This window comes from Marivirga tractuosa DSM 4126 (genome assembly GCF_000183425.1).
Lineage (GTDB): Bacteria > Bacteroidota > Bacteroidia > Cytophagales > Cyclobacteriaceae > Marivirga > Marivirga tractuosa.
On sequence record NC_014759.1, the window covers coordinates 3,341,447 to 3,572,132 of the forward strand.

Here is a 230,686-nt window from a genome sequence, read left to right on the forward strand (position 1 = left end):
GTTCGTGCTATAGCAAACCCCAATTTATTTCTGCTCTGCCCAAGCAGTATTCATTTGGTCAATTATCCCTAAAATCTCTTCTTTACCGGTTTGTTTTTCAGCAGAGCTGACAAAATAAGGAGGGAATTCCTCCCATGTATTCAACATTTTCTTTTTAAATACCGCTATATTTTGCTGCGTTTTGTTATTGGATTGCTTATCAGCTTTGGTAAAGATAAGGGAAAGAGGTAATCCGTTTTTACCAATAAAGTCTAAGAATTCAACATCTGCTTTTTGTGGAGGTAGGCGAGAATCGATTAAAACAAAGATGCAGACCAGATTTTCTCTGTTTTTTAAATAATCACTAATCATCTTACCCCAACCTTCATTAGTTTTTTTGCTCACTTTGGCATAACCATAGCCCGGTAAATCCACCAAATACCATTTCTCATCCATTAAAAAATGATTGATCAACTGTGTTTTCCCAGGTTTGGAAGAGGTTTTAGCTAGATTTTTCCGATCAGTTAGCATATTAATCAAAGATGATTTCCCCACGTTCGATCTGCCAATGAATGCATATTCTGGCAAGTCAGTTTCAGGACTTTTCCGATAATCTGTATTGCTTATAACAAATTCTGCATTTTTGATTCTCTTCATTTTGCAAATATAAGGTGTTTAAATGGCAGTAAAAGTTAAGTGATAAAAAGAATTAATTGATTTCCCGGAAAAATCAATTATGTGTAAGCTTTTTAAATAAAATTAAAATTTGTCTTATATTAGATTATTGTAATAAATATGGTCAAATCAGCCTAAAAATGAATGGAGCTTTATAGATTTATTGCTTTAAAGCAGATATTTTTAAATAAAAACAGGAAGTTTAGCTAACTTTTTTTGATATAACATAAAAAGTAGTTTAATTTAAGTGATTATTTTAGTGAAGCGACCTAACTCGCTATAATTTACCGAATTAAAGAATACGATGATATATAAATTTAGATTCTTTGCTGTCTTTTTACTATCAGTTTTATTTGTCTCGCAAGTAAAGGCGCAGGAACCTGATCCAGAAACTGCACAGATGCTATTGGAAAATGCAGACATCATTATGCAGGAGACTGTTGTGTTAACAATAGCTAGAGACCAATATGTGGATGCTGCCAATATGGATCCTAATAATATTAGGGCTAATTATATGGCGGGTTCAACCTACCTACAGACAACCGATAAAGGAAAAGCTACTAAATATTTATTGCGGGCCTATCAGATAGATTCTGATTATAAGTTTGATTTGCTTTACAGTATTGGACAGGGCTATCAGTATGGATATGAATTCGATAACGCATTAGAGTATTATAAAAAGTACAAACAAAAGCTAGAAAGTAATTCGGGATACAAAGGTTCTGATAAAACATCTATGTCTGAAGTGGATAAACGGATAGAAGAATGTAATAATGGTAAAAAATTAATGGAGGATCCTGTTAATTATTCCATCACTAATGTAGGTACTGCAATTAACTCTGAGTTGTGGGATTACGCCCCAGTGGTAAATGCTGATGAAACGGTAATGATTTTTACCTCTAGAAGAGGGCCAGATCAAGGGAACTTAAATGAAAACGTATTTGATGATAATTTTTACTACGAAGATATTTTCATTTCTAGAAAATCAGGTGGGGAATGGCAGGCAGCAGAAAATATAGGGCCAGTAGTTAATACGAAATATCATGATTCAAATTTAGGGTTCTCACCTGATGGTAAAACGCTTTATATTTATAGTGATGAAGGAAATGGAGATATATATTATACTAATAACTTATCTGAAGATACTTGGTCGGAACCAGTTGGTTTAAGTGATAATATTAATTCCAGTGGATATAATGAGAAATCTGTTTCACAGTCAGCAGATGGGAACACCTTGTTTTTTGCCAGCAATCGCCCTGGTGGTAATGGAGGATTTGATATTTATTATTCTACTAAAGATAGAAAAGGCGAGTGGGGACCTTCCAAGAACCTAGGTAGAGTCATTAATACTGAAGGTGATGAAGACGGTCCGTTTATTCAGTACGATGGGAAAACACTTTATTTTAGTTCTACTGCACATAATGGAATGGGTGGTTTTGATATTTTCAAATCTGAGTATGACAGTGCAAGTAACGAATGGAGTATTCCTGAAAATATGGGATATCCACTAAATACCCCTGACGATGATATTTATTTTGTAATGACCAAAGATGGTAAAACGGGCTACTATGCAACCGTCCGCGAAGAGGGTATGGGGTATAATGATATATATAAAGTGAAGATAGGAGGTAGTGAAGATAATATGGATAAAAAAGTAGCTAGTAAAAAGGCCAATGTGGATGAGGGTGAAGATGAGTCTGAAAAAGAAAAAGAAGTAGATAGTGTAGAGGTAGCAGAATCTCAAGATGATGATATCGATACTGGGGCACCAGTAAAATTGCTGGTTAGAGTGGTGGATGCTAGCAATAATCAATCTATTGAATCAGCTGTTAAGCTTAAAGGACAAGTAGATAATATTAATGTGCCATCTGAAAGTAAAAAAGATGGTATCTATACTTTCGTTATAATACGAGATGAGGCAACAGATTTCATGTTGTCTGCTGAAAAATCAGGCTATATTTTCGCAAACAAGAAAATTACAATTCCTGCTTCTAAGGGAGAGGAACAAACTATCCAAGTTTAAGCAAGCCGGAAGTTGGTACTTCAAAAACTTTAAGAAATATATTCTTTGAATTTGGCAAAGCAACATTTACTTCTGAATCATATGAAGAATTGAACAAAATGGTAAGTTTTATGGAAGCTAACCCGCAAGTGAATGTAGAAATTGCTGGGCATACCGATAATATTGGTTCAGATGCTGTTAATAAAAAGTTATCTCAGCAAAGAGCAAATAAGGTGGTAGAATACCTTACAGGAAAGGGTATTGACAGACGAAGACTGAATGCAGTGGGTTATGGGGAAGAAAGGCCAATCGTAAGTAATGATGATGAGGTGATGGGAAGAGAAATTAATAGAAGGGTGGAATTTATTGTAAAAGAATAATTGCTTTATTGACAAAATATTACGCATGTAATTTTTAATTCATAAAATCTTTATTTAGGTTTGAAATTAAACTTAAACTAGAAAGATTTATGAAAAATTTAAAATTCCCTGTATTACTTTTTGTAGCAATAACTACTTTTTTTATCGCTTGCGAAGAAAAAACAGATATTGACTTAGAGTATGAAAACTTAACAACTATTGAAAAATTACGTTTAGAAGCTAAAGAATTCAATGTGACTTTAGAAGAGGATGATTCATTTATTCAGCTGAAAGGAGATGTAGAAGCGATTCAAGGAATGAAATCGGTTTTTCTCGAAAAGTATAATTTTAAATTAGTGGAAAATGTAGAGGTTTCGAAATCAAGTTTTACATCAGAAAATCCAGATTCACGAGTAGCAAGTGAACCTTGTGACGTATGGGTGTATGAAAGTAATGGAAGCGAAATCCGTTTTTATTCATGTTGTAGGGGAGATAAGTGTGTTTACCTTACAGTTATAGTGTAAACTTTAGATAAATATTCTAAACAGTGAAAAGGTTGCAGTATTGTAGCCTTTTTTTTGTTTTGTTTTTTTTTAATAAGCTGAATGATTCTTTTATCACCTTTATTTTTGTAGATGTTTTTTAATAAAATTTCATAAGATTTAAGGTTTCAACAGAAATATTAATTCTTTATATCTAAATTGAATGACTATTGTATTTCATGAAAAAGTATGCAATCATAGTGGCAGGCGGCACTGGCAAAAGGATGGGAGAAGCGCTTCCTAAGCAATTTCTTAAGCTGGGTGGCACTCCTATATTGATTCATACCTTACAAACTTTTCAAGCTGCTGATCCAGAAATAGAATTAATTATTACACTTCCACAAGAGGAGATCCAATTCTGGGATGAATTAAACATTTGGCACCAAAATTATCTTGAACACAAAGTTGTAGCTGGTGGAGAAACACGCTTTCATTCTGTTAAAAATGCACTAGAACATGTTGAGGAGGGGTTGGTAGCAGTGCATGATGGCGTTCGTCCATTTGTTTCAAGCGAAACCATAAATCAATCTTTTGAGCAGGCTAAAGAGAATAAAGCTGTTGTAACAGCAGTCCTGATGAAAGATTCTGTTAGGCAAATAGATGAAAGTGGAAATAGTAAAAATATAGATAGGAGTTCTTTGAGGCTGATTCAAACCCCTCAGACTTTTGATGTAGAATTGCTAAAATCTGCTTATAATACTCCTTTTAAACCTTCATTTACTGATGACGCATCGGTTGTAGAAGCGCATGGGCATAGCATCACCTTAATTGAGGGGGACTATCAAAATATAAAAATAACAACCCCTGAAGATTTAATTATAGCAGAAGCTCTATTAAAAGCAAAGTAAGCTTGCGAGCTTACTTTGCTAATATTCATCTTCGTTAAAGAAGAAGTCTTCTTTTGAAGGATAATCTGGCCATATCTCCTCTATGTTCTCATAGGGCTGTCCGTCATCCTCTAATTCTTGTAAGTTTTCTACTACCTCTAATGGAGCTCCAGAACGAATTCCAAAATCAATTAATTCGTCTTTTGTGGCTGGCCACGGAGCATCTTCTAAATATGAAGCTAATTCTAATGTCCAATACATATTCTACCGTATTTTTTTGATGCGCAAAAGTATGATAAAAAATTATAAATCAAAGCTTTAATTGCATATGACTTTACATGCATACTAAAATAATATGCGCAAAGTTCAAATTATTTTAAATTTTTATTCAAATCACGCAGTTCATCCATGATTTGTTGCTTTACGGCAAGCTTTCTTTTTTGTTTTTCATGTTTGAAACCTACCATTTTATCTAGCTTTTGAGTTCCTAAGTTAAACTTTTCTAAATTTTCTTCAAATACATTGAGCTCTCGTTGATCCCTTGAAATCAAATCTCTCAAAATATTCATTTTAAACTTAACAGCTTCTTTTTCGCCTAAATCTTTTTTAGCCTTTCTTTCAAATAAATTCTCTAAAAAGCCCTTCTCAAAAATATAATCATTCAGCGTGAAATATTCCTCATTCAATGACTTATTAAATGTTTTGCCAGTGTTCTTCCACTTTTGTTGAATGTCTTTTGCCTTTTCGATTGCCTCGTCTGGACTCAAGTTTTGAGCTGCCTTTAATTCTTCAATTAAGGTCAGCTTTTCCTTGTCATGGCTTTCTTTAGAGTGAGACTTGACGTTTTTAGAATTCCCTGTTTTTCTCCCTACCTGAGTATATTTCTTAAACTCTTTTAAAAGTAGAGCATATTTCTCTTTAGGGATATTTTCCAATGATTTCCATTCTTCAACTAATTCATTGCTTTTTTTAGCTAACTCCTCAGTTTCAATTTTATCGTTGTGTAGCTTTTTAGCTTTATCAATTAGGGCTTCATATTGATTTTCTCTGGCAGCCATCATTTCTTTCTTGGCTTCATGAAAAGCTTTTTTCTTTTCATAAAACTCATCATAGATAGCCTGAAAAGTGTTTTCTACCTCCTCTTTTTTGTCCTCTTCCACAGCGCCCACTCTGATCCATCTTTGGCGAAGCTCTTTGAGTTTTTCAGTTGCTTCTCGCCAATCCGGATTTGCAGCATAACTTTTGGCCTCTTCAATTAAAGTGGTTTTCACCTCTAAGTTTCTCTTCCTATTTTGGCTTATATAATCTTCCAGCATTTTTTCCAACATTTCCAATCGCTCTTTAAGCGCAACAAAATCGCCAATGCCATCAAATGTGGAAAGTGATTCTTTTAAGTTTAATACTTTCATTAAAAAAGAACCTTTGTTGTCTTCAGTCTCAATTTGTAGCTGAACTTTATCAACTTTTTCTTTTAGAGATTCGAATCGGTCTTGAAAAAACTGCAATGCAGTTGCCTCATCTTCCTTTACTTCTCCTATTTCTCTCTGCGGAAAACCATCTTGTTCCCTTAAAATTACTTTTCCGCCTTCAATGAAAGCCAATTCTTGCTGTAAATCAGTCAAAATATTATAATTTGGTTTTTGTAAAATTTGGTGCAAAATTAAATTTAATTTGCAATATAGCCATACGGCAGTTGTGTTATTAATGATGATATCACGTAATTTGATATTCTATTCAATATAAAGAGAAAAAAGTAAGTAAAAAACAGATATGAGTGACGAAAAAATAATTTTTTCAATGGCGGGGGTTTCAAAAATTTACCCTCCCAAGAAAACCGTTTTAAAAGATATTTATTTATCCTTTTATTATGGCGCTAAGATTGGAGTTCTAGGTCTAAATGGTTCGGGTAAATCTTCCTTATTGAAGATTATAGCAGGAATTGACAAGGATTATCAAGGTGAGGTTGTAGCCTCAAAGGAATATTCGGTTGGAATGCTAGAGCAAGAACCAGAGTTGGATCCTGACAAAACAGTGAAGCAGGTAGTAGAGGAAGGTGTTGCAGAGACAGTTAATCTATTGAAGGAATTTGAAGAGATTAATGAAAAATTTGCTGATCCTGAGGTTTTGGACAATCCAGATAAAATGAATGACTTGATTGAGCAACAAGCTAAAGTTCAGGAGAAATTGGATCATGCCAATGCCTGGGAGCTTGACAGCAGACTAGAGCAAGCCATGGATGCCTTGCGCACGCCACCCGCAGATGCGCCAGTGAAGAATCTGTCTGGAGGGGAAAAGCGAAGAGTGGCTTTATGTAGGTTGCTGTTGCAAGAGCCGGATGTATTGCTTCTGGATGAGCCTACCAACCACCTAGATGCAGAGTCTGTTCATTGGTTGGAGCATCACTTACAGCAATATAAAGGGACGGTTATCGCTGTGACCCACGATCGTTATTTCTTGGATAATGTGGCAGGTTGGATTTTAGAATTGGATAGAGGAGAAGGAATTCCATGGAAAGGAAATTACTCTAGCTGGTTGGATCAAAAGCAAAAGCGATTGGCTCAGGAAGAAAAATCTGAATCCAAAAGACAGAAAACTTTGCAAAGAGAGTTGGAATGGGTAAGAATGGCGCCAAAAGCCCGTCAAGCTAAATCGAAAGCTCGTTTAAGTTCTTACGAAAAAATGCTCGATGAAGAGGGTAAGGAAAAGGAACAAAAATTGGAATTATTTATTCCGCCAGGGCCACGATTGGGTACAAAAGTGATAGAGGCAAATGGAGTAGCAAAAGCCTATGGTGACAAACTGTTGTACGAAGATTTGAATTTTTCTTTGCCTCAAGGTGGGATTGTCGGTATTATTGGACCAAATGGTGCTGGTAAGACCACTTTATTTAAATTAATTACGGGACAGGAAGAACCTGATGCTGGTAATTTCGAAGTAGGCGAAACAGTTAAGATTTCTTATGTGGATCAAGCACATGATAATTTAGATCCAAATAAATCCGTTTGGGAAAATATTTCAGAAGGCAATGAATGGATTCAATTAGGGAAAAATAAAATCAATTCCAGAGCTTATGTAAGCAAGTTTAATTTTGCTGGAGGTGATCAAGAGAAGAAAGTAGGCGTTTTATCTGGTGGTGAAAGAAATAGAGTTCATTTGGCCATGTCTATCAAGCAGGAAGCCAATTTACTTTTACTCGATGAGCCGACCAATGATCTAGACGTAAATACTCTTCGGGCTTTGGAGGAAGGCTTGGAGAATTTTGCAGGCTGTGCGGTAATTATCAGTCACGATAGGTGGTTCTTGGATAGAATTTGTACGCACATCTTAGCTTTCGAAGGTGATTCTCAAGTCTATTGGTTTGAGGGTAACTTCTCTGATTATGAGGAAAACCGTAAGAAACGATTAGGTGATGATGCTATTCCTAAAAGGATAAAGTATAAGAAGCTTACTAGATAATTTTATAAAGTCAAAATTTCAAAAATCCGCATGAAGAAAATATATTCCTCATGCGGTTTTTTTTAAAGTAGTAAACCACATGGAATAAAGGCAGCGCTATTTAGTGATGGACAATGAATCACCCCACACCCAGCGTGCGATTCCAACTCCTTTTCACATAAGGTCACTCCTACGGAGCTTAGGCCTATCCCATTTGATTGTAGTTACCATAAGCAAGCCCCGAATGGGGCTAAAAGAAAAGGCTATTTATGCTTTAATGTGCTATCAGACTATACAATGTAAGTAATCTTCAAATGCAATGTACAATCTTTCATAGTGATCCATCCAACACCCATCACCCTACACCCATCAATCTTTAACCTCACTCATCCCCATTGCTTTAAGCATAAACCTAGGCAAGGGCTTCTTCGGATCTCTTTTCTGAAGATTGAGATACCATCCTATTTTTTTCATTATCGGCACTTTATGGGTTTCAACAAACTCAATTAATGTGCCGTCTGGGTCTTCAATATAGGTGAAATGACCTGCTGCTTCACCCATGTCAAAGCTATTTGCAGAATCAACTGTAAAATTAAATCCTTTAGCTTCACACTCTTCCTTTAGGGCTTGCATTCCATTGATATCATAGCAAAGATGGATATAACCTAAATCTCCCCAAAACCTGTTTTCATATATCTTCTTAGGTTTGCGGTTTGAAGCTACCACCAATTCAATTTCAGATGCCCCTAAAAGTGGGCTAAAAGCACCTTCCATAGGTTTGCTATGCCTCAGTAGAATCCTTTTTAGTTTTTTATCACCACCTAGAACAGCTTTTAAATCATCAAACACACCTTCTTCTTCATAAATTACTGTATCGTAGCCTAGAATATCAGAATAAAGCGTGCGGGCTTTTTCAATATCGGTGACTCCTATAATGGCACCATTTGGTCCTCCTGGTAAATCAGTTTTTCTTTGTTGAAACCACGAATTAGAAGTTACGATTTGGAAAATATTATCCCAAGGATCTTTCACAAAGAAAGTTGGTTTTCCATAAGGGTCATTTTGTAAGTCACCCAAGACATTAAGCCCCCTTCTATTAAAAAGTTCATAAGTGGCTTCCACATTCTTACTTTTCATCTTGGCAATATTGATACCTAAATCACCTAATTGAGGCTCAAATTTTGGCCCTTCTGGTTTACGAGAAGTATACTGCCATATTTCAAAACCTCCGCCACCTTGCATATTGATGGCTAAAATGGCATGCCGACTTCTCGGTTCGCCACCAGTGTAAGGTAGCATCAAAGCCGCTTCTGCCGCTTCTTCGAAAACGGGCACGCTCATCCCGAAATTTTTTCTATACCATTTAAAGGCTGCTTGAACATCTGATACTCCAATGCCAATTTGCTGTATTCCACTTATTATTTTCCCGCTCATAATATTTCAGTTCTATTGCGCTAAAATAAGGCAATTGAGTGAAAAGGCGAGTAATAGATGCTGAAAATTATATTTTTAATGCTGGAGCTGCACTTTGATTAGTCTATTCATTAACTATCACGGCTTAATTCCGGATATTTTCTTTCTAATTGAGTTCTTAAGTTGATTAAAGCTTCAAGTACGAATGCTGTGGTTACTGCATCTGATTTCCAATGCAAAACATGCCTTACAACAGTTCCGCCAGAGAAAAACACTCCTCCCTTCCAGTATATTTGATTGTAATCTGCTATACTTTTCGAAAAAATAAAATCCAGTCCTGCTAAGATTGCTTCCTGTGATTCTTGAGTTTGTATGCCATTGATATTTAATAAACTATTGACGGCAAAAATAGTGGATTGTAGGCTATCGCTATCATTAATTAAATCCCTTGAAATCCAATGACCATTTTCCTCATAGTTATCCAAAACATAAGTTTGAATTAATTCACAGCTTTCTTCTAAATCATAAACGCCATTTTTATAAGCTTTTGAAACATAATAAGGAATGTGATAGCGGTTTGAGTAATATGTGGCTGAATAATTGTAATTCTTATTCTTCAGTTCATCTTTGATAAAGGAGATCGCATCTTTGGTTGCGATACTTTTTTGATTGCCATATATGCTTAATACCCTTAGTACATTAGCATTTATGACAGGATCAATATCATTACTTCCATATGGGATATAGGGTTCATAGGGTTTTGGATACATTTTGCTGATGGGGAGGTAAAATGTAGCTAAATGAAAGAACTCCTGGACGGGATTCCATCCTTTAGAAAATTCATGTTCTTCACCTAGCCAAGTTAGAAAAGCACCACTTTCTGGTCCTTGTCTTTGCCAGAGGTTATACCACATTCTATTGTTGCGGTTTGTATCAGTATACAGATCGAAAATTTCATGGATATTGGCCAAACTGTCAGGAATTGGGGTGTCATTGATTTTGTTTCTCAGGTAAATAGCCAATAAACCTGCGGCAGTATCATCGGCATCATCAGCCACATTTGCGGCTTTTTGAATGAACCTAAGGGGTAGGGGGTAATTATTGGGTCTTCTAGTAAATTCTTCTGCTTCCTTTTCAAACCATTTATGCGGTTTTGTTGGAGGTAATAAGTTCCAAAAATTAAAGGTACCGTCTGACTCGTAGCTCATAATTCTATCAAATGCGAGGTCCAGCATAGGAGGGATGTTTTGATATTCAGGATATTGGAGATAGATGTTGGCTAAAATATTATGAACAGTAGCCACTGAAAAACAATTGGAGTCATATTCACTATTTTCACCACCCATTAAAGGGAACCAAAAATTCATGCTCATTTGAGAGCCCCATTCCCCTTTAAAACGAAAGATGGAATCATTTTCCTTTTGCTGTGATTTTTCTAAATAGTTTAAAGCCTTTTCAATATGAATTAAGGTTTTGGAATGGAGCTTTTGTGCGGATTCTTGATTATCGATTTGCGATAAAGAATTATGCGAACACAAAATAATAAAGATCAAAAAGTATCTAAATTGCATAATTACAGTAAACGGTTATTCTTATAAAGGTTCTACTGTATTGATATGATACTACAGGTCAAAGAAGTAGTTGAAAACAGCTGAAAATAAAAATGCCGACATCTCTGCCGGCATTATAATTTCCTCTTTGCAAAAATCTTAATCCAGTTTCACGGCTTTCACCTGATTTTCTTGAACCAATTCGTTAAATGTAGTTACTTTTTCATCCAAAATTTCATTTAAAGCATCTAAGTGCTTATCAATTCTGGCTGTAACTTCTTTACTGAATTCTATAGCTGATTCAGTTGGTCTAAAATCACCCATACCTACTAGACTATTCAAATGGCCTAATTTATTGTTTAGTCTGATGGGGTAATTCAATGGATCTTGTCGGCTTCTATTTTTAGTTTGATACAAAGCCTCTTCAATTTCCTTCATTTCATCAAGAATACTTTTCCCCATATTCTTTATAGTATCAGCTTCAGCTTTTTGAATTACGTCCTCAATCTGAACTCTTGCCTTTCGGATATCTTTTATAGCTAAATTGGTTTCTGAAAGTTTTGAAATCACTCTATTTTGAAAATCAAACTGTGCTTTTAGATCTTCCTGAGTTGAACTAGATCGCGGATCCTTAATGATTTCAAATTCCTGTTTTTGGGAATTTCCATTTACAGAAAGCTCTACATCATATTCTCCAGGAAGTGCCGTTGGACCACTTGTTGAAGACCACCACAAAATCATACCCTCAAAGCCCTCTGCATCAGGGTATCGCATATTCCAAATGAATTGATTGCTACCTGGTTCAACAGTTAACTTTTCTTCTTTCGCTTCTTTGTCAGGATGGGTGCTGTATGTCGCAATCACTTTTCCCGATTTTTCTTTATACTGGATTTTTACCGTATCTGCCGAGGCCGTATCTTTCAAATGGAAATAAGTGATGACGCCAGATGGCATATTTTCTCCTGCTGTTTTAGATTCATAACTTCTTCCGCCAATTCGATAGGTTTTCTTGGGTTGAAATAAGTAGAAATCCTTTTGTGCTATTTCATCACTCAATTGATGTAAAACAGTTAAATCATCGATCAGCCAGAAGCCTCTCCCTTGGGTTGCAGCGATCAAATGATTGTCTTTTATAGTCAAATCCGTAATAGGAACGATCGGAAGATTCAACTGGAAATCGTTCCAGCTAGCTCCGTCATCAAATGAAACATACATTTTTGTTTCTGTCCCAGCGTAAAGCAATCCCTTTCTTTCAGGATCAGCACGAACAACTCTTGTGAAATGATCATTTTGAATGCCATTCACAATTTTTGTCCAGCTTTTGCCGTAGTCTTTAGTTTTATATAGATACGGTTGATAATCTCCATTTTTATACGAAGTAGCTGCTATGTATGCCCCTCCTTTAGTGAATGGATCAGCTTCAATACTATTGATCATGATCCATTCAGGCATGTTTTTAGGTGTAACATTCTCCCAGTTTTCACCGCCATCTTTACTTACGTGCACCAAGCCATCATCAGAACCGGTCCACAATAATCCTTCTTCATAAGGAGATTCTATGGCAGCGAATATGGTACAGTAATATTCCACACTGGTATTGTCTTTCGTAATCGGGCCACCGGAAGGGCCTAATTTACTTGGGTCATTCCGAGTTAAGTCCGGACTGATGGTTTCCCATTTATGGCCTTCATTCGTAGTGACATGCAAATGATTGGATGCCGTATATAATTTGTTAGGATCATGTGGAGAAGTGAAAATTGGGAAATTCCACTGAAAACGGTATTTCATTTCTTCTGCTCCATGTCCCATTGGATTGTCTGGCCAAACGTTGATGGCTCTAATTTCTTCAGAATTATGATTATAGCGCGTTAAAAAGCCATCATAGCTACCGCCATAGACCACGTCATTATTCTCTTCATCAATGGCCAAGTGTGCACTTTCGCCACCAGCTGTCGACTCCCAATCTTGTTCTCCAATTACATAACCTGTAGTTCTATGGGCAATTCTTACGGTGGAGTTATCTTGCTGAGCACCATAGATTCTAAACGGAAAGTGATTGTCAGTAGTAACTCTATAAAACTGTGCAGTGTTTTGGTTCATATAAGTGCTCCAGTTTTCGCCTCCATCAAAACTCACCTGAGCGCCTCCATCATCTGCCATAATCATTCTTTGGCTATCATTGGGGTCAATCCACATATCATGGTGATCTCCATGTGGGGCATTGCTTGCGGTAAAAGTCTTTCCGCCATCTTTTGATTTATGATAACTTACATTCACAACATATACCATATCCTCATCTTGAGTATCGGCATATATTCTGGTATAATACCATGCCCTTTGCCTTAAAGCTCTATCGTCATTGGTTTTCTGCCAAGTTTTTCCGGCATCGTCTGAGCGAAAAACGCCACCATTTTCGTTTTCAATTATAGCCCAAACTCTATTGGAATTTTGAGGAGAGACTGTAATGCCTGAAATTCCCCAAATGCCTTTTGGCAAGCCTTTATTTTCAGAAAGTTTTTCCCAACTTTCTCCGCTATCTGTAGATTTCCATATATCAGAACCCGGACCACCGCTAGAAAAATTAGAAGGGCTTCTTCTTACATTCCAGGTAGAAGCATACATGATTCTTGGATTATTGGGGTCTAGAATTAAATCTACTGCTCCTGCTCTATTATTTGCAAATAATTTCCTTTGCCAGGTTTTTCCTCCGTCAATGGATTTGTACACTCCTCTTTCTTCAGAATCTTTAAATGTATCACCCATAACCGCTACATATAAAATATCAGGGTTTTGTGGATGGATTCTTATCCTACTGATGTGACGGCTGTTGTCTAATCCGATGTGCTCCCAATTTTTACCAGCATCAACAGATTTATACATTCCGTAGCCATAGGACATATTTCCACGTAAAGTTTTTTCACCGCCTCCGACATAAATAACATTAGGATCGCTTTCAGCTACCGCTACAGCCCCAATGGAGCCTCCAAAATGGCCGTCTGAAATACTTTCCCAGGTGTTTCCTCCATCTTTAGTGCGCCAAACACCACCGCCAGTAGAACCCATGTAAAATAAGTTGGGCTGATTCGCAACTCCGGTTACTGCAGCAGATCTTCCGCCTCTGAATGGGCCTATGCCCCTCCATTCTAGTGCATCATATATTTTTTCATCGTAAGATTTAGTGTTGTCAGCTTTTCTTCTTTGTGCATCCATGTTAAATGGTATAGAAAGCAGAAATACCAACAGTGAGTAGTAGATTTTTTTCATGAGTATGTTATTTGATTTAAGAATGGAATATAGGATTGGAATTACTAAAATCCGATCAATATTTTATGAATGGTAAAGAATGATCCTCTTGCATTAAGATGGAGTAAATAGAGGATACGGGAAGAAATTGCTGTATTTTATAGGTATTGTTTTACCAATGAGTTAGCGTGAAGTCTTTTCAGAAACACAAAGCCTTTGTATGTAGAAAAGTAGTATTCACTAATTTTAATATAAATAATTCAATAATAAATAGGTGTAATTCTAATGTAGATTAAGACGATATGAGTATTGGGAAAAATTGAATAATTTTGATATTGGATTGATAGTAGGGCGTAAGTTATTGATAATGAACTTTGTAATGATCGTAAGTAATTGAGGTACAATAGTATGTAGTGTAGTAATGTAATATTAATGTACCTATTTATAGGTATTCCTAACTATTTTCGATGAAAAAAATTGTGTTACTTGATTTATTTATTAATTTAGTGCAATCTCATGAATTAATAATAATAAATTATAACTTTTAATTAAACTAAAACAATGACTATGAGAAAACAATTAATGCTTTTAACTGCATTGTTATTGATTTCTTGTCCTATTTTCGCTCAGGATGAAAGTACTGAGGAAGGTAGTTCGGGAGGCATGGCAGGTGCAGGGGATTTCCTCTTTGAGGTGACGGGTACACCCTTTAATACAGGGGGTAGTTTATTGAACTTTTCTGAGTTTAGAGCTCGCTATTTTATAACAGAAGAAATGGCAGTTCGCTTAGGGATGGAAATGGATTTAAATAATAATCAGCAAACGCCTGATTTAGTAATTAATGATAGTTACTACGGTTTAATGCCAGGCTTTGAATATCATTTTGTAAATGAAGGTTCATTTAGATCTTATGCAGCTGCCGATTTAATGTTCGGTCAACGAATAGCAAGTAGAAAATCAAGTACTGGGCCTACTGTATTAGGTGCTGCTTCACTACCTAATAATCCAAGCTCTTTCGTTTCTAATAGAGGTTACACTCAATTTGGCGGTAGAGTTTCCATAGGTGCAGAATATTACTTTGGAAAGCGTTTTTATATTGGTGGCGAAATAGGCTTTCAATATATAAATCGTAACAACAAAGAAGTATTTGTGGATGGTGAAAGTTTCCAAGATGCTACCAAATCAAGCTTTGGATATTTGAATACCACGAATGCATTCAAAATTGGATTTAGATTTTTAAATTTTTAAACTAAAAAATAGATACAATGACAAACATAATACTACAAAAAACACGCTACCTCAAAGCACTGATGCTTACGATACTCGTAGGCTTTTTTGCGTTTGACGGGAGCGCGCAAAGTTTTACAAGTTCAAATGTACCTGCAGGACCATATTATGCAGGAGCAGCTGTAACTGTAAGTTATGAAGCTACCGGTTTCCCGGGTAGTACTCGATTTATCCTTTGGGATGATGTAGACAATAATGATGATATTGATGTTGATGAGACTATTTTTGGAATGTCAACAGTTCAAGATGCTTCTGAAGACATAGATTTTAATTGGCCAGGTGACGATGTGCAGTTGAAGTTAGGAGGATTCTCTGGTAATGTCGTAGAGGGTGAAATTGTGAGTTTTACAGATGCAGATATTAGTACTGTAGGTACCACAAGTGGAGGCACATTTAAATTCTTTAATCAATCTAGTGCTAGATCATTAACAACAAATGAAATTGATTTGGACACTTCTGATCCTGTAACATTATCATTTAATTTAGGGGATTTTGGTTTTGATGCAACTAATCCAATTGAGGTTGTTTTTTCAACAAATAACTTCTCTAGTGAAACTGCCTTAACAGAAGATAATTCGGGATTGACTGAATTTGAAAATGGAGGAAATTTAGAATTTACTCTTCCAAGTGGAGCAAAAACTGCTACTACTAGATTTAGGATTCAGCAAACTGGAACCGTTAACTATGGTACATCTCAGGTTTGGTCAGTAGATATTAATACACTGGAAGTTGAAATAGGAGAAACATATGAATTAATAACCCCTCCAGGTTTAGAGGTTGATCAGTTTATTAATATAATTACTCCTTCATTAACAATAAATGATATATTAAATGATGATTTGGTATCATTTGGAAATGCCTATGCTGGCGAAGAATTAACTGTTGAAGCTGAATTATTAAATGTAGATTTAACTGCGTTAAGTTTCGCTGCTACAGTTACTAACACTGATAATGGCGAAACATACCTTTTAGATACTGCTCCTAGTGATATTACGATAGATAATACAGCAGGAGTCAAAACAATCAGCTTAGTAGGAACTGTACCAGCCGACATAACCTATTATAACGCTGGAAATGGATGGGTTGTTGATCTGTATGCATACAGTGGAAGTGAATTATTGTTGGGAACTTCTGAATTTTACGATTTTACTGCAGGTTTGCCAACAGACTTTGAACAAGTTGGTGGTACACAAAATGGTGTTGATGGTTTGGTGTTTGATGAGGCAGGAGAAAGAAGTTTAACTACTGTTCCCTACAATTTATCTAGTACAGATGGAGTTTTAACTTTTAATGCAGCCAGAAAAGATGATGTATTAAGTCCTCCTGGAACAAACTTAATTGTGGAGTATTCAACAGATGGAGAAAATTATACAGAATTGGTTAGCTTAAGTTTGAATTCATTAACTGCTACTGGATTAACTGAGGTGGTATTTGATACATGGCCAGCTGGAGTGGTTTCTTCTACAACGCAATTCAGATTTAGACAGGAATCAAATAATGGTTCAAATCTAGATGCATTCATTATTGAAGATTTGTTAATTGAAAATGAGACTAATGTTGTTGCTGGTAATGTTGTAGATAGAACTTTTGCAGATGCGAATTATACAATACTAAGTCCTAATATTACATTGGATAACTTTGTTGTGGGTGGTGATGGTTTAGCTTTCCCTATGGAACAACTTGATTTAACTTACACAATCAATGAAGGAGCATTTCCTGCCAATACAGAAGCAACAGCATATGTTCAAAGAGTAGGCGATCCTGATTTTGACGTTAAGATTGGTACTACTTCTGATGTTGCAGGAGAAACAATCACTATTACTGTACCTCCATTTGAAGCAGGAAACTATACTGTCTATTTCAGTACGTTAAATGGTCAAAATTATTTTAGTACTACGTTATCAATCTTTGATTTAGGACTAGATATCACAAGTGTAGAATATAATGATCCAGTTGTAGTAGCTGAGGATGAATTTACTTATCCAGGGTCAGCTATTACTGTTAATTATTCATTGCAAGGAACTCCTGGATCTGGAGCTGAATTAATGGTGAGTGTTTATGATAACAATCCAGATGTTGATGATTGGGTAATGATTGGTTCAACCACAACACTTGATGGAGCGGTAACAGCTACTTTACCTACTGGAATAGATTACGATGCTAATCCTGATGTTAGGCTAAGTATTGGTACTAGTGGAACTTATGATAATTTCTTTTTCGAAACTATTGTATCGGAAGAATTTGAAGGGGACCCTTTGCCAGCTTCAATTTTTGAATCTTCAACTGGTACATCCAATAACTTCCCAAGCAAGCCAGACAGCTTTACTGGCTCGGGAGTGAGATCTGCTACTACTGTTCCATTTGATTTTTCATATGGTGGTGAGGTAGATATTGAGATTGATGAAGATAATGGGAATCATTTAGGAACATATGATGTCAAACTACAAGGTTCAATTGATGGAACTAATTGGGAAGATTTAGATGAAGAAGGAGTTGGTGCAGGTAGTATTGTAACATTGTTTGCAGATGTACCTAATTCTTTATGGTCTGCTAACACTCAATTTAGAATTATTTATAATGAGGATGAGGCATTTGGAGTAAATGAAAATGTTATTCAAATCAATGAAGTTATTATTGAAACACCTGAGTTCATGGAAGCTTCCTTTGATGACGAGCCATTTAATTTAATCATTCCTTCTTTATCAGTTAGTGATTATGACAAAACTGCTTTTGCAATGGGTGAAGAAGTGAGCATTAATTATAATGCTGTTGGTTTCCCTGCAAGTACAGAGTATGCTGCTGTGGTAGAACAAGGTGGAGAATTTTATGTTGCAGGAACTTCTGCTGATGAAGATGCTGGAACTATCACTGCAATTATGCCTGTTGCTTTTGAAAATCCAATGAACAATTATGATTTAAGAATTGTGCCATTTGAACCAGCATCAGCAGGTGGAGATTATAAGCAAGGAGAAACAATCCTAATTAATAGTGAGGAAGATTTCATGATTATTAATGGTCAAGATCCAACTTGGGCTAATAATTATACTGTTTTTAATTTTGATCAAGCTGGGGATAGAGAGCTACTTACTACGGATTTCGATTTATCAAATACTACGTCCGCCACTTTGAATTTTAATTTCAATACTTTCTTTGGATATGGTAGCTATGCTGTAAATGCAAATAAAAATACTGTTCCAAGATTAGAGATTTCTACTGATGGTGGAGCTACTTTCCAAGTAGTACCTGTTTACGAATTAGAAGATGGCGAAGAGCAAATTTATGATGACGGCTTATTCTACCTTCAGCAAGGTTATGGAGTAGAGTTACCTGCTGCAGCATTGACAGAAGCTACTCATTTCAGATTTTCACAACCATTAAATTTAGGTTCAGGTGCAAATTCATGGAGTGTTGATAATATTTCATTAACATTAAATGACGATAACAGATTGCCTGATTTCCAGTTTAATGATAATATCAACGGTAATAATCCAACAACAATTACAATCACTGCTCCAAGTTTGGATGGCTACGATTGGATGCAAGCTGTTTTGGATGATGCCGTATTTAATGGTGAAACATTCGATTATTCATGGGATATAGCAGAAGGATTTAATGCTTCTGATGTAGATGCATTCCCTGCTGGAACTAGTTTCACCTTCTACTTAGAAGAAAGTGGCGATTACGTAATGAATCCAGATACTGGAATGCCTTATGTTTTAGGTAGCACAACTTCTATAGGAACATTCGAAGCTGAAGTACCATTCTTTGTAGTGAATGGAAACTATAACGTAAGATTGGCTGCATCAATTGAAATCGAAGGTGAAAATGGCCCAGAAGATTATTTCTTCTATGGTGATGAAGAAACTGGTGAAGATGTTGGTGATTTAGATGTATTCTTAAGAGCTGCAAAATTAGTTTATCAAGGAGATGAAAATGCAAATATATATGCCGGACAGGATGTAGAATTTGCCATCCAATTAGAGAATGATGAAACCAATAATGCGCCAACTGCAGGTTTATTTGCTAATTTATTATTAGTTACTAATGAAGGTGATTATTTATTAGCAGCCCAAGAAGGTCTAGGCAATATTACGGTTGCTATGCCTACTTGGTTCAACGGAACTGCTGATTTCAAACTTCAATTGACTGAGAATGAAGCATTAGGTGATGTAGGAACTATCATCAATGATTCTGAATTGGAAAATCTAGAAGAAAATGTAAGTAATTTCTCATCTGAATTATTTAGTGATTACATAGAAGCAGAAATGAGTGGTAACGTACAAGTAGTACAAACCAGAAAGTTTTCTAAAGAAGAATTTAATAATATTTATAACGTAAGTTATACTTTAGGATTGTCTGATGTTACTGGTACAACTACCACGACATTAGAATATTCTACTGATGATGGTGAAAATTGGAACTTTATAAGAAGTGATAATCATCCTAATGGAAGTTATTTTAAGAATGATGGGTTAAATACAACCATTGAAAATAACATGGAAGCAGAAGGATTTATGTTACGTTGGGTTCAAACTGCTCCAAATGGGATTTTTACTATTCAAAATCTTAATATTAATGTCGATGGCCAATCTTTTGATGAATTTAACATGGAAGATTATCCTGCCAATTTCACTATTGGTAATGCCACTAAATCAGATATTGATTTTGATGGTACTTCTGGTAGAAGAATGGTGACCACCAGAACTTTCACTGTTGAGGAGCTAGAGAATACTAGGGCTTTTGGTTTTGATCTTACTTTCAATCAATTGCCTGGAGATTTAACAGCTGATCAATATGTAGTATTTGAGTATTCTACAGATGGTGGTTCAACTTATACTGAATTGCAACAATATCCTGAAATGGATGCCGAGACTACATTAAATGGAGAACGTTTCCTATATGCGGTTTCTACAGACATGAAAGAAAATGGTGTTAAATTCAGATGGAGACAGGAAGAAAATAAGGGTAATGTGAGTTTAGACAACCTTAGCTTCTTGTTTGGTGAAACCATTCCATTTGATTACATAGATGCTTCTGAATTTATCAATCAACAAGCATTCTTGATTACTTCTATACCTTCTGAAGCTTGTATCTCAGATGAGATCACGATTTCTTATGAAGTAAGAGGTAGATTAGGAGATAATGATTTCCTTAAAATTACTTATTCAGATGCCTTTGGTTCATCAAACGAACTTTCGCCTGAGTTTATAGCAGATGGAACAACTGGAGATATCAGCTTTGAGCTTCCTTCAAATGCCGTAACAGCTGGAGTAAATAATCAATTCTTCAAGTTTGAAATAGAAGGTAATGTTGAGTCACAAACAGCTGGTTCTTTTAATCAAATAAATGGAACCGAAACAGAAGAATCTACTGAGATCGTTGCGCCTTTAAATACAGAAGCTTCATTTACAGTAAATGATCCTCTGGCTTGTGAAAGCGAAGACGTAATGGTAGAGCTGAATAATGCAGACTTACAGGATTATTTCTTGTACGAGATTGTAGATGCTGCAGACGGGACTGTTTTAGGTAGCTTAACTAGAGATCCTGAAATGCCAGAAAACCAAATTAATATTGGACAAATCACGGCAACTACGGATTTAGAGTTAAGAGTTACAGCTCAATCATCTGCTGGAACTGTATGTAATACATTAACCACTTCTGAAGAAACGGTAGAAATACTTCAGAATTTCGAATTGTATTCTTATGCTACCCCAGATCAAAACTGGAAACTTGTGAATGCGGGTGCAAGCTTGAATTCTTGTAATGCAGCAGGAGAAGTTCAGTTAAGTGTAAGAAGACTATTGGAAAATGGAAATACAACCGCTGGCGGGACTACTTTGGTCGAATGGTTTAGAGATGACTTGAATAATCAAGTGGCAATCAATACAACCTCAATAAATGATACTGACATGGAATTGTCAGGTGAGTATTTCGCTAGAGTAACCACTGCAAGTTGTGTTTATACTACTGAAAGGATTCAAATCAATTTGGAACCAACTCCTGATCAGCCAACTGTAACAGTTGTAAGTGGAGATTTAGCTGCTTGTAATTCGGCAGATCCGGTTGTTTTAGAAGCTCCAGAAGGATTTGAATACTACCTATGGAGTAATGGTAAAACTTCAAGATCGATTACTGTGGAAGACCAAGGGTCATATAGTGTTCAAGTTTCTAACTTACCGTTTGGCGTGGGATGCACAAGTCCTTCATCAGCTTCAGTTGATGTTGATCGTTACGAGGTTCCAGAATTCTCAGTAAGAAATGAGGATACTAATGAAATAATTGGTGCTGGAGAGGAGATTTTGGTTTGTGAAGATTTTGATATAGAATTATTAGAAGATGGAAATCAAAATAATTCTGGTGTGGTACAGATCCTTAGGGATGGTGCAGATTATGCTGTAGTAGAAGCAGGAACTTCTGAATTCACTATTGATGAGTCAGGTACTTACTCTTTGGTTTGGAATTTTGATGCTATCAATGTTACAGAATGTTCTGCAACTTCGAATGAATTTGTGGTTACAATCGTTGAAGCTCCAACTGCTTCACCAGCACTGACAGCGACTGGAGATCTTACTTTCTGTGAAGGTGAAGGAACAGTTACTTTAACTGCTGCTGAAGGCTTTGAGTATTACAGATGGAGAAGAAATGGTGGAACCATTACAAATTCTAATCAAGGTTTAGCTAATAACAACATTTTAGAGGTAAGTACCACCGGTACATACACTGTGGAAGTTGGAAATGCAGCGGGTTGCTGGTCACCAGAATCTAATGCTGTTGCTGTGAATGTTATATTAGAACCTACAGTGCCAGGTACAAATGGAGGTAATGGATTTGCTTCATTCAATCAAGCAAATGTATCTTGTGGAGAAGGAGTTGTAGAGTTTGATGTCGAAAATGAGGATAATTTTGCTATGACTTATCAGCTCTATAACGGCAATACTGGTCAACCTTCTGGAAACCCAGTAACAATTGCTCCAAATACCTTAGGAACAATTATTTCTGATGTTGTAACTGAGGATGGAACTCCATTCTATGTAGAGGCAATGTATGCTGACGGAACTGGTTGCTCTAATGTTGACCCATCTGTTGTAGTAAATGCACAGATTAGAAATATTACCTTGGAAGTTCAGGGAGCACAATTAATAGCCAGTTACTCTGGTAGCGGAGTAAATGATATTAGATGGTTTAGAGATGGAGTTTTACTAACCAATGCCAATAGTTCTACTATAACTATAGCTGATGCAGCTGAATATGAAATAGAAGTAGAATATAATGATGGCTGTGTTATCTCTGCTAGCTCTGCTGATATAGCTGGTAAAGTATTAGCTAACAGAGAAGGAATGGATATGCAAGTTACTTCTTATCCGAACCCTACTCTGTCTGATGTTACTTTAAATGTGAATAGCCAGTATATGGGTAAACATGAAGTAATTATTACTTCTATGACTGGTCAAATTATGTTGCAATCAAGCTTTGAGAAATCAAGCTTTGAGACAGAACATGCAATGGACGTTGCGAACCTTGAGGAAGGTATCTATAATGTTCAGATCCGTCATGACGGTTTAACTCAAAATGTAAGAATCATTAAAAAATAAGAATCATGAAAAGATTATTAAATTATATGATGTTCATAGGGATAGCCACTTTGGCTATCTCCTGTGCTGAGCCACAAGAACCCTCTGCTGGTGAAAGAGTAATTGGGAACTGGTCGGTTGTAGAGTATTACGTTCAAGGTCAGGTTGATGATGGCGATCTGATTGATAGATTAATTATCGAACGTGACGGTAATTTTATTCTAGAAGATGGAAATGGTGTTTTGACTGTTGGTACTTGGTCAGCTGATGATACAGCTTTGACGCTTAGTCCAGCTGAAGGTGAAGCAATAGTTTTAAATATTGTTACACTTACCTATTCGAAAGGTCATTTTATCCAGAATCTGAGCAGCCCTATTTTAGGAGATGTTGAGATTCGATATCTTTTGGATAATGAAGGTGAAGGAGATTACTCCGGATCCGGAACTTGATATACATAATACTTTTATTTCAAACCCTGACAGGCTTTGCTTGTCAGGGTTTTTTATGAATTTTGAGTAACAAATTTTGATTCTTCATTTTAAATTAATAAGCTTGCTTCATCAAAGTTAAAATGAAGTCGATAAATCAAACATATCAATTCCAAGCAAATGCAATTGCCCAATTGCATAATGGGATGATTACGGCTTCTTTTGCAATTACTACATCTACTATTACAACCCCATTGCGGGGTTAATATTTTCATATCGCCATAAGGCATGTTTTGCCATAAATTCTAACCAATTGATGCAGTAGGTCAGACGATAGTCAGACCAGATTAAAGTGCTTCTATGCTTCGTTCTGAGAGTTAAAACTTTCTGAACGATAAATGGAACTGCCATTTAAAAGCTAGCTCGAGCTTCCCAGCTCGTGCTAGCGTTCCTGCAAACGTCATAAAAAACAAACTAATGAAAGTATTAAAATTTGGAGGTACTTCCCTTGGAAGCCCCGATAACATAAAAAAAGTAAAAGCAATAGTGACTGAAAAATCTCAAAATAGTCAAGTGGTCATAGTCGCTTCGGCTTTTGGAGGAGTTACTAACCATTTGTTGGAGATTAGTAGATTGGCTGAAAAAGGAGAAGATAATTATAGATCTAAACTTGATGAGCTGATTAACCGACATCTCCAAGCAGTTCAAGACTTACTAGGTGCTAAAGCCCAAAGTGGAATTATGGCTAAGGTGAGATTAGTACTTAATGAAGTAGAAGATATCCTTAAAGGGGTGTTTTTAATTCAAGAAGTATCCAATAAAACATTGGATAAAGTTTTAGGAGCTGGAGAAGTTTTATCAGCTCTCATTGTCAATGAATTCTTTCAGCAAGCAGGGTTAAAGAGTAGGTTGATTAACCCTCAAGATTTCATCATCACAGATAGTGAATTTGGAAAGGCTAATGTGGATATGGCTTTAACCGAAGAGAAAATCAATAGTTATTTCCAAAAATTGGATGGAGATGTGTTAGTTTGCCCTGGCTTCGTAAGTAGGGATTCATATGGCAACAGTACTACTTTGGGAAGAGGAGGATCTGATTATACAGCTGCTCTGATAGCTGCGGCTTTAGATGCACCAGCCTTGGAAATCTGGACAGATGTGAGTGGAATGATGACTGCCAGCCCAAAATACGTGAAACAGGCTTTTGCTATTCCTGAAATTAACTATGAGGATGCCATGGAATTGACTCATTTTGGTGCGAAAGTTTTATATCCGCCTTCAGTTCATCCTGTTTATAAAAAGGGAATTCCTATTTATATCAAAAATACTTTTGAACCCAATGCCCAAGGGACCAGAATTCATGAGTATGCTGAGCCCGATTCTCATTCGATAAAAGGGATATCCTGTATTGAAAATATTGCGCTTTTCAATCTTTCCGGGAGTAGTATGGTGGGAATACCCTATTTCTCACATCGTTTATTTGAAGCACTAGCTCAAGCGAAAGTAAGTGTGATTCTCATTACTCAGGCTTCTTCAGAGCATAGTATTTGTGTAGCCATAGATTTAGAGGATATGCATAAAGCAAAAGCAGCTATAGAAAATGCTTTTGCTTTGGAATTTAGAGAGAAAATGCTTGATCCGCTTTATGTTGAAATCGATTTAGCAATTGTGGCGTTGGTAAGTTCTCAAATGAAGAACCAAATAGGATTGAGCGGTAAAATGTTTAGTGTACTAGGTCAAAATGGTATAAATATTAAAGCCATAGCTCAAGGTTCATCAGAGAAAAATATTTCCGCTGTAATTGATAAAAAACAAATCAAAAAAGCGCTTAATACTTTGCATGAAAGCTTCTTTTTATCCGATCTGAAAAGAGTGAATTTATTTATTGTTGGAACTGGAAATGTAGGGGAAACGCTGATAGATCAATTGCATCAGCAATCAGAGTATTTAAAGGAGCATAATCAAATTGATTTGAGAATTAGTGGAATTGCCAATTCTCGTAAAATGCTTTTTGATTTGAATGGAATTCCTTTCGAAAATGCTGTAGAAATTTTAATGGAGAAGGGAAAAGAAATGAATCTGGATGGATTTTTAGATGAAATGAAAGCTTTAAACTTAAGAAACAGTATTTTCATTGATAATACAGCACACGAAGTGGTGGCTGATACTTATTCCGATATTTTATCTAATAGCATTTCTGTAGTTACTCCTAATAAGATTGCTTGTACTGGTAAATATGAAGAATATAAAAACCTAAAGAATTTGGCCTTAAAATTCAGAAGTCATTTTCGCTTTGAAACCAATGTTGGTGCAGGATTGCCAGTGATCAATACTTTAGATGATTTGATTAAAAGTGGAGATGAAATTTTAGGAATCCAGGCTGTATTATCGGGTAGCTTAAATTTTATCTTCAATAATTATACGGGAGAAGGAGATTCCTTTGCAGATGTTGTGAAGCAGGCGCAGGAGGAAGGCTTTACTGAGCCCGATCCAAGGATTGATTTAAGCGGAGTAGATGTAAAAAGAAAAATTTTAATACTGCTTAGAGAAAGTGGATTTGAAATGGAACTGAATGATATTGAAACGATTCCATTTATTCCGGAAACTTGTATGCAAGCTGAAAATGTAGAGAATTTTTTTGAAGCTATAGAACAGGAGGAATCACATTTTAGGCAGTTACTAGAAGAAGCGAATGCCGAGGGTAAAAAGTTGAAATATGTAGCCACTTTCCAAGATGGAAAAGCGAATACGGGCTTGGAGAAAATTGCAACAGATAGTCCTTTGTATAATTTAGAAGGGAAAGATAATATCGTACTATTCAATACTAAGAGGTATCCTGAGCAACCGTTGGTGATTAAGGGAGCAGGAGCAGGTGCAGAAGTAACGGCCTCTGGCATCTTTGGCGATATAATTAGGATTGCAAATGCTCTTTAAAATAAATTAAAAGAAGTGAGAAATGAATAAGATAAAAGTATTCGCTCCCGCAACTATTGCCAATGTAGGCCCTGGATATGATATTCTTGGACTGGCTTTAGAAGGTGTAGGCGAGCATTTAGAAATGGAGTTATTGGATTCCGATGAAATTATAATTCATCCCATTCCAGATTACCCTGATTTGCCTTTAACCCCAAATGAAAATATTGCAGGAATAGTAGCCAAAGCTATGCTAAATCATTTGGGCAGAAAGCAGGGTTTAAGCATTAAAATTCAGAAAGCAGTAAAGCCTGGAAGTGGATTAGGCTCAAGTGGTTGTACGGCAGCAGCTACGGCTTTTGCGCTCAATGAATTATTGGATACAGCTTTTACGCCACTTGAATTGGTAGAATTTGCTATGTTAGGAGAAAAAGCCACTTCAGGAAAAGCACATGCAGATAATGTGGCGGCTTCTTTAATGGGCGGTTTTTGTATCATTAAAAGTTATCACCCATTGGAGATTTTAAATATTCCTTTTCCCAAAGATTTACAAATAGTAGTGGCACACCCACAAATTGAAGTAAAAACAGCTGATTCAAAGAAAATATTGAAGAAAGAGATGATTTTGCCTGATGTGATAACCCAAATGGGAAATATTGCAGCTTTGATTAGCGGACTTACCACCTCTAATTTTGATTGGATTAGATCTGGTATGAATGATTTGATAGCAGAACCCATTCGGTCTTATCTTATTCCAGGATTCAGACAGGCTAAATCATTAGCTATGGAAAATGGGGCTTTGGGCTGTAGTATTTCGGGTTCTGGACCATCCATTTTTGCTTTTTGTGAAGATGCAAATCAAGCAATAGAGATCGGTGATAAATGGAGTCAATATTATACTGGTTTAGAAGTTGATTCCGTAATTTATTCATCCAAAATTAATCCTAAAGGAACGCATAAAATTGAATCATCATGAACTACTACAGCGCTAAAAATAAAAGGTTAAGAAAGCCTTTTCGGGAAGCAGTTATAGAAGGATTGCCTTCTGATAACGGCTTATTTATGCCAGAGAGGATTACTCAATTGCCTAATGGATATTTTGGAAATATAGTGGATAAGACTATTCAAGAGGTTGCTTTTGATGTTTTAAAACCATTTGTGGAAGATGATCTGAATGAGCAGCAATTACAGTCTATCATTCAAAAAACCTTTTCATTTGATTTTCCACTCAGAAAAATCAAGGGCAATCATTATGCATTAGAATTATTCCATGGACCAAGTTACGCGTTTAAAGATATAGGAGCTACATTTTTGGCTTTGTGCCTAGAAGAGTTTTACAAAGATCAGCAAGAAAAATGTACGATCTTGGTAGCCACCTCTGGAGATACTGGTGGTGCAGTGGCTGCAGCTTTTTCAAAGGTGAAAAATATTGAGGTTGTGATTCTCTATCCTTCAGGAAAGGTAAGTGAATTGCAGGAAAGGCAGCTGACAACTTTTGATGAAAATGTAAAGGCATTAGAAATTGAAGGTGATTTCGATGATTGTCAGCAATTAGTGAAACAAGCATTTCTGGATGCTGATTTGAGAAAACGGCTGAATATAAGCTCTGCCAATTCGATTAATGTTGCCCGTTTTTTACCTCAAATGGTCTATTATTTTGCTCCTTTTATTGAATTTGGCAAAGAACCTCTAACGATAGCTGTTCCAAGTGGAAATTATGGCAACCTGACTGCTGGATTGATTGCACAAAAAATGGGCTTACCAGTAGAACAATTTATTGCTGGGGCAAATAGGAATGATGTCGTTCCTAGATATTTGAATAGTGGCAAATATGAACCACAAGAAACTATTCAAACGATCTCAAATGCGATGGATGTAGGTAATCCAAGCAACTTCCAGCGAATGATGGATTTGTTTTCGGAGAAAGAAATCAAGGAAATAGTAAAAGGGTTTGCCTTTTCAGATGAGGATACTTTAGAGTTGATGAAAAAAGTATATATAGAAAGTGACTATTTATTAGATCCTCATGGAGCAGTTGGCTATTTAGCCTTAGTAGAACAGATGAAAACTTCAAAGGGTAAAGGAATTGTACTTGAGACAGCTCATCCATGTAAATTTATGGATGTGATCAAGAAAGTAGCGGATGAAAATATTTTGCCCGATTCAGCCCAAGCTCTAATGCAGAAGGAAAAGAAGAGTGTGAAGATGGAAGTGGATTATGAAGTATTTAAGGATTATTTACTGCAGTAAATAATTGTTTAAATGGTTGGTGCGCCACCAACCATGGATTCTACCCCGGTCGGTGGTACACCGACCGGAATCCACGGTAAATATTTTGAATAATCCTGGCAGGTTTTGATTAAAACTAAAATATAGAAAAATAGGTCTGATTAGGGTTACTTTATTTCATTTCCAATTAAAATCAATTCTTCTTGTGGTGCAGTTAAATATTCTGCACCATTTTCAGTCACCACCACCATTTCCTCTACAGAAATAGTTTTTTCTCCCCCTTTAATTTTCCAGGCATAAAATCCATCATAAGCGAAGACCATTCCTTCCCGAAGTGGTTTTAAAGCCGCTTTAGAAGGGGTGATTCCTTCTTGTCCACCGCCTAAGGACGGACCAACATCATGAGCAACATAGCCAACAGGATGCCCAGTGCTCCATGGGACTGGTAGTGAACCATTTTCTTTCATCCATTCTCTTTGAGCTTTGTCTAGTTCATAACCAGAAATGCCAGGCTTCATGTTTTCAAATACCAATCGATGACCTCTTTTTGCTACATCCCAATAGCGTTGGATATCTTCAGGAGCTTTTTCTTCACCCTCTTTCAATACATAAGCAAAACGCTGTATGTCGGTTACCCAAATACCATAAACTTTTATTCCAAAATCTGTTTGGATGACGTCTCCTGGCATGATTACTTTTTCGGTGGCATGAGAATGTCCTCGATCTGGGCCAGAGTTTACATTAGGGTTTTGTTCAGGATTCCAGCCGTCTTCATAGCCGTATGCTTTTATCTTTTCATTTAAAAATTCTGCAACCTCAGCATCATTAGTTTTGCCAGGGATAATGGTCTCATAAGCCTCCAATTCCCATTTTCCAGTAATTTCAGCTGCCTTTCTCATGATTTCAATTTCTTCTGGAAGTTTGATGGAAAGCCATTCGTAAACTAACTCTTCAGCTGAAACCAATTTCTCTTCCCATTCAGTACCAAAGCTTTCAGCTAATTTTTGATATTGACTATGGCTCAAACCATCGGCAGTTGAATTGGAAGAGCTCATATTGACGGCAATTTTACCAGAATTTAGCTCCTTAACGAAATCAGTTGCCAATTTAAAAACATCCTGTCCTCTGGAAATGCTTACAATGCTGTCGTGCAATCCTAATTCTTTTAATGCAGTTACTTCGCCAAAAGAACAAAAAACTATCGACTGAACTTTGTCATCTGATTTGTAAAAGACATAAAAGGAAGTGCCGCCAGCATTTTCACCTCCTATGTGTAAAGCCATCGGATCATTATTATTTTCCCGACAAATCACCATCCAAGCATCTATTTCAGCTCTATCCATAGCTTCAGGTAATAATTGATTAATTCGCTTTTTGCGGATTTCAGGCCAAGGGTTTTTGCCAGTGAAAGGGTTGTCTATTTTTTCTACCTGCTTCTCTTCATCTATCTGATTTTGGCAAGAGAATGCAAAGAAGAAGGAAATCAGAATTACTAGGGCGTTTTTCATTTGAAGTATGATTAGACATTAGCAAGCAATTTACATTTTTATTTGAATTGCATAAAAAAGCCCTCATCATTTCTGATAAGGGCTTCATACTAGAATTATTAAAGTCTAATTACTTCGCATAAGAAACAGATCGCATTTCACGGATAACCGTTACTTTTATCTGTCCCGGGTACTGCATGTCTTTCTCTATTTTTTGAGATATATCAAATGACAATTGTCCTGCCTTTTGATCAGATACATTTTCAGCATCGACCATCACGCGTAGTTCACGTCCAGCTTGGATAGCATAGCATTTATTTACACCATCAAAGTTCAAGGCAAGCTCTTCAAGCTCTTTTAGTCTTTTGATATAACTATCCATGATTTCTCTCCTTGCACCAGGTCTTGCGCCTGATATAGCATCACAGGCCTGCACAATAGGGGAGATTAAGGTAGTCATTTCAATTTCATCATGGTGAGCTCCAATTGCATTCAAAACTTCAGGATGCTCTTTGAATTTCTTGGCGAACTCCATTCCGATAATAGCATGTGGTTGTTCTGGCTCTTCAGGCCAAACCTTTCCAATATCATGCAATAGCCCAGCTCTTTTAGCCAATTTAGGATTCAAACCTAATTCTGATGCCATAGTAGCACACATATTGGCAACTTCTCTTGAGTGTTGCAATAAGTTCTGTCCATACGAAGAACGGAACCTCAATCGACCTACCATTTTGATTAATTCAGGATGAAGACCATGAATCCCTAGATCGATAACCGTTCTTTCACCGATTTCAACTATTTCCTCATCAATATTTTTGGTGGTTTTATTTACGATTTCTTCTATTCGTGCAGGGTGGATTCTGCCATCCTGTACCAATCGGTGTAATGAAAGTCTTGCAATTTCTCTTCTTACTGGATCGAAACCTGAAATGATGATAGCTTCGGGCGTATCGTCTACTATGATTTCAACCCCAGTTGCTGCTTCTAAAGCGCGGATATTTCTACCTTCTCTACCGATGATTTTACCTTTGATATCATCACTTTCGATATTGAAAATGGATACGCAATTTTCTACCGCATGCTCAGTGGCGGTTCTTTGAATAGTAGAGATTACAATTTTCTTAGCCTCTTTCGTAGCTGAAAGTTTGGCTTCTTCCATGATGTCTTTAATCAATGAAGATGCTTTGGTTTCAGCCTCGTCTTTTAAGGTTTCAATTAACTGCTCACGAGCCTCATCCGCAGTTAAATTAGCGGCTTTCTCCAAAATATTAACTTGTTGTTCCTTTATCTTCTCAAGTTCTTCTTTTCGCTTAGCAATTACTTCTAATTGAGCATTTAGGTTCTCTTGTAATTTCTGTGTATCGTTTTCTTTTCTTTTGAATTGCTCAAGCTCTTTGGACAAGTTTTGCTCTCTTTGTTTCAGCTTATTTTCATTAGCTGCCATTTGGCTTTTTCGTTGGCCAATCTCATCCTCGAAGTCTGATTTCTTTTTGAGAAAATGCTCCTTTGCTTCAAGCATTTTATCTTTTTTGGTGTTCTCGGCATTTACTTCAGCTTCACGTACTATCAAAGCGGCTTTGTCTTGCGCTTCTCTCTCTAGCTTGCTAAGTAGGCTTTTTTGAGCAATTTTGCTTAATACAAAACCCAAAAGTAGTCCTACTACTCCAGAAATAATTATGTATATAGTTCCCATTTTTATTTATTATTTAATGGGAAGCGGTGATGTGGATCTAGAACCAAAATTTAATTACTGAAATCTTTGAAGTTTGATCTGATTATCAGATGATTACAAACGTCTCTCAAGTAATTGCCTAATAGGCTCTATTTATTCTGATTGGAAGGGCTTAGATTGTTTGATTGATTAAATGTTCAATAGATTTTATTTTATTCAAAACCGATTCGTCATTGCTTTGTAAATTTTCTTCAACGCCAAATCTGTCAACAATAGCATCAAAAGCTACCATTGAAAGTAAGTCCTGTTTGTCATCAATCCCGAATTTTTCTCTGTAAGATTTCAATCGTTCATTGATTAATTTTCCGGCTCTTCTCACTCTTTCTTCTTCCTCCGCTTTCACTGTCATGGGATATTCCCTGTCAGCAATTTTAATCTTGATTGAAAGTTCTCTCATAAACCGGTTTATCTATTATCTTGTTAAATGCAAAATGCACTTATCAATCTCTTTAATGTAATCGTCAATTTTACCCTTCATTTCAGAAGCCTCTTCTTCACTCTTCCCAATACTTCCTACAATTTTACTAATTTTATCTTGATTTTGAAAGTCGTTAATTTTCTCGTCTTTAGATTTTAAAACAGCTTTTAATTCTTCATTTTCCGCTTTTAAGCTTCTCAATTCATTCTTTGCATTTTGATATTCATTCAAAAGCAATTGAACTTTGCGCTCTAGGGCATTTAATTCGTTATGTGTAGCTGCCTGATTCATTTTATTTTCTGATTACTGCCCCAATTTCATTCTCGAAAGCTTTCATCAGTTTGTCCATTGTTTTATCTATAATCTTATCTGTCAATGTCTTCGTTTTGTCTTGCAAGGTGAAGGATAAAGCATAAGCTTTTTTTCCTTTCTCGATTTTGTCCCCTTGATAAACATCAAAAACATCTATATTACTGATTAAGTATTGCGCTTGTTTCAAGCTTATCTTCTTAATTTCATCATATGAAACATTGTCATCTATTACTAGTGATAAATCCCGCTTCACTTCCGGGAATTTACTTACTGGCTCAAATTGGATATTGACATTGACCATTTTCAATAGTGCCTCCCAATTGACATTAGCATAGAAAACATCTTGCTTCAACCCGCTCAATTTCAGGGCTTTTTTACTTAATTTACCCAGTTCAGCCACTACATTTTGCTTGATTTTTAACTTCAAGCCATAGTCGAAGCAATCGTTATGAAATTCTTCATTTTCAATACTTTCCGCATTAAATTTATCGAAAATTTTTAGAACTGCCGAATAGAGGTCATGAAATTTTACAGATTCATTTTTTCGAATCCAATTTTCGGCTTCGTTTTTCCCTGTCAGGTAAATGCCAAGGCGCATTTCCTCCTTATATTTGGAATTAATTTTTTTATAAACTTTTCCGAATTCATAAAATTTCAAGTCGGTTTGTCTTCGATTGATGTTGTAAGCTAAAACGTCTAAGGCCGTGAACATCAAATCTTGACGCATTACGCCTAAATCCTCACTCAATTTGTTAAGGATTTCAACATTTTCTTTAGAATTGAAACCATCCAATTGTTCACTGAAACCAGGTTTTGTTAGGGAATTGGTCATGATTTCCTGGAAACCATTGGCAGTTAAGAGTAAACCAGCCTCTTTTCTCATTTTAACCGGGTCAACCTCAGGGAAACTTGCCATATAACTGCTAGATAGCGTTTCTGGCAAGGCAATATTGTTAAATCCGTATATTCGGATTATTTCTTCAATTACATCTGCTTCACGGGTGACATCCACTCGATAAGGCGGAACTATCGCTTTGAAGCCAGTCTCGATTTTGTCAGTAGTTTCAATATCCAATCTATTGAGAATGGTATGAATTTCATCCTGCTCCAATTTTTTGCCAATCAATCGGTCGATGTTTTTATATTTCATCATTACTTCTCGATTTGGAATGGCTACTGGATACTCATCCTGAATTTCACTACTGATTTGTCCACCCGCTACTTCCTGAATCAATAAGGCAGCTCTTTTGAGGGCGTAAACCGTAATATTAGGGTCAGTCCCTCTTTCATAGCGAAATGAAGCATCCGTTTTTAGTTGATGGTGCTGCGATGTTTTTCTAACACTGTCTGCAGAGAAATATGCAGATTCTAAAAATACTTTTGTGGTGTCATCCTTAACTCCTGAATCAATTCCACCAAAAACTCCTGCTATGCAAAGTGGATTTGAATCTCCATCACAGATCATTAAATCTTTAGCCGACAGTTTTCTTTCTTTTTCATCTAAAGTGATGAATTTACTTCCTTCAGCTAAATTTTTAACTTTGATGGTATTGCCTGAAATTTTGTCAGCATTGAAAGCATGAAGCGGTTGGCCTAATTCGTGCATTACGTAATTCGTTACATCTACCACATTGTTGATAGGCTGTAAACCAATGCTTTTCAAGGTATTTTGTAACCAATCAGGGCTGGGTGCCACTTTGATTCCTGAGATGCTCAAGCCGCTATAGCGAGGGCAAGCCTCTTTGTTTTCCACTTCTACTGTGATAGGTAGATCTTGATTATCTACTTTGAAATCTAGGATTGAAGGAAATTTTACTGCTTCACCCGTTACAGCTTTGATATCTCTAGCTGCTCCGATATGCCCCATGGCATCAGCACGATTCGGTGTGAGGCCAATTTCGTAAACAATGTCCGATTCAATATTGAAATACTCTGCAGCAGGAGTTCCATTAGGTTTATCTGTATCCAAAACCATAATACCATCATGACTTGCACCCATGCCAATTTCGTCCTCAGCGCAAATCATTCCCATGCTAACTTCTCCGCGAATTTTGGATTTTTTGATTTTGAAAGGCTCATCAGGATTTGGGTAAAGCGTGGAATTCACCGTTGCCACTACTACTTTTTGTCCTGCAGCTACATTTGGTGCTCCACAAACAATTTGGACAGGCTCATGCTCACCAATATCAACTGTGGTGATTTTTAATTTATCTGCATTCGGGTGTTTTTCACAGGTTTTGACTTCACCTATCACCAATCCTTTCAATCCGCCAGGAACGGTTTCAATTTCCTCCATTCCCTCTACTTCTAGTCCGGTATTGGTCAAGGTTTCTGAAAGTTCTTCAGGAGATTGTGTAATATTTATATAGTTCTTTAACCAGTTTAAAGCTATCTTCATTTCTGTATTTTTATACTTCTCTATTAATAAATATGGATTTTTAGTAGTCCATTTTATTTTCTAAAAACAAAATTAAAGAAATGATTGATAAGGAGAATGATTAATTACGCTTATTCGTAATTTTTCCTGTTTTATTTGTGGTTGTTGCCCCGAATCTTAAAAGGCATTACTATATAAAGTAAAATATTATTGAATTATGTCAAGCAGAATGGTGACACCCCCCTTCGCCCCGCCAGCTGGCGGGGGAGCCGCACAGAATTTACATTGATTTTTTAATTTGATTTAGCATCATTTGCACAAAAGATTTACTTGATAATTGACAAAAAAGTGATAAAACTTATTATTTCCTACAGAATTAAATCTGTGAGATTATCCCCTTGAGGGGACTTTAGGGGTGTTGGCTGGAAATATGAAATGTTGTCATACAGCAGGAGAGTAGATGAAAAAAGACTATTTACCCTTATTCATAATTCTTCTCTCCAGCATTAATCGGAATGGTGATGTTATTCTCTGGTGGAGGCACAGGGCAGCTATAGCCTTCAGTATAAGCACAATATGGATTATAAGATTTGTTAAAGTCTAATACGACTTGTTGTTGTCCTTTTTTAAAGTCCACTTCCAAGTATCTTCCTGCACCATAAGTGGTTATTGCAGAGGTTTCATCATAAAAAGAAAGGAAAAAGTGTCCATCAGCTGCAGATTGTAATAAAGTTAAGTCTTGATGAGAGCCGACAATATCAAAATGTAAAATAGCTACTGCTTGATAGGTTTTTACTTTATCATCACTTGTTCTCAAGTTATAAACTTTACCATCTTCAAGAGCTTCAACGGAGGCTTTTACCTTGAAACTTTCATCTATATCGAAATAATTCAATCCTTTGAAAGCCACATTTTGCTCAATGAAAGGAGATTTTTCGTCATTTAGCATAAAGCTGTCCTTTTGATGCCGAAAAGCTTTCATGTCTTCAATGTAATTGCTTTCCACTTCTGGGCTATCTCCAGTATTGAATAAACTGAAAACAGCAATCAAAATGACTGCTGCTATTACGATATAAGTTAAAACTTTAGTAGGCTTCATGCTAGAAAATTACTTTCCAAATATCATTGAAAATGGCAAATGCCATCAAGCCAAGTAATAAAACCATTCCGACTTTTTGAGCATTCTCTAGAAATTTATCAGAAGGTTTCCTGCCAGAAATAATCTCATAACTTAAGAATACTACGTGACCTCCATCTAATGCAGGAATCGGTAAGAAATTCATAAAGGCTAATACCATGGAAAGCAATCCGGTAATTCCCCAGAATTTCTGCCAAACCCATTCTCCGCCAAAAATCTGAGCTATTCCAATTGGTCCAGATAAAGATTCTGAAGCCGAAACTTCGCCTCTGAAGATTTTACCAAAACCTTTAATGTTTAACCATATTACATTGAAAGCTTTTGCAGTACCGGTTGGAATCGATTCTGCAAAAGTAAACTCTTCATGTTCCAATTCAATATCAGGCTTGGACATAAAGCCTAAACGACCATCATCACCGACTTTTGCTTGCAATTGTTCAATTTTTTCATTTCTCTTTACAGTCAATCGGATTTCTTCACCCTTATGGTTTTCTAGTTTTTCTTGAAAGAATTGGAAGTATTTTACCTCTTCACCGTTTACTGCTATGATTTTGTCACCTGGCATCAACCCAGCCATATCTGCATTGCTTTGTGGCTGTACATTATCAACTTCAAATTCGTATAAAGGTCGAATGAATGGTATTCGCTGATTATCTTCAGAAATTCTTTCTATCATGTCATTCGGAATGGGAACAACAATTTCTTTTCCATCTCTTAAAACAGTATAATAGCTATCAGATTCTAACAACACATCAGAGCTAGTGAGATCACTTACTTTTTCATAATCTTTTCCATTTACATTGATGATGATGTCACCATTCTTTAGTCCAATTTCTTTGGCTGGCTCATAAGCGTAAATACCATTTTCTGTAATGTTATCTTTGGATTCGTATGTTTCACCATAACCGTATTGAAGAAATATGAAAATGATAATACCTGTAATGACGTTTACGATAATACCGCCCATCATTACTATCAATCTTTGCCATGCTGGTTTTGCTCTAAATTCATAAGGCTCAGGTTCTTTGTCCATGTTTTTGGTGTCGAGAGATTCATCAATCATTCCTGAAATTTTCACAAAACCACCTAAAGGAATTGCACTAAGTGCGTATTCGGTTTCACCGTACTTAAAACTGAAAATTTTTGGAGGGAATCCAATTGAAAATTGTTCCACTCTCATACCAAAAGCTTTGGCTGCCAATAGGTGGCCAAACTCATGCAATCCTACCAAAATAGATAAGCCCAAAATTAATTGGGCGATCATAATAACTGTTTCCATTAATTTATAAACTCTAAAGCTTTAATTCTAGTTTCTTTATCTGTTGAAATATAATCTTCCAAACTTGGGGTTTTGACAAAATCTACTTTATCCAGGCAACTTTCTATCACTTCAGACATGCCTAAAAAGGAAATCTTATCTTCAAGAAAGGCCGAAACTACTACTTCATTCGCTGCATTCAAAATACAAGCTGCATTTCCTTCACGCCCAAGGGCATGGAAAGCTAAAGCTAAGTTACGGAAGGTATCACTATCGGGTTGTTCGAATGTGAGTTGCGGATAATCCATGAAATTGAACCTTGGAAAATCAGCTTTCAAACGGTCAGGGTAGCTTAAAGCAAACATAATTGGTACTCGCATATCTGGAAGCCCCATTTGTGCTTTTATAGAGCTGTCTTCAAATTGCACCATGCTGTGAATAATAGATTGGGGGTGTACCACTACATCCACTTGATCTTCTCGAAGATTGAATAACCATTTGGCTTCAATTACTTCCAAACCTTTATTCATCAAACTGGCAGAATCGATGGTGATTTTAGCACCCATATCCCAATTCGGGTGTTTTAAGGCTTGCTCTTTCTTTACTGACTCTAAAAATTTCTTGCTTCTTCCTCTGAATGGGCCACCTGAAGCAGTCAAAATTACTTTTTCAATCGGATTATGGAATTCCCCAACTAAGCATTGGAAAATAGCGGAATGTTCAGAATCTACAGGATAAATATTTACACCTTTTTGTTTAGCTAATGAAGTGACTAGTTCTCCTGCAACTACCAAGGTTTCTTTATTTGCCAAAGCAATATGTTTTCCTGCTTCGATGGCTTTGATGGTAGGTAGTAAGCCTGCGTAACCAACCAGAGCAGTCAGTACAACATCAATGGTGTCCATTTGGACCACACTAGCTAAAGATTTTTCACCTGAATATACCTTTATTCCTAAAGGATCAAGCACATTGAAGACCTTATCATAAAAAGCATCGTTTCCAATTACCACTGCATTAGGTCTGAATTGGATGGATTGCTGAATAAGTAAATCTACATTGTTCTGTGCTGTCAGTACTTCAACTTGAAAATGATCAGGATGTGATTTGATAACCTCTAGGGCTTGGGTTCCAATGGAGCCCGTAGAGCCTAAGATGGCTATCGATTTTTTATTAGACATAAGTCAATTAATATAATTAAATTTTAATGTGTGTATTTCTCCATAGCCTCCGCTATTTTTCTGTCGTTTGAAAGACGCGGGACTTTGTTTTGACCTCCCAGCTTTCCTTCTGAACGCATATAATTAATAAAAGAGGCTTTTTTGAGTGTTCTTATTTTTAAAGTTCTTAAGATGCTGCCTGTAATCAGGTCGTCATAGTAACTGTTTCGTTTTCTTAAATTAATATCCAATTCATTAGAAAATGCTTCCAAATCAATCGGAGGATTATCAAATTCCACAAACCATTCATGGTGAGGTAATCCGTCTTTAGGAGTTACTTGTGGAGCAACTGTGAATTCTGTGATTTTTACGTTTTCGAATTTTTCACAAGTTGCTTTCATGGCATTTTCCACTTCTTCTCCTATAACATGTTCCCCAAAAGCGGAAATAAAATGTTTGATCCTTCCAGAGACCACTACTCTATAAGGATTCATGGAAACAAATTTCACCGTATCTCCAATCGAATAGCCCCACAATCCTGCATTGCTGTTGATGATTAAAGCATAATTCTTGTCCATTTCCACCTGATCAATCATCAATCTGGTCGGATTTTCATCAAAATATTCCTCAGCAGGTATAAACTCGAAAAATATACCACTGTTTAATAAAAGCAACAATCCATCTTCTTTTTGTGAATCTTGATAGGCAATAAAGCCCTCTGAAGCTGGATAGGTTTCTATTGAATCTACCTTTTTGCCAATGCTTTCGTATAGTTTATTTTTATAAGGCTCAAAATTAACCCCACCATAAACAAACATCTCGAAATTCGGGAAGATATCTTTAATAGGCTTGTTGACTCTTGCTTGAATTCTGTCAAAATACATTTGCACCCATGGTGGAATTCCTGAAATCAGGCTCATATCCTGATCTATTGTTTCATCAATAATGCGCTCCAGTTTTTCTTCCCATTCCTCTATGCAATTGGTTTCAAAGGAAGGAAGCTGATTAGTTCGCAAATAATTAGGTACGTGATGATTGACAATGCCTGATAATCTACCTGTATTTATTCCAGCTTTCTGCTCTAAAGTCGGTGCCCCAGATAAGAAGATTAATTTTCCATCTAGAAATTGAGACTTACCGGTTTCGTGCACATAGCTTAATAAGGCATTTTTTGCACTATTAATATGATTGGGAATAGAATCTTTGGTGATGGGAATATATTTTGTGCCTGATGTGGTACCACTTGTTTTAGCAAAATAGGCTGGTTTTCCCGGCCAAAGTACATCACTTTCTCCCTGCAAAATTTTATCTACATAAGGCTTTAGCGCTTCATAATCCCGAATTGGGACTTGCTTTTTAAAATCTTCATAGGTTTGAATGTTCTCAAATCCATGATCTTTTCCGAAAGCCGTATTTTTGGCTTTATGGATGATATTTTTAAATATTTTGACTTGGGACAGAGCTGGTTGAGCTGCCCATTTTTTTTGTTGGTTGACTATAATTGCCGCCAATGGTTTACTTAGTACTGCACGTATTCCCATAAACCCAAAATTAAGAAAATTATTAGGAACCCTTTTTGATTCTAATGGCTTTTATATAATAATAGTAATTATTAATGATTATCTATTACGAATACTACGATAAACTCAGACTTCATGAGCTTGTCGGAATCAGATAAAAAGAATGTGTTGGATTTGATAGAGAAGCTTAAATTGGAACAAGGAGGTAAAGAAAAAAAAGGAAAGAGCTTTCGGATTATTAAAAGGGAAAATCCATATGAAGGATAATTTTGATGACCCAATTGAAGCATTATATGAAGAATTAGTTGTCATAGAATAAAATGTACAGCCTTTCCAGAGTTCCAGAGGAACGACCATACGGTAACCTCAAAAAATAATAGAATAAGTAAGTTCCGTAGGAACGACCTTAATTAAAATCATGATGGAAATACATAGCCATCTGAACTAATTCACCTCTCATCTAATTCTCAATAAATTAGAATCACCTTATTATTATATCTCAGCCTTATTACGTACTTTTGCACTTCGATTATGAAAATGAAGAACATTAGAAATTTTTGCATTATTGCGCACATTGACCATGGTAAAAGTACCTTGGCAGATAGGCTGTTGGATTCAACCCAGACAGTGAATGAGCGCGAGAAAATGGAGCAGTTGTTGGATAATATGGATTTGGAGCGTGAGCGAGGCATCACCATCAAATCACATGCAATCCAAATGGATTATAAATTGAATGGGGAGGAATATACGTACAATTTAATTGACACGCCAGGTCACGTGGATTTCTCATATGAAGTGTCCCGATCCATTGCCGCTTGTGAAGGTGCACTTTTAATAGTGGATGCTGCACAAGGAATTCAAGCGCAAACCATTTCAAACCTTTACTTAGCTATCGAGCACGATTTGGAAATTATTCCCGTGCTCAATAAAATAGACTTGCCAGGGGCCATGGTAGAGGAAGTGTCTGACCAGATTATTGAATTAATTGGCTGTAAAAAGGAGGATATTTTACATGCGAGTGCAAAGGAAGGAATTGGTATAACGGAAATTCTAGAGGCCATTGCGCACAGAATTCCAGCTCCAACAGGTGACCCTAATGCACCATTACAAGCCATGGTTTTTGATTCTGTATTTAATCCTTATAGAGGAATTGAAGTTTATTTTAGAGTTTTTAATGGTGAAATATCCAAAGGAGACAAGATTAAATTCATCAATACTGGCAAGACTTACGAAGCAGATGAAATCGGAATTCTAAAATTAACTCAACAGCCAAAGAATACTATTAGCACTGGAAATGTTGGTTATTTGATTAGTGGTATTAAGGTAGCCAAAGAAGTTAAAGTAGGTGATACTGTTACCCACGTTGAGAATCCAGGAAAAGCAGTTCAAGGATTTGAAAATGTAAAACCCATGGTTTATGCTGGGATTTACCCTGTGGAGACTTCAGATTTTGAAGAACTGAGAGCTTCCATGGAAAAGCTGCAATTGAATGATGCTTCCTTGGTATGGGAACCAGAAACCTCCGCTGCTCTTGGCTTTGGTTTTAGATGTGGCTTCTTAGGAATGTTGCACATGGAGATTGTGCAGGAACGTTTGGAGCGTGAATTTGATATGACGGTGATTACCACAGTTCCTTCCGTACAGTTTCATGCCTTTAAGAAAGATGGGGAAATGGTAAAAGTTAGTGCTCCATCGGAATTGCCAGATTTAGGAAGTATTGACTATTTGGAAGAGCCTTATATTAGAGCACAAATTATAACAAAAGAAGATTTTGTAGGCCCTGTGATTTCTCTTTGTATGGATAAAAGGGGGGAGATCAAAAATCAGGTATATTTAACACAATCTAGAGTTGAATTAACCTTTCATTTGCCATTGGCTGAAATTGTATTTGATTTCTTTGATAAGTTAAAAACAATTTCAAAAGGCTATGCTTCATTAGATTATGAGTTGGTAGGCTATCATAGCAGTAATTTGGTGAAATTGGATATCCTTCTAAACGGAGATAAAGTGGATGCGCTTTCAGCAATTGTTCATAGGGATAAGGCTTATGAGTGGGGAAAGAAATTGTGTGAAAAGTTGAAAGAATTGATACCTAGACAACAATTTGAAATAGCAGTTCAGGCCGCAATTGGTACTAAGGTAATTGCTAGGGAATCAGTAAAAGCACTTCGTAAGAATGTACTGGCTAAATGTTACGGAGGTGATATTTCCCGTAAGAGAAAGCTACTGGAGAAACAGAAAAAAGGTAAGAAAAGAATGCGTCAGGTGGGAAATGTAGAAATTCCGCAAGAAGCATTTATGGCAGTACTTAAATTGGACTGATCCACATATACTAGTTAAACATCATATAAGCATAACATCATGCCTATTTTATTAGATGGGAAGAAAATTTCTTCTCAAATAAAAGAAGAATTAAAAGCAAAAGTTGACGAATTGAAGAAAGAAGGTGGTAAAGTACCTCATCTTTCTGCCATTTTGGTGGGTACCGATGGGGCAAGCCAAACCTATGTGGAAGCTAAAGTGAGAGATTGCCAGGAAATTGGTTTTGAATCGTCAAAGTTACTTTTTGATGATTCAATTACAGAAGCAGAACTTTTGCAAGAAGTAGATAAATTGAATAATGATGAAAGAGTAGATGGTTTCATTGTTCAGTTACCTTTGCCTAAACACATTGATGTAAACAAGGTGTTGAATGCCATCAAGCCTGAAAAAGATGTGGATGGCTTTCATCCTGTGAACTATGGTAGAATGGCTTCAAATTTACCGGCTTATGTACCGGCTACTCCATTTGGTGTGATGGAATTAATCAAGCGCTATGATATTCAAACAAAAGGAAAGCATTGTGTAGTGGTTGGGAGAAGTCATATTGTGGGTTCTCCTGTCTCAATTCTAATGGGAAGTGCTAATTATCCTGGAGATGCAACTGTAACTTTAACGCATAGATATACTGTCGATTTAGCAAAATATACCAAACAAGCAGATATTTTAATAGTAGCTGTTGGGAAACCTGGTTTGATTACTGCTGATATGGTGAAGAACGATGTGGTAGTGATTGATGTTGGAACAACTCGAGTCCCTGACGAAAGTAAAAAGTCAGGTTTTGCCTTGAAGGGAGATGTTTTATTTGATGAAGTTTCCAAAAAAGCGACTCACATAACACCTGTTCCGGGTGGTGTAGGCCCCATGACAAGAGCTGGCTTATTAATGAATACATGGCTAGCCTCTCAAAAAGAAATTTATGGACAAGAACTCGTTTGATCCCAATATAGAACTTCCCTTGATGGAGTCTTTTTATACCATTCAAGGAGAAGGATTTCACAGTGGAAAAGCAGCATATTTCATTCGTTTAGGCGGTTGTGATGTGGGTTGTGTATGGTGTGATGTGAAAGATTCTTGGGATGCTGATAAATGGCCCCTCAAAAAAATAGACGATATCGTAGACGATGCCTATCAATACGAATCTCGCTTGGCAGTAATTACTGGCGGTGAACCTTTTATGTATGATATGCATGGGTTGACTAAGAGATTGCTGCAGAAAGGATTTCATGTAAATGTTGAGACTTCTGGTGCTCATCCATTCACTGGTATGGTAGATTGGGTCTGCTTATCTCCCAAGAAATTTAAAGCTCCATTGGAACATTGGTATGACAGAGCAGATGAATTAAAAATCATCATTTTCAATAAGTCAGATTTTAAGTGGGCAGAAGAACATGCTGAGAAAGTAGGGTCTGATTGTAAATTAATGCTACAACCAGAATGGAGCAAAAGAGAAGAAATGATGCCTTTAATAGTTGAATATGTTAAAGAAAATCCGAATTGGGGTATATCCTTACAAACTCATAAGTACTTGCAGATCCCATAGCCGAAAAATTTCTAATATATATATATCAACTTTTTTCGCCCGCATTTGTGTCAGCTCAGTCAGGCATAAACACGATTGAAGTATATATCCCCAAGCTAGCGCGAGCTTCTTAGCTCGTGCTTTAGAACCAAGCGATAGCCTACGAGCTGAAGCTCTCACCAGCATTAGACATTTCATATATGACTTATTTCCAAAGTTAGGTTTCCTTTAATTAGCAATCTATTTATAGTGTGCAGTATCTTTTAATAAATCAAACTTTCTAAAAATTTGGTTTATAGCTTAAATCTAAAATTCCTTTTGAAATTCTCTCTTATCAGCTAAATTGGAATATGAATTTCAAAATCATACCACTTCTAATAATTACGGTTTTTTATACACTGACTCTTTCAAGTCAGGACTACAAATGGAGAACAGAGCGTTTAGTCGAAAAGTCTAAAGAAGCACTTTACAAAAGGGATTGGGAAGCTGCAGTTCAATATATGGAAGATGCCATAGAGATTGAACCTGAAAATCACCATCTTTATTTAGAGAAAGCATCTTTGTTTTACGGAATCAATGATTTAAACAAAGTGGTGTCTTCGCTTGAAAAGGCTTTTTCTTTGGAAGAAAATTGGCCATCAAAGTATACAGATTACTATTTCATTTTAGGGAAGGAGTCTTTTGATAGAGGAAAGTATCAGCTTGCGAAAAAGCCAATTGAAATTTACAAGCAAAAAGGTTACAAGGAGGAGTACTTGAAGATGGCACATATCATTTCCGAATCGATAGATTTTGCTTTACAAGAGATAGATAAACATGATGGTTCTGATAAGAATGTCGAATCTATTGAGTCGGATAAGATTTTCAGAAGCATCTATTTTCCTTTCTTTACATTGTACCCCTCAGAGTTTTTATATTTCACAGGCCAAAGAACAGGAAGTCTGGCAGAGGGCATCTATCGAGCAAAACTATCGGGTAGTCAATTTCAAAATGTTGAGAAAGTTCCAGTTATCAATACTAAAGATAATGAAGGGGCTGCTGCTATTTCTGCAGATGGAAGAGTAATGGTTTTTACTGGCTGTAATAAAAGAGATGGTTTAGGAAGTTGCGATTTATATATATCTTATTTTGAAGGAGATGAATGGCAAGAACCAGAGAATTTAGGTGGAAATATAAATTCCAGTGCATGGGAGTCCCAACCTTTCCTTTCTTCTGATGGAAGATTTTTGATTTTTAGCTCCAATAGGACGGGTGGATTTGGTAAAAGAGATCTTTACTATTCTAAAAAAGTAAATGGTAAATGGACTGAAGCAATTAACCTTGGTAAAAAGATCAACACCTTTGCAGATGAAATATCTCCATTTCTAACATTGTCGAATGATGAAATGTATTTCAGTTCAAACGGAGGGGTTGGCATGGGAGGATTTGATATTTATAAAATTAAATGGCCTCTAGATGAAGGAGAGGTGAGTAATTTAGGATTGCCAGTCAATAGTTTTAACAATGAACTTTCTTATCATCAAAAATTTAGCGGAGAAAAGTATTGGTCAAGAGAAATGCAATCTGAGGCTCAATACCCGCCTTCAAAAATATTCTTCCAAAAGAGTAAGGTAGAAAATGAAGTCAATCTGGTTTTTGGAGGGGTGATAAATTCAAAAGATAGTTCCAAGTTGAGAGCCAAAATACAAATATATGATTTGAAATTGGACAGCTTGATTCAAGAGACTTACAGTAATAGAACGAGCGGTGAATACAAAGTGATTATTCCAAGGCCATCTGAATATGCATTTTACGTGGATGCTCCTAATTATTTATTTAATTCAAGAAGGTTAGAGATTAGCGAAAGTAAAACTGAATTGAATTTTGCTTTAAAGCCAATAGAAAAAGGAGCTATAGTAGAATTAAACAATATTTATTTTGAATTTGACAGTTATGAACTATCCGAGAAATCAAGCAATGAAATTAATAAAGTAGCCGATCTTCTCAGCCAAAACCCTAATTTGAAAATTGAAATTGGGGGATATACCGATGAAATTGGGTCTGCCTCTTACAATAAGGAATTATCAAGGAAAAGAGCGAAAGCCGTTTATGAAAAGTTAATTATAAAAGACGGAGTGCTAGAAGAGAATATCAAAGCTGTTGGTTATGGAGCAAAAAAGTTGCCATCAGGAGAGTATAGGAAAACGGTGATTTTCAAAGTCTTGTAGTTCAAAAAAATATTGGATAAGTTATATTTTAGTAGCTTAATACATCCGTATTGTTAATTTTTTATACTGCATATGTTGGCTTTGTATCAATTTTAAACTATATAAATGCACCGTATATCGTTTTTATTTGGCAAATATTTTTCAAGAAAAATTTATATTTTGTTAGGTATTTTAATTTAATGTTATGTACATTTAACCTTTAATTATTGTTAACCTAAACTAAAATAAGTATGAAGAAGATTCTACTAACATGTTTCATGTTGGTGTTCGTGCTATATGCATGGGCACAGGATCGCACCGTAAGTGGTAAAGTAACTGATTCTGAATCAGGCGAAGGCTTGCCAGGTGTGAACGTATTATTAAAAGGTACCGGTACTGGGGTCAATACTGACCTTGACGGAAATTATAAAATTTCTGTGCCATCTGATGGCGGTACATTGGTGTTTACTTTTATTGGAATGGCAAAACAAGAGATACCAGTTGGTTCAAGATCAGTTATTGATGTTGCTATGGTCTCTGATGTTGCTCAATTGAGTGAAGTTGTTGTTACAGGTTCAGCTCCAGGTATAACCACAAAAACATTGGGTTATTCTATAGGTCAAGTTGATGGTGACTTAATCCAGAATGCTCCAGGTATCGACCCTGCTCAAGCATTGCAAGGAAAAGTTGCAGGTGTTAGAATTACACAAGCAGGATCTCCAGGTTCAAATGCAGGTATTAGACTTAGAGGTACTACTTCATTATTTGAAGGACAGCAACCTCTTATCATTGTTGATGGAATGATTATCGATGGTGGTCTTAGTACTATTAACTCTGAAGATATTGCTTCTGTTCAAGTGTTGAAATCAGCTTCTGCTGCTGCACTTTACGGATCTAGAGCGGCTAATGGTGCTATTGTTATTAAGACCAATAGAGGTTCTAGTATGAAAAAAGGTGATTCAAAAATTGTTATTAGAAATGAAGTTGGGCAAAACTTTTTGCCTGGTAGAATTCCTTTAGCAGAAACTCACCACTACGAAATTGATCCTGAAACAGGAGCTCCTCCAGTTGGTGGTCAAGTGCCAAGAGCAGATGGATTGTCTGTAACACCTTATCCAGATCCAGTTGATTATCAGGATATCTTGTTTGAAGATAATTTGTTCTATACAAATTTCATGTCAATGACAGGAAATGCTGAGAGTATGAACTATATGGTTTCAGGGCAGCATACAAGGCAGCCAGGTATTATTAGAGATACTCAAGGACAGCAAAGATTTAACTTTAAAGCAAATTTAGACTTTGATATTTCTGATAAAGTTAAGGTGACTACTAGTAATTTCTATAGTAGAAGTACGATTGACGTTGCTCCAGTAACTCCTTTCTTTGATATTCTTACTTTAAGACCGGATAGAGATTTGTTTGAAGAAGTTCCAAATCCAAATAATCCTGCTGAAACAGTAATAAATGCAAAGCCGGATAGTTCTCAGCAAATGGTGAACCCTGTTTATTCTCTTCAGAATAGATACAGTACTCGCGAAAGAGATAGATATATTGGAAGTATTGGGATTGACTACAAGCCTTTTGAGTGGATGACTTTAGAGGGTTTCTTTGGTTTAGATAAAGACAATATTATTGATGAAACTGTAGTGCCTTTCGGTTATTTAGCTGATGATGTTGCTTTTGCTCGTATTGGTGCAGGTGGTATGACTTTTGACAGTTATGAGACTTTGCAGACCAACGTAAGAGGTAACATTCTTATGGCAAAAGAATTTGGTGATTTGTCATTGAATGGTCGACTTGGATACTGGTGGGATGTCAACCGTTATAATAGCCATGGTGTTACTGGTGATGGATTTACATTTGGTGGTACTCCAACTTTGTCTAATATATCAGATCCTGCTCCTCGAGTTCGTCAAACTGTTACTGAGGTTCAAAGTGAGAGTGGATTTGCCCAAGTAGGTACATTATGGCAAGATAAAATCTCTTTAGATTTATTAGGTAGAGTAGATGCTGTATCTTTATTTGGAGCAGATGCTAGAACTTATTTTAACTACAGAGTTGCAGCTTCTTATAGACTTACTGAAGACGTTACAATCCCTGGTATTCAGGAGTTAAAAATTAGAGGTTCTCAAGCAACTTCTGGTGTTCAGCCTAGATTTAGCGCACAGTATGAAACTTATAATGTTTCAGGAGGTACTCCACAAAAGAATACTGTTGGTAATAGTTTGTTGCAACCGGCAACTTCTATTGAAACAGAATTTGGTGTAAACGTGTATTTCCTTGATAGATTCGATTTGGATGTAACTTATGTAAACTCTACAATTGAAGATCAGATCATTCCAGTTCCATTAATTGCTGCAGCTGGTTATAATTTCCAGTGGCAAAATGCTGGTACTTTAACTTACCAAGGTGTTGAATTATCATTAAATGCAAACATCGTAAAGAATGAAAATTTCACATGGAATGCAGGATTGGTGTTTGATAAGTTCATTCAAGAAATTACTGACTTACCGATTCCTGAATTTAGAAGAGGTACAGGTATTCAGCAATCTGATGTTTTCTTGATTAAAGAAGGTGAACCAGTAGGAGCAATTTATGCTACTAAGTGGATGAGATCTTTGGACGAAGTTTTAGATGGCAATCCAGAAGCTGACTTGTCTGACTACGTAATTAATGATGAAGGTTACGTTGTTAGAGCTAGTCAAATTGGTACTATCAATGAAGTTCCTTTACCATATGTTGATGAAGAAGGTAATACCAACCACAAGGTAGGTGATACTAATCCTGACTTTAACTTAGGTTTCAATAATACATTCGTATTATTCAAGAATTTCAGAATATATATGCTTTGGGATTGGAAACAAGGAGGCGATATTTATAGCCAAACAAACCAATTCTTAACTAGAGATAATAGAGCTGGTTATATCGACCAAAGAGGTGCAGAAAATCCTAAGCCAATTGGTTATTACCAAGCATTCTATAATACTAATAATCCTAGTTCTTATTTTGTTTATGATGGTAGTTTCTTGAAATTAAGAGAGTTATCTGTCAACTATAACGTTCCTGTTAAAAACTTAGGATGGGATTTCATTAACGGAATCCAAGTAGGTATTGTAGGACGAAATCTATTTACTGTTTCTGATTATCCAGGTTACGATCCGGAAGTAGGTCAGGGTCCAGATAATGTTGATAGAACTACTTATGCTGTTGATGGATTTAGATATCCTAACTTTAGAACGATTTCAGGTTCATTACAATTAACATTTTAATAACTAAAGTTAAAATATATGAAACTATATAAAATATTAACTATACTCTTTATCAGTGTTTTTGCTTATAGCTGTGCTGATTTAGAGATTGAAAACCCAAATGAGCCGAATAGCTCAGATGTGTTAGCTAGCCCAACTGACCTAGCTGGGTTACCGGCAGGAGGTTTTGCCGATTGGCATTTAGGTAAGTCTCAGGTTAACCCTGGACCTGCTTTAGCTTGTAATGCAGATGTTTTAACTGCATCTTGGGGTAATTTTGGTATCAGGAACTTTTCTTGGCAGCCACCTTTACCAATCGATAACGGTTTGACATCTAATGATGCACCTACTATTGAGGAAGCTTGGAGTAGATTTAATTCTGCTATTTCAGTAGGTACAGATGTGGAAAATGCATTGTTGAATGCAGAAGGAGCAATCATCGTAGAAGGTGTAGATGTAACTGAAAGATTACGTTCAGTAGCTTATTGGTTGCAGGGTGCAGGTGCTGCACACATAAGTATGCTTTATGATCAAGGATTTATAGTAAATGCTGAGACTGACTTGGCAACTTTAAATGCTGAGGCTTTAGTGGATTATAAAGCGCTTGCTGATTATGCAGCCACTCGTTTAGAAGAAGCGGCAGCAGTTGCTGATGCAAATGAATTTACTGTTCCTTCTACTTACATAAATGGAGTTACTTTATCTAGTGCTGATTTTGCTAAGTTAGCAAGAACAATAGCTGCGCAAGCTTTGGTTTTAAATGCTAGAACTCCTGAAGAAGTTGCTCAAACGGATTGGGCTAGAGTTAGACAGTTGACTTCCCAAGGTATAGATTACGATTTAGCTCCAATTGGAGATGGTAACTTATGGTTTGACGACAACAAATTAATTGGTGGAGGGTCTTTGGCCAATGGTGTTGTTGCAAATACATGGTGTAGAGTAGATATGAAATTATTAAATCTTATCGACCCAAGCTATCCAACAGAATATCCATCAGATGCATCTAACCCTGGACAAATTTCTTCTAATGATGCAAGGGTAAGTAGCGATTTCCTTTATAGAGCTGAAGTTTTTCAGCCAATTGATAGGGGAGTTTATCGTTTCTCAAACTATGTTCATAACAGGTATGCTCCTGATTTTTCAGCTTGGACTGGCAGAGAAATGCCTGCTCTTTTGCAAGCTGAAAATGACTTAATGCATGCAGAAGCTTTGATTAGAACCGGTGGAGATAAGAACTTGGCCGCTACTTTGATCAACAGAACTAGAGTAGGCAGAGGTGACCTTACTCCACTAACAGGTGGTGAAAGTGATGCTGTCTTATTGAATGCTGTTAAGTATGAGAAGATGATCGAATTGCTTAATACTTGGGGTGGTCGTGAATTAGCAGAAGCTAGAAGATGGGCAGGTTGGATGCGTGAAGGTGCATTCAGACAATTACCAATTCCAGCTTCAGAGTTAGTATTATTGGATATTCCGATTTATACATTTGGTGGATAATAAATATTAATTTACTATGATGAAAAATATAAAAAATATAATAGCCATATTATTTGTGGCCGTGATGGGTTCTAGCTGTGTTGATGAAGATACAGTTAATCAGGAAAGACCAGGCCCAGTAGTTGAGCCAAGCCTAAATGTTGTGGTTCTAAACCAACAAGGTGAGCCTGTGTCAGGAGCAACAGTTGATTTCTTTGCAAGTGCAGCTGATTATGCGCTTGAGCAAAATGTTGTTAGTTCTGGAGAAACAAATGCAGAGGGTGTAGTAACTTTATCGCCAGGTGATGTAGGATCTGAAAGAGGTGATTACTTCTTCAGTGCTTCGTCTGGTTCTTTAAGGAACTGGTCTTCTACTGTAAGTTCAGGTTACATATACTGGTCAGCTGGTGAAACTGTTATTGAAACAACTTTAGCGCCTGTTTTACCGGAGTTTTTGGCTGTGTTAGGTAATTATACAGTTACTTCATATACTTACCCTGGTTTTGGTGATGTATACGATCAACTAGTGACTGCACCTTGTGAACTTGATGATATTTTTACTTTCCGTAAAGATGGATTGTTGATAAGAGCAGAAAGTAGTGATGTTTGCGCTGAACCTAGCGAGTTCCAAGCTCCAGTGTCTGTTGAGGGCGCAACATGGAGTACTTGGTCTTTGAATGAAGATGGTTCTGCAATGACCATACGTGATTTAGATCCTAGTTTTGACTATGCATCTAATCCAGAAGCAGGATTAGAGGTTACGGCTAACACTGTTACTATAGATTATGGTAGTGGATATGTAGCTACTTTAACTAGAATATAATTGAAGTATTGATTTTTATGAAAAAATGGAGGCATTGCCTCCATTTTTTTTATGTAATAGATTGTAATTTGCCTTTCTTTTTGATCTCAGCATAGAATGTAGTTCTTAGTGATTTCTTTCTCTTTTAGTAGCGTATCTTCTGTATAATTTTATTTATAATTTTATTATTTTTTTTAGCTTTTCTTTCTAAACATAATGCTATACTTTTGTAGTTAAGATTTTGAAGATCAGATTGGTGAAGCCTAGGACTGCTTGCTATGGTTGGTACAAAGCTTCTAATTTTAAAAGCCTTTATTATTTTTTATGATTAGTAATAATTTCAAATTTATTTTTTTTCTGTTTTTAGCAGTTGTTGTAGTTGGTGCGTGTCAAAGCAACAAAAAATCAGATGTTTATTCTGATTGGAATCACATAGACGACTCAAATGAATTTTTGTCTAATGTTATTATTGAAGATATTTTCACTCCTCCGGTTGCAAGCAGAATAATAGTTTATTCAAATCTTGCTGCCTATGAAAGTCTAGCAGCTTTGAATGATACTATTTCGAGCTTTCATGGCAAGTTGAATGATTTTCAGATCAAGAATGGCGATGAAGAATTTTCTAATGTAAATCCTTCTATAGCTAGTTTTATTGCTTTCCATACTGTAGCCAAAGAATTGGTTTTTAGTAAGGATTTAGTCTCAAAGCATCTTGATAGTTTAAAAGAAAATTTTAGTGCAAATTTTGATCAAGAAGTTATTGAAGTTAGCTATGCTTTTGGTGAAAGTATTGCAAATCAAATCGTAGATTATTCAAAATCGGATGGTTACCATGAAAGGACTGGTTTAACAAGATATTCTTACGATAATGACCCAGGGAAGTGGAAAGCTACACCTCCTGATTATATGGAGGGTATTGAGCCCAACTGGCATACTTTAAGGCCTTTAATTCTTGATTCAGCAAGTCAATTTAGACCTGAACCTCCAACCAAGTTTGATTCAACTGAAAACAGTCAGTTTTATAAAGAAGCATTGCATGTTTATGAGACCCAAAATAACTTGAATGATGAGCAAGTGGAAATAGCTAAGTTTTGGGACTGCAATCCTAATATTAGTTACAGAAAGGGGCATATGATGTTCTATAATCAGAAAATTTCACCTGGAGGACATTGGATAAGTATTTCTAACATTGCAACACAAAAAAAGGGATTAGATATTTATGAAAGCAGCAGGGTTTTAACCTTGGTATCGATTTCTTTATACGATGCTTTCTTAAGTTGTTGGGAAACGAAATACGAAACATCTTTAATACGTCCAATTACTTACATCAACAGATATATTGATCCAAATTGGAATTCTTTATTACAAACACCTGCATTTCCCGAATACACAAGTGGGCATAGTGTGATTTCTACTGCTGCAGCTACAGTTTTGACAAATTTGTTGGGAGATGATATATATTTTGAAGATACAACTGAAACTGCTTTTGGGTTGCCAGTTAGAACATTCGAATCATTTTTAGATGCCTCTAATGAAGCAGCTATTAGTAGACTTTATGGTGGTATACACTATATGCCTGCTATTACTAATGGAGTAAAGCAAGGAGATAAAGTAGCTAATTTGGTGATCAGCCGTTTAATTAAAAAATAGAAGAAGAATGAATCATTTTATTAAATTTATTTTTATTGTTTTATCCGCATTTTTTTGGTCTTGCTCAAAGGATTCATTATTTGAAAATTTACCTGCTAAAACTACCGGTATTGAATTTAATAATCGTTTGATCGAAAATGACACTTTGAATATCATAGATTATGAATATGTTTACAATGGTGGGGGAGTAGCTGTTGGAGATATAAATAATGATGGTCTTGAAGATGTTTTTTTTACTGGAAATCAAGTTGCATCCAAGTTATATCTCAATAATGGCGACTTTAAATTTACAGATATTACGATGGACGCAGGTATCAAAAGTGGTGGTTGGGCGTCAGGAGCTTCTTTTGCCGATATAAATAATGACGGATTTGTTGATTTATATGTTTCCTATACTGGTTCGAAAAATGCTGAGAATCGAAGAAATAAGCTCTACATTAACAATGGAGATAACACCTTTTCTGAAAAAAGTAAAGAGTATGGTTTAGATTTGACTGACTGGACTACGCATTCTGCCTTTTTTGACCTTAATAATGATGGGCTCCTTGATGTATATTTATTAAATCATGCCAATGATTTTAATAATGAGAATGTCATGAAGAAATTAAAGGAGGACGGATCAGGAACTAGCAACGATAGATTGTTTCTCAATACTGGAAAGAAATTTGTGGAGATCACTAAGTCTGCCAATATATTAAAAGAGGGCTATGGTTTAGGGGTAGCTATAATCGATTTGAATGAAGATGGTTTTGATGATATTTATGTCTCAAATGATTACTATTATGATGACTATTTGTACATCAATAATGGTGATAGCACATTTGAAGAGTCCGCAGCAAAGTATTTCAAGCACTTTAGCAATTTCGCAATGGGTAATGATGCGGCTGATTTTAATAATGATGGGCTGCCAGATTTGTTAGTATTAGATATGTTGCCTCCTGATAATTTTAGAAGGAAAAAATTAGTAGGGCCAGTCGGCTTAGATCTTTTCAATGCAACGCTACAATTAGGTTTTGAAAAGCAATTTATGCGGAATACACTCCAATTGAATAATGGCAACGGATACTTCAGTGAGATAGGGCAATTAGCTGGCATTCACTCTACTGATTGGAGCTGGTCAGGTTTGTTTGCGGATTTTGATAACGATGGTAGGAAAGACATGTATGTCACCAATGGTTTTAAAAGGGATATGACCGATAGAGATTTCATTCTATACAAAGCCATTCAAGAAAGAAAATATGGAGATGAATCAAAAAGCAATATTTTAAATGTTTTGCATGAAATGGAAAGTGCCAAGATTTCAAACTTCATGTTTAAAAATGAGGGGAACCTTGACTTTAGTAATAATACCAAAGAATGGGGCTTGGATATACCATCGCTTTCCAATGGTGCTGCTTATGTTGATTTAAATAATGATGGATTTCTAGATATTGTTGTAAATAACATTGATGATGAAGCATTTATATTTAGAAATAATGGGGCAGAGTTAACGAAGCATAATTATTTAAAAATAAAGTTGGAAGGGAATCAGGCTGATTTGTCTGGAGCAGAGGTTATGCTTTATCATGAGGATTCAGTTCAAATGCAAACCTTTTATCAACAGAGAGGATTTCAGTCTTCAGTTTCTCCAATTTTAAATTTTGGTTTAGGAGAGATAGGTTCGGTAGATTCTATTATAGTTAGATGGAAAAATGAAAAGCAAACAATTATCAGGAATGTGAACCCTAATACTCTGGTAAAAGTCGCCTATTCAGATTCTCAAAAGAAGAAAAGTACAGGTACTGAAGAAAGTGCCTCTAAGCCTCTATTTGCAAGAGATCATTCAACAGGAATTAAGTATTTGGCTAAAGATTATGACTTACCTGATTTTAAGCGAGAACCACTAATGCCCCACAGATATTCTAAAAATGGGCCAGGGATAGCCGTTGGTGATGTTAATAATGATGGGTTTGAAGATTTGTATGTTGCAGGGTCATCAGGAGAAAATGGTTATTTATTTACTGATAATGGCAATGGGGAATTTACAGGAGAAGTAATAGATACTACATCATATTTTATGGAAGAAATGTCTCCATTATTATTTGATGCTAATAATGACGGCTTCTTGGATCTTTATATCTCAAGTGGTGGTAATGATGTACCAAAGCCAAGTCAATATTACTATGATCAATTCTTTTTAAATGATGGTTCTGGCAAGTTTATTAAAAGGAATGATCTGATTCCTCAGAATCCAATAAGTAGTTCTAAAGTAGCGGCTGCTGATATTGACAATGATGGAGATCTTGATTTGCTTGTGACAGGTCGCGTTTTTCCAGGAAAGTTTCCTTTACCTACCAATAGTTATATATATCGTAATGACGAAGGTAAATTTAAAGATGTAACAACGACTGTTTTACCTGAATTGAAACAGTATGGTATGATAACAGATGCATTATTCACTGATTTTAATAATGATGGCTTGATGGATATCATCATGGTGGGAGAATGGACTGATATTGCTTTTTTTAAGAACAATGGTGATGCTTTTTCCAAGTTGAAAATAGATAATTTGCAAAATAGAAAAGGTTGGTGGAATGGTATTGCAGCAGGGGATTTTGATAACGATGGTGATGTGGACTATGTTATTGGTAATCTAGGCTTGAATAATCCTCATAACGCTTCTGCTGAAACGCCTTTAAGTGTTTATGCAAAAGATTTTGACAAAAATGATAAAATAGATCCTATACTTACCTATTATAATGATGGTGTAGAACATACTGTTGCAAGTCGTGATATGTTAATTGACCAGATGTCATTTTTGAGAAGTCGATTTCCGCGATACAAAAAATTTGCAGAATCTTCATTTAAGGAAGTCTTAACAGAAGAAGAGCGGAAAGGAGCTTATAAACTTACAGCAAATGATTTTGCTAGTGTGCATTTAGTCAATAAGGGCAATGGTGAGTTTGTGGTAAATGAATTGCCCGTGCAGGCACAATTTGCCCCTATTTTTGGAATGGAAGTTCTAGATGTTGATGATGATGGTCTATTGGATATAGTCGGACAGGGTAATTCTCATTCAACGGAAGTTACTGTTGGTCCGTATGACGCACATAACGGTTTTGTCTTAATTAATGAAGGTGAAAATCAATTTAAATATATGGATAGCTCCTCTTCAGGCTTTTATGTACCGGGAGATGCAAAAGCAATTGCTTCCATTCCTCGTAAAGAAAGATTGTTTTTGGTGAGCACTCAAAATTCTGATAGCCTATTAGTACATTCTAAAAGTATAGAGGGTTCAGTTCGAATTCCTAAAGATACAAGGCAGTTGGAGATTCATCTTCAAGATGGAACGCTTAGAAAGCAGGAGGTTTATCATGGTAGTAGTTATTTATCATCTTCTAGTAATTCAATAATTTTAAATAAGCATATTGAAAAAATAGTAGCAAGAAACTATAAAGATGAAAATTCGACCGTTTATCAAAGAAATGAATGAATAGTAATCACTGAACCTTTTTTTTGCTTAATTGCATCCTGAATAATTTAAGTAACTAACTATCAACCTCTTTTCCTGGATGAAAAAATTTCTTACTACGTTAGGTATAAGTATTTTTATACTTTTTAATAGTTTTTCGCAAGTAGACAGTACTTTTACTAAGCAATATGTTGATGAGCCTTTATCAGACATTATTGTAGATGTAGAAAATCATTTCAATGTTGATGTTGTAAATAGTGATATTCCAATAAATCAGCTTTTAATAAGCACCAACTTTGAAGAAGCTACCTTCGGTCAAGTTTTAAGATATATACTTGACGGTACTGGTTACTTTTTCATGGAACTAAATAATCAATTTTTCATATTTGAATCTAGCTTCTATAGTAAAGAGATTTTAGATTTAGTACACGCCAACTATACTAATGCTGAATTTGATATCCTTGGAAAGCAGTCTGGTAAATTTAACTCTGTTGAAGTGGGTAGGAAAGAAGTTGTCATATCAGGACAAGTAATGCAATCCTCAAATGATCAGCCAATTCAAGGTGTAACGATTAAAAATACATCTTATAACGAAGGTACCCTTTCTGATGTATTAGGAAATTTTAAAATTAAAGGATTTCTGGGTGAAAATAATTTAGTGATAAATAGTTATGGCTTCGCATCCGAAAACCTGAGTTTAAATTTGAATAATGATACGACACTTACAATTGATCTTAATTCCGATGTAATCACTTTTGATGAGGTAGTGGTAACAGGTAATAATGCTCAAGAAAAGGTTGACAGGCCGCAAGGTGGTCTAGAAAAGATTTCTATCCGACAAATCAAAGAACTTCCAACATTTTTAGGCGAAGTGGATGTTGTTAAAAGTATAATTTCATTGCCAGGTGTAAACACAGTTGGGGAAGGTTCAAGCGGGTTTAATGTTAGAGGTGGTAACGTTGATGAGAATCTGATTCTTTTTGATGGTATTCCGATATTTAATTCCTCTCACTTATTTGGGTTCTTTTCAATATTTAATTCTGAATCAATTGAGTCATTTGACTTACATAAAGGAGGGTTTTCAGCTAGATATGGAGGGAGGTCTTCTTCAGTTTTAGATGTAGAGGGACGAAAAGGATCCTTTACTGATAGATCATTAAGTGGTTCTCTAGGTTTGATATCTACCAAAGTCTCATTGGATGGTCCTGTGATCAAGGACAAACTAGCGGCTAGAATAAATTTTAGAAGAGCTTATACTTCTTTGATTAAAACATTTGTAAATAACCCTGAAATAGAAAACAAGGAAGCCGGCTTTTATGACTTAAATGTTAAATTAGATGCTAAATTTGAGAACTCATCTTTATCATTCAGCGGATTGTTAAGTGGAGATACCTATCAGTTTTTGGAAGATACGACTTCCAGAGTGCAAAATACTGGTGCATCACTTATTTACAGAAACTATGCTTTAAGTAATCTCTCTTTTCTTGTAAAGTCTTCATACTCTAAGTACAGTAACGGGATCAGCAATCCTGACACTAGAATAGGGTTTGATTATGAATCAAATATTGAACATACTGATCTTGCTGCTGAAGTAATTTATGATATTTCAAGTTCTAGTTATGTTGAAGTTGGAATTCAGTCTATTTTGTACCGTCTAAATCTAGGAGAATTAGTTCCGAATACTGAAGGGGCATTTAATAGCTCTGATGCAGGGAAAGAAAGGGCTCTTCATAATAGCGCTTTCATTGACTATGGTGGGAAGTTATTTGATAAACTGAATTATAGTCTCGGCCTTAGGTATAATTATTTTTTGAATATCGGGCCTACCACAATATATGAATATCAGGAAAATCAACTGCCCTATAAAAACGTTAGTGATTCAACTTCCATATCGGGTAATTCAGTTTATAATACTTACTCTGGTTTAGAACCACGGGTAAGTCTAAGCTATTCTATTAATAAGAAGAGCAGTGTCAAATTTGGCTATAATTTAACGAACCAATATATAAACCTGATCTCCAATTCCGTAGCTATTTCTCCAGTTTCGTATTGGAAGCTAAGCGATTCATACATTAAGCCAAGAATTACTAATCAAGTCAGTTTAGGGTATTTCCTTAATATGGATATCTTCAATTTTCAAGTGGAGCCCTTTTATAAGTGGCAAACCAACTTACTGGAATACCGTGCCGGAAGTCAGGTTTTCATCAATGAATCTTTGGAGAGGGATCTCTTACTTGCAGATGGATATTCATATGGTTCAGAGTTTAAGTTAGAAAAATCGGGGAGATTAAATGGTTGGTTGAGTTATACTTACAGTAGAACTTTGAGGAGAATAATCAGCAATGTAAATGAATCCGTAGCTGGAGAGATTTTTCCAGCAAATTTCGATTCTCCACATAATTTTAATGCGGTAGTAAATTATAAAGTCTCTAAAAGGATTAGTATATCTTCAAATTTCCAATACAGATCTGGCCGTCCGTTTACTATTCCAGAGTCTATTTTTGAATATCAAGGAACTGTTTATGCGAATTTCTCTAAAAGAAATGATGGTAGAATACCAGATTATCATAGACTAGATTTATCTATGACTTTAAAATCTAATCTTAAGAAGACTAGTAAGTTTAAAGGGGAATGGAATTTTAGTCTTTATAATGTATATGCAAGGCGTAATCCTTTCACAATATTTTACGGAACAGTTGGTGACGGTAGATTGCCACAGGCTTACAAATTATCTGTACTTGGAAGTATGTTCCCTTCAGTAGGTTATAATTTTACACTTAAATAAGAATAATTGATGAATGTTAGTTTAACTAGACGTTATAATCTATTTAATAAATTTAAGAATATATTATTCGTCATTTTGCTCTCAGCAGGTATTAACGCTTGTATAGATCCTATATTTTTTGAGACTAACGATGTTGATCCGTTATTAATAGTGGATGGACAGTTAATTACTGGTGTCAATAATGGCGAGGTAAGATTATTTTCGTCTACCAAGTATGTAGCAAATCCTAATGACTTTAAAGCACCAGTTATGATTTCTGATGCGCAAGTATACATTAATGATGCACTTAATGATAGAAGAACTCAACTTGAATTCAATACTGACCATTATGAACTGAATGATGAATCCTTTGAGGTAACTGTTGGTGGGGAATACTTTGTAGAAATAATTTGGAATGATGAGACTTACCTTTCTCAGACAGAAACAATTGTAAGAGCTCCTAAAATTGATTCAATTTATTATAATTATAAATCTGTTGATAAAACCATAGATGTTTTTGTTGACGCTAAAGCTGATGCTGAGAGCTTGGTGCAATGGAAATGGAGTGGAGCCTATCAAGTAATCTCTTTTTTGCCAAGCGATCCTGATACTTTCACTTGTTGTACAAGATGCTATGTTGATGTGAGTGGAAAGGAACTAAATATTGTAGAGAAAGAAATTAGTTTAGAACAAAGTGTGAAGGAAGTGTTGGTTACAACCATAGAGGTTGATATGCCGACAGAATTCTTGATAAATCTTCAACAATTAAGTTTAACAGAGGAGGCACATGACTATTTGAATTTATTAAAGATTCAAAAAAATAGTGGAAATAGCTTATTCGATCCGCCCCCATTTGAAATAAATGGTAATCTGAGAAATGTAGATGATCCAAATGAAAAAGTACTAGGTTACTTTTTTGCATCAGATCAAGACACGAAATCCATAAAGATAAATAGAAGAGATTTTTTCATCGCTACTCCTAACTACAGAAATTTTATAGGGGACTGTCGAGATATAATTCGTGCAGATACTATTACACCTCCAAATTGGAACTAAGATAAGATTATGAATATAAAAATATCGAAGATATTGATCTTCTTGTTTTGCACTGTTTTAAGTGTGACCACCTATTGTGAAGAATTAAAATTTGCTATTACCAACCAGCAAAATATGCTAATTGCTGGCGGGGAAATGGATTTTGAAGTTGTGAGCACTGATGCTAATACTATTCCTAGTATTTATGTAGAAATAGTAGATGCTGCAGATAATAGATTACAAGCTGAGGCATTTTTAGTAGAAGAAACCCCATATCAAAATACAATCACACTATCTTCTAATTTGAAAAGTGGCAAATACTTATTGAATGTATTTAACCTAGAAGATAATAGCATTATCTCTAGTGAAGCGATAACTATAATTAATTTACGTGAATTCAGTTTAAAAAACGTTCAAGGGTCGAAAGAATTAGACCTTACTGAGCACTCTGGATCTATACATTCAAATTTTAGTTTCAAGCAGAATTTAAAAGGGATTGTTAGGAGCGCTGGAGAGCCACAAAAAAGCATTTCAGTGTTCATGCAGTGTAATGGTGATGATAATCTTTTTCGAATTAGTAAAACTGACGAGAACGGATTGTTTGAGTTTAAGCCTACAATATTTGGTACGAACGAAGTTTACTTTGATCAGCTTGATGGGAAGCTGGAAAATATCTCCATAGAAATAATTAATAATGATTATGAAAAGTTATTGAGTGTCAAAGATATTGAACCTTCACCCTTTCATTCAAAGAAGCTTACTGAAATAGACTCTGTGACCATTAAAAATCTAGTAAAGAATTATGCTGATAATTTGACTGGGGGTCAGGATCGCAAAAACTTGGGTAAAGATTTTATAATTGATGAATCCATCGTTGCAGCTGATTACTTTACTTTAGCCAGTACTGAAGAGTTTATTTCTGAATTAGTACCCTACAAGAAAATTAAGAATAAAAAGAATGATACCCGGCTATACCTCCTAAATAAATTTACAAGTAGCTATTTCAAGAATGAACCCTTATTTATAATTGATGGGTTTATTGTTCCAGATTTCGAAACAATTCTCGATATTAAAATCGAAAATCTTGAGAGCATAGATGTTAGTTATTCTTCTCAGGACAACCTCCAATTTTTTGGAGAACTTGCGTTTTACGGAGTCATACAACTAAATACCAAAGAAGGTACTTTTAGGCCAGAAAGTGGGAAATTGATTAAAGTAAAAGGTTTTAATCAATAAATAAGCCCCATTTAAGAGTATTCTAGTATTAATTTTATCTTTCATTTGTTTGGCGTCAACGTATTTTATGATAGATATGGTCTGTCTAGAATGTGTGCTCTAGACAGTGTTCATTTCCTGCTTTATGTAGCAAATACTTCGAAATAGATGTACTTTGAAGAGTTTTTCTCGAACTGAAAATTTTGATTTGGTACTTACCTTAACCGTTTTTTTTTAAGAATAAAAGCCTGAATAACATACAACATCTCCATAGTCATTAATTTTCAGCTAATGTTGTATGCGCCAGAGGGAAAACACATTACCCTCTACCGACTTTTAACTACTAGTGTGGTTTAGTTAGTTGTATTCTGCCACTCATCAGAATAAATGCATAAGTATCAATCCTAACGTGGCTTTAATTTTCACTACAAATATCTACGTACCATCGTAGTTTTCTTTCAGAAATCACTATGTTCTATCAAGTAAAATAGTGTATATATACCGTTGTATTTTATACACTGTCTGTTAGTGTAATTGAAATAGTGATATATTTTCTTTAAAAAGATAATTTAACTCGATTATTATGTTCGAAAGTAATTTGTTTTATGAAATAAATATTAGAATAATCATATTATGGTAATTTCATTAAAAGTACGTAAGTAGATAAGACAAATGGATAAAAGATATGTGTAGTGATTTGAAGGTAGGGTTTAGTAGTAGTCCTTAATTAGTTAATGACTTGTCAGATATCTCCATTTATGGAAAAAATTATATTGTGCTTGTCAGAGTAAGCAGAAGTTATGTACATTTAGTTTTTAATTATTTTTAACTTAAACAATTAGAGTATGAAGAAGATTCTACTAACATGTTTCATGTTGGTGTTTGTGCTGTATGCATGGGCACAGGATCGCACGGTAACTGGAAAAGTCGTTGATGCAGGGACTGGCGAAAGTTTACCAGGTGTGAACGTTATATTAAAAGGTACTGGCACAGGAGTTAATACCGATATTGACGGTAATTATAAAATTTCCGTGCCTTCAGATGGGGGTACTTTGGTATTCACTTTTATAGGAATGAACAGACAAGAGGTTAAAATAGGATCTCGCTCTGTAATTGACGTTTCTATGGAAGCAAATATTGAAGAGTTAAGTGAAGTTGTTGTAACTGGTTATACAAGCGAAACCAGAGATAAACTTTCTGGTTCAATTGGCTCGGTGCAAGCCGAACAATTAGAGCAAGTTCCAATGCCTTCGTTCGATCAGATTTTGCAAGGTAGAACTCCTGGCTTGTATGTTACTTCTGGATCAGGTCAGCCTGGTGCTGGAGCAACGGTAAGGATTAGAGGAAGTGGTTCCATTAATGCAAGTAATGATCCGTTATACGTAATGGATGGTGTGCCAATTAATGCTTCTGAATTCGCTACTATCAATCCAAATGATTTTGAGAGTGTAAGTGTTTTGAAAGATGCATCGGCTACTGCTCTTTATGGTTCAAGAGGTGCGAATGGTGTTATCGTAATTACTACAAAGAGAGGTAAAGCCGGTGAGACCAAAATTAATTATCGTTTTCAAACGGGATGGTCAGAGCAAGCTAGGGTGAATTTCGAAATGATGGATGCAGAAGAGAAAGTGGCATTCGAGCAATTGGTAGGCTCAGGTCTTGCTGGTAGTTTAGATCCAAACGATCCTGATGATGCTGAGGAGTTAGAAAGGTTGAGAAATACCAATACAGATTGGCAAGATATCTTTACTAGAACAGGAAGAACTAACACCCATGAGATTAATGCTAGTGGAGGTAATGAGAACACCAACTATTATGTGTCCTTTAACTATTTCAATCAAGAAGGTCAAGCTTGAAGGTCAGGCCTAGAACGATATACTACTAGATTGAATCTTACTACAAATGTAAATGACAAGCTTATTGTTGGTTCAAACACTTCGATAGGTTTCTCACAGTCTAGCTTAATTGAATCAGAGAATTCAGTCTCTTTAGCAAACCCTTTTGCAGCTGTTTATTTGGCAAATCCTTATGAAGAATTACGTGATTCTGAAACTGGTGAATTATTGACAGGTTCAGGAAGAACAGGAGCTAATGCATATGACAGAATAGTAAATTCTACTAATGATAGAAATGAACTTAAAGGTGTGTTTGGAGCATTCGCTGAATATAATATTATAGACGGATTAACTGCAAAAGCACAAATTGGTGTTGATTACAGACAAAGAGACTTCGAAAGGTGGATAGATCCTACCTCATTTACGGGTGGAAATGTAGCGCCAGGAAATGCTGGTTTATTGTCAAATGCTTTCAATAGAAGATTGCAATGGATTAATACCAATACATTATCTTATACTAAAAGATTTAATAGTGTGCATGATGTAGATGTAGTACTTGGTTCTGAAGCGCTTCAGCGCACATTTAATAGTTTTAGTTCAACTGGTTATGGTTTAAATAGTAAACTACCATTGTCTAACCAAGCTATAACAACTGGCCCTAACCTAATACCTGCTCTAGGAGGTAGTTGGTCAAGGAATTCTTTGTTTTCTCTATTCTCAATATTTAGCTACACCTATGATGGAAAGTATAACTTCCGAGGTACATTAAGAAGAGATGCATCTTCGAGATTTGGAGTTGAAAATCAAAGTGCTATTCTTTGGTCAGTTGCAGGTTCATGGAACTTACACCGAGAGTCGTTTTTAGAAAACACTGGTGTTGACCAATTAAAATTAAGAGTGAGTTATGGTAAAACTGGAAACCAAGATTTCACACCTGAGAACTCTGGTGATTTCAGATCTCTAACAACTTATGCTGCTACCGACTATGCTGGTCAGGCTGGTTTATTCCCAGCAACTGTTGGAGACCCTGGCTATAAATGGGAGATTTCTAACCAATTAAACATTGGAGTTGATTTTGCCTTATTTAATAGTAGATTAAGAGGTACAGTTGATGTTTATAATAATATTACTTCCGACTTATTTATTACACAACAATTATCAAGAACTTCAGGCTTTGCTAGTAGACAGGTTAATGCTGGAACGATGCGTAACAGAGGTGTTGAGTTTAAGCTAGACTATGATTTAGTAAGAACGGAAGATTGGTTGGTAGCAGTTGGTGGAAATATTACTTATAACCAAAACGAGATAACAGATTTAGGTCAAGTTGATGAATTTGAGCAAGGTACAAGTATTATCAGGGTTGGATTACCTCTAGGTTCTCATTATATAGTTGAATGGGCTGGTGTTAATCCTGCCAATGGTGAACCATTGTATAAGGATGCCGAAGGCAATATCACAAACCAATTTTCTGCTGACAATAGTGTAGCAAAGTTCGGGACCTTTGAACCACCAGTTTACGGAGGTTTCAATTCTGAAGTTAGATACAAAGGTTTTAGCTTCAGTACTTTCTGGACCTTCAATTATGGATATACCATATTCAACAACCAAAGGTTTTTCCAAGAGAATCATAACTTCACGCAATATAACTTGTCAAGTATAATGAATGAAATGTGGAAAGAGCCCGGTGATATAACAGATATCCAGTCCTTCAGATATGCTAGACAGTTCAGCTCTAAGGATTTGGAAGACGGATCGTTCCTCAGATTACGAAATGTTGTGATCAGTTATAACTTTCCTCAGCAATTATTGGATAACGTAAATACTATCAAATCTGCTAGAATATTTGCTCAAGGACAAAACCTTTTGACATTTACTAAATTCACTGGTTTCGATCCTGAAAACTACAATAACATTGCTCAGTATGAGTATCCAGCTTCAAGGATTTATACTGTGGGAGTTGATGTAACATTTTAATAAAAGACAATAATATGAAAAGAATTATTTATATATTTTTAGGGATTTTGATTTTCTCTTCTTGTGATGAATTTCTTGATGTAACACCAAGGGATATAATTGTAGAGGAAACAGCTTACCAATCACTTGCTGATATTGAATCAGGAGCTTTTGGGGTGTACGCAGCTATATCAGGCACCAATCTAGTTGATATTTCAAGTAGAATGGGTGATAACCTTCAGTTAGGAGGAGAGAATAGAGGTCAAGGTAGACAAACACATGATTATCAAGTAGTATCAACTACTGGTGAAGCACTAGGTGTTTGGAGTAATCTTTACGATGTTGTTTCCAGACTTAATAGGGTTCTGTCTAACATGGATAGGCTTATTACTGAAGGAGTAGTAACGGAAGAAGAAGTAAGTGCTATTAGAGGTGAAATGTTAGCTATTAGAGCTATGCAGCACTTCGATTTATGGAGAGTTTATTCAGGTAAGTATGACCCAGCTGCTGCTGCAGTTCCGTGGTTAGGATTAGAGGACTTGGATGACAATGGAAGGCCTGATGGATTAGATCCTGATGTTAAACCAGAAAGACAAACAACTGAGTTTATTTTTGGTAAAGTAAAAGAAGATTTACAAGCAGCTAAAACTCTTCTAGCTGGCCAAAATGACAATGTCTTCAGAATTACAGAAAATGCTGTTGTTGCTTTGCAAGCTAGAGTTGCGCTTTATGAAGAAGATTTCGGAGCTGCCGAAACTTTTGCTAGCGAAGTTTTAGCTAATGTATCTTTAGCAGGTATTGCTGAGTTCTCTTCCGTTTGGACTGACCAGAGCAATGCAGGTTTAATTTTTGCATTACAACGTATTCCTGGAGATGGAAGAATTGGAACTTTATTTACTGATTTAAATGGAGATCGATTTTTTCAACCAGCTCAAGGCTATATTGATCTTTTTGATCAAGTAAATGATGTTCGATTCAACAGATTTGTGTCAGGTTCATATGCTAATGACAATGTTGAAGTTGCTAAATATCCTGGTATTCCAGATAATGCGGCATTGAATAATGTAAAAGTGTTTAGAGCTGCAGAAATGCAATTGATTTTAGCGGAGGCTCTAGCAAAAACTAATCAACTTCCATTAGCTGCGGATGCTTTAAATGAATTAAGAAGCGAAAGAATTCAAGGCTATACTGATGCAACTTTTAGCAGTGTTGATGAAATTATGGACGAAATTCTTATTGAAAGAAGAAGAGAATTGGGTTTTGAAGGACACAGGTGGTTTGACTTGAAGAGAAATGGATTGGATCTAGTGAGAGACTCAAGAGATTGTACTTCTGGTGCAATTCCATGTACTGTTGAGTCAGATGACTTCAGATGGTTATTTCCTATTCCTCAAGCAGAAATATTTGCTAATGAGAATATAGTTCAGAATCCAGGATACACTAATAATGAATAATTGAATTATGAAAAAATTATATATAAATTTATTTGTACTGATTACTTCAGTAGTTATATTTTCTTGTGATCGAGAAAGGCATTTTTACGATGGACCATCATTGGTTCAATTTGCAAATAGCTCCTCAGATTACTTTGTTCAATCAACAAACAACGAATTTGAGGTACTAGTAGGATTAACTGCGGCTGCATCTGAAAGTAAAACTTTCGATATAGTAGTGGTAGATTCTCTTTCAACAGCAGAAGAAGGTGTTCACTTTACTTTAGAGAGTCAGCAGATTACTTTTGGAGCGGGCGAGACTTTAGCGTCTCTATCTGTTACTGGTAATTTTGATGCGTTGGCTGATGGTTCACGTACAGTGGTTTTTGCATTGCAAGACAATCCTGACGCTGCATCCTTCCGTCAGACATTTGAATTGAATCTTATTCAATTCTGTGAATACGACCAAGATTTCTTAGTAGGTGAGTATACTGTTAATAGTGAATTTTGGGGTTTCTCTTATCCGGTTAATGTAGTAGCTGGTGCAGATGAGTTCACTTATGTAATCGAAGGATTATATGACATAGGTGTGCCAAACGCTCAGGATATTACCTTTGTGATTAATCAAGTTGGTGAAATTGAGTATACTGCTACTGTTGAAACGCAAGTTGCATTTGATGCAAATACTCCAGTTTTTGCAGCTGATTACGGGCCACTTAGTGTAACTGGGACTGGTGCTGTTAATACATGTGGTGAATTTGCATTAAACTTGACATTCACAGTAGGAGCGGGAAGTTTCGGCTCTTACAGTGAAGTTTTAATTAAAAATTAATTTTTATTTAGTTTAACAATGATTAAATAGCTGCTGTAATGGCAGCTATTTTTCTTTATTATGAGAATTCTACTAATAATATTTCTTAATCTTATTCCATATTTAGGAACTGGTCAAAGTAATGGCATTTACCTCGAGTCACAGTTTTTTGTGCAGGATGAAAGTTTTCGCAAAATCGATGGTGTTTCTTATGATGATATAATTGGTAGCCCTTATTTGAGTGATAGTTTTACATCTGCTTCTATATATTTAAATGGACAGCAGAAGCCAGTCGAGGCAGAGTTACGATTTAATGTGGTCAAGAATAATTTCGAATTCAAGAAAAATGATGTTGTTTTAACGCTGGATAGCTCCAGTGAAATTGATTCAATTATTTATGACAAGAAGAAGTTTATTGTGATAGATGATGAAGTAGATAGATTTTATGAGTATTTACATGGTACTGAAATCTTATTGTTAAGAAATTATAAAGCCTATTTTTCGAGAGCTGAAAAAAGTAATAATCCATATGAGTCGGAGAAACCAAATGAGTTTGTGAAACAACCTGACGAATTTGTACTGGTTGATGTAAAAGAAGATATCAAATTAACCATTAAGAACAGGAGATCGCTGTACTCACTTTTCGGAAAGAAAGCGATTAAGTCACTTGATAAGGAATACGATTTTGAATATGATAAGGTGGATGATTTGATTATATTGTTAAAGAAACTTGGATACTGAGTGTGTAAGTTGCTTTTCTGCAAAGTGTAAGACATCTATATTGTTCAGTTAGATACTGGATAAATGCCCTGTCGATTTTAAAAATCGTGAAGGGTAGTTTATCTTTTGTTTTACTATTGGTTATAGTCTTCCATTTCAAGATTTATCCATTATCTTAGAGTTGTGAACCGACTTAGACCAATTTTATATTTACTAGGAGGCGCTGCATTACTTTATTTAGTTAGCCTACTCTTTTCTGATATATTAGTATATATCATCATTTCGCTTATTATTTCGACTATTCTTCGCCCTCTAGTAGGTTATTTAAACAGCCTCTATTTCTACGGCTATAAATTGCCCAAGATCTTTACCATATTCATATCATTTTCTGTTTTTATTGGTTTTATCGTCCTATTTGTTGGATTGTTTATCCCCTTAGTTTCTGAGCAAATCCAAATCTTGAGCAAACTTAATTATGACAATCTATATAATCGGATTACAACTCCTATTCAGTCAATAGAAGTGTTCTTAATTGACTCCATACCCAATATTGGCGAAGAGGGTTTTATTATTGACCGGCTAAAGGAAAGCATTTTAAATTTTGCTCAAACGGTTGACTTCAGCTATGTTCTAAATAATTTTATTTCCATAACAGGAAGTATTTTTGTTGCTGTTTTAGCTGTATTGTTCATTACTTTTTTCCTGCTTTATGAAAAAGGATTGGCAAGAAGAAAGTTTATTCAATTAATTCCCAACAAGTATTTTGAGGTTTCAATAGGTGCGATTTATAAAATTGAAAAGTTGCTATCAAATTATTTGCTAGGATTATTATTTCAGATGATCTCAATATTTACAATTGCCTCCGTTGGCTTAAGTATTTTAGGAATTAAATATGCCGTTACCATAGCTGTCTTTGCGGCTGTCGCAAATCTTATTCCGTATGCCGGGCCAATTTTAGGGGCTACTTTTGGTATCATTGTAGGGGTAACCACAGGGGGGATATTTGAATTTAATAATGAACTATTGTTTTTAGTAATAAAGATTGTTTCTGTTTTTGCTGTAGTTCAGGTCACAGACAATATAGTTCTACAACCACTTATTTTCTCAAAAAGTGTAAAAGCACATCCATTAGAGATTTTTGTTATTATCTTTGCAGGCGCATCCTTGGCTGGTGTGGTAGGAATGGTTGCCGCCATCCCAGTATATACAGTTATTAGAGTGATTTTTATTGAGCTCTACCAAGGATATAAACAATATAAGATTTTTCAGAATTAAATAATTTATTTTCATGGGGTTACAGTGTGGTATTGTTGGTCTGCCAAATGTTGGAAAGTCAACTTTGTTTAATGCACTTTCAAATGCGAAAGCTGAAGCAGCAAATTTTCCTTTTTGTACAATTGATCCAAATGTTGGTGTCATCAGTGTTCCTGATGAAAGGCTAGATATTTTAGAGGAGTTGGTTAATCCTAACAAGCTAGTGCCTACAATCATCGAATTTGTGGATATAGCTGGTTTGGTGGAAGGTGCAAGTAAAGGAGAAGGCTTAGGAAATAAGTTTTTGGGTAATATCCGCGAAGTAGATGCTATAGTTCATGTGGTCAGATGTTTTGAAGATGATAATATCACACATGTTTCTGGACGGGTAAATCCTGTAGCCGATAAGGATATCATTGATACTGAACTGCAGTTAAAAGATTTGGATTCAGTAGAGAAAAAAATTCAGAAAACTGAAAAAATTGCTAGAACAGGAGATGCCAATGCTAAAAAAGAAATGGCAATCCTAAATCAGTACAAAACGGTTTTAGAGGATGGGAAAAATGCGCGTACCCTGAAATTATCAAAAGAAGAGAAGGAACCAGTTCGCGATTTAATGCTCTTGACTGATAAGCCCGTTATATATGTTACGAATGTGGAAGAATCTGCAGCTGTATCTGGAAATGAATGGGTGGAGAAATTTAAAGAATACGTGAAAGAGGAAGAAGCTGAAGTGATAGTCGTGAGTGCTGCTATTGAATCTCAAATTGCAGAATTTGATGAAGCTGAAGAAAAGGCTATGTTCTTGGAAGAGTATGGATTGACTGAATCCGGCTTAAATAAGTTAATTCGAGCTTCTTATTCTATCCTAGACCTTATCACCTACTTTACCGCAGGTAAGCAAGAAGTAAGAGCTTGGACTATTAAGAAAGGCTGGAAAGCACCTCAGGCCGCTGGTGTTATTCATACTGATTTCGAAAAAGGCTTCATAAAAGCGGAGGTTATTAAATTGGAAGATTACCAAAAGTATAAAACTGAGCAAGCTTGTAAAGAAGCAGGAAAAATGTCGATCGAAGGTAAAGAGTATGTAGTAAAGGATGGTGATATTATGCATTTTAGATTTAATGTGTAAATTTTCTTAGAAATTTTAAAACAATTTAATAGTACGATTAGTCTTTGAAAAAAAGAGAATCGTGAGAGTTAGACTGATTTTTAAAAATAAAGAAAAAGGAGCAACGGTTCCATTTCACCACCAATACTATTTGTTTAGATTTTTTAAAGGACTGATCAAAAAGTGTGGCAAAGAAGAATTTAATGATTTTAAACATTATAATTTTTCAGGATTAAAGGGGCAGACTACAGTTAGTAAATCTGGGCTGCATTTTTACAGCTCTAAAATAACAGTTGTTTTCTCATGTTCTAATAAAGACTTTGTTGATTCTATAATTGAAGTCTTGTTTAGTCTTCCGGAGATTAAATTAAATGGATTGACCATAATCCCTCATTCCGTTGAGCTGGAAAATGATATTGAATTTGCTGAAGAGGTAAAATATATCTGCTTATCACCAGTAGTTTTATTAACACCAGAGTTTTCAAGTGATAGTGGGAAAAAATTTATACACCCTAGTTCGATCGAATTTGCCGATTTTCTTAAAACAGCTCTTTTAGAAAAAAATGGATTGAATGACCTTGGTGGATTCGAATTTTACCCTGACAGCAATTATCTAAAGAAGTTAGAAGAGCGGGGTAAGAAATATTCTAGAGTATACCCCATATTTGATCAGGATGTGCCATATGAAGTGAGAGGTTATACCTTTCCCTTTACTCTAAAGGCTGCGCCAGAGCTTCATCAATATTTATTTGAAAACGGTGTCGGCTTATTTAATGATAAAGGCTTTGGTATGTTAGACCTGGCCGAAGTCACACCTGGAAGTCAGACAGTTCCTTATTTTACTGGGCAGCTCGAGAATTAAACTGCGTATATCCTATTAATCTGTCATATCTAAGTTGAGGACTTGTATAATATACTAAAATATCATAAGTGTTTTCGGTATTAATATGGCTTCCATCGATAGGATTTAGTTCTTCGCCAGCTACATAATAGGTATATTCATAATACCCTTGCTTCATCAAAAAACTGTTTTGATAATTACCAGTATTAGTGTTGTATTTCATTCTGTTGGAGTTACTCAATTTCCAGTTGTTGAATTCTCCAACTAGGTAAATATCACCTAGTTCCTTTGGTGCATTCAATTCAAAGTTTGTTAGAAAATAATCGGAGACTAAAGGGGTGTTGGGTCTTTCACGATTCCCAATAGCAAAAGCACCGTTTTGATCTTCCCATTCTCTATACGCTTCTGAAGCCCGAATACCATCGGGTCGTGCTGTAACTGTTATTGGATTAGTATCTTTATTAATATTCGCTACATTATTTCCTTTAAAATTGACTGTTGTTAAATCAATAAACCGAAATTCATTATTTCCCGGAAAGCTCAACTGACCATTATAAAATTTATAAACCAATCTCTTATTGCCATCTAAAACCCGTATTGGATCTGGGGCTGCTTTGGCAAATAGCCAGTTGTTATTTTGTCTGATTACAGGGTGAATATCCGTTCCAGTATTAATTACATTAATTCTGTTAAGCAATAATTCAAATTCTATTTCTTGGTGAGTTCTCCTTTGGATTACCACATTTGATGGAACCAGTTTGTAATCTATCGAGGTCTTATCTTCATAGACCATAAATCTTTCACTCAGAATAATGTCGTCTTCATTATTGTTTTTAAACACCACTAAGAGGTAATTCCCAGACAAACTAACCCTTGGGAGCTCAAATTCATAATGGATGTAACCCATTTTAGTGTCAAACGAAAATTCAAATTCTCTGATTGGAAATTGATTGTATTCTTCAAGATAGTCCATCGATTGAATATTGCTTTCATTTTTCCAATCCTTATCACAATGAATGATTTTAACCTGATATTGTTGCTGTTCATCATTTATGTCATCGAAAGTGAGCAGTAACTTTTCATTTTTACCTAATTCAATCACCGGATTGTCAGTAGAAACCATTTGATTTCCCTTGAAACGTACAAGTTGAACGGTTTTAATATTTTCCCTATAGCTTTTATTTACAAATTCTAAATCAGGATAATAGGTATTACTTCCGCTTGATTGTGTGTTTTGGACTGGTACACAAGCACTTATTAGCGATGTGATCGATAAAAATATGATGAATAAATAAAAATAATGTTTCATTCCAACCTTTAATTTGTAATTTGGGTCTAATATAAACAGATTCCTTAAGGTTTTTGTCATGCCTAGAACCAAAGAACTCATAAAAGGTTGCCAGAATGGTGACAGAAAGAGTCAATATCAACTCTATCAACAATTTTCCTCCGGGATGATGGCGGTAGCTATGCGCTATTCTAAATCAACTCAAGAGGCGGAAGATATTTTACAAGAAGGATTTATTAAGATATTTCAAAATATTGAGAAATTCAGAGGTGAATCAAGTATTGGATATTGGATTAAACGGATCATTATTAATACAGCTTTAAATCATCAAAGAAGTAAATTGTATCTCTACCCAATGGTAGACGTAGATGATCTAAAAGAAGGAATGGGATCCTTATCAGTTGATAATTTGGCGGTTGAAGATTTAATGGATCTAGTGCAGCAATTGCCAACTGGATGTCAAGTGATTTTCAATTTGTATGCCGTTGAAGGATATCAACACAAAGAAATAGCAGAAATGCTGGATATTAATATTGGGACTTCGAAATCTCAATATGCAAGAGCACGTAAAATATTAATGGAACAATTAGAAAAGCAAAGTAAGTGGGGGAATGAAAGATTTCAATAAAGATAATTTCAACGATTCTGTTCGTAATAAATTTGCCAATGCTGAGGTACAGCCTGGTAATAATGTATGGGAAGGAATCGAAGCCGAGCTTTTAAAGCAGGACAATAAAAAAATGCAGAAAAAGGCTGCCTTTTACAGAAATGTAGCAGCTGCAGTGATATTGATTGCATTGGTTTCGATCTACTTTAATTTACAGGATTTTGCCTTTGAAACTAATCAAAATGGCGCATTTACGCCAATTGAATTGGAAAATCAACAAACGCAAAATTTTGTTAGCAATAACAATGATGTGTTAACAATGCCTCAAATCGCTAATCAAGCAGGTGACAAAGCTATGTTAAAAGAGAAAGGAAATCATATTGCTGGAATTGCCTCTTTTGGAAAATTTAACAAAGCTAATAAGCTTGGATTGCCCGTCAATGATGATCAAAGTAATGGAGTTGGTACTTCTTTAGATGACGAAAGAATTGCACAATTAATATCAAAAATTGAAAACAAAACTCCTGCAGATATTCAATTACCTCAATTGGAAATGGAAGTGAAACAGGTTTCTTACTTTGCAGTGAGCGATTTAGAAAAGCCAAGAGAAAGATCTGAGCTTGCATGGAATACTAATGTGAATATTGGTTCTGGAAGTTTTAACCCTAATGCGGACATCACTTCCTCACCAGTAAACCCTTCAGTGTCTTCGCTTAATAATCCTGGTACCGCTGGCAGAACTACTGGAGAAAGTTCTGACGCTGCGTTTAGCCAAGAAAGAGAAGCCGTTGAAGACCTAAGTTCTGCTCCTATGAGAAGTAATGTTTCTTTTACAGTTGGTTTACATGCTGGACTGCTAATCAATGATAAATTAAGTTTAAAGTCAGGCTTACAATTCGGCAATTACAGATCCTCTTCAATTAGTAGTGCTGTTGTTCGGGATAAAAACAGCGATCTTTTTTATCCTTTTCATGGAGCTAGTAGTTCTACTGCAATTTCTGATGGAAGAGTAATTAATTTAACCTCGGAATATGATATTTATAATGATTTTCAGATTTTATCAATTCCTTTGATGGCATCTTATAAGATCCTAGACAGAAAATTGGATATAGCATTAGTGGCAGGTGCTACTGCTGATTTCATTTTGAAGAATACTATCAGAGGTGGAAGCGATCAAATCAATGAGTTAACTTTTGATCAAAATGACAGACAGTCTTATAAAAATATTTTTGCAAGTGGAATTGCAGGCATAGAGATTAGTTATCCGTTTGCCGATAAATATGCGTTGAGTATTATGCCAACTTATAAAAGGGCAATATCAAATGTAACTACTGACAGAGCAACGTTTAATAGTATGCCTTCCTTTATGGGACTTAATATGAGCTTGGGTTACTTGTTTTAAACTGATTGAAAAGTTAATCATCACTTTCTCCTTTGTTAGCAAGGTGGGTTTGAATTTCTTCAAAAGCCATATCCATTTCATTGAAATCGTAAGGAGATTTAATAAAACGAGCAAATTTAGCGGAATCAATAATAGGTGTTTTGATTATCTGTGGGTGGTCTTTCATAAGTTGTAAAAGGTCATGATCGTCAAAATCTTTACCTTTCAACACATCTTTGTAATAGTCATTGTTTTCATCGATTAGCTCCTTAACAGATACTTCAAGTTTAGTGGCAAGTTCAGCCCATTGTCGCTCAGTTAAGAATTCTTTATTTAAATCAATAGCATTGATATAATGCTGGTCTAAAGATTTTGCATAACCGAATGCCTCTCGTTCTTTTATTTGAGTGCTATTATAAATAAACTTGATTTCCATATCTGATTTTTTATTCGATTCCATACTAATAAAACTGTCTAGAAAGTTTGATGTTTCAAAAAATAAAAAACATTTGAAAAAGTATATAAAAAAAGCCCTGTTATCTTAATTAACAGAGCTTTTCCATAATTTCATTTATTGATCTTTTACTCTACCAACCAAATGGAAGCGTTGATGTCATTAGAGCCACCTAGTCTATCAACTGCCTCATTATAGTTTTCAGAATTTAAGCTTTGCTCCTGTCCTGGATATCTAAATCTCACCGGTAAATTGTCATTGTTTAGATTGTCACATGGAGCATCTAAAAATGGAATACCATTAAAGCTATTTCCACTTTCAACATACCATCTTCGGACTTCGAAAAATGGTTCCATACCAGTAAAATATAGAGATAACCATTTTTGTTCCCATATATCAGTAGCAGTAGAATAAGCTACACCTGAATTAGTGTAATAATCATTAAAATCATTATACCCAAAAGGAGTGTAGTTTACTTGATAGTACGCCATTGATGCTTCGATACCAGCTCGATAGTGAGTTTCTATATCATCATTTATCCAACCTTTTGCAGCCGCTTCTGCCAATAAGAATTCTACCTCTGAATAGGTCATGATAATACCATTGGCATTGCCGATTCCTAGATCACTGGCTAGCGTTTGTGCTCCATCATTATAATAGGCTGCCCCAAGTCTTGAACCAGATTTTCCGCATGAACCTGCACCACTGACAGCGCCTGAAAACTCAGGATTATTGTAGTCATCGTTATCAGGTCTCGCATATCTGGATAATCTCGGATCTCCGTAAGTTTCCATCACCGTTAGAGATGTTTCACTTATGGCAACGGCATCAAAATCACCAGTTTTTAGTGGAATTAGAGGGAATTCATTTGGAAATGTATTAAGGTAATCTAATACCGCATTGTCATCATTTGATGTAAATATATTACCAGATGATACTATGTTACTAAACTGGCTTTCTGCATTGCTGATTTTATCACCTGCAGTCATTAATAATCTTAATCTTAACGAATTAGCTAGTTTTTGCCACTTAGTCGCATCTCCGCTGTAGAGTATGTCGCCTTCAATACTTCCACTCCCGTTTGCTAATAAATCACTTGCTCTATCCAATTCCGCAAGAATATCATTATAAATGGATTCTTGAGTATCATAAGCAGGTGTTAAATTATTATCATCACCTGTTATCGCCTCGGAATAAGGAATATCACCATATGCATTGGTAAGATTAGCAAATATCCAAGATTTAAGAACAATGGCAGCTGCTTCTTGCTGCTCATTACCAGCTTCAATTGCCTCCGTTTCTACACCTTTTACATCAGTTAAACTGCCATACAGACCTTCCCAAAATGTAGGAAAAGCATTCCAATTATAGGTGTCCGCTTCTGTCCTCAGGGTCTTAGAAGTCAATTGAGCAATATTATTTCCTAATAAAAAGGATTCATTCACCATTGTATTCACACTTTGACGAATAGCTGATGGCATCAGCACACTAGGTGAGACATCAGTTGGCTCATTAGGGTTTTCATTAAATTCTTCAAATTCTTCGCATGAAGTAAAAACAAAAACCCCGATAAATAGTAAAATTATTTTTTCGAGTATTTTCATATCTATAATATTTTTAAAATTTTTCATAGTCAATGATTTAGAAGCTTAGATTTATATTCACACCATAGCTTCTGGTTGAAGGTAACTGAGTACTTTCAAATCCATTTACAAAGATTCCATTCCTGATTGAATAGGTTTCAGGATCAATAGTAGGTACTTTTGAAAATAGTAGTAAATTCCTACCAATTAGCGATACTCTAGCACTGCTTAAACCTAGATTCTTTATTAAATCTGTTGGTAAATCATAACCAATTTTTAATTCTCTAAGCTTGAAATATGTAGCGTCATGAGTAGCGGCTTCGATATTATCTCTGTTGAATCCATTACCATAGAAGTTATAGAAATAGCCTGTATAATTTGCTCCGCCTATTGGTACAACAACATCATTTTCAACCAAATTACCATCCCCGTCACGTTTCCAACCTGGTCCAACTACTCCACCTTCTTGCTCTAGCGTGTAAACCGGATCTCCGTTTCCATCATAAGAAACTGAATAAATGGTTCTTCCCTCTAAAGAGGAGAGCGCTAAATTAGGGTCGTTATTATTCTTGATAGCACCACTCGTATTATATAGGGCATGAGATCTATTGTATATTCTACCCCCTATTTGGCCATCAAATAGGAAACTGAAATTCAATCTTTTGTATTGAAAGGAGTTATTTATACCCAATCGTAAGTCTGGTTGAAAACTCCCAGCTGAAACCTTCTCTTCTGTATTTAGAGGAAGGCCATTTTCATGAATTACTCTGCCATCTGGCCCTCTCTGAAACCCTAAACCGTACAATTGTCCGAGGAGTTTACCTTCTTCTGCAACATATTCTAAATCAGCACCACCTTCATCACCTGGGAAAACGTCAGCTACGATAGAATATCTTCCACTTTGAATTACATCTGGTAAGGATTCTACAATAGCTCTATTGCGACCGGCATTTACTGTAACATCCCAACTGAAATCATTATTTTCAACAACTCTTGCAGCCAACATTAATTCTAGTCCTGAGTTTCTAATCTCACCGCCATTTGTTAAGTTAAAGTCATATCCACTAGTTCTTGCAATAGGAAGACGAATCACCTGATCGAAACTTAACATGTTATAGTAGGTGAAATCTACTCTATATCTGCCTTTTGCAAGTCTTACATCAAATCCGACTTCTGTTGCTCGGGTTCTCTCATTCTTAAGATTAGGATCTGCAATTGTTCGGCTAGTAGTAAAAGCTGCTTGACCACCGAAGGCTGCTTGAGGAGTAAATGTATTACCAAAGGCGTACGGAGGAGCACCATTTCCCACTTCAGCATAAGACCCTTTCAATTTTACGAAAGAAAATGGCTGTGGCATATCAATTAAGTCCGATAATATAGCACTTGCTGCTACTGATGGGTATCCAAAGCTATAATTAGAATTTTCAATACCCTGGATCGGGCTTACTAAGGTACTATTCCAGTCATTTCTATAAGATGCATCTAAAAACAAGCTGTTTAAATAGCTCAAAGTAAACGTTCCGAATAAGCTGTTGATTCCTGTTCTTGTTTTCTGAGATTCAACTAATACTCCTGATCTTGCATTTGTTAAAGAATAAACGCTTGGGCCTGTGCCAAAAACCTCTAATTGAGGATTGTTAGCTATTAAGTTATCTGCCTCTTGGCGCATTATATTACCACCTATTTTAACATCAATGTCAAAATCAGAGTAATTTTCAACGTCTGTGTGATAACCTACTAAGAACTCAGCATTGGTTTCATAAAATGAAATTTCATCTTCTCGGTAGCTACCTAATAAAACTCCTTTTGTAGAAGGAGCCCTTCTGTATTGTCTGCCTTCATTTAAGACATCAGCTCCATATCTAAATCTTGCGCTAAAGTTCTTATTGAATTCATATTCTATTTTAGTGTTAGCAATAAACCTACTGCTTTGGAAAGAGTTAGTATTCTCATTGGCAATCAACCAAGGGTTATTTACCCATAAATCTTCCACATATCTCTGTTGAACACCTTCTTGCCCTGGTTCCCAATAATCTCTTAAGTCATCAATTTCCACTTGTCTTGGATACCACAACCAGCCATACATAACAGATGATGATTCGTCATAACCAGCATTTGGTATGTTTCCCGAACTAGAATTTACATACATGGTATTAACTCTAGCTTTCAATTTGTCATCCAAAAATCTTCTACCAACACTCATTTGTACAGTATTCCTCTGCAAATTAGTATTTGGAACTATGCCTTCATTGTTTAAATTGGTATAGGAAATTCTCGCATCTCCATCTTCTGTGCTATTATTCAGCGCAATGTTATTGATCGAAGTAAAGCCTGTTCTGAAGAAATTTCTTACGTTGTCTGGAGCTGGAGTAAAAGGGACTGCCTCTCCGTTAGAATTAAACTGCTTGATTTCTTGCCCATTCATTCTTGGACCCCAGTTTTCCCCATAAGCCTCATAGTATTCATTATCGCCTATGTAATTTGAGCCATCCAGGTAGCTATATTTACCGCCACCGCCAAATCCAAATTCATTTTGGAAATCAGGAAGCTTTAATACGCTTTCGAACATATTACTGGAATTTACTTCCAGTCCCCATTCGCCATCTGCGTCTGCACCTGTTTTGGTTTCAATTAAGATAACACCATCTGCTGCACGTGAACCATATAAAGCGGATGCTGCAGGACCTTTGAGAACATTAATTGATTGAATATCATCTGAATTAACAATCTGTGATGCATTACCAAAGTCAATTGTAGTAGAACCATTCAAACCATCATCAAAACTATAAAGGTCATTAGTGATTGGCATACCATTCACAACATATAATGGTTGGTTATTACCTAGAAGGGATGCAGTACCTCTAATGTTAACGTTGGCTGATGCAGTAGGGCCATTACCACTTCCTGTTATGTACACGCCAGAAAGCTTTCCAGCTAACGCATTCATCGGGTTGTTGGATTTTACATCAGATACCTGTCTGCTATCTACTTGCTGAACAGAATATCCTAATGCCTTTTCTTCTCTTTCAACACCTAAAGCAGTTACTACAACTTCACCTAGCTGTTTCACATCTTCTTTAAGAGTTACATCAACAACTGATTTCGAACCAACTTTAACTTGTTTCTTTTTGTATCCAATGGCACTGAATACCAATGTTGCATCTTGTGATTGAACTTCGATTTTATATTTGCCTTCAAAATCAGTTACTGCACCATTTTGTGTGCCTTTAATTAGGACTGTTGCTCCTGGGATTCCTGATCCCGAAGCCTCCGTTACACTACCACTTACTACACGTTCTTGTGCATGCAAGTTTTCATAAGATAAGATTGAGAGGGTAAAACAGATGAGCAATACCCGTAAGTAGATTTTTCTCATAGTTAATTAGCTTTTAGATTAAAAAAATAATTTTCTTGCTTATTGACCAATCGAAATGCAAAGCTATTTAAAAAAATAGAGCATTAAAAAGAGCCTCGGATTATAAGTGATTTAGAGCTCACTTGACTATTCTTGTATTTTGAATTAATCCGAAAATTACCTGATAAGGTACTTAATATAGCACTCTAACTAATTAAAAGCAAAGATGTTCCAACATATTATGGTTTTATGTGGAATCTTAAGGATTATTTATAGAGACGGTCTTGTTAAAAAACTGGAATTCTAAATTTAATGAAAAGATTGAATTCGGGATTTAATTTGATGTTGGTCTGGCCGTATCCGGGGATGTTTTTGACTTGAAAAAGATCGAAATCATCATAGTCCTGAATAGATTTTAAACGAAATTTAAATCCTATGGAAAGGAAATCAGGTATGTCTTTTTTTCTGATCTGACGTATTTTCTTTTCAGATGTTAAAACAAATTCAAACCAGCTAGCACTGAGGTTTTCTCGAATAAGTTCCCCTGTCTCATTTTCAAATATAGGGTTTCCGATCTCATAGTTTATAGACTCGTTAAAGGATGATTGTGCATATCTTAATCCCAGTAAAAGGAAATTGTTGGGGATAACAGTCATATGATAATCAAACCCTATTCGGTAATAATTTCCTTCTGATTTATACTCTGAGTTTTTATAGGCTTCTTTAGGGGTCAATTCAGCTATGCCATATTCTCCAATTAAAGATACCTTATCTAAGATTCTAAAGTTTATAGCTCCTTCCCATTTTTCGCTTTCATCAATTAGTAAAGTGTGCAGTTTTAGATAATCAAAAGCAAAGCCAACACTTAGTTTTTGAGCCTTTTCAATATTTTCAGATTCACTTGTTTCCACAGCAGTTGAATCTTGCGCTTTGGCTTGATTCATCACGAATGGAAAAATTAAAATCAGGTATAATAATTTATATTTCAACATAAATTTCAAGCTCATTACTGATACATTCTGATATTGGTGCGCAACCATATGGGCCTCTTAATGAATCAAATTGATGTTCAATCACTTCCAGTTGTTTAACAGATTTTGTGATTTTATTATTGATGACAGTATCGTTCAATTCATAGCTTATTTTAAGCTGATGGGTAGTATCAGCAAATTCTATTTGGAAAACATAATCAGATTCAGTCTGCTTTGTATTGATAGGTATTCTAAATTTTTTCAAACTATCTCCACCATTTCTATTCTCAAAAAGATTAGATTCTCCATTTATTGAGGCTATACTAATCGTTTTTTCTTTTGTTGTTGTAATTAATGCATTAATTAAGGCTAAAGAGTCAGCTTTTATTGCTCTAAGATTATTTAAAGAATCGACTACTGGTGCATTCCCCGGGTCATCAAGTTCATCGTCAACATCCTTTATCTCATCTGATAATCTTTCTTTATATTCACCTAAAGTATCTAATGATGTTTGGTTTAGAATAATTAAATTAAAATAAGGGTAAGCATTTTCGGGTCCGCAATCACCACAGGGCTCACATGCCCAAAATAAACCCAATCCTAAAATAATAGCCGTAAAAGATTTGATGGCAGTTTTAATCATGGCTGCAAAATTAAGCTTTCTTATGGATTTTTTTCTCATTAATAAGTTTGTTCTAAATATTTTAGGAGAACATGCTTCAATACTAATCTTGTGTGAATGCAAAACTTATAATATTTGCACCCATTTTCAAAGCTTTCAGTCTTACAGATTCCGGATCTTTATGGATACTTTGATCCTCCCAGCCATTCCCCAAATCGCTTTCATAAGAATAAAAACATACTACTCGTCCTTCATAAATTATGCCAAATCCTTGCGCTGGTTTTCCGTCATGTTCATGAATTTTTGGTAGGCCAGCTTCAAACTTAAATTTTTGATGATAAATAGGATGGTCAAAAGGTATTTCCACAAAATCTGATTCAGGAAATACTTTTTTCATTTCTAACCTAATAAATTGATCCAGTCCATAATTATCATCAATATGGAGAAATCCACCCGAAATCAGATAATTTCTTAGATTTTGAGCCTCATCATCGGAAAACACTACATTTCCATGACCTGTCATGTAAACATATGGGTATTGGTAGATCTCTTTGCTGCCTACTTCTACTACATAATCCTTATTATCTAATGGAACATTTAATTCCTGTTCGCAAAAATCAATTAAATTAGGTAGAGCAGTTTTATTGGCATACCAGTCTCCACCTCCATTGTATTTCAATTTGGCTATTTTAACCTCCTGTGAATAGCCTGAATAAAAACTTAAGAGTAGAAGGGCTAATATGATGGAAATGTAGTTTTTCATTTTTTTAACTGATTGTACTTCTGTTTAATTGAACTAAGAGACAGCATTTAATTCTTGGAAATCCTTGATTTTCATCAATAATCCATCGGGCAATTCTTCTTTTTTCAAGGATGTAAATAAACCGATTACATCCATTCCAGCTCTTTTAGCAGATTCAATGCCAGCAAGCGCATCTTCCAATACAACGCATTTTTCAGGAGAAATATTCAGTTCCTCAGCCGCTTTTAAATAAATCTGTGGATCTGGTTTTCCTTTGACAACCATTGTGCTGTCTATCACTGCATCGAAATATTCTCTAATATTTAGTCCGTCTAGTGTGAAATCTGCATTGGCAGTAATGGCTGAAGTAGCAACAGCCATTTTTAATCCTGCTTTTTTAGCTAAAGGTAAGAACTCCATCAAACCAGAAGTTGGGGCTAAATTAGCCCTATATAAATCTCTATAGATTTTCTCTTTTTCCTCTGCCAATCGCATCACTTCTGTATGATCAGCCTCAGGTTTTAATTCTAATATTACTTCTTGAATGGTTCTTCCATTATAATGATTTTGGAATTCTTCATCTGTAACTTCTTTTCCAAATTGCTTCAAAAACTGCTTTAAAGCTTCAATATGATAGGAGATATTATCAATTATAACACCATCCATATCAAATATGATGGCTTTTTTGTTAGAAAAAATACTGTGCATGTGTTCATTTTTAAAGAATACGAAATAAGGCAAAATACTCTTAAATACCGTATTGAGCTGTGATTTTCTTGTGATTAAATCAATATTAACTTAGCTTAAGTTAATTAGTTACTTAATCCAAATAGTAAGTGAAATAGTGCTTATCTAAACATTTTGCTTTTCAATGCATTATTATAGGTAGCGTATTTTTTCAATTCTAATAATCTAGATATGAAGATTAGATTTTTTATTATGCTGCTCTTTTCAATGTCAATTTTCTTTGACCTCAATTCTCAGGCTCTAATTGATGATAAAGATACCACATTTATTATCATCGGAGGGGCAGTCCGATTCAATACTATGTACACCATTTATGAAGGAGAAACTTTTCCTTTACCAACTGAAAACAGGAATGGTTTCTTTTGGGATACTTGGAGATTTGAAGCAAAAGGCCAGACGAAAAACATAGGGGTTGATTTTGAATATCGCTTTTATCCAGGTTTTAATACGCATTTTGTAAAAAAGGCATATTTGTTTCATGATTTTTCCGATAAGCTTCATTTGCAATTAGGGGTAACGCAAGTTCCGTTTGGGGCATTAGAGTTTTCGGGTAACTCATGGTGGTTTCATATGCCCTACTATTTTGGTTTGGAAGATGACTATGACTCAGGGATTAAATTAAAATGGCAAAATGAAAATTGGACTTATCATTTTGCTTATTTCTTGATGGCAGAACCTCGGGGCGTGAGTGAACCAGGTTATGGCAGTTTTCCTTCAGCGCGTTATTCTTATGATGTAATCCCGGAAGATGGTTATAATGGTAATAAAGAAAGAAATCAGCTAAATGCTCGAGCCGAATATGAAAAAGGTAAGTTCCTGATGGGCTTTTCAGCTCAGTTTGGTGAAATATATAATTCTAATACTGGCGATAGTTTCAGTCACTGGGCAACAGCCTTTCATTCTCAATATGCTTTGAAAGAAGAAGCAAAAATCAAATTCCAGTTTACTCACTACGACTATCCTAATAGCTTAGATGATGATGGAAACCCTGTAAATCATGTCAATATGGGAGCGTACGGATTTAATACTTATCAAGTGGCTTCCCAAGCTAGCACTTTTTCACTAGGCTTATCTTATGAATATAAAGTGGATTGGGGACCAATATCAAGTTTGACTTTTTATGATGATTATTCTTATATGCATAAATATGGTAGCATTGAAATTTTGGGGAGAGAGTATGAATTTGTAGATTCCCACCAGAATATCCTGGGATTTATGGTGACAGCAGGGAATACTTATACATTTTTTGATATTGCTTCGGGGATTAATCAGCCTTGGTTGAGCGATTCTTTTGGTGGAAATGCATTGAGTTCTGGAAGAGGAGAAAATGTAGGGGAAACAGTAGGCGTTACCGAAGAGGGAGCATTAAATCCTCCGCTTCCTGATCCCAGTATCAATACTCGTTTCAATATTAATATTGGTTATTATTTCTAAATAGAAGAAAATACTATGAAGAATAAATTAAGTAAGTACTTTGATGTTCATAAGCCAGTCTTTTGGCCCGCCACAATCTTGATTGTGGTTTTTATCACAGTCACTTTAATAGTGGGTGAGCCGATGGAAAAAATCTTTGCAGATATCCAAGAAGGGCTATCAAATTATGTAGGATGGTTTTTTGTCCTGGTGACAAATTTGTTTTTGATTTTCTGTATTGTTATCGGTTTTAGCAAGTTGGGTAAAATAAAATTAGGAGGAAAAGATGCTAAGCCTGAATTTAGCAGAGGCTCTTGGTTTGCTATGCTTTTTAGTGCAGGTATGGGTATTGGTATAATTTTCTGGGGTGTAGCAGAACCCATGAATCACTTTCTAAGCCCTCCTCAGGATGTAGAGAGTCCACGTGAAGCAGCTTCTCTAGCTATGCAATTTAGTTTCCTTCATTGGGGGTTGCATGCTTGGGGAATATATGCTTTAGTAGGATTGTCTTTGGCATTTTTTGCATTTTCTAGGAAACTACCACTGACAATTCGTTCTGTTTTTTATCCTATTTTAGGAGATAAAATATATGGCTGGATAGGTGATGTGATCGATGTTATTGCAGTGCTGGCTACTTTGTTTGGCTTGGCAACTTCTCTTGGATTGGGTGTGAAACAGGTCAACTCAGGTTTGACCTATCTTTTTGATATTCCGGATACAGTTACTACGCAAGTACTTTTAATTGCTGGGATTACACTTGTGGCTACAATTTCTGTTTTTTCAGGCATTGATAAAGGAGTTAAAAATTTAAGTGAATTAAATATTAGGATTGGAGCTATATTCCTGATTTTCATAATCGCTGTTGGTCCAACTTTATTTATTTTTGATTCCTACATTCAAAATTTAGGGAATTATATTCAGAATTTCTTCAGCATGAGCTTTTGGACGGAATCCTATGCGAATGAAGGTGAAGGTGGTTGGCAAAACGGATGGACAGTTTTTTATTGGGCTTGGTGGATTAGCTGGTCACCGTTTGTAGGTATGTTTATTGCTCGAGTGTCAAAAGGAAGAACAGTAAAAGAATTTATTACTGGCGTTTTACTTGTCCCGACATTACTGACATTTTTATGGATGACCGCTTTTGGTGGCACAGGTATTTGGGTTCAATTAAATGAAATTGCAGATATTGGACCAGAGATTGTAGCCAATGCTTCTACTAGTTTGTTTGTGTTATTGGAACAATTTCCTTTAACTGGGATCGCTTCTGGGATAGGCGTTATCTTGGTAATTAACTTCTTTGTAACTTCGTCAGACAGCGGTTCTTTGGTAATTGATAGTATTACCGCTGGAGGAAAATTAGACGCACCGGTTGGGCAAAGAATCTTCTGGGCTGTTTCGGAAGGTGCAGTCGCTGCTGTACTTTTAGTAGGCGGAGGATTAACGGCCTTACAGACTGCAGCCATTACTACAGGTTTGCCATTTGCGTTTGTCTTGATTTTGATGATGTTTAGTTTGTATAAAGGCTTGATGAAAGAGCACGCTCGTAATTTGGCTAAGGATAAAGAAACTGATTTTGAGTCTTATCAAGAGAAATTAAAATCCGTTTTAGGAAAAAGGAGTGAAAAAGGCACTAAAAAGAAAGAGGGATGAAGAATGTAATTGTATTTATGGACATGTCCGAAATGGACGATACTGTATTAAAACAAGTTAAACAACTTGAGAAAGTATGGGGATTTGACAATATATGTCTGGCTCATTACATAGAACTTCAGGAACTAACCGATGATTTTTCTTCTCAATTTCCTGATTTAGATAAGCCATTAGAAGAAATCCTTGAAGATGAAATCACGGAAAAGGCTGCCCAAGTCGGATGGACGCCAGATAACTATACTGTAAAGATTCATAGTAAAGGAGGTAAAGATGATTTGACTCATTGGATAAATACTAGTGAATACAATCTATGCGTCTTTGGGAAAAAGGTGATCAATCCAGGTTCGGGTATTTTTGCTTCTAAAATTGCCCGGTTGATAGATAAATCCATTTTGTTTACTACCGAAACTTCACGTCCAAATTTCGATAATGTGATGCTGTGTGTCGATTTCTCATCTTATTCAAAGAAGGCAGTTAATTTCTTAAACCAGTACATTCCAGATTCGGTATCAAATTTTAGCTTGTTCCATGTTTATAAAGTACCCGCTATTTATTTTCCATTCGTTAAGCAGAAATCTGAAAAGCTAGTGGAGGAAGAGAGGAAGAAAGCTGTAAAGGCACTGGATCATTTTCGTGAAAAGTACACTAAGCAACCAAAGTCCAATGCATGGGTTGAATATGCTAATGACCAGCCCTCAGACAAGGTGATCTATAATTATGCCCGAACGCATTATGTTGATTTAATAGTAGTGGGGATCAAAGGAAAATCGGATGACGATGACTTATTAATTGGTTCAGTTGCAGAAAAATTGATTCAGCCTGATAGATCAGTGCCGGTCTTGTTAGTGCAATAAATATTAAGCCACTTGATATCGCTTCCCGGGCAATGATTTTATAATACCTTGCATTTCAAGATTCAGTAAAATACTGGCTAGCTGATTAAGATTTATTTGGCTTTTTATGCTCAAAATATCAATTGATAATTCCTTATTGTTTTGAAGCAAGGTATTCATCACGCTTTGCTCTTCTTCATTTAGTGAGGATAAATCAAGAACTTTTTGCTTGATGGCTGCCTGATTTTCCAATTCCCAATTCATAATATACAAAACATCATCAGCGGTTTCCACCAAATGTGCTTTATGTTGCTTGATGAGTTTGTTACAACCTTCTGAATAATTATCACCTATCCTGCCCGGAAAAGCACCAACTTCTCTGTCATAAGAATTTGCCAATTCTGCGGTGATCAAAGCACCACCTTTCTTGGCAGCTTCCACTACAATTACCAAATCTGCCATGCCGGCTATAATTCTATTTCTGGCAGGGAAATTAAAAGCATCAGGTTTTGCCCCAAAAGATTGTTCAGATATAATACCTCCAGATTTCTGCATTTCCATTGCAGTCGATTGATGTGCAGAGGGGTAAATGACATCTATTCCAGAACCCATTACTGCATAAGTAGTGAGTTGATGCTTTAATGCAGCTCTATGGGCATGAATGTCTATTCCATAAGCTAGACCGCTTAAAATGATAGGTTTTAAAGGACTCAGCTTTTCAATCATTTCCTCAGTTAGTTTTTTGCCGTAGGGAGTTGCATTTCTAGTGCCGACTACTGCAACGGTGGGCTGTTTTCTGTTGATAGGAAATTGCCCTTTAGTATAAATTAGAATTGGGGCATCTGGTATTTGCTTTAAGCGAAATGGATAATCTTTGTCTAAATAGCTGATGATTTTTACGCCTTGTTTTTCTGCTTTAGCAAATTCTTGCTCGGCACAATCAGTGATTTCTCGGCTTGTGATATTATCGATGGTTTTTTGACCAATACCAGGGATTTTCAAAAGTTTGGATTGAGGTAGGTCTAAAACTGCCTGAGCAGAACCGCAATGGCTTATAAGACTTTTAATAGTAATATTACCTATTTTGGGGATTAAATGCAGGCTTAAAAGTGCCTTTTCCTCTGCATTCATATGGGGTAGTTTTGGTTGTTCTAAATGTTATATATTCTCTTTTATCTCGGTTAAAAAATTTCTGATGTTTCTTAGAGAATCGAGCATTTCCATTTTGTCTCGAACTTCATTTGAATCATTTTTAAGCATATCTTTAGCACCCTGCAATGTGAAGCCTTTCTCTTTCACCAAATGATAAATCAATTTTACATTTTCAATATCTTCTTTGGTAAATTGTCTATTGCCCTTTCTGTTCTTCTTAGGTTTGATAATATCAAACTCTCCCTCCCAGAATCGAATCAAAGAGGTGGCAACGTCAAATTGTTCGGCTACTTCACCTATGGTGTAGTATTTTTTCTCTATGGTTTTTTCCTTGTATGGCACAGTCTATTATATGAATTCGATAATTAAATTACTGAAAAATTTTCACTCATTATTGTAAAAACTACTAGCATTATTATCAATGCCTTAAAAGCCAATTTAAAATTGGTCTTGAATATAGCGAATATTCCCTTCTGGGTCAATTAAAATCTTGGATTCTGGAAAATCAGCTTCTGTTAATTCTTTTATTTTTTGTGCTGCAGCATGATTTACATCAATTTCAGGCACTCCTGCACCTTTTTGAACTGCAGAAATAATTCTTCCCTTTACGAAACTTCCATCTTCTGTTATCCAAACTTTTGCAATAGGAGCCAAGCCGTTTGCACCTCTTAAATTAAATCTACCGTAAGTGGCGAAGTTTCCTAAACTGTAAGCAATAAACCTATTTTTATAAACTTCTATTGCTCTGGCTACATGCGGTCCATGTCCGAAAATAATATCGGCTCCAGCATCTATCATTTCATGAGAAAACTCATAGACATTTCCTCTATTCTCCCCATAGAAATATTCTCTTTCACGCGTTACATGTTGGTACTTCTTGCCTTCAGCTCCTCCGTGGAAAGACACGATGATAATATCAGATAAACTATCTAAATGTTGAATGATTCCTTTTGCCGCATCTAAATCATTGATGCTTTGGGTTCCGTTATTGGGGGAGAAAGCCACAAATCCGTATTTGATTCTTTCATGCTCAAAAATCGTGAAAGGCTGTGTTAATTGACCGGCATGATGGATGCCTAAACTATCTAATACTCGCATGGTGTTTTTCCTGCCTGTTTCCCCAAAATCCCCAGCATGGTTATTGGCTAAGCTCATTAAATCAATGCCGGCATCTACATAATGACTAGCTAAATGTTCTGGGCTTCGGAAAATGTAACAAACGGACGGGTCAGAACAACTTTTGGCTTCTCCACCTTCATTTAGGATCACACCTTCTTGATTACCGAAAGTTAAATCCGCATCTCTTAAAATATGAGCAACTGATGATAACATGTACTTTCCTGAATCTGGCGGCAAATAGCCTTCATTGGGGAAATTGGTACCAATCATAATGTCGCCAACTCCAATCACACTAATGGTGTCAGGTGTTTTAGGATGGATTTTAATGGTGACTTCTTCCTGAGTTGGGATAGTATCTTTAATAACAATCTGAACCGTATCAATTTTCTGTTGAGTACTGTCAACTTCGGCTTGTTTTTTAGTCGAATCGTCCTTTTGTGCTGTTTTTTGCAAAGATTTACAGCCTGACAGGATCAAAAGAACAATAAAAAATGTGAAAATTGATTTAGTCATTATTTATGAGGCTAAAAAAAGCAGTCTCTCGACTGCTCTTTAATATTTTAGATATTTTATTTATGATTACCCTAGGGATTGGTTTTCTCTAGATGACAATTCTAATAGTTTTTCATATTCCTCATCAGATACATCTTGATAGAAATAATGAACAGGGTTGATAGGTTTGCCATCTTTATGAATTTCATAATGAAGATGTGGAGCGGTAGAAGTTCCTGTAGTTCCTACGAAACCAATACAATCTCCTCTTTTTACTTTATCTCCTCTTTTCACATTAAAAGAAGACATATGAGCGTATTTCGTAATGAATCCGTAACCGTGATCTATTATCACTAACTTACCGAAGCCTCCAAAAGTACTGCTAACTCTAATTACTTCACCATCTCCAGTAGAATAAATTGGAGTTCCACGAGGAGCAGAAAAATCGCAACCTTCATGCATCCGAACTACTTTCAAAATAGGATGCATTCTCATACCATATCCTGAAGCTAATCTTTTTAACTCCTTATTAGGGATAGGTTGGATAGCAGGGATAGAAGCCATCATTTCTTCTTTATTTTCCGCCAATTCCAAAATCTCATCGTAAGATTTTGTCTGGATATACATTTGCTTTTTCACCTTATCGAGTTCTTGCATCATATCAAGAATAAGATTTTCTCTTTCTAGCTCGCTTTCAATGATATTTTTGTATCGCTCAGCACCACCAACTCCTGCAGCTCTAATGCTCGAAGGAATGGGTTCAGCGCCCATAATGTTTCTATAAACTTCATCATCTCTCTCTTGTAAGGAGGATAAAACCTTTTGAACATTATTCACTTCTTTTTCCATCATTTCATAATAGAATTGAAGTTCTTTATTTTCTTTTTTAAGTTGAGCCTCTTTTGGAGAATCAAAATATGCGTTATAAACAATGATAATGCCGACAGCCAGAATCAATGATACAGACAAAAAGCCCAATAAATTTAAAAATATGTCCCACTTTGATACCTTTACTCGCTCATATCTGCAAGTTTCGGTGTCGTAATAGTATTTAATTCTTGCCATTCCGTTTTAGACTCGTTAAAAACTTCTAATTTTGTACTCGGATTCTTTAATCCGCAAAATTGCACAAAGGTTCATCAAAAATCAAATTTTTTGATAAATCTCATTGATAAAGGCAAATATAAACAAATATTTTTAAAGTAAAACATTAAATACAAATACTTTACTCCATGACTTCCAGCGAGATACGTAAAAAGTTCTTGAACTTCTTTCAAGAAAAAGAGCACAAAATAGTGCCCTCAGCCCCTATGGTAATCAAAGATGACCCTACTTTGATGTTTACCAATGCCGGTATGAATCAGTTTAAAGACTATTTTTTAGGCAATAAAGTTGCAGAAGCCACAAGAGTAACTGATACTCAAAAATGTTTAAGAGTTTCAGGGAAGCATAATGATTTAGAGGAGGTTGGCCACGATACCTACCACCACACTATGTTCGAAATGCTGGGAAACTGGTCCTTTGGAGATTATTTTAAGAAAGAAGCTATCGAATGGTCTTGGGAATTATTGACTGATATTTTCAAATTGCCAAAAGAAAGATTGTATGTAACCGTTTTTGAAGGTGATAAAGCAGATGGTATTCCTTTTGATCAGGAAGCTTATGATTTTTGGAAGGGACACATTGACGAGAGCCGAATTCTCAAAGGCGATAAAAATGACAATTTCTGGGAAATGGGGGATACGGGACCTTGCGGGCCGGCCTCTGAAATTCATGTTGACTTAAGAGATGAAGCAGATATAGCCAAAATCCCGGGAAAGGATTTGGTTAATAATGACCATCCTTTAGTGGTAGAAATCTGGAATTTGGTTTTTATCCAATTCAACCGAAAAGCAGATGGAAGTTTACATGCATTGCCTGCTCAACATATTGATACAGGTATGGGCTTCGAACGTATTTGCATGGCTATCCAGAATAAGAAATCTAATTATGATACAGATGTTTTCACTCCTTTATTGGATGAATTAGCTAAGATTTCTGGTAAAAAATATGGTGAGTTAAGCAAAATTGACATAGCATTCCGCGTAATCGTGGATCACATCCGAGCAATTTCGCTTTCTATTTCTGATGGACAATTGCCATCCAATAATAAAGCAGGCTACGTTATCAGAAGGATTTTAAGAAGAGCAGTCCGTTATGGCTATACCTTCCTTGATTTGAAAGAGCCATTCCTTTTTAAATTAGTTCCGATTTTAGCTAAGCAGTTTGAAGAAGTTTTCCCAGAGTTGAAAGCTCAACAAGAATTAGTGGAAAAAGTAATCAAGGAAGAGGAAACTGCTTTCTTGAGAACTTTGGAAAATGGTTTGAAAAGATTGGAAAGTATAAAAGCTGAGTTGTCTAGCAGTGGAAATGCGACTATTTCGGGTGCAGTGGCTTTTGAACTGTATGATACTTATGGCTTTCCATTGGATTTAACTGCTTTGATTGCGAAAGAGAATGGATTAACTGTTGATGAAAAAGGCTTTGAGCAAGCAATGAATGAGCAAAAAAATCGCTCAAAATCAGCAGCTAAAATGGAAACAGGCGACTGGCAAATTGTGAACGAAGGCAGAGATGTAGAATTTGTTGGTTATGATGAAGTAAAAGCTGACGCTAAAATATTACGATACCGCTCCGTGAAGAACAAAAATAAAGAGCAAATTCAATTAGTATTGGATAAAACGCCTTTTTACGCTGAGAGCGGTGGACAAATAGGGGATACCGGTATTTTGAAAGTTAGCAACGAAACCATTAAGGTTCTAGACACCAAAAAAGAAAATGATTTGATTGTGCATTTCGTGGATAAAATCCCTGCTCAATTGGATGCTAAAGTCCATGCACAAATAGATAATGATCGCAGAAGAAAAATTGTATATAATCACTCAGCCACTCACCTTGTGCATGCAGCCTTAAGAGAAGTTTTGGGTGACCATGTGCAACAAAAAGGTTCTTTAGTTTCGGATAAATTGTTGCGATTTGACTTTTCTCATTTCTCTAAAATGACGGATGAAGAAATCTTGAAAGTAGAAAGAAGGGTGAATGAGAAGATCAGAGAGAACATTCCGCAGCAAGAAGAACGCAATATTCCCATTGAAGAAGCCAAAGCAAAAGGAGCAATGGCGCTTTTTGGAGAGAAATATGGAGATACTGTAAGGATGATAACATTCGATCCGAATTATTCTGTTGAGCTTTGTGGAGGAGTACATGTGCCAGCTACTGGAAATATTGGTCAGTTTAAAATTACTACTGAAACCTCTGTAGCTGCTGGGATTAGAAGAATTGAGGCTGTGACAGGAGAGAAAGCAGAAGAATATCATTTAGATCAAGAAGCAATTCTAAAGCAAGTAAATGCTTTATTGAAAAGTCCGAAAGATTTAGCTCAGGCTGTAGAACAGTTGATGAAAGAGAAAAATGAGCTGCAAAAATCTTTAGAAAAAGAGCAATCAAAACAAGCGGGGGCTTTAAAGGATGAATTGATCAAGAATGCTGAAAAGCAAAATGATATTTCAGTAATTATCAGCGAAATTGCTTTGCCCAATGCGGATGCTTTGAAGAAGTTATCATTTGAATTAAAAAATGAAGTTGATTCATTATTTGCCGTGTTAGCTTGTGATGTGGATGGAAAACCGCAGATTTCAGTCGTAATTTCTGAGAATTTGGTTGAAAGCAAAGATTTGAATGCTGGAAAAATTATCAGAGATTTAGCAAAGAATATCCAAGGCGGTGGTGGAGGTCAAGCCTTTTTTGCCACAGCAGGTGGTAAAAAATTGGAAGGATTGCCTCAGGTAGTTTTACAAGCCAAAACTATGGCTAAAGAATTATAAGATTATGTCTTTAGACAAATCCATAAGAGATCAATATAGAGTTGTAATAGGACTTGAAGTGCATGCGCAGTTGTTGACAGAGAGTAAATTATTCTGTTCTGATTCAACTTCCTTTGGAGCAAGTCCTAATACGCATATTAGTCCTATTTCATTGGGGCATCCAGGCACTTTGCCAAAGCTCAATAAAAAAGCTGTGGATTATGCCATTAAAATGGGCTTGGCTTGTGAATGTAAAATCACCGAAGAAAATATTTTTGCCAGGAAGAACTATTTTTATCCCGATTTGCCCAAGGGCTATCAAGTTACACAAGACAAAGCCCCGATTTGCGTGGGAGGTAAAGTGTGGATTAAAGCAAAAGGCGAAACTGAGGAAAAGGCAATTGCCTTGAATCGAATCCATATGGAGGAAGATGCGGGAAAATCCATTCATACCGAAGATGCAAGCGATACCTTAGTGGATTATAATAGAGCCGGAGTACCCTTAATTGAAATAGTGACTGAGCCAGATTTACGAAGTGCGGATGAAGCTTATGCATTTCTAACGGAAGTGAGAAGGCTGGTGCGATATCTTGAAATCTGTGATGGCAATATGGAAGAAGGTTCTTTGCGATGTGATGCCAATGTCTCGGTAATGCTCAAGGATGCCAAAGAATACGGTAGCAAGGTGGAAGTGAAAAATATGAACTCCATCAGAAATGTGCATCGAGCGATTGAACATGAAGCTGAGAGACTAATTTTACTATTAGAACAAGGCAAGAAAATTATTTCAGAAACCCGTGATTTTGATGCAGCTACTGGAACAACTTCCAGCCTAAGGAATAAGGAAGAGTTGAATGATTATCGCTATTTTCCTGAACCAGATTTATCTCCCTTAATTGTAGATGAAGCTTGGATCAAAGAAATCAAAGCTCGAATGCCAGCACTACCTCGGGAGCTGCAGCAGAAATTCATTGAGAAATATGGAATCCCAGAATATGATGCTCAGGTATTAACTGATAATAAAGGAATTGCCTTATATTTCGATGCGCTTTGTCAAGAGACTTCAAATTATAAATCAGCTTCCAATTGGATAATGGGAACGGTAAAATCTTATTTGAATGAACATAATATAGGAATTGATCAATTTTCAATTTCGCCTAAAAAATTAGGAGGTCTGATTCAATTAGTAGATGCTGGAAAAGTAAGCAATACCGTTGCCAATCAGCAGATATTTATTGAAATGCTGAAAAGCAAAGAGGCTGATGCAGAAACAATTGCGGTGGAAGCGAACCTATTACAAGAAAGTTCGTCTGACAGTATTCAGCCAATTATTGATGAGGTTATCAAAGATATGGCAGATAAGGTGAAAGAATATAAATCTGGTAGAAAAGGATTAATAGGATTATTCGTTGGGGAAGTGATGAAACGAAGCAAAGGAAAAGCTGACCCCAAAAAAACAAATGAATTATTACAACAAACTTTAAAATAGAATATGAGGATTATTTTGAGAAATAGCGCTTTTGCAATTATAGCTGCTTTAGTTATAGTAGCATGTGATAATAATAAGGAAGAAAATGGCGGTGCCACAATTACTGGGACAGTTGAAAACCCGCAAGATCAAGGTGCGATTACTTTGGCTAAAATTAGCGGAGGTAAGAGAGAAGTTGTGGATACTTTATATTTAGATGCGAATAATACGTTTGAATCAACAGTTGAAACCACTGGTCCTGAGTTTTATCAAATCAATTTTTATAATAGTCAAGTTGCTACTTTGATTGTAGATGATGAAGATTTAGAAATAGTAGCAGATGGAGGAGACAGAAATGGGAAGTTAGAGATAACAGGTTCCCAGGATATGGAATATATGAGTCAACTGCAAGACATCATGAAAAAGCAGAATGATGAAGTGCAAGAAATCAATAAAGAATTCATGGCTGCTCGTCAGGCTCAGGATGAAGAAAAAATGAAAAATATCCAAGATGATTTTCTTTTGATGCAGGAGAAGAAGAAAGAAGATATTAAGAAAAAAGTGGAGGGAATGCTGCCTTCTTTAGCCGCTATTCAGGCAATGAATTTTTTCAATCCTAATGAGGATTTTAAATTTATGAAATCTGTGGCAGATAGAGTTGCAGAAGCACATCCTAATTCTGATATGGCCTCTTTCTATAAAAAGCAGATGGATGAAATGGCAAAAATATCAGTTGGCGCTCAAGCTCCGAATTTCAGTATGCCAACCCCAGAAGGTGATACGGTAAGCTTGAAAGATTTCAGAGGAGATTATGTTTTAATAGATTTTTGGGCAGCATGGTGTAAGCCTTGCCGTCAGGAAAACCCAAATATTGTAGCGGCTTACAATAAATATAAAGATGCTGGATTTCAGATATTAGGGGTTTCGCTTGATAAAAAGCGTGAAGATTGGTTGAGAGCCATTGAACAGGATAATCTAGAATGGACGCAGGTTTCTGAACTGAAATATTGGCAAACCCCTATTGTTCAGGAATACAAAATAAATGGTATTCCATTTTCTTTATTATTAGATCCGGAAGGCAAGATTGTGGCCAAAAATCTAAGAGGAGAAAACCTACATGAAAAATTAGCGGAGATTTACGGAAGTTAATTTTTAAAGGTGATATATTTAGAAAGCCCTGATTCAGTAATGAGTTAGGGCTTTTTTGTTCATTCATCGTCCCCATGCTTGGTGGCACACCAAGTATTCGTGAATTTGATGTTATATGATTTGTTTAAATAGAAAGGCATTCATTGAAGAAGAAATTTTGCATAGCTGCTTGCATAATTCTGTGCGTCATACCTGCGGAGGCAGGGGTCTTGGTTTAATGAAACAAAGTTTCAATAACTTTTCATTTGGCAATTCTTTACTCAGACGTACATTCTACATTTTTAACCGAAGGTTAAAATAAAGAGATCCCCACCTTCGTGAGGATGACGCACAGAATTAAGTGCGCAATATGATCAATTGTTGATCACTTATAATAGCGGTAATCCCCCTCACCTCAATCTCTTATTAAAAGTAATCGTAAACTTCGTTCCTTTATTCACTTCACTTTCAACTTTAATGTCTCCACCCAAACTGGTAACATGAGTATGAACCAAATATAGTCCAATCCCTTTGCTGTCTTCATTATGATGGAAAGTTTGATGTAAACCGAAAATCCTGTCTTTTACTTTTTCTATGTCAAATCCAATACCATTGTCTTCATAGGATAATTCGATTTTAGTTGATAAATCTTGAGTTTTGATCCTCATTTCAGGAGTTTTTTCAGGCGCAGTATATTTGATGCTATTAGTGATGAGATTTAGAAATATGCTTTCTAAATAATCCCTATTAAATTGAACTGAAGGGCAATCTTTAAAATCAGTTATGAAATTGGCACCAGATTTACTCACTAGATTGTTGATGGAATCTAGCACTAATTCGAGACTTTCTTGAAATGAAATTTCCTCTACTTGTATCTCACGGCTGTTTGTTTCAATAAGTGAATTAATGTAAAAATTCATTTTCTCTTTCAATTGATCAACCCCATTCTTTATTAGGTTAATCAGTTTTTTGTTTTTATCATCTGGAATTTTGTCTAGATCAATCATCGCTATGATTGAATTCAGATTATTGACAGGAGATCTTAAATCATGGGAAGTTTTATAATTAATTTGCTCAAAATTTTTATTGCTTTTGGAGAGTTCTGCCAACTGCATATTTCTTTCCGCTTCTAGTCTTTTTTTATGGGAGATGTCTTTTGCAATGGCAAATATTACTTTGTCTTCCTCTGAAGGAATCGAAGTCCAGGCTAACCAGACAATTTTGCCTTTTTTGGTAATATATCGGTTTTCAAAATAATGGAGATCGTTGGCTTTGGTCAGATTTTTTCTTGCTGAGGCAGTAGTATTTTGGTCATCAGGATGAACGAAATCATTGATGGGTTTTGAATACAATTCTTCAAAGGAATAACCTAGCGTCTTAGAAACGGCAGAATTTACTTTTTTGAAATAGCCATCATAACTAGCAATGCAAACTAAATCAGTGGTGAGTTCAAAAAATCTTTCAAAATTAAAAGTAGTAGTACTCATTAAAAATATTCCATTGAAAATATGATTCTTTAAAGATACTGTTTTTTAAATTAGGGTAGAGAATTATTTTAACTGAATAGAAGAAATTGTGTAAATTGACCTTAAAAGCCGATTGTCGGGTTAATGTCGGCTTTAATCCATTTTAATTCGTTTTATTTTAAGGTTTAAAAAAGCTACTTGCCATGGTCAACAAAACAGTATATAATATGAAACAACCTGAATTAGGCCATAAAATCCAAAATTGGAGAAAGGCACAAGGACTTACGCAAGAAGAGCTTGTAGAAAAATGTAACTTAAATGTTCGTACCCTTCAAAGAATTGAAGCGGGCGAGGTGCTACCAAGAAGCTATACAGTGAAATCAATCTTGGAAGTGCTAAAGGTGGATTTTTCTGAACTTAATTTAAAAGAAGAGCAGAAAAATCAATTATCAGTTTTACTGGAAAGTAAAAGGTCATTCTTGAAGTGGGGCGCAATTGTAGGGATTATTTATCTATGTCTATCATTTGTCGAAGGCTTTATGGAGATTGGATTCTACGATGAAAGTAGTAGCGATATTTCGGGTTTAAATTATAGCTTGGTGAAAATTGGAGTGATGCTTTCATTCGCTGTCTTTTACTATTCCTTCTTTTTAATTGGGAAAGCATTAAATGATGATTTTTTAAAGATTAGTGCTTTATTTATGATAGCACTTATATTGATCAGTAATATTAATGATATAGCCGTGTTTTATTCAGGCTATTTATCAGTAGAAACACTCTTGATCATGAGAAGTGTGGTTTTCGGAATTGGCTATTTATTATTAGGGACCGCTTTTGCCTTAAGGCAAAAATCTTTAGGCACACTTTCATTGGTGACTGGAATTTTTGGTATTGTCACAGGCTTAGGTTTTTTAAGTGTCTTAATGGCGATTCCTGCGCTCTTTACTTTAACTGTATTTGAAATTTTAATGCTTGTGATGATATTTAAGGTGATGAATTCAAATGAATTTTCTGATGAAAGTCAGAAGGATCAGTTTTCTGCGGTACTTTCTTAATTTTTTTGATTAGTATTTAGGGAACTCTTGATAAATACCGTATAGCTTGAAAGCCAAATAATCTTTGCTCGGAGGGAGCGGGAGGGAGGACAAAACAGCGGGCCAGCGTTGGGGAGTGCGTAGTCCGCCAGCTGGCGGATTGTCTTGAATTTTTGTTTCTTTTTGTTCAATCAAAAAGAAAGGTAGAAAAGTACAAAGTGTAATTTGGGAAATAGTATTGTCAAATATCTCTAAAACTTCAAATTTCAATCAAAAGATTTAATTTTGAGGTTTTATAAATGACTTAGATTCAAAATAAAAAGTCTTTAAGTACATTTAAAGCTATATTGATATCGTTTTTTATTTAGCGAAAGGGCCCTATTTATAGTAACAAAAAAAAAGGGATTCTGATGTAAAACCAGAATCCCTTTTGAATTTATTTTAAGATCAAATTTTAATCCTTCTGAACACCCGGCACATTCTCAGGTCTTTTAGTCTGCCATTCAAATTCCTCGGCTTTCTTCTCTCTAGGTGCTACTTCATCCAAAGTATTGGAATCATAAACTCTACCATTTTTGATTACATGCGTCAAAGTGTTGGTATTTCTGATTTCTTCTAATGGATTTTTATCCATAATCAATAAATCAGCTAATTTACCTTCTTCAATACTTCCTAAGTCACCTTCTAGTCCTAGTGCTTCTGCTCCTAAGATAGTAGCAGTTCGCAAGGCATCCAGATTAGTCATGCCACCGCTGGCAACTGACCATAACTCCCAGTGATATCCTAAGCCCTGAAGCTGTCCGTGGCTACCTACTCCGCCTATACCATCTGCTTCTACTAAATCTTTCATGAATTTAGCATGCTTTGGGAATACATGTTCCTCTTCCATAAACCAAGCACCTCTTCTTCTCGACTTTTGAGCCAATTCTTCATAAGGCGTGAAGTATTGTAATTTCTCATCATGGTAAGGATCTTCAGTAGCATAATAAAACTCTTCCGCCCATGGTCCACCATAAGATACCAATAGAGTAGGAGTTACCGCCATTTTAGATTCTGCAATCGTTTGAACGGCATCTTTGTAGATCCCTACAATGGGTAAACTATGCTCATGTCCCGGGTAGCCATCTAGAAGTTGCGTCATATTCAGTTTGTAATCTAAACCACCTTCAGTAGTTGGCATTAATTCCAGTTCTTTGGCGGCCATAATGATCCATTGTCTCTGCTGACGATTTCCCACTAAATACATTTTAATGCTCTTAGTGTCATAGTATTCATTGTATTGTTTCAATACTTCTTTGGCGTGCTCCAAAGATTTGATTTTATACATCCAATAGCCAACACCAGGACCAGTACTGTACACTCTAGGTCCATGGATCATCCCTGAATTCACCATGTCTGAATAAGTCAAAACATCAGTGGTAGCAGTCTGCGGGTCACGAGTAGTGGTTACACCATAAGCTAAATTAGCAGAGTAAATCCAAACCTGATTTTTATGTAATCCCCAGTTTGGCCACATATGCGCATGTGTATCTACAAATCCTGGTGTAATAGTTTTGCCAGCAGCATCAATGGTTTTAGCTCCATTTGGAATGTTTAAACTACCACTTTCACCAACTGCCGTAATTCGGTTGTTTTCAATTAAGATATCTCCATTTTCAATCACACCCTGATCAGTCATGGTGATGATTCTCGCACCTTTTAAAAGGATGGTGCCTTCTGGAATATCTTTTTCATAGCTTACTTTTATTTTGAGTTCTTTAGCAGTGAAGCCTTCCTCTTTCTCTTCTTTGTCTTTTTTCTCATCTGCTTTTTCTTCCTTGTCCTCTTCTTCTTGGTCTTCCTCAGAATCTTTATCTTCGTCCTTTTCTTCTTCTTTCTTTTCAGCGGCTTCTTTTTTAGCGGTAGCAACACTATCCGCGTAAGCTTTACCAGCAGCTAAGTCATAAATAAAGTGACTTGCTCCTAAAGACCAGTGTATTTTTTTACTGTCACCACTCCATGCTGGAAATTCTCCGCCCATAACGGTTAATTTCATGGCAGGGAAAGCGGCATTATCTGCTTTCGCTAATGAGATTTTAGGAGTTTGACCATATTTCGGGATAGTCACCGAATACACATCATTATTGATTTTTGCTAAAGCCGTTTCTCCATTGGGTGAAATTCTAATTTCCGATGGTTTCGAAGCTTTATTATTTTCTCTCCATGCTTTCTCATCACCCGGTAAAATATTATGAGAACCATCATGCGCATGAATCATGTCAATAGATGAACCATAAGTAGTAATACCGGTCAATTGCAAATGCTCTTTTTCATCTGTTCCATCCCATCTTATTGAGATTAACCCTTTTGACCCATGATTGAGATAGATTCTATCCGATACTTTGGAGAAATGCGGAGTGCTTCTTCCTTTTGCTTTATCAATTAAAGTTACTTTTCCACCATCAGCAGAAATCCAGGCTAAATCTTCCATCATTAATGAACCGAATGGGTCAATAGCATCTTTATAAACTTGATTCGCTCCTCTATTAAATACGATTCGGTTTTTAGTATAAGACCATTCCGGATCAAGGTATAGCGCTGGGTTTTGTGTCAGCTTCACAGCTTTTCCTCTGCCATTAGAATTGATTTTATATAAATGACCGCCTTCTTTTTCTTCCCAAGTACTGAAAACGATCTGGCTTCCATCTGGAGACCAAGCCGGCATCGCCTCAGTAAATTTATGCTTTGTTAATCTTTTTGGATCACCATTAGGCAAATCCATCACATACAATCTGTTTAAAGCAGTAAAAGCCAATTTACTTCCGTCTGGAGACGGTACTCCATCTCGGATTTGCGTTACAAATGCTTCTTTTTCATCTGAAATAGGATATTCGAATTTCAATCTTGGGCCTAATTCCAATTTCAAATCTACTTCGAATGGAATTTCTGAAGCCGTTTTAGCATTGATGTCGATTTTATGGATTTTACCCCCATAAGTAGCGATTAAAAATTTACTGTCTGGTGTGAAAGACATAGCAGGATAAACGCCTAAAGGAGCGATTGATTCTTGCTCATCTCTCTGTACCGGATAGGCCAACCATTCTTCATCACCTGTTTTTAAGTTTCTTCTTACTAAGCCTGTTTCGGTTTCAAAACGAGTACCATACACTAACCATTTTCCATCAGGAGAAATAGTAGGGGTGAAGGCTGAGCCATAGCGTGAGGTGATAGTAGCCATATCGCCATCTTCCATATCGTAAGTACCGATTTGATATTGCGGGAATTGCGCATTGTAGTTCCAAGCCGAATTTCTTTTCGAGAAGTAAAGCAATTTCCCATCAGGGCTAACCGTAGGATCTGTGGTTTTTAGGTTATCGGGTTTATCGATTAATTGAGCACCAGAACCGCCTTCCTTGTGGTAAATATGTAGTTTGATGTTTCTTCTGCCTTTAGCGCCTATTATATATTCTCCATCTGGGGTCCAGTCGGCTGAGAAATAGTTTTGATTATCATCTTTGGTGATTTGCTTCATCTCTTCTGTAGCCAAATCCATTGTCCAGATGTTGTCTGAACCGCTTTTATCAGAGATAAAAACTATCGATTTACCATCTGGGCTGTAACGAGGATGCACGTCATAAGGCATTCCTTCTGTGATTTTCGTGGCTTTTCCACCCGTAAAAGGAATGGAATAGATATCTCCCATCATATCGAATAGGATGGTAGAACCATCAGGGCTCACATCAACAGAAAGCCAAGTGCCTTCTTTTGTGTTAAACTCAATGGTTCTTTCCGGCTCCAGCGGGAGTTCTTTGGTTGCTTTTTTAGTGCTATCTGCCTTTTCGTCTTCCTGGGCAAAAGCACCAAAATTGATTGCTATCAATGCAATCAATAATGATAGTATTGTATATTTCTTCATAGATTAAATGATTTTTTGTACTAGAAATGTAGTGAAATTTGCCAATTATGCGCTTAGTTATTTTAGGAATGGTTATTTGATATTCTGAAATAAATACAAAAATGATGGTCAGCAGACAATTCAGTGCAAATAATGATAGTACCTTCGCCTGTATAATTAAAGAAATGATATGAGATATTTAGTAGTCCTTGTTGCCTTGGTTTTGGCTTCATGTTCAAGTAAAAAGGAGAATAAACAAGAGGAATCACCTCAGCGCTCAGCTGTAGAAGAACGGATTAATCCAATAATAAAGTCAATTCAGGAGGTTCATAATGTCGATGCGTTTATGGAGGAAAAGATTATTTCTTTTGACATCAAATTGATTTTTGGAGGTAATGAGCGATTGGATGCTAGGATTTATTCTACCACTAATTCTTCTAAAGTACTGGTGGAGAATTCAGAGAATACTCGCTTATTATTTAATGGAAATGAAATCTGGATTCATCCTAAAGATAGTTTGTATGATGGAGCAAGATTCGATGCCTTGACTTGGTCTTACTTTTTCATGGCGCCTTTTAAATTGAACGACCCAGGAACGCATCATACAGAACCTAAAAAATTACCTTATCAAGAAAATGATAGTTTAATGACCACTAAATTGACCTTTGGAGAAAATATTGGAGATGCGCCTGATGATTGGTATGTGGTCTATCAGAATAAAGAAAGTCAAGTGTTGGAGGCCATGGCCTATATCGTAACTTTTGGTGGACGTGATCAAGCCAAAGCAGCCCAAAACCCACATGCGATCAGCTATTCAGAGTATACGAAAGTAGAGGGCATTCCCTTTGCGAAGCAATGGAAGTTTTGGAATTGGAGTGAAGAAGAGGGTTTACAAGATCAATTAGGAGAAGCCACTATTTCTAATATTCAATTCTCAGATGATGCTTCGATTTTTGATAAAAAAGAGGGGGCGGTGAAGGTGAATGAATGATTTTTTTAAAAGTTAGAATTAGCTTACTAGGCTAAAAACTAATAGATTTTATTCTTCATTACAAAACTGGGATTGGAGGGGTAAGGATTGTTTTAGAAGTATACCTCTTCGGGTATAATCTGATTGGAATTATCTCATATTATACCTGATAGGGTATAATTATCTATACTTTTACGGTGGTATATCGAGCTCACTATTACAAATATCTCAAAGTGAAATAGGCTTTGGTTAGGGAGGATGGAGATGCAGCGTGCCAGTTATAAAGTGGTAAGCCTATTTTTCTTCCACTATTTTTTCATAGTCCACGCTGGCTTTTGCTATGCCTTCTGGATTTGGATCTAAGTAGAGTTCGTAGCCTTTTAAGAGCTTTACTTTTTTTACTTCATCTTTCAGGATCGTGATTTTTTTGATGACTTTCCCTTCCTGCTGGACTCTGATAGAGAATTCCCTTTTCCCAATATTTTTGACGATGGCATAGCAATCTTGTCCGAAATAAGGATTTATGGTGGCATCTTGACCAGTTCCTTTTCCTGTCATAATCATACTCTGGGAGGGTTCCAAAACGAATTTGGTTTGAGCGCTGCTTTGAAAATGCAGAAGTAAGAATAGCGAAGTGGCAAGCATTATGATTTTCATGGGAGTATGATTTATGGTGAAAGATTTACTCAATATATCTTACTATTTGCTGTAAAAGAACTCATGGGTTCAGTTTTTTAAGGATGAAATTAATGATCTAAGTTGATTTAGTTTGGTAAATCCTTATTTCTTAAATTTTACTAAGCGCTTCAAATAAGCATCATTTAGACTATACCTACTTTTCTTGCCTTATCAATTCTTTCATGTGTTCAATTGAATAGCTTAGCACATCAACATCTTCGTCCACAAAAACATCAGGAGCAATTCCATAAGGATCGATGGGGTTTTCTTGCACATCATTTGCCCGGAAGGAAGAAGGATACGTTAAGTTAAAGCAGCCAATATTTTTGGTTAATCCATTAAAACCATCAATTATGCCCGCTGTATTCTGACCATATACCACGACCTTATCGCTTTGATTAGCCCTGAACACAAATGTTTCGCCAGAGCTAACGGTATTTTCATCAGTTAGTAAAATCACCTTTTTGGAGGGCGAATAGATTGTATCGGGTTCATAAGTAGAATCATATTCTGGATTTTGAAAAAAGGCTGTTCCTTCTAAAGACATCACGTAGTCATACATTTCGCGCTCTTCTTCATCAAACTCCTCTAATGGCTTTCCTGCCAAACCACTACTCTCAAGAAATTGAGCTATATTTCCTTTGCTCATCCAAAGCCCTGAATTGGGAATTTTGATGGGTCCATTCAAAATATAAGGCAGCACAGGGTAATAAGTGGCATCGTTTCCACCATTGTTATCTCTGACATCTACTATTATGAAATCAGCTGCAATTAGCTTGTCATGATTAGCCTTGACAATACTATCAACATAAGCCGGTTCTACAGTGAAGAAATCAGGAAATCTTAAATACGGGATTCCTTCTACCTCAGAAAAATGAAACTGATTAAATTTTAAATCTACTTCGGAAATAGTATTCGCCATATCCGTTGCTGGCCAAACTTTTGTCCAATCTCCAATATTATTTCGGAAGCTAAGCTGTTGGGTGTTTTGCTGCTCAGCTGTAGTAGTTCTTGGAGAATGGTTTCCCATGTAAAACTTCGCATTATAACGGTTACCAAAAATTGTCGTAAGCTCAAACTTTACATCATCTTTACTCCAATTTTCATTTGTACTTTCTAATAAAACCCCCACGAAATCGGCTTCCTTTTCTCGGCCTTCCGGATTGGGAATGATGGCCACTGTATAGGCTTTAGAGGTCCAAATACCTAAAAGAGGGTTCTCATGATAGGCTAATTTTTTATAATCGGATTTGAAACGCTTTTCTGATATCTTGATCTTCTCACTATTGAGCTCGGTCTCTGCTGAGATTCTGATATAGGTATGTCCATCTCGAAAGAAGTCAAGCCATTGCTCAAGCACTTGCTTGCAGTCGGTTACAGACTCTTGCTGCATTGCTTTTTGTCTCATAAGTGCTGTATGCGCATTGTATAGTTTCCTATTCTCATCCGTAACTTTGAATTGAAAAAGAGAATAATCTTGTTCGTAGGTTTGAACTGTTTGATCAAAGGCCTCACTACAATTACAATTTTGACTTTTTACTGTGTTGATCATCAAGCTAAGGCATAACAAGATGAAGAGGGTTTTTAAGATTGATTGCATTTAGGTTCTTTTAAGGGTTAATTTTTAAGGTTCTATAAAATTTGAGTTGAGTACTGTCACGGCAGACTTAAAATGTTAAAGAGTTGAATCATAAGGTCTATGACTAATTATTAAAAGTTAATTGTACTAATAAAATAATATAAAATGCATTAGAAATCGGTCACATTTGAACTGATGCACTAAATATAAATAAAAATATCAATTGGCCCTTTATTATTAAAGAAAATTATGGGTATAGCTAGGCTGGTGCAGGAGTTTGCCTTCATCTAAGTGATGTAATAAATTCTGACATGATTTTTACCTACGATCTATTATTCTTATTGAAATACATTTTTACTGAACGAATGAAAGTATTCTTCCGCTAAATTTTTCTCTTTAGAAAATTCCTTAATGAATAGTTTTAAATCATGGTCTGATTTATACAAAACCTTATTCTTTACATCCTCAAATTCTTCAGCTGTATATCTCCTTGGATTCGGATGACCAGTTCCAAAAGTAGACTGAGCTTCATTGAAAAGTATGTAATAAAATGCTTTAAATTTATAGTTGCTTGATTTTAATACTTCAAAATCTTGTTCTGAAATATCGAACTCAAATTCCATATCTGCATGACCTGATGAAACGGGAAAGGAATAGGTAAGACCAGATTTACTTTTGTAAATAACGGGACTATAGCCTTCATTCAGACTATAAATCTTATCCTCTGTTTTCATAGCGGATTTGTTATGGTTGCCAACGATATGGCTAAAAACTGGCGGGCATTAAAAACTGCTTTCCTTGCTGTCTAGCCTTAAGTTTATTAAATGTATGAATATTTTTATTAAGCAGATCCAGCCCGCTTGTTTTTAGCTGATGTTAGCCACTTTATTTTTCTGTTTTCTATGAAAAGAAGCACTAAAGCTAAAATTCCAGTTGCTAATTCTAAGAAAAATATCAAATCCAAATATGGCATTGTCATTTGACTGAGAATATTGTCTGGGATAATAATTATGGGTTTGGAATTAATTAGAGTCCAATATTCATAGCTATGTCTAATTAATACAAAAATTGGGAATATGAGAAGTATCCAAAAGCCTATAGATTTGAATTTATTGAATAACTTTAAACCTATTAACATGATAATCAACACATGGAATGATAGAGCTATAATTAAAACTGAAAGCAAAAAATGGGAATTGTCAAGGAGGTCATAAAATCTATTTAAGGCAAAAAGACTTGCTAGGACTCCAAACAAGATGGTGAATATTTTATGCATATCTAAATCGTATTATTAATTGAAATTCTGATTAACATTTTACCAAGTTAGTGAAAATTACATTGTGCCTGTCTTTCCCAGTTCTTACAAACTATCCTAACTGGTGAACTATCATTCATTCAAAGTTGATGATAGCAATTAGTTTTATAGATTAAGCTTTTCAGCAACTCCAAATACAAGTTCATTAGCTGTTTTAATTAATCCTTTAATAGCCTTTTCATCTGTGACAATAATTTCGCCTTCTTTAGTTTTGCCATTTCTATGAACTAAATCGTGTCTTTTTAAAACGTTTTCGTAAGCGTCTTTAATTTTAGGAAAATCAATTTCAAATGTGTCCTGATACATTTCTTTAACTGTTGGTAAATTATGATAGATTGTATCAAGCATTACTTTTTTTGCAGTTTCTTTTAACTTATCAGATTGTTCGAAGATTTCTCTAAGTTCGAATTTTCTTTTTCGGAATTTTGGATGAGTTTTTATGAAATTTCTAAAATATTTATCGTTGTCAAATGTCAGATTGATAAAAACATCCGCTAGAAATGTTTCCATTGTTCCGATTATTCCGATGAACATTTGTCTATTTAGAACTTCCTTAAGCACCTCATCTGGTATTTTTAAATGAGTGAGCACTTCTAAGTTTGCAATTTCAAATTTGTATTTTTGAATAAACTCTTTATTTTCAGTTATTGCATCAAATTGCTCGTCATAATCATATTCTTCATCTAATTCCCACGGTTCTAAATAAACTCTACAGCCATCGTCTAATCTGTCAATTTTTTCAAGAATTTCTTTTGGTGAATCTTCTGAAAATTCAATTCTGTAATTATAAATTAAACCGTCCTTACTTTGGTCGGTTTCTATTTCATATTCCAACTCCATTAAATCATCATAAGAAATTTCAAGAATTTTAGCGATTCTTCTATCGTCTTCTTGTTCTTGCGTTTCCATCCATAATTCTTTTACTCTCCCTATTATTGGTCGGTTTTTTCAGATTGTGGCTATAGCTATTGTTGATATATTTTATTATGTCAATTATTGATAGCCCAATATATTCAGTGTATCAGCATTGTTAATACACCCTAAATCCCCTAAAAAACCGTTTTGAACATTTGTCAGGTGGGCTTTGTAGGAGTTAGTTGAATACTCTAATTACGAGATTTATTTATACTTTTCCTTGGGTAAGCGCTATTATTTCTATGAACGGCTGAAATATAGCTATGAATACTTGTTTGTAAGCGCTCAACAGATGCTTCATGATTGATTGGTTTTCTCGCTTGTCTTTGAGATTCCCAATTTGCGCGGAGGAGGCGTTTTGCTGGATTAGAGTTCGCTATTTCAGGATCAGACAAATAATTTAAAGGAAAAGCTAAATGATATGACGCAAGTTGGTTTTGAAGGAGGTATCTATTTTGTGTTAGCCCTTCTTTGTATTCGTCTGTCAACTATTTTTACTATGCGATCTAGCTTTTTCTTGGAGACTGCTATTTCAATGGTTTTTGTACTTTTATCCTTAAATTTCATCATTAAGGTGTTAGAATATCCGCCATTATTACCTGCTCCATTGAACACGTCAACAATTTCCCAACCGTCAGAATGAAAACCTCTACATCCTATAGCTTTAATTTCGTAGATTTCATACTTGTTAGATTTCGATAATTGCTTCAGAATGGATCTTTTTGAGTGAATTAGATATTTACGGGTGACTATTAAGTCTGCTTTAGGCTTTAAAAGAAAGTAAACTATTATTGCCAGAGATAATAAATAGTTGACAAAGATCAAGTCATCACCTAAGTCTAACTGTAATATAAGAAATACAGCCGCCAACATTATAAAGGTTCTTCTTATCCAAGTCCAGGGTCTTTGGAAGTAATTTGTCCGATATATGATATGGTTTCGAATTGGCATTAATGAAGCTCACTAACAGAATATGTTCAATTGTTGAACACTGACACCCAATGTATCATGGATATAGTTGCCAAAGTTCAACTGATATTTATTTTCCTTTTCACCAAAGTCGTCAAAGATATGGACTTTCAAGGTTTTGCTAGAAGGTAATGCTATACATTTTCAGAAAACTCAAATGTCTTCATAATATTCTCTTGTAGTTTGAATATGTCGTTTTGTTCATTGTGAATATAGATGAGTCAAGTTTCATCCGTCAGCTAGATATTTACAAATATAGAATTGACCCAATAACGTCTATTCAAGAATTTAATTACAAGTATAGGCTACCCTATTGCTATAATTTTCTGCCTCTTGTTCAAAAAAGTTGCAGTTATGTGTTGACCCTGCAGCTTTATAGGCCAGAAAGAATATTGGCCCATTTAAATCGAAGTATATGAATTTCGAGAGGTTTTTGTAAAGAGTGTATTTAGATTTTAAATTTTGATCAAAAGAGTGTAAAAAGGCATTAGGTCCTACCATTCTGTCATATTGAAGTATGTGAGCTACTTCGTGAGCGTAGATACTGTAATATCTATCATCAGAGAAGCCACTGCTCATACCGATTGAGCTTACTTGGCCAGTGGCACTTCCGCTGCCGATTGCAGAAGAAAAATATTGAGAAGTCTCAAAATATAGGATTCCCGTCTGCAAGGATTTTTTTATATCGAGCTTTGCATTCCTACCAGCCACCAAAATACCATAGATGGATGATGTGAATAGCCTTCCCCTAAATTTCTTTTGGTAAGGATAATATTCCAAGCGCGTAATATAGAGGTTGAGGTGTAAGCGTTCGAACATTCTTTGACCTTCCGCAGCATTTTGAATAATCGAGCTTCCCAGGGAGTTCACTATTCTTGCGGGCCAGGCATAAGAAATATTGCGTTGTTTTTGTACTTGATGCGTTAATGAGAATCCAATATGACTAACAGCACCTCCTATGGCACCCTGATAAAACCCTTTGCTAAATGCTTGAAAACCTGATTTGTTTCCATTGTTATTGATTAAGCCACCTAGCCCGCCAACCAGCCCATTAAATCCAATATTCAAAGCAGTGAACTGGGCCCTTTGATTTCTGAATTCGTTAGCTTGACCTTGAGCTGTAGTCGATAATATCAGTAAAAATATAATAAGACCAATATTTTTCATATTTCTGTAGGGTTATAACGGTTTGTATATTCATAGCGGGACCGTCTAGGGAGCTTTATCTGATTGAAATTCTTTGGTCTCCTTTTCACTTCTTCGCCTTTTTAATAAGTTTTATAGCCCAGTCATAATGGCTTGAAGTAGCCGAGATGAGGTATGCACCTAGTGATGTAGTTCCAGTCCATTTGTATCTTTTCTTTTCAAATAGTTCTTCATCACTATGTATCTCAATCAAACTCCTCACTTTTTCGTAGCTTGATATGAAATTCTTCTTGGCATCTTCAAGAGGGGTGTTCTTATATTGTTCCCAAATCCAGCTGTTTAATGCAGGAGTTGTCTTCCAAGTATATCCTTTGGCTGGCATATCTGGTTTTTCTCCTTTCATTCCTAGCCCGTACCAATCAATCATCATTAAATGCCAATGGTGAAGATGCATGAGTACATCTCCAATATTTCGATTCATTGTTCCTTTCGGAAAAGGAGATTTTTGTTCTTCTTCGGATAAACCTTCAATGAAGTCCATCAGAAGTTCAACGTTCTTTTTGCTCAAATTCAGCAAATCAGCTTTATTCTTTGGTCGTGCCATATTTTTTAGAAATGTCTGTTAAATGTTTATGAATGTGGTGGGATACTACTTCTAAATGCTCGCTCCTCGAATAATCCCGTGAACCCTTCTTGTAGGGGATCAGGTCTATTGTGTCATCAAATATGAATTCTTCAATGGTAGCTTGGGCCTCTTTCAATCGTTTGATTAGACTTGCTATGGATTCGTTTTTTGTTGTTTCGACACTTTGTATGTTAACTTCTGAAAGTTTCCCTTTTAAGGGTTTTGGTTTTATACCCTTGCCTAAATCTGAAATATTTCTTGCAAAACTCTCATGCCAAAAGGTTATATGTCCAAGAATGTCCTTTGCATTCCAGAATTCATAAACCATTTTGTGATAGTCTAGGCCATTCTCAAAAAAGTCAAAAAGCTGATCAAGTTCATTTCTTAGAACTTCAAGATTTTTTTTGATATGTTGCTCTTGGTCTGTCATTTATGCTTAATGAGGCTTGAGGCCACTGGATAAATTCATAGCTCATTAAAAGTATTGAAATTTCAGTTAACTACCGAGGCAATGCTACGAATTTAATAGTTTTTTCCGCAGAACTATAGCTAGAATAGTCTGCTTACAGCCATGATTACACAGAATGTTGTATTCCAGTATTTAATTCAAATCCCTATATTCACTTGGGCTCATTCCTGTTTTTGACTTGCATAGATTGCTAAAATGCTGTATTCTGAAATTAGAAAATAGGAAACAGCAAAGGATTGAATATTGGCCCCGAATAAAGCCGTTTACCTATGTGAACTGTGAAATATTAAACTAAGTATTTTATGCACTGATCAGTAAGGATCACCATTATTTTAAATGACCTACGAAAATTAGATGCTTCAACTTCTTTAAGGATGCTTAGGCGCTCGTAGCTGATTTTTCGATCTTACTTTTTATTGCTACATCAACTCAAAGTTGAGTTAGGTGATTTATCCATTTTGACTTTGGCCTAAGATCTCTATTTCGGTTCTTCTGTTGATCTCTCTTCCACCTATTTCATCGTCATTTGATACTAGGGGTTTTTCTTCTCCAAAACCTTTGGCCTCTAAGCGTTCGCTATTAATACCATTTGCAATTAGGTAATCTACTACAGATTGAGCTCTTTTTTTGGAAAGCAACTTATTGTAAACGGAATTCCCCACATTATCAGTATGCCCATTGATCTGCACTCTAAGGTCTGGTGAATTCGTTAAAAGGTCTTTAATCACTTTCAGTTCACCTAAGGACTCCGTTCTTAAATCAGAGCTACCAGTATCGAAGAAAATATTCTTAAGTACCATTTTAGTACCTACTTCAGCCTCATCCAGCAAAATTGAAACATCTATTTCTTGATACTCGGAAAAATCGGGCAGCCTAAAATTAATAGAATTAAATAGATAGCCTTTTTTACTCGTTGATACTCCATAATCACCTCCTTCAGTAACCACCAATTCGAATTCACCTGTTTGTGGATCAGAAAATGCTTCAGCCGTCAACGTACTATTCTTGTTATCAACCATCTTAATTACAGCACCTACTGGTAAGCCCGACTTGGCATCGAGCACTTTACCTTTAAATACAGTAATCACAGCTTTAGTTTCAGGCTCCTCCATCTCTTCATCAACTTCTTCCTCATTTTCAGAAATTAACTCAGTATTTTCTACTAAGACAGGTTCAGGCTCGGATTGGACGATTTCTTCAACTTCAACTTCTACTTTTTCTTCCATGTTTACATGATAGATATCTACCATCCCCAAACCACCTGGTTTTCTAGAAGCATAATATGCATGCTTAAGATCGGCAGAGATCACAAAATAATTATCATCATAAACTGTATTGATCGGGTACCCTAAATTAACGGGTTCCATAAACTCCTGACCTTCTATTTTACTATAATAGATGTCATATCCTCCCATTCCTTGATGGCCAGAAGAACTAAAATATAAGGTATGTCCATCTGGGTGTATCATCGGTGCATCCTCAGAGGCATCGGTGTTAATGGTAGGCCCAAGATTGCGGGCACTACCCCATTCGCCATCCTCCCCTTTAATACTCTTGTAAATATCCAAGCCACCGTAACCACCCGGACGGTCGCTTGAGAAATATAAGGTTTGACCGTCAGCGGTTATTGAGACTGATGTTTCCCAAAAAGTGGAATTGATCTTACTGCTCAGCGCTTGAGGATAAGTCCATGTTGAATCTTCGAAATTTGAAAAATAAATATCTCCGTTTCCCTTCTCGGAATATACAAAAAGCGTTTTCCCATTAGGAGAGACAGAAGCTACAGCATCATGATAGTTACCGTTTAAGTTCCTATCAAGTTTTTGAGGCTTATTCCATTGCCCTTCTTGTAAGGTAGTGCTGTAAATATCTTCATAAAAGCTACCGTCATCTAACTTAAGACCTCCAGTAGAACCTGCTCTGTTTGATGTGAAATAAAGTGTTTTACCGTCAGCCATTAAGGCAGGTGTGAAGTCGTGCTGTGGTGAATTGACCGTTTGGCCCAGGTTTTCAACAACCACTGGCCTAGGATTACTGTATAGAGAATCAGCAGTTAGGCATTCTGCAATTTGTATGTCGGCTGAATAACGGTTTCTGTTTTTTTTCTCACCGAAAAGATCATAAAATCTGATAGCCTCGTCAAAATTATAATCATATTGATGAGCCAGACCTAAATAATATTCTATGTTATTTCCAACATCAGGATTGAGTTGCCAAACTAAAGTGAGCTCTTTGAGTGCCTCTTCGTTGCGAAAATCGAATAAGTAGGCTAGCCCTAAGCCGTAAGTAGCATCTGCATTACCAGGCTTATATTTCAAGGCCTTTTTATAATATGTTATCGCTTTATTATAGTTATTACCGTTTAGGTATTGATCTGCCTTTTTAATACTTTTTCTAAAATTTTGCGCATGAAGAGCTGAACTACAAATGATAATTAACAAAAATACTTTTAACCGTAACATAATTTGGCCTCATTAATCTTTTGATATAATTGATATTATGAGCATTATATGTCGAATTTAGTGAAAATTACGATCTTAAAGGTAAAATAATGCGCTTAAAAATTAATAGACTTCTTAGAGAATATCGAATTGACTTTTGATGAGCATGCTTTTTTAAATTATCTTGTGTTCCTATTCTACTCTAAATTAGCCCATACATAAATGGCCTTTAAGCTTAACTTTTTGGCCTATTAAACAAACTTGAGGCCAGCCTGCTTAAGGGCAAAAAAGAGGGTTGTAACAGTGGATGCTTTTCACCACCTCTTAATTTTCAATAATAATTCAGTGGATGTTATAGATCCATTTTGGATGTATATTTGGCTTTTTGATTTTGAAAATTCTATCCGTTGTAGTGATACTTTTGTATTCCGGAATGATCTACAACCTTTAGATTGTGATCCTATCATTATTCCAAGATTTCCATTTGTTATAAAATCCTTAATTTAATAAAGAAAAAGAAGCAGCTTGAGTACCATGCGCTAAGCAGGTATTAAGACCTATAAGGCGATTCGGCAAACTGATGCACTTCATTTATTGCAAAAGCTTAGAATAAACAGGCGCGCTATACTGGACCCGCTCCACCTTTGGTTGCTAGCTATGAAAAAACAAGTACAAATTACGGGCTATCTAGCACTCAATTTCCTACAAGGTGGTGAGCAAATGGGTTTTTATGTGTTATGCTTATTCTTTTTTAGCTAACAGATCTCTAACATCATTGTATGACGATGAATTGAAGTCAAAACTTCTGCACATATTAGTATTGATGACAGTATGCGTTTGTATTATTCGTTTTAAAAATGGGAATAGTTTGTTGTTATTATGTGTTTTAATTGTGTCTTTAACTATATGGCCGATGTCTGTAAATATTGGAGAATTTACCTCCTCAGTTTTTTCAGGAATAAGTCCAATTATTTCATTGATTTTATTTCCAAAAATTAGTTGTTGGCTTCCAAATCTGTATTCTGCAGAGCAACTACTTTCCGTTTGGTAGATGAAGATTTCTTCCCCTATTGAAATGTCTCCTTTAATTACAGAATCCACTTTAATATAAACGGTAGAAGATTTGCCAAATCTTATATTTCGTGCTTCCGTTTTCTTATCCCAATGTTTTGATTTAATGACTGTACCTAAAAAAATCATCTCAGATTTCACTTTTAGGCTTTTTAATATATCAGGATTTATATCAAAGCAGGTGCAAGCATAACTCGAGTGCATTAATAAAAGAGATGACACAAGTACAAATAAGAGTTTTTTCATATCATAATTATCATGGATATCGCCTGTATAAAACCCGTTTTGCTATACTAGGCTATGAAATACTGAAAGTAGTAATTTATGCTTGCCACACAAACTGATGCACTTCATTAATTGCAAAAGCTTAGAATAATTAAGCACCATACTTGACCAAAGCAACATCTTTGGTTGCTAGCTATGGAAAGCAAGCATAAATTACAGGCTATTTAGCATTCACTCCACTACGGGGTGGTAAGCAAATGGGTTTTATATCTTGTTATTGGGCTTTTTTTCTATGGTAACAAGGCCGTAGATAACTTTAATAGTAATTACCGTACCTACAGTGATTGAAAGTATTTTCGCTATTCCATAAAAGATGGTAAGTCTAAGTCCTGCTGTAGGATTTGCTGAGCTAAGGTTGTCTAAGTATTTTATGAGTTCCTGAGAGGTATGAAGATAAATGAATAAACAGATTAGCGATACACCAATAATTAAGAAAACAGTTAATGCAATCTTTGTCATCCAGTCCTTGGGTCGACTATCCTTTGGCTTTATATTAGAGTTCAAATTTTCATGAGGTTAACTTTCTAACTTGATAAGTTTGCTGGAGTCTTGAATGCCCTATAACGGTGAGAATATGGGGCGTTTGGCATTTCAAAGCTCCAGTGTTTCAAACTGCTATATGATTCATTAAATGTTCTCATTTCAATTTTATCACTATCCGCCAAATGACCTATATTTATTGTGTGTGCCCAGTATGGGCATCTGGTATCGAAGATACCATATTATTCCAGAGGGTGCAAGTCCCTTGCAGGCAAGTTGGTGAAGCCTGTTAGTAAGCCGCAAGCTGGTTTTCCGTGAGGAATGCAGTGAAGAAAGCGGGACTACAAAATCCGGTACTGACAAACAGGAACGGCATACAGAGGCCAGATAGAGAGGGTAAGCAAGCACATCTTTGCAAAGCCCGTAACCAGCAATCTCTATTAGGTAGATGTCGCAGGGATCGGAGGAAGGAATATGTCCTTACCTGGGGAGGTCTTGGAATAGTTTCGGTTTCTATGAGCCAAGAAGTCAGCAGAAGTCATAGTAGTCATGGGTAACGAGCCGTAAGAGCTACGGAGGTCTCACAAAATGATGAAGGACGGAACGTCAGGTGATTTGAAAATTCTATAGGGAGGCTTTGCTAGCCCTATCCTAAAAGTAGAATCGAGGTATAGTTGGTGTAAAGAGCGACTATACTATGCTTGACGAACCGCTGTATACGAGACCCGTACGTACAGTGGTGTGAGGGGTGCACCGTAGGTCTATGACCTACGGCCATCCACTCGATTATGCACCTTTTAATATTCGGATTTCGTCAGCTAAAACAGGATCATTCCTTTGAATTATTCCCCATAACATCTCTGGTTCCACCGAATCGTAAGCGTGTGAAATAATGTTTCTCAATCCAATGATGTTTTTAGAGGCTGTAATTTGAACGTCTGGGTTAATATCAATGATTTTCCTAATGGCTTCGCCAATGATTTCTAAATCCCTCTCTATAGCCCGTTGCAAAATAATGTCATTAGAAAAATTGTTGAAGTCATTTTGAGTTTTCTGTTTAATAGATTCGATCTCCTCGATAACACTCTCAATGTCTAAAATGTATTTGAGTAGTTTAGGCTGCATACAAATCCACTTTTGACTGGTATACCTCTTCTTTGAGAATTGGGTTCTTCAGTGATTTGGTAGATACGAGATCGACTTTTCTATCTAAAATTTCTTGAAGGTGATGTAATAAAGAGAAATAATTATCGGCATAGTCCAAAACGTCAATTTCATCAGAAAATTCAACGAGAAGATCGATGTCGCTGTCTTCATTCATAGCACCTTTTGCAGCTGATCCAAACAAAGCAATAGCAATCACATGATGTTTTTTACATGCGTCTACAATCTCATCAAGTTTATTTTGAACCAATTCAACCATAATTCAAAGATACATGAAATTTCGAATAATCCTTAATCAATGCGGTGTGGTGCATAACGCCTACATAAAACCTGTTTGCCAATGTAAGCTATGAAAAGCTAAACTAAGCAATTTATGCTGTTTCCACCAAAGCTCACTGTTGATTACTGGCGAGTACCTATCAAAACAGAATTGTTGCCACAAAGTGAGAGCATAAATTGCTGGCTAATTACTGCTGAGTTTGCTACAGGGTGCTGAGCAAATTGGTTTTATGTGATGTTACCTGTAGTTTATTCTAGTTTTCATTTAAATGCTCGACAAATAGATCATCAGCTCTTCCATAGCTTATCCAAGGATCAATAAGGATTCCGGTTAGGATATCATTCTCTATTCTTAAGAGCATTGTAGTTGTTGGATATTGGTAATTTCCAAGTTCGGGCAAATAGGAATTATACCAGATTTGAGAAGGTATCGAAGCGTGGTCTAATATTATGGTAAGATCAGGGGATTTATTAGCGTTAGCAATTTTAAATTTCTCGAGAATAGTTTTCTTGGTTGTTCCTATTTTAATGCCATACATGAAGTTCATTATCGTATCTGTTACGACTCCAGACCATGTAAATTCACCGGTGTCTTTATCTTTAACAAAGACTAAGTTGTCTTTTTTACTTTTTAAATAGGCGAAATATGGTAAATCATCATCAATTTCTACATCATATATTTTTGAATAATGGTATTGAATTAACGAATCGTTTATTTGTGGAAAATAATCATTAGCCTCACTGACTAGCATATCATTGCTTAGAAATATAAAAATCGAATCACCAACTTCAATTGCAGTTGTGATTTCAGAGTTCTTTAAGAAGCTGATTGTCATACTATCTGAAATCTGAGTTTGCGGCAGAATTCTATTTCCAATATAGATTGTCTCATCACTAGATGTCCTATAAATAATTGTGTCAGGAGCAGGTTCTAGATTTTCTATAATTTCGGAAGTTTCCGATTTACTTTCTTGATTAGATTGACATGCTATAAAGCAAATAAGTAAGTTTAACAGTAGAAAAGGTTGTTTCATATGCAATTTGCTAATTCTGACTAACGTTTTGTAACGTGTTATACATCAATAATTTATATTCTATTTGTATTCAGTAGTCCTTCCACTTTCTAGGCTCAACCTTTAGCTTACAAAGTCAATGGCTTAGCTATATGTGGAATTACAGGTAACAATTGAATATATTAATCATGGGGTGATTATATTTAAATATAGTTATCCCTTGGTGACTATATATCTATTATATCCCTATCTCTACCCAAACTATCTCAAATTGAAATAGGCTTTGGCTGTAAAGAAATAGATACGCTAAATGTATTTAAAATTCTTAAGTAATGAAAGTGCTCCAATAATTGTAAAAGCATTCCAACCTTGCAGAAAATGGCTGGAAGGGTCTTTAATTCTTTCGGATTTATTTTTGTCTAATTCGCTTTATTCCGGTTTTGAATATTCAATCAATTCCTCTACATAGTGAAAATCACCTTGATCTTGAGTCAATTTTATAAAAGTTTTTACAGCAGGAGCATACAACCACACTTCTTTTTCATCGGCACTATATCCTCGAGAATTGGTAGTCTTCCCTGCGTATTGAATTGTGTAGGCCATAAAAGTTCCAGCTTCTACTGTTTCTTCCTGATAGGATAGTACTTCGGCATCCTGACTCTGCTTTCCAGTTGTCCCATCTTGACTGGTCCAACTGTTTTCATATTTCCATTTTTTGCCCACTTCCAGCGGCCAGTCGTACTTTGGTGTTTCGCTTGCTTCCGGTTTCACAATATCAGAAACAGGAATGGTGTCCTTGCCGATTGTCATTCCTAAAACTCCATCAGTACTGACTATTGTTCTTGTATCTGTTCCATCCGAGCGAACTTCTCCTGCTGTGGTTACACCCTTATATTTCCAGACCCATTTTTCACCCACTTGATAATCGGCTAAAGTAGGTTGTTCAGTGATACCTGATTCCTTTGGACTGCTACAGGCAACAAACATAAGTAGGACGAAAAAACTAACAATTTGACTTTTCATGATATTCTCTATTTAGACTGTACCTACTTCTCTTTAATGCCTTTTTTCAGCTTGTTCAGGCTCCTAATCTACTTTTACGCATGTCTATCAGGCTAATTTTAATCTTTTAAAATTTTTACGATCCGACTATACATCACTTCAGATAAATTCCAATTGTAACCGTCAAAGTTGACGGTATTGGTGAATTGAATCACGACTGCATCCATTTCAGGGTGATATTTTGCAATGGTTTGATAGCCTGGGATTAAACCCGTATGTTCGAATTCATAGATGGAAGCATAAATTTTTTGCTCTTCCTCGTCTGTAAATATTGTACCCTCATTTAAAGCTCTAATGAATGTACTGAGATCTGCAGCAGTTGCTAGCATAGAACCCACATTATCAGTTTTTAAATCTTGCTCATAGCCAACATAATATCCACTCATGACATCGGCTAAATTCACATCATGAATAGAGGCAAAAGTATTGTGGAGGTCCAATGGCTGTAGTATTTCTTCTTGAATATACTGGAAGTGGTCATAGCCCAAGACTTCATCCATTATTTTACCTAATAGGAGATAGTTGGTATTGGAATATTGGTAATCTTCGCCAGGCTTGAAGTTTGCAGGTAAATTAAGTATTAAAGCCAACTTTTCCTCATCTGACTCTTTTGGCGCAACCCAATATAGATGGGTATTCGTAAAATTAGGGATACCAGAACGGTGTTGCACCATCATTTTCACGCTGATTTCGTCAGCATATTCAATTTTTCCCTTGAGCTCAGGCAAATAGAACCCTAAACTTTGATCTAGAGAAAGCTTTCCACTTCTTGCCATCTTGGCAATTGCGAGTGCGGTATATAATTTATCGACACTAGCTATTTTAAAAAGTGAATTTGGATCTGCAGGTGTTTTAGTAGCTCTACTTTTATAGCCAGAAGTGAATGATCTAGACGGTTCTCCTTTTTTATCTACATAAACTATAATGCCATCAAAACCATAATCGGCTGCTTTATCGACTTGTTCCTGTATGGAATTCGGCAAAGGGCTAAGCCATGCAAAAACTACTGGCCACGGCACAAAGTACAAAGAGATTGCGGTGCCGACAAACAACAGTATCCTGACAATAAGCTTCGCTTTTTTCTTGTCCATTTGATCTTAAAAAGTGATAATACGCAGTAAATATCACGAATTTGAAGCTTATTTTCACTTAAAGCATAGAGATTTTGTTTACAAAAATTTGAAATCTGCTAATTTTTCAGATACTTCCCATAGTTTTTTCGCCTGAGCTTCGTCATTCGCTAAGCTAGTGCTTTTTGCTTTTCCTGGCTTGCCTTTCATTTCGCTAAAGCCCGTAGGCCCGAAATAGTCGCCTCCTTTTGCTTCTCCTATGGCGGCCACAATAGTGGGTTTAGCACCTTCTTTTGGAGCATGAGTTAGAAAAGGCCCCACTGTATATCTTAAAATGTTGAATAGTAATTTAGGCATGTGCCTGCCTAATTCTGTATCCGAAACGCCCGGGTGCGCAGCCGTGGAGATGGTGTTTTGGTAACCTGCTTTTTCCAATTTCCTTTGCAATTCAAAGGCAAACATCAAGCAAGCTAGCTTTGATTGTCCGTAGGCATCAGAGGCAGAATACTTTTGTTCACTTTGCAAATCATCAAAATTGATTTTGCCGTTTTTATGGGCGATGGAGCTTAAGGAAACAATTCTTGAATCGGGTGTTTTAAGAATTGTATCTAGCAACAAGCCCGTAAGTAGGAAATGCCCTAAGTAGTTAGCCGCAAACTGTAATTCGAAACCATCATCCGTTTTGGTGTAGGGTGGCATCATCACACCCGCATTGTTAATCAAAATATCTAATCGATCATATTTAGAAAGGAAGGATTTAGCAAAATTACGGACTGAGTCCAATCTGCTCAAATCAATTTCCATTACTTCTAGGTCAGCTGTGGAGATTTCCTGCTCTATTTTTTGCTTGGCGGCAGTAGCTTTTTTCATATTACGACAAGCCATAATCACTTTTGCGCCCTTCTCCGCTAAGAATAGCGCAGTTTCATATCCTAAGCCCGTATTCGCTCCGGTTACAATTATGGTTCGTCCTTCTTGCGAAGGGAGGTTTTTGAGATTCTCCATGTTTTTCATTTAAAGTGATTATTGAATTATTAACTCAGTCTCTAATTCTCATCTAATGGGTACGGATTGAATGTTAGTAAGTTAAGTTGTTCAACTACAGTATCCTATTTAAATGAAAATGCCTTGGATTTAAGCTTTGTCTAAATCTACATCTAAACGATTGGTGACGAACTCTTTTTCTTTAGCAGCTAAAGAGGCAGATTCCTTTTTGAGTTCATGGTGAATAAAAGCTTTGTTTTTATAGGCTCCGGTCTCGAATTTGTATTCTTCATGAAATAGCAAATGATCATATGGGCCTTTTTTAGAGATGAGTTTTACGAAAATTGGACTGGTTTCAATGACGATAAAAAGCAATACGATAAAGGCATTGGCCCACCATATAGCACTGCTTTTGGTGGCTAATCGATCTAAAGCTTCCAATCTGGCCGCTGGGCCGCCTATGTCTTTAATGTCAATAGCTAAAAGAGCTGCTGCTTGTAAAGAATCTAATTGCTTGATTTGAGAAATTTTATTCGCAATGATTGGATTGTTTTGCTGAATTAGCTGCTGAAGTTCTCCTTCTACTTGATCAGCATTGGCTTTCTTGATTTGATAGATGGGACCAGGGTTTCTTTTCATGGTTCCGCCTGTTCCATCGGCTTCTTGGCGTGCAATATCTCTCAATTCATTTCGCTCTTGTTCTTTCACCCTAATTTCAGTTTTTAAGTCAGACAATTCTTGATTCACTGTGCTTTTTTGCTGTGCATAGTCTTCAATAATTTTCTCTTTTTGTGCTGCTTTCATTTCATCTTGCATCACCAGAAGTTCGCTATTGATTTCCTTTTCAAATATTTTCAGCTCTAAAGGTTTCGCAATCACAATGGAGATTAAGATTGCTAAAATCAAGCGAGGAATTGCCATTACGAATTCCTCTTTCTTGCTAGTCTTACGCATGCTGGTGACGATAAAGCGATCCAGGTTAAAAATCATCAATCCCCAGACGAAACCCAGAATACTGGCGATTAGGTAACTATCGAAAACAGTGAAAAAAGCGTAGGCAGCAGAAAGAGCAGCAAATAATCCGGTAAAGAGAATCGTGGCTCCAATGCCTACATATTTGCTGGAATCCGTGGGGCATTGATTTAATAATTCAGTATTGGCACCAGAACAATACCAAAAGAAACTTTGAAGTTTTTCCATGAGCAGTAAACGATGGTTTATATGAAGTATTAGATAGCCTCAAGAGTAGTGCCATCCACTTTGAATGCATTTAGGAAGGTTTTCTTGAAATTGATCGTTCAATTTTGAACAGGAGGATTGTCCGAAATTTGATAGATGAATCAAAGCATTTAATACAAGTAGAGCGCCTTGAGAGCTCCTAAAATTTAAAGTTTTTTAGCTGATAGAATGTTTTCTATTGTTATTAGCATTCACTACTAATCATAGACTTCTTCCATATGACTTTTGGAACCGGTCATTTGCCATTGACCTAATGAAATCGGAATATTTCCGATGCTATTTAGTGTATCAAAAAAGTCTTTTAGTTGAAATGGTTCTTCATCGGATTCCTTTAATCTGGCATATTCAGCTATCGCATTTTCTAGTAAATATTTTCCCGTGATATAGCTAGTGCCATAACCTGGCTGGCGCAAATACAAGTGCTGTTCAAAAATGAGTAGTTCTTCTTCAGTATTCATCCATCCACGCGGAGTGTACTTCGTATGAATGCCTCCAGCTTCTTCCATGGTCATTTCATTAGCATGCGCATATAAGGATCCTAATCCTCGTGCAGCTCTTTGAGCGATCATGATATAGACAATTTCTCGGACTCTTGGTGAGTCGTCATAAAGACCAGCTTGCATAAAGATTTCTTCCACTGCTGTAGCAGTTCCCTCATTTCTGGAATCAAAAATATTATACAACAAGGGACCTTTTCTTATTTCACTTTGATGCGGTTCAGTATCCATTCTGGCTAATTCAAACCAGTGATAAAAATGAGAGTATAAGGGTCGTGGATCGTAATGCTCCCCGATTGTAAAGAAATTACGTTCATCCTTGGGTTTGTACTCGCCCAAATGCTCTCGAAGTGCTGGTTCAAAATAAGGTTTCACGGTCACTATTTCTTGCTCGTCCAGGAATTGGATCAAACTTTTTGCGGCCTCATCAGCCATTTTATCATAAGCTTCTGGAGAATCAGCATCCTTCAATTCGGGCAGATTCCTGTTTCTATGTTCTTCTAATTTTAGCGAAGACCAGGCACGGGCTAGCTCACGTTTAAGGAGCATTACTTCATCCTCCCAACTCAAAGGAACCAGATGTACGTTTTGTAAGTACCAGCTATAATTTTCTTTCCCGATTCCTGATGGGCCTGCTTTAGATTGCCCTTCTTTTTCTAACCAGCTAGCCAATTCATCAGTGGAAGTAATGGCTTGATCGATAATGGAGACTAATTCTTTATCCTCTTTAATCAGCGAATCATTTTTTAATTCGGTAAGTACGGTACTTTGTTCTTTGATATCTCTTATGCCAGCAATCCACAATTCTCGTGCATTTCCAGTCAAGTTTTGCTGCGCTTGTGCATTCAGTGGAGGGATGACTTTTAAATCCTCCATTAAGCGGACTCTTTCAGCAGTGGAAAGTGGAAAAGTATATGTCCATAATTCTGTTGTTGCATGATGAGTAGGACCTTCATGTGCAGGCACATCACTTCGATGACTCCAAACTGTTTTGTAATAAGCAGGATCACGAGTCCAGGGCTTTAACACTCTATGGTTAAAATCATATCCATTCATTTCAGCCCACACAATCATCCAATCTACCTGATTTTCAGTTGACCAGCCGCTTGTATCAATGGATTGTAGTTTTGATTGTAATTCTTTAAAATCTGGCCAACGCTTTTCAAAGCTAGCTTTGGTATAATCAGGAGCACCGTCAAATAGGGGAGGTTCTTCAAATGTTCGCCATTCTTTGAATAGAGTAACTAAATCTTCATAATTATTGGAGGAGTAGTTTACTTCGTTGGAGCTGCTTTCCGTAGTCTTTACTCTATCATTATTTTGGCAGCCAACAATAATAATACTTAGGAATAGGAGGAGTGAATATGTAGTTTTCAAGTGATTAGCGTTATGGATTGTTAATTCAGTTATGGTCTAAGGCATTAATATCTACAATGCTTTTCAACAATATTAAAGTAGTGATTAGCACTGAAAAAGCCTAATCTCCATCATCTTTAAGCTCTTTGACACTGACTAAGCTCAAAAAAGAAAGGATCAATAACTTAATCACCAGCCCAAGTGGAATGCATCATTTTTAATTTCCACCCATCTTTTGTCGAAACGGCCAATGCGCTTTCTAGCCATTTAGCTTCACTTACTAAGGTGTCAGCTTGCGTAAATTCAGCGAAGTTATAATAGGCAATTTGAATTGACTCACCGTATTTGTCTATCGCAATATATTCCATTCGGTTCGTTCGCTTGGGTCTGTTAGCTCGTGCTAACTTCTTCCGTATATATTCTTTTATTCTATCATTGTCCCAGATTTCGCCTTGTTCTAAAATAATGAAGTCATCTGTATGGTACTTGCTAATCTTAGTAGAATCTAATCCTGCCCACAAATCATCGAATGATCCTTGAATGAGGTCTTTCGCAATCTGAATTTCTTGTTCAGTAATGGGTTGGTATTCCTTTGTTTGCGTTTGACATGAACATAATAAGGTAAAGGATAAAGCTATAACTAGATATTTCATAAGATTAGTTAATCAGTTTAATTGTGATGGTTGCATGATTAAATATGCAGCTTTTTTTTTTAAAAGGAAGCTCGCTTGAAATTACATAAGTGTTTTTGGAATAATGTGTTTTCAACGTCCCATGAAATAGTCTGCTTAGGATTAATATGGTATGAGATTTTGAAGTTTTTTATTAATTGAGCATCAAAAACCGCCTTCTTTGTATTGGATTCAACAGTTCATTCTGGCTTTAGCTGTTTTTTAGTGTTATCTGCCTCTTCGTCCTATTGGGTAAAATCACTATAATTGATCGCCAGCAGTGCAATCAATTATGATGGTCTACTAATTTCTTTACAGGTTTTAGAGTGCTATAGAGAAGAGAGGTAGGGGATTTTGAGCCTTATTTGGTTAATTATTTTTTTGGGTTATTTTAAAGGAGTAAAAGGAAGCCGTTTTTCCTTGCTTTAAGAAAGTATTAGGTGCTGCTATTGACTAGTTTTAAGCTGATAATAATTCCATTACTTTTCTCTTTTAATACAATTGAACGTTGACTTGTCCCGATTAGTAAATTAAGCTGATTAAAAAGTTTATGGGCCGCTTCTTTAGTTAAGTCTGTTGACGTAAACTCTAAATCAATAAATTCATTTTTCTCGTTCACATGTAGCTGAATTCCGGCAGTAGAGTTTACTTCTTTAAGCTCTGCTGATACTATCAATAAACAATTTGAAATTAGAGCAATCGCTAGATCAGCTTTCGCTTGAATGATGACTTCATCGTCTATATCTGGCATAGGGAAGCCACCTACAGCTTTTGTTGCATTTCGAGTTAAGTCCTGAGCTGAAATTAAAATTTTTGTGATTTCTGATTCTGAAAAATTGGAAAGTAGATTTTTTAATGCGTCTAAACTGTCAATACTATTCAGTACGTTCATTTCAATGTTAAGAATTCTATCTTCTATTAACTCATTAGCCTCAATAGCGGCTTCTAGTGACATTTTGATCGTTTCTGAATTTTGGCTCTTAATCGATATGAATTGATTAGCGATGTTTAGAAAAGACCGTATTGTAGCTACGTTAGAATGACCAGAATCAATCAGTTTTTGAATTGGTCTTATCGAATCCGATATTTCGCTAAAAGCAGGATTTAATGTTCGGTAAGTAAGATCGAGCTTGGTTTGTTTCCTACTTTTAGTGAGCGTCTCCAGTCGTTGATTAACTTTTTCAGATAATTTGTAAAGCATCTGACGTTCCTTCTGAGTGAAGTTCCTAGTCTTGGTATCCAGCACGCAGAGCGAACCAATAACTACATTATCTATTTTTATAGGAACTCCTAGGTACGATTGGATATTAAACTCTTTAACAACATGTTGAGGTATTCTTTGGTCTTCAGTAGCATTATTCACCTCGAATATTTCTTCATCACGGACTACAAATTGACAAAAAGATGCGTCTCTATGTGTTCCTCTTGAAGTTTCTAGAATTTCTGGTAAGCCAGTCTGAGCTTTGAAGAATTGAATTTGTTCTAGGATTAGGCTCACTAACCCCATAGGCGTGTTTAATTCTTTCGCTGCTTCTTTTACTATTTCTTGCAGCTCGGCATCGTCAGTTTCATCTAGTAGATCTTTCGTAAATAATTTGTAACGATCGTATTCATCGCCTAAAATATCTATTCTGTCCATTTACCAATTTTAAGTAAATTTAGTCTAGATATTCTATATTTTAAAATATTCTCTTCATAAAAAAGGGGTGTTCTAATAGATGTGACAGTTCAAGCATAGTTCGGGGCTGTTTAGTTATAGAATTTTATTGAGATGCCATAAAAAAAGCTTGTCGATTATTTTCAACAAGCTTCCTTTTTTTCAATTATGATTTATCTATTCATCATCATCTGATTTTAATAGCGCATATGCAATAACTCCTCCAACCAAGGCAACTCCACCTACAAAAAGACCCACATTGAGGTTTCTTTGAATTTTTTCGGCTCTTGACAAGTAGCTGGATCCAATACCATTTTTAGCAATAAAGCTTTCTAAATCGTGCACTTTATTTTCTAATTCTTTCAGTGTTTTATCTTTTATCGTTGACATTTCGATATGTTTTAAATGATTTAAATAAAAACTACTCTATTATTATACAGGATTGAAGCCTATATTGTTACACCTAAACTTTTTAGATACTTATTATCTGATTGGAATTAATTTTTTCTTTCTACCAGACCAGCTCCGTATTCCTTCTTTACGATTTCTTTGGTGGCGCCCTTCACCAACATATTTCCACTGCCATAAATTTTGGCGTCTAGTTTATCTGACACATTGATTTTCATGGATCCCAAGCCATACAAATTTGCATTTGCATTTTGTACCTCAAAATCATAAGCATCGATTGTTCCTGCTCCGCTACTTTCAATATCCATCTTGTTAGCATATCCTTTGATGGTTAAATTTCCTGGCCCTGATAATTTGGCATCTACGGTTTCACTTTTTATATCTACTTCCATACTACCTGTCCCGGCCACCAAGAGTGAAAGTTTATCAGATGCGATGGAATTTTCAGTGATAAGCTTGCCATTTCCGTTTACTGATAAACTTTGTACATCTTTAATGGAAACATAAACTTTCAGAGTGGGCAACAATTTAATATTGTCAATTTTCTGCCATATGCTTTTACTTGATTTGGAGTCGTCTCTTTTAATGTTGATATGCAAAACTCCTTCTTTCACAGTAATCTCAGTTAAATCATAAATCTCTTTCTCTGCTTCAACCCTTACTTCCTCTTTATTGGATTGTTTTACATACACAGTATAGGCTGAATTGACACTAATACTGTGGAAATCCACTATATTCATCACATCATAACTGTTAACTTGAGCGGTTAGAGAGGATGAGATTGTCAAAAATAGTATTCCTATAATAAAAATTGATTTCTTCATTTTTAAATTGTTTGGTGATGAAATACAAACGATGAGTGTGTCAAAATGTTGACTAATGTAATTAATTAGGATAAATTACATAATTATATCGACTAACTAGTTAAAAACCCATATAAAAAAAAGACTTGCTGTTTAACAAGTCTTTTAAGAATCTAAAAGGAATCAGCTTCACTATCTAATCACTCTATCAGGAAATACCACAACCGATTCGTTTCCATTTTTATCTACCGCAGATACACCGAAATAATAATTATCAATTACAATGCCTTCTAAAGTATGCTCGTTTACTTTTCCTACATATCGGAAATTATCCCAAGTAGGGGAAGTAGTTAATCTCCAATAGATTTTATAGCCTACTATATTATCATTATCCACTTCATCCCATGCTAAAATGGCTGATGGCGCTACTACTCCGCCTATTCCTACATTTTGAGGAGCAGGTGGTGCCCACGCTAATCCTGCCAAAGAGATGGCGTTTACAGCCGTTAGTTTTTTGGCATAATCAAAATTTACGCCTTCCACTACATCTCCGTATTCAATTCCATCCTCCACTCTAATATCCTGATGCTGACGGTTATAATTTTCATGAGCTTCCATGATTCTGATGCCGGCAAAGCCTAAATCATTGAAAGGCCTGTGGTGTCCGCCTCTTCCAAATCGATCCAAACGGTAAATCATCATTGGATTCATTTCAGGCATGTAAGTTTGCGTTTGCTTATGCACATAGCGAGCCAATTGCCGCGAAATTCCGTCCACTTCACCGCCATAGTATCTGCGCATAGTGCGTTCTCTTTCAGTTTCAGTTGGAGGAACGGGTTCAGAGAATATTCTGAAAGTGCGATTGTCAATTACGCCATCTACACCTTCAATATTCCCGATCATATCATTATTTAAAATACCAATGATATTCCATTCGTTTTCTTTGGCATATTCAGCTAAACCGGCTCCTCCAAAGAGGCCTTGTTCTTCACCTGAAAGGCCTACATAAACAATGCTGTTTTTGAATTTATATTTGGACAGCACTCTTGCTGCTTCAATAGTGCCTGCCATTCCTGAAGCATTATCGTTTGCTCCTGGCGCATCAGTTTCATAATCCATCGTATTACTGGCTCGAGAATCTATATCACCAGACATTAATACATGATTGTTAGGGTAATCAGTCCCTTTTTGAATAGCGACTACATTTACTACCCAAGCATCTTTGGGCACTCTGCTGTTGCCTTCTTTGGTCACAAAATCTTTTTGGTAGAACACCTCTAGACAACCGCCACATTCTTCTGAAATTTTATCAAATTCAGCTTTTATCCATCTTCTGGCAGCCCCAATTCCTCTCGTGTTGGATACCGTATCCGAAAATGTATTTCTAGTACCAAATCCTGCTAAGGTTCTGATATCATTTTCAATTCTATCTGCAGAAACTGCTTCCACGATATCATAATGCCGAGTATCCACTTCCTGTGGTGCTTGCGAAAAGGCTGTCAATGCAATGCCGACAAAAGTCAGTGTTAGTATATGTTTTTTCATAGTACAATTTATTTTTTCTTGAATATATCAATATCAAAATCAAAAAGTAAGAGAATTGTTGGAGAATGAGTCTGATCTTTGATGAGTGGGTGAAGAGTTGGAAGATAGAAGTAGGAAGTGAAATCTAGTTTGAAGATGGGAGTACGAAGTTGGAAGTTTCACTTCGAGCTTCCGACTTCAAACTTCTGACTTAAACAAAAAAAACCTCAGAGCATCAAAGAAATTGCGTGAACCCCGATTATTACAGGATTTGGGCTGCTTGCCCGATCAGCCTTCCACTGTTATCCTGAATCCCTAAAAGGGAAACGAGGTCCGCTAGCTAGCGGATGAGGCCTGGCTTTACAGGTTTGCTTCACCCGGTATTGTCATACTTGTTAGGTTCACCAAAATTTGTTTAACACCCTGAGGATGCTGCAAAATTACAGCTTTCAAAGTTCAAACAAGAAGACATTATGGAAAGTTTTCCACAGAAGAAATATATTCTTACAAATTGAAGTAATAAACACTTTCGAATTGGATAATATGGTCTCGATTCGAACTGATTAAGTCGCTATAACGGCTTTGGACTGAAAATTGTAACTTTTGCCCACCCTTTATTAATCTTCCAATTCCTAAAGAAAATCTATTTTCCAGTTCATCTCCAAGGCCATTAAAAGCATAAACCAGTTCATTGCCTCCGATTAAATAAAATTCTTTTGGATCCAAACTTTCCCCTTGCAAGGGAAAATCATTGCTGATGGCATATCTCAATCTGGTTAAATAAACGCTAGATCGGATTCTTTGCTCTATTCTAAATTTATTTCCTAATCGGTAGCCACCAAAATTGGTGATAAAGGCAAATTGTTGCGTGATTCTATGCTCCCAACCACTTTCAGGTTCAAAAGGATCAACCGTCCTATACATATAGCCTAAACTTAATTTTTTACCTCCAAATAGGGTATATGTGCCAAATGATTTTATTTCCCAACGATCCGTTTTAAGATTGCTTTCCCCTTCACCATAATTTGTAAAACGTTGTCTGCCTGATATGGACATATTATAACTCCAGCGTGAATCTATTTTTTTGGTAACTGAAATTCCGGGTTCCCAACGGAGGGAGGGTTTGTGCTGGGTATTTCCCAAGAAGGGAATTGATATGAAAACAATAAAAAGAAATTTAGTAAAGTACGTTGTCATCAGCTCTTTTTACGATTTTCTTGATTTGCTCAATTTCACCTTTAGCATCAAAAAGATACTCAAAAAAGCCTCTTTCATTTTCTTCATCTACCACTTCAGCTTCAATTTCGTATTTGATGATCAGGTCTTCCAAATCCATTTCCATGAATTCCTCTACATACTCTTCATCATCATCAATTTCCAGTTCTCCATCTTCATATTCCTGTTCTCTGTTGTATTGAATCTGGATTCTGTTGAGCTTATACTTTTTATAATTGGTTTGAAAATATTGTTTTATTTGATCTTGAATGTCTTCAGGTAGCTCATTGAGTTCTTTAAGGATTTCGATATCCAGCAGGCTGCCGTCCTTTAAAAATTTGATACTGATTTTTTCATCTTTATAGATGGTCTTTACTTCAAAAAAGTAAGTTTCCTTCTCATAATCTTTGAAAAATCGAGTTCTTTTCCCCTTTTTAAGAATGGGTTCAATTAATTCCAATGCAGGTTCTGGAAATTCGTCTTGTTTTATTTTCTCCTCTCTTTCATATTTTTCACCAATTTCTTGGGCATAGGATATGCCAGTGAAAGCAAAAAGAGTAAAACAAATTAGTGATTTTTTTAAAAGAGAATTCATGAATTATTCACTTAAAAGACTGTCCATTTTAGCATTGAAATCTTCTACGAACTCTTCATAGTATTTTCCTGTTCCAGGACCGTTGAAACCTGTATGAATATTCACCAATTCACCATTTTTATCAATGATAATCATAGTTGGAAATGAAATTACACGGTTCAACATCGGCAGCGTTTTAGAGGCTTCTTCCTTATCATTAGTTCCCGCGATCAAGAAATCATATTTCACATCATATTTTTTGATCATTTTTTCAACCCTGCTTTTAGCATATTCAAAATCATCCTTGGCCTCATAAGCTAAACCAATAATTTCAACCCCTCTGTCTTTATTTTCATCATACCATTTCGTAAGAAATTTGGTCTCGTCCATACAATTCGGGCACCAAGTTCCAAAAATTTGTACGATTACTACTTTGTCCTGATACTTTTCATCTTGAAGACTCACTTTCTCTCCTTCCAAATTCGGGAAGCTGAAATAGATATTATCATATCCTTTTTTCAAATAAGTTAATGAATCGGGATGAGGGAGTTCTGCATCTTCATTTCGAAAGGCTGTCCAGCTTTCATACCAATCTTTTCCTGAATAAAAATGACCTTTTAAGGTATTATCAGGTTGCAATTCAGCTTCAAATAGAAAGGCATGGTTCCCATCAAAAGTGCTTAATTTCATTTGATTTCCTTCAGCAATGCCCACTAAGTAGCGGTAATCACCCAAAGGTGTTAAAAATGTCCCCTTGATATTGCTTCCGTTTTGCTCAAAAATTCCAACCGCTTCTGTGGTATCTTGTTCCTTAGGTTCTATAAAAGTAACTTCCCATTTTCCTGAGAAATCCGCAGGCTCTTCATTTAAATCACTCTTAAATCGAGTATCTCCTTTGTGAAAAGTTATAGGAAGCACATAATCTGCTTCGTAGTGTTTAGTATAGGTTCCCGCCAAAACATTATTGCCAATTTTTACATCTATCGAAATGTCGAATATATGTAAAGGAATATGGAGGGAATCATTTCTTTTTTCAATTTCATTTAATTCGATCTCTTCTTCACCATTAATAATGCTTGCTAGAATTTCTCCGTCTTGCTTTTCCTGAATTTTCATTTCGAAAGGCATGATTTTTCCCTGCATACTAATTTCACCAATCCACTTTCCAGATAATTCAATTTTTTTCTTTTCGGGAGAGCATGCAAAAAGTACAAGTAAAAGGCTAAATAGATATAATTTCTTCATAATAACTTATATAGTTTATAAGATTAATAACATTTGAGCAGACAGAAAATGTTTTCAGTTAGTTGATGGAAATTCTCCTGTTATGGCATTATAGATTGATTTTAACTTATAATGGAGTTTTGTGTTTCGTGAATTTCGAATCTAAAGTAAAATACTTTTGAGAAATATAGAGGGAAAATGGAATATTTCTTTGTTAGTGATATTAGGATATGGTTTTAAGAGCAACTTTAAATTCAGCTCCTTTTCCTTTTTCACTTTCTACCCATATTCTGCCGCCCATTTTATCAGCCATGGTTTTCACAATATAAAGCCCTAAACCTGTAGATTCGTCTGTCCCTATTGGTTTGGCCGAAAGTTGCTGATACTTTTTAAATAAGCGGCTTTTATCATCATCCGTTAGACCAGGACCTTGGTCTTTTACGGAGAATATAATTTCATCCCCTTCTTGATAGATAGTGTAATTTATTTGTGTTTCATTAGGGGAAAACTTAATGGCATTAGACACCAAATTGTCAACAATTCTTCTTAGATAAGTTCTGTCAACTTCAAGTTTCAGATTTTTATCTAAAACCTGTGTGATAAAAATAATATTCTTCTTGGCTGAGAGCAGTTCATATGGCATCAAACTCGAATCCACAAACTCTTGCACATCAATCACTTCAGGATTGAATTTTTTATCATCCAACACCATATTGCCCGTATCCAAAAATCCTTTCACTATTTGTAAACCATCCGCAACAACTTGCTTAATTAAGTTGATTCTTTCCACTTGCTGGGGACTCAAATTTTCCTGATTATCAGTTAATAAGAGTTGAACGATAGTGTAAACTTTAGCAAAAGGAGTTCTCAAATCATGGGTTACCTTTCCTAAAATATCATTATCATCATATTGCTGAATAATTCGTGACTCCTCAGCTTCCAAATCTGTAATACTTTTATTGCTGGATTTGCTCTGAAATTCAGTTAGGTTGGCATTTATTTCATTATAAGCAACATTAAGTTTCCTGAAAAGTGAATTTAGCCTTTCGTTAGCAAAATACAATTCACTTACATTATCAAACACCCATAATTCTCCTTCTTTACCTCCGATATAGGCATTTTTTCGGATTACTTTCAAGACGGAATTTTCAAATTTCCATATCCAGTCTTCTCCAAAACTTGAAGGCAATGCATTTAGGCTTATCATATTGCTGCCCACCAATTCTACTTCTTCTTTATTGGTGACTTTAACCTTTAGCTCTGATAGTTTTTTACTGAAGAGTTCGGAAGGGATTGATTTTTCGTTTTTCCCTAAACCAAAGATTTCAAGAGCCTCATTATTTAGCCAAGTATCACCATTTTTATTTTCAGTAAAAACTATGGCTTGAGGCAGACGATCTAATATCGTCTCTAAGCGCTGAGATTTTGATTTTTCTTTTCGTTCGTTATTAATCAGTAGGATCAGCTCTTTTAACCTTTCTGAAATAACATGGAAGAATTTTTTGTCTTGAGATGTTAAGTCAAACTTGTGTTGTGATGAAAAACCAATATAAATTTTCTGCTGATTAAGGTCAATAGGGAATATTAAATGGTGCTTAAAAAGCAAGAATGGCTTATTTATTTCAACAGTAAAGAAAGGATGCTGGCTTTTTTCCTTTAATTCATGGTTAAAAGGAATGCTTTCTTTTATTAAAGGGTTTTCCAAATCCCACTTAAGACAATGGTCTTTTTTACTTTCTTCTACCACCCAGTGTTCATCAGCTTCAAATTCACGAGTGATGAAATTTAGCATATTATTTAATGCTTTTGCAGGAACACCATTGGCTTCAACCAGTGAGCTTTCTTTCATTATTTTAAAAAGAAGTTCACCAGGAAGTTCAGAGGCAATTTCAGCGGTATGTTCTAATTTGTAAGCCATAAAATACACTAAGGAATTTAAATTATTTTATTTCATCCCTAAAAACAACTTAAATATACGCTAAAAATCACATCTTATCGAAAAAAGTAAGAATGAATATTTTTTTTAAACTGCTGAAATTCTTACAAAACTTGGTCAGGTTGACGTCAATATTGGCTAAACCTCATGATAGAAGTGGCTAATAGTAGAGTAGTGAAATATCGAAATTGCAGTATTATGGATAATCGCCAGCTAATATGTCGGTTAAGAAAACTTGTTCTTTTTTAGATTTTTTTCTGCCTAAAAAAAGATCTCGTTTTTCGTCATAAAAAATTTGGTCAAATTGCTTGTCGATTAAGCTTGTACCTTTCCTTGACAGAATTCTTGAAGTGCCGTATTTTTCAACCTTTAGAAAATCCTCGCTTACAGATATCTGATTGTAGGTTGGATAAGAAATCACTTCTCCTTCAATGTTTGCTATTCCCCATTTTGAGGCCTTACGCAACAAATAGAAGCCTTCTTCTTTAACAATTTCATCATATTCGGCTTCAATAATGAAATTCCCATTTATATCTATCAATCCATATTTGTTGTTGAATTGTACGAATGCGGTATTGTTTTCAAAATCAGATACCTCTGTATAGTAAGGCTGAACCACCAAATCTTCATTGCGGTTAATAAACCCCCATGAATTTCGGATTCTTACTGCAGACCTTTCATTATGAAATGGGCGCACGGTGTCATAGCGGTTGGCGACCCTTAAGATACCATCGGTGTTAATAAATCCCCACCCTCCCTGTTTTTGAATAGCTAAATACTCATCATCTGAAAATATGATGGTGTCATATTCATTAATTCTGAAAAGTTGTTTACCTGATTTATTGAGCAAAATATGCTCTTTTTCATTTCTAAATATTATCCCTGATTTTCCATGGCCATTATACTGGCCTTTTCTAAAATCTGTAAGTGCGTTTCCTTTAAAATCTATTAATCTAGATTTATAATTTACATCCTGCTCTACTCCAAAATTGCCATAAAAGTCATAATATAACCGAGCTTCAGATTTGCTTTTTCCGTCAGATATAAATTCACGAAGATATCTATCTACCAATTTATAATTAGTATTATTAATGGGTTTGATTTCTTTGTATTGAGGCGGGATAACCCAGTTGTTATCACGGTCAATTACTCCATAAAGCCCTTTGAAATTTACTATAAATTGATCTCCATTAGGCTTTATAGTTTCATATAGAGGTGGAATGATTTCAGTTAGTTTCTCATCAAAAATACCCCAATAGGATTTGATTTGTAATAGTATTGCATTATCGGTAAATTCATAAGATGCGGCTCTTAAGGATTCCCCCTTGCTACTGATGATGACATATTCATGACCTTGATATGTTTTCTTTTTCGCTGCAAAAAAATTCTCATTCCATTTGACGCTCCCGCTAAATTTCTCACTTATTATTTTATTGCTGTCTTGAACAATATATGTTTGAATTGAATTATTGAGGATAAAGTTATCTCCAAATACACCAACAATATCGGCATGAAATACTTGTTTGTTTTCTTGGATATCAGCATTGTAAATTTGTGCAAAAGAAGAGGTGTTCTTTACAATTAATTTATCGTTTAAATAGAAGATAGAATCAGCTTTGTGTTTTCCTATTTCTCTCCCTGTTTTATTCAGAACGGTCCATTCATCCAATGGGGTCACATAAATTTGTTTCCCATCATTCCACTCAATCTTTTTGTAGTCAATAGGTAGTAAAATTTTACCATCCTGCCTGATGAGGCCTTGTTTACCATTTTTGAAAATTATAGCCACTCCTTCCCTAAAAAGTGAGACACTATCCATATCCTCTAGAAGTATCTCGGGTTTAGGATCTACTTTTATAAGCTTTTTGCTTCCGTTTTTTTTGGTTAAAGTAAAATTATCATGCCCTAAATATGCAATATGAAAATACTCAAATGGGATAATTGCTTTACCAGCAGCGTTCATAATGCCAAAGAATATATCTTTTTCTTTTTTTGTAGCAGTGATTAGGTTTTCTCCGGCAGGATATATATTTCTGTAGCTTGATTTTATTTTGCGCTTTCCATTGGATTTGATTATACCATAAAACAGTACTTTGGAGTACTTACTTTTTTCAGAAATAATAAATAAATCATCTCCAAAGGGTACTAAGCTATTGTATTTGGGTTTTGAGATTTCTTCAAAGCCACTGGACATTAAGCCCCATAAACCATTTAGTTGATAGCCTATAAGTTCACTGTTGTGGACAGGTTTTCCATCAGACCAGCCGAAAGCTTGATATTTAGCATCCAGAATGATATTCCCACTTTCATTCCTTATTCCTTTCTTCCCCTTTTTGGAAAATATTTCTAAGCTACTGTCATTTGGGAATTCAGCATAAGCCTGAGCCATACTGGCGTAGGCAAATAAAGACCATGGAATTAGGAAAATATAAAGTATTTTTGTCATAATTGTTAACCTCAAAAATATAAAAGTAAAAGCAGTCTGCATATATTATGAAGGAAAAGAATGATTTTTTCGATCAGGTATACCAAGTTGTTCGATTAATACCTAAAGGAAGGGTGACATCTTATGGTGCAATTGCTAAATACTTAGGGGCTGCAAAAAGTTCCAGAGTGGTGGGCTATGCAATGAACGCTTCCCATGAAATGGAAGATGTTCCAGCCCATAGGGTTGTAAACAGAAACGGATTATTAACTGGAAAAATGCACTTTAAAACTCCAGATACAATGGAAACCTCACTTGAGGCGGAGGGGATTAAAGTAAAGAATGATCAAATTCAGAATTTTAAAGAAGTTTTTTGGGATCCTATGGAAGAATTGGAGATTTAATTAATCAAGTTAAAATTGACTTTTAATAAAGGGTATTTATGATTCCTAATACTACTTAAATATATTTTCAAGATATTTATTTCTGATATCTCTGTAGATATAGAAATCAGAATCTATGCTTGCAATTTGATGAATCCCTTTTACCTGTGAAGCAACAATCAGGCTTGCATCTGCCAAATCCATAGGCACATCATCATATTTTTTAGTTAATTCAGAGAGTCGATCAATATGGTCATGCTCCATTTCATAAATCTTCAAACCACCTCTTTTTATCCATTCTAAAAAATTAGCCTGAGCTTTTGTGCCGAAACTCAACATATGAGAAGTCTCGGTAATTACTGGCCAAGTAGTAATAAGTCCTCTCTCGAGTGATTTAAGAAATGAAATTGCTTTTAAATGGTATTTATCGCTTCTGTCAAAAAGCGCAATTAAAGGGCCTGCATCAATGAGAATGTTTTTCATTTAGCATCTTTCTTAAGCGTTGCTTATAGGTGGTTGAGCGATCAGTTTCATTGCTTGAGGCTGCACCAAATAAATCTTGACCAGTTTCATAGGCGGAAACCTCTGACTTTTTAGTTAGATATTGAGCAAGTGCTTCTTTAACAACCTGAGATTTTGAAAGCCCATTTTGCTCACAGTATTCTGCAAGTTTCTTTTCTTCAGCTGATGTTAGTCGTGTGGTAAGCATCTCTAATTTATCTAGTATTACAAATGTAATACATATTTTTTAATCTGCAAGTTCCAATTTACTTTTTTTAATCAAAAATAATCCAAAGAAAGTAAGTAATCCGTTGACTACCAGTATTTCAAAACCAAATTTATAGCCACTGAACCATATTTCTGAATTGTCATTTATGATATATGAAAGAATAGGTGAAACAACTGCAACGACAGGGACCCATTGATCTTTTAACTGATATTTGGTAATTAAACCAAAGGTGAATAATCCTAAAATAGGTCCGTAAGTATAACCTGCCGCTTTAAAAACAGCAGTAATTACGCTTTGATCATTAATGGCTTTGAATGCTATGATGACCAAAAATAGAATGACTGAAAAGGCCAAGTGTACTCGGATTCGAATTTTCTTTGAAATGGGCTTATCGTCTTGTCCTAAACCGAGGAAATCAACACAAAAAGAAGTAGTTAAAGCTGTAAGGGCTGAATCAGCACTTGAATAAGCTGCAGCAATTATGCCCAAAAGGAAAACTACTCCTGCAATTAAAGGGAAATGCTCTAATGCAAGCAGTGGATATAAATCATCAGTTCTCGTTGGAATAGCAATATTCATTTCACCAGCATAAATATAAAGCAGGGCTCCCATGCTCAGGAACATGAAGTTCACAATCACTAAAACAATACAAAACCAAAACATATTTTTCTGTGCATCTTTCAAAGATCGACAAGTCAGGTTTTTTTGCATCATATCCTGATCTAAGCCTGTCATCACTATGGCAATGAAAGCACCGCTTATAAATTGCTTAAAGAAATTTTGACCGCTTTGCCAATCCCATACAAAAATTTCAGAATAGCCAGAAGCCGAAACTTTTTCTGTTAACTGAAACCATGACATATCCAAAGCATCTTTCATTAAATAGATGCTGATGGCAACTGCCGAAATCATGAAAAGAGTTTGTAGAGTGTCCGTCCAGACAATGGTTTTGATCCCACCACGGAAAGTATAGAGCCAGATTAATGCAATGGTGATCGCAACGGTAACCGAAAAAGGCCAACCATAAGCATCGAAAATAGCTAATTGCAGAACTCCAGCTACTAAAAATAATCTAAAAGAAGATCCTACTATTCGGGATAGTAAAAAGAAAAATGCCCCACTTTTATAGGAGTATTTTCCAAATCTTTGTTCCAGATAAGTATAAATACTGATTAGATTAAGTCGATAATAAAGAGGAAGTAAGACCGTGGCAATCACGAGATATCCCACCAAATAACCCATTACCACTTGAAAATAAGCAAATGCAGTATTGCCTACTTCGCCTGGCACACTTATGAAGGTCACCCCAGAAAGAGAAGCTCCGATCATCCCAAATGCCACCAAATACCAAGGCGATTGTCTGTTGGCGGTGAAAAATGTAAGATTGTCATTTTTACGCGAAGTAAGATAGGAAATCCCCATTAAAACCAAGAAGTAAACGGAAATGACTGTAATAACCAGTATTGGACTCATATAGAAAAGTTATGGTAAATGAATTCGAAAATACAATTACAAAAATTAATTTTTATCAATTAATCCTATTTCTCAATTAATTTTAAAATCGGCTTTTCTTAAATAAAACCGAATTTGGTTAAATTTTCGTAAATTTGCATGTGAATTATGCTTAATTGTAACATTAGGCTATTTTTAAAGTTATTGAGTCGTGATGAGTGATTTTAAGATATATTATCAGTTTGAAGAAGACAAAAGAGAAGAGGTTTTGGAAACGACCTCTGATGAGGATATCAATGATTTAATTGTATATAATGATGATGTGAATACATTTGACCACGTCATCAATACATTGATAAAAGTTTGTAAGCATTCTCCAGAGCAAGCCGAACAATGTACATTATTAGTACATTACAAAGGGAAATGCGCTGTAAAGAAAGGTTCTTTTGTTGACTTGATTCCTTACAGACAAGCTATAGTAGATGCAGGAATAAATGCCGAGATAGAATAATATGGAGTTTTCCTCTAAATTAATTGAATCTGCAGTAAATGAATTTTCGAAGCTGCCTGGCATTGGAAAAAAGACTGCATTAAGATTAGTCCTACACTTATTAAAACAAGACGAAAATTTTACTACTGATATTGCGCAATCTCTTGTAGATATGCGTCAGAATATCAAATACTGTAAAAAATGCCACAATATTTCTGATGAAGTGGTTTGTAATATCTGCAAAAGTCATAAAAGGGATAATTCTATTATCTGCTTGGTGGAAGATACTCGTGATGTACTAGCAATAGAAAATACTTCTCAATACAATGGCTTGTACCATGTTTTAGGCGGAATTATTTCTCCTATTGAAGGAATTGGACCAGAAGACCTGACTATAGATAGTTTGATGGAAAGAGTTTCGAACTCAGATTCAGAAGTAAAAGAAATCATTTTCGGACTGTCTCCCACTATGGAAGGCGATACCACTGCTTTCTATATCAGCAAGAAAGTAAAGCAGTTTGGTATTAAAACCAGCACTATTGCCAGAGGAATTCCAATTGGTGGTGAGCTGGAATATGCAGATGAAATTACTTTGGGTAGAAGTATTGTGAGTCGAACGGCTTACGAATAGCCCTAATCCTTAATCCTTTTTCTTGATAGAGAGGGATCGATTATTAGAGTTATTAACTTTAATTAGTTGTCAATCAAGTATTTACAAATAAAGTATCAGTTTTGGCACAATACTTGGTTAATCCTTCATAACACCAAACAATTAAAGTTATGAAGAAGCACATATTACTTCCGTTTGTTTTAGGATTAGGATTATTGTTTTTCTCTAATTCTGCAAAATCTCAAAATTTTCAAATTGTGGCTTCTTTTGGTACAGCACATAACTGGGCAGTTCCAAATGCAGTACTTTATGAAATTGATTACTACTATCCGTATCATCAGATTGTTCATATCAATCGTGAGCAAAGAGGTAGAAATCTATTTTATAATGTTTTGCTAGAGAGAAGAGGTCAGTTTGTGGAATTGTTCTTTGGTAGACACGCAATTATTTTGGATGTCAACTACTACAATAGATATCCATTAGCACAGCATATATGTAGCGGTCATTGTGGTTATCATGGTAACTTTTATAGAGCTCACCAAGTAGTTTGTAATCATAGAGGCCATAGACATGGTCGTCATAATGGGCATAACCACATTGCTTACAGAAGTGGTAGAAATTATAATTCTTATGCAGTTAATAATGGTGCTGTCAATAGAAATGTAAGACCGAGTTATGCGTCAAATAATGTAAGAATAGATTCAAGAAGAAGTTCTTCTAGCCGAAGTTCAGTCGCTAGAAATGATGCTAGGGGTAACTCTAAGAGCAGAGGCAATAACGCTGGATACATAAGAAGCAATTCAAATTCAAGAACCAATAATTCTGAAGGAAGAAGCAATAGCTCAAATTCAAGAGTTACTGAATCCGTTAGAAAACCAAGTTCCGCTGTGAGAGGAAATGGGAAAAATAGAAGTAGTGATAGTAAAAACTCTAGATCTGCAAGTTCTTCTTCCAGAAGTAGAAATTAGTGTAAAGTTTTAATTTAAGTTTGAAGGCCTCAGAAATGAGGTCTTTTTTTTGTGAATAGGTTAAATAATAAAATGACTTTAATTATAACCGTTTATCAATTACATTTTAAATAGTATAAAAAACGATGTAAATTGAAAAATGAATTTAATAATCACTCCAACTATTTATACAGTATGAAAAAACTCTTTACTCTCATTCTCATATTTTTCCTTACAAGTGCTTTGTTTGCTCAAAATCTTCAAAGTCCTGAGCAAAAGTTAGGATATTCATTGGGCGATAAATTTACTTTTCATCATCAAGTTGTAGATTATTTCAAATATCTAGCTGAAAATTCTGATCAAATTATCTTAAAGAAATATGGTGAAACTTATGAAGGAAGACCACTTTATTATGCAGTGATTTCTTCAAAAGAAAATATAGCAAATCTTGACGAAATACAGCGTCAAAACCTTGCGCAAACAGGGCTGAAAGGCAGTTTTGAAGCTGTTGCAGATAAGGCTTTGGTATGGCTGAGCTACAATATTCATGGTAATGAAGCCTCATCAACCGAAGCATCCATGAAAACAGCTTTTGAATTATTGAATGGAGGAATGGAAAGTGAGGAATGGCTAAAAAATACTGTAGTCATAATGGATCCTTGTGTAAACCCAGATGGAAGAGATCGTTATGCTAATTTTTACAGAAGATATGGCGCAATGGATTTTAATCCTAATTTAGAAGCTGTAGAACATGATGAGCCATGGCCAGGTGGTCGACCAAACCACTATTTATTTGATTTGAATAGGGATTGGGCATGGCAAACACAAACTGAATCAAAAGCTAGAATGAAAGCATATCATGAATGGATGCCTCATATTCATGTCGATTTTCATGAACAATCCATCAATAGTCCTTATTATTTTGCTCCTGCAGCTGAGCCACTTCATGAGGTGATTACGGATTGGCAAAAGGATTTTCAAATCCAAATCGGTAAAAATCATGCAAAATATTTTGACCAAAATAATTGGCTATACTTTACCCGCGAAAGGTTTGATTTGTTCTATCCAAGTTATGGAGATACTTATCCAACTTTCAATGGTGCAATAGGAATGACTTATGAACAGGCTGGTAATGGCAGAGCAGGTTTAGGAGCTTTAACTTATTTAGGAGATACGCTTACTTTAAAAGATAGGCTAGAACATCATTTTACTACAGGTATGAGTACGGTTGAGATAGCTTCTCAAAATGCTGAAAAGCTGAATACAGAATTCAGGAAATACTTCTCTAAAAATATTAACAATCCTGAAGATCAATTTAAAACCTATATCATAAAATGGACTGAGGCTAAAAAAGGGGAAATCAAAATCTTATTAGGCTTTTTGGAAGATCAAAAAATAGAAGTAGGACAAGTAGGGAAAGATCAGAAGCTCAGCGGATATAGCTTTTTTGAAAGAAAGGAAAGTGGTTTCATTTCAAATAAAAAGGATTTAGTAATTAGTGCCTATCAACCAAAATCTACCTTAATCCAAGCACTGTTCGATCCTAAGCCACAATATAGTGATTCCCTTACTTATGATATAACCGCTTGGGCGATTCCTTATGCTTATGGATTGGAAACCTATGGTTTGAAAAGTAAAATTGGTTCTCAGCCTATTGTAAATACAAAATTTGTTCAAGAAAATTTACCTCCTGCTTATGCATATGCTGTCAGATGGGAGTCTTTCAATTCTGCTCAGTTTTTGGCAGAAGCACTCAAAAAAGATGTAAATGTTAGAATTGCTTATAAAAACTTGAATTTTAGTAGTAATCAATTTGCAAAAGGAAGTTTAATTATTACTCAAACTAATAATGAACATATCAAGAATCTTAATGAAGAATTGTTGAAGCTTGCAAATCAATTTGAGATTGAAGTTTTTCCTATATCGACAGGTTTCTCGGATAAAATATATGATATAGGTTCATCGGAAATCCAATTTTTACAAGCACCAAAAATAGCAGTCTTAATGGATGAAGGTGTTTCTTCTCTTGCATATGGTGAAATATGGCATTTTTTCGAGCAGTCATTAGATTACCCAATTACTAGCATAAGGTTGAACAGACTTGATAGAATCAATCTTTCATATTATGATCAGATTATTTTGCCGTCAGGCAGTTATTCCAATTTATCAGAAGAAGGAAGAACTCGACTAGAAAGTTTTTCTAAGTCAGGAGGAAAGCTTATCGTGATGGGCTCTGCCATATCGCTTTTTTCTGATAAAGATAATGAAAATTTAAAGTCAAAAGAGGATGAAACTACAGAGGAAGCTCTGGCTTTATACGAAAATGCAGAAAGAAAGCGGTTGTCAAGCAGTATTTTCGGAGCTATTTATGATATCCAGCTGGATAGTAGTCATCCGCTCGCTTTTGGTTTAGGAGATCAATATTTTAGTCTGAAAACTTCTGGTAAAGCCTATGACTATCTGCCAAATGGCTGGAATGTTGGGGTAATTAAATCGAAAAACAGTCATGTCGCAGGCTTTGCAGGATTCAAAGCAAAAGAAAAGCAGCTTAATAGCATGGTGTTTGGTGTTGAGTCCTCTGGACGTGGTGAAATTGTTTATTTACAAGACGATCCTCTTTTTAGAGCTTTTTGGCACCAAGGAAAAATGTTATTTGCCAATGCTTTATTTATGGTAGGAAATGATTAATTCCTTTATGTAAAGTAAAAAGGCTGTTTTTGATTTTAATTATTCAAAAACAGCCTTTTCTTATGATCTGGAAATTTTCTAAAATTCGTATTCAGGAAGTTTCTCCAAAATATCTTCTACCATATCTTCCAAAGTATATGCCGGCTTCCAATTCCAGTCTTTTTGTGCTTGGCTATCATCTATGCTATTGGGCCAAGTGTCGGCAATCTTTTGTCGGTAATCTACATTGTAAGTAATCTTAAAGTCAGGATGTTGTTTTTTGATTACTTCATAAATGTCCTTTGGAGTGAAACTAAGTGCTCCTAAATTGTAACTAGATCGAACACTTATTTTATCTGCAGGTGCCTGCATTAGATCAATAGTTGCTTTAATAGCATCTGGCATATACATCATTGGGAGGTAAGAATCTTCCCTCAAATAGCATTCGAAATCTTCACCATTTAATGCCTTATGGAAAATGTCAACTGCATAGTCAGTAGTTCCTCCGCCGGGCAATGATTTATAGCCAATCAACCCTGGATATCTTAAACTTCTAACATCTACACCATATTTTTCATGGTAATAGGCGCACCATCTTTCCCCTGCTAATTTACTGATGCCATAAACTGTATTAGGATCCATTACGCAATCCTGTGGTGTATTGTCCACTGGAGAGTTTGGACCAAATACTGCAATTGAACTTGGCCAATATATTTTCGAGAGTTTTTTCTGTCTGGCGACTTCTAAGACGTTAAGCAGACTTTGCATATTAAGATCCCATGCAAAAATCGGGTTTTGCTCCCCCTTGGCAGATAATATCGCTGCTAGCATGTAGATCTCAGTGATATTATATTGATCAACTATTTTAGCCAGTTTTTCAGCATTCATGACGTCCAATTGTTCAAAAGGCTCATTCGGAAGAGGTGCTTTTCTTGGAGCTTGAATATCAGATGCAATTACATTAGCGCTTCCATAAATCGCTCTCAATTCAGTTGTAAGCTCTGTTCCTAGCTGACCATTTGCTCCTATTACTAATATCGTATTCGTTTCCATCGGTAAAATTTTGCACGAATTTCGTTATTTTATTTTGCTAAAAAAATAAATGGAATGAATTGACAATATTTTGTGTTAAAAGGCTGTAATAAGCGGAGCCTTATTTAGAAAAATAATAAATAAGCAGAACTACTTACATCTATTTTATTTCCTGTTACTTAAAAGTTATTTTTGCGTATTCGTTTTAGAATTATGAAAGAAAATTTCAAAGCAATAAGTTTATCATTCAAAAATGCCCCTATCGAAATTAGGGAGCAAGTCTCTCTTAATGACGAGGCTATTGGTAGATTATTGAACTATTTCAAAGAGTTTACCACTGTTTCCGATGTGTTGGTGCTATCCACTTGCAATAGAACAGAGATTTACTATTTCAATGAAGAAGAACTTTCTGAAGATATCATTAAATTAATAGGGATTGAAAAAGGAATCAGTGATTTTGGTTCATTTAAACCCTATTTTGAAATCATTAATGAACATTTACCAGCAGTTGAAAGGTTATTTAGAGTAGCAATGGGCTTAGAAGCTCAAGTTGTTGGTGATATTCAAATTTCAAATCAAGTAAAAAGAGCCTATCAACTTTCAGCTGATTTACAATTGGCAGGTCCTTTCTTGCATCGACTGATGCATACTATATTCTTTACCAATAAAAGAGTAGTGCAAGAAACTCCATTTAGAGATGGTGCTGCTTCAGTTTCTTATGCAGCAACTGAATTAGTGAAAACGCTAACTTCGGATATTAAGAATCCTAGGGTTTTGGTAGTAGGAGTAGGTGAAATAGGTGAAGACGTTTGTAGAAACCTTGTGGGAGATAGTAGGCTTTCAGTTAAAATCACCAATAGAACAGAAGAAAAAGCTAAGGCTTTAGCAGCAGAATGTAATTTTGGGGTCCATCCTTTTACTGAATTGTGGGAAGGTGTAAATGAGGCCGATGTAATTGTTTCTTCCGTGGGAGCATCAGAACCAATATTTACTAAAGAGAAGGTAGATGCTTTAGATATTTTAAGCTTCAAATATTTCATTGATTTATCCGTTCCTCGTTCAGTAAGTAATGAAGTAGAGGAAAATCCAGCTGCTTTGGTTTACAATGTTGACAGTGTGAGAAGTAAAGCGGATGAGGCTTTAGAAAAAAGAATTACGGCCATACCTCAAGTTGAGGATATTATTGAAGAGTCGATGGAGGAATTCAATGATTGGTCAAAAGAAATGGCTGTTTCTCCTACTATTAATAATCTCAAAAATGCACTTGAGCAGATAAGGCAAGAAGAACTTGCTCGTTATCTGAAAGAAATTGAAAGTGAGGACCGTAAAATTGTAGATAAGGTGACCAAGAGCATGATGCAAAAAATCTTGAAATTGCCTGTACTTCAATTAAAAGCTGCTTGCAAAAGGGGCGAAGAAGAAACCTTAATAGGGGTTTTAAATGATTTATTTAATCTTGAAAAAGATACTGAAAAAAAGTAAATCAATAATGCTTGTAGGATAAATGCTTATCCTCTATTTTTGCCAATAAATTATAAAGAAAAAGATATGTTTTACGATATACCGGTAACAGAAGGAGCCAATACATTTTTTTGGATTTTAGTCACTTTAGTGGGCTTAGTAAATGCTATTGCATTTATTGACAAAAGAAATACTGACAAAGAGGAGTCAGAATCTTAATTTTGATCAGTATTAAATTGACATAGTATGAAAAGAATATCCATAATTTTCATACTTTTTTTATGTCTTGTTTCTAGTAAAGAAATAAGGAGCCAATCTTATTTAGGGGTAAAAGGTGGTGCCAATATTCCTTTTGTGAATTATGCTGATTTCACAAATACACCTATTTCAGCCCGATTCTCAACTGCTTATTTTGTTAGTTCAACTTTTGGGATTTCTTATCGCCATATGCAAAGTGACAAAATTGGTGTTCAGGTTGATATAAATTATTCTACAAAAGGCTGGGGGCAAAACACTCTAGATTCTACCAATACCGTCTTTACGAATACTTCTATTACACAAATTGCATATTTAGAAATGCCTTTTTATTTGCACTGGCAAATTTTTGGGACGGATAAATTTAAATTTTTTGTAGATGCTGGAATGTATGTTGCATGGGCATTAAATGCTTCCACTACAACTGAGAATGATCAGGGGCTTGATCAAATTCAGATTTATTATTCTGTGGAGAATGATAATCGGGGAGATTTCGGTCTAGCAGGTGGAGTTGGATTGTCTTATGACTTCTCAGTTTTCGTTCTTCAAATAGATGGAACATTTAAATCAGGATTCGCCAATATTCTACCTGTAAATCATTTCGTACGGGAAAACCCTACCGTCTCTACTAATCAGGTAACCGCCATTCAATTAAGTTTACTTTTCCCACTTTTCAAAGGGTCGAAATAGACTAGGGATTAAAAATAATCTTTCGTATTTTACCCTTTTTATCTATGCAAAGGAACTGTTTTGGTAGTGTATTATGTATTTATGATACCAAATAAGCAGCGCTAATACCTTGGGCCAAACTTTTAACACCTTTATATAAATATGAAAAGCTACCTATTTTTATCCTTGTACATATTTTTTTCAACTTTTCTTTATGCGCAACAAAAACCTATTGAGATTCATTATAAGAAATCTGAGGAGGGCTTTGTGTTTTATGCTAATAATACTGAGCCAATTCCCTATACTGTTAAAATAAATTTTCAAAAGTTGGAGAATTTATACTCCCGATCAGGTGAGAAAAATTTCACAAGAACTATTCCTGCCAATACCTCCAATCTGGAAATTCTTGAACTAAAAAAAATGAAAGTAGATAAAGGGACTTCATTTGATTTTAATTTCCTCTATAATATCGGAGATCAATCGCTGGAAGTTGATACTGAATTTCCATATTTATTGCCTTTCAAACATGGGAAAAGAGTTAGAGTGGGGCAAGGTAATAATGGTGCTGGAACCCATAGAGGAATTAATGCGATTGACTTTAATTTAGAAATAGGAGATAGTATATATGCCGCCAGAAGTGGAATAGTGGTTGAGGTTAAGGAAGATTCTAATGTTGGTGGTAACGATCCAAAATTTGAGCCCTACGGTAATTTCATAAAAGTTTATCATGATGATGGTACAATTGGAAGTTATGTTCATTTAGTGCAAAAGGGGAGTTTTGTTAAAAAGGGAGATCAAATTCAAAAAGGGCAATTGATTGGGATTAGCGGAAATACTGGATGGAGTTCTGGCCCTCATTTACATTTTATGGTTGCTCAAAATAAAGATTTTCGAAATATTACCTTACCTATTAAATTTTTGAACTATAAAAAGCAATTGTTTATCCCGTTGGAGTCGAATAGCTATTATGCATACCATCCTGATAAGCCAGATTTTGAGGTTCAGGACAGTTTTCAAGAATCTAAGTTCGAAGCTGAATTAAAACCATCAGACTTGGACAATACAATAGAATTTGAAACAGAAGAATATGGCGACTACGTTTTGATCTATGTTAATAATGGGATGAATACAGAAATGAATGGGATTTTGAAAATACAATTGAAAAACCTGAAAAGCACTAAAAAATTGCCTTATAGATTCACTGTTCCAGCTCAAACGAGGATGTATTTATTGGCATTGAGCCCTGATGACAGCGGATCATCATTTGGATATCAACTTTCAGGAGAATTTAATTAGATTATTAGATTTTAGATCAACCCAATAGTGCTGATAACGTATGTAGCAACATGGAAAAAGCAAAATTATTATATTTTTACGATCCTTTGTGTGGATGGTGTTTTGGATTTAGTCCGGTAATTAAGAAACTGGAAAAAGATTTTCAGGAACAAATAGATTTTGAAGCCATTAGTGGTGGAATGGTGCTTGGTGATAGAATAAAACCTCTGAGTGAGATGAAGCATTACTTACAAGAAGCAATGCCTCGCTTGGAGGAAATGACTGGAGTTCAATTTGGTAAACCCTACCTAGAGATTTTGGAAGAGGGAAGCTTATTGCTTAATTCTGAATTGCCTTGCATTGCTATGACGGTCTACAAATCTATGACCAACAAATCAAGCATTGATTTTGCCTCTGCTCTACAGTCAGCTTTATATGAAAACGGAGTAAACCTCAATGAGATTGATAATTACCAGGAATTAGTAGAAAGCTTTGACTTGCCTTGGGAAGTATTTAGAAGTAAAATGGAAGACTCAGCTTACAAAGAAAAAACTTATCAAGAATTTCAAATTGGTCAGCAAATGGGAATTGGTGGCTTTCCATCAGTTGTTCTAAGTATTGGCAAACAAGGCTATCTAATTGCAAGAGGCTATAGGCCAGAGTCAGAAATGAAAACTGTAATTGAAGAAATACTCAGTAAAGAAACAGCTGATTCAAAATAATCTACTCAATCACAAGTCAAATGGGATGAGTTCATTAAAAGTGAATCCATCCCTTTTTTATTATTATTTACCACTTCTTCAAATTCAATCCATAAAACCGCTTCATCAATTATTCTAATTGATTACCTTTGCCCAAAATTTGAATTAAGATTTTATCATGCATAGGACACATCATTGCGGAGAGTTAAGAATAGAAAACAAAGGAGAGAAAGTAATTTTAAGCGGTTGGGTACAAAGAGTACGTAATAAAGGCGGCTTGCTTTGGATTGATTTGCGCGATCGTTACGGAATCACACAACTTTTATGTGAAGAAGGAAAAACGAATGAAGACATTCTGAAAGTCGCACGAAAAGTAGGTAGGGAATTTGTTTTGCAAGCTAAAGGCGAAGTTTTGGAGCGCTTCTCTAAAAATGATAAAATGGCTACTGGGGATGTTGAAATATTCCTGGAAGAATTGAATATCCTTAATGCTGCTAAAACACCGCCTTTCACTATTGAAGATGACACAGATGGTGGAGAGGAATTAAGAATGCAGTACCGCTATTTGGATTTAAGAAGACCTGCAGTAAGGGAGAAACTAAAACTCCGTCATCAATTAATGCAAGCCACTCGTAGATTTATGGATGGAGAAGGATTTTTGGAAGTGGAAACCCCTGTTTTGATAAAATCTACTCCTGAGGGAGCTCGAGACTTTGTGGTTCCTTCTCGTGTTCATGAAGGTGAATTTTATGCATTGCCACAATCTCCACAGACATTTAAGCAATTATTGATGGTTTCTGGTTTTGATAAATATTTTCAGATTGTAAAATGTTTTAGAGATGAAGATTTACGTGCCGACCGCCAGCCTGAGTTTACGCAAATTGACTGCGAAATGTCTTTTGTTGAGCAAGAAGATATTTTAAACACTTTTGAAGAAATGGTAAAATACCTTTTCAAAGAAGTGAAAGGTGTTGAAATTGAAGATTTCGAAAGAATGACCTATGATCAGGCTATGAAACTCTATGGCTCTGATAAGCCTGACATTAGATTTGGAATGCCTTTCGTTGAATTGAATGACCAAACTCAAGGTAAAGGATTTAATGTGTTTGATCAAGCGGAATTAGTTGTTGGAATCAATGTTCCAAGTGCTTCAGAGTATACCCGTAAGCAATTAGATGCTTTAACTGAATATGTAAAGCGTCCGCAAATTGGAGCCAAAGGCTTGGTTTATGTAAAATGTAATCAAGATGGAAGCTTTAAATCTTCTGTTGATAAATTCTATAGTCAAGACGATTTAAAAGCTTGGGCAGAAGCTGCTGAAGCAAAAGCTGGTGATTTATTATTAGTGTTAAGTGGTGAAATCGATCACACTAGAAGGGCTATGAATGAATTACGCCTGAAAATGGGATCAGAGTTAGGCTTAAGAGATAAAAATGTGTTTAAGCCGCTATGGGTATTGGATTTTCCACTTTTAGAATGGGATGAAGAAACGAAGAGATTCCATGCCATGCACCATCCGTTTACAAGTCCTAAGCTTGAGGATATGGAATTCATTGAATCTGATCCAGGAAGAATCAGGGCTAATGCTTATGATATGGTGATTAATGGAGTAGAAATTGGTGGAGGAAGCATCAGGATACATGATAAATCATTACAGCAGAAAATGTTTAAAGCTTTAGGCTTTACTGAGGAAGAAGCTCAAAAACAATTCGGATTCTTAATGGAAGCTTTTGAATATGGAGCGCCACCACACGGTGGAATAGCATTTGGCTTTGATAGATTATGTGCCATGTTTGGAGGCTCTGATTCCATAAGAGACTATATTGCATTCCCTAAAAACAATGCTGGTAGGGATGTAATGATAGATTCACCTGCAACAATATCTCCTGAACAATTGAAAGAATTACACTTAAGTATAAAATAATATTTATATATTGTTCATCAGTTTAATTTTTACTGAATAGAAATCTGGCAGATTATAGTCAGTAATCTATTGATTTTTAGGTTTTTGAATTGTATTTAAATTGATTGAACATACCTACATTGAGTTTTTGGGATTGGAATTAGCCGATCCCTTAACTTTCATCAGTGATATTTTGATGGCAGCTTTTTGTGCTTATTATGGCTATAAACTTTTCCAGGAATTTAAATCAAAGTACGCTAAATTAGTCGCCTTCTTTTTCTTGGTCCTTGGGTTTTCAGCCTTCCTTGGCGGAACAGCTCATTTACTGGATCTTTATTTAGGGAAGAATCCGCACTTGATTGCTTGGTCTATGCAAGGCATTTCAATATTATTCTTTCAGATGGCAAGCTTAAGACTAATCAGCTCGTCCAAGCTCAAAACGATTTTACAAGGATTAGTATTTGCTTTTTTTGGAATATTTATCTCTCAAATCTTTACAGTCCAGCACTTTGATGTGGTGAAAGTAAACTCCATAGTAGGACTCATAGGATTTGTGTCCATCATTCACGTTTACAAATATTTTGAAGAAGGAGATATTGCCTATTTGAAAATTCCCCTAACCATTATTTTGTTTTCTGGTCCAGCCATGATTCATAGTTTTGATATTTATTTGAATAAGTGGATTGATCAAAACGTAATCAGTCATTTGCTTTTATTGCCTTGTTACTATTTGTTATATAGTGTACTTAAACAAGTTGCAATTCTTAAAAAGAAAACTCAGCCAATACCGCAATCAGTGCCCCTAAAAGAGAAATAAATAATTTTTTGAAATTAAAGCTGTGGTCAGGGCTACTTTCAAAGAAGATAGTAGTGGAAATATGTAGGAAATTTCCAGATACAATCGCAAAAAGTATAAGAAAAACTCTATCTGAGAAGATTTCAGCATCATGTAAAATATGACTGAGTCCTAACCCTGCTGGGCTTGCCAAACTAAAAATAATAAGGATTAATACAGTTTTCCATTTTGTTTTTAAATGGCATATCAATACAGACATCAAAGCAAATGCAGCAGGCATTTTATGCATTAAAATTCCAAAAAATACAGAATTAGTACTATCGTGTGAGTGGATGGTGTCAGGATGTGCCAAAAGTGTCCCTTCTAGGAAAGCATGTATAGATAGTGCGATGAGTAAACCGAGCCATTTGTTTTGTCCATGATGATGGTGGCCTTGAATATTATGTAAATGACCGTGTTCCACGCCTTCAGAAAAGTATTCTAAAATGACCTGAATGAAAAAACCAGCTAGTACATATAAACTAATATGAGCAACACTTTCACCTTGAGAAAATATTTCGGGCAGGATGTGTATTACTGTAACTGAAAAAAGATAAGCCCCTGCAAAAACTAATGCTAATTTGAAAAATGAATTATTCACTTTCGGAATTAAAAACACTAAATAGCCAGCACCAAAAGTGAGTAAAAACAATATAATCGAGTTGCTCATCATAATTTCTTTACAATAAATATCATACGTTCTGAGCTCTCTGGTTTGTATTCATTTAACTCATAATCGCCAAAGGTTTGTAAAAGCATAAAATTAGCATTGCGGAAGTACTCCAGAAAAGACAACCTTCTAATGGCTTTTACTCTTTCTTCAAATTCGTAATCTATTCCGCCATCATTAAATTTAATGCTTTTGATAATGCTTTCACCATCGAAATTTCTTGTTAAGTGAAACTCAATGCCGTCAATAGTTTTGATTTCTTCTTTCACCAAGTTGTGAATAACTCGATAAGGATTTAGAAAATCTAAAGTAAATACCCCTCCTGATTTAAGTGAATCAGCAATCGAGCTTATGCATTTTTGATTTTCTTCCTCAGATTTGAAAAAACCAAAACTTGTAAATAGGTTAAAAGCATAATCGAAATAATTGTTCCTCAAACTATAACGCATATCATGAATATGGAAGTGGAGATTCTCATTTTCATGTATTTTAGCTAGTGAAATATTCCTTTCGGAAAGATCCATCCCCTCTACTTCATAGCCTTGATTATTCAGGAAAATAGAATGCCTTCCGCTACCACAGGCCACATCTAGTAGCTTTGCTTTTTTAGGTATTTTTAAATGATTCAGTAGATTGCTTAGGAAGAATTTAGCTTCCTTCTCGTCTCTATTTTTATATAAGACATGATAATAAGGTGAGCCAAACCACTTATTTATTTCTTCTTTTTTCTTTTCACTCATGACTAAAGAATGATGTTTCCTCCTAAGTTTTCAGTACTGAATTGCAGTAAATCACCCTTTTCATCTTCATAAATAAAAAATGCTTTTAAGTGAGTTTGTTTTGCTAATATTTCTTTTGCTTTTTCCAACCCTGTTACCATAAAGGCTGTGGACCACGCATCTGCTTCCATGCATGTAGGAGCTACCACTGTGGAGCTAATAATATCTCTTTGAATCGGATAACCCGTTTTAGGATTGATGCTATGCCCGTATTTTCGTCCTTCATGCACAAAAAACTTCCTGTAATTTCCTGATGTGGAAATCGCTTCATTATCTAATTTAATAATGGCCACTCTTTTGGCTTTTTGTCCACTTTCCGTTTTAGGATCATCAATGCCTATTGCCCATAAATCTTCATTCTCATTTTTTCCTTTGACTCTTAATTCTCCGCCTAATTCTACCATCATATTCTCAATTCCTTGAACTTTCAAGAAGTCAAAAACTACATCAATGGAATAACCTTGAGCTATAGCGTTAAAGTCTAAAGATACTTTTTCCTTTTCTTTTATCACCCTCTGCTTATTGAAATTAATATGCTCAAAACCTACATAGCTTTTAATTTCCTCAATTCGGCTGCTGTCAGGGAAATCCACTTTTTCGGGCCCAAATCCCCATGCTTCTATCAATGGATAAACCGTAGGGTCAAAAGCACCTGCTGAAGCGTTATATATCGCTTGTGATTTTTCAAGAACAGGATAGAAGAAAGGAGATTCAAATTGTAAGCTATCAGATTCATTAAAACGTACAATCTCCGATTTTTTAACGTAGGTAGATAAGCTAAGGTCGAATTGATGCAGGATAGAATCTACTTCTTCTTTGAAATTTCTATTCTCTTTATCTGAGTACGTAATATTATAGGTAGTTCCCTGTGCTTCACCCGAGATAAAGATATATGGTAGTTTTTCGTTTTCAGGCTTTTGGCCATCTCGATAAAACCAAACGATAGCTACTACGGCAACTAAGATCAAAGAATAAATTGAATTTTTCTTCCTATTGTTCATGTTAAAGTAATTTGAAGCGAAATTACATTAAATGCAATTGAATTGCGAATAGGAGAGGAGATTTTTAAAAATGGTGAGCATAAAAAAAGCCACTTTTTGGGTGGCTTCAAATATTAAATAGTTTGGAAATGTTTGTTTAACACATCACGGTACTTAGAACTGAAATTTCTATAGCACCATTCCTTTAACATATTCAGCTCATGTTCAACTAACAGAGCAATAGCTTTTGTCAACTCCTTTTCAAATAAACGTCTATCGAAACTTACTTTTGAAAGAATTGATTTTGCATAATCTAACATAGCTATTCTGGTTTGAGTTGTAGTTATTACTTTAAAGAACTTGGTTTTGATGGTATCTTGAAAGTAGTAAAAATTTATTAAAATCGAAAATTAAACACTAATTTTAACGTTCGGTTTCTAAAAGTATTTGAATCAAAATACGATAAAAATGAAGTTTAGGTTAGAATTTTTTTCAATTATATTTTCAGTAATGTTTTGTGGTAGTTTTGGGCTTGCTGCTCAAGATATTTCTATTGAGTTAGGACCTGATAGGATTGCTGTAAATGAAGCTTTTACCATTACAATAAAAGTTCAGGGTGAAACTTTGAAATCATACGATAAGTTTCCTGATATTCCTGGTTTAGTAAAAAGAGGAACTTCCAGCAGTTCTTCAACTAACATTTTTAATGGTCAGGTCAGCAGAAGCCAAAGTATTACGCAAACTTATGTTCCGGAAAGGGAAGGAACCATCAATATTCCAGCATTTAGTATAAATGTGAATGGAAAAGTGATCAGTTCGCCTGGAAAGAAAGTTGTAGTTGGTCCTGCAAAACAACAAAATCAAAATAGACGGTACGATCCGTTTGGGAGTGACCCCTTCGAGGATTTCTTTGGAAGAAGGGATGAGCCAGAAGAATTTGTCAATTTAAAGGAGGATGCCTTCTTTGCGCTTACCACTGATAAAGATGAAATATATGTGGGAGAGGGTGTGAATACTACTTTAGCATTTTATGTGTCTAATGAAAACAGAGCACCCTTGCAGTTTCATGACCTAACTAATCAGCTATCTGATATTTTACGTGAAATCAGACCTAATAATGTATGGGAAGAAAATTTTAATATCGAAAATATTACTGCTGAACCTGTTAATATTGGAGGGAAGAGATACAGCGTATATAAAATCTTTCAAGCAACATTTTTCCCTTTGGGTGAGCAAGATATAGAATTTCCGAAAGTAGGCTTGGAAATGATTAAATATCAAGTAGCCAAAAGCCGAAGCTTCTTTGGTCAGAATAGAAAAGAAACCTTCAAAACCTTCTATTCTAAGCCGAAATCGATAAAAGTAAAACCATTACCGGATCATCCATTAAAAGACCAGGTGTCTGTAGGGAATTATCAGCTTTCCGAAAATCTTAATTCCACTGATTTAAACACTGGTGAAAGCTTTCAATATGAATTTTCTGTTAAAGGGGTTGGAAATATTTCAGGGATTACAGAGCCGGATGTGAAAAATGAAAAAGAATTTGAAATTTATTCTCCTAATGTAAGTGAGAATATTACTCGAAGTGGAGTTTCAGTTAGAGGATCCAAGGCTTTTCGATATTATATGATTCCTAAAGAGCCTGGAGAATATGATTTGTCTGATTATTTTCAGTTCATATTTTTCAATACCTCAACAAGCAAATACGACACTTTAAAATCTGATTATAAAATAAAGGTAAGTGGTGAGAGCATGGCAAATGTCAATATCGAGCAAGCTTCTTCTGATGGATTATTCTATGACAGAATTGATGGAGTATCAAATCAATTGCAATCTCACCAGACCACTGAAATCTGGAAATGGGTATTTAACATATTTCTTGTAGTGGCTTTTTCACTTTCGTTGTTCATCTTACTGAAAAAGTCCTAAATTGCGCATCAATTTTTGTATAAATGAGCAATAGTTTCGGAAAAATCTTTAAAATCACCACTTATGGGGAGTCTCACGGGGTGGGAATAGGTGTTATCATTGACGGCTGTCCTGCTGGAGTGAAGGTTGATGAAGCATTTTTGCAATCTGAAATGCAGCGCAGAAAACCAGGTCAATCGAAAATTACTACCCAAAGAAAAGAAGAAGATGTGGTTGAGATTTTGTCAGGTATTTTTGATGGCGTAACTACTGGAACCCCAATTGCTTTAGGAATCAGAAATACTAATCAAAAAAGTAAAGATTACTCTCACATTAAGGATAGCTATAGACCTTCTCATGCAGACTACACCTATCAAGAAAAATATGGTGTTCGCGATTATAGAGGAGGTGGTAGAAGTTCTGCTAGGGAGACTGCAGCGAGAGTAGCAGCAGGAGCCATTGCTAAAATGTATTTAGAACAAGCTGGAATCAATATTCAAGCATATGTTTCTCAAGTTGGAAGTTTAAAGCTTGAAAAGCAATATCAAGAAATGGATTTGAACAAAGCTGAAGAAAATATAGTGCGCTGTCCTGATCCAACGATGGCTGACAAAATGATTCAGCATATTGATGACACTAGAAAAAGTAGAGATACTATTGGCGGAATTGTCAGTTGTGTAATTACAGGAACTCCGGTAGGATTAGGAGAACCAGTTTTTGATAAATTACATGCTATTTTAGGGCAAGCAATGCTAAGCATTAATGCAGTAAAGGGCTTCGAATATGGAAGTGGTTTTGAAGGGGTTAAAATGTACGGTTCTGAGCATAATGATCGCTTCGAAACTGAAAATGGCAAAGTGAAAACAACAACCAATCATTCAGGTGGAATTCAAGGTGGTATTTCAAATGGGCAAGATATTTATTTTAATGTGGCTTTTAAACCTATTGCCACAATCATGAATGATCAGGAGAGTATTGATAAAGATGGAAACAAAGTAACAGTAAAAGGCAAGGGAAGGCATGATCCGTGCGTAGTGCCAAGGGCAGTACCCATTGTGGAGGCGATGGCTGCGTTAACAATTGCTGATTTTATGTTAAGGGCTAAAACAAATAAAATTTGATGAGAAAATTACCATTACATATTAGGATTATAATTGGTTTGGTTTTAGGAATTGTGTGGGCTTTTATATCTAGCTATTTAGGCTGGAATCAGTTTACAATTGACTGGATCGATCCATTTGGAACTATATTTATTAGAGTATTAAAAGCAATAGCTGTCCCATTGGTTTTGTTATCTATTATTAGTGGTGTATCTAGCTTAACAGATATTAATAAACTTGGTAAACTCGGTTTAAAGACGCTTGTATTCTATTTAATGTCTACTGTGCTGGCGGTTGGCATTGGTTTGACTTTAGTGAATTTAGTAAAGCCAGGAAAGTTCGTTAATGAAGAACAAAGAGTTAAAAATAGAATTAAATATGAATTATGGGTGAGTGAAAATCCTGATGTTCCCAGACCAAAAGATGGGCGTTCTTTCCTGAAGGAACAAGAGTATCAGGATTTAGTGAATTCAACAATGAGTGAGGATGCAATGGATTCATTAAGAGGTGTAGCTGCTTCATCAAATGACAGAGTAGACCAATTATCTCAATCTGCAGAAGAAACAACTAGTCAAGGGCCTTTGAAGTTTTTCGTTGATATGGTGCCCGAAAATGTATTTGGGGCTTTTAGCAGTAATGCCAATATGCTACAGGTTATTTTCTTTGCTTTATTCTTTGGAATCTGTTTGGCTATGTTGCCTAATGATAAAGTAGGAGGTGTGATTAGTTTTGTAAATGGTGCTAATGAAGTGATCCTGAAAATGGTGGATATCATTATGAAAGCGGCTCCGTTTTTTGTTTTCGCACTTTTGGCAGGGGTAATAGCCAAAATGGCGGATACACCAGCACAAGTCCTGCAAATTTTCAAAGGACTCGGAAGTTATTCTATCACCTTATTAGTAGGATTACTATTTATGATATTCGTGTTATATCCGTTGATCGTATCCATGTTTATCAAAAAGTTATCTTACAGGGAATTCTTAAAAAGAATAAGCCCTGCTCAATTTTTGGCTTTTTCAACTTCTAGTAGTGCCGCTACATTACCAGTAACCATGGAATGTGTAGAAGAAAATATGGGAGCATCTAAAAAGATAAGCAGTTTTGTGCTTCCAATAGGTGCAACAGTCAATATGGATGGAACCAGTATGTATCAAGCTATTGCAGTGGTTTTCTTAGCTCAATTGCATATGGTTGATTTAACTTTAGGTCAGCAGTTGACTATTGTTTTAACCGCCACATTAGCTTCTATTGGTTCTGCAGCTGTACCAAGTGCTGGTTTAGTCATGATGATTATCGTTTTAAATTCTGTAGGATTGAATCCTGCTTGGGTAGCCATTATTTTTCCAGTTGATAGAATTTTAGATATGTTTAGGACAGTGGTGAACGTTACAGGCGATGCTACTGTTTCTACATTAATTGCTAAGTCTGAAGGTGAACTTAATGTTCCTGATGACGTTCCTGCAAATAAATAATTTGAAAAATTTAACTTAAAAAGATGAGTACGCAGACACAACAACCTGTTACCATTTACATGGAAGCCAATCCAAATCCGAATTCTTTGAAATTCGCCACTAACCAAATGTTGGTGCCTGAAGGGGATTCATTCGATTTTCCATCTATAGAAGATACAGCTCAAGCCCCATTAGCAGAAATCCTTTTCAAAAAGGAATATGTAGACAGGGTGTTTTATATGAGCAATTTCATTACGGTTACAAAGAAGCCAGAGTACGAATGGGTAGAAATTCAAAATGATGTAAAGGATACCATTAAAGAGTTTTTGGAGTCTGGCAAGCGAGTAATCGAATTGCAAGCAAAAGACTTATTTGAAGAAACCAATACCAGCGAAAATGCTGAACTGGAAGAGCAAATCAAGAATATTTTAGATGAATACATTAAGCCTGCAGTAGAGCAGGATGGTGGGGCGATTTCTTTCCATTCTTATGAAAAGGATACTCAAAGAGTAAATCTTTTATTGCAAGGAGCTTGCAGCGGATGCCCTTCTTCTACTATTACATTAAAGGCAGGGATTGAAAATCTTTTAAAAAGAATGTTGCCTAATGATGTGAAAGAAGTACAGGCAGAAGGCGTCTAAAATTTTTATTGAAATATAAAGCAGTCAGTTGAATATACTTTAACTGACTGCTTTTTTTTAAGCTTCCAAGCCAAAAGCTGGCAAGCTATCCTTAATCTTTCTTCAATGGAGATGGGAATACATTATTTACTAACTTCAAACTAAAATGGTTGGTGTGCCACCAACCATGGTGCTGCCCCGGTCGGTGGCACACCGACCAGAATCTGTGATAATAAAGTATTTAAATCTACCAGTTAAAAATATAAAATATCATAAAATGAAGAATATCAGACCTTTTCATGTGGCATTTCCTGTGACGGATTTAAATGCAACTCGCCAGTTTTTTGAAGAAGTATTGAATTGTAAAATCGGTCGTACATCTGAAAGATGGATAGATTTTGATTTGTATGGACACCAAATCACCGCCCATTTAACAGATGATGCTATTCAAGAGCCAGCAGCTAATCCTGTGGATGGAAAGTCTGTTCCTATTAAGCATTTCGGAGTGATATTAGAATGGCAACAGTGGCATGATTTGGCAGATAGATTGAAAGAGGCTAAAACAGATTTTGTTATCGAACCCTATATTCGATTCAAAGGAGAACCTGGCGAGCAAGCTACCATGTTCTTTTTGGATCCTAGTGGTAATGCATTGGAGTTCAAATCATTTAAGAGGGACGAAGATATCTTTGCCTCATAATTATTTTATTTAGAAGAATTGGTCAAACCGATTGCTTTCGCTTTTGGTTATGGATAATATAACTTTCTGGCAATGGAGCTAAAAGACCTATATCGATTGGTAAGACGTGGGGAGGGAGATACACTTGAGTTCAAAAGAAAAGCTGCTCATCCTGAAAAAATAGTAAAAGAGTTTGTGGCTTTTGCTAATACCAAGGGTGGTGACATTCTAATAGGTGTGGATGATAATGGTAATATTCCTGGTGTGAAATATGCAGAGGAGGAAATCTATGTTTTGAATAAAGCATTAACAAAGCTTTGCAAGCCTAGGCTCAAATATGAGTATAATATTATTCCTTTAGATGAAGATGAAAGCAGGGCTGTAGTTCACTATGAGGTGGCTGAAAGTAAGAAGAAACCCCACTATGCATTACCTGATGAAAATACAGATTGGGGAAAAGCATATGTTCGCTTAGCAGACAAAAGTATTCAGGCCAGTAAAGAAGTTCGGAACGTCATTAAGTTTTCACGAAGGAAAACAGGTAGAATACTTGAGATTCAGGAAAAAGAAAAAGCCTTGTTGGAGTATCTGGGTGAACACGAATCTATAACGCTGGCAAAGTTCCAGGAAATATCAAAACTGAATCGGTATAAAGCATCTAAAATTCTAGTGAACCTGGTGGTGTCTAATATTTTGAGAATCAATCCTTCTGACAAGGAAGACACTTTTAGCATGGCGCCTATTATTAATTTATAATTTTACAGCTAAGCCTACTCTTATTGCAAATCCACTGCTAACTGCAAAGTAGTCAGCCATAGTTTCCAATCGCCAGTTATTATTCAGACCTATTGCATAACCCATACCTAATGCCAAATCTGAATTATTTTTTAATATACCTCTCATTCTTAGAAAAACAGGATTGATAGGATAGAATCTGAAACCTGCTGATCCGCCTAAATCTTTTTCTATAAATTCTAATCCTCCAGTTAAAGCAAATCGGTTAGCCATGAAATATTGAGCCTCTGCTCCAAATCTATACTTAGGGATATTTTCGAAGAAAGGTGTACTCAATACATCAATACCAGCAGCCAAACGCCATTGAGCTTTTGATTCTGAAATAGCAAATAATGAAACTAAACTTAAAAGTAGGATTAATTTTTTCATAGCTGTAGTGTTAATACCAGTTACAAAATTAACTTAAACATTTAATATTATGTTATTAGAAAATTATGTTTTGTCTATTGAAACTGGAAATAAATAGAGACACTATTGGTAACCAATTCATTAATAGGGCTGCTGTAACTATTTTGCCTATCAAATAAAGCATTAGTCACACCTCTTGAAAAGCGGATTTCGGGAGAGAATTTAAATAATTCGTAATAGATATCGATTCCAAAACCTACCTCCAAAGCTAGATTGAAGGTGTTGATTAATAAAACATCTTCGTTAATTTCAGATGGTCTTTTACCGCTCACTTCAAATGATGGCTTTACCCCTCCGACCATATAGGCTCTGAAATTTTTTCTTCTTTGTGACTTGTACTTTAATAGAAGAGGTAATTCTGCATAAAATGCTTCTTTCTTTCCTTGGTAGGTGATTTCTTCAGCTTGATCGTATGTATTATAGTTCAGTGTATATTGGTAAAGACCTACACCTGGCATTGTTCTAAAGTCTAAATATTGTGCAATTCTTAAGTTGAAAATAAAACCTACTGTAAAGCCTGGTGTGCTTTGTGGAATTATAGAATGAAGGGAGTCAAATTCATTGGTAAGGAAAGCTTCGTTATACCTAACTTTCATATTAGCTGTATGTCCCCCCAAATAAAATCCATAATGAATCAACTGTTCATCGTAGTTGGGAAGGTTCTCTTTCTCGTAATATTGAGCTGAAGCTTGAAAACTAAATAGTAGTCCTAGAACGAATAAGATTACTTTATCCCCGTGTAAATTGAGCTTATTCCTAAAGTTAGCGGTTTGCATACAGTGTCTTTGAAGCCTAATTTATCCAAAATCGAAGTGAAATCTTTTCCATCTGGAAATGACTTAACCGATTCAGGTAGATAAGTATAGGCTGCATTATCTTTTGAAATTGTTTTGCCTAAAGTAGGTAAGATATTTTTAAAATAGAAATTATAGAGCTGTTTAAACGGAAAGCTTTTAGGTTTGGAAAATTCCAATACCACCACTTTTCCGCCTGGTCTTAATACCCTAAACATCTCTGCCAGTCCTTTTTCTAGATTCTCGAAGTTTCTTACCCCAAAAGCAACGATGATTGCATCAAACTTATTATCTTCAAAAGGAAGGTTTTCTGAATCACCTGAAGTTAATGTGATTTTGTCATCCAGTTTTCTTTTCTTCAGTTTCTCTCTTCCGACACTTAACATGCCCTCGGAGATATCAACCCCTGTCACATGATCAGGATTTAATTTCAAAGATTCGATAGCAAAATCACCAGTACCAGTTGCAATGTCCAAAATTTGCTTAGGCTGGATTTCTTTCAACAATTTGATTGCTTTCTTTCTCCAACGAATGTCTATTCCTAAACTTAGAAAGTGATTAAGGAAATCATATTTGTGACTGATGTTGTCGAACATATCCGCCACTTGTTGTTTTTTGCTAGATTCCTTGTCTTTGTAGGGTAATACTGTCATCTGAAATTGGATTTGCTATTTATGTAGGTCTAACAGCGTGTATTGAAGAAATGTTTGTTTCGAAGAAAAATAAAACTGCCATGCATCAAAAATAGCACACAGCAGTTTTATTTCATTTGTTTTAATTATATAATCAACATAGCATCCCCATAAGAAAGGAATCTATATTTATGCTTTATCGCTTCCTGATACGCGTTCATTACATTGTCATATCCTCCAAATGCAGCTGCCATCATCAATAATGTAGATTCAGGCATGTGGAAGTTAGTTAATAATGCATTACAAATTTTAAATTCGTAAGGAGGGAAGATGAAACGGTCTGTCCAACCTTCATTCTCTTTCAAACGATTATTTGCAGTTACAGAAGATTCCATGGAACGCATAGCGGTTGTACCAACGGCACAAACTCTTTTCTTGCTATTTAAAGATTCATTCACCAATTCAGCAGTTTTCACCGGAACTTTAAAGTTTTCCGAATCCATTTTGTGCTTGGTTAAGTCTTCAACATCCACAGGACGGAAAGTACCTAAACCGATATGTAAAGTAATCGGGCTGGTTTTGATGCCTTTTAGCTCCATTCTTTTCAATACCTGTCGAGTAAAATGCATTCCTGCAGTTGGTGCTGCTACAGCTCCCACTTCTTCAGCATAAATTGTTTGGAACCTTTCTCTGTCGGCTTCCTCTACAGGTCTTTTAATGTACTTAGGAAGAGGAGTCTCACCCAAAGAGTCTACTAGTTTGTAGAAATCCTGGTCATCACCATCATATAAAAATTTGATGGTTCTACCTCTTGAAGTAGTGTTGTCAATAACTTCTGCTACTAATTCACCATCTCCAAAGTAGAGTTTGTTTCCAACACGTATTTTTCGGGCCGGATCAACCAATACATCCCACAAGTGCATTTCTTTATTAAGTTCCCTTAAAAGGAATACCTCAATTTGAGCCCCCGTTTTTTCCTTGTTTCCATAAAGACGCGCAGGAAATACCTTGGTGTTGTTGGTCACCAAAATGTCACCTTCATCAAAGTAATCTACAATGTCTTTAAAAGTTTTGTGTTCAATTTCTCCGGTATCTTTGTGCAAAACCATTAGTTTTGCTAAGTCTCTGTCTTCTGCCGGATGTTGTGCCACTAATTTAAGTGGTAATTCGAATTTGAATTCTGATAATTTCATACTTAATATTACGGTATTAAGTGGTTAGATTTAAAAATTTAAGAGGGCAAAGTTAATAATAGTTTTTGTAAACTTGTAGCTTTATATTTTTATATTTACATATGATTTACATTCATCTGCTTCTGGAGAGTTTTCGCTTTGCTTTAAGTGCCTTGCGAGCCAATTTATTGAGAACCATTCTTTCGCTACTTGGCGTTACTGTCGGTATTTTTTCAATCATTACGGTATTTACTTTGGTAGATTCATTGGAAAAAAACATTAAAGACAGTCTTAACTTTCTGGGTGACGATGTGGTGCGAATTGAAAAATTCCCCTGGATATTTGGTGAAAGTTATCCTTGGTGGAAATACGTGAATCGTCCGAAAGCACAATATAGTGAGTATCAGTTTCTTAAAAACAATTCGAAGGAAGCTAGTGCAATCACCATTTTTGCGGAAAGATTTGGTGTAACGGTAAAGCATGAAAGCAATAGTTTGAGCGGAGCAATTGTATCGGGGATAGCCTATCAGCATAAGGACGTATTTGAGATTCCTGTTGAAAAGGGACGCTATTTTGGATTGCAAGAAATCGAGAAAGGAGCAAATGTAACCATAATTGGTGCTGAAGTAGCTAAAACTTTATTTCCATCAAGTGATCCATTAGGACAAGAAATTAAATTGAGAGGCTTGAAATATAGGGTTATTGGTACGATGGAAAAGCAGGGAGCTAGTATAACGAATGCGCCTAGTGCTGATGATTTTTGTTATGTTCCCTATAATACCTTTTTTAAAATGTATTCAGGACAGGGCAACTTTGGAGTTGAATCTATAATTGCATTGAAAGGATATCCTGAAGATGAGGGCTTGAAAAATTTAGAGGGTGAAGTAACAGGCCTACTAAGACAGAAAAGAGGATTGCGTCCTAGAGAGGATACAAACTTTGCAATTAATAGACCTGAAGCTTTTTCAAATTTCCTTGATTCAATTTTTGGAGTAATTACAATAGCAGGTTGGGTAATTGGTAGCTTTTCTATCTTAGTAGGTGGTTTCGGCATTGCTAATATTATGTTTGTATCTGTTAAAGAGAGAACCAATATTATTGGAATTCAAAAGTCACTAGGGGCGAAAAATTTCTTTATCCTGTTTCAATTTCTTTTTGAAGCAGTTTTCCTTTCGGTTTTAGGAGGATTGTTTGGGCTGTTCCTCGTTTATTTGTTAAGCTTTCTCTCTCTAGGAAGTTTAGAATTGACCCTTTCCTTGGGCAATGTAATACTGGGAGTTGGCGTTTCGGTTATAATAGGAACGCTCTCAGGAATTGTTCCTGCTGGAATGGCCTCGAAATTAGATCCTGTAATTGCTATCCGTGCATAATTTTTTAATTCATATAAAAAGTAACTAAATGATTAAATCTATTGGTTTAATATTTTTACTGTTTTTCCTAGTACAGGAACCAGTTTTAAAAAAGCAAAAACTAACTGATTATCTCAGTATGGATGTTTCTACTGAACTCAGAACGATGACTCAGCAAGAACTTTCCGCTAAGTTTTTAGGGGCAAGAATTCCTGATGTAGCCATGACTGACGAACAATCAGCTGTCGAATTCACTATCACAGCCTCGCCTACTTTTTGGCAAGATGGTGATGTGGCACTTCTTAAGGAATTTTATGATGCCAGCATACCGCCTTTATTTCAAGAAATTGATTTTTCGCAAAAGGAATTGGTGGAATTAAATGAAAAGGAATTTGCTGCTTATCAGTTTGAAGGTAAACCGGATGTTGAAGGCAACCGCTCTGCTGAGAAACGCTATACTTACTTGCTTTACACCATTCATAGAAACGGCTTAGTCACTATTAGTTTTTCTTGCCCGCCATACTTGAAATCTAAGTGGAAGCCGATCGCTCAAAAAATGTTTGAAACCACTAAATTTCGGTAAACATAAAATGGAACTCACCGTTAATTCTGACGAGCACTTTATGAGGGAGGCTCTTCGTCAGGCTGAAATAGCCTATGAAGAAGGAGAAATCCCTGTTGGTGCTGTCGTGGTTTGTCAGAAAAAAATCATTGCAAAAGCTTACAATCAGACGGAAAGATTGAATGATGTAACGGCACATGCAGAAATGCTAGCAATTACATCAGCTGCCAATCATTTAGGTGGTAAATATCTGACAGATTGTACGCTTTATGTCAGTTTAGAACCGTGCGGAATGTGCGCTGGTGCACTGAATTGGTCACAAATTAGCGAAATTGTTTATGCTTTAGCAGATGAAAAAAGAGGATTTACTAAAATTAATCCCAATATGATTCATCCGAAAACAAAAGTAAAAAGCGGCCTAATGGCTGCTGAAAGCAAAAAGCTGATCGATGATTTTTTTGCAAAGATGAGAAATAAGAAGAATTGAATTTTTAATAAATGTTTAACCTATAATTTATAAATATTATGGCTTTTGAATTACCAGCATTACCATATGCAAAAGATGCTTTAGAACCACATATAGATGCAAAAACTATGGAAATCCACCATGGGAAGCATCACAATGGATATGTTACTAAATTAAATGGAGCTGTTGAAGGAACAGATATGGAAGGCAAGTCTTTAGAAGAATTGCTTAAAAATAATAGTGACAACAAGGCTGTTAGAAATAACGGTGGTGGTCATTACAACCACTCATTATTCTGGACTGTCATGAGCCCAGACGGAGGCGGAGAGCCTTCAGGAGCTTTAGCTGACGCAATCAATGCAGCTTATGGGTCTTTTGATAAATTCAAAGAAGAATTTTCAAATGCCGCTGCAACTCGTTTCGGGTCAGGTTGGGCTTGGTTATGTGTTCACTCTGGTGGAAAAGTAGAAGTTTGTTCTTCCCCAAATCAGGATAATCCAATTATGCCGAATGTAGGCTGTGGTGGAACTCCAATTTTAGGTCTTGATGTGTGGGAGCATGCATACTACCTAAATTACCAGAACAGAAGACCTGACTATATCTCAGCATTTTTTAATGTAATTAACTGGGACGAAGTATCGAAAAGATATGAAGCAGGAAAATAAATCTGAAATTTAAAGAAATTCAAAAAAGGCACTTTGCAGTAATGCAGAGTGCCTTTTTTTGTTTTAAAAAAACCTTCTTCCCAATCCCTGTCTGCCAAATAAAGCAAAATCAAGAGATACCATTAAGGAATGAGTGCCAAAGCCGATTAGGGCAGTGTTGTTAAGAGGTAACTCGAAAGCATAGCCTAGTTTGAGTGTCTCACCTACTTTCATTTGTGTATTTAAGCCCACAGTTCCGAAATTTCTTAAAGAAGCACCCAGCCATATAATCTCATTTAGTAAAACTGAAGCATTTAGGTCAAGCGCATAGTTGTCTTGATCAATGTACATGAGCATCATAGAAGGCTTAAACTTGATGGAAAAAAGCTGATCAAATACATAACCTGCACTCAGGTAATAATGCCTTCTATAGCGGGTACTTTCTGTGCCTCCGTCATTGACGGTAATATCAAATATTCGGGGGACAGATAATCCAATGTAGTAATCCTTGCTCATATACCAGAAGCCTACTCCAAAGTTCTCCTTGGTTACATTTTGTTGTGGGTTTAAAAGTGCCACATCATCTACATATTGTAGGGTCAGTCGGTCGTAATTATAATTGTAATTAACGATTCCGGCTTGCAAGCCCATGGAGAATACATGCCCAAGCGGAGTGGTGATTTTATAGGAATAGGCAAGATTGAATTCTGTATTATTGTTGATGCCATAGGTATCATAAATAATGGTGCCTCCAATACCAACTTTATTCTTAAAAGCAGAGGATGTCACATTCAAGGTATTGGTAGTAGGTGCCCCATCAATTCCCAGCCACTGTGTTCTACTAATAGCGGTGGCGTTAAATATATCATTCACGCCAGTATAGGCAGGATTAATCATCGCCTGATTAAAAAAGTACTGGTTATATAAAGGATCAAGTTGCGCACTTAAGCCTAAAGGAAAGCAAGCAAAAAGAACTACAATTATTCTATAAATCTTTTTCATCTGAATTATCTTTTAATAAGTAAAAAGCCACTGATCCTTTGGCTGCCATCACCTTTGTCGATTACATAATAGTAATTGCCGGTAATCAGCTCCTGGCCGCTGCTGGCAATACCTTCAAAAACATGGGTTGTATTATCGTAATTACTGATTTCAAATACTTTATTTCCAAGTCTGTTGAAAATGCTTACAGTATTATTTGGGAATAGACTTATGTTTTCAATGAAAAGCAGATCATGTCTTCCATCCCCGTTTGGCGTAATTAAATTATAGGTGATTAGCTGCGGTTCTTCCTCACTTATCACCTCTGCAATCACATTAAAGGAAAAGTCATTAATACTGCTGGTGACAGTTATGGTAGTGCTATTGAAGCCTACTTTTTTTGAATTAAGTGTAAGAGAAAACTGCTCCCATCCTCCTGCCGGTATGGATCCAGGTATGTTGGAAATAGTGAAAAGTGGGTTGTCAGTAGTGATATCTTCAATAATAAGCTCTTCTGTATCACTCAGGTTCTCTATCCCAAAAAGCCTTTCAATGTTTAGATTAAAACTTGTTTGTCCTAAATCTACATCCTCCTCAGAGATTACTATTCGATTTGTGGAATTATCAGGGTTAGTGATAATGATTACAGCCCGGCCCCCCGATACAACGGCTCTTACATTGAATGAGAAAACCTCTTGGTTAGGGTCATTTGAGCGAATAGAAATTGTAGATTCGAATGCGCCTACCTGATCAGTGGATAAGCGTAAGTCGAATGAGTTGGACTGACCTGCTGAGATGCTTAACGGTAAATTAATGCCTGAACTTGTGAATTTAGGACTGCTACTGCTTATTTCACTTATTAGGAGACTGGCAGTTCCTACGTTTAGAATCTCAAAAGACAAGCTTACATCACTATTTTCATTCACTGTACCAAACTGGACTACTCCATTAATTAGTTCTGACCGCTGCCTCACCTCTATTTCAGGAGTTGGGAGTGGTACTATGGTTCCTGTTAAATTCAAGTTAAAAGAATTTTCATCACTATCATTGCTGCTGATAGAGAGCACATCATTCCAGCTTTGCACCACTGCACTGGAAAAGGTAAGGGTAAAATCTGCTGATGCCCCCGCTGCAATCGTGACCGGTAAGGTTATTCCAGTTATAGAAAAAGCAGTTCCATTGTTTAACTGAATGTCAGTGACTACTAAGTCCGCTGAACCAGCATTGGTAATGGTTAGCAACTGATCAGAAGCGTCATTTTGCACTAGATCAGCAAAGCTGATATTGTCATTGGAGGCTAAACTTACAGAAGCATTGTTGACCTCAATTTCTGGAGTCGGTGTTGGAATGATCGTCCCTGCTACATTCAGATTAAAAGGATTTTCATCGCTGTCATTGCTGCTGATAGAGAGCACATCATTCCAGCTTTGCACCACTGCATTAGAAAATGTGAGGGTAAAATCTACGGAAGCTTCTGCTGCGATAGTGGCGGGCAATGTTATTCCAGTGATAGAAAAAGCAGTTCCATTGGTCAACTGAATGTCAGAGACTACTAAGTCAGCTGTTCCAGAATTAGAAATTGTGAGCACTTGATCAGAAGCGTCATTTTGGATCAGGTTAGCAAAGCTGATATTATCATTTGAAGTTAAACTTTCCGAAGCATTGCTCACCTCAATTTCTGGAACTGGTGTTGGAATGATCGTCCCTTCTACATTCAGATTAAAAGGATTTTCATCGCTGTCATTGCTGCTGATAGAGAGGATATCAGACCAGTTTTGCACTACTGCACTGGAAAATGTAAGGGTAAAACCTGCTGAAGCTCCCGCTACAATTGTGGCAGGTAATGTTATTCCAGTGATAGAAAAAGCAGTTCCATTGGTTAATTGAATGTCAGAGACTACTAAGTCAGCTGTTCCAGCATTGGTAATGGTAAGCACTTGATCAGAAGCATCATTTTGCACTAGGTCAGCAAAGCTAATATTATCATTAGAAGTTAAACTTACAGAAGCATTGCTCACCTCAATTTCTGGAACTGGTGTTGGAATGATCGTCCCTTCTATATTCAGATTAAAAGGGTTTTCATTGCTGTCATTGCTGCTGATGGAGAGCACATCAGACCAGCTTTGCACCACTGCACTGGAAAATGTAAGGGTAAAATCTGCTGAAGCCCCGGCTGCGATAGTGGCGGGTAATGTTATTCCAGTTATAGAAAAAGCAGTTCCATTGTTTAACTGAATGTCAGAGACTACTAAGTCAGCTGTTCCAGCATTGGTAATGGTAAGCACTTGATCAGAAGGATCATTTTGCACTAAGTCAGCAAAGCTGATATTATCATTAGAAGTTAAACTTACAGAAGCATTACTCACCTCAATTTCTGGAACTGGTGTTGGAAGGACGATCCCTTCTACATTCAGATTAAAAGGATTTTCATCGCTGTCATTGCTGCTGATGGAGAGCACATCATTCCAGCTTTGCACTACTGCACTGGAAAATGTGAGGGTAAAATCAGCGGAAGTTTGTGCTGCGATCGTGGTTGGCAACGCTATTCCAGATACTGTAAAAGCAGTTCCATCAGATAGCTGAATATCAGAAATCACTAAGTCATCAGGTCCTGGATTATCAATAGTTAAGATTTTAGAGGTACTAGCACCTTCTACAATATCATCAAAATTAAGGGTGGCATTCGTAGCCAAATTAGTAGCGCCCTCAAAAATGTCTATTTCAGGTGTAGCAATATAATTGAAGCCTGTAATAGAAACGGTTCCGCCAGGAGTCGTTACTGTGATACCTGCTGTCGATCCTCCAGCTGGAACTATGGCAGCTATTTCACTGTCAGAATTAAGGTTGAAGGAAGTTACATTTATTCCGGCAATCAATATAACACTTACGTTACTAAAGTCTGTTCCTTCGATAATTACTGTTTCACCTGCCGTTGCTGAAGCAGGAGTGAAGGAATTAATCACAGGAGCGGGAATAAAGATAAAGTCGGACAAATTCGAAGTACCCCCAGGTGTAGTGACTGAAACGATGCCCGATGATCCTGATCCGACTTCTGCTCTGATCTCAGAATCGGATTCTATAGTGAATGTAGCCGGAGTCCCTCCAAAGGTAACTGATGTAGCTCCTGTGAAGTTATTGCCGCTAAGCGTAACAATTTCACCTTCAGCAGCAGAAGGAGGGGAGAATGAAGTAAAAGAGGGCGGCATAAAAGTGGTCACAGAAGCAGGGTTTCCACTTGCAGTAGGGTCTGTATTGTAGGCTTCAAGTCCCGCAGGGCCATTGTATTCAAATACTTGAAAATAGTAGGTTTCTCCTTGATTTAAGTTTGTAACGGTTACACTATTGCCATTTCCGTTGTACACTACATAGTTAGCAGTACCAATTTCGGTACCTGCAGTGCCAAAAGAGGCATTTGCTGTATAAGTAATTAAGTCGACTGGGTTAGCATCTACTATGGAGCCCGCTTTCGCAATCACTATTCTATTGCTGCCATCTCCATTTGTCCAACTCATCTCTGTTTGGTTTAATCCAGTATTGGAAAAGCTAATGATCGTGGCTGGTGAAGGTGTATCGCAAGCGGCATTACCATCAGTAATGGTCCAATTATTAGGTGTATTGGTCAAAATCTGTCTTTCACTACTGGCAGTGCAATAATTAAGGTTTAGTGCTCCCAAGCTTAGGCTTGGTTGCAGGCTTGGCAAACTTGACCAACCTATCAAAGTAGCATCGTAGTTAGCAGTGGATAATCCAGAATTGTCAAGCATATTACCCATATCAGCGACATTTCCTACATCCCAATTCCCCAGGTTCTGATCAAAAGCGGTAGCATCTCGGAACATTGACCACATATCCGTTACGTTGCTTACATCCCAGCCACTGATGTCCTGATTAAAAATATCATTGTAACTGAACATACTCCACATCTGCGTGACATTGCTCACATCCCAACTATCCAAGGGCTGGTTAAAGGCCACAACATTTGCATTTTCAAACATTAAACTCATATCCGTCACCGAGCTTACGTCCCACAAGTCTAAGGGCTGATTGAAAACTTCCGCGCCACCAAACATTTCCTGCATAGTGGTCACACTGCTGACATTCCAATTGTTTAATGGCTGGTCAAATGCTTTGGTGTAAGAAAACATCCCATTCATGAATTGCACATTACTCACATCCCATTGATCTAGGGGCTGATTGAAATCATCTAGTTCAAAAAACATAAGTTCCATGTTGACAACATTGCTTACATCCCAACTATTTAGGGGTTGATTATAAGCATAAGCACCGCCAAACATATATGCCATATTAGTTACACTACTCACATCCCAATTGCTGATATCCTGATTAAAAAACCAGGCAAAATTGAAAAGGTAACTCATATCAGTTATTGTACTAACATCCCATGTACTCAAATCAGTATTGGTAAAAGCAGTAGCTTCTCTTACTCCAACAAACATGCTCGCCAAACTAGTCACGTTCGAAAGATCAGGAGTGTCAGCGGCATTTATCACCATATTGCGGCAACTGTGAAAAGCTCCTTCCATACTTGTCCAAGGGTTATTCCCCCATTGTTCAATACTTCTAATTTTTTGTTGGTTTTGAAAAGTGCTACCTCCGAAATTAATCCTGGGAAAAACGCCTGAAATTCTCACCTCATAAACATCTGTATTAGCAAGTCCGAATATAGTAGTATTACCTGTTCGGCCAGAAAAGGAACCCTCACCCGTGCCTGGATTCGTCAGATTGGACCAGGCAACGTCATAGTTATACCCACCACCTGATGTGGGTATGATGATACTTCCATTATCAGTAACCCAAGTGGTAACAAAAGGACTAAACATAAACCCGTCTAGACTAGCGGTGCCATCAGCTGTAGTGACTGCTACAGCTCCTGAAGTTGATCCCGCTGCCACCACAGCTGTTATTTCAGTATCAGAGACAAAAACATAAGACTCGGCAGGAGTACCCCCGAAACTAACATCTGTCACTCCGGTAAAATCTTCTCCTGTGATAGTGATGGTTTCACCCGCATTAGCATAGTTGGGAGAAATTGAAGTGATGACTGGTCGTACCCAAATAGCAACTGTGAAACCGGCAAATGATAGGTCACCTCCTGCTAAATCAGCAATGCCATCATTATTGAAATCAGCTGATATTACGCCATAGGGTCGACTTGGACTAACATTCAGTGGAAAAGTACTGAATGAACTCACAGCGCCAATTCCGTCTCCTTGCAATACAGGAAAATTTGACTGGTTTCCACCCCCAACAACTATATCAGTAGTGCCATTTCCATCAAAGTTTCCGCGATTTAAGCCGAAAGGAGTAGAACCCATAGCTACTGGGCTCCCTGATGCTGTGAAATTGCCAGCTCCATCTCCTGAATATATTTCAACAGTTGGGGAAGTAATATTCAGAATTGCTAAATCCATATTAGTATCACTATTAAAATATCCCGTGACTAATCGGAAAGGTCGTGAGCCCGTAGCAAATGATATAGGGGCATCGAAAAGATCTGCACCCTCATTAAATAGCATTATATGTCCCTGATTATTATTATAATCGAGTAGTGCAATATCTAAAAAACCGTCATTATTAAAATCTGCCACATCCAGAGCACTGGGTTCACCTAAACCGGCAGGAATAAAGGGTGAATAGCTGGCATGGGCAAAATTACCTGACCCATCTCCAAGCAATACTGAAACTTCATCGGAGATATTAGCGGTGATAATGTCCATATTGCCGTCTTTGTTGATATCTGCTATGGCTAATCCTGCTTTATCATTGATAATAGTTGAAAAAAAAGCGGGTGATGGAAAAGCAGTAAAGGTACCGTCCCCATTACCTTGAAAAAGTTCAAGACCTCCGTTTTTGCCTGCTGCAATATCTAAATTACCATCCCCATCAAAGTCCGCTACTTGCAGATTTCTAACCTCACCACTCGCTAGGGCAGTGTTAGCACCAGTAGAGAAAACGCCACTTCCGTCATTTTCTTGAAATTGAATAACGTTATTGGTGTTGGTTCTGTCAGCTATGATGATATCAACATCTCCGTCATTATCAAAATCACCCGCAGCAATTGTATTAGATTGGATACTGCTAGAGTATTGGGTTGTTGAGAATCTAGTATTTGTCAGAGGCAGAGGTCCAGGAACTGTTAGGGTGAAAAATGGCGTGCTAGAGTTAATAGAACTTGCCTGCAGCCCATTAGCATTATTCCTCACGATTATTGGGGTCACAGAGGATCCTCCGGCTGGAACATTTACCAGTATTTCGGTTCCTGCGGCATTGGCATTGGCTGTGACTTTCACAGGGCCAAAGAAAATATCATTTGGGCCCGATGGGTTAAACATTGAACCTGAAATAGTCACTTCAGTGCCCACTGGGGCCGAAGTTGGACTGATAGAGGTGATAAGGATGCTTGGTGGAGGAACTAAAGTTTCAGTAGCACCCATGTTCAGCTGCCCGTTTTGCACTCGCACATCTCCCGAGATGTCATAATCAAGAACGGAGCTAGACCTTAATGTTCCATCAAAATTGTAATTAATATTAGGAAGTAGAGCTTGGTTTGCCAAATTTGCAGCAGGCGAATTGTCGAACAATCGGAAATCACTGTTGTCCGTATCAACAAAAAGAGGATCTGCTGTATAAAGCATGCCTGTACCAATAGTTGTTCCGGTATAGCCTGCCAAAACCACGTTGGTTTCTGGCACTAAGGAATAAGAGACATTAAGTAAGGCTTCATTGGAATTTTCCCATGTATTGATATATGGAATACCCGTTCCGTCTGTAGACGTATTTTGCCAGAAAATACTGTTCTGGATATTTATAATATCATCCCCACCTGTTCCTGAGCTTCCCAAGTTATAAATTGCAGCTCCCGAAGAGCTGAAGTTGGTTGTGATATTTTCAAAAAAGCTACAATTTGTAATTTCGACTCTTGCTGTGCCAGTAAAATTATTACCATTGTTATACACAGCACCACCATCAAATCCGGCACTGTTTTGATAAAAAACTGTGTTAATAAGTTCTGGAATGGTGCTTCCACCTGAAAGTGCAAAATTATACATACCCCCTCCAGCATCTGCAAGATTTTGAATAAATTGGCAATTTAGAAGCGTAGGAATAGCGTTGTCAAATTGCCCCCAATTATATATTCCGCCTCCATTAGTAGCGGTGTTTCGATAAAAAATAACATTCTTTATGACAGGTGCAGAGGCTCCTGGCCTCCCACTGTTATACCAACCACCACCATCTTGAGCGTTGCCAGTCCCAGTGGCAGCACCACTTGTAATGGTAAACCCATCAACTAATGTCTGACTAGAAACTCCATAAGTATACACTACATGGTAGGCATTTTCTCCGTAATTGTTATAGGCAAGACTAGGGAAAGTGTTACTGACATTGTCATCTGCAGCTAAATCTCCACTCAGAATTGTTTCATTAGCTTGGCCAAAACCGAAGTTTATTCTTTGGCTAATAGCTGTTTCTGTGCCAAGGAATCCACCATATACCTTTACACCATCAGTGATTTTGAATGATACGAGTCTGTTGTCTCCTGTTGTAGTATTTCCAGAAAATAACTCCCATTGCTGGCTAGGCAAGTAGGTGCCACGTGCTACCCAGATTTGATTACCGCTAAGGGCTGCGGTTAAGGCGTCATGTAAGGCTGTAGGCCCACGATAAGCATCAGCCCAAGTCGTCCCGTCATTATTGCCCGTAGCTAAAGAGCCATTAACGTAGATCTGGGCAATTATCTGACTGCTCAAAAACATAAATATTAGAGCAAATCCAGTAGCAATTTTTTTATAAAAATTCATTTTAACAGGCAGTATATTAATTTCTCGCATCGTAATAATTTGTTAATCGTTCACAGGTTGCAGCAAAATTCTCCAATTAGGTTGATTAGATTTTTTTATTCTCCTCATCGATTTCTGATTCCTGCCATTTTGTACAATAAGATTGATGAGCTTTTTATTTCAATTTGTTTTAGTTAAAGCAAATGGGTAGGTCGGATTTACATTTTATTGCTTTTAAGTCAGATTATGCTGGTGCCCTACCATTACTCTTCTCTGAAATAAGTGATAATCAGTGAGATGGAAAACCGATCTAGGACGAAGACCCTGATTTATTGTCCGAAGACCAGGGTTTATTGTCCGAAGCTCTATTTTTACTTTTCGACCAGAAGCTGGGACTTGGAAAAATGCAGGCTTAGATTTTTTTACTTTAGCTTTCCACTGATTTTTTTAATCACCTCAATTAAGTTTTGTATTATTGTTGATTGTAATCTATGATACTGGAGTTAAAAAAATATCTGGAAGCACGATTAGCGCAAGAACTGCCTGGAGATAATGCCCATCAACAGATGATGGCGCAACCCATCGGACAGCGCTTTAAAATGCAATATGACAAGCCACCCAAAAAAGGAGCTGTGATGATTGCGCTTTACCCAGATGAAGGTAAAATCTACTTCCCTTTAATGCAAAGACCACCATATCAAGGCATTCACGGAGGACAAGTAAGCCTGCCAGGAGGTAAAAAGGAAGATTCTGATGATAATTTGATTGAAACCGCTATCAGGGAAACTTTTGAGGAAATTGGAGTAAAAATTCCTGATAATCAAGTCATTGGAAGCCTATCGGATTTAAATGTAACGGCTAGTAATTTTATAGTGAAGCCAGTGGTCAGTATTTTAGATCGAAAGCCCGAATTTATTAAAGACCCTCGTGAAGTTGAGCATATTTTTAAAGCTGAAGTGCAGCATTTAATCCATCCCCAAACTTTACAGGAGAAAGAACTGACAGTAGCCCAAGAAATTAGATTAAAAGCCCCTTTCTTTGATATAGAAGAAAAGGTTGTTTGGGGTGCTACTGCCATGATTTTAAGTGAATTTGTAGAAATTTTGAAAGAACATTATAAATAATGGAGAAACCTTTAATCACCAATGATGCCGTAGTTTTAGGCCTGTTAATGTTAATATTGGCAGCCATTTTTATCACCGCTTCTAGCAAAAAATCAGGCTGGCAGAAATTCTACCGATTTGTACCCTCCGTTTTACTATGCTATTTCATTCCATCTTTATTTAACACATTTGGCATCATTTCAGGAGATGAATCCAATCTTTACTATATGTCTTCTCGCTATTTATTGCCCAGTGCTTTAGTGTTATTGACCATTAGTATTGATTTAAAAGCCATTGGAAGATTGGGGAAGAAAGCCATCATTATGTTTTTCGCAGGTACTGTTGGGATTGTCATTGGAGGCCCGCTGTCCATTTTAATTGTTTCTTCTTTTGCACCTGACATTGTTGGGGGCGTTGGTCCTGATGCTGTCTGGAGAGGAATGGCCACCATAGCCGGAAGTTGGATAGGTGGAGGAGCCAATCAAGCCGCGATGTTTGAAACTTTCGGAGCCAGTGAAGATTTATTCGCTACCATGATCACCGTGGATGTGATTGTAGCCAATATCTGGATGGCATTTTTACTTTATGGAGTCGGAATTTCTAAAAAACTTGACAAAAGATTAAAAGCTGATGCTTCTTCCATAGAGGAGGTGAAAAACGGAATTGAAAAGTACCAGGCTTCTATTATGAAAATTCCAACTCTGCCAGAAGTAATGACTGTTTTAGCTATTGGCTTTGGAGCAACGGGTATAGCACATTTCGGAGCTGATATCATTGCTCCTTGGATAGGTGAAGTAGCTCCTCAATTAGATAAATTCAGTTTGACTTCCTCTTTCTTTTGGTTGGTCGTAATTGCCACTACCATTGGCTTAGGGCTATCATTTACCAAAGCCCGAAAATTCGAAGGCGTAGGTGCTTCCCGTCTGGGAAGCGTTATGATTTATATTTTGGTAGCTTCTATCGGAATGCTAATGGATGTAACCGCCATATTCGATAATCCTGGTTTCTTTATGGTAGGTTTGATTTGGATGGCAGTTCATGTCATCGTTTTACTGGGAGTAGCCAAAATCATCAAAGCACCGTATTTCTTTGTGGCTGTCGGGAGTCAAGCTAATGTTGGCGGTGCGGCTTCAGCTCCAATAGTTGCAGGTGCTTTTCATCCCAGCCTAGCTCCGGTTGGAGTGCTTTTGGCAGTTTTAGGGTATGCGCTAGGTACTTATGCAGCTTATATTTGTGGGTTATTGTTACAGGCGGCTGCGGCTGTTTAACTTTTTCCTTTTGTAAGGAGAATGCCTTGGCTGCCAGAGCTTCACTGCTCGTGTTGTAAGTAGCTGATTAGCATGTTGCCAGCCAATGCTTCTGAAAAAATATTCCGTACCTTTTTTTACTCATTTTTCGATTCAAATATTTTTTCAAACGCATTGTATACTGCAATGTGTAGTGCATCACCATGAGATTTGCCTTCTAAAAAATTGAAGTACAACTGCGAGTTCTGATTTTTGTTTTTCAATAATTTTTCAAATAATTCTTTGGCAGTACGTTCCATTACTTCACCTTCCTTTCCTACTGCCACATAGATTGATTTTTTGGAACCGTAGGATTTTGGATCTCTTTCCAAAAGATTTTCATTATCCCACCATAAACTCGGACTGACAATAATGTAGTTATCGAAAAGTTCAGGTTTTTCAAATAATATTTCAGTGGCTAATAGTCCCCCTAAAGATTGTCCAATTATCGTTTTACTTGATTTTGTCCGATAGACTGAGTCAATAAATGGTTGAAGTTCCTTTTCCAAAAAGCTTATGAATTTTCCCGATTTTCCAGAGGTGGGGAATTCTTTTTGGTCTAGTTTATTTTCAGAAGGATATGTGAAATCTCTTTTTCTATCAATATTTGCAATACCGACCACTATGGATTCTGGTATCATATTGATCCAGGGAAAAGATCCAAATTGAACAAGTCCTGAAATATGAATAAAATCTTCATCTCTAGAGCCATCCAGCAAGTAAATCACGGGATATTTTTTTGAACTATCAGCTTCATAATTTGAAGGTAGGTAAATATTTAGGGTTCTGTTTTCATTCAAAATTTTTGAATTGATACTAACGATCTTACCTATTGTGAAATCAGTTTCACTAATTTTCTCAGGTAATGTTTGACCAAATGAGAAGTTAGCTATTAAAAAAAGTAGAATGCTTAAAAATATATGTCTCATAAAATGCTCTTTAACTTGAATACCATGGCATAGATCGATTTATGGAATTGTAAAAATAGAAAAAATGAATTTCCAATCGAGCTACTTTGAAGTATTTCCTTGATTACCCAACTAGCGTGACTTCCCCATTTCGTGCTGTAATTATAGCTACATCAGCATGTTAGAAGGCTGTTTTTTAATTACTTACAAAAATAAAAACAGCGCTTCCGTAAAAATATTGTACTCCAAATTTGGTTAAGTCAAAATCAAGTTTCTATATTTGAGCCATCATATCGGTTTCGACCGATTTATATAGATGAGGTGAGAGAACAGGCTCGTTGACCCTCTGGCAACCCCCAAGCAATTTGGAAAGGTGCCAATTCCTGCCCAATGAAGGGAAATATAAAACGGTAAAACAATGAACAAACTGAAAATTTACATTTCGCACAATCTCCAAATTGATTTACACGATCAATCATTGGAATACATGTCTATTTCTAAATCCAATAATCAAATTAGCATTTGCTGTTGTAGCAACTGCTGTTGTTGATTTCCAATTTAAGCTTTTGGGGAACAGCTAGAATTTGTACAGGATTGTAATCCTTGCGATTCCCGTACGCACCTATAAAGCTAATCCAACTCAATTTTTGTCAAATTTAATTTCCTCTAGCAGGAAAACTATAATCAATATATTTATGTCTCAACATTTCGAAACCCAGGCTATCCGTACCCAAGCTGCCCAAAGTGGCAACAGAGAACATGCTGTGCCGCTTTATCTAACTTCATCATTCACTTTTGAAAATGCAGAACAAGCCAAAGCATTATTCAATGATGAGGAAGAAGGCAATATTTATTCCCGTTTTTCTAACCCTAATAGTTCGGAGCTAATTGATAAAATGACTCGTTTAGAAGGCTTGGAGGATGGTTTTGCCACGGCAACTGGAATGGCGGCTATGTTTGGAAGTATGGCAGCACTGCTCCAGCAAGGCGATCATATTTTGGCGGCAAGATCATTATTTGGTTCTACCCACCAATTATTGACGCAGATTTTCCCGAAATGGGGAATCTCTCATACTTATGCTGATATCAGCAGGACGCATGAATGGGAGAGCCTGATTAAGCCTGAAACCAAAATGATTTTTGTGGAAACACCCTCCAATCCAGGTTTGGAAATCATTGATTTGGAGTGGCTAGGAAAATTGGCGGAAGCACATAATTTGATTTTGGTGGTGGATAACTGCTTTGCCACTCCCTATTTACAACAGCCAGCCAAATGGGGTGCGCATATTGTTTCCCATAGCGCCACCAAATTTATTGATGGACAGGGAAGGGTTTTAGGCGGCTTGATCCTCGGCTCCAAAGAATTGATTAAAGATGTGCGCTTTTTCAGTCGACACACAGGCCCAGCCATTTCGCCTTTTAATGCCTGGGTGCTATCCAGAAGTCTGGAAACCTTGGCTGTGCGCATGGACAGACATTGCGAAAGTGCCTTTAAAATTGCAGAATATTTGGAGGGACATACTGAATTGGAAAGCGTGAAATACCCCTTCTTGAAATCGCACCCTCAGTTTGATTTAGCCCAAAAACAGATGCTTAAAGGAGGCGGTATTCTCACTTTTATAGTCAAAGGAGGAGGCGAACGATGTAGCAAATTTGTGAATAACCTGAGTATGCTTTCGGTTACTTCCAACTTAGGGGATACCCGATCCATTGTGACGCATCCTGCCACGACCACTCACAGCAAACTAAGCGAGGAGGAAAGGCATAGGGTAGGAATTGCAGATGGCTTAATCCGCTTATCGGTCGGTTTGGAAAATGTGAATGATATAATTGAAGATATTGAACAAGCACTAAAAGCTTCAAAATAATGGAATTAAGAATAGAAAATAAGATCTGTTTTATGATGTGTTGCAAGGCTCCTCCGGATGCTGCATGATATCGCTATACCCAAATTATAGTGCCTCTTGCAGATAAATCCGCAAGAGGCATTTTTTTTACCCAAAAAATTAAAATTATGACACAAGTAACTGAAAATTTAGCATTACCGAAGCCAGCAAAAAAAGACATAGCTGAGCTTAAAAATAAAATTGAACTCTTCCGATCCGGGCAAATTGATGAAGAGAAATTTAAAGCCTACCGATTAACGCGTGGGGTTTACGGACAAAGACAACAGGGCGTGCAGATGTTCCGATTGAAAATTCCTGCAGGTAGAATCACAACTGATCAATTGCGAGTGGTGGCTGATCTATCGAATCAATATGCAACAGGAAATTTACATTTGACTACAAGGCAAAACATCCAATTTCATTATGTGAAACTGGATGATTCACCAGCCATTTGGACAGCTTTGGAAGCTTCCGGTTTAACCGCCAGAGAAGCTTGTGGAAATACGGTTCGGAACATCACCGCCAGTCATAAGGCAGGCATTGATCCGCATGAGCCCTTTGATGTCACGCCTTATCTGGATGCGGTCTTCCGGTTTTTCCTTAGAAACCCGATTTGCCAGGAAATGGGTAGAAAAATTAAGATTGCTTTTTCATCCAGTGAGAAGGATACGGCTTTTGCTTTCATCCATGATTTTGGATTTATCCCGGTTCTGAGAAAAAATGGAAAAGAAGAAGAAAAAGGATTTCGGGTTTTAGTGGGAGGCGGATTAGGCGCACAAACTATTCTGGCTCAAGAGTTCTTTGAATTTCTTCCTGAAAATAGATTGATCACCTTCCTGGAAGCAGCATTAAGAGTTTTTGATCGATTTGGTGAGCGTGAGAAAAGAATGAAGGCCCGTTTGAAATTCCTTATCAAGAAGATTGGATTGGATGAATTCAGGAGATTGGTAGAGGAGGAAGAGAAAGTTTTACATCCTAAGCCATTGGATTTAAAACCTTCAAAAGTAAAGGAAGCTAAGCCTCAAAAAATCTATTCTAGCTATGATGTGCAAGATCAATGGGCCTACCAGCAATGGTTGGATTCCAATGTTTTTGAGCAAAAGCAGCAAGGTTACTTTGGGGTGTTGGTAAAAGCGCCTTTGGGCGATATCGATCATGAGACTGCCAAAAAATTAGCCGATATCATTGATGAATATGTTGGCGGTGATTTGGTCATCAGTGTATACCAGGGCTTGGTCATTCGCTTTGTCCGAAAAAATGCCTTGCCGGTTTTATTCGAAAAATTAGGTGAACTGGGCTTAAATCAATCCGGAGCAGAAAGCTTTGCGGATATCACGGCTTGCCCGGGAACGGATACTTGTAATCTGGGTGTGACCAACAGTACCGCTTTGGCGGATGTTTTGGAAAAATTCTTATTGCAGGAATTCCCACATCTGGCGCATAGCAAACTGATCGATACCAAGATCAGCGGATGTATGAATGCTTGTGGTCAACACATGATTGCCGGTATTGGTCTTCATGGAAGTTCCATCAAAAACAAGGGAAAAGTAGTGCCCGCCATGCAAGTGGTTTTGGGCGGTGGATTGCGTGCAGATGGGACTGGCTTGGCTGCAGAAAAGGTCATCAAACTGCCGACCAAAAGAATTCCGGAAGCCTTTAGGATTTTGCTAAATGATTATGAAGCTAATGCTAAGGGTGCTTTTTATCCAGATTATTTCAGAACGAAAGAGAAGAAGTACTTCTACGATTTGCTAAAGCATTTGGGTGATCTGACTGATATCAAAGATGAGGACTATATCGACTGGAACAGAGATCAAGAATTCACGCCCGAAATAGGCTTGGGCGAATGTGCCGGAGCCAGTTTTGATTTGGTCAGCACCATTTTCAAAGAAGCTGAGGAAAAATTGGTGAATGCTTACGAACAATTGCAGGAAGATCAGCTAGAGCATGCATTGTACAATAGCTATAATGTTCTTGTCACCACGGCTAAAGCGCTATTGCTGGCGGAAGATGTGCAGTGCAATACGCAAGCAGGCATCATAGCAGATTTTGATGTGCATTTTGTGGAGACCGAAAAAGTGAAGCTAGAAAGCTCCTTTGCCGATTTGGTTTACCAGATAAAATTACAAAAGCCAAGCGAGGAATTTGTACAGCACTATCTAAAATCTGCCCATCAATTTTTGGAAGAAGCCAAGAGTTTGAGAGGCATAGCATCAACAGAAAAAACAGTCATCAATCATTTTTATAAAGCATAATCATGGAAAAGAAATTAAGTCTAGTGGGAGCAGGTCCGGGAGATCCGGATCTGATCAGTGTGAAAGGAATCAAAACATTGGCACAAGCAGATGTGGTATTAAATGATGCTTTGGTGCATCCCGAATTATTAAATTATGCTCCATCAAAAGCATTAAAAATTTATGTCGGAAAGCGAGCTGGTAAACACAGCTATAAACAGGAAGAAATCAATGAGTTGATTATTGAGCATGTGTTTAGTCATGGGCATGTAGTGAGATTGAAAGGAGGAGATCCTTTTATTTTCGCAAGAGGAAAAGAGGAAATTGATTATGCCGAAAGTTTCGGGATTAACACTCAGGTGGTGCCCGGCATCTCCAGCATTAATTTAGCCGGAATGTACAGCTTGCCTTTAACCACAAGGGGCGTGAATGAAAGCTTTTGGGTGGTGACGGCTACCACCAAAAGCGGGGAATTATCGCAGGATGTGGCTAAGGTAGCCGAAACTACTGCTACAGCCGTTTTTCTCATGGGTTTAAGAAAAGCTCCGGCCATCAGCACGGCTTATGCATTGCAAGATAAAGCGGATCTGCCTGCAGCCATTGTCTCCAATGGTTCATTGGCTAATGCGAAAGTGTACCGGACAACGGTAGGGCACTTAGCACAGACCATTAGCGAGCAAAAAGTGGCTTCCCCTGGGATCATCTTAGTAGGGGAATCGGTAGTACAGCAAAATGATTTCACCACAATTAAAAGTTTACAGCAGCATGTCACACAGATCTGAAGAAAACCATTTATTCCCTGTTTTTCTAAAGCTGGATAAAATTCAAACGCTGGTTATAGGTGGAGGATATGTGGGCTGGGAGAAACTGGGGGCTTTATTGAAAAATGATCATGAAGCCAATGTGAAAATAGTGGCGCCAGAAATCAGGCAAGAGATCAGGGAGATAGCAGCGGTTCGCTCCACCATTGAGCTGGTGGAAAAGGAATATGATCCAAGCGATTTGGAAGGCATTAATTTGGTGATAGGCGCCACTAATTTTTATGAGGTGAACCAGCAAATTTATCGTGATGCCAAGGCAAAAGGAATTTTGGTTAATGTGGCCGATACGCCCGAGCTCTGTGATTTTTATTTGGGCAGCACGGTCAAAAAAGGCAATCTGAAAATCGGGATTTCCACCAATGGGAAATCGCCCACCTTTGCCAAAAGACTAAGGGCAATATTAGAGGAAGTGCTGCCCGATCATACAGATGATATTCTACAAAATCTGGCCACAATCCGAAAAGGCTTAAAAGGTGATTTTGAAAAGAAAATGGAGGTGTTGAATGAGATCACCGCCTCTTTTGTACATCATAAAAAGGAAAATTGATATGGACAGTATCAAGGGATTTTCGCAAGTTGATTTTGAAAACTATTCCATAGAAGATAGGGTGCGATGGGTTTTCGATCATTTTGCTGAAGAGGAGATTCTGATGACTTCCTCTTTTGGGAGTTCATCTGCTTTGCTTTTGCATTTGATTCATAAAATAAGCCCAAATCACCCCATTTATTTTTTGGATACAGGCTATCATTTTGAGGAAACCAAAGCCTATAAGGATAAACTGCAGGCACAGCTGGGCTTAAATGTGAAAACCATAGGCGCTCCCAAAAATAAGCATCGCTTTACGGAAGAAAATTATACTTATCAGCACAATCAGGATTTATGCTGCTTTATTAATAAGGTAGAGCCTTTAGCAAAATTGCGTGAATCGCATAAAATATGGTTGTCGGGCTTGTTCAAATACCAGAACGAAAACCGCAAGAACCTGACTTTTTTCGATCAAAAGGAGGATATTTTAAAGGTCTATCCGCTATTGGATATGACTCCAGAGGAGGTACATGCCTATTTTTTCATACACGAACTGCCCAGCCACAAATTAGTAGCAAAAGGCTATAGCTCCATCGGTTGTACGCATTGTACGGAAAAAGGAAGCGGCCGAGAAGGACGCTGGACTGGCAATGCTAAGGTGGAATGTGGGATTCATTTGTAAGCCCATAGAGCTTGTATTTAGTATTTTGTAACTAATTACCTAATAATAGGTATTGCCGATGCTATTTTTTAGTTCTACTTTTAGTATGAAAATTTTAGTAGTAAATCTTTAACCAAAACTGACCATGAAAAAACATCCAGTATTTAATTGTTTTCGCTTCGGCAGCGTCTTAATACTTTTGATTTCAGTAGTATGCTGTTTTGAGAGTTATTCCCAGGAGCAAAAGAACATTAGCCCTTACACCAAGTCGGAATCTAATTTGAGGAATAAAGCTTATCAAGAACCTTCGGAAAAGGAAACAAGAAAGCAATTGTTTTTACCGCCAGTCATTATTGACGTGAATGGCGCTATCAATGAAGCTGAAAAATCAGTTCCTTATGATCGCAATGTGTATATATTTTACCCAATGAGTAAAGATGTGGGTGCTTTTACTGCATATTTATATGACACCAGAGTAGCGCAATATGTATTGAAGATAGATGCAGTGGATATAAAGGAAAAGAAAAATGAGAAAGGGGAAAAAGTAGGATATTTAATACCTGTAGGCTTATTAAAGTCGAACCGAGGCTATAGATTAAATTTAGCATTGGATGAGCCGATTGATATTTATTTTACGACAATTTCGGACGACTTCAAAAAAAGGGCAAAAAGCACTATTTCTCCTGATTTTGGTGTAACGGCTGTCTTTTTTAATGATGGGGAGCAATCCCTTGTAAAACCAAGCTTAAATTTTGTAGTGAACTTTTTCCCATTTCCACAGAATAAAGATGTACCAGTTAATTTCTACAAACTTTATAGCCCCTATAGATTTTCCTTGCAAATGGGACTTACTTTAAACTCTCTGGCAATCGATAGAGTAAGCAGTGATTTGGTTGGAAGCAATAACCTTATTTTGGGCATAGCTTATCAGCTTAATGATAAAATTAAATGGTCGAATGGGGCTGTTTTACTTTATGAACATAACAAGCAATACATATCTCATGATTTGAAAACGCTTCAATTTGTTTATCAGACCTCAATCACAATAGATTTAGATATTAAGGATTTATTTGGGGGTATAGCAGGAACTTTAGGATTTAAATAATTAGCCATGAAAAAGTATTTATTCATATTAATCATATTCACTAGTTGTATCGATTTAGAGGAATTTGGAGGAGAGAATTATTATAAAACTGGAATTAAAGTAGTTTATAATGATGCAGATTTTATTGCGGATGGAAAAGACTCATTACGGATAGCGGTGATCATGCCAAGAGAAGCCAATGAGGAATTCAGAACGGTAAAATTTAAAGCCAGTCAGGGCGTGTTTTTTGAAAATGAGAAGTCAGAATATGTAACGGAAACAGCTTTTCGCTCCGGTTCCGATTCCATTGAGTTCATTGCTATTTTAAAAGCCAGCACCTCAACAGAAAATTTTAATCTAAACATTCAAATTCCTGAGCTCTACATCACCAATAGACTCGTGCGTCCAAAGAAGAGCTATCCTGAAGCTATGGAGATCAATAGTAATAAAGTTAAAGTACTAAATGATGGTGTTGATTTCTTAGAAATATCAGTAAAACTGACAAAAGACAATGGGAAAGTTACACAGGGGCATAATGTTAGCTTTACTTATAACGATACTATCACCATGGACAATAATCTTTATTTTAAGAATTATTCAGCCAGTGATTCGAATGGTGTTTCTAGCATTAGATTCTACCCCTATAATATTGAGGCAAGCAGTGAGCCAAGATATATTACAGTAAGTACTGAAACTAGTAATGGGCTTATAGAAGAGCAATATGAGTTTGTAATTTCAGAGTGATTTTAAATAAAGCCGAACAGTCATTCCAACCAGAGGCAGGTCAGCCTTTGGTTGAGAATTGATCTTCAAACGAAAAAGCAAAAGTAATCTTTTGAAAACTTTGTGTCATTGCCGCTCTCGCCTAAAGTGGGGACAATGACCCTAAGTTAAGCCATCCTTCTATTCTTTTTCTGCTATTATTTGAGCCTGCTTGTGCAGACAGATTTTTGCAAATGCTTGGAGAAAAGCTTAGCAAGATGCTGCAAGCTGCTTGTGGAGATACGCTCTTGAAAAGCATACATCCCTTGTGATATTAGGGTGATTAAAAAATAAGTTGAAATTTTTGGACTTTTAAAAGCTGCTCAATAAGTTTGTAAAACTTACTTAAGTATTATTATCTTTTGTTTCAATCAAAACCCGTAGTTATTGCGCTTTTTTACAATTCTCTTATTATTACTATTACCCTATTTTACACTTTATAGCAGCGGTGATGCTCGTTTATTTCAGAGGATAAAGCCCAAGTCTAACAGTCTCTCGTTCAGCAAAAGAATCACGTCTGATAATTCAATATTAATTCCTGATAGGAAAATTAATTCTGTCAAATATTCAAGTTTTCAGCAATATCGGAGTTTTGATGATTCAGGTTCTTTAGGGGAAAATTCATTTAATGATATTATGCATTTTGATGATTTGTCTTTTAATGAATCGATGAATTCCGATTCAATACAATATCATATTAAAGAGGCTCAAAGGTTGTCGAAAGAAGTTCGGGAAGAGGGCAGGTTTATAGATTATTTATCAATTAGTCAATCTTTTCAGCTCCCTGTTGGAATAAAGAAAACAATTTCCGGTCTAGAGTACACCTTGATATTCCACAAAGTTATACTTGATGAAGGTTCGGCATTTATTGATGCTTATTTAACGATTGAACTGCCTAGTGAAAAAGAATTGAGTTTTATGGGGCGAGGCATTGAGTTTTCTGTTGATGGTGGGATTACGGGTGTCGGCAGAGTGGAATTGTTGGGCAATAATAATGTTGCGTTTTCCGAAAATAGTCAAGAGCAAAAAATACTACTGACATTAATCGGGGGAAATTCGAATAATCCAGGCTTTACCTATGCAGAATTTGATTGCTATGGATTTCGCGAACTTTCGATTGATGCTGCATTGACTTTTTCAAAGGATTTATTACTGAAAGAAAATGAAGATGGTTCTATTTCTGATGAAAGACTTACTGCTCGAGTCACAACAAGAGTATCAGATTGGAATAATATTATGGCAAATATTACATTGCCAAAATTTCAAGTAAATGGATTGAAAGGCTGGTCTTTTAAGGTTACCAATGCAATTCTAGATTTTTCAGATTTCGATAATGCTGGAAATATTATTTTTCCTCCAGATTATGATTCTCCTTATTTTACAAGTGAAGGTCAGGCCTTGTGGAGAGGACTTTACTTGAGAGAATTAGAAGTCACCTTGCCTCAAGAATTTAATAAAAAAAATCAAACACGCAGGACTTCTTTTTTTGCTGAAAATCTAATCATTGATGAAACTGGTTTTACTGGTATTGTTGGAGCGAGAGAACTGATTGGATTGGAAGAGGGGGATGCCAATTCATGGAAATTATCAGTCCAAAACTTATCGGGAACTTTTATTCAAAATGAATTTGTAGGGGGTGAAATTTCTGGGCAAATTCAAGTTCCTTCCCTTGAAACGGAAGAACCCTTATTATATACAGGCACTTTTTCAGCCAATGGTGATTATAATTTAATTGCCCGACTACAAAGTACTGCAAAATTCAATGTTTTCAAGGCTGATTTAAACCTTGGATCGAATTCATTGATTGAGCTAAGTGTGATTGATGGAAAATTTAAGCCTAGAGCAATTTTGCATGGTAATATGGATGTAAAACCAACCACCAGTTCGGGTAAAGAAGGAGCTGAGTTAAATGGTTTGATATTCCAATCCTTAGTATTACAAACGGAAGCTCCATATTTTGATGCGGAATATTTTGGATTTAAGCCTGAAGCAGAGGGGAATAAAGCTGGTGGTTTTCCGATTGGAATTGAAGAAATAGCTTTAAGAACAGAAGGAGAAAGGGTGGGAATTTATGCTGGAATCATTGTTAATTTAGTACGTGCCAATGATAGTGGGTTTGGGGCAGGCGCAGGAGTTACTGTGTGGGCGAAGCAAAACCGTTTAGAAAAGCAGGTTTATTATGATTATGAATCACTTGAATTTTCAACTATTTCTGTAAATGTATCCAGGAGTGGTTTTTCATTTGAAGGAACCTTGAATTTTTATGAGGGAGACTATACATATGGAGATGGTATAAAAGGAGATCTCAAAGCAGAATTTGCTGGGATTGTAGTAGAGGCTACAGGCTTGTTTGGGTCTGTAGATGGGTTTAGGTACTGGTATGTAGATGCTATGGTAGAGTTTCCTGATGGAGCTCCTGTAATTGCTCCATTTGCTGTTAATGGACTTGGAGGCGGAGCTTTTTACCATATGCGACAAAAAGGATTAAATGAAAATATTGGTTCTCCTTTAGGGAAATCTGCATCTGATATTATATATATTCCCGATGAAAGTTTTCATTTGGGCTTGAAAGCTTCTGTAAGATACAGCCTACAAAACGCTGAAGCCGCAGCAAACGGTAGGGCTGAATTTGGAATTGCCTTTAATTCTAATGGGGGGATTAACCAAATTGCATTTAATGGTAGTATTGAAATAATGACAGAAGGATTTTCAACTGATCTGGGTGAAATTTCAGAATTGGCCAGAAAAGTTTCAAATCAAGAAGGAATTATATCAGTGCCAGGATCTTCTATAAGAGGAAATGTAAATCTACTTTTTGATAATAAGAATAAAACATTCCACGGAGTTGTTGATGTCTATGTCAATGCCGCTGGAGGGATAATTAAAGGCATTAATTCTGGTGGGTCGGCAGGTAGGGCTACTATTCATTTTGAGGAAAGTTATTGGTACATACATGTTGGTAAACCTGATCATCCTATTGGCTTGGAATTTTTGAGTCTGGCTCAAACTGAGAGTTATTTTATGATAGGCCATGATATTCCTGGTATACCACCACCACCCCAATTAGTATTGGATATTCTTACCTCTGAACAACGTGCAGATAATGAAAGGATTAGGAATAATAGTAGGGAATTATCACAATTAAGTACTGGACAGGGCTTTGCATTTGGAACGCGCTTCACCATTGATACTGGAGATAAAAAGTACTTGATGTTTTATGGAAGATTTGCTGCAACTGCTGGTTTTGACATCAATATGGCACGGTACAATGCAAGTTGTAGCGGTCAAGCTGGACTTGTTGGCATAAATGGATGGTATGCTCAAGGCCAAGCATATATAGGCTTATTGGCTACCATTGGAATGGATATCAATTTGAAATTCATAAAGAAAAAAGTAGAGATATTTCATGGGGAATTGGCTGCCTTAATGCAAGTTAAAGGCCCTAATCCATTTTGGATGCGGGGAGATGCGGCAGGTAGATTTAGTGTTTTAGATGGTTTAGTTGAAGGCAGTTTTGATTTCGATGTTGAAATTGGAGAGGAATGTAAGTTGGAATCTTCTGGCGAAAGCCCCCTAGAGGAGATGAAAGTAATTGCTGAACTAACGCCTAAAAATGAGACTAATAAAATAGATGTATTTACTACTCCTCAAGCAGTATTTAACATTCCTGTTGAGAAGGAATTTGAAATATTGGATTTTGAAAGAAACCCCATTGCTTACAGAGTTAAGCTAGATTATTTTAGACTTAACCAGGGAACCTCTGAAATAGATGCTGAAATAACATTTAATGATGATAAAAATGTTTTTGTATTAGATCCTAAAATAGTTTTGCCTTCTGAGGTGGATCTTGATTTAGAGATAAAAATCCATTTTGAAGAGAGGGTAAATGGAAATTGGGTAAAGCTTGAAGAAAACAATCAAGTAGTTACAGAAACATTAGCATATTCATTTACTACAGGTTTACAACCTGACTATATACCTAAGGAGATGGTAGAGTATTCATATCCTATAGAGGGTATGGTTAATTTTTATCAAGGGGAATCTGATTATGGATACATAAAATTAAATGATCCTGGATTGCTTAGGCCATTTGAAAAAGAAGGTAGATGGGATTTGAAGGCCAGTTTTACGGATGAGAGAGGAAATTCAATAAGGACGGATTTTACCTATAACGATCATTCACATGAGGTGCGATTTAACATACCTGAATTATCGAATAAAAAAATATATCACTTTCAATTATTAAGGGTTCCAAGTCAAGAAAATGTAGCCTATGACAGTAATATCGATAAGGTTAAAAGTGCTATTAGTAAAACAAATGATGGAAAGGATATAGATCTTGAAATCCAAACTATGGAGGCAGAAGGTAGCATTGAAGCACTGTCAGAAGAGGAGATATATTCTTTTTATATCAGAACAAGTAAATATAATTCATTGAGGGAGAAATTTTTCTCAGATGATTATAATACTCTTTCTGGTTCAAGAGAAGTTTTAAGAGATGGTGTGCACCAATTATCACTTGATATTACTGGTGGTAAAGAACAATTTGATAAATACGAAATAGCTGGTGGAACTAATTTTGATCCACTTATTTTTATTGAAGCAGATTTTGAAAATACAGTTTGGTATGAAAATCATTTAGGACCTTTACTTTATGATAATTATCCTTATTTCCCTACAGGTAGGGTCACTAATTCGGAATCTTTAACTTACGGAGTTCCACCAAGTACTGCATTCTATATTAGTCAACAGAATACTGAAGTAAGGTTAAATCAAGAAAGTGAGTTTGGTCAATCATTCTTTAATAATGCTGAATATTTTGCCATCAAATATTTTAGTCCGGATTATGTGGAAAAACAATATGCTGAACTGCGTAATAAGGCCTCATCTTATTATAGGGGACGAACTAGAACAGAAAGAATCAAACGCCTTTTAAATTCGCATTTCCCGTTGATTCGCAAAGGTTTATATCCTACACAATTCAAATACATACTGCCAGGAGGAATTGCTGGTAAGAGTAATTTTAATTTAAGTTTTTACAGTTCAGTCGGCTCAGAGGAATGAAAAATATTTTAATTATATCGACCTTAATTTTAATGCTTTCGACAACGGCTGCTGTTTCACAAGATCTTCCAAAAGTGGAGGTTACAGCAACTTACGATTCGTTAAATCAAAAAATATTGCTAAGATGGGCGCCTAACAATCCCAGATTTTGGCTTTTAGCAAATGAATACGGCTATACTGTTGAAAAATATTTTTATCAGAGAGATGGAGAACTTTTAGACATACCCTTAAGAAGAGATATTTTAATTGAAGGATTAAGTCCCAAAAAATTGGATTTATGGGAGGATATTGTTCAAGCCAATGATTATGCGGCAATTGCAGCCCAATCGGTTTATGGTGAAGGATTTAAATTAGGCGATAGTCAGAACGGTATTATATCAATTGTAAACAAACAAAAGGAAATTAAATCACGCTTTTCTTTTGCTTTGTTTGCTGCGGATCAATCAATAGAGGTTGCTAGTTTTTTAGGATTGTATTATGAAGATTTTAACGTTAATGAAAATGAGCGTTACCTGTATAGGGTATTCGCCAATGTTCCGGATTCAGTTTTGAGAGCTGACACAGCTTCTATTTATTATGGCCCCAATGATTTCACGACTTTACCTGCTCCAGTTACAGAATCAATAGCTCAAAAAGACAGGAATATAGTTCTAAAGTGGTTAAGTGCGCCTTACAGAAATATTTTTTCGAGCTACATAGTGCAAAGATCCTTTGATGGAAAAAATTTTAAAGCTGTTAATTCCTTGCCTACTTTAAACCTTGATTCAGGGCCGTCTAAAAGTAATTTATTCAATACATATATTGATACAGCCAAGTATTCAGGAAAAGCATTTTATCGAATAATAGGAAAAAATACATTTGGACAATTGAGCCCACCATCTGACACACTTTCGATAGAAAAACTAAAACCAATTGACGTACCTCTCCCACAGATCGATTCAATTAATTTTGATAAAAAATCGAATAACATTTTTTGGTCTGCAAAAGGAGATACTGAATATATAGAAAAAGTGTTTTTAGAAAAAGCACAGGAATCGGAAGGGAATTATCAACTAGTTCAATTAGATAGTTTACCAAGGGATTTTGTTTTAAAAGACCATCTACCAGATGAAATAAATTATTATAGGGTGGGCATAACCGCAAGAGATCATATAAATTATAGTCTCCCTTTTCTATTCCAAAACATTGATAGTATCCCGCCTTCAAAGCCGACATTTAGTGAATATTTTGTAAAAGACAGTTTGCTTAGTCTAAGTTGGGATGCAAATTCCGAAAATGATTTAGCGGGATATAGGATTTACAAAAGCCAGCGGCCAAATGCTGAGCCCGCAATGATATATGATGAAAGTAAACTTGACACGGTTGCTGTATTTGCTGAAAATCTATCTTTTACAAATAATGAGCGATACTATTATTTGGTCGCTTTTGATGACAATGGAAATGCGTCTGAATTATCTGATAGATTTACCGTTGAATTACCTGATATTGTCCCTCCCTCACCCCCTCAGATTAGCAGTATTACTAAGATAAAAGATAGTGTAAAAATTGAAATTATATATAGTTCAAGTGAGGATGTTGAAAGCTACTTGCTTTACAGAAAAATAGGCAACTCACTTTATAAACTAATTCATCAGTTTGGAAATACAACAGGTCAAATAATTGATGTGGTGGAAATTGAGGGGAATTACAAGTATAGATTAGTTGCACTTGATAAAGCGGGGAATGAAGGGGTTTCCAAGGCTTTCCCTTTTAAAGTGCTATTTAATTCCAAAACGGAATTTGAATATAGAGTAATTGAAAATGAGGATTCATATGAGATATTATGGGCAGTTCCCAAATCCACTAAAGTAAATAAAGTAAAGGTTTATTATAAAAATGAAAATCAGTTCAATTTTATAAAGGAAGTAGATGCTGCTAAAGGAATATTGGAATTGGACAGGAAGAATAGAGTAAAAGAAAATATCAAACTAATTTTTATTTAGATGATAGACTTAAAGAACATACTGTTGATGAATATAATCATATTTGCTTTTTTAAGTGTGTTTCAAGCAAATACTGCCTTTGGTAATTCATATAAATGTAATCCTGGGGCATCTGATAATTTAGTGGGGAGTTCAGTTTGTGCATTTACTACTGAGACCTATACAGCAGAATTCACCCCCTTAGGGAAATGTAAATTTCGCTATACTTGGACGATTGAAGGAGGTGAATTTAGTTCAAATAGTGAGAGCGAGTTATCTGGAAAAGATCTACATTCTGTTGATGTTATTTGGTACGTGAATGCTGACTGCCACAAGATTTCTTATACAGCAACCAATGCTTTAGCTCCTGGGGATTCAGGGATTGGAGAGGAACTTTGTAAAGGGGAAGAAATGGTGGTTGAAGAAGGTTACCTTTATCCAATACTTACCGGTAATGCAAATCAACCACCAGACTTAAGCAAACTGTCTTTTAATGGGCAAGGAGAAAGTATGTCGCTACTTTGTTCAGATGATGGAGCTTTTTCAGTTATAGAGCACATGCCTGATAGTGATTTTGATATAGAAACTAAGCTTTCATATGTAGATTCAAATGGCGATGAAGTAGTCCTTAAAGATTGGAGTAGTAAGATACCAAAAGATACCATTCCTTTTGAATTTACACCTACCTACGAAGATTTACATGCTAGGATCAAATTTTTAAAGCAAAGTAGGTATGGCGACTGTAATTCAATTACTAATGCTTATGAAAAGGAAATTGATTTTTATAAAAGGCCAGACCTTAAATTAGTTAGTGAAACTCAGTCACAATGCAAAGGTGAAAGTGCAGTCTTTGAATATAGGTTTTTGGAAGGGGATATCAGTTCTGTTGTTATAAATTTAATGAATCAAGTCACTGATTTTAATCAAACTTTTCAAATACTTACAAGTGAAGATAATACTTTCACTATTTATGATGGTATACTTATCGATGCTTATGATCCAACAAAAGAAGAAAATACAAAAAGCAACTTGGTTTTAGAACCAGGTAATTATTCCATGACTATTGAGCCACAAGTATTAGCAGAGAATAGGAATGAAAATGGTGATTTCCCATGTGCTGATGTAGTAAAAATTGAAGTTGAAGAACCACCAGTTGATTCTATTATACTTAATACATCAGATAGTACCATAGCCTGTTCTACTGATAAAGCTACCATTAGCTTTCAAATGCAAAGAGAAGATAAGCCTGCAGCTACTTTCGATTATAGGTTATTTGATGTAGATGAAGATGAACCAGTTGAGAAAAATGGGGTCTCCGATTCAGTTAATTTTTCTGTTGGATTAGGGAATTTCTATATAGAAGGAAAAGAGTCTGGTTGTGAATGGGATACTGATGCGGTATTAGAAAGTAATCATGTAAATATTGTGACCCACTCAATTACATTCCAAGATGGACCGAAAGCTAATAAAGTAAAAACTAATGGCTTTCATATTCTTTGTTATGGCTATAATACAGCTTCTATAACTGTTAAAGCTAAAGATGCCCTTTCAGGTAATTTAGATTATTTATTGAAAAAGAAAAACGATGGTTCGTGGGATGATTATGATACTCTACTCAATGAGAAGAATAAGAAACAAGTTGTGTTTGAAGACTTGCCAGAAGGTAAGTACAAAGTGAAAGTTAAATATAATCGTTGTGATAATTGGGAGATAAGAGATGGTGAAGTAATAGAGTCTGATGTTGTTAGTATAACAGCTCCAGAACTTATAACTGTTGATAACACACCTACTCTAACTAGGCCTAAATGTGCTGTTGGTTCAGTTGGTTCTTTTACTTTTGAAGCTGATGGAGGAAATGGCGGACCTTATGAAATAACTGATGCGGAAATAAGCAATAATCAAGATGGTCAAAATGATTTATTTAGTAAAATGACAATAAATGGTTTGGCCACAGGTGCTGTTGTTGAGAGCATAACAGTGAAGGATACTTTAGGGTGCTCAGAGCAAATTGATATCCAAGATCAGACTATGCCTCCTGCTGAAAACCCACTCCAATTTACCTATCAGAAAAGAATCCAACCCAAGTGTTACAATTCTAATGGAATATTTGAATTTATATATGACAATGATAGGTACATAGATGAGAATAATAGTATTAAAATATATGTAGTTGAGGCAAATGATAGTTGCCTTGACGCCAGACATTGCAGTCAAACTAATAATAAGATTGATGATTCAATTGTTAGTCTTGATGCAGAAGGTGATACGCTTAAAGTCTTGGTTGATTCAAGTGCAATTGTCAATGGAAATGCATTTAAAGTATACATAGAAGATGATTATTGTACTATTATATCTGAAACTACAATAAGCTTCACTAAAAAATTTAGACCCACCTTCTCACCTCCTTCTTCTAAGAGAATACCATGTAAATTTGGTTCTATGGATGTAAGACTTCCTATGAACCATAATCAAGGTTCATTTGATCTAAAACTTGAAAGAAAACCATCTGGGGAAGCCAAGTTTAAGGAAGCGGATCTGGATACAGTGCAAATGTATCGGAATTCAGATAATGAACTAGTGATTAGAAATTTATACGAAGGCGATTATAAATTATCAGGTACTGATGGAAAGGGATGTTCTTTTGAAGATTTTGAATTCACACTTAATGAACCAGATGAACTTTTAGAATTGACTGCTTCACCTCATACTAAATTTAGTGCCGATGGTACTGATTATCACATAAGTGAATATGGTGTTGCCGATGGTAAAATTGATTTTGAAGCTGAAGGAGGAGAATTTAATTACATATTTTATCTGTATAAGAATAGTCAATTTCAAAAATCAAAAACAACCAATAATGAAGGTTCCTTTGATAGTTTAAAAGCATTAGATGATGATGGTAATCCAAATGAATATTATATCGGGGTAAGGGACTCAAGGAATTGTTTTAAAAGGTCTGAAACCTTCACACTTACCCAACCCGATTCTTTAATTTTCACCTACTTATTAAACAATTATATCTCAAGTGAGAATGATACGTTTAATATAAAATGTAATGGTGGAACAGATGAAATAAGAGTTACAACGCAAGGTGGTGTCTATCCACATTTAGTAGAGGTTTACAAAGGTGGTCAATATGAACGGAAAGATTCAGTTTATTCTGAAACGGATACAATAGTTTTCTCAAATTTACTTCAAGATTCTTTCAAAATAGAAGTTACTGATAAATACAAGATTGATGGAGTTACAGAAAATTTAAGAACATCAATAGATGATTCTACTGTTTTAATCGAACCAACTCCATTAAGTGTTGACACAAATTTGACCCAACCTATTTGCTACGGGGATAGCACGGGTTCCATTACAATTACTCCTTCGGGAGGAGTTCCTTTTGCAAATGGTGAATACGATATTCATATTTTTGATCAAAACGGTGATTCGATTCTAAATGATATCACAGACGAATTATCAATTGTGGCTGATTCAGGTATTTATTTTTATACTATTTTTGATGCTTTTAATTGTGAATATGAATCTGAGGATGAATACTATACTGGTCTTGGTAATAAAATCACTGTAACTGAATTAAGTCCTAGACTTACCGTAGTTAAAGATACTATAACTTACCCTCCCTGTGCTGGTGATGAAACCGCAACGCTTTCAGTTAATGCCAGTGGTGGACGCCCAGATGATGGGAGTTATATTTTAGAACTTTATGATAATAATGTCCCACCATTGTACGGGCCTAACGCACTTATTGATAGCGTTTCAACTGTAGAATCTGGCAACTATACTTTTCAAAATTTGTTTGCTGGTGATTATACGGTGATTGCTTATGATGATTCATTATGTTCAGAAATGATTCCAATCACAATCGAAGAAAGAGATTATCCTTTAGAATTTAAAATAGTTGATTCTGTACTTGCTAGATGCCCAAATTCTTCTGATGCAAAATTAAAAATCATTTCAACAGGTGGAGATAGTCCTCATATTTTCTCACTCAATAATATTGATTTCTCACCTTCTGATAGTATAACTTATAGCGATGATAGTACAGAAACATATTATCATAAGACCTTCACAGGTTTAATAGGCGATAGCACCTACAATATTTATTTGAAAGATGATAATTACTACGATGGCTCCTTTAATAATGTATGCTTAATAGATACAAGCCAAATTATTCCTAAAACCCCATCCTTGGCACTGAGTTTTGAGAAGACTGATATAAAATGCTTTGGAGAAGAAAATGGAGATTTTACCCTAAGCCCATCGTATGGAGATAAGAACAACATCAATGACTTTACCATAGAAATTAATGGACCAAATGGTGTAGTAAGTCATGACCAAGGTTATGTAAATAATCTTTCAGCAGGCAGATATAAAATAAAAATTACTTTAGCTGATACTACCGCATGTAAAACGCCATTGTTTGATAAAATTGATATTGATCAACCAGAACCATTAGTTGTAGATATATTTTCTAATACAGAATATAATTGTTCATCTGATGAAGAGATTATTCTTAATGGAGAGATAAATGGAGGATTATCAACTAGCGATCAATTTTTATATGCTATAAACAGTGACAATAGTGCTGATTTTGAATTGCTTGAAGTATCAAAGAGTGAATTTAGAATTAAGGAGAAGCTTGAACCAGGCTGGAATGTATTCTTTTTAAAGTCCTCACCTTATAATTGTATGGTTTCCGATTCCTTTTTTGTGGAATCAGAGCAACCAAATCTTCAAATTATAGCAAATCAAGCTGCGAGCTGTTTTGGCAAATCAGATGGAGAAATTAGAGTCACTTCAAATTTTGAGAAGCTTAATTTTAAGCTGATGAATGATGAAGATACGTTTTCAATTGATGATTCAGAAGCAGATACTGTAGTGTTTGAAGGACTTGAAGCAGGTATTTATCAATTGACCGGAAGAAATTCAAGCTGTCTGGCTGACACTTTAGAGGTTATTGTTAACGAACCTGATTCGATAATAATACAACCGGAGTTAGTGGAAAAACCAACCTGCAATAAAGCCAATGGAATTGGGACTATGAATATTACGGGAGGCACCGCGCCCTATGAAATATTATGGCAAACGGAAAATGGGAATATTTTAGATAGTACATCTTTAAAATCAGGTTATTATGATATTCTAGTGGAAGATGCCAATAATTGTTCAGCTATTTTTAAAGACTTTTTGGTGGAGGAATTGAATGATTTTACCGTTTCTGTTCAAACTTCTTCCAACCCCACTTGTGGTAAAGACAATGGCTCCATTTTAATTCAACCTAATGAAGGAATTCCTCCTTATGAAATAATATGGTTTAAGGATGGATCCAAGTTATTGCATGATACGGACTCACTAACAGGATTATCTGAGGGAAGCTATATTTTCAGTGTTACAGATGCCATGGGTTGTATTTTTGAGGATAGTGTTAAGTTAACTGCCATTGACCCGATCAATATTGGCATATCGGATGAAGTTGCAGCGAATTGTGATACTCAAAATGGGTCTGTTACCTTATCAGTATCAGGAGGAACTCCTCCTTATACCTACTCATGGTCAGATTCTATTCCTAATACTGAGGGAAATTATGCTGAAGGTTTGTGGGGAGGTGAAATTTATACGGTAAGTGTAATAGATGCAAATCTATGCTCTAAGGATTATGAATTTTCAATCGGCAATATTGGTGCACCTGAAGTAGCAGTGCACACCACCAGACCTAAATGTGGTTTAGCAAATGGTAGAATTGAGATTGAATTGCTTTCTGAAAATGATGCTAGTTACGAATGGAAGGAATTTGAGAATACTAATTCAACTTTAGATTCTATTCCGTCAGGCATTTATTTTGTAACTGTATCAGCAAATGATTGCCCTATTACAAAAAGGATTGAACTTACAGAGGATATCAATAATCCTTTATCTGTTAATCCAATTGATTCAAATGCAAGCTGTAATGATAATGGTGGTGAAATTGATCTTAACATTTCAGGTGGTACTCCGCCCTATGCAATTACTTGGGATGACACACCATTAGACGATAGTATAAGAACAGGTCTCTCTTCTGGGAATTACAGCTTTGTTGTAACAGATAGTATTGGATGTACTGCATCGGGTGATATTTATTTGGACAAAGAGGAATTGCTGCAGCTTTCATTAAATTCTTTAGGAAATGCAGTTTGTGGAGAGACAAATGGATATATTCAATTGGATAGTCTTTCAAGTGATTATACTTTCAATTGGTCTCATAATGACTTGCTTGATGACCATTTAGCTGAAAATCTTTCATCAGGATTGTATTCTGTTTATGCTGTTAATGCAGCAGGTTGCAGTACGGATACAGTTTCTTATTACATTAGCAGTAGTAATACAGATTTAAGAATTCAGGAAGTTTCTGTAATTTCTGCTTCATGCAATGAAAGTACTGATGGTAGTTTAGAGGTTAATGCTGTAAATGGTGTTCCGCCATATCAATATGAATGGGATGATGAAGATCAGCAAACAGGCAATATCGCCCAAGGTTTACGCCCAGGAACTTATACTGTTCGTGTAACTGATGCTACAAATTGTAGCCGAGTGAAATCCCTTACTTTAGGTCAAGTTAATCCTGTTTATATTTCAAATATATCCAAAAATGCACCATCATGTACTGATGCAATGGATGGGAGTATAGCCATAACTGCCTCAGGTGGTAAGGGTAATTATTCTTATGAATGGTCAACAGGCGATACCACCTCAACAATTTCCGGATTGGAAAGTGGTGAGTATTCGGTGACTGTATATGATAATTTTGTTTGTTCTGATCAAGCTCGTATTACAATTACTGCACCTGATACCTTATCTGCTGAATATTTGACGGAAAAGCCTAATTGTTATACTACTGCTGATGGTCAAGTTGAAATCTCAATTTCGGGAGGGATACCGCCTTATAATGTAGAATGGGAAGATGGCTCTACATTAAAAAGACGCTTTGACTTGGGGGCAGGTAATTACGAGGTTTTTATTTCAGACAATAATAATTGTAGCCTTATCAAAAATATTAATGTTCCAGCAAAAGATTCTGTGAACATTGATTATGAGATTTCTTCAGTTTCTTGCAATGGTGGAAATGATGGTAGTATCAGAATTAAAAGCATTTCAAATGCAAATAGCCCAAAAGTAGAATGGTCGAATGGTCAGATTGGAAATACATTAAGAAATGTATCCGCAGGTTTTTATGAAGCTAATGTAACGGATTCCTATGGATGTGTTACATCTTTTGAATTTGAGGTAGGCTCACCAGATCCATTGCAAGTTGTTAACGAAACTATTACCGATGTGCTTTGTAAAAATGGTTTCAATGGATCAATTGCTTTTGATGTGATTGGTGGTAACGGAAATTATAACTTTAACTGGGATGATGGACCAAGGATCAAGAATAGATTCAATTTAACCGCAGGGAACTATAAAGTTACGGTATCGGACGATCTAAACTGTACAATTGAGAGACAATTTTCAATAAGCGAACCAGATTTATTAGTACTTGATTATAACGCATCTTCAGTTAGCTGTTTTGGTAGTGCAGATGGATTTGCTTCAATTTCAATTGAAGGAGGTGTTTCGCCTTACCAAATTAGCTGGACAGACGGTGCTTCGGATAGTATAAGAAATGACCTTGCTGCAGGAACTCATGATGTTTTGGTAACGGATGCCAATAATTGCTCAGAGAGTATTGAGGTGATTATTCCTAATCTCAATCCAATTAGAATTAATGAAGTTATTCAAACTATTCCATCTTGCTATCAGGGCTCAGATGGAGGGCTTGAATTAGATATTAGTGGAGGTGTTGCCCCATATTCTGTGAGTTGGAGTAATGGAAAAACAGGAGCCTTCATAGAAAGTATTTCAGCAGGAAATTATAGGGTTACAATTACGGATGATAATAATTGTCAGTTAACGGAATTAATTTCTTTGGGTGACGGAACTCCAATTTATCTAACTAGTTTAGTCACAGCTAACCCTATTTGTTATGGAGAGCCTTCAGGTATGGTAGAAGTTGTCCCTAATGGTGGAAATCCACCTTTTGAAGTGCTTTGGGCAGATGGAACTACTGCCACAAGAAGGGATGACTTATTAGCAGGATCGCATACATTTGATGTTGTGGATGCAACAGGTTGTTCGGTGAGTTATGAAATTAACCTTCAGGATCCGCCTTTGGAAGAAATAGAAGGTTTACCGTCCGAAGTTTTTCTATGTACAGGTGGTGTAGCCAATCTTGATGCAGGTGAATGGAACAGTTATAGTTGGACTGCTGATAATGGCTTTACAAGTAAAGAAAGAGAAGTATCAATAGATGCTGAAGGAAATTATAACCTGACCGTAACCAATCAGGAAGGTTGTGAAGATAATCACCAGTTTACGGTAACAAAGGATGATAATATTTTAACAGCAGACTTTTTATTAACCACTGAGGCGGTAGTTCAAGATACTGTTATTATAGTTGATGTAAGTTGGAGAGTACCGGATTCAGTTCGATGGATAAATCCTGATGATCCTGATTTTTACTTAGTATCTCAAACTGAAGAATATCAGGAAGTTATTTTTACTAGAACTGGAGAGTTTGAGCTTAATATGAAAGCAAAACTTGATTTTTGTGAGGCTAATGTGTCTAAAACTATAACAGTGCTTTCAAGAGAAGAAGCCGCACGTTTATCAGATGAAGCAAATAAAAATATCTCTAATGATCTTCATGTTTCCACTTCAATTTATCCAAACCCTAATCATGGCGATTTCAGAATTGAAATGAAAGGGAATAAGGAATATGATCATCATTCAAAGATAATTGATGTGAATACCGGTATTGAGTATTATCGATTTAGTGGTAAAAAACAGATGAATTATGTTTTCAATATAGGGGATAACCGACTTCCTGATGGAGTTTATCTCCTTATGTTGGAAACAGAAGGGAAAACAATTACAAAAAGATTTATAGTTAAGTAATGAGAAAAAGCTTTATATTTTTCCTAATACTATCATTGACCTCAGTTATAGTAAATGCCCAGAACTTTAATGAAGTAGCTTCTACAGGACTTCCTGCAATAGGAAATAGCCAGATAGAATGGGCTGACTTTAATAATGATGGATTTAAGGATGTTCTGATTCTCGGTACTGATAATTCCGGTGGAATAATATTTGAATTGTATTCCAATAATCAGGACGCTACTTTTTCAGCTTCAGGTTTGCCAATTGGGGCTTTAAAAAATTCGAATTTTAGCATTCATGATTTTAATGATGATAATCAGCTTGATATTTTCTATACGGGTAGAGATGATTCAGAGAATATTAAAAACTATCTGCTGATCAATGATGGAACAGGGTTTACAATTCTTAATGATGTCATTGGCCAGTATTACAGAGCCAGAATTTTATCCTTGGATATAAATTTAGATGGTCAATTGGATTTGATTATCAGTGGGTATAATGAAAGCAATACCATTGAACAATCCGTATGGATTCAAGATGATTTATCTTTTACTGAAAGTACAGATTATGCACTTCCTGATATAGCCGTAGGAAGTTTAGTGGCGGCTGATTTCAATAATGATGGGATTATGGATTTTCTAACTTCAGGGGAAAATTCCAATGCCCAGTTTGAAACTCATATCTACTTAATCAATAAAGATGCTAGCCTAACAGAAAAGATTTTCTCACCTATTTCCAATATCTTAATTAGCGATATAATGGCTAAGGATTTTACTGGGGATGGGCTGACTGATTTTGTGTTTTTTGGCATAGATGGTTCATTTAATTCAGTTAAAAAATGGTATAAACAAGATGGATCGAATTATACTGAAATCAATAATGTAATAGATGTAGAGTCGAATGCATCTATCGATATGCTTGATCTAGATAATGATGTAGACAAGGATTTTGCGGTAAGTGGTTTGAACAACTCGGGAAATTATACTACTCAAATTTATGATAATGATGGTTCAGGAATTTTCACATTAAATGGAGAAGTATTAACTGGTGCATCCAGTGGCAGTATCAATATTGTTGACTTTAATAATGATAGTAAGAACGACTTGTATGTAAGCGGCTATTCTGATGTTGATCCTGATAATGCAATTATTAATTATTTATCAGAAAACAATACTGCTTCCACAAATGCAAGCCCTTCGATTCCTGCAAACCCAGCAAGCATTGTTTCTGCTAATGAAGTAAATTTTTCATGGGATAAGTCAACTGATGATTTGAGTTCTTACAATGAAATCAAATATGCTCTCACTTTAGGTAGTTCCACAGGCAATTATGATCTAATAAGTCCACTTAGCCTTAATAATGGGGTTGATCCCTTAATGGCTGAAGTATCTTTATCAACTCACAATCAATATTACCTCCAAAATTTAGATGAGGGTGAATACTTTTGGAAAGTAAGGGCAATTGATGCAGGGGGGAAGAGTTCAGCATTTTCTGCTAAAGAAAGTTTTATCATTTGCGATTCACCTGACTTAGGGCCAGATCAACAAATTTGTTTTGAGGATGCGGTTCATTTGTCTGCTGGAACTGCCTCAGATGTAGTCAATTGGTATTCGAAAAATGATGGATTGCTTCAAAATGGAGGAAATGATTTTTCATCAAGTTTTCCAACTAATGACACTATCATTGTAGAAGTGGAAAAGCCTTTGGGCTGTATTGTTTATGATACAGTAAATGTAGAAGTAATCCCACTTCCTGTAAGTATGCTTCCAGCTGATACTTCAGCTTGCTATGGGTCAAATATTTTACTGGAAGTATCCACTGATTTTAATAAAGTCAATTGGTATAGAAAAGATGAAGGATTAATTAGATCAAATAGCGAGTTTATTGAAATTGGATTGTTTGATAATGACACGATTATTGCAGAGCTCATCAATGCTGAAGGCTGTATTGGAAAGGATACCGTTTTACTTTTTACTAATGAACTTCCCAATAAAATAGCAAATCAAAACTTTTCTTTGTGCTATGGGGACAGCTTGAGCTATACTTTACCCAATAATTACGATTCAATCCGATGGGAATCCTATCAATTGGGTTTGATTGCCTCCAATATGCAGGGCATAGATTATCTTTTTAATGAGAGTGATACTTTATTAATCACCAAAGTAAATGAGAAAGGATGTTCTGGTACAGATACTGTATCTGTGACGATAAATCCTTTGCCAACTATTGGGTTAGTATCAGAAAAAAGAGTGTGCGAAGGTGAGATCGCTGAAATATCCATTGATGGTACTTGGGCAAATATCAATTGGAGAAGCGCAAACAATGGCTTGATTGATACCAATGTGAATAGCATCGGAATACCCGTAACAGCAGATGACTCCATTTTTGTATCTGTAGAAGATTCATTTGGTTGTGTCAATGCAGATACCTTGAGGTTGATTAAAAAAGACCTGCCCGTATTTGATTTAGGAAATGATACGACCCTTTGTATTTATGAAAGCATCTTATTGGAAACTTCCTCTGGTTTTTCCAAGGTAGAATGGGAATCCTTACAGCAAGGGATATTAGAAGAAGAGGATTGGTTTCTGAACTATGAGGTGTTTCAAACGGATACTTTAATCGCTACAGCTTATGCCTTTAATGGTTGTACTTATGCTGATTCTATCATAGTAAATGCCGTTGATTTACCGCAATTTTCATTGGGTGAAGACAAATCTATTTGTATTGGAGATTCTGTTAGCATTAGTTTAGATGGAAGTCCCGACAGTGTGAATTGGTATATGGACGGAACACTTCTAGAAGCCCATGAAAATTCTATTCAATTATTACATCAAAATTCCACCACTATAATTTCAGAGTATTTTAACACCACCAATTGTGTAAACCTCGATACTCTTTTGGTCACGGTAAATGATTTGCCTACTCTCAATCTAGCAGATACTATAAATGTATGCGAAGGAGAAATGACGACTATTTCAATTGATGAAAATTATCAATCCATTGATTGGTATTCAGAAAATGATGGACTAATAGCGTCTGATCAAATTGAAATTAGTTTTCAAGTTACACAATCAGACTTGATATGGGTGGAGGTACAGGATACTAATTCTTGTTTCAATAGTGATAGCATTAGAGTAATTAAAAATAATTTACCAGAATTTTCTTTAGGTCCAGACCAGCAAATTTGTGAAGGAAATATAGTTCAACTTGAAATTGATAATCCTGCAGATTCTATCAATTGGTTTAATAATTTAGGCGAGCAGTTGTTAGACACTACAGCTATCTTGAATTTTGAGGTCAATCAAAACCAAACTTGGTGGGCAGAGCAATGGAATGCTACCTCATGTGTTTTTAGCGATACTATTCAAGTCACCAACATTCCACTGCCTGTTTTTGATGCAGGGGATTCCATTTTGATCTGTGAAGAAGCCGAAATACAATTAAATCCTGAGGGAATTAATGAAAATTGGACTTTTGAATGGAGCCCGGCTGCTTTCTTATCCGATGCCTCTAGTGCAAATCCTTTTGCGAATCCTGAAGAAGATACATGGTTTTTCCTTGAAGTACAGAATGAAGAAGGGTGTGTTTATATGGATTCAGTTTTTGTGGCTTTGGATCAACCCTTGATTTTAGATGCTGGTGAAGATAGAACCATTTGCTTGGATGAAGTTACTGAGTTGGGTGGGGCACCTACAACTGATGGCAGCAATTTTCCTTATAATTATGAATGGAGCCCGGCTGAAACCTTAGATGATCCGAATGTGGCAAATCCAATAGCGAATCCATCAGAAACCACAACCTATCAATTAATTGCTTGGGCAGGAAATTGCAAAGCGGATACTGCAGAGGTTACGGTTAGCGTTCAATTGCCTCCTGAGATTACACTTACGGCTGATACCACTATTGGAGCAGGAGATGCCATTCAGTTGCTAGCTTCTGGAGGAAGCTTTTATCAATGGAAGCCGGAAAGAGGGCTGTCCGATGCTACCATTTCCAATCCAGTTGCAAGTCCTACTCGCACCACCACTTATACTGTCGAGGTCCTAGATTCATTAGGTTGTATATCCGAAGAACAGATGACCGTTTTTGTAGAAAATCAATTATTTATACCTAATCTCTTCACGCCCAATAATGATGGTCAAAATGATTTTTTCAAAGTCTATGGAGCTGGGATAAAACAAATTGAATTCAAGGTATTCACCAGGGGAGGAAAATTATTGTACAGTACCAATTCTGTGGAGGAAGCCTATGGAGAAGGCTGGGATGGAAAATATAATGGTAACCCAGTGGAATCCGGAGTCTATGTTTGGAGCATAAAAGGGGAATACTTTGATGAGCGTCCTTTAAGTTTTAACGGACAACAATCAGGGGTAATTAATTTAATGAGATAGCGGATGGAGAAAGTTTACGAAAAGAATCCTATTTATTTAGAGAATTACTTGAGCAATTGCTTTTCCAAAGCAGTTGGATTAGCACTGATATTTTGTGCTCTAATAAGTAGCTCACTTTATGCTCAAAATGCACAATTTTCCAATTACGGTGTTGGTGAAATAGCACTGAATCCTGCAGCTTCCGCTTCTGAAAATTTGATTGGTGCTAATGCGCTTTATAGAATTCAACGCTATAATAATGGAATGAGCATCAACAGTACCCAACTGCAATTTCAGTATGCTCTAATCAATCAAACAGCTGGAAAGCGGTGGGGAGGATTTAGTTTGGTGGCTCAAAGTGATAAAGTTTCGGAGGGTATTCCTTATACCTTTTATAGCATAAAGCCTGGATTTGCTTATAATTTGGAGATAATTCCCAATAATTTTTTGGCAATGGGCGTGGAGCTGAGTGCTAATCAATCAGGCTTTAATGCTGCCAACTTCACAACAGGAAGCCAATGGATGAATAATCAAGGATTTGATGAAACTGCTGACTTGGGGGAAGAATTCCAAAGACAACAGCTCACTTATTTTTCAGCTGCAACCGGATTAATGTGGTACGATAATGATCAAGAGGGTTATCGAAGAAATTATTTAGGCTTTTCAGTTTTTAATCTTAATCAACCGGTTCGAAGTTTTATTAGTGAAGATGATCAAATCCCAATTCAATATACAGCTTTAGGTGGATACCAATTTTTCAATTTAAATCGCCATGCTTTTTATGCAGAAGCTGTAGGGACTAAAAGCTTGAATGAAATTTTTTGGGGAGCAGGATCAAGATGGTCTTATCGATTTGAAGATACTAGCCCTTTCGATCCTTTTACAGCAGGTAAGTTGGATATTTTTGCTCGCTATTTTTCTGGGGATCGTATTAGCTTAGGAACACAAATAGCCCAAAAGAATTTTTCACTAGGCTTTGCAGTGGACTTGCATTTAGAAAATGCTGCGCAGATGGCTAGCACTGAGTTTTCAGTGAGCATATTTAAACGATTGCCTATCACTAAACAAAAAGAGGTGGCTAATGATGAATATGCTATTGGAAGTTCCAGAGAATTTGAGGATGATAATTTCCAAGATCAGCCAGTAAAGGTCATAGAAAAGGAATACCAAACTTCAGTAAGCCGAGATTTCTCATTCGAACTTAGAAAAAACTTCAATTACGGGTTTAATGAAACCAATTTGAATGATGAGGCCAAATCCTATCTGGATGATATTGCCGTGATGATGGAGGCTAATCCTGCTTTAAAACTAAAAGTGACCGGTCATACCGATAACATAGGGACAGAAGACGCCAATCAAAAAATTTCGGAAGAGCGTGCAAAAGGTGTTCGAGATTATCTGGAAAGCATTGGAATAGCTGCTGAAAGATTGAGCTATGAAGGAAAAGGAGCTACTGCACCTCTTTATAAAAACAATACTGAAGAAAATAGAGCGAAGAATAGAAGAGTAGAATTTTTAATTTATGCTGAAAAGGATTAAACTAAATATCATCATATCATTGATGTTTGTAGCGGCTACTTTTCAACTGCAAGCACAAGACCTGAGCCAGATTGGAAAGGGAAAAGCACTAAAGGTAAATGGTGGTATTTCGCTATCTCAATTATATAATACTGCCTTTGGAGGTGAATTGAATAGAGAACCCTACAGTTATTACCTTAATGGAAATATTAACTTTTCAATTTATGGCTTAAGCATTCCATTAAGCTTTAATTTTTCAAATGAGCAATTCGGTTATTCCCAACCTTTCAATCAATATGGAATTAGCCCAACTTATGAATGGATAACATTGCAGGCGGGCTATACAAGCATGAGTTTTAGTCCTTATACTTTAAGTGGTCATTTATTCTTAGGTGGTGGTGTTCAATTGCGACCAGATGGCCCTTGGTCGGTAAGTGCAATGGCAGGAAGATTACAGAAAGCAATAGCAGTAGATACTGCAGTTGGAAATCAACCCGCCTTTCATAGGTTTGGCTACGGAAGTAAAGTCGACTATCAAGGAAATGGATATAATCTTAATTTTACTTTTTTCAAGTCGAAAGACGATCCCTCAACAGCTACCAATTTAACGGATAGCATGGAAGTATTTCCTGAAGAAAACTTAGTGTTGGGTATTGGTGGAAGTACGACCTTATTTAAAAGAGTAGCTTTAAATTTTGAATATGCAAATTCAGCTATTTCTCGTGATATCCGATCTGAAGGAGTAGAGAGAGGAACTTTTCAGCCATTTCCTTCTGGTGGCGCTTTATTTGAACATAGACTTTCCACTGCTTATCATCAGGCATTTAAAACTGGTGTGAATTATGGTGGAAATGGCTATAATATAGGGTTAGGATATGAAAGAGTAGATCCTGGATATAAGACCCATGGTGCTTATTTTTTCAATAATGACCTTGAAAACATTACGGTTAACGGAGGAACGCAATTATTTAAAAGTAAATTGAGCATCAGTACCAATGTCGGGCTTCAAAGGGATAACCTTAATGATGCCAAAATTAATCAAATGACACGCTGGATAGGTGCAATCAATTCTAATTGGACAGTTTCCAAAAAACTGAATGTGAGTGCTTCTTATTCAAACTTCCAGACCTATACAGTTATCAGATCGCAATTTGAGGACATCAACAATATTGATCCGCTTCGACCAATTGATACATTGAACTTCACCCAAATTTCCCAATCAATTAATGCGAGTAGTAATTACATCCTCAAGGCAGATGAAAGCCGGGTTCAATCATTAAATCTGAATTTGTCAGTGCAGCAATCAAGCGATGAACAGTCGGGCGAGGAACAGCCAACAGGTTCTAAGTTTTATAATAGCAATATAGGTTTCAGCAATCAATGGAAGGAATTAGGGCTGAATATTTTCACTTCTATTAATGCCAGCTGGCAGGAAGCCGGAGAGATCAATAATACTACGCTTGGGCCAGTGCTTTCAGTGAATAAATCTATGTTTGAAAAGAAACTAAGGCTCAGCCTTACCAGTGCTTTTAATAATAGCTATTCACAAAGTGATTTAACCAATACTGTATTCAATTGTCGTTTAAGCGCAGCTTATCAGTATAAGGAAAAGCATAATATTAGCTTTACCAATGCCTTTTTAGCCCGAAATACACCGCAAGATGATGGCAGTACGAATAAATCAACGCAATTAAATGGCACTTTAACCTATACTTATCAATTTTGATGTACACATTGCAACATATCGTAAGAAAAGTGAAAAGCTGCAGCCTTGTAATTTTAGGTTTTTTACTATTCATGGCAAAGGCTGAAGTTTCAGCACAAGGCACATCAGCCCCTGTGCAGGTCAATAGTCAGTTGACACCGCCCAATTCCATTTATCTATCTGATTATGCCAATGCCTCATTAAATAAATGGCCGATTACCTTAACATTGCGTGATTTTACCAAATCTGATTACCGTGTAAGGCTACGGATTACTATTGAAAGCCAGACCGTTCGCTTAAGAACGAAGCCTAGTTTCCGGCCAACGGGTATGTATCTCAATGCCGGTATCCCAACACAAGTGCCATATGATAAACTTGGTGCTTATTTAAACCCCAACAACTTAGAGATTAGCGGCATTAATCCAAGTACTTTCTCTAATTCACAACAGCTGCCAGAAGGCTTTTATACCTTTACGGTGGAAGTGTTGGATTACCAAAGAGGGAATGTAGTAAGTAATCTAGGGAGATCAGTGGCATGGATTGTTCAGAACGACCCTCCTTTATTAAACCTCCCTTATGAAGATAAATTAAGGATTCAAGAACCACAGCAAGTCCAGTTTCAATGGACACCCCGACATACGGCATCCCCGAACAGTGCATTCGAGACAGAATATATATTCAGACTATGGGAAATATGGCCAGCAGATAGAAATCCATTTGAAGTAGTAAGAACTTCAAATCCTATTTTTGAACAAAGGACAAATTTAAACAGCTATTTTTATGGCCCTGCAGATATCCAATTGATTCCCGGGAGAAGCTATGCTTGGCAGGTGCAGGCAGTTAGCAATATTGGGCGCGACTTATTTAAAAATGATGGGAAAAGCGTGGTAGAGAGCTTTCAGTATGGTGATGAATGTTTGCCTATTACAGGATTGGGGATTGAAGCATTAGGCCCCGACCGCATTAAGGCAGACTGGACAGGGGATTGGAACCATTCCGGCTATGTAGTGAAAGTTAGGGAATCCGGCACCACCGAATGGACCAGTTATGCTACCAACATAGAAACGCAAGTACTTTTTGACTTGGAAACGGATACCGAATATGAAGTACAAGTATTCTCAAAATGTGGAGTACTTACAGGCGAAGGCTCAGATGTTTTAGCAGTAAGAACGCTGGCTGCCAGCGAAAGTAATTTTGAGTGTGGAGTTGATCCTGATAACCCAGCTATCACTAACAGAGAGCCTATTGCCAACTTACAAGTAGGCGATAAAATTGAGGCACTTGGCTTTAAGGTTCGCATTACAGAATTAAGCGGTTCAGGTCCCTATAATGGAAAGGGCGCAATAGAAGTACCACTATTTAATTTAGCGGGCGTTAAGGCAGATTTAGTAAATATTGAAGTAAACACCGATAAAAAACTAATAGGTGGATTTGTAGAAACCACCTTAAACCCTGCAGGCCCTTTTATTGTAGGCTTAGGTGGAGGAGATGAACTGGACGAAGGAAATGCTGATACTGCAGAAGATGGAACAGAAGAAACACCGGATACCGATATAGAAGTTGATGAGGTAATCTCAGATGTGGATGTAGATGATGAGACAGGGGTGATAACTGTAACAACCGAAGATGGTGAAACCACCACCATAGACCCAGATGAAGAAGGAGTAGATGAAAATGATGATGGGGATATCGTAATAGAAGATAGCAATGGCGATACCTGGGTGGTAGGGCCGGATGGAAATGTAAGTCAGGGACAGAATACTGGTGGACCATCCAACCCAAATACACTACCATCTGATGCTAATGTTGACTTTATCGTAAACTTTGAGAAAAGCGATCAGCAGCAATACGGATTTGATGCCAAATCCTTAGAAACCCTTTCCAGCTACTATACCCAAACACAGGTCAGGGATAACGATTACTGGTTAGCTTGGAAGTCAGTTGCCAGTGGACGAACCGATAAAGTATTGGCCAAACAAAGCAGCGGAGACAGCTTTAATAATGCCATAGGTTTTAAAACTATTACTGGTAATCTGCCCATCACCGCAGCTTCAGAAGATTTGGCCAAAAATGTGACCGTACAAGGCACCACCCATCAGGATGAGCAAGTAGTACAGGCCTATGTATTGAAAGAAACTCAGGATGATCAGGGCGAAACTTCGGAAGAAGAAATTATACTGGGAGAACTAAATGTAGTCAGCTATGACAAGCTTTCACAAAAGGTAGTCATAGTACCGGTTAATGGTGTGTCTGCACCAACGGCTTCCACACTTTCAAACGAATTGAACCGTATATACGGGCAAGCAGTGGCAGAGTGGGAGGTAGTAATGGCAGGCAACTACACCAGCGAAATGTCATTAGATGGCTTGGATGATGAAGGGAGTAGCACGTTTTCAGCTTATTCCTCTGCCATGAATGATTTTAAACGCGAGTATAAGCGTAATAACAATATTGATAGAGATGCTTATTATGTATTCCTGATGTCGGGCACAGGCTCCAGCAAATTGGGTTACATGCCGTTTAAAAGGCAATATGGATTCATTTTCAGTGACAACACCAATGAACTCACCAAAACCATAGCTCATGAACTGGGGCACGGGGCCTTTAGGTTGCGCCATACCTTCAGTAATGAAGGTTATATAGCGAGCCAGGGAAGCACCAATAACCTGATGGACTATAGTGACGGCACTAAACTCTACAAACACCAATGGGATTTGGTGCACGATCCTGAAAATGTCAATACACTTTTTGAGGATGAGGAGGAGAGTGCAATGGGAGGAGAAATTGAATGGGTGGAGTTTGATGAATTTCAATTCAGTCAGCCGATGGAAGCTCAAAATAAAGCTGGGTTTTTAACTTATTTAACCCCAACAGGCTATCCAATTACTTTACCCTTTGATGCGCAGCCCACATTTTCGGGAACTACTAATAATGATGAATTAAACGATTTAGTAGTAAATGGAGTGCTTTTGGGATTCAGATTAGGTTCAGATTTATTTACTAGTTCATATGGTAAACGAAATGGCAACTGGATGTTTAAAGGTTATAAAAAATTAGGATCAGATAACTATTTCTATAAAGACGAAAATTCATCTGGGCTCAATTCGATATATACCGTTATTGTAGGAAAGTATGAAGAGGAAAACTGTGCTATCAATATAGGTTTAGGAGACTACCAGCAGGATTATACAGCGATTGAAGGAAATGAAGAGGAATGGCAAACCATTTCTGCTGAATTTTCTTTAGAATCCATTTCAATAGATTATACAACTGCAGGGAAAGATTATATAGATAATAATTGTATCAAGGAAGGGCCTGGGAAATATTTTTATGATCTCAGGAAGGATAATGGGTACATTTCAGAGTCAGAATTAATTGAGCTTTCTATTCTAATAAATAATCTTCATGAAAGTATTTATGACGAATATGTTGAAGAGTCAATTGAAAATTTAGGGGCCGATGATCTATTCTTTTACGATTTAGGGGCATATAATTCTAAGGAATCCTATAACAATTTTAAAGAGGCTTTAATTGAATTTAACACTAATAAAAGCATAATAAAGGATACTTTTATTGAAATAATAAATTCAGAAAATTCAAGTTCAGATGAAGCACTTAGGGTTCTAAGTATGATGACTGTCCATCATTGTGAGACGTTGACAGCAGAAAATAGAATTAAAGCATTAAAAAAGTTAAATGAAGGAGTATTAACTGGAAATTGGTTTTCCTCAAATGGAGGAGAATTCAATGTTATTAAATTAATTTCAACTACACCGGAAAATCAAATACCAACATTTTTTGATGGCTTAAGGCAAGATGATTTAATAGCAGATCTTGACAAAGGGGTAAACAATTTTTTTGGACCGAACAATTACACTAAGTTTATTATAGAGCTAAGTAAGCTTTTTTATCAATATTATGAAACAAATCCTGCTAACGAGGAAATGCTAAGTAAATTAATTGATGAAGGGAAAATCATACGATGGACAAGTATTGATATGACATGGGTTCAGGAAAATGAGTACAGTGCATATTACAGTGGGGGTGATCTAATTTTTAAATTAAGTACTACGGATTGGGAAATTGGTGATATACCAGACGATACCCAGTCCAGCTATGCTCTTGCAGATGCAGTTACAGAAGTTGGAAGTGAAACAGAATTCACTTTTAATCCTTTCGAACCAGTCGGGATATTTTTTGAAACACAGGATGCAGCTAATCAAATAGGCGCAGTGGCAGGTGAAACTTATATATTTCCGGCATTTTACTTTCTATGGTTAAAAAATGATTCAGATAATGAAAAAATGGAGCAAGGAATTTCTGATGCTGTTTTAATAGGTAGTTTTTTTTATGGAGGAGCTGAATTAGTCCTTGCGAAAAATATAATAAGATTTGCCATTGCATTAGGTCAATTGAATATTAATATAATAGGGGTTATATTAGATGAAGAGACGAGAGAAAATCTGAAAGATAATGGATTTGAGGATTTTTTAATTGCGTTTGATATATTATCAATTGGTTCCGAGATGGTTTCTCTTAGAGAAGGTAATTATCAGAATGCTGTAAATTTGATTAATATTTGGTCATCATCAAAAAACTATATGTCTAACTTTGTTAGTGAAACCGAATATGATCAAATGGATACTTTTATTAATAATCTGGATGAAAGATTAAATACTGAGGAATGAGTAAAGTCCGTAATTTTTTTGATAGAGTAAGATACTTGAGAAGTTTTAAATTATTAATTTTTTCTTTTTTTTCAAGTGTTTTTCTGATTGTATTATTATATGAAAATATGACCCGTGGATCAGATGTTGATTGCTTATCTGGTGAAGTCACGAATATCTCTAAGTCTAGTTATATGAATAGGTCAGGAGGTGTAAGAAAATATGACCTAAAGATATCATTGGAGGGTAGACAATTCGTTCAAAGTTTTGTGAAAAAGAAAGAATTTGAAAATATTCTAAAAAAAGTTAAGATGTCAGATTCTTTAGAGATTTGCTATATAAAAAATCAAGTGATCTCTATAAAATCACAAAACAAAGAAATATTTAATGCGAATTTCAATAATTTATTCCTTATTTTTCTCTTAGTTCTAAGTATTTTATTTTTTATTTTAACTGTTTATTATTTACTAAATTATAAGAGCGATTTAACTCGCTGAAAATAAGGAGTGGATTTCCTCCAACCTCGATCCCCTCCAGTTCCCGCCATGCTCTGCATGGTGGCTTGTTTATAATTAACTTGAGGCATCCATTATTTAATTATGCTCTATTTAAACCCCAGGATTTCATGAAAATTATTTACACTGTATTCTTATTCCTATTCACTATTCAATCAAGCATAGCTCAATCAAGCCTTGACCAACTGAATAGCTACATGCAAGAAGTGAGAGCAGGAAGCTACGAACCCGTCCCACAAAACATTTTAACTGAACAAGCGCATGCAAATGAGCTGTTAACCGCTTTGGTTACCTACCAAAATGATTCAAATGCAGTGATAAGAACAAGAGCTTATAATATTAGCAAACGTATAGGCCAGAACCATCCTGAAATTGCAATAAGGCAACAAGCCATTAGCCAACAAATTAAAGCGCTAGAGGATAAGGATGCAGGTATCATGGTGAAAGCCATCAATGCACTTACTGGTTTTCAAAATACAGATTTCACCACTAACCAACAATTAAGGATCATCAACAGGCTCAAAGCAAATATTCCGCACTTAGCCCAATATGCACGCTTGGTCGGTTATATGCCTAATGAAGCAGCTATTGAATCATTAAAGCAGGCTCAGGTTCAAGTAACAGATGGCTGGGAAAGCTTTAATTTAAATTTAGCCTTAGCCAGAAGAGGAGATGAGCAAGCTACCACTGCAGTGCTCAATAAAATACAGAATGCCCAAATCAATGATGCATTTGTCTATGATATCGTGCCGGTGTTGGTTTATACACGTTCAATAGAAATCTTTAATTTTTTGAAAGAACTGATTTTCAGCGATGAAGCCAATTGCAGCTCCGCCAACCCAGATAGCAATGCGAACATATTATGTGGCTACCGCATCATGGAGTATGTTGCACCCGCCATTGAGAACTTCCCACTACCAACAGATGAATATGGTGAACTTGAAGTGGATGATTATGAAACTGCTTTGGTAAGGCTGAGAGGATGGCTGACCCAAAATCCAGATTACCAATTGGTAAAAGACACGTATTAGAGAATCTGGCACCACAGAAGAATGGACGAGTTATGTTACCAACATAGAAACCCAAGTGCTTTTTGACCTGGACGTGGATACAGAATATGATGTAAAAGTGTTCTCAAATTGTGGAGTGCTTACAGACGAGGGCTCGGATATTTTTTTAGCTTTCACCCGCCAAAAAGCAGCCGTGGATGTTTTGGTAGAGCAGGTATTCAATGATAAGCAAAACTGCTCCTCACCAGACCCGGACAGCAATCAAAAAATCACCTGCGCCTACAGAATATTGGAAATCATAGCCCCCATTATCCAAAATTTCCCCATCCCCGTAGATGAAGCCACAGGAGATTTGGATACAGATGATTATGAAGCAGCACTGCAACAGTCAAGGGAGTGGTTGGAAGCCAATCGGGCGGATTATGTTGTTATTAATGGATAGGTTTTTTTATCGAAAAGGCAGATTGCTGAAAAAATATTGATTTAGATTTCACAAAATCAAAAATTTACTATTTAAATTTCCCGCCCTGCAGTTCTTATCCCAATCAAAACACAAGTCGTAAAGAAGTATTTCGCACATCTTATTGAACATTTTTAATTAAAATTGCTTAATGAGTTGTGCATTTTGTATCTTTGTGTAAAGAAGTACATTATCATGAGAACACTATATCAGAAATTTGAGACGCTATTACAAAACACTACCTCAGATTTTAAGCGTTATTTATATGAGAATGTCTCGTGGGATAGCAGAATGCTTGGAATTATTGGTCCTCGTGGGGTCGGGAAAACCACCATGATTTTACAGCAAATCAAGGAAAATTTAGATAGCAAAAAAGCATTATATGTATCAGCCGATGATATGTATTTCAGTGAAAACAGACTCTTTGACTTAGCCGATGATTTTTATAAAAATGCAGGAGAGCACTTGTTTATTGATGAAATACATAAATACAATGACTGGTCTAGAGAATTAAAAAATATTTATGATTCATTTCCAACTTTGAAAATTGTTTTTACGGGTTCTTCTGTGCTTGACATACTTAAAGGATCATCGGATTTAAGTCGTAGAGCAATAATTTACAAATTGCAAGGGCTCTCTTTTCGTGAATATTTGAAATTCTATCATAATTATGAATTAGAAGCTTATTCATTAGAACAAATCGTTAATAATGAGGTAAAACTTGAAAATATTCAACACCCCTTACCCTTATTTAATGACTATTTAAAACGTGGGTATTATCCTTTTGGAATTGAAGATGAAATGGATTTACGTTTGGGTCAAATCATTGTACAAACATTAGAATCCGATATTCCGCAATACGCAAATCTAAATGTAGGAACAGGTCGAAAACTTAAGCGCTTGCTTTCAATTATTGCTGAAAGTGTGCCTTTTAAACCCAATTTTTCTAAATTATCAGCAATGATTGGTGTAAGTCGGAATTCCTTAGATGATTATTTTTCATATATGGAAAAAGCTGGACTTATTGCGCAGTTACGCAATGAAACAACGGGTATTCGTGGACTAGGAAAAGTTGATAAGGTGTATTTAGATAATACAAATGTCATTTTCAACTTGGTTCGAGATAAATCAAATATTGGAAATTTGCGAGAAACATTCTTTTTCAATCAAATGCGAGTAGAAAATGAAGTAACATCTTCAAGAAAAGCTGATTTTGTTATTGATGATTATACGTTTGAAGTTGGAGGAAAAAATAAACAACAAAATCAAATTGAAAAAGATGGCAAATCCTTTTTGGTAAAGGATGATATTGAATATGGTTACCGCAATGTTATTCCTCTTTGGGCTTTTGGATTCAATTATTAGAAATACATTAAGATGAAAGGGATGCCAGTCGTTAAATAGCCTTTAAAATCTAGGGCAGTAAAAATTTTCAGCTTTTAATAAAATTCAGTAATAATTTGAAGAGTAAGTGTATAAAAAATAACTCTAGTATTTATGTTTGAAATACTAAGTAATTTACTGTTAATGCATGCGTGTACTCAATAAGCTTAAGCCCCCTAACGTAATGGTGAGTGCTTAGATTGTTCTAAAATCAAAACCTTTCTTTTCTAATTAAATCACCATCTTCATTATAAAACCTCCATGTTCCTGATTTTTCATCATTCCTATAGCGACCTTTTACCACCATATTACCGAGGCTATCATATTGAAAATATCTGCCATGTTTTAAACCATCTTTAAGGGAAACTTCAAATTTGACTTGTTCATTTTCATAATATTCAATAAAAGTGTTGCTGTTCAGATCTTCGGGTAAAATATTCTCTATTGAAATTAAATCTTCATCTTCCGTTTCGGTGGAATCGGTTACTTCATCTTCTTTAAATTCGCTTTCTTTTACTAAATCATTCCAATTGCTTATTTGCTCATGGTTTAAATAATTCAGTTGAATTTGATGACTGAGCAAATCCCCATCTGCTTTAATTTGCATCCCAATCATCGGGAAACTTTTAAAGTAAGGCTGATGTGGCTTTAATTCTTTCCATGATGCTGCATCTAGTATTCTTTCAGCATCGCTCAAAAGTTCATTTGCACTGAGGTAAATGAATAAACTGGATTCATAATCGAAATTCTCCATGAAAACAGCATACTCTTTGGTATGATCTAAAGTACTTTTTTCTTCTACTGATGAAATAATTTTGCCCAAAGTTCGAGGGGAATTACTGAAGACCACATAATCATCCAAAATGGTATAATAGGGTTTGTCAATTCCTTCAAAAGCCTTTCCAAACATAAGCTTAAAAAATCCTTTGATGGAAAGAAACTGAATGTCATAACCTTTATATCTAATCCCTTTAAATTTAACTGGTGTTTTCTTTCTGATTTGTTGTTCTATGTAGCCCAATCTTTCTTGAGTATCTTCAAAATCAGTATGTTTTATAGCGACAGCCAATTCCACTTTATTTTTATCACTATTGGAGTTAAGCTGAATCAAAGCTATTTCATTATCGATCCAGCTTAGAAAATCATCTGCTATGGAAATATCAAGATAGTCTTCAATTTTTTGTTTGCTTTCCATATAGGATTCACCGTCTTCACTATTTTTTAAGACTTCCTCCATTTGCTCATAGAATTCTTTTGCATCATCAAAACCCAAACTCATAAAATAGGAAGCATTATCTGGCACAATGGTACCCACGCCAATCTCCCCCTCACCTGAATTCATTAAAGCGGTAAGCAAATTTGGTTGGTCTTTTTTAACATTCGTATATCCCTCAACTGAAAATACTTTATCAGTAGCTTCTAATGACATCCCACTATATTTTAAAATGCTGAAAATATCTGAGCTTTCATCTTCAGGATCATCCATCCATATTTTCAAATAATCAGAAAATGCGGAGTAATTGATGTACATATTAATATCATTTGAGCCCAAGGCTTTTGTGATATCAATAAAATCAAAATCCCGAATTAAAATGGGCTTTTTCAATTGATCAATAGATTGCTCAACAAGAATATGAGTAGAAGAAACGCTTAATAGATTGTCATAGATAAACAAGTAATAAGTGGTGGGGGAGTCAATAAATTTGATTTCAAGGATTTCCTGTTCTTTGTAAGTTCTGGTATATACTTTCTCAATATCATCACTAAAATCATTAATGTAGTTTTTGATAAAATCGAATTGAGTTGCGCGCTGTAAATCGATCACATAAAGGAAATCATAGTCTTTCGGTCTGGTTTTATGGACAGACATCACCATAGGACGATCCATTACCAATTCCCACAAGCTTGAATTGCCTTGCATATCAACCGTCAAGCTGTCCATTTCCTGGCCAATATCTTCAAAATAGGGATTGGTTTTTAAATAATTCCAGATTTTATTATCAGTGATTTCATTCCATTCCTCAAAGGGGTTTTCTAGTTGAAAAATCATGCTGGCATTAGGCGGGACAGCCATTAAAGGGTTGTTTTTCTTAATGGGCTGGAGGTAAAAAAAGTAGACAAAAGTAAGAGCTATTAGCAGTACTATAACCGCAACAACAATAATGACTTTTTTCATAAGGCTATGGATTTAAAACAATAACGTCAAAAATAAAGAAAGATTTAAGGGATTGAAATTTTTGGTGGGGGAATAAGGTACGAGCTGGGAAGCTCGCACCCAATGTCGTTAAGTTAAGAAAAACTGCTCTAGTTTAATACTTTTACACCAATATGAGACTTCAAAAATGAATACAAATCGCTATTAAAAAAAAACTTGAAGCATTTATTGAATAATTGGAGACAAAGAAACTTTTGCATTCTTATTATCCAGCGCCAGAGGCGCAAGTAACCATCACCATCCAGAGGATGGCGATAGAAAAATAATTTCCTTCCGCTAGCCTCCGGCTAGTGGAAACTACTACCGCCTCTGGCGGATTTTATTAATTTTCTATTAAGAAACAATTAAACTGCAATGTCAGGTATGAGTAAAAACAGATGCCCGAGATATAATAAAATCCTTAACTTAACGACATTGAGCTCGCACCAGCGGTTGGTGTAAAAACGATTTAGATTGAAAGTTCTTATATTAGGCATTTTCTTGTCCAATAAATTTAAAATGAGGTGATGAAGCACATTCAATATTCTTCAATTAATACAGCAAATTTCATAGCTGTCTTTGCTGGAATTACATCTTTTTCAGTACCTATTTATATGGGAGAAAAATTTTTATTTTCAATGATGATATCTATTCTAGGCTTACTATTTGCAAGACTTTTAACAATCACCAAATGCTATAAAATATCCTATGATAAAAATGAGGTAAATTTAATCAACGCATTTTTGCCATTTATTGAATACCGGTATCAGCTATCAGATATAAAAGAAATTTATGAAGTGGGTGTTATGAATTGGGGGAGTGGTATTAATATTATTGATCAATCAGGTAGTTTGAGAACATTTGGGACGGATGGTTCTAGTGATCAGGAGGTGACCGAAATGGTTGATTTCATAAATGCTAAAATAAAAGAGGGGAAAAATACATCAAAATCAGAATAGCATGAAGATATTTTTTACATTAATAATCATCTTACTCACCACCCTCACCCAAGCCCAAAATCTCACTCAATCCATTGAGTAACAAATCAATGCAGCAAGCGAGAAAGAAATTGGCTTCCGAGCTCGCTCTAGCTTGTGAGTAAAATAATCTCGATTATTTCCTCTGTGCCCTTCGCGTAAATCTTAGAGAAACTTACTGGTTAATCCAAAACAGCCTTTGGCTGTCCTTTTGTTTTCTTTTGTATCTATTGCGGTTCAATTATATCGCTAGCGCTAGCTTCCAGCTTATGTTTTCACTCCTTCAGGCTCAGGCTGCCTCAAATAAGCAAGACTTTCTTTTAAAAAACCCATTCCATAAGCAAAAAGCTGAATAAAAGATGTGATTAAACTTAGCCATGCTACTAGGAAGTTTTTGGTTTTCATAAAGGCATCAATTCCAATCAATATAAAATATACCGCCAATAAAGTAGCTCCCAATTGAAATAACTCCCATTGCCATAAGGCGGTAGAAAGCCAGAAGAACAAGCCAAGCACAAAAACCACTGGCAAAAGATGGACCGCTTTCAACTCACTTTTATAAAATCGAAAGATGTTGATTCTACCTCTTCCAAAGAAAAATAATTGCTTATAGAATTGATCGAGTTTGGTTCTTCTTTTATGATAAACCCTTGCATCAGGAATCAATCCGGTTTTGAATCCAGCTTTTTCTATTCTTATACTAAATTCAATGTCTTCTCCCATTCGGGTGATGTTATAGCCTCCAGTTTTTTCATATACTGCTCTTGAAATCCCCATATTGAAACTCCTAGGTCGGAATTTCTCTAATTGCTTATTGCCGCCTCTGATTCCACCTGTGGTAAAGAAAGAAGTCATGGAATAGCTAATAGCTTTTTGCACAATGGTAAAACTATCCAAAGCAGCATCAGGTCCTCCAAAGGCATCAAGTGGATTTTCATTTAAGAAATCATCAACTGTTTCGAAATAGTCTTTTGGAATGATGCAATCGGAATCAAAAACGATATAATAATCTCCCGTAGCTTTTTCAAAGCCGAAATTTCTACTGAAGCCTTGTCCTGAATTTTCTTTATAGAAATATTGAAGATTGAGCTTGTCCTTGAAAGAATTGCAAATGTCTGCACATTTAATTTTAGAACCATCTTCCACTATAATGACCTCAAAATTGGTGTAAGTTTGCTTGGTCAAGCTCTCCAGCAGCTCTTTAATCTCATCAGGGCGATTGTAAATGGGGATAACTACGGAATAAAATCGCATCAGAAACCTGTTTCTTCCTCAATTATGTAATCTATTTTCTTTGGTGAATTCATGGTGATCATTTCCCCAATAAATCCAGCCAAGAATAACTGCACCCCAACAATTAAAGCCACTAAAGCCAAAAAGAACAGCGGTTGATCCGTAATTTCTCTTACAGGCAATTGATTGTGAATTTCATAGAATTTTCTACCTATAATATAAATGGTAATGAAAAATCCTGCTATAAAGGATAAAGTCCCAAAAGCACCAAAGAAATGCATAGGGCTTTTCTTGAATTTTGAAACAAAAGTGATGGATAAGAGATCAAGAAAACCGTATAGAAATCGCTCTAAGCCGTATTTGGTCTCTCCATATTTTCTAGCTCTGTGCTGCACTACTTTTTCGCCTATTTTTCTAAAGCCATTCCATTTGGCAATAACCGGGATATAGCGGTGCATTTCGCCATAAACCTCTATGTTTTTAACCACTTTACTGCGATAAGCTTTCAATCCACAATTAAAATCATGCAATTTGATGCCCGATATTTTACGGGTTACAAAATTGAAAAATTTAGAAGGAATAGTTTTGCTGATCGGGTCGTGCCTTTTCTTTTTCCAGCCGGAAACAATATCATAGCCTTCTTTAACTACCATATCGTATAGCCCTGGGATTTCATCTGGGCTGTCCTGCATGTCGGCATCCATTGTGATTACCACTTCTCCCATTGCATGTTTGAAACCAGTATGAAGGGCTGCTGATTTCCCGTAATTTCTAGAAAATTTAATTCCTTTAAGCTGAATATGTTGTTGTGAAAGCTCTTCTATGATTTCCCATGAATCATCTGAACTTCCATCATCAATCATTAATATTTCATAGCTTAATAATGGATGAATAGCCATCACTCGATTAATCCATTGGGTTAATTCAGGCAATGATTCCTCTTCATTGAAAACCGGTATAACAATGCTTATATTATACTTCATACTCTTTTGGGTTCACTGGTTCTCATGAAAAGGGAAACTAAAGGCGTAACTAATGCACCAATAATCACATTATTGACTGCCAAGCTGCCAATTATTCTGGCATTAGATGATTCACCAGACTTCAGATACTCCTGATAACCTTCCTCACCCATTTTGTCCACTAACATATCTTTTCCGGCTATGATTTTTTCAATTATCATGGCTCTATACTCATCAAAATGATCTGTTGCAAATAAAACTGCATCTGACCAAAGGACAATAGAATAAAATAGGGTAAAAAATAAGGTATATAAAATGCCAATGGAAAAGCCTTGCCAAAATCTCAATCCATCAGGATTGGTATCACGAAACAGTTTTACAGCAAAGAATAAAAACAAACTCAAAAGCGGACCAATAAAAATGATATTACTGGAATAGATCACTGGGTTTTTATCTAATAAAATCAAGATGAAAAACATCAGGATCACAAAAACTGTAGCAATCAAGCTGAACCTTAAAGGGCTTTTTACTAATAAATTCATATCAGGAATTTGTAAATTTTGAATCTAAATATTGGTGCTTATTTTTAAAAACCCCGATTGCCTTAGCCGAAAAGCTTTGACCCATAAATGGAGAATTATCACTTTTAGAAAAATTGCTCTCAGGGGTGAAATCCCATTCCATATCATTGGAAAACAATGTAAAATCGGCCAGAGCACCTTTTTCTATTTTAGCCTGTGGTTGATTTAATATTTTCTTAGGATTAGCTTCTATGCAACTGATAAATGTGGAAAGCTCAATTTTGTTGGCAAGGAATTTATGATACATAGGATACATAATTTGAGCACCCATAATGCCAAATTCTGCCAAGTCGAATTCCATTTTTTTATGATCCTGATCGAAAGGTTGATGCGAAGAAACGATTACATCAATAGTGCCGTCATTCACTCCGGAAATTAAAGCTTCAATGTCTTTTTGAGTTCTTAAAGGCGGTAAAACTTTATAGTGAGTGTCAAAGGTTTCCAAATTTTCATCATCTAGGATTAAATGATGGATGTTCACATCGCAAGTCACATTTAAGCCTTCTGCTTTTGCTTTCCGGATCATTTCTACACTTTTAGCACTGCTGATACAGCTAAAGTGCAGTTTTCCGCCAGCATATTTCAATAATTCTAAATCTCGTTGGATAATAATTTCTTCTGCTAAATGCGGGATTCCTTTCATGCCTAAGCCAGTACTTACTATGCCTTCGTTCATTTGCCCGAAAAGCGCCAACTTATGATCTTGAGGCATAGTCATCAGTAAGCCATCAAATTTTTGAAGGTACTGCAATGACTTTACTAAAATATCACTATTCCATAATGGTTGTGCACCATCTGTGAAAGCAATAGCACCTGCATGGTAAACATCTAGCATTTCGTTCAAATTCTCGCCATCGCAATTGATCGTTACGGCTGCAGAAGGTAAAATTTGAGCTACTTGTCCAGTATTTCTGGACATCACCGTTTTAATATCAGCCTTATTTTGAATTACAGGATTTGTATTGGGCATTAATAAAGCACTTCCAAATCCACCGGCTTCCAAAACATTCGCCAAGCTTTCAAAATCTTCTCTGTATTCCTCGCCAGGTTCACCAGAAAAAACGCGCATATCCAGCCAAGAAGCCGAGGCATATAGTTCTTTTTCCTCAATAACGATATCGGTATCGATTTTTCCGGAAGGATTGATTTCTGTAATTACACCATCATCCACCAATAAATTAACGGACTGATTGTGCCACTGAGAGGCGGGATTAATAATTTTGACAGCCTTGATGTAAGTTCGCATATCTATTTGAGCAAGCGGATGATTAAAACTTCAGCTAATAAACTCAGCAAAGCTAATACTAAGAAATATTTCCACAAAGGAAAACCGTTTTTGGTTTCATCAATATAATCTTTGATCGATGAAAAATCATATCCATCTAAAATTACAACATTTTCTTGATCTTGAAAAAGAGATTGCAATTCAGCAGTAGTATAATAGCCTGTTTCACTTTCTTTTTTGGGGATGTTTAAGGCTAATACTCCCAATTTTTCTTCTGTTTTTGTGTTGATTATACTGTAAAATCCAGATTTTATATCTTCCTGTGGCAAGATTAAGCGCATTTCATTGCCACTTATTCTTTGGTCTGGCACTAATTCTTGTTCTCCTTGTTGCAATTTCACCACTGTGCCTTCTGGTATATCTGATTTAGATAATTCTATTACATCCTGATTTAAGAAGAAATATTGAGTTTGATTTTCTTTTTTGCCACTAAAAGCAATTTTATAAAAAACAGGCAAGAAAATTCCGTGTTGTGTGAAATTAGTGTAAGACTGATCAAAAGGTGAAGCAAATAGAAAGATATTCTCATTGATTCCGGTTAAGCCTAAAAAGGGATAGCCATTGATAAAAGACAGTATTTTTTGACCTGAATTCCATTTTAAATACAATGCAGCTTCTGGCATGCTGATAGCTTCATTCATATTATTAAATACATTTCTGAAAAATGGGTTTTGCAAATCAGGACTTTGAAGCCTCACGGGGGTTTTATCCTGGCGAGAAATATTGGAGACATTTGAAAAGCCTAAATCTTCCAAGAATATATATTGGTCAAAATTTGTTTTAGGAATGACCACTAAATTATTGCCCTTTGCAGCATAGGTTTTCAATGCTCCAGAAGCAAAATTATTGAGTTGATTTCCAAGTTCAACTATTACCAAATCATATTCATCCAGATCCTGAAAGGCAAAATTATTCAATGATTCACTGCGGAAAGTGAACAACTCATCATTTTCAAATACTGTACTTAATAAAGTATTGCTTTTGCTTTCAGCCAGTAATAATATTTTCAGTTTACTCCTTTCCGGTAGACTAAAGTAGAACGTATTGTCAAAATCTAAATCGCCTGCTTCCAATTGGATGCGAAAGGATGAACTCATATCTGATGAGAATCTTTTGATCGGGAAGCTCACAGTTTTCTTTCCCTTATTCTCCAAAAATAATTGCTGAGTACCAATTAATTGTTCGTCATTTTCTAATGCAATATTGATATCTCCAGACTCTCCCAAAGAGCTGATTTGCACTTTTAATTCTTCATTTCCTGAGCCATCGTCCATTTGTACTACCCATAGAGAATCAACCCAGATATTGTTGGGTTTCTGTTGATAGGGCGGCATCAAAACAAAACCCTTTGAAGAGTCAGAAAAAGTGGAAGTATTATTGTCGATGACAGATTTCTGGAAATCGCTTAATAGCAATAATTTTTCTGAAGATTGATTTTCTTTGATTATCCTTTCCAGATTCAGTGTGACTTCATTTTCTGCTATTTCAATTTCCTGATAAGCTTCCAATGAGTTACCAGACTGGTTAACCGCTTTCAAAGATTGAGGATAACTTTCAAAAAGCTGGTTGATGTAGCTCATGTTTTCCTCAATTATAGGACTAGAGCTCCCTTCTGCATAAGCCGTATTAGAGGCAGATTGATCCAAAACCAATAAATTCACTTCAGAATTCATGGCTTCACTTTTCCAAAAAGGTTTGGCAATGCTTAAAACCAGAAAGAGAATTAAAAGTATCCGGCTGATTAAAATGAGTATGTGTTTTAATTTTCGGCTTCTCTTTTGTTCTTCATTTACTTCACTGAGAAAAAAGAGATTACTGAATTTTAAACTTTTATATTTCCTAAACTGAAAAAGATGAATCAGGATAGGAATAATGATTAAAAAAAGAAGCCAAAAGGCGTTAGGATTGGTAATATTCATACAAAAGGCAAATTAGTGCAATAGCTTAAAGGAATCAATAGTTTGCGGCATTATTTAATGCTATCCGTAATAAAAAGTTGAGGAGAACTTATAATTCTTTCATTCAATATTTTAACATCTTCTTTTCTAATAGTAATTATTTTTTTACATATTGAAAGCCTAAGGCTTTTACTGAAACTTATAGAAGCCAAAGGCTTGAGGTAACTCTCGCTAAGGCGCAGAGACGCTAAGACCTCGCAACGAAAAATAAGAGAAAAATGATTATTTTATTTTACAGAATTGTTTTTCTCTTTGCGAAAACTTTGGGCCTTCGCGCCTTCGCGAGACATTTTAAGCGTCTTTAGACGCCTGCGGTCAATCTAGTTGTATAGTAGAAAATAGATTAAAGAGAAAATGAAAGATTATTTATTCCTATTAACTTCTCTCCATAAACCCCCAATACTCCCTTTTCCCTTTATCTGTCAAATAGGGATAGATCATTTCAAACAGCAAATCACCATAATATTCAACCGAATTGTCTTCATCAAAAGTAGCATAAACATTTATCCAGCTATCTCCAATAATATTCATTCTTTGATATAGCCTTTCATATTCTTGCTCAAATTCTGCGGGTCTAAAAATCTCAGCTTCTATTAGCATCCGAAACACTGATTGAAATTGCTCATTCCTAAACTTCATTAAAGCTGCATAATGGGATTTTATCTTTTTATTTTCATTCATTAAATGTATAAAATCGATCAGGATGAATTTATAGTCATACATTTTTTCCATTGTCTTGATTGAGGACTTATATAATGACTCTAATTGATTATCCAATTCCATGGATTTCATCTGATTATCCATTTCTTCTACTAACTGAAAATACAATGCTTCCACAATGTCCTCTTTCAATTTGAAGTGGTAATTCAAATTTCCTTGACTTATATTCAACTCTTGGGCAATCTGCCTCAAGCTGACATTCACCATGCCTTTTTCATTGAACAATAGAAGAGATGCTTGCAGAATTTTCTCTTTAGTATTTTTCATTTTAGTAAACTTGACCTAATTATATTATTTTAGTACATTTGACCTAAAATTAAGAATAAGTATGGAAATAGCAATAATTGGAGGAGGAATAGCCGGTCTTACTACTGCTTTGGCTTTAAAAAATGAGGGTATTTCATCCATAGTTTATGAACGTGCTGATCAACTGAATGAAGTAGGGGCTGGAATATGGTTGCAACCAAATGCACTCAAAGTATTGAATCGTTTAGGTTTGAAAGATAAAATCTTAGAGAATGGTATTCAATTGGAAGGAGTTGATATTACAAACGATCAAGTAAAGCCGATTAAAGAAAGAGATACAGCAGTTCACGATGATGAAGGCAATAAAATTGTTTCAATACATCGAGCAAAACTGCAGCAAATTTTATTTGAAGCCTTACCCGAGAACTCAATAAAATTAGGACATGAATTGAAATCTTTTAGTCAAAATGCCAGTGAGGTTGATCTTGAGTTTGATCATGAATCCGTTAAAGCAGATTGTGTTTTGGCCGCAGATGGAATAAATTCGCAAATTCGTAAACAGCTATTTCCGCAATCTTCACTAAGACATTCAGGTCAAACCTGCTGGAGAGGAATTGCCAGTATTGATTTACCAAAAGAATTTCACAATGTAGGAAGAGAAGCCTGGGGTAATAATGTTCGCTTTGGTTTTTCCCCAGTTTCTGAAAATTCCGTTTATTGGTTTGCCGTTGCTAAAGCTAATCCTTTTCAAAAAGATGATAAATCGAAAATTAAGGTACAATTAAGTGAGAAGTTTATAAAATTTCATCCGATTGTGAATCAAATCATTAATGCAACAGACGAGCAGAAAATTATCAGAGGAGATTTAATGGATTTGAGAAGACTGGATAAATGGCATCATCAAAAAATAGGTTTAATTGGTGATGCGGCACATGCCACTACACCCAATATGGGACAAGGAGCAGGACAAGGTATAGAGGATGCCTATGTAATGGCAAAATTATTTTCTCAAAATCAGGCTTCTGAAAAACTTTTCGAAACTTTTGAAAAGCTACGAAGGGAGAAAGTAGATTATGTAGTGAACAATTCTTGGCGTTTTGGAAAAATGGCGCATAGCCCATTTGGCAGGGTAATAATGAAAACGGTAATGAAGATGACTCCGCAAACTGTGATTAAAAAACAGCTAGAGAAGTTGTATGTGGTTAAAGTATAAAGAATCGGAGAGTTGTTTTTGAACTCTCCGATTCTAACAGCATAGCCTTACTATCTATATCTTATTTGTTTAAATTGATAAGGTAAGTTAAGTTAAAACTGAATATTCTATTTTTTGCACCAAAATCGTAAGTTATATCTTGGTTAGCAGAGTTGTCAGTAAACTCATTTGATGCATTTAATACTCCAAAATTGTAACTAGCTCCAACTTTAATTATTCGTTTTTCATTTATATTATATTCAAAATCAGCTTTCAAAATCAGTCCGATATCAAGAACGTAAAATTCATTAACATCATCTGCTTCTCTAGTACTGATTATATCTCTGTCAATTTCAGAGTCAGTAATGCTTTTACCCGAAAATGCATAACCCCCATAAAATCCACCTCCAAGTTGTAGGTAAGCTTTATTAAATAGATCAGTTCTAAAATTAAATATTAAGGGTATTTGCACGTAATCTAAGGTAGTGGTTACATCACTGGTTTGGTA

General features: G+C 36.1%; 163 protein-coding genes, 2 pseudogenes and 1 riboswitch (1 of these 166 only partly in view). Of the genes and pseudogenes, 84 read left to right on the forward strand and 81 right to left on the reverse strand.

Going from position 1 to position 230,686, the window contains the following annotated elements; all coding sequences use genetic code 11:
• Window positions 1–24: 24 nt before the first annotated feature.
• Window positions 25–636, reverse strand: a complete 612-nt coding sequence (gene yihA, locus FTRAC_RS14240; RefSeq protein ID WP_013454970.1) for a ribosome biogenesis GTP-binding protein YihA/YsxC — start codon at window positions 634–636, stop codon at window positions 25–27.
• A gap of 322 nt (window positions 637–958) precedes the next feature.
• Here yihA and FTRAC_RS14245 point away from each other — a divergent pair, with 322 nt between their 5' ends.
• The 4 genes from FTRAC_RS14245 to FTRAC_RS14255 all read left to right on the forward strand — a co-directional run bounded on the left by FTRAC_RS14245 (window position 959) and on the right by FTRAC_RS14255 (window position 4,405).
• Window positions 959–2,677, forward strand: coding sequence for a tetratricopeptide repeat protein (locus FTRAC_RS14245; protein ID WP_049784160.1), 1,719 nt, complete (start codon window positions 959–961; stop codon window positions 2,675–2,677).
• Between the two features lie 98 nt (window positions 2,678–2,775).
• Window positions 2,776–3,036, forward strand: coding sequence for an OmpA family protein (locus tag FTRAC_RS19380; RefSeq protein WP_049784161.1), 261 nt, complete (start codon window positions 2,776–2,778; stop codon window positions 3,034–3,036).
• Between the two features lie 89 nt (window positions 3,037–3,125).
• On the forward strand, window positions 3,126–3,539 hold the full coding sequence (locus tag FTRAC_RS14250; protein ID WP_013454971.1) for a hypothetical protein: 414 nt from the start codon (window positions 3,126–3,128) through the stop codon (window positions 3,537–3,539).
• Window positions 3,540–3,736: 197 nt separating this feature from the next.
• Window positions 3,737–4,405: a 2-C-methyl-D-erythritol 4-phosphate cytidylyltransferase gene (locus FTRAC_RS14255; protein WP_013454972.1), complete on the forward strand. Its 669-nt coding sequence runs from the start codon at window positions 3,737–3,739 to the stop codon at window positions 4,403–4,405.
• An 18-nt stretch (window positions 4,406–4,423) separates the two neighbouring features.
• Here the strand turns inward: FTRAC_RS14255 and FTRAC_RS14260 are convergent, their stop codons facing one another.
• Window positions 4,424–4,645, reverse strand: a complete 222-nt coding sequence (locus FTRAC_RS14260; RefSeq protein ID WP_013454973.1) for a DUF2795 domain-containing protein — start codon at window positions 4,643–4,645, stop codon at window positions 4,424–4,426.
• Between the two features lie 110 nt (window positions 4,646–4,755).
• Complete coding sequence (locus tag FTRAC_RS14265) at window positions 4,756–6,042, reverse strand: DUF349 domain-containing protein (RefSeq protein WP_041649860.1); 1,287 nt, start codon at window positions 6,040–6,042, stop codon at window positions 4,756–4,758.
• Window positions 6,043–6,154: 112 nt separating this feature from the next.
• On the opposite strand from FTRAC_RS14265, the gene ettA reads away from it, so the two are divergent.
• The gene (ettA, locus tag FTRAC_RS14270) at window positions 6,155–7,840 is read left to right on the forward strand and encodes an energy-dependent translational throttle protein EttA (protein WP_013454975.1); all 1,686 of its coding nucleotides are present in this window, start codon (window positions 6,155–6,157) and stop codon (window positions 7,838–7,840) included.
• A gap of 348 nt (window positions 7,841–8,188) precedes the next feature.
• Here the strand turns inward: ettA and FTRAC_RS14275 are convergent, their stop codons facing one another.
• The 3 genes from FTRAC_RS14275 to FTRAC_RS14285 form a co-directional block, all read right to left on the reverse strand.
• Entirely contained in the window at window positions 8,189–9,253 is a 1,065-nt protein-coding gene (locus FTRAC_RS14275) for a VOC family protein (RefSeq protein ID WP_013454976.1), read from the reverse strand.
• Window positions 9,254–9,363: 110 nt separating this feature from the next.
• Window positions 9,364–10,803, reverse strand: coding sequence for a hypothetical protein (locus tag FTRAC_RS14280; protein WP_013454977.1), 1,440 nt, complete (start codon window positions 10,801–10,803; stop codon window positions 9,364–9,366).
• A gap of 138 nt (window positions 10,804–10,941) precedes the next feature.
• Window positions 10,942–14,046, reverse strand: a complete 3,105-nt coding sequence (locus tag FTRAC_RS14285) for a WD40/YVTN/BNR-like repeat-containing protein (RefSeq protein ID WP_013454978.1) — start codon at window positions 14,044–14,046, stop codon at window positions 10,942–10,944.
• A gap of 546 nt (window positions 14,047–14,592) precedes the next feature.
• Between FTRAC_RS14285 and FTRAC_RS14290 the strand changes: the two genes are divergently transcribed.
• From FTRAC_RS14290 to thrC, 6 genes are all read left to right on the forward strand, one after another.
• Entirely contained in the window at window positions 14,593–15,273 is a 681-nt protein-coding gene (locus FTRAC_RS14290; protein ID WP_041649862.1) for an outer membrane beta-barrel protein, read from the forward strand.
• A gap of 17 nt (window positions 15,274–15,290) precedes the next feature.
• The gene (locus FTRAC_RS14295) at window positions 15,291–22,904 is read left to right on the forward strand and encodes a T9SS type A sorting domain-containing protein (RefSeq protein WP_013454980.1); all 7,614 of its coding nucleotides are present in this window, start codon (window positions 15,291–15,293) and stop codon (window positions 22,902–22,904) included.
• A 5-nt stretch (window positions 22,905–22,909) separates the two neighbouring features.
• Complete coding sequence (locus tag FTRAC_RS14300; protein ID WP_013454981.1) at window positions 22,910–23,332, forward strand: lipocalin-like domain-containing protein; 423 nt, start codon at window positions 22,910–22,912, stop codon at window positions 23,330–23,332.
• 456 nt (window positions 23,333–23,788) lie between these two features.
• A complete protein-coding gene (gene thrA / locus FTRAC_RS14305; RefSeq protein WP_013454982.1) occupies window positions 23,789–26,245 on the forward strand; it encodes a bifunctional aspartate kinase/homoserine dehydrogenase I in 2,457 nt (818 codons plus the stop codon).
• Window positions 26,246–26,267: 22 nt separating this feature from the next.
• Window positions 26,268–27,200 carry a homoserine kinase gene (locus FTRAC_RS14310; RefSeq protein ID WP_013454983.1) on the forward strand — a complete coding sequence of 311 codons (933 nt, stop codon included), beginning with the start codon at window positions 26,268–26,270 and terminating at the stop codon, window positions 27,198–27,200.
• Window positions 27,197–28,474 (forward strand): threonine synthase, encoded by a 1,278-nt coding sequence (thrC, locus tag FTRAC_RS14315; RefSeq protein ID WP_013454984.1) that lies wholly within the window; start codon window positions 27,197–27,199, stop codon window positions 28,472–28,474. The genes FTRAC_RS14310 and thrC overlap by 4 nt, the downstream gene beginning before the upstream one ends.
• Window positions 28,475–28,620: 146 nt before the next feature.
• Here thrC and FTRAC_RS14320 read toward each other — a convergent pair whose 3' ends face one another.
• From FTRAC_RS14320 to FTRAC_RS14360, 9 genes are all read right to left on the reverse strand, one after another.
• Window positions 28,621–29,961: a M24 family metallopeptidase gene (locus FTRAC_RS14320; protein ID WP_013454985.1), complete on the reverse strand. Its 1,341-nt coding sequence runs from the start codon at window positions 29,959–29,961 to the stop codon at window positions 28,621–28,623.
• 109 nt (window positions 29,962–30,070) lie between these two features.
• Entirely contained in the window at window positions 30,071–31,633 is a 1,563-nt protein-coding gene (gene rny / locus FTRAC_RS14325) for a ribonuclease Y (RefSeq protein WP_013454986.1), read from the reverse strand.
• Between the two features lie 151 nt (window positions 31,634–31,784).
• The gene (locus FTRAC_RS14330) at window positions 31,785–32,069 is read right to left on the reverse strand and encodes a cell division protein ZapA (RefSeq protein WP_013454987.1); all 285 of its coding nucleotides are present in this window, start codon (window positions 32,067–32,069) and stop codon (window positions 31,785–31,787) included.
• 15 nt (window positions 32,070–32,084) lie between these two features.
• Complete coding sequence (locus FTRAC_RS14335; RefSeq protein WP_013454988.1) at window positions 32,085–32,381, reverse strand: hypothetical protein; 297 nt, start codon at window positions 32,379–32,381, stop codon at window positions 32,085–32,087.
• 1 nt (window position 32,382) lies between these two features.
• On the reverse strand, window positions 32,383–34,800 hold the full coding sequence (gene pheT, locus FTRAC_RS14340; protein ID WP_013454989.1) for a phenylalanine--tRNA ligase subunit beta: 2,418 nt from the start codon (window positions 34,798–34,800) through the stop codon (window positions 32,383–32,385).
• Between the two features lie 460 nt (window positions 34,801–35,260).
• Window positions 35,261–35,878: a DUF1684 domain-containing protein gene (locus tag FTRAC_RS14345; protein ID WP_013454990.1), complete on the reverse strand. Its 618-nt coding sequence runs from the start codon at window positions 35,876–35,878 to the stop codon at window positions 35,261–35,263.
• A gap of 1 nt (window position 35,879) precedes the next feature.
• Window positions 35,880–37,196, reverse strand: coding sequence for an RIP metalloprotease RseP (gene rseP / locus FTRAC_RS14350; protein ID WP_013454991.1), 1,317 nt, complete (start codon window positions 37,194–37,196; stop codon window positions 35,880–35,882).
• Complete coding sequence (locus FTRAC_RS14355; RefSeq protein WP_013454992.1) at window positions 37,196–38,353, reverse strand: 1-deoxy-D-xylulose-5-phosphate reductoisomerase; 1,158 nt, start codon at window positions 38,351–38,353, stop codon at window positions 37,196–37,198. The genes rseP and FTRAC_RS14355 overlap by 1 nt, the downstream gene beginning before the upstream one ends.
• A 23-nt stretch (window positions 38,354–38,376) precedes the next feature.
• Window positions 38,377–39,873 (reverse strand): GH3 auxin-responsive promoter family protein, encoded by a 1,497-nt coding sequence (locus FTRAC_RS14360; RefSeq protein WP_013454993.1) that lies wholly within the window; start codon window positions 39,871–39,873, stop codon window positions 38,377–38,379.
• A 114-nt stretch (window positions 39,874–39,987) separates the two neighbouring features.
• On the opposite strand from FTRAC_RS14360, the gene FTRAC_RS20115 reads away from it, so the two are divergent.
• From FTRAC_RS20115 to cas6, 20 genes and pseudogenes are all read left to right on the forward strand, one after another.
• Window positions 39,988–40,119: a hypothetical protein gene (locus FTRAC_RS20115; RefSeq protein WP_013454994.1), complete on the forward strand. Its 132-nt coding sequence runs from the start codon at window positions 39,988–39,990 to the stop codon at window positions 40,117–40,119.
• A gap of 270 nt (window positions 40,120–40,389) precedes the next feature.
• Window positions 40,390–42,174: a translation elongation factor 4 gene (lepA, locus tag FTRAC_RS14365; protein ID WP_041650765.1), complete on the forward strand. Its 1,785-nt coding sequence runs from the start codon at window positions 40,390–40,392 to the stop codon at window positions 42,172–42,174.
• Window positions 42,175–42,213: 39 nt separating this feature from the next.
• Window positions 42,214–43,110 (forward strand): bifunctional 5,10-methylenetetrahydrofolate dehydrogenase/5,10-methenyltetrahydrofolate cyclohydrolase, encoded by an 897-nt coding sequence (locus tag FTRAC_RS14370; protein ID WP_013454996.1) that lies wholly within the window; start codon window positions 42,214–42,216, stop codon window positions 43,108–43,110.
• Window positions 43,091–43,714, forward strand: a complete 624-nt coding sequence (locus FTRAC_RS14375) for a 7-carboxy-7-deazaguanine synthase QueE (protein WP_013454997.1) — start codon at window positions 43,091–43,093, stop codon at window positions 43,712–43,714. The genes FTRAC_RS14370 and FTRAC_RS14375 overlap by 20 nt, the downstream gene beginning before the upstream one ends.
• A 329-nt stretch (window positions 43,715–44,043) precedes the next feature.
• Window positions 44,044–45,900, forward strand: coding sequence for an OmpA family protein (locus FTRAC_RS14380; RefSeq protein ID WP_013454998.1), 1,857 nt, complete (start codon window positions 44,044–44,046; stop codon window positions 45,898–45,900).
• 230 nt (window positions 45,901–46,130) lie between these two features.
• Window positions 46,131–49,148: a SusC/RagA family TonB-linked outer membrane protein gene (locus FTRAC_RS14385; protein WP_013454999.1), complete on the forward strand. Its 3,018-nt coding sequence runs from the start codon at window positions 46,131–46,133 to the stop codon at window positions 49,146–49,148.
• Between the two features lie 18 nt (window positions 49,149–49,166).
• A complete protein-coding gene (locus FTRAC_RS14390) occupies window positions 49,167–50,624 on the forward strand; it encodes a RagB/SusD family nutrient uptake outer membrane protein (RefSeq protein ID WP_013455000.1) in 1,458 nt (485 codons plus the stop codon).
• A gap of 16 nt (window positions 50,625–50,640) precedes the next feature.
• Complete coding sequence (locus tag FTRAC_RS14395) at window positions 50,641–51,426, forward strand: hypothetical protein (protein WP_013455001.1); 786 nt, start codon at window positions 50,641–50,643, stop codon at window positions 51,424–51,426.
• Window positions 51,427–51,729: 303 nt separating this feature from the next.
• A complete protein-coding gene (locus FTRAC_RS14400) occupies window positions 51,730–53,055 on the forward strand; it encodes a vanadium-dependent haloperoxidase (protein ID WP_013455002.1) in 1,326 nt (441 codons plus the stop codon).
• 7 nt (window positions 53,056–53,062) lie between these two features.
• Window positions 53,063–56,527 (forward strand): VCBS repeat-containing protein, encoded by a 3,465-nt coding sequence (locus FTRAC_RS14405; protein WP_013455003.1) that lies wholly within the window; start codon window positions 53,063–53,065, stop codon window positions 56,525–56,527.
• A 79-nt stretch (window positions 56,528–56,606) separates the two neighbouring features.
• Window positions 56,607–59,291 (forward strand): TonB-dependent receptor, encoded by a 2,685-nt coding sequence (locus FTRAC_RS14410; RefSeq protein ID WP_013455004.1) that lies wholly within the window; start codon window positions 56,607–56,609, stop codon window positions 59,289–59,291.
• 9 nt (window positions 59,292–59,300) lie between these two features.
• Window positions 59,301–60,326: a DUF4249 domain-containing protein gene (locus FTRAC_RS14415; RefSeq protein WP_013455005.1), complete on the forward strand. Its 1,026-nt coding sequence runs from the start codon at window positions 59,301–59,303 to the stop codon at window positions 60,324–60,326.
• 9 nt (window positions 60,327–60,335) lie between these two features.
• Complete coding sequence (locus FTRAC_RS14420; RefSeq protein WP_148230091.1) at window positions 60,336–61,541, forward strand: hypothetical protein; 1,206 nt, start codon at window positions 60,336–60,338, stop codon at window positions 61,539–61,541.
• An 851-nt stretch (window positions 61,542–62,392) separates the two neighbouring features.
• Window positions 62,393–65,329 (forward strand): annotated as a pseudogene (locus FTRAC_RS19390) (SusC/RagA family TonB-linked outer membrane protein).
• Between the two features lie 14 nt (window positions 65,330–65,343).
• Complete coding sequence (locus FTRAC_RS14430; RefSeq protein ID WP_013455007.1) at window positions 65,344–66,762, forward strand: RagB/SusD family nutrient uptake outer membrane protein; 1,419 nt, start codon at window positions 65,344–65,346, stop codon at window positions 66,760–66,762.
• A gap of 7 nt (window positions 66,763–66,769) precedes the next feature.
• Entirely contained in the window at window positions 66,770–67,573 is an 804-nt protein-coding gene (locus FTRAC_RS14435; protein ID WP_013455008.1) for a Calx-beta domain-containing protein, read from the forward strand.
• Window positions 67,574–67,633: 60 nt separating this feature from the next.
• Entirely contained in the window at window positions 67,634–68,293 is a 660-nt protein-coding gene (locus FTRAC_RS14440; RefSeq protein WP_013455009.1) for a hypothetical protein, read from the forward strand.
• Window positions 68,294–68,455: 162 nt separating this feature from the next.
• Window positions 68,456–69,547, forward strand: coding sequence for an AI-2E family transporter (locus FTRAC_RS14445; RefSeq protein ID WP_013455010.1), 1,092 nt, complete (start codon window positions 68,456–68,458; stop codon window positions 69,545–69,547).
• A gap of 13 nt (window positions 69,548–69,560) precedes the next feature.
• On the forward strand, window positions 69,561–70,658 hold the full coding sequence (ychF, locus tag FTRAC_RS14450) for a redox-regulated ATPase YchF (protein WP_013455011.1): 1,098 nt from the start codon (window positions 69,561–69,563) through the stop codon (window positions 70,656–70,658).
• Window positions 70,659–70,719: 61 nt separating this feature from the next.
• On the forward strand, window positions 70,720–71,499 hold the full coding sequence (gene cas6 / locus FTRAC_RS14455; RefSeq protein WP_013455012.1) for a CRISPR-associated endoribonuclease Cas6: 780 nt from the start codon (window positions 70,720–70,722) through the stop codon (window positions 71,497–71,499).
• Here the strand turns inward: cas6 and FTRAC_RS14460 are convergent.
• On the reverse strand, window positions 71,477–72,787 hold the full coding sequence (locus FTRAC_RS14460; RefSeq protein ID WP_013455013.1) for a type IX secretion system plug protein: 1,311 nt from the start codon (window positions 72,785–72,787) through the stop codon (window positions 71,477–71,479). The two genes, cas6 and FTRAC_RS14460, sit on opposite strands and share 23 nt — an antisense overlap.
• 58 nt (window positions 72,788–72,845) lie before the next feature.
• On the opposite strand from FTRAC_RS14460, the gene FTRAC_RS14465 reads away from it, so the two are divergent.
• Window positions 72,846–73,394, forward strand: coding sequence for an RNA polymerase sigma factor (locus FTRAC_RS14465; RefSeq protein WP_013455014.1), 549 nt, complete (start codon window positions 72,846–72,848; stop codon window positions 73,392–73,394).
• Window positions 73,378–74,775 carry a hypothetical protein gene (locus FTRAC_RS14470; protein ID WP_013455015.1) on the forward strand — a complete coding sequence of 466 codons (1,398 nt, stop codon included), beginning with the start codon at window positions 73,378–73,380 and terminating at the stop codon, window positions 74,773–74,775. Before FTRAC_RS14465 ends, FTRAC_RS14470 begins: the two co-directional genes overlap by 17 nt.
• Window positions 74,776–74,788: 13 nt before the next feature.
• On the opposite strand, the gene FTRAC_RS14475 is transcribed toward FTRAC_RS14470, so the two are convergent.
• From FTRAC_RS14475 to FTRAC_RS14505, 7 genes are all read right to left on the reverse strand, one after another.
• Window positions 74,789–75,190, reverse strand: coding sequence for an arsenate reductase family protein (locus FTRAC_RS14475; protein ID WP_013455016.1), 402 nt, complete (start codon window positions 75,188–75,190; stop codon window positions 74,789–74,791).
• Window positions 75,191–75,336: 146 nt separating this feature from the next.
• A complete protein-coding gene (locus tag FTRAC_RS14480; RefSeq protein WP_013455017.1) occupies window positions 75,337–76,839 on the reverse strand; it encodes a SusD/RagB family nutrient-binding outer membrane lipoprotein in 1,503 nt (500 codons plus the stop codon).
• Window positions 76,840–76,849: 10 nt separating this feature from the next.
• Window positions 76,850–80,167 carry a SusC/RagA family TonB-linked outer membrane protein gene (locus FTRAC_RS14485; RefSeq protein WP_013455018.1) on the reverse strand — a complete coding sequence of 1,106 codons (3,318 nt, stop codon included), beginning with the start codon at window positions 80,165–80,167 and terminating at the stop codon, window positions 76,850–76,852.
• A 266-nt stretch (window positions 80,168–80,433) separates the two neighbouring features.
• Window positions 80,434–81,153, reverse strand: coding sequence for a DUF6048 family protein (locus FTRAC_RS14490; protein WP_041649874.1), 720 nt, complete (start codon window positions 81,151–81,153; stop codon window positions 80,434–80,436).
• Complete coding sequence (locus tag FTRAC_RS14495) at window positions 81,125–81,799, reverse strand: hypothetical protein (RefSeq protein ID WP_013455020.1); 675 nt, start codon at window positions 81,797–81,799, stop codon at window positions 81,125–81,127. The genes FTRAC_RS14490 and FTRAC_RS14495 overlap by 29 nt, the downstream gene beginning before the upstream one ends.
• A gap of 43 nt (window positions 81,800–81,842) precedes the next feature.
• Entirely contained in the window at window positions 81,843–82,502 is a 660-nt protein-coding gene (locus tag FTRAC_RS14500) for a DUF4159 domain-containing protein (RefSeq protein ID WP_013455021.1), read from the reverse strand.
• A 33-nt stretch (window positions 82,503–82,535) separates the two neighbouring features.
• On the reverse strand, window positions 82,536–83,189 hold the full coding sequence (locus tag FTRAC_RS14505) for an HAD family hydrolase (RefSeq protein ID WP_013455022.1): 654 nt from the start codon (window positions 83,187–83,189) through the stop codon (window positions 82,536–82,538).
• A gap of 210 nt (window positions 83,190–83,399) precedes the next feature.
• Between FTRAC_RS14505 and FTRAC_RS14510 the strand changes: the two genes are divergently transcribed.
• Genes FTRAC_RS14510 through FTRAC_RS14520 form a run of 3 tightly spaced genes read left to right on the forward strand, consistent with a single transcriptional unit; the run spans window position 83,400 to window position 87,145 of the window.
• Window positions 83,400–84,662 carry a hypothetical protein gene (locus FTRAC_RS14510; RefSeq protein ID WP_013455023.1) on the forward strand — a complete coding sequence of 421 codons (1,263 nt, stop codon included), beginning with the start codon at window positions 83,400–83,402 and terminating at the stop codon, window positions 84,660–84,662.
• Between the two features lie 15 nt (window positions 84,663–84,677).
• Entirely contained in the window at window positions 84,678–86,291 is a 1,614-nt protein-coding gene (locus tag FTRAC_RS14515; RefSeq protein ID WP_013455024.1) for a BCCT family transporter, read from the forward strand.
• Window positions 86,288–87,145 carry a universal stress protein gene (locus FTRAC_RS14520; protein WP_013455025.1) on the forward strand — a complete coding sequence of 286 codons (858 nt, stop codon included), beginning with the start codon at window positions 86,288–86,290 and terminating at the stop codon, window positions 87,143–87,145. The genes FTRAC_RS14515 and FTRAC_RS14520 overlap by 4 nt, the downstream gene beginning before the upstream one ends.
• 3 nt (window positions 87,146–87,148) lie before the next feature.
• Here FTRAC_RS14520 and dprA read toward each other — a convergent pair whose 3' ends face one another.
• The 4 genes from dprA to FTRAC_RS14540 form a co-directional block, all read right to left on the reverse strand.
• Complete coding sequence (dprA, locus tag FTRAC_RS14525) at window positions 87,149–88,255, reverse strand: DNA-processing protein DprA (RefSeq protein ID WP_013455026.1); 1,107 nt, start codon at window positions 88,253–88,255, stop codon at window positions 87,149–87,151.
• Between the two features lie 27 nt (window positions 88,256–88,282).
• Window positions 88,283–88,618: a MerR family transcriptional regulator gene (locus FTRAC_RS14530; protein WP_013455027.1), complete on the reverse strand. Its 336-nt coding sequence runs from the start codon at window positions 88,616–88,618 to the stop codon at window positions 88,283–88,285.
• Window positions 88,619–88,714: 96 nt separating this feature from the next.
• Entirely contained in the window at window positions 88,715–89,908 is a 1,194-nt protein-coding gene (locus tag FTRAC_RS14535) for a CapA family protein (protein WP_013455028.1), read from the reverse strand.
• A gap of 66 nt (window positions 89,909–89,974) precedes the next feature.
• The gene (locus FTRAC_RS14540; RefSeq protein ID WP_013455029.1) at window positions 89,975–90,952 is read right to left on the reverse strand and encodes a M23 family metallopeptidase; all 978 of its coding nucleotides are present in this window, start codon (window positions 90,950–90,952) and stop codon (window positions 89,975–89,977) included.
• Between the two features lie 167 nt (window positions 90,953–91,119).
• Here FTRAC_RS14540 and alaS point away from each other — a divergent pair, with 167 nt between their 5' ends.
• Genes alaS through FTRAC_RS14555 form a run of 3 tightly spaced genes read left to right on the forward strand, consistent with a single transcriptional unit; the run spans window position 91,120 to window position 96,346 of the window.
• A complete protein-coding gene (gene alaS, locus FTRAC_RS14545; protein ID WP_013455030.1) occupies window positions 91,120–93,750 on the forward strand; it encodes an alanine--tRNA ligase in 2,631 nt (876 codons plus the stop codon).
• A gap of 4 nt (window positions 93,751–93,754) precedes the next feature.
• Window positions 93,755–95,218, forward strand: coding sequence for an Asp-tRNA(Asn)/Glu-tRNA(Gln) amidotransferase subunit GatB (gatB, locus tag FTRAC_RS14550; RefSeq protein ID WP_013455031.1), 1,464 nt, complete (start codon window positions 93,755–93,757; stop codon window positions 95,216–95,218).
• A 3-nt stretch (window positions 95,219–95,221) separates the two neighbouring features.
• A complete protein-coding gene (locus FTRAC_RS14555; protein ID WP_013455032.1) occupies window positions 95,222–96,346 on the forward strand; it encodes a peroxiredoxin family protein in 1,125 nt (374 codons plus the stop codon).
• Between the two features lie 389 nt (window positions 96,347–96,735).
• Here FTRAC_RS14555 and FTRAC_RS14560 read toward each other — a convergent pair whose 3' ends face one another.
• Window positions 96,736–97,812, reverse strand: a complete 1,077-nt coding sequence (locus FTRAC_RS14560; RefSeq protein WP_013455033.1) for a PAS domain-containing sensor histidine kinase — start codon at window positions 97,810–97,812, stop codon at window positions 96,736–96,738.
• A 206-nt stretch (window positions 97,813–98,018) separates the two neighbouring features.
• Here FTRAC_RS14560 and FTRAC_RS14565 point away from each other — a divergent pair, with 206 nt between their 5' ends.
• On the forward strand, window positions 98,019–98,846 hold the full coding sequence (locus tag FTRAC_RS14565; RefSeq protein WP_085985386.1) for a helix-turn-helix domain-containing protein: 828 nt from the start codon (window positions 98,019–98,021) through the stop codon (window positions 98,844–98,846).
• Between the two features lie 9 nt (window positions 98,847–98,855).
• Here FTRAC_RS14565 and FTRAC_RS14570 read toward each other — a convergent pair whose 3' ends face one another.
• Both FTRAC_RS14570 and FTRAC_RS14575 read right to left on the reverse strand, forming a co-directional pair.
• Window positions 98,856–99,095: a hypothetical protein gene (locus FTRAC_RS14570; RefSeq protein ID WP_041649878.1), complete on the reverse strand. Its 240-nt coding sequence runs from the start codon at window positions 99,093–99,095 to the stop codon at window positions 98,856–98,858.
• A gap of 184 nt (window positions 99,096–99,279) precedes the next feature.
• Window positions 99,280–102,720, reverse strand: coding sequence for an amidohydrolase family protein (locus FTRAC_RS14575; RefSeq protein ID WP_013455035.1), 3,441 nt, complete (start codon window positions 102,718–102,720; stop codon window positions 99,280–99,282).
• A gap of 169 nt (window positions 102,721–102,889) precedes the next feature.
• On the opposite strand from FTRAC_RS14575, the gene FTRAC_RS14580 reads away from it, so the two are divergent.
• Window positions 102,890–103,690, forward strand: coding sequence for a hypothetical protein (locus FTRAC_RS14580; RefSeq protein WP_013455036.1), 801 nt, complete (start codon window positions 102,890–102,892; stop codon window positions 103,688–103,690).
• A 273-nt stretch (window positions 103,691–103,963) separates the two neighbouring features.
• On the opposite strand, the gene FTRAC_RS14585 is transcribed toward FTRAC_RS14580, so the two are convergent.
• The 28 genes from FTRAC_RS14585 to FTRAC_RS14730 all read right to left on the reverse strand — a co-directional run bounded on the left by FTRAC_RS14585 (window position 103,964) and on the right by FTRAC_RS14730 (window position 136,764).
• Window positions 103,964–104,326, reverse strand: a complete 363-nt coding sequence (locus FTRAC_RS14585) for a hypothetical protein (RefSeq protein WP_013455037.1) — start codon at window positions 104,324–104,326, stop codon at window positions 103,964–103,966.
• Window positions 104,327–104,501: 175 nt separating this feature from the next.
• Window positions 104,502–105,947 carry a S41 family peptidase gene (locus tag FTRAC_RS14590; RefSeq protein WP_013455038.1) on the reverse strand — a complete coding sequence of 482 codons (1,446 nt, stop codon included), beginning with the start codon at window positions 105,945–105,947 and terminating at the stop codon, window positions 104,502–104,504.
• A 317-nt stretch (window positions 105,948–106,264) separates the two neighbouring features.
• Complete coding sequence (locus FTRAC_RS14595) at window positions 106,265–106,660, reverse strand: hypothetical protein (protein ID WP_013455039.1); 396 nt, start codon at window positions 106,658–106,660, stop codon at window positions 106,265–106,267.
• Between the two features lie 686 nt (window positions 106,661–107,346).
• On the reverse strand, window positions 107,347–108,150 hold the full coding sequence (locus FTRAC_RS14605; RefSeq protein ID WP_013455041.1) for a hypothetical protein: 804 nt from the start codon (window positions 108,148–108,150) through the stop codon (window positions 107,347–107,349).
• 456 nt (window positions 108,151–108,606) lie between these two features.
• Window positions 108,607–109,029, reverse strand: coding sequence for a hypothetical protein (locus FTRAC_RS14610; RefSeq protein ID WP_013455042.1), 423 nt, complete (start codon window positions 109,027–109,029; stop codon window positions 108,607–108,609).
• A gap of 384 nt (window positions 109,030–109,413) precedes the next feature.
• Window positions 109,414–110,292: a hypothetical protein gene (locus FTRAC_RS14615; protein ID WP_013455043.1), complete on the reverse strand. Its 879-nt coding sequence runs from the start codon at window positions 110,290–110,292 to the stop codon at window positions 109,414–109,416.
• A gap of 85 nt (window positions 110,293–110,377) precedes the next feature.
• Window positions 110,378–110,875, reverse strand: a complete 498-nt coding sequence (locus FTRAC_RS14620) for a ClbS/DfsB family four-helix bundle protein (RefSeq protein ID WP_013455044.1) — start codon at window positions 110,873–110,875, stop codon at window positions 110,378–110,380.
• Window positions 110,856–111,326: a DinB family protein gene (locus FTRAC_RS14625; RefSeq protein WP_013455045.1), complete on the reverse strand. Its 471-nt coding sequence runs from the start codon at window positions 111,324–111,326 to the stop codon at window positions 110,856–110,858. Before FTRAC_RS14625 ends, FTRAC_RS14620 begins: the two co-directional genes overlap by 20 nt.
• A 488-nt stretch (window positions 111,327–111,814) precedes the next feature.
• Entirely contained in the window at window positions 111,815–113,827 is a 2,013-nt protein-coding gene (locus FTRAC_RS14630; RefSeq protein ID WP_013455046.1) for an OmpA family protein, read from the reverse strand.
• A 720-nt stretch (window positions 113,828–114,547) separates the two neighbouring features.
• Window positions 114,548–115,123 carry a hypothetical protein gene (locus FTRAC_RS14640; protein WP_013455047.1) on the reverse strand — a complete coding sequence of 192 codons (576 nt, stop codon included), beginning with the start codon at window positions 115,121–115,123 and terminating at the stop codon, window positions 114,548–114,550.
• A gap of 1,305 nt (window positions 115,124–116,428) precedes the next feature.
• Window positions 116,429–116,767: a HepT-like ribonuclease domain-containing protein gene (locus FTRAC_RS14645; RefSeq protein ID WP_013455049.1), complete on the reverse strand. Its 339-nt coding sequence runs from the start codon at window positions 116,765–116,767 to the stop codon at window positions 116,429–116,431.
• Complete coding sequence (mntA, locus tag FTRAC_RS14650; RefSeq protein WP_013455050.1) at window positions 116,757–117,065, reverse strand: type VII toxin-antitoxin system MntA family adenylyltransferase antitoxin; 309 nt, start codon at window positions 117,063–117,065, stop codon at window positions 116,757–116,759. Before mntA ends, FTRAC_RS14645 begins: the two co-directional genes overlap by 11 nt.
• Before the next feature lie 274 nt (window positions 117,066–117,339).
• Window positions 117,340–118,119, reverse strand: a complete 780-nt coding sequence (locus tag FTRAC_RS14655; RefSeq protein WP_013455051.1) for a hypothetical protein — start codon at window positions 118,117–118,119, stop codon at window positions 117,340–117,342.
• Window positions 118,120–118,527: 408 nt separating this feature from the next.
• The gene (locus FTRAC_RS14660) at window positions 118,528–119,121 is read right to left on the reverse strand and encodes a hypothetical protein (RefSeq protein ID WP_013455052.1); all 594 of its coding nucleotides are present in this window, start codon (window positions 119,119–119,121) and stop codon (window positions 118,528–118,530) included.
• Window positions 119,122–119,219: 98 nt separating this feature from the next.
• Window positions 119,220–120,251, reverse strand: a complete 1,032-nt coding sequence (locus FTRAC_RS14665; protein ID WP_013455053.1) for a serine hydrolase domain-containing protein — start codon at window positions 120,249–120,251, stop codon at window positions 119,220–119,222.
• A gap of 78 nt (window positions 120,252–120,329) precedes the next feature.
• On the reverse strand, window positions 120,330–121,235 hold the full coding sequence (locus FTRAC_RS14670) for an oxidoreductase (RefSeq protein ID WP_245545974.1): 906 nt from the start codon (window positions 121,233–121,235) through the stop codon (window positions 120,330–120,332).
• A 129-nt stretch (window positions 121,236–121,364) separates the two neighbouring features.
• Window positions 121,365–122,414, reverse strand: coding sequence for a DUF4407 domain-containing protein (locus FTRAC_RS14675; RefSeq protein WP_013455055.1), 1,050 nt, complete (start codon window positions 122,412–122,414; stop codon window positions 121,365–121,367).
• Window positions 122,415–122,650: 236 nt separating this feature from the next.
• A complete protein-coding gene (locus FTRAC_RS14680) occupies window positions 122,651–124,327 on the reverse strand; it encodes a DUF885 domain-containing protein (RefSeq protein WP_013455056.1) in 1,677 nt (558 codons plus the stop codon).
• Between the two features lie 164 nt (window positions 124,328–124,491).
• Window positions 124,492–124,959: a hypothetical protein gene (locus FTRAC_RS14685; protein ID WP_013455057.1), complete on the reverse strand. Its 468-nt coding sequence runs from the start codon at window positions 124,957–124,959 to the stop codon at window positions 124,492–124,494.
• A gap of 454 nt (window positions 124,960–125,413) precedes the next feature.
• On the reverse strand, window positions 125,414–126,616 hold the full coding sequence (locus FTRAC_RS19395; protein WP_013455058.1) for a GAF domain-containing protein: 1,203 nt from the start codon (window positions 126,614–126,616) through the stop codon (window positions 125,414–125,416).
• Window positions 126,617–126,811: 195 nt separating this feature from the next.
• A complete protein-coding gene (locus tag FTRAC_RS14695) occupies window positions 126,812–127,024 on the reverse strand; it encodes a hypothetical protein (RefSeq protein ID WP_013455059.1) in 213 nt (70 codons plus the stop codon).
• 107 nt (window positions 127,025–127,131) lie between these two features.
• A complete protein-coding gene (locus tag FTRAC_RS14700; RefSeq protein ID WP_013455060.1) occupies window positions 127,132–127,866 on the reverse strand; it encodes a head GIN domain-containing protein in 735 nt (244 codons plus the stop codon).
• Between the two features lie 171 nt (window positions 127,867–128,037).
• Window positions 128,038–129,390 (reverse strand): M28 family peptidase, encoded by a 1,353-nt coding sequence (locus FTRAC_RS14705; RefSeq protein WP_013455061.1) that lies wholly within the window; start codon window positions 129,388–129,390, stop codon window positions 128,038–128,040.
• Window positions 129,391–129,873: 483 nt separating this feature from the next.
• Window positions 129,874–130,566, reverse strand: a complete 693-nt coding sequence (locus FTRAC_RS19400) for a DUF2490 domain-containing protein (RefSeq protein WP_013455062.1) — start codon at window positions 130,564–130,566, stop codon at window positions 129,874–129,876.
• Window positions 130,547–131,179 carry a hypothetical protein gene (locus FTRAC_RS14715; protein ID WP_013455063.1) on the reverse strand — a complete coding sequence of 211 codons (633 nt, stop codon included), beginning with the start codon at window positions 131,177–131,179 and terminating at the stop codon, window positions 130,547–130,549. Before FTRAC_RS14715 ends, FTRAC_RS19400 begins: the two co-directional genes overlap by 20 nt.
• A gap of 3 nt (window positions 131,180–131,182) precedes the next feature.
• Window positions 131,183–132,403, reverse strand: a complete 1,221-nt coding sequence (locus FTRAC_RS14720; protein ID WP_013455064.1) for a TlpA disulfide reductase family protein — start codon at window positions 132,401–132,403, stop codon at window positions 131,183–131,185.
• Window positions 132,404–132,605: 202 nt separating this feature from the next.
• On the reverse strand, window positions 132,606–134,300 hold the full coding sequence (locus FTRAC_RS14725; RefSeq protein WP_013455065.1) for a sensor histidine kinase: 1,695 nt from the start codon (window positions 134,298–134,300) through the stop codon (window positions 132,606–132,608).
• A gap of 214 nt (window positions 134,301–134,514) precedes the next feature.
• Window positions 134,515–136,764 (reverse strand): WG repeat-containing protein, encoded by a 2,250-nt coding sequence (locus FTRAC_RS14730; RefSeq protein ID WP_041649886.1) that lies wholly within the window; start codon window positions 136,762–136,764, stop codon window positions 134,515–134,517.
• Between the two features lie 47 nt (window positions 136,765–136,811).
• On the opposite strand from FTRAC_RS14730, the gene FTRAC_RS14735 reads away from it, so the two are divergent.
• Window positions 136,812–137,147, forward strand: coding sequence for an MGMT family protein (locus FTRAC_RS14735; protein ID WP_013455067.1), 336 nt, complete (start codon window positions 136,812–136,814; stop codon window positions 137,145–137,147).
• 51 nt (window positions 137,148–137,198) lie between these two features.
• Here the strand turns inward: FTRAC_RS14735 and FTRAC_RS14740 are convergent, their stop codons facing one another.
• The 3 genes from FTRAC_RS14740 to FTRAC_RS14750 are packed head-to-tail and all read right to left on the reverse strand — an operon-like array spanning window position 137,199 to window position 139,329.
• Entirely contained in the window at window positions 137,199–137,609 is a 411-nt protein-coding gene (locus FTRAC_RS14740; protein ID WP_013455068.1) for a type II toxin-antitoxin system VapC family toxin, read from the reverse strand.
• A complete protein-coding gene (locus tag FTRAC_RS14745) occupies window positions 137,590–137,835 on the reverse strand; it encodes a ribbon-helix-helix protein, CopG family (protein WP_013455069.1) in 246 nt (81 codons plus the stop codon). The genes FTRAC_RS14740 and FTRAC_RS14745 overlap by 20 nt, the downstream gene beginning before the upstream one ends.
• A 39-nt stretch (window positions 137,836–137,874) precedes the next feature.
• Complete coding sequence (locus FTRAC_RS14750) at window positions 137,875–139,329, reverse strand: sodium:solute symporter (RefSeq protein WP_013455070.1); 1,455 nt, start codon at window positions 139,327–139,329, stop codon at window positions 137,875–137,877.
• 193 nt (window positions 139,330–139,522) lie between these two features.
• Between FTRAC_RS14750 and FTRAC_RS14755 the strand changes: the two genes are divergently transcribed.
• From FTRAC_RS14755 to FTRAC_RS14770, 4 genes are all read left to right on the forward strand, one after another.
• Window positions 139,523–139,819, forward strand: coding sequence for an ATP-dependent Clp protease adaptor ClpS (locus tag FTRAC_RS14755; protein WP_013455071.1), 297 nt, complete (start codon window positions 139,523–139,525; stop codon window positions 139,817–139,819).
• A 1-nt stretch (window position 139,820) separates the two neighbouring features.
• Window positions 139,821–140,429: a recombination mediator RecR gene (gene recR / locus FTRAC_RS14760; protein WP_013455072.1), complete on the forward strand. Its 609-nt coding sequence runs from the start codon at window positions 139,821–139,823 to the stop codon at window positions 140,427–140,429.
• Window positions 140,430–140,578: 149 nt separating this feature from the next.
• Entirely contained in the window at window positions 140,579–141,376 is a 798-nt protein-coding gene (locus FTRAC_RS14765; protein ID WP_013455073.1) for a hypothetical protein, read from the forward strand.
• Between the two features lie 174 nt (window positions 141,377–141,550).
• Entirely contained in the window at window positions 141,551–144,043 is a 2,493-nt protein-coding gene (locus tag FTRAC_RS14770) for a M14 metallopeptidase family protein (protein ID WP_041649888.1), read from the forward strand.
• Window positions 144,044–144,121: 78 nt separating this feature from the next.
• Here FTRAC_RS14770 and FTRAC_RS14775 read toward each other — a convergent pair whose 3' ends face one another.
• Window positions 144,122–145,075, reverse strand: coding sequence for an NAD-dependent epimerase/dehydratase family protein (locus tag FTRAC_RS14775; protein WP_013455075.1), 954 nt, complete (start codon window positions 145,073–145,075; stop codon window positions 144,122–144,124).
• 192 nt (window positions 145,076–145,267) lie between these two features.
• Here FTRAC_RS14775 and hemA point away from each other — a divergent pair, with 192 nt between their 5' ends.
• The 7 genes from hemA to FTRAC_RS14805 all read left to right on the forward strand — a co-directional run bounded on the left by hemA (window position 145,268) and on the right by FTRAC_RS14805 (window position 152,135).
• Window positions 145,268–146,536, forward strand: a complete 1,269-nt coding sequence (hemA, locus tag FTRAC_RS14780; protein ID WP_041649890.1) for a glutamyl-tRNA reductase — start codon at window positions 145,268–145,270, stop codon at window positions 146,534–146,536.
• Window positions 146,537–146,602: 66 nt separating this feature from the next.
• On the forward strand, window positions 146,603–146,734 hold the full coding sequence (locus tag FTRAC_RS20120; protein WP_013455077.1) for a hypothetical protein: 132 nt from the start codon (window positions 146,603–146,605) through the stop codon (window positions 146,732–146,734).
• 27 nt (window positions 146,735–146,761) lie between these two features.
• Window positions 146,762–147,460 carry a porin family protein gene (locus FTRAC_RS14785; protein ID WP_013455078.1) on the forward strand — a complete coding sequence of 233 codons (699 nt, stop codon included), beginning with the start codon at window positions 146,762–146,764 and terminating at the stop codon, window positions 147,458–147,460.
• Between the two features lie 141 nt (window positions 147,461–147,601).
• On the forward strand, window positions 147,602–148,735 hold the full coding sequence (locus tag FTRAC_RS19405) for a M23 family metallopeptidase (RefSeq protein WP_013455079.1): 1,134 nt from the start codon (window positions 147,602–147,604) through the stop codon (window positions 148,733–148,735).
• A 50-nt stretch (window positions 148,736–148,785) separates the two neighbouring features.
• Window positions 148,786–149,436: a DsbA family protein gene (locus FTRAC_RS14795; RefSeq protein ID WP_013455080.1), complete on the forward strand. Its 651-nt coding sequence runs from the start codon at window positions 148,786–148,788 to the stop codon at window positions 149,434–149,436.
• A 157-nt stretch (window positions 149,437–149,593) separates the two neighbouring features.
• Window positions 149,594–151,339 (forward strand): aspartate--tRNA ligase, encoded by a 1,746-nt coding sequence (aspS, locus tag FTRAC_RS14800; RefSeq protein ID WP_013455081.1) that lies wholly within the window; start codon window positions 149,594–149,596, stop codon window positions 151,337–151,339.
• 100 nt (window positions 151,340–151,439) lie between these two features.
• Window positions 151,440–152,135 (forward strand): DUF6962 family protein, encoded by a 696-nt coding sequence (locus tag FTRAC_RS14805; RefSeq protein ID WP_013455082.1) that lies wholly within the window; start codon window positions 151,440–151,442, stop codon window positions 152,133–152,135.
• On the opposite strand, the gene FTRAC_RS14810 is transcribed toward FTRAC_RS14805, so the two are convergent.
• The 3 genes from FTRAC_RS14810 to FTRAC_RS14820 all read right to left on the reverse strand — a co-directional run bounded on the left by FTRAC_RS14810 (window position 152,083) and on the right by FTRAC_RS14820 (window position 154,603).
• Entirely contained in the window at window positions 152,083–152,754 is a 672-nt protein-coding gene (locus FTRAC_RS14810) for a ZIP family metal transporter (RefSeq protein WP_245545976.1), read from the reverse strand. The two genes, FTRAC_RS14805 and FTRAC_RS14810, sit on opposite strands and share 53 nt — an antisense overlap.
• Before the next feature lie 68 nt (window positions 152,755–152,822).
• Window positions 152,823–153,563 (reverse strand): class I SAM-dependent methyltransferase, encoded by a 741-nt coding sequence (locus FTRAC_RS14815; protein ID WP_013455084.1) that lies wholly within the window; start codon window positions 153,561–153,563, stop codon window positions 152,823–152,825.
• A 2-nt stretch (window positions 153,564–153,565) separates the two neighbouring features.
• Window positions 153,566–154,603, reverse strand: coding sequence for an FAD:protein FMN transferase (locus FTRAC_RS14820; RefSeq protein WP_013455085.1), 1,038 nt, complete (start codon window positions 154,601–154,603; stop codon window positions 153,566–153,568).
• Window positions 154,604–155,050: 447 nt separating this feature from the next.
• Between FTRAC_RS14820 and FTRAC_RS14830 the strand changes: the two genes are divergently transcribed.
• The 6 genes from FTRAC_RS14830 to FTRAC_RS14855 all read left to right on the forward strand — a co-directional run bounded on the left by FTRAC_RS14830 (window position 155,051) and on the right by FTRAC_RS14855 (window position 161,096).
• Window positions 155,051–156,511: a BatD family protein gene (locus FTRAC_RS14830; RefSeq protein ID WP_013455087.1), complete on the forward strand. Its 1,461-nt coding sequence runs from the start codon at window positions 155,051–155,053 to the stop codon at window positions 156,509–156,511.
• Window positions 156,512–156,534: 23 nt separating this feature from the next.
• A complete protein-coding gene (gene aroC / locus FTRAC_RS14835) occupies window positions 156,535–157,611 on the forward strand; it encodes a chorismate synthase (RefSeq protein WP_013455088.1) in 1,077 nt (358 codons plus the stop codon).
• Window positions 157,611–159,062 carry a dicarboxylate/amino acid:cation symporter gene (locus tag FTRAC_RS14840; RefSeq protein WP_013455089.1) on the forward strand — a complete coding sequence of 484 codons (1,452 nt, stop codon included), beginning with the start codon at window positions 157,611–157,613 and terminating at the stop codon, window positions 159,060–159,062. Before aroC ends, FTRAC_RS14840 begins: the two co-directional genes overlap by 1 nt.
• A 23-nt stretch (window positions 159,063–159,085) precedes the next feature.
• Window positions 159,086–159,682 (forward strand): NifU family protein, encoded by a 597-nt coding sequence (locus FTRAC_RS14845; RefSeq protein ID WP_013455090.1) that lies wholly within the window; start codon window positions 159,086–159,088, stop codon window positions 159,680–159,682.
• A gap of 256 nt (window positions 159,683–159,938) precedes the next feature.
• Complete coding sequence (locus FTRAC_RS14850; RefSeq protein ID WP_041649892.1) at window positions 159,939–160,361, forward strand: VOC family protein; 423 nt, start codon at window positions 159,939–159,941, stop codon at window positions 160,359–160,361.
• Between the two features lie 72 nt (window positions 160,362–160,433).
• Complete coding sequence (locus FTRAC_RS14855; protein WP_013455092.1) at window positions 160,434–161,096, forward strand: AlbA family DNA-binding domain-containing protein; 663 nt, start codon at window positions 160,434–160,436, stop codon at window positions 161,094–161,096.
• On the opposite strand, the gene FTRAC_RS14860 is transcribed toward FTRAC_RS14855, so the two are convergent.
• The 4 genes from FTRAC_RS14860 to queA all read right to left on the reverse strand — a co-directional run bounded on the left by FTRAC_RS14860 (window position 161,091) and on the right by queA (window position 164,162).
• Window positions 161,091–161,504 carry a hypothetical protein gene (locus tag FTRAC_RS14860; RefSeq protein WP_013455093.1) on the reverse strand — a complete coding sequence of 138 codons (414 nt, stop codon included), beginning with the start codon at window positions 161,502–161,504 and terminating at the stop codon, window positions 161,091–161,093. The two genes, FTRAC_RS14855 and FTRAC_RS14860, sit on opposite strands and share 6 nt — an antisense overlap.
• A gap of 74 nt (window positions 161,505–161,578) precedes the next feature.
• Window positions 161,579–162,319: a type IX secretion/gliding motility protein PorT/SprT gene (porT, locus tag FTRAC_RS14865; RefSeq protein ID WP_013455094.1), complete on the reverse strand. Its 741-nt coding sequence runs from the start codon at window positions 162,317–162,319 to the stop codon at window positions 161,579–161,581.
• The gene (gene ubiE / locus FTRAC_RS14870) at window positions 162,268–162,990 is read right to left on the reverse strand and encodes a bifunctional demethylmenaquinone methyltransferase/2-methoxy-6-polyprenyl-1,4-benzoquinol methylase UbiE (RefSeq protein WP_013455095.1); all 723 of its coding nucleotides are present in this window, start codon (window positions 162,988–162,990) and stop codon (window positions 162,268–162,270) included. The genes porT and ubiE overlap by 52 nt, the downstream gene beginning before the upstream one ends.
• Before the next feature lie 125 nt (window positions 162,991–163,115).
• A complete protein-coding gene (gene queA / locus FTRAC_RS14875; RefSeq protein ID WP_013455096.1) occupies window positions 163,116–164,162 on the reverse strand; it encodes a tRNA preQ1(34) S-adenosylmethionine ribosyltransferase-isomerase QueA in 1,047 nt (348 codons plus the stop codon).
• A gap of 101 nt (window positions 164,163–164,263) precedes the next feature.
• Here queA and FTRAC_RS14880 point away from each other — a divergent pair, with 101 nt between their 5' ends.
• The 4 genes from FTRAC_RS14880 to FTRAC_RS14895 are packed head-to-tail and all read left to right on the forward strand — an operon-like array spanning window position 164,264 to window position 167,183.
• Window positions 164,264–165,511 carry an ABC transporter permease gene (locus tag FTRAC_RS14880; protein WP_013455097.1) on the forward strand — a complete coding sequence of 416 codons (1,248 nt, stop codon included), beginning with the start codon at window positions 164,264–164,266 and terminating at the stop codon, window positions 165,509–165,511.
• 28 nt (window positions 165,512–165,539) lie between these two features.
• Window positions 165,540–166,073, forward strand: a complete 534-nt coding sequence (locus tag FTRAC_RS14885) for a hypothetical protein (RefSeq protein ID WP_013455098.1) — start codon at window positions 165,540–165,542, stop codon at window positions 166,071–166,073.
• 7 nt (window positions 166,074–166,080) lie between these two features.
• Window positions 166,081–166,539 carry a nucleoside deaminase gene (locus FTRAC_RS14890; RefSeq protein ID WP_013455099.1) on the forward strand — a complete coding sequence of 153 codons (459 nt, stop codon included), beginning with the start codon at window positions 166,081–166,083 and terminating at the stop codon, window positions 166,537–166,539.
• 38 nt (window positions 166,540–166,577) lie between these two features.
• A complete protein-coding gene (locus FTRAC_RS14895; RefSeq protein ID WP_013455100.1) occupies window positions 166,578–167,183 on the forward strand; it encodes a superoxide dismutase in 606 nt (201 codons plus the stop codon).
• Between the two features lie 63 nt (window positions 167,184–167,246).
• Here the strand turns inward: FTRAC_RS14895 and FTRAC_RS14900 are convergent, their stop codons facing one another.
• Both FTRAC_RS14900 and FTRAC_RS19410 read right to left on the reverse strand, forming a co-directional pair.
• On the reverse strand, window positions 167,247–168,164 hold the full coding sequence (locus FTRAC_RS14900; RefSeq protein ID WP_013455101.1) for a PorP/SprF family type IX secretion system membrane protein: 918 nt from the start codon (window positions 168,162–168,164) through the stop codon (window positions 167,247–167,249).
• Window positions 168,165–168,169: 5 nt separating this feature from the next.
• Entirely contained in the window at window positions 168,170–175,963 is a 7,794-nt protein-coding gene (locus FTRAC_RS19410) for a BspA family leucine-rich repeat surface protein (RefSeq protein WP_185094411.1), read from the reverse strand.
• Between the two features lie 470 nt (window positions 175,964–176,433).
• On the opposite strand from FTRAC_RS19410, the gene FTRAC_RS14910 reads away from it, so the two are divergent.
• Both FTRAC_RS14910 and FTRAC_RS14915 read left to right on the forward strand, forming a co-directional pair.
• The gene (locus tag FTRAC_RS14910; protein WP_013455103.1) at window positions 176,434–177,066 is read left to right on the forward strand and encodes an NUDIX hydrolase; all 633 of its coding nucleotides are present in this window, start codon (window positions 176,434–176,436) and stop codon (window positions 177,064–177,066) included.
• Entirely contained in the window at window positions 177,066–178,313 is a 1,248-nt protein-coding gene (locus tag FTRAC_RS14915; protein ID WP_013455104.1) for a DUF819 family protein, read from the forward strand. The genes FTRAC_RS14910 and FTRAC_RS14915 overlap by 1 nt, the downstream gene beginning before the upstream one ends.
• Window positions 178,314–178,429: 116 nt before the next feature.
• Here FTRAC_RS14915 and FTRAC_RS14920 read toward each other — a convergent pair whose 3' ends face one another.
• On the reverse strand, window positions 178,430–179,260 hold the full coding sequence (locus tag FTRAC_RS14920; RefSeq protein ID WP_013455105.1) for an alpha/beta hydrolase: 831 nt from the start codon (window positions 179,258–179,260) through the stop codon (window positions 178,430–178,432).
• Window positions 179,261–179,544: 284 nt separating this feature from the next.
• Window positions 179,545–179,648: riboswitch (SAM riboswitch) on the forward strand.
• Between the two features lie 286 nt (window positions 179,649–179,934).
• On the opposite strand from FTRAC_RS14920, the gene FTRAC_RS14925 reads away from it, so the two are divergent.
• The 17 genes from FTRAC_RS14925 (at window position 179,935) to FTRAC_RS15010 (ending at window position 218,812) form a co-directional block, all read left to right on the forward strand.
• A complete protein-coding gene (locus FTRAC_RS14925; protein WP_013455106.1) occupies window positions 179,935–181,107 on the forward strand; it encodes a trans-sulfuration enzyme family protein in 1,173 nt (390 codons plus the stop codon).
• 146 nt (window positions 181,108–181,253) lie between these two features.
• Entirely contained in the window at window positions 181,254–183,380 is a 2,127-nt protein-coding gene (locus FTRAC_RS14930) for a HEPN domain-containing protein (protein ID WP_013455107.1), read from the forward strand.
• A 2-nt stretch (window positions 183,381–183,382) separates the two neighbouring features.
• Entirely contained in the window at window positions 183,383–184,141 is a 759-nt protein-coding gene (cobA, locus tag FTRAC_RS14935; protein WP_013455108.1) for a uroporphyrinogen-III C-methyltransferase, read from the forward strand.
• The gene (locus FTRAC_RS14940; RefSeq protein WP_013455109.1) at window positions 184,125–184,727 is read left to right on the forward strand and encodes a precorrin-2 dehydrogenase/sirohydrochlorin ferrochelatase family protein; all 603 of its coding nucleotides are present in this window, start codon (window positions 184,125–184,127) and stop codon (window positions 184,725–184,727) included. Before cobA ends, FTRAC_RS14940 begins: the two co-directional genes overlap by 17 nt.
• A 1-nt stretch (window position 184,728) precedes the next feature.
• Window positions 184,729–185,388 carry a phosphoadenylyl-sulfate reductase gene (locus tag FTRAC_RS14945; protein WP_013455110.1) on the forward strand — a complete coding sequence of 220 codons (660 nt, stop codon included), beginning with the start codon at window positions 184,729–184,731 and terminating at the stop codon, window positions 185,386–185,388.
• A 124-nt stretch (window positions 185,389–185,512) separates the two neighbouring features.
• Entirely contained in the window at window positions 185,513–186,472 is a 960-nt protein-coding gene (locus FTRAC_RS14950) for a hypothetical protein (protein WP_013455111.1), read from the forward strand.
• A gap of 6 nt (window positions 186,473–186,478) precedes the next feature.
• Complete coding sequence (locus FTRAC_RS14955; protein WP_013455112.1) at window positions 186,479–187,195, forward strand: hypothetical protein; 717 nt, start codon at window positions 186,479–186,481, stop codon at window positions 187,193–187,195.
• A 405-nt stretch (window positions 187,196–187,600) separates the two neighbouring features.
• Window positions 187,601–192,277, forward strand: a complete 4,677-nt coding sequence (locus FTRAC_RS14960; protein ID WP_013455113.1) for a hypothetical protein — start codon at window positions 187,601–187,603, stop codon at window positions 192,275–192,277.
• Window positions 192,274–194,259: a fibronectin type III domain-containing protein gene (locus tag FTRAC_RS14965; protein WP_013455114.1), complete on the forward strand. Its 1,986-nt coding sequence runs from the start codon at window positions 192,274–192,276 to the stop codon at window positions 194,257–194,259. Before FTRAC_RS14960 ends, FTRAC_RS14965 begins: the two co-directional genes overlap by 4 nt.
• Window positions 194,260–203,220 carry a T9SS type A sorting domain-containing protein gene (locus FTRAC_RS14970; RefSeq protein WP_013455115.1) on the forward strand — a complete coding sequence of 2,987 codons (8,961 nt, stop codon included), beginning with the start codon at window positions 194,260–194,262 and terminating at the stop codon, window positions 203,218–203,220. It abuts the gene before it with no gap.
• A 35-nt stretch (window positions 203,221–203,255) separates the two neighbouring features.
• Entirely contained in the window at window positions 203,256–207,593 is a 4,338-nt protein-coding gene (locus FTRAC_RS14975; protein WP_185094412.1) for an FG-GAP-like repeat-containing protein, read from the forward strand.
• 3 nt (window positions 207,594–207,596) lie between these two features.
• Entirely contained in the window at window positions 207,597–209,111 is a 1,515-nt protein-coding gene (locus FTRAC_RS19415) for a PorP/SprF family type IX secretion system membrane protein (protein WP_013455117.1), read from the forward strand.
• Entirely contained in the window at window positions 209,095–210,816 is a 1,722-nt protein-coding gene (locus FTRAC_RS14985) for a hypothetical protein (RefSeq protein ID WP_013455118.1), read from the forward strand. Before FTRAC_RS19415 ends, FTRAC_RS14985 begins: the two co-directional genes overlap by 17 nt.
• Window positions 210,817–210,887: 71 nt before the next feature.
• A complete protein-coding gene (locus FTRAC_RS14990) occupies window positions 210,888–215,483 on the forward strand; it encodes a fibronectin type III domain-containing protein (protein ID WP_148230093.1) in 4,596 nt (1,531 codons plus the stop codon).
• A 604-nt stretch (window positions 215,484–216,087) separates the two neighbouring features.
• On the forward strand, window positions 216,088–217,008 hold the full coding sequence (locus FTRAC_RS19420; protein ID WP_013455121.1) for a hypothetical protein: 921 nt from the start codon (window positions 216,088–216,090) through the stop codon (window positions 217,006–217,008).
• Window positions 217,009–217,063: 55 nt separating this feature from the next.
• Window positions 217,064–217,429, forward strand: a complete 366-nt coding sequence (locus tag FTRAC_RS15005; RefSeq protein WP_013455122.1) for a hypothetical protein — start codon at window positions 217,064–217,066, stop codon at window positions 217,427–217,429.
• A gap of 213 nt (window positions 217,430–217,642) precedes the next feature.
• Window positions 217,643–218,812, forward strand: a complete 1,170-nt coding sequence (locus FTRAC_RS15010) for an ATP-binding protein (protein WP_013455123.1) — start codon at window positions 217,643–217,645, stop codon at window positions 218,810–218,812.
• A gap of 229 nt (window positions 218,813–219,041) precedes the next feature.
• On the opposite strand, the gene FTRAC_RS15015 is transcribed toward FTRAC_RS15010, so the two are convergent.
• Window positions 219,042–221,006 carry a DUF3352 domain-containing protein gene (locus FTRAC_RS15015; RefSeq protein WP_013455124.1) on the reverse strand — a complete coding sequence of 655 codons (1,965 nt, stop codon included), beginning with the start codon at window positions 221,004–221,006 and terminating at the stop codon, window positions 219,042–219,044.
• Window positions 221,007–221,551: 545 nt separating this feature from the next.
• On the opposite strand from FTRAC_RS15015, the gene FTRAC_RS15020 reads away from it, so the two are divergent.
• Entirely contained in the window at window positions 221,552–221,983 is a 432-nt protein-coding gene (locus FTRAC_RS15020) for a hypothetical protein (protein WP_013455125.1), read from the forward strand.
• A 285-nt stretch (window positions 221,984–222,268) separates the two neighbouring features.
• Here the strand turns inward: FTRAC_RS15020 and FTRAC_RS15025 are convergent, their stop codons facing one another.
• The 7 genes and pseudogenes from FTRAC_RS15025 to FTRAC_RS19425 all read right to left on the reverse strand — a co-directional run bounded on the left by FTRAC_RS15025 (window position 222,269) and on the right by FTRAC_RS19425 (window position 229,007).
• Window positions 222,269–223,255: a glycosyltransferase gene (locus FTRAC_RS15025; protein ID WP_013455126.1), complete on the reverse strand. Its 987-nt coding sequence runs from the start codon at window positions 223,253–223,255 to the stop codon at window positions 222,269–222,271.
• Window positions 223,255–224,217 (reverse strand): glycosyltransferase family 2 protein, encoded by a 963-nt coding sequence (locus FTRAC_RS15030; RefSeq protein ID WP_013455127.1) that lies wholly within the window; start codon window positions 224,215–224,217, stop codon window positions 223,255–223,257. Before FTRAC_RS15030 ends, FTRAC_RS15025 begins: the two co-directional genes overlap by 1 nt.
• Window positions 224,214–224,738 (reverse strand): DUF4199 domain-containing protein, encoded by a 525-nt coding sequence (locus FTRAC_RS15035; RefSeq protein WP_013455128.1) that lies wholly within the window; start codon window positions 224,736–224,738, stop codon window positions 224,214–224,216. Before FTRAC_RS15035 ends, FTRAC_RS15030 begins: the two co-directional genes overlap by 4 nt.
• A 1-nt stretch (window position 224,739) precedes the next feature.
• Window positions 224,740–226,023, reverse strand: a complete 1,284-nt coding sequence (locus tag FTRAC_RS15040; protein ID WP_013455129.1) for a dihydroorotase — start codon at window positions 226,021–226,023, stop codon at window positions 224,740–224,742.
• Between the two features lie 2 nt (window positions 226,024–226,025).
• Window positions 226,026–227,735: a hypothetical protein gene (locus FTRAC_RS15045; protein ID WP_245545979.1), complete on the reverse strand. Its 1,710-nt coding sequence runs from the start codon at window positions 227,733–227,735 to the stop codon at window positions 226,026–226,028.
• Window positions 227,736–227,750: 15 nt separating this feature from the next.
• Window positions 227,751–227,981 (reverse strand): annotated as a pseudogene (locus FTRAC_RS20215) (BatA domain-containing protein); the annotation flags it as partial.
• Between the two features lie 414 nt (window positions 227,982–228,395).
• The gene (locus FTRAC_RS19425) at window positions 228,396–229,007 is read right to left on the reverse strand and encodes a TetR/AcrR family transcriptional regulator (protein WP_013455131.1); all 612 of its coding nucleotides are present in this window, start codon (window positions 229,005–229,007) and stop codon (window positions 228,396–228,398) included.
• A 61-nt stretch (window positions 229,008–229,068) separates the two neighbouring features.
• Between FTRAC_RS19425 and FTRAC_RS15055 the strand changes: the two genes are divergently transcribed.
• Entirely contained in the window at window positions 229,069–230,199 is a 1,131-nt protein-coding gene (locus tag FTRAC_RS15055; protein ID WP_013455132.1) for an FAD-dependent monooxygenase, read from the forward strand.
• A gap of 61 nt (window positions 230,200–230,260) precedes the next feature.
• Here FTRAC_RS15055 and FTRAC_RS15060 read toward each other — a convergent pair whose 3' ends face one another.
• Window positions 230,261–230,686 carry the 3' portion of an outer membrane beta-barrel protein gene (locus tag FTRAC_RS15060; protein WP_013455133.1) on the reverse strand. Its footprint extends 288 nt past the window's final position, so 426 of the gene's 714 nt are visible here — the last part of the coding sequence; its start codon lies beyond the right edge, outside the window — the gene reads right to left on this strand; the stop codon is at window positions 230,261–230,263.

Coding starts and splice junctions, on each gene's coding strand:
- yihA (WP_013454970.1), bottom strand. CDS start 636: ATGAAGAGAATCAAAAATGCAGAATTTGTTATAAGCAATACAGATTAT.
- FTRAC_RS14245 (WP_049784160.1), top strand. CDS start 959: ATGATATATAAATTTAGATTCTTTGCTGTCTTTTTACTATCAGTTTTA.
- FTRAC_RS19380 (WP_049784161.1), top strand. CDS start 2,776: ATGGTAAGTTTTATGGAAGCTAACCCGCAAGTGAATGTAGAAATTGCT.
- FTRAC_RS14250 (WP_013454971.1), top strand. CDS start 3,126: ATGAAAAATTTAAAATTCCCTGTATTACTTTTTGTAGCAATAACTACT.
- FTRAC_RS14255 (WP_013454972.1), top strand. CDS start 3,737: ATGAAAAAGTATGCAATCATAGTGGCAGGCGGCACTGGCAAAAGGATG.
- FTRAC_RS14260 (WP_013454973.1), bottom strand. CDS start 4,645: ATGTATTGGACATTAGAATTAGCTTCATATTTAGAAGATGCTCCGTGG.
- ettA (WP_013454975.1), top strand. CDS start 6,155: ATGAGTGACGAAAAAATAATTTTTTCAATGGCGGGGGTTTCAAAAATT.
- FTRAC_RS14275 (WP_013454976.1), bottom strand. CDS start 9,253: ATGAGCGGGAAAATAATAAGTGGAATACAGCAAATTGGCATTGGAGTA.
- FTRAC_RS14280 (WP_013454977.1), bottom strand. CDS start 10,803: ATGCAATTTAGATACTTTTTGATCTTTATTATTTTGTGTTCGCATAAT.
- FTRAC_RS14285 (WP_013454978.1), bottom strand. CDS start 14,046: ATGAAAAAAATCTACTACTCACTGTTGGTATTTCTGCTTTCTATACCA.
- FTRAC_RS14290 (WP_041649862.1), top strand. CDS start 14,593: ATGAGAAAACAATTAATGCTTTTAACTGCATTGTTATTGATTTCTTGT.
- FTRAC_RS14295 (WP_013454980.1), top strand. CDS start 15,291: ATGACAAACATAATACTACAAAAAACACGCTACCTCAAAGCACTGATG.
- FTRAC_RS14300 (WP_013454981.1), top strand. CDS start 22,910: ATGAAAAGATTATTAAATTATATGATGTTCATAGGGATAGCCACTTTG.
- thrA (WP_013454982.1), top strand. CDS start 23,789: ATGAAAGTATTAAAATTTGGAGGTACTTCCCTTGGAAGCCCCGATAAC.
- FTRAC_RS14310 (WP_013454983.1), top strand. CDS start 26,268: ATGAATAAGATAAAAGTATTCGCTCCCGCAACTATTGCCAATGTAGGC.
- thrC (WP_013454984.1), top strand. CDS start 27,197: ATGAACTACTACAGCGCTAAAAATAAAAGGTTAAGAAAGCCTTTTCGG.
- FTRAC_RS14320 (WP_013454985.1), bottom strand. CDS start 29,961: ATGAAAAACGCCCTAGTAATTCTGATTTCCTTCTTCTTTGCATTCTCT.
- rny (WP_013454986.1), bottom strand. CDS start 31,633: ATGGGAACTATATACATAATTATTTCTGGAGTAGTAGGACTACTTTTG.
- FTRAC_RS14330 (WP_013454987.1), bottom strand. CDS start 32,069: ATGAGAGAACTTTCAATCAAGATTAAAATTGCTGACAGGGAATATCCC.
- FTRAC_RS14335 (WP_013454988.1), bottom strand. CDS start 32,381: ATGAATCAGGCAGCTACACATAACGAATTAAATGCCCTAGAGCGCAAA.
- pheT (WP_013454989.1), bottom strand. CDS start 34,800: ATGAAGATAGCTTTAAACTGGTTAAAGAACTATATAAATATTACACAA.
- FTRAC_RS14345 (WP_013454990.1), bottom strand. CDS start 35,878: ATGAAGCCTACTAAAGTTTTAACTTATATCGTAATAGCAGCAGTCATT.
- rseP (WP_013454991.1), bottom strand. CDS start 37,196: ATGGAAACAGTTATTATGATCGCCCAATTAATTTTGGGCTTATCTATT.
- FTRAC_RS14355 (WP_013454992.1), bottom strand. CDS start 38,353: ATGTCTAATAAAAAATCGATAGCCATCTTAGGCTCTACGGGCTCCATT.
- FTRAC_RS14360 (WP_013454993.1), bottom strand. CDS start 39,873: ATGGGAATACGTGCAGTACTAAGTAAACCATTGGCGGCAATTATAGTC.
- FTRAC_RS20115 (WP_013454994.1), top strand. CDS start 39,988: ATGAGCTTGTCGGAATCAGATAAAAAGAATGTGTTGGATTTGATAGAG.
- lepA (WP_041650765.1), top strand. CDS start 40,390: ATGAAGAACATTAGAAATTTTTGCATTATTGCGCACATTGACCATGGT.
- FTRAC_RS14370 (WP_013454996.1), top strand. CDS start 42,214: ATGCCTATTTTATTAGATGGGAAGAAAATTTCTTCTCAAATAAAAGAA.
- FTRAC_RS14375 (WP_013454997.1), top strand. CDS start 43,091: ATGGACAAGAACTCGTTTGATCCCAATATAGAACTTCCCTTGATGGAG.
- FTRAC_RS14380 (WP_013454998.1), top strand. CDS start 44,044: ATGAATTTCAAAATCATACCACTTCTAATAATTACGGTTTTTTATACA.
- FTRAC_RS14385 (WP_013454999.1), top strand. CDS start 46,131: ATGAAGAAGATTCTACTAACATGTTTCATGTTGGTGTTCGTGCTATAT.
- FTRAC_RS14390 (WP_013455000.1), top strand. CDS start 49,167: ATGAAACTATATAAAATATTAACTATACTCTTTATCAGTGTTTTTGCT.
- FTRAC_RS14395 (WP_013455001.1), top strand. CDS start 50,641: ATGATGAAAAATATAAAAAATATAATAGCCATATTATTTGTGGCCGTG.
- FTRAC_RS14400 (WP_013455002.1), top strand. CDS start 51,730: ATGATTAGTAATAATTTCAAATTTATTTTTTTTCTGTTTTTAGCAGTT.
- FTRAC_RS14405 (WP_013455003.1), top strand. CDS start 53,063: ATGAATCATTTTATTAAATTTATTTTTATTGTTTTATCCGCATTTTTT.
- FTRAC_RS14410 (WP_013455004.1), top strand. CDS start 56,607: ATGAAAAAATTTCTTACTACGTTAGGTATAAGTATTTTTATACTTTTT.
- FTRAC_RS14415 (WP_013455005.1), top strand. CDS start 59,301: ATGAATGTTAGTTTAACTAGACGTTATAATCTATTTAATAAATTTAAG.
- FTRAC_RS14420 (WP_148230091.1), top strand. CDS start 60,336: ATGAATATAAAAATATCGAAGATATTGATCTTCTTGTTTTGCACTGTT.
- FTRAC_RS14430 (WP_013455007.1), top strand. CDS start 65,344: ATGAAAAGAATTATTTATATATTTTTAGGGATTTTGATTTTCTCTTCT.
- FTRAC_RS14435 (WP_013455008.1), top strand. CDS start 66,770: ATGAAAAAATTATATATAAATTTATTTGTACTGATTACTTCAGTAGTT.
- FTRAC_RS14440 (WP_013455009.1), top strand. CDS start 67,634: ATGAGAATTCTACTAATAATATTTCTTAATCTTATTCCATATTTAGGA.
- ychF (WP_013455011.1), top strand. CDS start 69,561: ATGGGGTTACAGTGTGGTATTGTTGGTCTGCCAAATGTTGGAAAGTCA.
- FTRAC_RS14460 (WP_013455013.1), bottom strand. CDS start 72,787: ATGAAACATTATTTTTATTTATTCATCATATTTTTATCGATCACATCG.
- FTRAC_RS14465 (WP_013455014.1), top strand. CDS start 72,846: ATGCCTAGAACCAAAGAACTCATAAAAGGTTGCCAGAATGGTGACAGA.
- FTRAC_RS14470 (WP_013455015.1), top strand. CDS start 73,378: ATGAAAGATTTCAATAAAGATAATTTCAACGATTCTGTTCGTAATAAA.
- FTRAC_RS14475 (WP_013455016.1), bottom strand. CDS start 75,190: ATGGAAATCAAGTTTATTTATAATAGCACTCAAATAAAAGAACGAGAG.
- FTRAC_RS14480 (WP_013455017.1), bottom strand. CDS start 76,839: ATGAAAAATTTTAAAAATATTATAGATATGAAAATACTCGAAAAAATA.
- FTRAC_RS14485 (WP_013455018.1), bottom strand. CDS start 80,167: ATGAGAAAAATCTACTTACGGGTATTGCTCATCTGTTTTACCCTCTCA.
- FTRAC_RS14490 (WP_041649874.1), bottom strand. CDS start 81,153: ATGAGCTTGAAATTTATGTTGAAATATAAATTATTATACCTGATTTTA.
- FTRAC_RS14495 (WP_013455020.1), bottom strand. CDS start 81,799: ATGAGAAAAAAATCCATAAGAAAGCTTAATTTTGCAGCCATGATTAAA.
- FTRAC_RS14500 (WP_013455021.1), bottom strand. CDS start 82,502: ATGAAAAACTACATTTCCATCATATTAGCCCTTCTACTCTTAAGTTTT.
- FTRAC_RS14505 (WP_013455022.1), bottom strand. CDS start 83,189: ATGCACAGTATTTTTTCTAACAAAAAAGCCATCATATTTGATATGGAT.
- FTRAC_RS14510 (WP_013455023.1), top strand. CDS start 83,400: ATGAAGATTAGATTTTTTATTATGCTGCTCTTTTCAATGTCAATTTTC.
- FTRAC_RS14515 (WP_013455024.1), top strand. CDS start 84,678: ATGAAGAATAAATTAAGTAAGTACTTTGATGTTCATAAGCCAGTCTTT.
- FTRAC_RS14520 (WP_013455025.1), top strand. CDS start 86,288: ATGAAGAATGTAATTGTATTTATGGACATGTCCGAAATGGACGATACT.
- dprA (WP_013455026.1), bottom strand. CDS start 88,255: ATGAATGCAGAGGAAAAGGCACTTTTAAGCCTGCATTTAATCCCCAAA.
- FTRAC_RS14535 (WP_013455028.1), bottom strand. CDS start 89,908: ATGACTAAATCAATTTTCACATTTTTTATTGTTCTTTTGATCCTGTCA.
- FTRAC_RS14540 (WP_013455029.1), bottom strand. CDS start 90,952: ATGGCAAGAATTAAATACTATTACGACACCGAAACTTGCAGATATGAG.
- alaS (WP_013455030.1), top strand. CDS start 91,120: ATGACTTCCAGCGAGATACGTAAAAAGTTCTTGAACTTCTTTCAAGAA.
- gatB (WP_013455031.1), top strand. CDS start 93,755: ATGTCTTTAGACAAATCCATAAGAGATCAATATAGAGTTGTAATAGGA.
- FTRAC_RS14555 (WP_013455032.1), top strand. CDS start 95,222: ATGAGGATTATTTTGAGAAATAGCGCTTTTGCAATTATAGCTGCTTTA.
- FTRAC_RS14560 (WP_013455033.1), bottom strand. CDS start 97,812: ATGAGTACTACTACTTTTAATTTTGAAAGATTTTTTGAACTCACCACT.
- FTRAC_RS14565 (WP_085985386.1), top strand. CDS start 98,019: ATGAAACAACCTGAATTAGGCCATAAAATCCAAAATTGGAGAAAGGCA.
- FTRAC_RS14575 (WP_013455035.1), bottom strand. CDS start 102,720: ATGAAGAAATATACAATACTATCATTATTGATTGCATTGATAGCAATC.
- FTRAC_RS14580 (WP_013455036.1), top strand. CDS start 102,890: ATGAGATATTTAGTAGTCCTTGTTGCCTTGGTTTTGGCTTCATGTTCA.
- FTRAC_RS14585 (WP_013455037.1), bottom strand. CDS start 104,326: ATGAAAATCATAATGCTTGCCACTTCGCTATTCTTACTTCTGCATTTT.
- FTRAC_RS14590 (WP_013455038.1), bottom strand. CDS start 105,947: ATGCAATCAATCTTAAAAACCCTCTTCATCTTGTTATGCCTTAGCTTG.
- FTRAC_RS14595 (WP_013455039.1), bottom strand. CDS start 106,660: ATGAAAACAGAGGATAAGATTTATAGTCTGAATGAAGGCTATAGTCCC.
- FTRAC_RS14605 (WP_013455041.1), bottom strand. CDS start 108,150: ATGGAAACGCAAGAACAAGAAGACGATAGAAGAATCGCTAAAATTCTT.
- FTRAC_RS14610 (WP_013455042.1), bottom strand. CDS start 109,029: ATGTTGGCGGCTGTATTTCTTATATTACAGTTAGACTTAGGTGATGAC.
- FTRAC_RS14615 (WP_013455043.1), bottom strand. CDS start 110,292: ATGAAAAATATTGGTCTTATTATATTTTTACTGATATTATCGACTACA.
- FTRAC_RS14620 (WP_013455044.1), bottom strand. CDS start 110,875: ATGGCACGACCAAAGAATAAAGCTGATTTGCTGAATTTGAGCAAAAAG.
- FTRAC_RS14625 (WP_013455045.1), bottom strand. CDS start 111,326: ATGACAGACCAAGAGCAACATATCAAAAAAAATCTTGAAGTTCTAAGA.
- FTRAC_RS14630 (WP_013455046.1), bottom strand. CDS start 113,827: ATGTTACGGTTAAAAGTATTTTTGTTAATTATCATTTGTAGTTCAGCT.
- FTRAC_RS14640 (WP_013455047.1), bottom strand. CDS start 115,123: ATGAAAAAACTCTTATTTGTACTTGTGTCATCTCTTTTATTAATGCAC.
- FTRAC_RS14645 (WP_013455049.1), bottom strand. CDS start 116,767: ATGCAGCCTAAACTACTCAAATACATTTTAGACATTGAGAGTGTTATC.
- mntA (WP_013455050.1), bottom strand. CDS start 117,065: ATGGTTGAATTGGTTCAAAATAAACTTGATGAGATTGTAGACGCATGT.
- FTRAC_RS14655 (WP_013455051.1), bottom strand. CDS start 118,119: ATGAAACAACCTTTTCTACTGTTAAACTTACTTATTTGCTTTATAGCA.
- FTRAC_RS14660 (WP_013455052.1), bottom strand. CDS start 119,121: ATGAAAAGTCAAATTGTTAGTTTTTTCGTCCTACTTATGTTTGTTGCC.
- FTRAC_RS14665 (WP_013455053.1), bottom strand. CDS start 120,251: ATGGACAAGAAAAAAGCGAAGCTTATTGTCAGGATACTGTTGTTTGTC.
- FTRAC_RS14670 (WP_245545974.1), bottom strand. CDS start 121,235: ATGGAGAATCTCAAAAACCTCCCTTCGCAAGAAGGACGAACCATAATT.
- FTRAC_RS14675 (WP_013455055.1), bottom strand. CDS start 122,414: ATGGAAAAACTTCAAAGTTTCTTTTGGTATTGTTCTGGTGCCAATACT.
- FTRAC_RS14685 (WP_013455057.1), bottom strand. CDS start 124,959: ATGAAATATCTAGTTATAGCTTTATCCTTTACCTTATTATGTTCATGT.
- FTRAC_RS19395 (WP_013455058.1), bottom strand. CDS start 126,616: ATGGACAGAATAGATATTTTAGGCGATGAATACGATCGTTACAAATTA.
- FTRAC_RS14695 (WP_013455059.1), bottom strand. CDS start 127,024: ATGTCAACGATAAAAGATAAAACACTGAAAGAATTAGAAAATAAAGTG.
- FTRAC_RS14700 (WP_013455060.1), bottom strand. CDS start 127,866: ATGAAGAAATCAATTTTTATTATAGGAATACTATTTTTGACAATCTCA.
- FTRAC_RS14705 (WP_013455061.1), bottom strand. CDS start 129,390: ATGAAAAAACATATACTAACACTGACTTTTGTCGGCATTGCATTGACA.
- FTRAC_RS19400 (WP_013455062.1), bottom strand. CDS start 130,566: ATGACAACGTACTTTACTAAATTTCTTTTTATTGTTTTCATATCAATT.
- FTRAC_RS14715 (WP_013455063.1), bottom strand. CDS start 131,179: ATGAATTCTCTTTTAAAAAAATCACTAATTTGTTTTACTCTTTTTGCT.
- FTRAC_RS14720 (WP_013455064.1), bottom strand. CDS start 132,403: ATGAAGAAATTATATCTATTTAGCCTTTTACTTGTACTTTTTGCATGC.
- FTRAC_RS14725 (WP_013455065.1), bottom strand. CDS start 134,300: ATGGCTTACAAATTAGAACATACCGCTGAAATTGCCTCTGAACTTCCT.
- FTRAC_RS14730 (WP_041649886.1), bottom strand. CDS start 136,764: ATGACAAAAATACTTTATATTTTCCTAATTCCATGGTCTTTATTTGCC.
- FTRAC_RS14735 (WP_013455067.1), top strand. CDS start 136,812: ATGAAGGAAAAGAATGATTTTTTCGATCAGGTATACCAAGTTGTTCGA.
- FTRAC_RS14740 (WP_013455068.1), bottom strand. CDS start 137,609: ATGAAAAACATTCTCATTGATGCAGGCCCTTTAATTGCGCTTTTTGAC.
- FTRAC_RS14745 (WP_013455069.1), bottom strand. CDS start 137,835: ATGCTTACCACACGACTAACATCAGCTGAAGAAAAGAAACTTGCAGAA.
- FTRAC_RS14750 (WP_013455070.1), bottom strand. CDS start 139,329: ATGAGTCCAATACTGGTTATTACAGTCATTTCCGTTTACTTCTTGGTT.
- FTRAC_RS14755 (WP_013455071.1), top strand. CDS start 139,523: ATGAGTGATTTTAAGATATATTATCAGTTTGAAGAAGACAAAAGAGAA.
- recR (WP_013455072.1), top strand. CDS start 139,821: ATGGAGTTTTCCTCTAAATTAATTGAATCTGCAGTAAATGAATTTTCG.
- FTRAC_RS14765 (WP_013455073.1), top strand. CDS start 140,579: ATGAAGAAGCACATATTACTTCCGTTTGTTTTAGGATTAGGATTATTG.
- FTRAC_RS14770 (WP_041649888.1), top strand. CDS start 141,551: ATGAAAAAACTCTTTACTCTCATTCTCATATTTTTCCTTACAAGTGCT.
- FTRAC_RS14775 (WP_013455075.1), bottom strand. CDS start 145,075: ATGGAAACGAATACGATATTAGTAATAGGAGCAAATGGTCAGCTAGGA.
- hemA (WP_041649890.1), top strand. CDS start 145,268: ATGAAAGAAAATTTCAAAGCAATAAGTTTATCATTCAAAAATGCCCCT.
- FTRAC_RS20120 (WP_013455077.1), top strand. CDS start 146,603: ATGTTTTACGATATACCGGTAACAGAAGGAGCCAATACATTTTTTTGG.
- FTRAC_RS14785 (WP_013455078.1), top strand. CDS start 146,762: ATGAAAAGAATATCCATAATTTTCATACTTTTTTTATGTCTTGTTTCT.
- FTRAC_RS19405 (WP_013455079.1), top strand. CDS start 147,602: ATGAAAAGCTACCTATTTTTATCCTTGTACATATTTTTTTCAACTTTT.
- FTRAC_RS14795 (WP_013455080.1), top strand. CDS start 148,786: ATGGAAAAAGCAAAATTATTATATTTTTACGATCCTTTGTGTGGATGG.
- aspS (WP_013455081.1), top strand. CDS start 149,594: ATGCATAGGACACATCATTGCGGAGAGTTAAGAATAGAAAACAAAGGA.
- FTRAC_RS14815 (WP_013455084.1), bottom strand. CDS start 153,563: ATGAGTGAAAAGAAAAAAGAAGAAATAAATAAGTGGTTTGGCTCACCT.
- FTRAC_RS14820 (WP_013455085.1), bottom strand. CDS start 154,603: ATGAACAATAGGAAGAAAAATTCAATTTATTCTTTGATCTTAGTTGCC.
- FTRAC_RS14830 (WP_013455087.1), top strand. CDS start 155,051: ATGAAGTTTAGGTTAGAATTTTTTTCAATTATATTTTCAGTAATGTTT.
- aroC (WP_013455088.1), top strand. CDS start 156,535: ATGAGCAATAGTTTCGGAAAAATCTTTAAAATCACCACTTATGGGGAG.
- FTRAC_RS14840 (WP_013455089.1), top strand. CDS start 157,611: ATGAGAAAATTACCATTACATATTAGGATTATAATTGGTTTGGTTTTA.
- FTRAC_RS14845 (WP_013455090.1), top strand. CDS start 159,086: ATGAGTACGCAGACACAACAACCTGTTACCATTTACATGGAAGCCAAT.
- FTRAC_RS14850 (WP_041649892.1), top strand. CDS start 159,939: ATGAAGAATATCAGACCTTTTCATGTGGCATTTCCTGTGACGGATTTA.
- FTRAC_RS14855 (WP_013455092.1), top strand. CDS start 160,434: ATGGAGCTAAAAGACCTATATCGATTGGTAAGACGTGGGGAGGGAGAT.
- FTRAC_RS14860 (WP_013455093.1), bottom strand. CDS start 161,504: ATGAAAAAATTAATCCTACTTTTAAGTTTAGTTTCATTATTTGCTATT.
- porT (WP_013455094.1), bottom strand. CDS start 162,319: ATGCAAACCGCTAACTTTAGGAATAAGCTCAATTTACACGGGGATAAA.
- ubiE (WP_013455095.1), bottom strand. CDS start 162,990: ATGACAGTATTACCCTACAAAGACAAGGAATCTAGCAAAAAACAACAA.
- queA (WP_013455096.1), bottom strand. CDS start 164,162: ATGAAATTATCAGAATTCAAATTCGAATTACCACTTAAATTAGTGGCA.
- FTRAC_RS14880 (WP_013455097.1), top strand. CDS start 164,264: ATGATTTACATTCATCTGCTTCTGGAGAGTTTTCGCTTTGCTTTAAGT.
- FTRAC_RS14885 (WP_013455098.1), top strand. CDS start 165,540: ATGATTAAATCTATTGGTTTAATATTTTTACTGTTTTTCCTAGTACAG.
- FTRAC_RS14890 (WP_013455099.1), top strand. CDS start 166,081: ATGGAACTCACCGTTAATTCTGACGAGCACTTTATGAGGGAGGCTCTT.
- FTRAC_RS14895 (WP_013455100.1), top strand. CDS start 166,578: ATGGCTTTTGAATTACCAGCATTACCATATGCAAAAGATGCTTTAGAA.
- FTRAC_RS14900 (WP_013455101.1), bottom strand. CDS start 168,164: ATGAAAAAGATTTATAGAATAATTGTAGTTCTTTTTGCTTGCTTTCCT.
- FTRAC_RS19410 (WP_185094411.1), bottom strand. CDS start 175,963: ATGAATTTTTATAAAAAAATTGCTACTGGATTTGCTCTAATATTTATG.
- FTRAC_RS14910 (WP_013455103.1), top strand. CDS start 176,434: ATGATACTGGAGTTAAAAAAATATCTGGAAGCACGATTAGCGCAAGAA.
- FTRAC_RS14915 (WP_013455104.1), top strand. CDS start 177,066: ATGGAGAAACCTTTAATCACCAATGATGCCGTAGTTTTAGGCCTGTTA.
- FTRAC_RS14920 (WP_013455105.1), bottom strand. CDS start 179,260: ATGAGACATATATTTTTAAGCATTCTACTTTTTTTAATAGCTAACTTC.
- FTRAC_RS14925 (WP_013455106.1), top strand. CDS start 179,935: ATGTCTCAACATTTCGAAACCCAGGCTATCCGTACCCAAGCTGCCCAA.
- FTRAC_RS14930 (WP_013455107.1), top strand. CDS start 181,254: ATGACACAAGTAACTGAAAATTTAGCATTACCGAAGCCAGCAAAAAAA.
- cobA (WP_013455108.1), top strand. CDS start 183,383: ATGGAAAAGAAATTAAGTCTAGTGGGAGCAGGTCCGGGAGATCCGGAT.
- FTRAC_RS14940 (WP_013455109.1), top strand. CDS start 184,125: ATGTCACACAGATCTGAAGAAAACCATTTATTCCCTGTTTTTCTAAAG.
- FTRAC_RS14945 (WP_013455110.1), top strand. CDS start 184,729: ATGGACAGTATCAAGGGATTTTCGCAAGTTGATTTTGAAAACTATTCC.
- FTRAC_RS14950 (WP_013455111.1), top strand. CDS start 185,513: ATGAAAAAACATCCAGTATTTAATTGTTTTCGCTTCGGCAGCGTCTTA.
- FTRAC_RS14955 (WP_013455112.1), top strand. CDS start 186,479: ATGAAAAAGTATTTATTCATATTAATCATATTCACTAGTTGTATCGAT.
- FTRAC_RS14965 (WP_013455114.1), top strand. CDS start 192,274: ATGAAAAATATTTTAATTATATCGACCTTAATTTTAATGCTTTCGACA.
- FTRAC_RS14970 (WP_013455115.1), top strand. CDS start 194,260: ATGATAGACTTAAAGAACATACTGTTGATGAATATAATCATATTTGCT.
- FTRAC_RS19415 (WP_013455117.1), top strand. CDS start 207,597: ATGGAGAAAGTTTACGAAAAGAATCCTATTTATTTAGAGAATTACTTG.
- FTRAC_RS14985 (WP_013455118.1), top strand. CDS start 209,095: ATGCTGAAAAGGATTAAACTAAATATCATCATATCATTGATGTTTGTA.
- FTRAC_RS14990 (WP_148230093.1), top strand. CDS start 210,888: ATGGCAAAGGCTGAAGTTTCAGCACAAGGCACATCAGCCCCTGTGCAG.
- FTRAC_RS19420 (WP_013455121.1), top strand. CDS start 216,088: ATGAAAATTATTTACACTGTATTCTTATTCCTATTCACTATTCAATCA.
- FTRAC_RS15010 (WP_013455123.1), top strand. CDS start 217,643: ATGAGAACACTATATCAGAAATTTGAGACGCTATTACAAAACACTACC.
- FTRAC_RS15015 (WP_013455124.1), bottom strand. CDS start 221,006: ATGAAAAAAGTCATTATTGTTGTTGCGGTTATAGTACTGCTAATAGCT.
- FTRAC_RS15020 (WP_013455125.1), top strand. CDS start 221,552: ATGAAGCACATTCAATATTCTTCAATTAATACAGCAAATTTCATAGCT.
- FTRAC_RS15025 (WP_013455126.1), bottom strand. CDS start 223,255: ATGCGATTTTATTCCGTAGTTATCCCCATTTACAATCGCCCTGATGAG.
- FTRAC_RS15030 (WP_013455127.1), bottom strand. CDS start 224,217: ATGAAGTATAATATAAGCATTGTTATACCGGTTTTCAATGAAGAGGAA.
- FTRAC_RS15035 (WP_013455128.1), bottom strand. CDS start 224,738: ATGAATTTATTAGTAAAAAGCCCTTTAAGGTTCAGCTTGATTGCTACA.
- FTRAC_RS15040 (WP_013455129.1), bottom strand. CDS start 226,023: ATGCGAACTTACATCAAGGCTGTCAAAATTATTAATCCCGCCTCTCAG.
- FTRAC_RS15045 (WP_245545979.1), bottom strand. CDS start 227,735: ATGAATTCTGAAGTGAATTTATTGGTTTTGGATCAATCTGCCTCTAAT.
- FTRAC_RS19425 (WP_013455131.1), bottom strand. CDS start 229,007: ATGAAAAATACTAAAGAGAAAATTCTGCAAGCATCTCTTCTATTGTTC.
- FTRAC_RS15055 (WP_013455132.1), top strand. CDS start 229,069: ATGGAAATAGCAATAATTGGAGGAGGAATAGCCGGTCTTACTACTGCT.